The sequence below is a fragment of the Mycobacterium sp. OAE908 genome (assembly GCF_017872775.1).
GTDB lineage: Bacteria > Actinomycetota > Actinomycetes > Mycobacteriales > Mycobacteriaceae > Mycobacterium.
Genome location: NZ_JAGGJL010000001.1, coordinates 4,873,433 through 5,088,604, shown reverse-complemented (window position 1 = coordinate 5,088,604; position 215,172 = coordinate 4,873,433). Strand labels below are relative to the sequence as shown.

The window sequence follows — 215,172 nt, the reverse complement described above, 5'->3', positions numbered from 1 at the left end:
AAAACCACCCCCCAAACGGGAAAAGAAGGGCGGCAAAAACAACAACAAACAAAAACCACCAAACACACTATTGAGTTCTCAAACAACACACCCGCTCGGCCGCGCAACGAGCCCGCGGCCAAAAGGCCGCGGACAAGTAGTGCGGACAATCAGGAACCCAACCGAAGTTGGGGCTTCCCTCTGGGAGCCGCCGCGCTCTTCGGGCCAGGCCCGTGTCGCAGCGACTCCGATAAGTTACGTGAGGGATAACTCGGAGTCAAATGGGCTGATAGGGCGTGTCTTTCGGGTTACGGCCTATGGTGCGCACAGGGTGCGTCGACTCCAACAAGTGGTCTAACGCACAACGGCAAGACTTTGTTCCCGAAGCCGACAAATCAGCCCACTCGCTCGACTCCCGCGATATTCCGCTTACCGCGTCGGAGGACCAACCAGCGGCCGTGGAGGAAGTCCGACGGCTGCGGCACCCACTCCTCGCTGTCGATGCGCGCGTTGTTGACGTAGGCGCCGCCCTCGCTGATGGTTCGTCGCGCGGCGCCCTTGCTGTTGGACAATCCGCTGGCCACCAGCAGGTCAGTGATGGTTTCGGGACCGCCTGGCTTGAGTTCGGCCACGGATGCTTCACGCAGCGCGGCCGCCAGCGTCGGCTCATCGAGCTGGGCCAACTCCCCCCGTCCGAACAGCGCCTGGCTGGCGTGTTCCACTCCTTCGGTCGCGGCCTCGCCGTGCACCAGGTTGGTCAGCTCGCGGGCCAGTCGACGCTGCGCCGCTCGTTCGTGCGCCCGCTCCTGCGTCGCCTGCTCTAGGTCGGCAAGCTCGTCCTGGGAAAGGAAAGTGAACCAGCGCAGGTACCGAATGACATCGGCGTCCGCGGTGTTGATGAAGTACTGGTACCAGGCGTACGGACTGGTCATGTCCGGGTCGAGCCAGAGGCTGCCGCCGCCCGTCGACTTCCCGAACTTCTTGCCTTCGGAATCCGTCACCAACGGAGTCGTCAGCGCGTGCACCGTCGCGCCCGCGATCTGGCGCACCAGTCGGACCCCGGCGATGATGTTGCCCCACTGATCAGAGCCCCCGACTTGAAGCGAGCATCCGTACCGCCGGTGCAGCTCCACGTAGTCGTTGGCTTGCAACAGCATGTAGCTGAACTCCGTGTAGGAGATGCCGTCGCCCTCCAGGCGGCGCCGGACGGTTTCGCGGTCGAGCATCACGTTGACCGAGAAGTGCTTGCCGAGGTCGCGAAGGAACTCGATTGCGGAGAGCTCGCTTGTCCACGACAGGTTGTCCTGCACGATTGCGCCCGTCGGCGAGTCATCGAAGTCGACGAACCGCTCCAGTTGCCCACGTATCCGGTCGGCCCATTCCGCCACGGTGTCCGCCGTGTTGAGCGTCCGCTCACCCGTCTCGCGTGGGTCCCCGATCATCCCGGTTGCGCCGCCGGCCAGCACGATCGGCCGATGCCCCGCCTGCTGAAAACGCCGCAGTGTCAACAGCGGGATCAGATGTCCGGCGTGCAGGCTCGGTGCAGTGGGGTCGAAACCCGAGTACACGGTGACGGGTCCGGATTCCAGCTCGGCGGCCAGCACATCTCTGTCGGTGGACTGCGCAATCAGCCCACGCCATTCCAACTCGTCGAGGATCGACGTACCCATGCGCTTGATCTTCCCCTACCGTCGATGCCGATGTTGTTGCAGATCCAGGGTCATCACCTGCCGGGCCGCGTCTGGCGGTCCCGCGACGAGTACTACGACAACGTCCATGTCGGCATTCAAGTCGGTAAGGAGCCGCGCGACCTGGTCCGCGCCGACGCGGAGTCGCCGTCCTGGACTGTCCCCATCGACGTCATCTTTCGCGGCGACGGTCTGGACTTCCGCGGCGCCGCCGTGCAGGGCAAGCCGGGCGCCCGGTTTGTGTATCTCACGTGGGGTGACGTCGGCGACGACGGCTCCTTTGCGATGTTCCGAAGGGCCAAGCTCATGCTCGCCGACCTCGCACCTCTGGTCGCTGAGACGCAAAAGGTGATCGCGAGGGTCGACCTCACCGACGAGTGCGGCGGACCGCGGTGCGCACGGCTCGCGCCGCCGGCGTTGACCCTCGAGCGGTCGGGTTAGTCGCTTTCGCCGGGCGCCGGCGCCCGCGGACTCCTGCGGTACAGCGACACCTCGGGGCGACCAGCCAGCCAGAACCGCCACGGCCGGTCGGCTGCCTTACTGACGCCAACGCGCGGGCCCTCGACGCCATCATGCTCCTCGTTGGGCGTCACCCGGACCGGGCTCTCGACATCGAACAGGTCAATCCCGTTGTCGTCCATGGTGATTCCGAGTGCTGAGCACAAATTGCCGGGCCCGCGGGCCAATGCGACCGGCCTGGTCAACTCCCCGCGCCGTGACCGGGCCTCATCGATGCCGGCTTCCACCGCCGCGGCCCGCAACAGCACCGCGGCAGCGACTCCGTCCGTCGCGCACACGACGTTCGCACACACATGAATGCCGTGGCTCCGGTAGGTGTAGAGCCGCCCTGCGGGGCCGAACATCACCTTGTTGCGACCGGTCGGACCGCGAAACGAGTGCGCCGCGGCGTCCGGCCACGGGCCGTCCGGCGGCCCCCCATACGCCTCCACTTCGACGATCATCGCGCTGACGCCACGCCCGGTCAGCGCAGCTCCGAGCAGCCGCCGCGCCGCGGTCACGGGGTCCACGGACAACAGCTCGGAGCTCACTCGCCCGATTCTGCCTGCGGCCCTTGACACCCCCATCAGCGGGGAGGACTATTCATCACATGATGAGTTCATCGAGCGATGAATTACTTCGCAACGGGGCAGACCCTGCCATCGACATTCAGAATCTGCGGGTGGTCCGCGGTAAGCGGGTCGCGCTGGACAACATCTCGGTGCAGATCGCGCGCGGCACGATCACCGGCCTGCTCGGCCCGTCGGGCTGCGGCAAAACCACGCTGATGCGCTGCATCGTCGGCACCCAGATCATCGACGAGGGGACGGTCGCGGTGCTGGGCCGCCCGGCCGGGTCGGCTGATCTGCGGCACCGCGTCGGCTACGTCACCCAAGACCCCACCATTTACAACGACCTGCGAATCGTCGACAACGTGCGCTACTTCTCGGCGCTGTATGGCACGGACTCTCAAGCTGCCGACGAGGCGATTGCGGCCGTCGGCCTGGACGATCACCGAACTGCCTTGTGCGGCAACCTGTCTGGTGGCCAGCGCACGCGCGTGTCGTTGGCCTGCGCGCTGGTGTCCCGTCCCGAGTTGCTTGTACTCGACGAGCCCACCGTGGGCCTTGACCCCGTGCTGCGGGTCGATCTGTGGGATCAATTCCACCAACTCGCCAAGCGTGGAACGACATTGGTGGTGTCGAGCCACGTGATGGACGAGGCGGACCACTGCGGCGACCTGCTGCTGATGCGCGAGGGCCATCTGCTGGCCCACAGCACACCTGAGAAACTACGAGAGGACACGGGATGTCAGTCACTGGAGGAAGCGTTTCTGTCCGTCATCCGGCACAGCACCGCAGCCGCAGCCGGCTGAGCCCGCAGGCCTACTTCGCCACCACCGGGCGAATCTTGCGGCAGCTCGCCGCCGATCACCGCAGCGTCGCGATGATCCTCGTCGTGCCGAGTCTGATCATCACGCTGATGTATTTCATGTTCCAGAACGCTCCGCATCGGCCAGGTGCGCCGTCGCCGTTCAACAACGCGTGCCTGATCATGCTCGGCGTGTTTCCGCTGATTGTGATGTTCCTGATCACCTCGATAACCATGCAGCGAGAACGGGTTTCGGGGACCCTGGAACGCATCCTGACCACTCCCCTGCGCCGGCTCGACCTGCTGGCCGCCTACGGCACCGCGTTCTCGATAGCGGCCGCGGCGCAGGCCACGCTGGCGTGTCTGGTGTCCTATCTTTTCCTCGGCCTGGACACCAAGGGCAGCCCGATTCTGGTGTTCACCATCGCGATCATCAATGCGGTGTTGGGTGTGGGACTCGGTCTGCTGTGTAGTGCCTTCGCCCGCACCGAGTTTCAGGCCGTGCAGTTCATGCCGGTGGTCATCGCCCCGCAACTGTTGTTGTGCGGCATCATCGTGCCTCGCGACGTCCTGCCGGACTGGCTGCAATGGATCAGCAATGTGCTGCCCGCCAGCTACGCTCTGGAAGCGTTGCAACAGGTCGGTGCATACTCGGAGCCGACGGCGATCGCCGTGCGTGACATCGCCGTTGTGGTCGGCTTCGCGATAGTCGCGCTGTGCCTGGCCGCGGCAACGCTTCGACGAAGGACTCCATAGCTTGACAGCGGAACTCGAACGCAAACGTCCAGGGCGTCCGCCCGGGACGTCGGACACGCGCGAGCGCATCCTGGAGAGCGCTCGTAATCTGTTCGCCCGCAATGGCATTGACAAGACGTCGATCCGCGCGATCGCCAAGGACGCGGGCGTCGACCCCGCGTTGGTGCATCACTACTTCGGTGCCAAAACCCAGCTGTTCGCCGCGGCCATCCACATTCCGGTCGATCCCATGGATGTCATCGGTCCGCTTCGCCAAGTACCGGTGGAACAGATCGGCTACGTCCTGCCCCGAATTCTGCTCGCGCTGTGGGATTCCGAAATGGGCAAGGGTTTCATCGCGGAGTTGCGATCGTTACTGGCAGGCAATGACGTCACGCTGATCCGCTCCTTCTTGCAGGAAGTGATCACCGTCGAGGTCGGTAGCCGCGTCGACAACCCTCCTGGCAGCGGACGAATCCGCGTGCAGTTCGTCGCATCGCAGTTGGTTGGCATCGTGATGGCCCGCTACATCCTGGAATTGGACCCGTTCAAGTCGCTGCCTGTGGAGCAGATCGCCGAAACGATCGGGCCCAACCTGCAGCGTTATCTGACCGGTGACCTACCCGGACTCACCTGAGGCGCGGTCCAGCAGTCGCTGATGTTCGGCATCGTCGGTCACCGCGACGGCCTCGTCGACGAGAAGAACCGGGATGCCGTCGTCGATGCGATACGCGCGGCGCAGTCGCGGGTTGTAGAGAACCTCGTCATCGACCAACAGCAACGGCCCGCGGTCTTGCGGGCACACGAGAATGCTGAGCAGTTTTTCGTCGACCACGGCCGCTAGCCGACGCCGATGAAGACGCCCTGGTTCTGACCCGGCTCCACCGGAACACCCGGGGGCACAGCCGGTGCCATGCCGGGGGGCGCCTGACCGATACCGAAGTTGTAACCCGGCTGCTGCGTGTTACCCGCGTTCTGCTGAAGCGCCTGCATCTTGTGCTGATAGGCCAGCGTGTCTTTCAACGCCTCGATCAGTGGTTGCTGGTTCGGTCGGTAGTCGAGTGCCTTGACGATCGCGTCCGTGTTCGCCTTCGAGGGCTTGAAGCCCAGCGCGCGTAGTTTCAGCACGTCGTGAATCAGGCCGGACAGCTGACCGCCGCCCGCGCCGGTGTCGTAATCCTGGTCGATGATGGCGAGCACCTGATCGGCCGTCATCGCCGGCGCGGCGGGAGTCTGCGCGTTCGGGGTCGCCGGATCGTTCTTGGCGCACTCGGCCCCAGTGCAGCTTTCAACGGGGTCGGCGAAGGCCGTCGCCACACCGAAACCGCCGAGAAGAGACACGGCCATCGTGCTGCCTACAACTGCCCGCCGCAGATTACTGGTCTGCAATGTCATCTCCTCCTGCCGACAGCGGGAGCCTAACAGTGAACCCAGCTCACTGTTGAGCGCCAGCGATCTCGGTGCGAACTGCAACAGTCAACCGCTTGTACCGATTCTCATCGGGATCCAGGTACCAGGCGTTACGAGACGGCTTGGGGATGCCCTCGGACTTCAGCGGGCCGACAAGCGGCCGGTAGGTCGCGCTGAGCTGCATCTCCGGCACGACATGCACGATGTCGGGCGAGTTGCCGACGGGCAGATCGGCCAACGCCTCGTTCAGATCCGCCGATGGGATGCTGCCGCCGGGACGCAGCGCCAATGCCGTCACGGCCAGCTGGTGGCCGTTGGCGTCGACGCCGTATGTCACGGCCAGATCCACCGCACCGAGGCGGCCGACAGCGTCGTTGACGGGCGACGAGTAGACCGTGCCGCGCTCGGTGTGGATCACCGCGCCGCGGTTGTCGACGAGCCAGTAGTCGCCGTCCTCGTCGCGCCGGAACAGGTACTCCGTCGACACCCAGGTGTCGGCCGGGGCGAACACGCCACGTTTCACCGACGCCGTCGGATCTACCGGGCCGCGCGGGTGGGCGAGCAGCACACCGACTTCGTTCACGTCGGCCCTGCGCACGAATCCCTGCTCGTCCTCGAGGATCAGGTCGTCCTCGGCGTCGTAGGCCGCGAGCTCGACTTCACCGCCGCCAGGCAGCGCCCTGCCCTTGCTGCCCGGCTTGGCACCCGAAACGTTGGCCAGCACCGCTTGCCCGTCGGTGGTGGCGAAGAACTCCACGATGTGCGCGGGCTCGAAAACCTCGCACACCCGCTTCCATAGGCCCGTCGGCATGCCCGATCCGATGAACAGCCGCACGGGATGGCTTCCGGTCAGCGAGAAGGCCGGGTCGTCGATGACCTCCCGCAGCATCGCCCAGGTGTAGGACACCACGGTCACGCCGTATTGGCGGATTTCCTGCAGGAACCGGTCGGGGCGTAACTCGCGCGACAGCGCGATGCGCGATCCGCCGACGACCGCGCCTCCGAGGCTCACCAGAAGCCCCGACTGATGATGCAGCGGCGTCAGGCAGTAAACCGTGTCGGCGCGGCCCAGGTTGGCTGCCGACGCGGTGCCGAACGCTGACAGCGCCCAGCGATAGTTGGTGATCTGGCGGGCGACGAGTTCGCCGCCGATGTTGCTGAACCCGACGAACGCCAGGTCGCGCGCGAGCCCGGGGTTGGGCCGGTACCAACCGGGCAAGTCGACGACGTCGGGGTTGATCTTCTCCATATCTGTGACGTCTGCGTGCTCGGGCAGGTCCAGGTCGCGGGATTCGCCGCCGCCGAGCACCAGCACCCGCGTGCCGAGCCCGCGGGCCGCGTCCAGGTGGCTCGGATCGGCGATGATCTCCGACACCCCGCCGAGCCGAGCGGCGGCCGCCAGGTCGACGTCGGGCGGCATCAGCACCGCCACGGCGCCGAGACGCGACAGCGCGGCGATCGCGACGAGCGCACTGGGCCGGGTCTCCATCAGCACCCCGACGCGGGCGCCCTGGCGCACGCCCACGTCGATCAGGCCACGGACGACGTTGTTGATCCGGCGGTCCACCGCCTCGTAGGTGTGGACGCGGCCGTCGAACAGCAGGCATTCGCCTTGGGGTACATCGCGGGCCTGCTCGGACATGATGCGCCCGAGCGAGATGCGGGTGTGGTCGTTGATCTGGCCGAGGCGCGCGAGCCGCGGCAGCGTGCGATACGTCTCGACGGCCAACGTGCGCGCGGACTTGTTGGCCGCGACGAAGGCATCGGCCGCAGTGCGCGCGAGGCTGAACGCCAGCTCGGTCGCGGCGGCGGTGGTGTGGGCGACGCGGGAGGTGAACGAAACACCGCTCTCGTTGTGCTCGGCGGGCTGCAACGCCATCGGGTTGACGCCGTCGGGCTGAGCACCGCTGCCGTCGATCCACTTCACCCACTGCGCAACGGTCGGCCACGTCTGGCTGGCCGCCTTCGATCCCACGACGAGGCCGAAATGCCCTGCGCGGATGAGGAATTCGTAGACATCAGCCTTGGGCGCGGCGCGCTTGATGCCACGCACGGATGCGGGCTGACCGATGTCGTCGACCTCGCCGATCACGGCGAGCACCGGGCAGTCGATGTCGGACAGCGTGACCAGATCGCCGTGGATGGAGAAGCCGCCGCTCATCATCCGGTTGTGGGCGATGAACTGCTTGAGAAGCTCAGCGATGGCGGGGCCCGACCACGCGATCCAGCCTTCCGAGGCGAGGAACCGGCGCTGCTGTTCGCGCGGCAGCAGGGCCTCGCGGTCGTGCAGCTGGCGCAGGAATTCCAGTCGCGACTGCGCGGTCTTGATGGGGTCGAGCATTTGGAAGCCGGTGCGTGCCAGCCAGCCGGGAATGTCGATGCGACTGAACACGTGATCGGCCATGAAGTCGGCCGCCGCGGGCGCCAGGCTGGCCGGCATGTTCATCGGCAGCGCGGCCAGGGTGTCGACGGGCGAGCCGAACGCGACAATGCTGGCCAGGTCTTTGGACCGGCGGTAGGCCGCGCTCTGGTAGGCGAACATGCCGCCCTGCGAGTAGCCGGCCAGGTGCACGTCGCGGCCGGTGACCTCCTTGACGGTGTCGATCGCTTCGCTGAGTGCCACCACGTGGTCGGCGAGGTTGCGGTCCATGCCGCCTTCGACCTTGTCGGGCGAGCCGAAGTCGATGACCCATGGGTCGACGCCGGCGTTGTGCAGGATGCCGACGGCGCCGTCGTCGCGGGTGACGTCCCACATGTCGGCCGACATCATCATCGGATGCACCATCAAAACCGGGGGTCCCGGCCGTTTTGCGCTTGGACGCGTGTCGGGGGGGAAGTAGCGCCGCAGCCGGTACATCGGAACGCTCTCGATGATCTGGAACGGTGACGGTACGGCGCCGGTCTCCAGGCCGCCGTAGCGCAGCACCTCCAGCCCGTTCTGCGCGGTGGCCACCAGTCGCCCGACCGGCCTGGTAATCGCCGAAAGGTCCACCACGACCCACTCCCCTTATGCCGCTCCAGTCCCCCGACCGTCGACGTCATCATGGCATGTCGTCCGCATATCATCGGCGGCTGATGGCGAATCTGATCAACGTCGAGCGGGCGACCGTCGGCTATGGCACCCGCACGCTGTTGGACGCGGTCAGCCTCGGTGTCGAGGAGGGCGACGCGATCGGCGTCGTCGGGCGCAACGGCGACGGCAAAACGACCCTGCTGCAGGTGCTGACCGAAACCAGGCCGCCCGATTCGGGCCGGGTCACGCATACCTCCGGACTCTCGGTCGGCTATCTGCGACAGGGCGACGAGCTCCTTGGCGCCACCGTGCGGGAGGTGATCGTCGGCGGCCGGGCCGACCATGTGTGGGCCGCCGAGCCGGAGACCCGCGAGGTCGTCTCGCATCTGTTGTCCGGTGTGGATCTGGATGCTGAAGTCGTCCGGCTCTCCGGTGGTGAGCGTCGCCGGGTGGCGCTTGCCGAGGTGCTGCTCGCCGGCCACGACGTGCTGGTGCTGGACGAGCCGACCAACCATCTCGACGTCGAGGTGATCGGGTGGCTGGCGGGCTACCTGCGCGGGCGACGCACCAAGGCGTTGGTTGTGGTGAGCCACGATCGATGGTTTCTCGACGAGGTGTGCACGCGGACGTGGGAGGTGCACGGCGGCGCGGTCGACGCGTACGACGGCGGGTATGCGGCCTACGTCCTTGCGCGTGCGGAGCGGATGCGGCTGGCCGCGGGGACCGAGGCGCGCCGACGCAATCTGATGCGCAAGGAACTGGCCTGGCTTCGGCGCGGACCGCCGGCACGCACGTCGAAACCCAAGTTCCGGATCCAGGCCGCCAACGACCTGATAGCCAACGAGCCCCCGCCGCGCGATTCGCTTGTGCTGCAACGCTTTGCGACGACGCGCCTTGGCAAGGACGTGTTCGATCTGCACAGGGTTGTTTTGGAAGTGGCCGATCGAGTGATCTTGGACCGGGTGGACTGGTCCATCGGGCCGGGCGCCCGCATCGGGTTGGTCGGGGTGAACGGCACGGGCAAGACATCGGTGTTGCGGCTGCTGACCGGCGAGTTGCAGCCTTCGGCGGGCACGATCAAGCGCGGCACCACGCTTCGGATCGGCTATCTGAGCCAGGCATTGGTTGAGCTGGACAGTGCCTCGCGGGTCTTGGATGCCGTCGAGAACCGGCGCCGGGTAACCGAATTGGCGGGCGGACGCGAGATCACGGCCGACACCTTGCTGAAGGACTTCGGCTTCACCGGCGACAAGTTGACCGCGCGGATTGCGGACCTGTCCGGAGGCGAGCGGCGCCGGCTGCAGTTCCTGCGGCTGCTGCTCGACGAGCCGAACGTGTTGCTACTCGACGAGCCGACAAACGATCTCGATATCGACACGCTGACGGTGATCGAGGACTACCTCGACGGCTGGCCGGGAACGCTGATCGTCGTCACGCACGACCGGTATTTCCTCGAGCGCGTCAGCGACGTGACGTATGCGTTGACCGGCGGCGGCCGATGCGACATGCTGCCCGGCGGAATCGAGCAGTACCTCGCGGACCGAGTAGCGGCGGCTTCCGGTGAGACGAAGGCATCTGCGCCGGTGCGGGCGTCCGAGTCGGCGTCGGCCCGCGAGCGACGGGCTGGCAAAGAGATGGCCCGGATCGAAGGACAGCTGCAGAAGCTCGACGGTCAGATCGCGGCGTTGCATGACTCGATGGCGGAGGCGGCCGCCGATCATGTGCGGGTCGGCGAGCTCAACGTCCAGCTTCAGGAGCTATTGGAGCGCAAGGAAACGTTGGAAGAGGCGTGGCTGGCGGCGGCCGGGGACTGAGCCGCAACCGTCGTCAGCGCCTGAGCTGCATCCGCAACCGGTCAGCAGTGTCGCGAACAACGCCGAGTTGCTTGGCGACCTGTATCGGGGCCGTGCCGCCGCGGGCGTCGCGCGAGTTGACCGACCCGTCGACCGTGAGCACGTCGCGCACTTCTCCCGTCAGCTCCGGATGGATGTCGGCGAGCTCCGCGTCTTCGAGATCCTCGAGACCGACGCCGCGTGCCTCGGCCGCGCGCACCGCCGCACCCGCGGCCTCATGTGCGACGCGGAACGGAACTCCCCTGCGCACAAGCCATTCCGCCACATCGGTGGCCAACGTGAAGCCCAGTGGCGCCAGCTCCGCCATCCGGTCGACATCGAAGCGCAACGTCCCGACCAGGCCCGCCATCGCGGGCAGCAGCAGTTCGAGTTGGGCCACCGAGTCGAACACCGGCTCCTTGTCCTCTTGCAGATCGCGGTTGTACGCCAGCGGCTGCGCCTTCAGCGTCGCCAGCAACCCGGTGAGATTGCCGATCAGCCTGCCCGCCTTTCCGCGTGCCAGCTCTGCGATGTCGGGGTTCTTCTTCTGCGGCATGATCGAGCTGCCCGTCGACCATGAGTCGTGCAGCGTGACATAGCCGAATTCTGTTGTGCTCCAAAGGATGATGTCCTCTGCCAGCCGGGACAGGTCCACCCCGATCATCGACAGCACGAAGGCTGCCTCCGCTGCGAAGTCACGGGACGCGGTGGCATCGATGGAGTTGTCGGCCGCGGCTTCAAAGCCGAGGTCCTCAGCAATGGCGTCGGGATCAAGACCGAGCGACGATCCCGCCAGAGCTCCAGACCCGTACGGCGACACCGCCGCCCGCTTGTCGAAGTCGATCAGGCGGTCGACGTCGCGCAGCAGCGGATGAGCGTGCGCCAACAGATGATGCGCCAACAACACCGGTTGCGCCGATTGCAAATGCGTCTTGCCGGGCATGATGGCCGTCGGGTGCGCCGCGGCCTGGGTCGCCAGCGCAGCGACAACTTCGAGCGCACCGTCGGCCACTCGACGCACGGCGTCGCGCAGCCACATTCGAAACAGCGTGGCCACCTGATCGTTTCGCGACCGCCCGGCCCGCAGCCGGCCGCCCAGCTCCTCGCCGACCCGGTCGATCAGGCCACGCTCCAGCGCGCCGTGCACGTCCTCGTCGGTGACCAGCGGCCGGAAGCTGCCGTCCGCGACGTCCTCGGCCAGGCTGTCCAATCCGGTCAGCAGGCCATCGCGCTGCTCTTCGGTCAGCAGGCCGGCGCGATACAGCACCTGGGTGTGCGCCTTGGACGCAGCGACGTCATACGGTGCCAGCACCCAGTCGAAGTGTGTCGACTTGCTCAGCGCGGCAAGGGCATCGGACGGCCCGTCGGCGAACCGGCCGCCCCACAGTGAGCCCTCGTTGGTGCTCATATCTGCACACTCGATGCCGCGCGAGCGTGCACAGTTGTACACAAAATGCGGCGTGTCGACGTGCAGACACGCACGCTCGCGGTCATTTAGCGAGGTCCCTGCGGGCGGAAATCTTCGACGACAGGCCGTGCACGTGCACGAAGCCCTTGGCCGCCGACTGGTCGAATGTGTCGCCCTCGTCGTACGTAGCCAAGTTGAAGTCATACAGCGACTCTGCGCTCCGGCGGCCGTTGACCGCAATGTGCCCGCCGTGCAACACCATCCGGATCTCTCCCGACACATGCTCCTGCGTCTTGGCGACGAACGACTCCAGTGCGGACTTCAGCGGCGAGTACCAAAGCCCGTCGTACACCAGCTCTCCCCACTTCTGGTCCGTCGTCCGCTTGAACCGGCCGAGTTCACGTTCCAGCGTCACGTGCTCGAGTTCGGTGTGCGCGGTGATGAGCACCATCGCACCTGGCGCCTCATAGATTTCGCGGCTCTTGATGCCGACGAGCCGGTCCTCGACCACATCGAGCCTGCCGACACCCTGCGAACCCGCGCGCTCGTTGAGCTCCTCGATGGCCTGCAGCACGCTGACCGGTTTGCCGTCGATCGACACCGGCACACCCTTTTCGAATCCGACGATGACCTCGTCGGGCGTGCTCCAGTTGACGGTGGGGTCCTCGGTGTAGTCGTAGACGTCCTTGGTCGGCGCGTTCCACAGGTGCTCGAGGAATCCGGTTTCCACCGCCCGACCCCAGACGTTCTGGTCGATCGAGAACGGTGAGCGCTTGGTGACATTGATCGGGATCGCGTTCTCCTCGGCGAACGCGATGGCCTTCTCCCGCGTCCACGCGTAGTCGCGGACCGGGGCAAGCACCTCGAGATCCGGTGCCAGCGAAGCGAATCCGACCTCGAAGCGCACCTGGTCGTTGCCCTTACCGGTGCAGCCGTGTGCGACGATGCCGCCCCCGTGCTCGCGGGCCGCGGCCACCAGGTGCTTGACGATCAGCGGCCGGGACAACGCCGACACCAACGGATAACGGTCCATATACAGCGCATTGGACTTGATCGCGGGCAGGCAGTACTCGTCGGCGAACTCGTCTCGGGCGTCGACGACGACGGCCTCCACTGCGCCGCAGTCGAGTGCGCGCTTGCGGACGACCTCCATGTCCTCGCCGCCCTGACCGAGATCGATGGCGACCGCGACCACTTCTTTTCCGGTTTCCTTGCCGATCCAGCTGATCGCCACGGAGGTGTCCAAACCACCGGAATACGCCAGGATGACGCGTTCGGATCCCGATTTTGGCAACCTAATCTCCTCCTTGTTGGATGCTTTCAAGCTTTGCGGCGAGTTCAGCACCGGTCATCGGCTCACGAGCCACCACGAGGATGGTGTCGTCGCCGGCGATGGTCCCGACCACATACTGCAGTGCCGCGCGGTCGATCGCGCTGGCGAGGTAATGGGCGGCGCCCGGAGGCGTGCGCAGCACCGCGAGGTTTCCGCTGGCATCCGTTGACACCAACAGCTCGCCGAGCAGACGCGACATGCGTTCGGTGCCGCCGGTGACGCCGCGCACCGGGCTGCCGTCCTCTGGCACGACGTACACGCCCACGCCGCCGTCCGCGCCCCGCAACTTCACCGCACCGAGCTCCTCGAGGTCGCGTGACAGCGTGGCCTGCGTGACGTCGATGCCTTCGTCGGCCAGCATCGCGGCCAGTTCGGTTTGGCTGTGCACCGACTGCGACGACAGCAGCGAGACGATGCGCGCCTGCCGCCCGACCCGGGTCGCGGACGTCATGCCTCGACTCCCACTCGTCCCCTGCCCTTCGGGCGTGGGCCCACCGGTCCTCGCTCGTACCTCGCTGCGATCCTCACTCGCGCTCGCCTTCGGGAAGTCATGACCGCTCCAGCAGCCACACCAGCAGCGCCTTCTGTGCGTGCAGCCGGTTCTCGGCCTCGTCCCACACCGCGCTGTGCGGCCCGTCGATCACCTCGTCGGTGATCTCGTATCCGCGGTGCGCGGGAAGGCAATGCAGGACAATCACATTCCGCTGTGCCCGAGCGAGTAACGCCGCGTTGACCTGGAAGGGCCGAAACGGCCTCACCCGATCCAGTCCGTCGTTCTCCTGGCCCATCGACGTCCAGGTGTCGGTGACAAGCACGTCCGCGCCGTCAGCGGCAGCATGTGGATCCGCGGTCAACGTCACCGACGCGCCGGTGTCGGCGGCACGCTTCTCGGCGGCCGCGACGAACTGTGGGTCAGGCTCGAAACCGGCGGGAGCGGCGATGGTGACGTGGATGCCTGCGGTGACGCCGCCGAGCATCAGCGAGTGCGCCATGTTGTTGGCGCCGTCGCCGAAGTAGGCCAACCGCAGCCCGTTCAGCGTGCCCAGGCGTTCGTCGAGCGTCTGGAGGTCGGCGAGCACCTGGCATGGGTGGAACTCGTCGGACAGTGCGTTGACAACGGGGACCGTGGCGCCAGATGCCATGGCGCTCAGGCGTTCCTGTGCGAACGTACGCCACACGATCGCGTCGACATACCGCGACAACACACGTCCCGTGTCTTCGAGGGTCTCCTCACGACCGAGTTGCGTGCTACGACCGTCGACCACGACGGCGTGTCCGCCGAGTTGTCCGATGCCGATCTCAAAGGAGAACCGGGTGCGGGTGGAGTTCTTGTCGAAGATGACGGCTACGCCGCGCGGCCCCTCGAGCGGTCGCGCACTGAACGGATTCGCCTTGAGTTCACGAGCCAGCGCCAGCACCTCGGCCTGCTCGTCCGGCGTGAGGTCGTCGTCGCGCAGAAAATGACGGGTCACGCCTGGGCCCCCTTGTCCAGCACGCCAGGCAGCGCTGTGAGGAAGTCGTCGATCTGCGCCTCGGTGATCACCAGCGGCGGCGCCAGCCGGATCACATCGGGCGCAGCGGCGTTGACCAGGAAACCGGCGTCGCGGGCCGCGGCCTCGACGGGTTTGGCGGCGTCAGCGGTCAGCACCACACCCTGCAGCAGACCGCGGCCCCGGACGTAGTCGACGAGCGGATGATGCAGCGCCTCGATGCCATGCGACAACGTCTTGCCCAGCACGTCGGCGCGGCCGACCAGTTCCCCGTCGGCGAGCACCTTGATCACCGCATTCGCGGCGGCCGTGCAGACCGGGTTGCCGCCGAACGTGCTGCCGTGCAAACCGGGTGTGAGCAGATCGGCGGTCTTGCCGACGGCGAGGCACGCACCGATCGGCAGCCCGCCGCCCAACCCCTTGGCCAGGGTGACGATGTCGGGTGTGATGCCGTCGTGCTGGTGTGCGAAAAAGGCTCCGGTGCGGCCCATTCCGGTCTGCACCTCATCGAGCACCAGCAGCGCGCCGTACTTGGTGGTGATCTCCCGCGCGGCGACCAGGTAGCCGGCCGGCGGAACAACCACGCCGCCCTCCCCCATGATCGGCTCGAGAAACACGGCTGCGGTCGCGTCGTCGACAGCGGCTTCCAGCGCTGCGACGTCGCCGTACGGAACATGCGTGACGTCACCGGGCAGCGGCTCGAACGGCTCCTGTTTCGACGGTTGGCCGGTCAACGCCAGCGAGCCCATCGTGCGGCCGTGAAAAGCACCATGAGCGGCAACGAGTTTCGTGCGCCCAGTCAGCCGGGTGATTTTGAACGCGACCTCGTTGGCCTCGGTCCCGGAATTGCAGAAGAACACCCTGGCGTCAGCACCGAGCAGTCCGACGAGCGATTCGGCCAGTGCGACACCGGGTTCGGTGGCGTACAGGTTGGACGTGTGTCCCAGCGTGTTGAGCTGACGGGTGACAGCCTCGATGATCGCGGGGTGGCGGTGACCGAGGATGTTGACCGCGATGCCACCGAGCAGGTCGACATACGACTTGCCGTCGACGTCGGTCACCACGGCTCCCTCGCCGCTGGCCAGCGCGAGCGGCGGTGTGCCGTAGTTGTTCATCATCACGCCGGACCAGCGCTGCAAGAGGGTGCTCATGCCGGTACCACCTTGGTGCCCGTCCCTTCGTCGGTGAACAACTCGACCAGTACGCAGTGTTCGACGCGGCCGTCGATGACGTGTGCGCTCGGCACCCCGCCCGACACCGCGCGCATGCACGCCTCGATCTTGGGCACCATGCCCGACTCCAGTTTCGGAAGCAGTTGCGTCAGCGCCGCGGTGTCGATCTCGCTGACCAATGAATCTCGGTCGGGCCAGCTGGTGTAGAGGCCTTCGACGTCGGTCAGCACCACGAGCTTCTCGGCGCCGAGCGCCTCGGCCAGCGCGGCCGCCGCGGTGTCGGCGTTGATGTTGTGCACGACGCCCTCGGCGTCGGGAGCGATCGTCGAGACCACCGGAATACGGCCTGCGGCAATCAGATCCATCAGTGCCGCGGCATCGACACGCTCGACGTCGCCGACCAGCCCGATATCGGTCGCGACGCCGTCGACCGTGACGCTGCGGCGCACCGCCGTGAACAGATGGGCGTCCTCGCCGGTGATGCCGACTGCGTACGGGCCGTGCGCGTTGATCAGGCCCACCAGCTCGCGGCCGACCTGTCCGAACAGCACCATGCGTGCCACGTCCAGCACCTCGGGTGTGGTGACACGGAAGCCACCCTTGAAATCGCCTGCGATGCCAAGGCGTTTGAGCATCGCACTGATCTGCGGTCCACCGCCGTGCACGACGACCGGATGGATGCCGCAGTTACGCAGGAACACCATGTCGGCAGCGAAAGCGGACTTGAGCACGTCGTCGGTCATTGCGTTGCCGCCGTACTTGATGACCACGATCTTGCCGTGCATTTGCTTGAGCCACGGCAGCGCCGCGGCGAGCACCTGCGCCTTCAGCGGCGTAGCGAGCGTCATGAGCTGTACGCCGAGTTCTCTTCGACGTAGCCGTGCGACAGATCCGTGGTGCGGATACTCGCTCGATCCGACCCGACGCCGAGATCGATCGTGACGTCGATATCGGCGCCGGACAGGTCGACGTCGCGTGCGCCCGGGGCTCCGGTGCCGTCGACACAGACCGGAGATCCGTTGAACGACACACCGATCCGATCGGCATCGAGAGCAACCGGCGCCATGCCGACCGCAGCCAGCACCCGGCCCCAGTTCGGATCCGAGCCGAACAGCGCGGTCTTGACCAGGCTGTCGCGTGCCACCACCCGGGCCGCTGTCAGCGCGTCGGCTTCGGAGGCGGCGCCGGTGACCGTGATGACGACGCGTTTGGTGACGCCCTCGGCGTCGGCCTGCAACTGCGCGCACAGGTCGTCGCACACGCGCAGCACCGCGTCATCGAGTTCGCTTTGGCTGGGTGTGATCTCGCTGGCTCCAGATGCCAGCAGCAGCACGGTGTCGTTGGTGGAGCAGCTTCCGTCGACGTCGAGGCGGTCGAAGGTCAAGGCCGCGGCGTTGCGCAGGGCATGGTCCAGTGCCGCGGCGTCGGCGACCGCGTCGGTGGTGATCACCGTCAGCATCGTCGCCAGCGACGGCGCCAACATGCCCGCGCCCTTGGCCATGCCGCCGACCGTCCAGTTGCCGCTGTGGTGCAGCGCAACCTGTTTCGGCACGGTATCGGTGGTCATGATGGCGCGGGCGGCTTCCTCGCCTCCGGTCAGCCCGCCTGCCAACTCGTGCACGATCTCGGTGACGCCGGCCAGCACCTTGTCCATCGGCAGCCGATCGCCGATCAGCCCGGTCGAGCAGACCGCCACCTCGATGGCGCCGGTTTCGGTGCCCCAGTCAGACAGTGCCGCGGCGACGGCCTCCGCGGTCGCGTGTGTGTCCTGAAACCCTTGTGGCCCTGTGCAGGCGTTGGCGCCACCGGAATTGAGGACCACCGCGCGCAACCGGCCCGTGGTCAGCACCTGCTGCGACCACAGCACCGGCGCAGCCTTGACCTTGTTGCGGGTGAACACGCCCGCCGCCGCGTAGTCGGGCCCCTCGTTGAACACCAGGGCCAGGTCGAGTGCGCCGGACACCTTGATGCCGGCTGCGATTCCGGTGGCTCGAAAACCTGCGGGCGCGGTGACGCCCTGTGTGCGCACCAGCCGGGTGGTTTCGGTGGTATCGGTCACGGCGCCACTCCCACGATCGAAAGTCCTTCCGTCTCTGGCCAACCCAATGCGAGGTTCATCGATTGCACGGCGGCGCCACCGGTCCCCTTGACGAGGTTGTCGATGGCGGCGATGACGACGAGCATCCCCGCATCTTCATCCAGGGCCACCGCCAACTGGGCGGCGTTGCTCCCGATCACCGCGCCCGTCTTCGGCAGCTGGCCTTCTGGCAGTAGATGCACGAAAGGCTCTGCATCGTAAGCTTTTTCGTAGGCAGCGCGCAGCTGCGACAGCGGCGCCGATGTGCGGGCGGTGCAGGTGGCCAGGATGCCGCGGGACGTCGGGATGAGCACCGGCGTGAACGACACCGTGACGTGCTTGTCGGTCAACGCCGCCAGACCCTGCGCGATCTCCGGAGTGTGGCGGTGTTTGCCGCCGATGTTGTAGGCACGGGCCGATCCGATCACCTCGGAGCCGAGCAAGTCCACCTTGGCCGCCCGGCCGGCACCGGAGGTCCCGCTGACCGCGACGACGGTGACGGCGGGCTCGATCAGGTCCTCGGCGATCGCAGGCCAGAGCGCCAGCAGCGCCGCGGTGGGATAGCAACCGGGCACGGCGATCCGCTTGGCGTCCCGCAACTGCTCGCGCGCGCCTGGCAGTTCGGGCAGCCCGTACGGCCAACTGCCCGCGTGCGCGGAGCCGTAGAACCTCTCCCATGCTGTCGCGTCAGTGAGCCGGAAGTCGGCACCGCAGTCGATGACCACGGTCTCGGAGCCCAACTGCTCGGCCAGCGCGGCGGAATGCCCGTGCGGCAGGGCGAGGAACACGACGTCGTGGCCTGCCAGCACGTCGATATCGGTCGCGTCGAGAACCCGGCCCGCCAGTGGCAGCAGGTGGGGGTGGTGTTCGGCCAGTGTCGTGCCCGCGCTGGCTGCGGCGGTGAGCGCGCCGATGGTCAACCTGCCGTCCGCGTAGGCCGGATGGCCGAGCAGGAGCCGAAGGATCTCGCCACCGGCATATCCGCTGGCACCGGCGACCGCGACAGACGTCATGCAGCGATTCTGCATGGTTATGCAGCGTGTCGCAAATTGATTTACCAAGCAGGGCCCGCGTTCGGCCGTTTGGGACGACGTGGGGCCCTCATACTGTGCGTGACGGCAACTTCCGGGGGGAATCGTGACTGCGTCTGTACTCACACCTGTCGACCTGACCGGGTCGTTTGCGGCCAATCTGCACGGCATGCTGCGAGATGCAGCGGAGCAAGGGCCGCTGGCCACCGACATCGCCACCGGCGCCACGATCGTCCTGCGCCAGCACGACGTCGAAACGTTGGCCCACGATCCGCGCCTCGAGGGCATCGGGCTGATCTTGTTCGACATGATGGGGATCGCCGACGGCCCCCTGCGCGACTGGTACGCCAAAGTCATGTTCACCACCGAAGGTGACTACCACCGCCGCATCCGATCGCTGGTGTCGCGCGCGTTCACGCCCCGCTCTGTCGCGGCACTTCGCGGAAGCGCTGCCCAGATGGCGCACGACGCCGTCGCCGCGGCCCAAGAGACCGGCGACCTGCTCACCACCTCGTCACTGGGCACCCGCATGATCTGTCGACTGCTCGGAGTGCCGGACGGCGACGACGCGGTGTTCACCAAGTGGGCCGAAGCGCTGAGCCCCGTGTTCTTCGTCATGACGCCCGAACAGATCGCCGATGCGACCACCGCGATCGTTGAGATGCAGGACTACGTTGATGAATTGACCCGCCGACGCGCCAAGGACCCCGGCGACGATCTGATCACCTCACTGCTCGCTGCCGAGTCGGACGGGGAGCGCCTGACCCACGCCGAAACGGTGACGATGATCACCAATCTGCTTGTCGCCGGGCATGATACGGCGGGCAGTCAGATCCCGTGCAGCATCCTGGTCGCGCTGCAACACCGCGACCACTTGACAGGAGTTCTCGACGACGCGGCCCGATTCACCAGTGCTGTCAGCGAGACCATGCGGATGGAACCGAGTATCCCAGCAATCCCCCGCACCGCCGTGGCGCCGATTGACCTACACGGCACCACGATTCCGGTCGGGTCGATGGTGTTTCTGTGTATCGCGTCGGCATGTCGCGATGCATCCGCCTGGCCCGAGCCAGACCGCTTCGACCCCGACCGATTCACCAGACCGGATACCGCCAAGCTGCTCAATTTCGGTGCAGGCACTCACTATTGCCTGGGCACCGCGTTGGCCAAGATCGCTGTCGAGGAGGCGGTGGGTGCCGTGCTCGCCGCCGATCCCCCCTTGCACCTGTCGGAGGATGTCGCCGAAATTCCGTGGCGCCAGGTGCTTGGCCGCAGCCCCGCCCGGCTGATGGTCAGCGCCGACGCGTGATGACCTAGGCGCGTTGGACGGCGCCGACGCGGTCTGCGGCGGCCCTGACGGCGGCGTCGCGGGCGGCGCTCGCCTCGTCCTCGGTCAACGTCCGATCGGCGGCGCGGAATCTCAGCGCGAGCGTCAGCGACTTGCGGCCATCTCCGATCTGCGGGCCGGTGTAGACGTCGAACAGCCGAACATCCTCGAGCAACTCGCCTGCGCCGTCGCGCACCGCCTCGACGACATTCTGCGCGGCGACATCCACAGCGACGATCAGGCTGACGTCCTGGAAGACAGCCGGGAACGGCGAAACCCGCGGGGCGGGCAGCCGATCAGACAGCGGGATCGCGTCGAGATTCAGTTCCACCGCGCAGGTCCCCTTGGGCAGGCCCGCACGTTCCACGACCGCCGGATGCAACTGTCCGGCGTATCCGACGACCAACGCGTCCTGGCCATCACCGATGACTACCTCGGCGCACCGGCCCGGGTGCCATGGCAGATGTTGCGCACCTCGCAGCGTCACCTCGACGCCTGCGGCACGGCCGATTACACGCACCGAATCGAACGCGTCGGACGCCTCGACAGGCCGGCCGGGTCCCCATGGACCCGCCGGTTCACGCTGGCCCGCAAGCACAATGCCGACGTGCTGGGGTTGGTGGGGCAGCGAGGCATCGAGCGTGGCGACCTCGTCGTCGGTGGGCCTGCGATTGTTCGGAATGCGTTCGACGGCACGGATTTCCGACGTGGGCTCGACGACTTGCTGAATCGCGTAAAGCGCAACGTCGACGGCACCTCGGGATACGTTGCGCACCAAGGCTTCCAGCAGCCCCGGCAGCAGCGTGGTCGCCAGTTCGGGACGGTCGGACTCGAGCGGATTGAGCACCTTGGTGGTGTTGCGTCGCGGATCCTCGGCCGGCAATCCCCACTGATCGAAAACGCCCGCCGGCAAGAACGGCGTCGGCAGTATCTCGACATAACCGTTGAGCGCCAACGACTTTCCGATCGCGCGGCGGCGCTTCTGCACGGGCGTGAGACCGCGTCCCGCCGGGGCCTGCGGCAGCACGGACGGGATGATCTCGAGGCCTTCCAGCCGCAGCACCTCTTCGACGAGGTCTGCCGGCTCGCGCAGGTCGGGCCGCCAACTCGGTGGGGTTGCCGTCACCAGGTCGCCGTCAGTCGCGACGTCGGCGCCGATCTGTGTCAACCTGCGCTGCGTGGTGCCCTCGGCGTAGTCGACGCCTGCGGTGCGGGCGGGCAGGTCGGCCGGCATGCTCACCGGCGCCGGGGACCAGTTGTCCCGCGGTGGATCACCACGCCAGTCAGTCAGCGTGGGTTCGATTGTGCCGCCTGCGATATCGGCCAGCAGCGTGGCGGCCCGGTCCAGGGCCGCGATGGACACAGCAGGATCCACAGTGCGCTCGTAACGACGGCCCGACTCGCTGGTCAGGTGCAGCCGCCGTTGGGTCCGCGACACCGCGGCGGGATCCCACACCGCTGCCTCCAGCATCAGGTCGGTGGTGGTGTCACGCACCTCGGTGGTGCCCGCGCCCATGATGCCGCCGATGGCCGCGGTCGCGACGTCGTCGACGATCAGCACATCGCGGGGGTCGAGCTTGCGCTCGACGTCGTCGAGCGTGACGACCGTCTCCCCCGGCTCCGCGAAACGCACCTTCAAGCCGCCGGTGATCAGGCTGCGGTCGTGGGCATGCATCGGGTGACCGAGTTCGAGCATCACGTAATTCGTCACGTCGACAGCGGGTGAGATGGCGCGGATCCCGGACAGCAGCAGTCGCCGCTGCATCCACCACGGCGACACCGCTTTCGGGTCGATACCCGTCACCGGCCGCAGCCCGAACCGCAGTACACCGGTGCCGGGTTGAATCGTGACGGGCAGGGCGTCGCCATCGGCCGGCAGTGGCGGCACATCGGCGGGGTCGACGTAGTCGAGGTCGTAGGCGCAGGCGATCTCACGGGCCATACCGCGCACCGACAGGCAGTAGCCGCGGTCCGGCGTGATGGCCAGGTGGAACACGACGTCGTCGAGTCCGAGCACGTCAGCGGCGGACGTGCCGGGTTCCGCCGTGCCCCCAGGCAGCACCAGAATGCCCGAATGGTCGGTGCCCAAGTTGAGTTCGGAGGTCGAGCAGATCATGCCGTCCGAGATGCGGCCGTACGTCTTTCGTGTCGCGATGGTGAAGTCGCCGGGCAGCACCGTTCCGGGCAGTGCCACGACCACCAGATCGCCGACTGCGAAGTTGGTTGCACCGCAGACGATGTCGCGAGGTTCGGTCTCGCCGACGTCGACCTTGACCGCTCGGATCGGCTTCTTGAACTCGGTGAGTTCCTCGAACGCGGTGACGCGGCCCACCGTCAGCGGGCCAGTGACGGGCCCGACGGGAATGATCTCCTCGACCTCGTGGCCGATCCGGATCAGGGTGTGCTCGAGCTCATCTGGTGACACGTCCCACCCGGGAGCCCCGGCCTGCACGACGTCGCGCAGCCAGCTGTACGGCAGCCGCATCAGGCCCCTACCCCGAACGGCAGCGAGAAGCGCACGTCGCCCTCGACCATGTCACGCATGTCGGGAATGCCGTTGCGGAACTGCAGGGTGCGCTCCAATCCCATGCCGAACGCGAAGCCGGAATACACGGAAGGGTCAATGCCGCAGGCGCGCAACACATTTGGATTGACCATGCCGCAACCGCCCCATTCCACCCAGCCAGGGCCGCCCTTCTTGTTGGGGAACCAGATGTCCACCTCGGCGGACGGTTCGGTGAACGGGAAGAAGTGCGGGCGGAACCGGGTGCGGCCCTCGGGCCCGAACTCCGAGCGGGCGAACGCGTCGAGCGTGCCACGCAGGTGCGCCATCGTCAGCCCTTTGTCCACTGCCAGCCCCTCGACCTGATGGAAGACCGGGGTGTGGGTGGCGTCGAGCTCGTCGGTGCGAAACGTGCGGCCGATCGAGATGATGTACACCGGCAGGTCACGCTCCAGCAGCGCCCGGATCTGCACCGGCGAGGTGTGCGTGCGCAACACCTGGCGCGAACCGTCTGGAGCGACATAGAAGGTGTCCTGCTCGCTGCGCGCCGGGTGATCGGGCGGGAAATTGAGCGCGTCGAAGTTGAACTGCTCGGTCTCGACCTCGGGCCCCTCGGCCAGCTCCCAGCCCATTGCGACGAACGTGTCGGCGATGTGCTCGGCGAGGATGGTGATCGGGTGCCTGGCGCCGATCGGCTGGCGGGTGGACGGCAGCGTGACGTCGATGCGCTCGGCGACCAGGACAGCGGCGTCGCGCTCGGCCCGCAGCGCGGCAAGACGATCGTCGTAGGCGCGCTGCGCCTCGGTACGCGCTACGTTGACCCGCTTGCCTGCGTCGGCGCGATCGCCCTTGGGCAGTGACCCAAGAGCCTGGCGCGCCAGCGCGATCGGTGAGCGATCGCCGAGGTGCTCGGTCTTTGCGCGCGCGAGCTCATCCAAATCGGCGGCCAGATCGAACGCATGCTGGGCCGCGCTGACGGCTTTGGTCAGCGACTCTTCGGACAGGTCTCCTGCCTGATCAGCCACCCGGCGATCGTACGCGATCGCCTGTTGTGGCCTCGCACGCATTACGTGCCGGTGCCCGGGCCTTGCGGCGTCGCGTGAGCGCCTCAGCCATCACCGCTCCGGCCAGGCCTGCCGCGGTGGCCATCAGCAGGTCGGTGCTGCCCAGCACCAGGAAGCCGAACGCCGCCGCAACCCGAAGCAGCGCGAACCGCACCCGCGTCCAGTCGTGCGGGCGGCCGAAGCGTGCCGACAGCAGCATGCCCAAGGCAAGTGCCACCGCATGTCCGACGTCGGTGAAGTCACGGCCGACGGCCACCATCGCGACCCCGACCGCGACGAACCAGCCGATCCACGCCGGCCGCCAGCGCCGAGGGATCGCGGTGGTCAGCGAGCCCAGCACCGCCACGGCCCCGTAGCTCATGCCGACGTCCGTCGCGCGACTGACCGACACCGGTAGCCACGTCAGCTTCACCGCTGCGGTCAGGCCCGCGGCGACCAGCAGCGTGGCACCGAGGTGCCCCACTACGAACGCCACGACCAATCGGCCGCTGCCCCACATCAACTCCGCGACAGCTAGCAGGCAGACCAGCCCGGGCAGCCAGACGTAGATCGGTCCGGCATCGATGACGAACGCGCTGTAGAGCAGCGTGCTCAAATGCCCATGGCTGAGGTTGTGGAGGTTGGTGCTGACATGACGGACCACCCAGTCCTGCACCTGCGGACCGAGGCCGTACAGGGCAACCGTGACACAGGTCACGACGACCGCATACGCCGCGGTTGCGCGGACCCGGGCCAGCTGGGCGAGCAGTCGGAGCAACATCTTCACCAACTATGCGCCGGCGGCGTCATCCTCGTCTTGTTCAGCACCTGGCAACTGCCTGCGAGTTCTCAAGCGGTACATGGCGAGGTCGGCGGGGACGCCGTCCTGTTTGGCCGTAAAGACTTGCCTGCGAAGCCGTTTCGCCGTCACGCCCAGAGTGGCGAAGTCCTCGTCCGGAATCCGGTCAAGCGTCGCCCCTGACACCACCAGTTCGCCCTTGGTGGCTCGCTCCATCACCCGCGCGGCGATGTTGACGTCCACCCCGAGCCAGTCCGAACCGATCCGCTGCGGGCGGCCGGTGTGGACGCCAACTCGCATCCGCGGCGTATAACCTTCCACCTCAACAGTTTTCACCGCCTCGCGAGCGGCGATCGCGGCCCGCACGGCGGTGATGGGCTCGGCGAACACCGCCATGATGCCGTCGCCCAACCGCTTGACGATCTGGCCGCGCGCCTCGAGCAACGGTGGTTCGACCACCTGAGAAACCCGGCGCAACAACTTCAGCGTCGCCTCGTCGCCGGCACTCAACGACCACGACGAAAAGCCCACCAGGTCCGTAAAGACCAGCGTCACCTCGCGATTCGCCGGCTTTCCCGACACCCGCTCCGTCAGCGCCTGCCACACCTGCAATGCGCCAAGGCTGACTTCGCGCGAGGCGGCCTCCCGCTCCAGCAGACGATCAGCGGCCCGCGCCGCCGCACGCGGGCCCCCAACACCGTCGGCTGACAGCGGATCTCCGAAATCGGGATCACCGGGCAATGCCCGCCGCGCCCGGCGCAGGAACGCGATGACAGCCGGGTTGTGATTGGTGCTCTTCAGCCAACCCCTCGGGCCGGATGATTGTGGGACGGGTCGCTCGTCGATCGACTCGACATCATCCACAGCCGTCAGCCTAATGGAGGCAGATTCGATGGCTAAACATCCTGGTCACAGGCGTGTGGCGCGCCGATGGAGGGTGAGTAACGCTGTGCCGCCACGCGCCGTCAAATCGTAGACAACGTGTGTTGTCAACATTATCGTTGGACTGTGCGCTCAACGACGACCGCAAACGACGGCAACCCTCTCGGCCCCGACTCGCTGACGTGGAAGTACTTCGGCGACCTGCGCACCGGCATGCTCGGCGTGTGGATCGGCGCGATCCAGAACATGTATCCCGAACTGGGCGCCGGCGTCGAAGATCATTCGATCCTGCTGCGCGAGCCGCTGCAGCGGGTCGCCCGCTCGGTGTACCCGATCATGGGCGTCGTCTATGACGGCGAGCGCGCTTCCCAGACCGGCGAGCAGATCAAGAGCTATCACAAGACGATCAAGGGCATCGACGCCGAAGGCCGTCGCTATCACGCGCTGAACCCCGAGACCTTCTACTGGGCGCACGCCACGTTCTTCATGCTCATCATCAAGACCGCCGAGTATTTCTGCGGCGGACTGACCGAGGCCGAGAAGCGTCAGTTGTTCGACGAGCATGTGCAGTGGTACCGGATGTACGGCATGAGCATGCGGCCGGTGCCCACGTCGTGGGAGGAATTCCAGGAGTACTGGGAACGCAAGTGCAGCGAGGAGCTCGAGATCAACAAGGCCACCCTCGACATCTTCACGATCCGCATCCCCAAGCCGTGGTTCGTGCTGATGCCGACCCCGGTGTGGGACCAACTGCTGCGCCCGATGGTCGGCGCGCAGCGCTGGATCGCCGCCGGATTGTTCGACGAAGCGGTGCGGGAGAAGGCAGGCATGCGCTGGACACCCGGTGACGAGGTGCTGCTGAGGCTGTTCGGCAAGCTCGTCGAGCTGGCGTTCGTCGCCGTTCCGGACGAGATCCGGTTACATCCGCGGGCGTTGGCGGCCTACCGACGCGCGGAGGGCCGACTGCCCGCCGACGCGCCCCTGGTCGAGGCGCCTGCGTTCATGGCCCCGCCACGCGACCGGCACGGTCTGCCCATGCACTACCAGCCGCAGCGCAAGTCTCTGCTCGATCGAGCCGGGTCGCTGGTGCACACGACGTTCTCGTTGGCAGGGCTGCGCCCCGCGCGTGGACGCGGTAAGGCAGCCTGAAGGCATGCTGGAATGGTCTGACGTCGATGTTGCTGTGCGCGATGCCGTGCGCGAGTTCGTCGACAAAGAGATTCGTCCGCACGTCGACGCGCTGGAAAGCGGCGAGATGGAGCCCTACCCCATCATCCGCAAGTTGTTCGCGACGTTCGGCATCGCGGAGATGGCGCGCGACTCGCTGAACAAGCGGCTCGCAAAACTAAGCGAGGGTGGCGTGTCGTCGGGCAAGACGTCCTCAGGCGGCGGCATGTTCGGTGAGGGCTCAGGCGGAATGGGCTTCGTCGTGGTCAGCGAGTTGTGCCGGGTGTCGATGGGCATCGTCACCGGCATGGGTGTTTCGCTGGGCTTGACGGTGCCGACGATCATGGGCCGCGGCACGCTGGCGCAGCAGGAGCGTTGGCTGCCCGATCTCGTGACGTACGACAAGATCGGCGCGTGGGCGATCACCGAACCCGACTCCGGTTCGGATGCTTTCGGCGGCATGAAGTCCTACGTGGTGCGCGATGGTGACGACTACATCCTCAACGGGCAGAAGACATTCATCACCAACGGGCCCGACGCCGACGTGGTGGTCGTGTACGCGAAACTCGACGAGGGTGACGGCGTCCCCAAGCGCGACCGCAAGGTGTTGACATTCGTCCTCGATCGCGGCATGGAGGGCTTCGTCCAGTCAAAACCCTTCCGCAAGATGGGAATTCACAGTTCGCGCACCGGTGAGTTGTTCTTCAACAACGTCCGGCTCGGTCGGGATCGGCTGCTCGGTGAGACCGAGGACGCGGCGGGCGACGGTCGGGCCAGTGCGCGGTCCAATTTCTCGGCCGAACGGATCGGGGTCGCGGCGATGGCACTCGGCGTCATCGAGGAGTGTCTGCGGCTGTGCGTCGACTACGCGAAGAGCAGGACGCTGTGGGGCCAAGAGATCGGCCAGTTCCAGCTGATCCAGCTCAAGCTCGCGAATATGGAAGTCGCGCGAATGAACGTGCGCAACATCCTGTTTCGGGTTATCGAGTCAGCGCAGAAGGGCGTGTCGATTTCGCTGCCTGAGGCGTCGGCGATCAAGTGGTACTGCTCGCAAGCCGCCACCGACGTCGCGATGGACGCGGTGCAACTGTTCGGCGGCAACGGCTACATGACCGAGTACCGGGTTGAGCAACTGGCGCGCGATGCGAAGTCGTTGATGATCTACGCCGGGAGCAACGAGGTGCAGATCACCCACGTCGCCAAGGGGCTGCTGAGCGGCGGCTAGGCAGTACGCGGCGGGCGGGCAGACAGCGACAAGCCAGCGACTTTGCCATGTAATTCTTGAACGCGCTTGTAGATCCGTTCCTCAGTGGACCGCGGCATGTATCCGGGAAGGTATCGGCCACGTTCGGGTCGTATTACCCGATCGTGGGCGATCTCCCGACGCAGAGCCTCGGAGACCGCCTTCGACGCGCGTCCGGCGGTGCGGAAGCCGTGATAGGCCAGCGCGTCGACCAATTCATCGACGGTGGCCGGGCCATGGTCGAACAGGTACGCGGTGACGAGGTAACGGAGATCGGTACCCCTGACCTGTAGCGAGTCGCTCATGGGCAGACAATGGCACGCGGGTACGACAGAAACGCACTGTCGAGTGGCCACTTGTTGGTCGCTTTTCGGCGATTTGCGTGGCATAACTGGCCACTCGGCGCCTAACGTCGGTGCGCGCGTGCGCTCTGGTACAGGCATATCGAGGCGGCGGACGCGACGTTGAGGCTCTCCGCACTGCCCGGCATCGGAATGTGCACCCGATGCGTCGCCATTGCCGCCAATTCGCTTGGCAGACCGTGCGCCTCGGGCCCGAACAACCATGCCGCAGGCGGCGAAAGGTCGGCGTCGTCGAGGCTGAGCTCGCCGTCGACGGTCGTGGCCAACACCTGCAGGCCCGCGCCGAGCAGCGCACCGACGGCGGCACCGGCGTCGTCGTCGGAGACCACGGGGATCGAGAAGATGCTGCCCGCCGAGGCCCGTAGGCACTTGCCGTTGTAGGGATCGACGCTGTGCCCGGCCAGCACCACCGCGTCGGCGCCCATCGCGTCGGAGATGCGGATCAGTGTGCCGGCATTACCGGGTTCAGAGATCTCCACCGCGACAGCCACCAGCCTCGGCGAATCGGCAAGCACGTCGTCCAGCGTCGTCTCAGGCACCGAACACACCGCCACCAATCCGACCGGAGTCACGGTGTCGGACAACGCTTTTGCGGCACGCTCCGTCACCAGATGCACCGGGGTGTCGGCGAGCATGGCGCCGAACCTGCTCATCGCGGATTCGGTGGCGAATACCTCAGAAACGAGTCCGCGCCGCAACGCTGCCTCGACGAGATTGGGTCCCTCGGCGAGAAAGCGTGCGGCGCGGCGTCGTCCGATGTGGCGGTTCAGCTTGACCGCGGCCGCCACCCGTGCGGAGCGCTCGGTGAGCGTCAGGCGGCCTCGCCGGATGGCGCATTCACGTCACTGGGCAGCGCGCCCTTGGCGACCTCGACCAGCGCGGTGAACGCGGCCGGGTCGCTGACCGCGATCTCGGCGAGGTTCTTGCGATCCACCTCGACACCGGCGGCCTTCAGGCCCTGGATCAACCGGTTGTAGGTGATGTCGTTGGCGCGGGCCGCCGCGTTGATCCGGGAGATCCACAGTTTGCGGAACTCACCCTTGCGGGCACGCCGGTCGCGGTAGGCGTAGGTCAACGAATGCAGCTGCTGCTCTTTGGCTTTGCGATACAGCCGCGACCGCTGACCGCGGTAGCCCTTGGATGCCTTGAGTACTGTGCGCCGCTTCTTCTGAGCGTTCACTGCGCGCTTGACGCGTGCCATGGGAGATTCCTAATCGTCGGGGGTCGTACAGGGCTGGGCTACTTAGCCGTTCAGCAACTTCTTGATGCGCTTGGTGTCGTTGGCCGCCACCTCGGTGCGACCGTCCAGGCGACGGGTGCGCTTGGTCGGCTTGTGCTCGAGCAGGTGCCGACGGTTGGCCTTCTGGCGCACGACCTTGCCGGTGCCGGTCAGCCGGAACCGCTTGGAAGCGCCGCTGTGGGTCTTCGCCTTTGGCATGTGTCCTCTTTCAGTTCTGCGTTACGTCTGGAGCTTCTGGTGGTGCCGCCGCGGGGGCCGGGGCCGGCTCTGCGCGTTGCGCGGGCGGGGCATCTGCGTCGTGCGCCGCCTTGGCGCGAGTCTTCGCGCCGCGGTGCGGAGCCAGCACCATCGTCATGTTGCGGCCGTCCTGCTTGGCCGAGGTCTCGACGAAGCCGTAGTCGGCGACGTCGGCGCCCAGCCGCTGCAACAGTCGGTAGCCCAGCTCGGGCCTCGACTGCTCGCGTCCGCGGAACATGATCGTCACCTTGACCTTCGACCCCGCTTGCAGGAAGCGGACCACGTGGCCCTTTTTGGTCTCGTAGTCGTGTGGGTCGATCTTGGGTCGCAGCTTCTGTTCCTTGACGACGGTCTGCTGCTGATTCTTGCGAGACTCGCGTGCCTTCTGAGCCGTCTCGTATTTGAACTTGCCGTAGTCCATGATTTTGCAAACCGGCGGTTTGGCATCCGGGGCTACTTCGACAAGGTCGAGATCGGCATCCGCGGCGACGCGGAGGGCGTCTTCGATGCGCACAATGCCTACCTGCTCGCCGCCTGGTCCGATCAGGCGGACTTCAGGGACTCGAATGCGCTCGTTGACGCGGGTCTCAGTGCTGATGGGGCCTCCTATGTTGTCCTCGAGGAGCCCACGCCATCAGCCACTCTGCTCAATCGAACAGAAAAGCCCTGCTCAAAGCAGGGCCCAAAGCCGACCAGGACAGGCACGGATGCCTGTGACCGGACCGCTGAGCCGGTATGGTCAGCGGTGGGAGTGGGACTCCACTTGCTGTCCCTGGCGTACGCCGGGACGGTCGCGCATGCGAGTCTAGCAGGCATGACCGACGTTCCTAACATTCGTGAACTCGCCGAGATTCCCGCCGTCGAGGTCATCACGCGATCGGCGGTCATGCTGATGAGCGCCGCCGCGGAGAAGCTAGGGCTTTCGGCGGACGACCCTGACGAGAGTCCGCAGCGCGATCTCGACGAGGCGCGCCGGCTGATCACCGCGCTGGCGGGGTTGGTCACCGCGTCTGCGGAGTATCTCGGTCCGCACGCCGGGCCGGTGCGCGACGGGCTGAAGACTCTCCAGTTGGCGTTCCGGGAATCCAGTGCCGCGCCAGACGAACCCGGGCAGGGTCCGGGCGAGAAGTACACGGGCCCGGTCTGGTAGCCGGACGCAGTCACAACATTTTCTGAGTTTGAGCGAATATCCTCGCGGCCTATGACCGCCACGTTGACGCGCCCGGCCTCCCGGTACTCCTGGGTGCCCGCGGCAGCCGGCTGGACGGTCGGCATCATCGCCACGCTGTCCCTGATCGCGAGTGTGTCCCCCGGCATCCGCTGGGTCATCAAGCAGCCCCGCGAGTTCGTCAACGACTACATCTTCAACTTCCCCGACACCAGCTTCGCGTGGGCCTTCGTGTTGGCGCTTCTCGCGGCGGCGTTGGCGGCGCGCAAGCGGATTGCCTGGTGGATCCTGCTCGGCTACATGGTCGCGTCGATCGTATGGAACATCGGCGGGCTGGTCACCAGCCCGAAATCGGTGGCCGACGACATCGGCGAAGTGATCGGGCTGGTCTTCCACGTCACGTCGATCCTGGCTCTGCTGCTGGCCCGAAAACAGTTCTGGGCGAGGGTTCGCCGTGCGGCGTTGCTCAAGGCGGCGGCAACGCTCGTCGTGAGCATGGCCATCGGCACACTGGTCGGCTGGGCGCTACTGGAGTTGTTCCCGGGCAGCCTCGCCCGCGAGGACCGTTTCTTGTACGCGCTCAACCGGGTGAGCGCCTTCGCAGGCGCCTCCTCGGAGTCGTTCTCCGGCCATCCGCATGTCTTCGTCAACGCGCTGCTCGGCCTGTTCGGCGCCCTGGCCCTGATGGTCACCGCGATCGTGCTGTTCCAGTCGCAGCGCGCCGACAACGCGCTCACCGGCGAGGACGAATCGGCCATCCGCGGGCTGCTCGAACTGTTCGGCAAGAACGACTCGCTCGGCTATTTCGCCACCCGCCGCGACAAGGCCGTCGTCTTCGCGCCCAACGGTCGAGCCGCCATCACATATCGCGTCGAGGTCGGCGTCTGCCTGGCCAGCGGCGACCCCGTCGGCGACCCGAAGGCATGGCAGCAGGCCATCCACGCATGGCTGGGGTTGTGCCAGACCTACGGCTGGGCGCCCGGCGTGATGGGCGCCAGCTCGACGGGCGCTGAGGCATTCCGCCAGGCCGGGCTCAACGCATTGCAACTCGGCGACGAGGCCATCCTGTATCCGGACAACTTCCGGCTCTCCGGGCCCGATATGCGAGCGGTGCGCCAGGCCGTGACGCGGGCGCGACGGGCCGGCGCCACCGTGCGAATCCGACGCCACCGCGATCTTTCCAGCGAAGAAATGGCCAAGGTCGTCGAGCGCGCCGATGCCTGGCGGGACACCGAAACCGAGCGCGGCTTCTCGATGGCACTCGGCAGGCTCGGTGACCCCGCGGACGGCGACTGCCTGCTGGTGGAGGCCATCCAAGACGATCAAGTGGTTGCGATGCTGTCGCTGGTGCCGTGGGGCAACAACGGCGCGTCGCTCGACCTGATGCGCCGCTCACCGCAATCCCCCAACGGCACCATCGAACTGATGGTCAGCGAGCTGTGCATGCAGTCCGAAGGCATTGGGGTGACCCGGATCTCGCTGAACTTCGCGATGTTCCGAACGGCGTTCGAGCACGGCGCGCAGCTCGGGGCCGGGCCGGTCGCAAGGTTGTGGCGTGGCCTGCTGGTGTTCTTCTCCCGGTGGTGGCAGCTCGAGACGTTGTACCGGTCGAACATGAAATACCAGCCGCAGTGGGTGCCGCGGTACGCCTGCTACGAGGACGCCCGTCTTGTACCCCGCGTCGGCGTCGCCTCGGTGATCGCCGAGGGCTTCCTGGTGTTGCCGTTCTCGCGCCGCGCCGAGCAACCGCACACCGGCCATCACATCTCGGCTCCCGAAAACCTCGTCGCCACAGGGGTTTTGCGCCATGACGGCAGCGCGCCCGACCTCGGCGAGCTGGAAGCCGACCTTCCAGAGGCCGACGAAGGCCCGCGGCTGCCCGAGCAGGTGCGCGTCCGGATGGCCAAGCTGAAGTCGCTGCAGGACAACGGCGTCGACGCATACCCCGTCGGCGAGGCGCCCAGCCACACCATCGCGCAGGCCATCGACTCCGAGGGCGCAGGCACCGTGACCGTGGCGGGGCGGGTGCTTCGCATCCGCGACTACGGCGGCGTGCTGTTCGCGCAGTTACGCGACTGGTCAGGTGAAGTCCAACTGCTGCTTGACAATTCGATCCTGGACCACGGCACCATCGCGGATTTCACCGCGGCCATCGACCTCGGTGATCTGATTCAGGTGTCCGGGACCATGGGCTACAGCAAGAAGGGCACCCGCTCGCTGCTCGCCCTCAGTTGGCGGTTGATCGGCAAGTGCCTGCGACCGCTGCCCGATAAGTGGAAGGGGCTGACCGACCAGGAGTCACGAGTACGGGCCCGCTACGTCGACCTCGCGATCAACACCGAGGCGCGCGAATTGATCCGCGCGCGCAGCGGGGTGCTGCACGCGATCCGCGAAACCCTGGTCGGCAACGGGTTTTTGGAAGTCGAGACGCCTATACTGCAACAGATCCACGGCGGCGCCAACGCCAGGCCGTTCCTGACCCACATCAACGCCTACGACCTCGACCTGTATCTGCGCATCGCTCCCGAGCTGTATCTCAAGCGGCTGTGTGTCGGAGGTGTCGAACGGGTCTTCGAGCTCGGTCGCGCGTTCCGCAACGAGGGTGTGGACTTCAGCCACAACCCCGAGTTCACGCTGCTCGAGGCCTATCAAGCGCACGCCGACTACAACGTCTGGATCGGCGGCTGCCGCGAGCTGATCCAAAACGCCGCGCAAGCCGCCAACGGCGCACAGGTCTTCATGCGCCCCCGCGAGGACGGCACGCTGGAACCCGTCGACATCTCCGGGGAATGGACCGTGAAGACCGTGCACGGCGCGGTGTCAGAGGCACTTGGCGAGCAGGTCGGACCTGACACGGATCTGGTTGTGCTGCGCAAGCTTTGCGATGCGGCGGGCATCCCCTATCTGACGCACTGGGACGCAGGCGCGGTGGTGCTCGAGCTCTACGAGCGGCTGGTCGAGGAACGAACCACGGAACCGACGTTCTACAAGGACTTCCCGACGTCGGTCTCGCCGCTGACCCGGCCGCATCGCAGCATCCCCGGCGTGGCCGAGCGCTGGGACCTGGTGGCATGGGGCGTCGAGTTGGGCACCGCATACAGCGAGCTGACGGATCCCGTCGAGCAGCGCCGCCGGCTGCAGGAGCAGTCGTTGCTCGCCTCAGGCGGTGATCCCGAGGCGATGGAGCTCGACGAGGATTTTCTGCAGGCGATGGAGTATGCGATGCCGCCGACGGGCGGACTCGGTATGGGCGTCGACCGGGTCGTCATGCTGATCACCGGGCGCAGCATCCGCGAAACGCTGCCGTTCCCGCTAGCCAAACCGCGTTAGCAGGTCGCTCACAGGCACCGCCAAGGAAATACGTCCACGATTGTTGCCGTGACGTTACCCGGGCCGTTTCGCCACCACCTCTCGCTCATGCACGGCTGGCTTCCCCTCACGGTGCAAGTCATCGCGGGTCTTCTGCTGATCGCCGCGATCGGCTGGCGCAACCGCCGCTGGCGTGTGGTGTGGCTGCCGTGGGCGGCGCTGGTCGGGGTCGCACTCGCGGTTGCGTCGTACTGGTACATCGCTTCGCAGGGGCTGAGCGACGACTCCAATCCCGCTCCGAATTCGCTGTGGATCTGGATCGGGCTGACGGGTGTGGCCGTCGGCGTCCTCATCGCGGGTTGGCGCGGTGCACGCTGGTGGCGGCGCGGCGTTTCTGCAGTGGCGGTGCCGGTTTGCCTGCTGTGTGCGGCGCTCGCACTGAATCTGTGGGTCGGCTACTTCCCCACCGTGCAGACCGCCTATAGCCAGCTGACCGCGGGTCCGCTGCCCGATCAGACGGACACCGGGACCGTGGTCGCGATGCAGAAGCGGCACGCGATTCCCCCGAAGGGCACCGTGGTGCCTGTCAACATTCCCGATGCCGGGTCAGGCTTCAAGCACCGCGGTGAGCTGGTCTACCTTCCGCCTGCCTGGTACGCGACCGACCCACCGCCGCCATTGCCGACCGTGATGATGGTCGGTGGCGAGTTCAACACGCCGGCCGACTGGTTGCGCGCGGGCGGCGCGGTCAAGACGATCGACGACTTCGCGGCCGCGCACGGCGGCAACGCACCGGTCTTCGTGTTCGTCGACTCCGGCGGCGCCTTCAACAACGACACCGAATGCGTCAACGGCACGCGCGGAAACGCCGCCGACCACTTGACCAAAGATGTTGTGCCATTTATGGTTTCGAGCTTCCACGTGTCGGCCAAGCGTGCTAACTGGGGCGTTGCCGGATGGTCGATGGGCGGCACATGCGCGGTCGATCTGGCGGTGATGCATCCGGACATGTTCAGCGCGTTCGTCGACATCGCAGGCGATCTGACACCGAACTCGGGAAACAAGGCGCAGACCATCGCGCGCTTGTTCGGAGGCAATGCGGCCGCGTGGGCGGCGTTCGATCCGACGACGGTCATCACCCGCCATGGCCCGTACACCGGGGTGGCCGGCTGGTTCGCCATCAACGGGAACCCGTCGGCGCAGCCGCATGTGGTCAATGCCGCAGCCAGCGTAGGCGACCAGACCGCGGCGGCGAATTCGTTGTGCGCGACAGGTAGCGCCAACGGCATCAAATGTGCGGTGGTGATGCAGCCCGGCAAGCACGACTGGCCGTTCGCAGCGCATGCGTTCGCTGCAGGGTTGCCGTGGCTGGCCGGCCAGCTGGGCACCCCGGGCACGCCCGTCCTGCCACTGCCCCCGTCATCGCAACCAATCGCGATAGCCGCACCACTGCACGCCGGGCCGAATCTGCAGGCGGCGGCGAAGTAGACCGGTAGCGTTGGTGGTATGCCCGACGACCCCACGCCCCCGGAGCCCGTAGAACCGGCCGAGACCGGCTACACACCCGGCGGCGTGCCCACATTCGATTCGGTGCGGGAGAAGATCGAGACGCGTTACGGCACCGCCGTCGGCGCGTCCGAATTGGCCGCGGAGACTCCTGAGGGTCGCACCGTCGAGGAGCAATACGACGCGCGCCAGCGCGCCGCCGCCGAACGGCTGGCCGAGATTCGCAAGTCGATGCACCCCGACGAGGGCGAGGGTCAGTAATCTGACTCCGCGGCCAGCACTTCAGCCAGGAACGCGTCGCCGCCGGGGGCCCGCAGTCGCGCCCGCGCGAATTCCCTGATCCGCTCGCGCGTCTGCGGCGACTCCTCGACGTCGGCCCCGACCGTCACTGCGGTCGACCGCCAATCATGGTCCCACGCAGCCGATTCCGCGACCGGGTGCGGCCCGTCGAGGATCGGGAAGGTCGCGACGCCGTTGGCGTCGAGCACGCCGGCACCCCTGAAGTCACCGGACCGCAGCCGCAGGTTGATGCCTGCAGCCAGCCCAGGGCCCGATAGGTCAACGCGCACAACCGCTTTCGCTGACCCGTCGGCCGCCTCGACCTGCCAATGGATGGTGTCCTCAGCCGCATCGAAGATGCCAGGTGGCACAGCACCCCAATTGACCGAGCCGGTTCCTGTTGCGATCGAGCCTGCGCCGCGTCCGTCGCCGTCCGCCCCGGCGGCCAGCGCGTAGTCGTCGCGTCGCACCGCGACGCTGTCGGCCTCGGCGAACGCAACTCCGAGGTTGTCGGCGAGGTCGGCGCAGCTGCGCACGAGTTCGACGACGCGGGGGTCACCGCCCCGCAGGTGTGCGCTCAGTGCCGCGGTGTGCGGCCGCAGCAAAGCAGCCACGTCGGAATCGAAGGTGTCGTCGGTGAAGAACTCCTCGGCCCCTGCCGTGAGCATCGCGATCTCCGCATCGAGCAGCGCGGCGTCGAGCGCCGCGATGCCATTGCGCTGGCTGGTCGGCCACCACCGCCGCAGCCAATGACCCAACGCCAGCCGGCGAAGCGGCTCAAGGGTTTCGGGCTTCAGGTCGACATCGGCGAGTTCGACGGCCGCTTCGGGCGTCCCTTCGTGTAGCGCGGTGGCCAATGCGAGGTGTCCCGGTTCGCCGAGCACCCGCCACAGCCAGTCCGCGCGGTCGAGATCGGTGAAGGTGATCTGCGCGGCGTGCGCGGCGTCGTCGACGGTCCACGACAGCACCGCGCCGCTGACTTCCAGCACCGCGACGAGTTGCGCTTGGGCGGCTTGCCGGCCCGTGCTCCACAAGCCGGAATCGGCCACGAGTCTCATCCCGCCACCTGCAGTTCGAGCATCGACTTGATCCGTTGCCGGTGATCGAGGCTGACCGACCTCGCTACGCCCTCCAGCAGCGCCCGCACATCGTCGACGTCGTCACAGGGCTCCTGCCAGACGTCGCGACCGTGCAACCGGGCCCACAATCTGCTCAGATACGGGCGGGCGAAGGAGGCCAGGTCGTCGATCACCTGCTGTTGCCGGGGATGCATCGGTGCGCCGCCGTCGGCGAGATAGCGACGGGCGTGCAGCACATACGCTTCCTTGCGCAGCCGGGCCTGAATCTGTGCGGCCAATTCGTAGCGGGTATCGACGGATTCGGCCAGCGGTGCCAGGCACGCGCCGACTTCGATCCCCGCGATCAGCGTGGCCTGCTTGTCCTCGGCCATCAGGCCCCACGGCGCACACGACCGGTCGACCTCTTCGGCGCACAGCGTCGGGATGTCGGGCAATTCGTCGCGGCCCATCGCGCGCCGCAGCGTCGCCCGCACCCGGTCGACGACGCTTCGGTTCAGCGGACGCTCGGTTTCTGAACCGCTGACGATGTCGGGTGGCACTTGCGGCTCGACGGAACTCAAGCCAAGGGCGGTGATCGACCACGGCAGCTCCCCCGCACGACCACGCGCTTTCGCGCCGAGGTTGTACGGTGTGGCGTCTGCGATCAGTGCCGACCACACCCGCTGCCGCGCGATCGCGGCATTGTGGCCGTCGGCGGGCCCGAGCACTGTGGTGAGGCCCGCGAGGAACGGGGTGGTGATCTCGGGGCCCGCCTGCACGTCGCTCCAACTGCGCCGGAGTTGATCGGCCAGCGCGGCCACCACATCAGGATCCGTCACGTACTGGTTGAGCACCTCGATCGCCGTCCGGTCGCGGTCCCCGTGAACGCCCCGCAACACCGACTCGGCGGACCCGTCATCTTGTTGCGCTGGTGCACCTTTCGTCACAGCAAGCTCGAAACAGACCGGGAAGTACAACTCCTGCGCGTTGCCGGTGGTGATGCGCAGGCGGCGGCGCTCACGCTTGAGCAGCTCGAACCACGCTGCGGCAGAGCGCAATTGGGGGGCGTGGCTGACGATCAGCTCGTGCATCGCCACCGCGGTGTCCGCGTCGACGAAGGGCGCAGAGTACTGGGTGTTGGAGCGCAGCCTCAGCACCAGCGGGTCGAGAATCCGTTTGACGGTGCGACGCAGCGGGCCGCCGTCGTCGCCGCTGAGCACCTCGACACCGGGACCGATGGCCCGCCATGCGCGATCGATCACCGCGCGGCGAGGTTGGCTGACGGCAACAGCCGACGTAACCGTCTCGAATCCCGCGCTCATCGGTCCAGCATAAAGTTGGGTTCGGTAGCCGGCACAACGGCTGACCCTAATGGCATGTCCACAGCATTGTTGCTCGGATTCGCCGCCGACCAGCTCGTCAATGTCGTCTTCTTCGGCTTCCTCCTCGCAGGCAGCACTGCCACACTGCTCGCTCCCGCCCGAGTCTCCGCCGGGCCTGTTCCCGAGTCTGACGAGGGTGACGAGCGTCTTCTCACCGCCGCGGACATGCTGGTGGTCCGCGCGGAGTTCGAGGAGATGCTGGTGCGAAAAGGACTGCTCACCGGTGATCAACTCGACCTGATTCGTAACGGCACCAAGTCGCACGCGGTCGTGACCGGCATGCGTCCCACCGGCGCCTCTCGGGAGGACCATCGGGAAGTCGTGCTCGACGTCATGGTGAGAAAGCCGGGTGGCGGCCAGTTTCCGGCTCACGAGACGGCGCTGATCCCCGCCTCGTCGTTGGCGAAAGTCTCCCCCGGCAGCATCATCGACACTTACTACCTGGCGGGAGACGAATCGGCAGTGGCCGTGTGCGTGCCGCCCAGCTGAGGTGTTCATCGGGCACCGTCGACCGCGAAGGTGGCCAACGCGGCCCAATACAGCGGGCTCGCAGTGTTGTCGCCGTCGCGCCAGCGCCGCATCTGCTCGCGCTGCCAGGTGTTCACGGCGCGTCCCGCATCGGCTTCTTGGTGGGCGCGGTCTACGGCGATGATCGCCTCTGCCATCGGATCGTGATCGGCCGCGGCGGGCGCGAACTGGCGATAGCCGGCGGCGGTCGGTAGCGACCACAGCGTGGCGGTGACGAGTTGCGCGCCGCCGAGGATCATCGCGGCCACCAAGCCCGTGGCTTCGTCGAACTGGTAGTCACCACCGGACGCACACGCGATCATCGCGATTCGCGGCGGCATCGGCAGTTTGGCCGTCATCAGATCCGATGCTGTGAGGGCTCTTTCGTCCGCGAGGTGGAGCGCGGCCTGGTCGGCGTGGCCGACGTCGCCGTCGGCGGCCGTCGCGTGCCCGACGTACAGCAGCCTGCTCGGTCGCCGGTCGAGTTGGCGGCCCAGCCACGGCCGGTCGGCGTCGGTGCGGCGGAACAGCTCGACGGCGCCTGCGACGTCGGGCAGTACCTCGCGTCGCTGCATCAGCTCCGTAAAATGCTGTGCCAGTGCGGTTTCGGCTGACGGCCTACCGAGAACGGAGCCCAGCGCCGAGTCGGGCCGCTGACCGGGCACGCGCGGGTCGAGTATCAGCAGGGGCGGACCATCGCGGCGATCGTCCCAATATGCCGCTGTCCGGCCGGAATTCACGATGTTCGACGGCGCGGCCATCAGCACGTCGGCGAGTTCCATCAGCCGGAAACCGTCGTCGCCGGGCATCGCGAGCAGCCCCCAGGGCACCCGCGCCAGCCGGGAACTGGGCGACACGAACAGCGCGGCCCGCGGTGACGTGACGCTGTCGATCAGCAGCTGCCAGGCCTCAGGCGACAACAAGCTTTCACCCAACGTCCGTGCGATCGTCAACTCGGAAGCCGGTGCCGCGAAAGGACCTGAGACGACGGCTCGCTGGACCGCGTCTCGCCGCGTCTCGGATGCCAAGGGATCCGGCAGCGCGGTGGACAGTTGGTCGCGCGCCGCGACGACATCGGCCTCGCGCACGACCCAGGTGACGGTTCGCTCGGGCTCTCCGATCGCTCGGAGGCTGGCATAGGTGGCTACGCCGACGTCGGCGTAGCGAAGAACGAGGGTCACGGCCACGTTGACCACGGGGCCTCGTCGGCGGTCACCGCACATCCGTACCGCTCGAATGCCAGTGCGCGATAGCGACTCATGATCGGCCCCTTCGTCGGGTCCATCTGCAGCGGAGGCAGCGGGCCGAGCCGGGTCAGCGCCGCGCCTCCCGGTATCGCGGGCCCGGCGGCGACGAGGGCGTACTCGTCGATGGTTTCGAACGGCACCGCGGCCGTCGCGGTCTCCGTCCAATCGGCGGACTGAGCGTCCGGCTCGGTGCTGAAACTGCCACGCGCGCTGTGGTATTCGACGAGTTCGCTGACGAGTTCGGTATTGCCCCACTCCCACGCGACGGCGAACGCGCCTGCCAGAATTCGGGCGGACACGTGGTTTGCCCACCGCATGCGCGCGTCGGCGTCGGTCATAGCGTGCCGCACCGAGTCGACGGCCAGTGCCGCGGGGACCTTGAGCTCGGCGGCCTGCTCGAACTTGGCCGCCGCGTTGTCGGGGTCGGCCAGCGCCTCCGCGCGCAGGATGCTGCCGAGGTGGTCATCGAGCCGGGCGTACTGCAACCAGCTGTGCCTGGGCCAGGCGTCGAGCAGCGCACGGGCCTCGGTGGTGCGTTCCTTGGCCGCGGCGAAGTCGCCGCGGAAGATGTCGACCCAGCTGCGCTGCAACAGAATCCGGTGAATGTGCAAGGGCTTTTCGACTTCGCGCCAATGCCGCTCGGCATGCCCGAACCGCTCGTCGGCGTCGTCGAGCATTTCTATCGACAGGCTGAGCAGGCCGAAGTACAGCCAGCATCGCGACACGTCGTGAGCGCGGTAGCCCTCGGCGATGGCGGGGTACGCCTCATGCACGAGGCGTTGGCACTCGACTCGATCACCGGCCGCCCAGCGGGCGGTGGAACGTTCGAATTGTGTTCTGGCCGTTGCCAACTTCCATCCGCGTTTCTGGGCACGAGCTCCGGCGCGGTGCAGCCAAGGCTCGGCCTCCGACAGCCGTCCCGTCTCGACGCAGAACCGGCCGTATGCGGTGCCGGCCTGGACCAGCAGAAAGTCGTCGAATTCTCCGTCCCCGCTGGAGGTTTCGATCGTCTTGAGCACGTCCTCCCACAACGGAACGGAGCGCACGTGCAGGTCGTCGTCACAAAGTGCGGTAGCGCAGAGAATGCGCGCATAGGTGATCAGAAATGCGTGTTCGGCCGCGAGGTCGGGAAACGCATTCGAGGTGTCGCCGGTGAGCACCAGCAACCCGGCCTCGGCCGCCTCGTGGTCACCGTGCGCGGCGGCGGCAAGCCCGGTTCGCAGAAACTGCGCCCGCCGGGAATACCGGCAGATCATGTGGTCGACGTCGGCGTCGGACATCGTGACCTGGGCGGCCGCTTCGGGGTTGCTGCCTGCCCGAATCGACTGGTAGATGTCGAGGCAGTCGGTGATACGGCGGAGGCACTCCTCGACGCCGTTGTAGGCCGTGCGAACCAGGTAGATCTCGCCGAGTTGGGCATAGACCTCGAGCAGCAGATCATCGCGGTCGGCCTTTTCGATCGGCTCGTCGAGTGACAGCAGCAACTGCTTCGCCGCTTCTTCGTCCGCGGCGAAGATCAGCCGCCGTGCGCGCTCCAAGTCGCTGACAATCGTCACAGCTGGATTGTAGGAAGCGGCGGACGCTCCAGCGGCGCCCGCCGCTTCCTACTCCGGCCGATCAGCTGCAGGTCACCTTGACGGTGAACGGCTTGGTGATCATGCCTGCCATCGGGTTCTTGATGTCGGCGCCCGAAGCTTCACCGGTGATGGTGTAGGTGCTGCCGTCGACCTTCGCCTCGGCCTTGCCGACCTGCGCGCCGCCCATGCTGCTGACGGCGAGGGCATTGCCGTCGACGGACATGGCCACAGACTCGACGGTCGGCGGGTTCGCGTCGGTCATCACGACCGCAAGACCGGCCTGACCGTTGATCGCACCGCTGGCGACGTTGATCTTGCCGCCCTGCTTGACGCAGGTCACCGACTTCATGTCCAGACCGGAGAGATCTTTGCCGTCGACCTTGACCTCGGCGTTACCACCTGTGCTGGCCGTTCCGCCGCCCGGGAGCGAAGCCTTGTTGTCCGAACAACCCACCATGAAAGCTGCGGCGGCGGCCAGTCCGGCCACGCCCACGACAACCTTGTTCATCGATCTTTCCCTTTCGTTGCGCGTCGCCCTGATGGCGTCCGTCGTGGCCTCAGTCAAGATCGGGGCAACGGCTACCGATCCCAACCTTTGTCGGTCTGCGCAGGTACGGTTCCTCGGCGATGAGGTCATTCACTGTTGAGGAGCGACGGGCCAGGCTCGCGCGGCGGCATTTCCTTGCCGATCCGACGGATTCACTCGATGGCGTGGTGGCAGACCTGATCGGGCTGCACGCCACCGACCCGGCCACGCCTTATCTATCGCTGTGGGCGCGGATGGCCGGTTTCGCCGTCGCTGACCTCGACGCCCAGTTGTACGAGCGCCGCACCCTGCTCAAACATCTGGCGATGCGCCGCACGCTGTGGACGGTGCGGGCAGAGGATCTGCCGTTGATTCAGTCGGCCGCCAGCGACCGGGTGGCAGACAACGAGCGCAGGCGGTTGGTCGCCGATGCCCAGAAAGCGGGAGTGGCCGCCGACGGCGAACGATGGCTGGACACAGCCGGTGCTGCGGTGTTGCGGCATCTCGCCGAACATGGCGCGGCGAGCGCCAAGGAACTACGCGAGGCGCTGCCCGAGCTCGCCGGCCGCTACGACTACGCGCCCGGCAAACGGTGGGGTGGCGAGACACCTTTGGCGCCAAGGGTTTTGACGGTGCTATCGGTGCGCGGCGATATCGTCAGGGGTCCCAACGACGGCGCGTGGACCATCTCGCGTCCGCGATGGACGCCGATGGGTGCTTGGCTGCCGGCTGCACCGGAGTCCGCCGAACCGGAGGTGGCCCGCGCCGAATTGGTGCGCAGGTGGCTGCGGGCATTCGGCCCGGCGACTGAGACCGACATCAAATGGTGGTTCGGCAACACGCTGACATGGACGCGCCATGCGCTGCGCGACATCGATGCGGTCCAGGTGGACCTTAGTGGCACACCGGGTTTCGCGTTGCCCGACGACTTGGACGTCGAACCGGAGGTCGAGCCGTGGTGCGCGCTGCTGCCGGGCCTCGATGTCACGACGATGGGGTGGTACGGCCGGGACTGGTATCTGGGCGAGCATCGCGACCAGGTGTTCGATACCAACGGCAACGCGGGGCCGACCGCGTGGTGGTGCGGCCGGATCGTCGGCGGATGGTGGCAAGACGCGGATGGTCGCGTAGAAGTGCAGCTGCTCGAGAACGTGGGCCGCGACGCGAAGCGAGCGTTGAAAAGGCGCGCGGACGAGCTGACGGCATGGCTGGACGGTGTGCGGGTCAGCCCGCGGTTCCCGTCGCCGCTGTCGAAACTGCGGTGAGATCGCGAAATCGCACTCGATCGCGATCTGTAGGCAGTTTCGGCGAAGGAAACTAGGCGCTGGCCTTGCTCGCCTTGCGGGCGTTGCGCTTTGCCGGCTTGGGCCGCGGCACGTCGAGAATCTCGGCCAGGAAGTGCCCGGTGTAGCTGTCGGGGTTCACGGCGACGTCCTCAGGGGTACCCGACGCGACCACTGACCCGCCGCCCGCTCCCCCCTCGGGACCCATGTCGACGATCCAGTCCGACGTCTTGATCACGTCGAGGTTGTGCTCGATGACGATGACCGTATTGCCTTTGTCCACAAGGCCGTTGATCACACCGAGCAGCTTGCGGATGTCCTCGAAGTGCAGACCCGTCGTCGGCTCGTCGAGTATGTACACCGTGCGACCCGTCGACCGCTTCTGCAGCTCGGACGCCAGCTTCACGCGCTGCGCCTCACCGCCGGACAGCGTCGGCGCCGGCTGGCCCAGTCGCACATAGCCGAGCCCGACGTCGACCAGCGTCTGCAGATACCGGTGAATCGAGCTGATCGGCGCGAAGAACTCCGCCGCCTCCTCGATCGACATGTCCAGCACCTCGGCGATGGTCTTGCCCTTGTAATGCACTTCGAGCGTTTCGCGGTTGTACCGGGCGCCGTGGCACACCTCGCACGGCACGTACACGTCCGGCAGGAAGTTCATCTCGATCTTGATGGTGCCGTCACCCGAACACGCCTCACACCGGCCGCCCTTGACGTTGAACGAGAACCGGCCAGGCTGATAGCCCCGCACCTTCGCTTCTGTGGTGGCCGCGAACAGCGTGCGGATCTTGTCGAACACCCCGGTGTAGGTAGCGGGATTCGACCGCGGTGTGCGGCCGATCGGCGACTGGTCGACCCGCACCAGCTTGTCCACCTTGTCCAGCCCGGTGACCCGGGTGTGCCGACCGGGCACCTGCCGCGCGCCGTTGAGCTTGTTGGCCAACACCGACGCCAGGATGTCGTTGACCAGCGTCGACTTGCCCGAACCCGAAACACCCGTCACCGACGTCAGCACCCCGAGCGGGAACGACACATCGATCTCCCGCAGGTTGTGCTCGCGTGCACCCACCACCGTGAGCTGACGCTTGTGGTCGGCCGGGCGCCGAATTGCCGGCACGTCGATCTGCTCCTTGCCCGAAAGATACGCTCCGGTAAGCGAATTCGGGTTGGTGAGCAACTCGTCGTACGGGCCGCTGTGCACGATGCGGCCGCCGTGCTCCCCCGCTGCGGGACCGATGTCGACCACCCAGTCGGCGTGGGCGATGGTGTCGAGGTCGTGCTCCACCACGATCAGCGTGTTGCCCAAATCCCTCAGCCGGATCAGGGTTTCGATCAGCCGGCGGTTATCGCGCTGATGCAGGCCGATGGACGGCTCGTCGAGCACATACAGCACGCCCACCAGACCCGACCCGATCTGCGTGGCCAGCCGAATACGTTGCGCCTCACCGCCGGACAGCGTGGCCGCCGCCCGCGAGAGCGAAAGGTACTCCAGGCCGACGTCGAGCAGGAAGCCGAGCCGCGACTGAATCTCCTTGAGCACCTGTCCCGCGATCGCCTGCTCGCGGGTGCCGAGCGTCAACCCGTTGAGGAACTCCGCGCACTCGGCAATGGAGAGCTCGGCGACCTCGGCGATCGACTTGTGCTTGCTGTCCGCGGCCAGGGTCACCGCGAGAATTTCCGGCTTCAGCCTGGTGCCTTCGCACTCCGGGCACGGCACGTCGCGCATGAAGCCCTCGTAGCGCTCCTTCATCTGCTCGGAGTCCGTCTGCTCCATCTTGCGTTGAAGGAAAGCCATCACGCCTTCGAAATCGGCGTAGTACGAACGGGTTCGGCCGTAACGGTTGCGGTACCGCACGTGCACCTGCTCGTCGCAGCCCTCGAGAATCGCCCTGCGCGCCTTGGCGGGCAGCTTCTTCCACGGGGTGTCGACGTCGAAGCCGAGCTGATCGCCCAGCCCCGACAACATCCGGGTGAAGTACTCGGCCGTCTGGCCCATCGACCACGGCGCGATCGCGCCCTCGGCCAGCGTCAGGTCCGGATCGGGCACCACGAGTTCGGGGTCGACCTCTTTCTTGATGCCGAGACCGGTGCACTCAGGGCAGGCGCCGTACGGGGAGTTGAACGAGAACGACCGCGGCTCCAGGTCGTCGACGGCCAGCGGGTGACCGTTCGGGCAGGCCAGCTTCTCGGAGAAGCGTTGCTCGCGGTGCGGGTGGTCGTCCTCACGGTCGACGAACTCCAGCACGACGATGCCGTCGGCGAGATTCAGCGCCGTCTCCACGGAATCGGTAAGCCGCCGCTTGGAGCTTGCCTTGACGGTCAGCCGGTCGACGACCACCTCGATGTCGTGCTTCTCCTGCTTCTTCAGCTTCGGCGGATCGGTCAGCGAATGCACCACCCCGTCGACCCGCACCCGGCTGTAGCCCTGCGAATTGAGCTTGTCGAACAGGTCGACGAACTCGCCCTTGCGGGTGCGCACCACCGGCGCAAGCACCTGGAACCGCAGGCCCTCATCCATCGCGAGTACCTGGTCGACGATCTGCTGCGGGGTCTGGCGCGCGATCCGCTCACCGCACACCGGGCAGTGCGGAGTGCCTGCCCTGGCATACAGGAGGCGCAGGTAGTCGTACACCTCGGTGATGGTGCCCACGGTCGACCGCGGGTTCCGGTTGGTCGACTTCTGGTCGATGGACACCGCAGGCGACAAGCCCTCGATGAAGTCGACGTCGGGCTTGTCCATCTGGCCGAGGAACTGCCGGGCGTAGGCCGACAACGACTCGACATAGCGGCGCTGGCCCTCGGCGAAGATCGTGTCGAACGCCAGCGACGACTTGCCCGAGCCGGACAGACCGGTGAAAACGATCAGCGCATCGCGAGGTAGTTCGAGGTCGATGCTTCGCAGGTTGTGCTCCCGCGCACCCTTGATGATCAGGCGCTCAGCCAAGTGTTTCCTCCCGCAGCACAGAGTTCATGCCCATGCTATGTCCACCCACCGACAACGTCGCGAGCGCTTGTACGGTGAGAGCCATGACCGTCGTCGACGACAACTACACCGGCCACGTCGAACCCAGGACCGCGGCGCGACGCAACCTCCCCGGGGCATCCATCGTCAAGGTGTCGGTGGGCCCGATGGACAACAACGCCTACCTGGTCACGTGTTCCCAGACAGGCGAAACGCTACTCATCGACGCCGCCAACGACGCCGAGATCCTGCTCGAGCTCATCGAGCGGCACGCCCCCAAGCTGTCGCTGATCGTCACCAGCCACCAGCACCAGGACCACTGGCTGGCCCTCGAGCAGGTCGCCAAAGCCACCGGGGCTCCGACGGCCGCGCATCAACTCGACTCCGATCCGCTGCCGGTGAAGCCCGCGCGGACGCTGGCCCACGGCGACACCGTCAAGATCGGCGAGCTGTCCTTCGATGTGATCCATTTGCAGGGCCACACTCCCGGCTCGGTGGCCCTGGCCCTCAACGGCGCCGACCCAGAAACCGGAGCGACGCACCTGTTCACCGGTGACTGCCTGTTCCCCGGCGGTGTCGGCAAGACGTGGAAGGAAGGCGACTTCGAGCAACTTCTCGGGGGCGTCACCACTCGGGTGTTCGACGTCTACGGCGATTCGACCGTCGTCTACCCGGGGCACGGCGACGACACGACGCTCGGAACGGAACGCCCGCATCTCGACGAGTGGAAACAGCGCGGTTGGTAGTTCCGCTCAGGCTCCAGGCGTCCACTCGACGGGCAGCCGTTTGATGCCGTGGATGAACGCCGAGTGCAGTATCGCGGGCTCCTCGACCGCCACCACATCGGGAATCTGCCGGTAGAGCTCGTCGAACAGCACCCGGATCTCGCGTCGGGCCAGGTTGGCGCCCAGGCAGAAGTGCGCCCCGCCTGCGCCGAAACCGATGTGCGGGTTGGGATTTCGGGTCACATCGAACAGCCAAGGATTCGCGAACTTGGACTCGTCCCGGTTGGCCGAGTTGTACCACATGGAGACCTTGTCGCCTGCCTTCATCTCGATGCCACGCATCGTGATGTCCTCAGTGAGATTGCGCCGCATGAAGATAACTGGCGACGCCCACCGTACGATCTCCTCGACCGCGGTGCCGGCCACGCCGTCGAAGTCTCGCCACCAGACGTCGCGCTGTTCGGGATAGCGGGTGAGCGCAACCATGCCGTGGCTGATCGCATTTCGCGTCGTCTCGTTGCCTGCTGCCGACAACAAGATGAAGAACGACGCGATCTCGGCTGAGGTCAGCCGCTCACCATCGACCTCGGCCTGCACGAGATTGGTCGTCAAGTCGTCGCCGGGCCGTGCCCGTCGTTCCTCGGCCAGTGCGACGCCGTACTCGGCGCTTGCCATGACCACCTTGACGACCTCGTCGAACTCACCGGACTGCTCGGCATCCCCAACCCCCAGCATCACATTCGTCCAGTGGAAGACCTTCTGCTCGTCGGATTCCGGGATGCCCATCATGTCGCAGATGATTTGAAGCGGCAGTGGGCCCGACACCTCAGCGACGAAGTCCGCGCGCCCATCGGGATGGTTGGCGATCATCTCCGCCACCAATGTGCGCGCCCGTTCGCGGACGCTGTCTTCGATGCGCGCAACCACCTTCGGCGTGAACGCGCGGTTGACGATCTTGCGCAGGCGAACGTGACGCGGGTCGTCGAGGCTGATCATCGAGCCGGAGAACTGGGCGATCTCGGCGGGCACGTCGGTGAGCGACGTGCTGGTCGGGATCGAACTGAAAATCTCGGGGTGACGGCTCGCGTGGTGCACGTCGTCATACGTCGTCAGGGCCCAGTGACCCGCGCCAGGCGGAAACCCCGCGACCTCAGGGACTTGGAAAAAGGCAATCGGTGACTCGCGTCGCAGTGTCGCAAACGCGCCATCGCGCAGGTCGTCGTCCCGCTCCCAGAACTCCAGCGTGCCAAGGTCGATCTCGGTGAGCGGGACGTCCGGCGGCGGGACGCCGTTTCTGCGAGGAGCGATCCCCGACTTGCGGATTGTTGCCGTCATCACTGACCTCTCCGTCAGCCTGAGTTTCGCACCAGTAGATTGCCTGATGGAGAGGAAAGGGCGGAAATGAACACCGAGCAGTTCGAGAAGGCAAAGAATGGCGCCGGCTTCATTGCGGCACTTGACCAGAGCGGCGGCAGCACGCCCAAGGCGCTGAAGCTGTACGGCATCGGCGAGGATGCGTACTCCGGCGACGAGCAGATGTTCGATCTGGTGCACGAGATGCGGACCCGCATCATCACCAGTCCGGCCTTCGACGGCGACCGCATCATGGGCGCGATCCTGTTCGAGATGACGATGGACCGCACCATCGACGGCCGGCCGTCGGCCGACTACCTGTGGAACGTCAAGAACGTCGTGCCGTTCCTCAAGATCGACAAGGGTCTCGCCGACGAGGACCAGGGCGCACAGGTGATGAAGCCAATGCCGGGCCTCGACGCGCTGCTGGACCGCGCCGTCGAGAACGGGATCTTCGGCACCAAGGAACGTTCCGTCATCAAGCTCCCCGGCGCCGGTCTTGACGCCGTCGTCGACCAGCAGTTCGAGGTGGCCCAGCAGGTGCTCGCGAAGGGGCTCGTGCCGATCATCGAGCCCGAGGTCGACATCCACAGCCCGCGCAAGGCGGAGGCAGAGGATCAACTGAAGGCCGCCCTGCTCGACGGCGTGAACAAGCTGGCCGACGACCAGGCGGTGATGTTGAAGCTGACACTGCCTGACACGGACAACCTGTACAGCGAACTCGTGGCGCACCCCAAGGTGGTCCGCGTGGTTGCGCTGTCCGGCGGATACAACCGGGAACAGGCGTGCGAGAAGCTCGCCCGCAACAACGGTGTGATCGCGAGCTTTTCGCGCGCGCTGACCGAAGGGCTCACGGCGCAGCAGAGCGATCAGGAATTCAACGCGACACTCGATGCCGCGATCGCCGAGATCGCGAAGGCCTCTAGTACCTGAGGCGCATCAAGGAGTGGTGTGCACGATGAGCACGTCGGTCTTGGACCGGCGTGCGACGTTGGCAGGCACCGAGCCCAGCAGTCGCCCGGCGATGGTGCTCAGCCCGACGTTGCCTACGACGAGCAGATCGGCGTTGACTTCCTCGGCCAGATCGACGAGTGCGTCGACCGGCGCGCCAACGACGGCCTTCTCTTCGACGTCGCCGGCCCCGGCAGCCTTCGCCCGGTCCCTGGCCTCACGCAGGATGGCGTAGATCGGCGCGTTGCCTGCCATCTTGTAGCCCTCGTCCTTGAGCACATCGGCGGCGCGCTGATCCTCGCTTTGAGGGAAGTACGCGGTCGCGACGACCACCTTGGCACCCGACCCTGCGGCGATCTGGCCGGCCTTGTCCACCGCCCGCAGTGACGAATCCGATCCGTCCGTGCCGACGACGATGGTCTGGTAGCCGCTCATCCATTCCCTCCCAGTGTCAGTTGCAACGCCACCCGAGACAGTAACCTGTTGCCCGTTGACCAGGGGCGCAATTGGAAACACCCGATGGTAACGGCGGTTCGGCCGTTCGCGCACCTTAAGTGATGGACGCTACGTCGTTGCTACCAGAACGTCCGTGTCGCAACGGCATTGCCGACGTGATCCAGCTCAACCTGTGTGAACCCACCACGGCCGCAAGGAAAGTCGGCGCCGATCCCGACGACGACGTCAAATATGCGGCCGTAGCGGGCTTTCCCGAGCGCGCAGCGTAGAGACGGGTTACGGTTTTGCCGTCACTTGAGGGGGCAGACCGAGCACGTGGATCTTTCAACTAGACCGCTACGCGTCGCGCGCGTCCAACCGCTTGAGCGGGTTCGGGCCGGACGGTTCGATCCCGCAATGGTGGCGGTGTTCGCCGTCGCGGTATCCGCCGCGGGTGCCGCCAGGCCGTCGCTGTGGTTCGACGAAGCGGCGACCATCTCCGCTTCGACTCGATCCGTGCCCCAGCTGTGGCGGCTGCTGCACAACATCGACGCAGTGCACGGCCTCTACTACCTGGTCATGCACGGCTGGTTCGCGATCTTCCCCGTGACCGAATTCTGGTCTCGGCTATCCAGTTGTCTGGCCGTCGGGCTCGCCGCTGCGGGCGTTGTCGTTGTGGCCAAACACTTTTCGACGCGAACCGTGGGCGTTTGCGCTGGAGTGATCTTCGCGATCCTGCCGCGCATCACATGGGCAGGCATCGAGGCGAGGTCGTACGCGCTGACGGCCGCTGCCGCGGTGTGGTTGACAGTGTTGGTGATCACCGCCGCCCGACGAAACACCGCGGCGCTGTGGCCGCTGTACACGCTGGCGTTGATGATGTCGACGCTGCTGAACGTGTTTGCGGTGCTGATGGTCTTGGTGCACGCCGCCGTGGTGGCGGTGGTGGCCAAGAACCGGGCCGCGGTGATGAGGTGGGCCGCGGCCGCGGCGGTCGCCGTGTTGACGGTCGTTCCGTTCTTGATGTTCTGCCGCACCCAGATCGCACAGGTCAGATGGATTTCGCCGCTTCAGCCCGCGACGTTCTTGGAGATCGTCCAGCAGCAGTACTTCGACCACAGCGTGGGGTTCGCGCTGCTGGCTGGTGTGGTGCTGGCGGCACCGCTGGTGCTGCGCAGGCCGTGGCCGACGGGTGACCGTCAACTGGCAGGCATCGCGGTGGCGTGGATCGTCCTGCCGACCGCCGTGCTGCTGCTGTATTCGGCGGTGCAGCAACCGATCTACTATCCCCGCTACCTCTGCTACACCTCTCCCGGGATGGCGTTGCTGCTGGCGGTTTGCCTGGCGGCGTTGTTCCGAACCCGCGAACGCGTCACCGCGGTCGTGGCCGCGTTCGCCCTCGTCGCCACTCCCAACTATCTCCTCGGGCAACGCGGCCCGTATGCCAAGGAGGGCATGGACTTCAGCCAGGTCGCCGACGTGATCACCGCGCACGCATCGGCAGGCGACTGCCTGATCCTCGACAACACGGCCGCGTGGAAGCCTGGCCCGATCAGGCCGCTGACGGCGGCTAGGCCCGCCGCCTACGCAAAACTCGTCGATCCCGGCCGCGGCTTGCGCGGGGCGCAACGCAACTGGTTGTGGGACCAGCACCTCGGCATCTGGGGCGTCGCCGACCGCGTTCAGCGCTGCACGGTGCTGTGGACGGTGTCCGAACGCGACACCACGGTGCCCGATCGCCAGAGCGGCCAGGCGTTGGATCCAGGACCGCGCCTCAAGCGCGCTAGCGCGTACCAGGTGCCGCAGCGCATGGGCTTCCACATCGTCGAACGCTGGCAGTTCAGCTTCGCGCAGGTGGTGAAGTCAACCCGATAAGGGGGTAACCGACCCGTGTGAGCGCCGCCGATTTCGTCCCCGACAGCCAAGACCTCGACACGCTGACCGAGGCCGCGCACGGGTGCAAGGGATGCGACCTGTACCTGCACGCGAATCAGACGGTGTTCGGCGCAGGCGCGGCGGACGCCGCCATGATGCTCGTCGGTGAACAACCCGGCGATCAGGAGGACAAGGCAGGTGCCCCGTTCGTCGGGCCTGCGGGCAAGCTGCTCGACAAGGCGCTGATCGAGGCTGGGGTCGACCGCGACCGGTTGTACGTCACCAACGCGGTGAAGCACTTCAAGTTCACGCTGCCCGAACGCGGTAAGCGCCGCATCCACAAGACCCCCAGCCGGACCGAGGTGGTGGCATGCAGGCCATGGCTGTTCGCGGAGATGATGTCGGTTGAGCCCGACGTGGTGGTGCTGCTCGGTGCTACAGCAGCAAAGTCGTTGATGGGCAACGACTTTCGATTGACCGCGCATCGGGGCGAGGCATTGCACCTGCCCGCCATCGACGAGCTGGCCGATCTCGACTTCGACCCGCAGGTGGCCGTCACCGTTCACCCATCGTCCGTGCTGCGTGGACCCCCGGAGGACAGGGCCAAAGCATTCGACGGGCTGGTGTCGGATCTGCGGTTCGCCGCCGGGTTGGTGACCCGTTGAGACATGATCGGCTAGATGCAGCCCGCAGTCGATCGCATCGTCCGGCTACTGGACGGACGGTCGGTTAGCTACGCGCAATACGGCCAACCCGATGGCTTTCCGATCGTCAACGCCCACGGTGGGTTGGCCTGCCGCCTCGATGTGGCTGCCGCAGACGCCGTTGCGACAGCCGCTGGTATCCGGCTGATCTCCCCCGACCGGCCAGGTGTGGGGCGGTCGGACCCGCAACCCGGTCGCACCGTCGACGACTGGGCGCAAGATGTCGCGGGACTGCTCGACCTGATCGACGTCGACCGGTTCGCGGTGATGGGCTGGTCGATGGGCGGGCAGTACGCCGCGGCCGTGGGCCATGCGCTACCGAACCGGGTGACCCGGGTAGCGATCATCGCCGGCGCGTTGCCTCTGACCGAGCCCGGCGTGTTTGACGAACTGCCTGCGATGGACCGGACGCTGACCCGCCTCTCCCAGCGCGCACCGTGGCTTGCGGCGCAGTGGTTTCGGATCATGGGATTCGCGGCGGGCGCCGCACCGACGCTGTACGGGCGACTGGCCGCGCGCGAGCTCGGCCAGGCCGACGGCGCTGTGCTCCGCGACGTGGGCTTCCCGGCCTTCGCGCGGATGACCCGCGAGGCGTTAAGGCAACCGGCAGGCGCGGTTGAGGAGTACCGGGCGTGGATGCGACCGTGGGGTTTTGCTCCAGAGGAGCTGACGGTGGCAGTCGATGTGTGGGCGGGAACGGGTGACCAACTTGTCAACGAAAGCTGGCCGCACCGGTTGGCTTCACGAATCCCCAACGCCACCTTGAATATTCGCGAGGGCGGCCATTTCATGGCGCACCAGCACTACCGCGAGATCTTCGATGCGCTGAGGCGCTAGTACAAGTCGACGCGCCGGTCGTCGAACAGGTGGACGTGCTCGGTCAGGGTCTTGTCGTGGGTGAGGGCCAGGTCGATGTCGGCGACGGCCATCGCGGTGCCGGGACCTGCTGCGGCGGCGATCCAGCCGTCCGGATCGACGATCACGGTGCCTTCCGTCCACTGTTGGCCACGCTCGACGCCAGCCCGGTCGCACGCCGCCACGGCGACTTTGTTCGTCCTTGCCGTCGACATCGCGGTGATGACCTCGCCAGGGCGTTCGCCCTCTGGCCGGGGAAACAACGGCCAGTTCACCGGCGCGGCGATCAGCTCTGCGCCGTGCACCGCGATGGGGCGAGTGAGTTCGGCGAACTCGAGGTCGTAGCAGACCATCACGGCGATCGCGCCGTGCTTCGTCTCGACCACCGAGGGCAGCGTGTCGCCCGGGGTGAAGATCAACTTCTCGCGGTCCCACAGATGCGTCTTGCGATAGGTGGCGATCACGCCGGTGGCGTCGACCATCACCGCGCTGTTGTACAACCGGGTATCGTCGCCGAGTTCGCAGAAGCCGCCGATGACGATCGAATCGCCCGCGGCTGCAGACCAATTGGCGAATGCCGCAGCAGCCGGCGTGAGCGCCGCCGCCCGCGCTTCATCGGCATCAGCGAACATGTATCCGGACGTGGCGAGCTCGGGCAGCACAATCACGTTGGCGCCTGCCGCGACCGCCTGACGGATGTTCTCCTCGATCAACTCGGCGTTGGCGGCCAATTCGCCGATCGTCGGGTCGATCTGGCAGCACGCGATCCTGACCATGGTGCAACGGTACGGGACCGGTGTCGCTCCGATCGAGCGGCCGGAACGTCAGCCGTACAGTTCTTCGAACCGCTGGATCGACCGTTCGATGTCGCCCTTGACGGCGCGCGCGGCGGCCGCTCCGATCGGCCCGAACAAGGGCCTGCCACCCAGTTCGAGGTTGAACGTGAACGCGGAGCCGGTCTCAGTCGGCGAGACCGTCATCCGCAGCGCGTACTTGGTGCCGCCGACACCGTCGCCCGTCATGTGCAGCAGCCGGGGCGGGTCAAGCTCGCGCACGGTCCAGGTCACTCGATTGCGTAGCCCCTTCGCGCCTGCGACGCCGACGAGGGTCGCACCCGTCGTCAGTTCCGCCGGTACCTCGCCGCGCCAGCCCTGGTGCATCACCAGCCAGTCGCCGAGATCGGCCAGATTCGAAGCATGGGCCCAGGCGTCCTCGGGGGACAGCGACAGCTCGCGGGACAGCTCGAGTTTGGCCACGGCTACCAGGCTGCTTTCTGATACACGAGCCAACGCATTTCGATGGGCGATTCTTCGCGCGGCAGGTCGAACACGTCGCGGCCGCTGACCCAGTCGGCATACCAACTCGTCTGCGGCCAGGCGCCCTCCGGCAGATGCGCCATCTCGTAGTCGTACACGGAATCGTCGGACACCAGATGAAGTGCCGAACCGGCGGCCGCCGACAACTCCTGGGCGGTGAAAATTGTTGTGTAACACTGCTGTCCGAGTTCGCGCGCGGCGTCATCCGGTGTGTAGCCGGGCTTCGCGAGGAACGCGTTGAACACCAGGTGGCCGCCAGGGACAAGGCACTGGCCGGCGAGTTCGAAAACCGCGCGCAGCTGCTGCGGCGTGCGGAAATCCGAAACCACCTCGGACAGCAGGATCAGCTCATAGTCGTGCCGCAGGTCGTCCTCGGTGGCGAAGATGTCCCGCTCGATCACGCGCACGGTCAGCGATTCCCGTTCGGCGTCGGTACGAATGATCTCCGCGAACTTCGGCGTCATCTCCACCACGTCGACGGGGTGGCCGCGCCGCGCCAGCGCCAGCGTGTTGCGCCCGGTTCCCCCACCGATGTCCAGAATCCGGAACGCTCTGGGGTCGAGCGCGAGGTTGGCCAACGCCAGTACTCGGGCGTCCGGTTCGGTGCCGAACAGCGGCGGCTCGCGGGTGCTGATCCAGTTCTCGTAGGCGCCCTCGACCGTCCACCATTCGGCCTTGACGTGATAGTTCAACGTCGTGCCGACCGGGGCGTCGTAGGAGATGACGATGTTGGAGCGCGGCGAGTTGGCGTATGCCTCCGCGAGTTGGCCCTCCAGCACCTCTCTGACGTGGGCGAGCTGTTCATCGCTGAACGGCCTGCCCAGGGTCGCGAACAGCGACTCGCACATCGCTACGTACTGATCGATCATCCCCGGCACCGCGGGCACGGTGATTTTTCCGGTGACAACCGATCGGCGCTGCAGTCGCCTGGCCATTGCGTCGCGCACTGCTGGATTGACCGAGCGCAGGGGTGGATTGTCCATCGGTGCAAACGTTAGGTAAGCCGCGGCACCCGCGCACGACTATTACCCAACGTGTCGCGAGCGAGTGACGGGATTCGAACCCGTGTAGACGGCTTTGCAGGCCGGTGCCTAGCCACTCAGCCACACCCGCAACAGGACAAGATCCTGCCGGCCGGCCCGGCACCGGCCCAGCCTTTGGATCGTCGTGATCGCTACTCGTCCATCGGCACGCCGACTGCGTCGGTGCCTTGTGGCCAACCGGCAGGCGAGTCTTCCCACTTCTCCTGGCGGCCATACGGCGTCAGATCGAGGAAGGGATATCCCGGCGCGGAGTGGTCGAGACCGCGCGCGAACGCCGAATACGTGTGGAACACCTCGTCTTCCCGTCGGAGGAAGACGCTGGCGCCCGGCCAGTCTCCGCGCAGCACATCATCGGTCAGTCCGTCGGCGTGCAACTCATCGACGGATTTGTAGTTGTACTCGATCGGCGCGCGCGCCGGGTCCAAGGTGACGTGGTAGTCGTAGGTGAAGTCGTTGTCACGCGACGAGTACCACGGAAACGTCCAGCCGTGTTCGGCCTGGTAGCGCGCGATGCTCGCATACGGCGCTCTCGACACCGCCGCGAACGTCACGCCCTTGGCATGCAGCAGTGCGCGGTCCCGTTCGGTGAACGTGAGATCCGCTGCCATCGTGCAACTCGGGCAGCCCCTGTCGGCGGCGTCGATCCACATGAAGTGGTGGATGTACAACTGCGGGCGGCCGTCGAACATGTCGACCAAGCGCAGTTCGCCGTCGGGGCCCTCGAACACGTAGTCCTTGTCTACCTTCACCATCGGCAGCCGGCGTCGCTCCGCATTGACGGCATCTCGCAGATGGGTGACTTCGCGTTCGCGCGCCAGCAGCTTCTTGCGGGCGGCGAGCCATTCCTCGCGACTGGTGACGTCGGGATAGCCGGCGGCAGTTGTGGGCATCGCGCATCTCCTAACCAATAGGCACTGGCAACACGGGCTCCAAATATGGACTATGCGGCGCGCCGAAAGTCATCGGTCCTGCCCCGGGGTTAATTTGTTTCCCATGCAGGTGTGGCTGGCCGATCCCCCGTTCTTCGGTGGCCCGGGACAGGGCACGCGACAGATCGTCGAGCTGTTCGTTGCGTTCGGCCTGACGTCGTTGATCGGCCTCGAGCGCGAGATCCAGGGCAAGAGCGCCGGGGTGCGCACCCAGACCATCGTCGGCACCGCCGCCGCCCTGATCCTGCTCGTCAGCAAGTACGGCTTCTCCGACGTGCTGCAGGACGGTCTGGTGGTCGTCGACCCATCCCGTGTCGCGGCCCAAATCGTCTCGGGCATCGGCTTTCTCGGTGCCGGCATCATCATCTTCCGGCGTGGCTCAGTCCACGGACTGACGACGGCTGCGGCCGTGTGGGAGTCCGCGGCCATCGGCATGGCGGCGGGCTCGGGCCTTCTGCTGTTGGCGGTCACGGTGACCGCGATGCACTTCCTGATCATCGTCGGCTTCATGCCGCTGGCGAAGCGACTGTCCGCCCGCCTGGCCGGCTCGGTCACCATGCACGTCACCTATGACGAGGGCCGCGGCGTGATGAGTCGGCTACTGCAGGCGTGCGACAAGAGGCAGTGGCAGCTCACCGATCTGTCGGCCGACGCCGCAGGCGAGCGCATCGCCGCGGGCAGCGCCGGAGTACTACTCACGCTGTCGGGCAGGGGCATTCTCACCGCGCCGACGGTGCTGGCGGCCATCGACGGGGTGACGGCGATCCGCCAGCTCGACGATGAATCCGACTAGTCATACTGCGTTGTGACCATCGGACTTATCTGTGCGATTCCGCAGGAACTCGCACACCTGCGCGCCATCCTCGCCGACGCCCGCAGCACGGAAGCCGCGCACACCGTCTTCGACAGCGGCATGATCGACGGGCATGACGTCGTGCTGGTCGGTTCGGGCATGGGCAAGGTCAATGCCGCGCTCGTCACGACGCTTCTGGCCGACCGATTCGGTTGCCGCACAATTGTTTTCACCGGCGTGGCCGGCGGCCTGGACCCGGGGCTGGCCATCGGTGACATCGTCGTCGCCGATTTCTTGATCCAGCACGACGCGGGCGTGGTGGAGAACGGACGCGTACGGACGTATCAGCCCGGCTACGTACCGGTCATCAACCCCACCGATCGACTCGGCTATCCAGTGGATGCCGAACTGCTGGACGGGGTCAGGCACCGGCTGGCGGACCTCTCGATTCCTGGCCAAATCGTCTACGGCACAGTGCTATCCGGTGATCAGTACCTCAACTGCGAGACCACCCGCGACCGACTGCGCAGTGATCTCGGCGGGCAGGCGATCGAGATGGAGGGCGGTGCGGTCGCGCAGGTGTGCGAGTCGTTCGGCATCCCGTGGCTGGTGATCCGGGCGCTGTCGGACCTCGCCGGCGGCAATGCGCTGTTCGACTTCACCGCGTTCGTCGATCAGGCCGCCGAGTCCTCGGCGACGATCCTGCGCCGGCTGCTGCCAGTGCTCTGAGGACGCCCGCTTCTCGTCGACGCGAGCACACCGACCGCGGCGAGCACCGCGAACGTCGAGAAGAGCCAGCGAGCCTGCGTCGCGCCCCCGCTTTCGGTCAGGTTCACCACCACTCCGGCGAGCCCGGCACCGAAGGCACCGCAGATCAACTGCACGGTGTTGATGGCGGCTGCGGCCGCTGGGCCTTCGGCTGGATCGTCGACTCGACTCATCGCCCATGCGGAAAGATGTGGCCACGCAATACCGACCCCGATGCCGGTGATCAGCAGTGCCACCGCCCACACCGCGACAAGCCCGAACGACGCCCGCTCGTACTGCGTGGCCGCGGCCAATGCCAGCCCGGTGGCCATCACCAGCGGCGCGACGGCCACCGTCCACCTGATCGCCCGCTCGCTGTGCAGCGACGCGCTGCTGATCTCGCCAACGGTCCAGCCGATGGCAAGCCCCGCACCGAGGAACCCCGCGGCAACCGGTGTCAGATGCGCCAATCGTTGACCGAAGAGCGGCACATACATGTCGGCCATCGTCGCCGCCATCAACAACCCGAGCGTCAGGTAAATCCACTTCAACGGCCCGGCGCCAAAGGTGCTCGGCGGCAGCACCGCCGCGGGCAGCCGCCGGTCGACGTAGAGAAACGCGGCCACCAATACGGCGCCGAGCGCCAACAGCACCGCCGTCGCGCGCCAATCGTGCGGAATGCCGGCCACGCTCACCACGAGGGCCGCGGCGCCAAGCAGGACCAGTGACCAGATGGGGATCGGGCTGCGCGGGTCACCCACTTCGGCGTCGCCGCGCGCAGGCAGGGCGACGGGCACCAGGGCCGCCATCACAGCCGTCAGAATCACCAGGACACCGAAAGCCCAACGCCAAGAACCGAATTGGGCGAAGAGCCCCCCAGCGGCCGGCCCCACCAGCGTGCCAACCCCCCACATCGCCGACACCAGTGCAGAGGCCTTGGTCCACAACGAACTGGGCAGCGCGGTGTTGATCACGGCATATCCGAGACCGGCGAGCAGACCGCCGGCCGCGCCCTGGACCACGCGGCCTGCTAGCAGAATCTCCATCGTCGGCGCCGCAGCGCAGGCAAGACTGCCGATGCCAAACACGCTGAGCCCCAACAGGTATGCCCAGCGTGGGCCCAGCCGCAACAGCAGCGAGTGCACGGTGGTCGCGGCGACCACCGATGCCACCAGGTACACGGTTGTCACCCATGCGTAGTAGCGGTGCCCGCCGATGTCGGCGACCGCGCTCGGCATCAGGCTGATGGTGAGGAATTCGTTCGTGGCGTACAGCGCGACACCGCCGGCGAGCACGGTCGAGGCCCCGAGGTTCTTGGGGCCCAGCAGCTCACGCCAGCTACCGGTGATGATCGCCGGGGTATCGGTCACGCCGCCCACCGTAAGAGCTCAACCGTCATTGAGGTCAAGTGATTTTGACGTTGGCGATTCTCACAATTAGCTGTCTCGGTGGCACTAGCGTGTTCACCGTGGTAGCAAAAGCGCCGACGCAGTACAGACGGTTGCGGTGGCTCGTCGCTGCGTCGGTGGCGGCCGTGCTCGCAGCGGGCTGCTCAGGCGAACAGTCCGCGGACGAAAGCATTGACCTGGCCAAGTTGGATGTGGGCACCTTTCCCACCACGCTGCGCGCGGTGCCCGGTCAGCCATCACCGCAGGAGGCCACTCTCCTCGAAAGCATTCGGATGGCGGACGCCGTCGCCGATTCGTCGCAATTCGATTCGATGCTGCTGTACGTGTGGCGGGCCGACCCGATTCCCGACGCAGCCAGTCTTCTTCCGCTTCTCGGCGAAGCGGGCAAAGGGGTCCTCGATCAGCACGGTTGGTTGGCCGGGTATCGCGCCGGCTTCGCGGACCGACCCCCGCCCGCAGACAATGCGCCCCCTGAGCCCTACGTCGGGCTGTCGATCACGCTGCTGCGTTTTCCCAACGACGATGCGGCACGCGCGGCAGCAGCCTCGCTCGACACCACCAACTGGAAAGACATGGCCAAGACAGTCGCGGTGCCGCTGCCCAAGCATCCGGAAGTCCTGGCACGCTACACACCGGGAAACGGCGCGGTGCTCGCAGACACTGCGATGGGGCCGTTCGTCGTGCACCTGATGATCGATGCCCCGCCCGCCGAAGTGGAATCCCACATCGGTGATCTCGACCCCGTTGTCGATGCCCAGCGAAAGCTGTTGCAGGACTTCCGTCCCACCCCGCCCGACGCGATCCCGGCGCTGCCCCGGGACCCCGATGGGTTGTTGAGCCGGATGGTCAGCACCGACCCGGCACATCCGACACCGGTGTCAGCCCGATTCGGGGTCTACGGACCCACCGGCGCGCTGCATTTCCAGCCGTCGACGTTCCGCAAGGACAAGCTCTACGAGAAGTGGGGTGTCGACCGGCTGGCGGTCTCCGGCGCCCAAAACCTCTACCGGCTACGAGACCACAAGTCCGCACTCGAGATGCTCGCCGAGTTCACCGCCGAGGCCTCCGGCCGCGAACACGAGATCGACGCCGATCCGAACGTCCCGGACGAACGCTGCTTCCAGGTCAACAACTCACCCTCGAACGCATTCGTGTGCCGGATTGTGTTCGAGAACTTCTACACCTCACTGCACGCCGACACCGCGATCAGCGCCAAGCAGAAGTCGGCCGCGCAGTACGCGCTGCTCGCAGCCGCCACGTAGCGGTCAACTTCGGCAGGCCCTACTTGAGCCCCGCGGCGTCCATTCCGCGCAGTTCCTTCTTGAGATCATGGATCTCGTCGCGGATGCGTGCGGCCAACTCGAACTGCAGATCGCGGGCCGCGGCCATCATCTGTTCGGTCAGATCCCTGATCAGGTCGGCGAGCTCGGCGCGCGGCATGTTCGAGGTGTCGCGGCCCTCGATGATGCCGGCGCTGACCGCGCGGCCCGGCTCCCCCTGTGCGCGACGACCGCGCGAGGCGTTGCGGCCGGAGCCACCGACCTCGACGTCGTCGGCCTCGCGGTAGACCTGGTCGAGAATGTCGGCGATCTTCTTGCGCAACGGCTTTGGATCGATGCCGTGGGCCTTGTTGTAGGCGACCTGCTTGGCGCGGCGGCGCTCCGTCTCGTCGATGGCCTCCCTCATCGAGTCGGTGATGTTGTCGGCGTACATGTGCACCTCGCCGGACACGTTGCGCGCCGCGCGGCCGATGGTCTGGATCAGGCTGCGGGTCGACCGCAGGAAGCCTTCCTTGTCGGCGTCGAGGATCGCCACCAGCGACACTTCGGGCAGGTCGAGGCCCTCGCGCAGCAGGTTGATGCCGACCAGTACGTCGTATTCGCCCAGTCGCAGCTGCCGCAGCAGCTCGACCCGGCGCAGCGTGTCCACCTCGGAGTGCAGGTACCGCACCCGAATGCCCATCTCCAGGAGGTAGTCGGTTAGGTCCTCGGCCATCTTCTTGGTGAGCGTCGTGACGAGCACGCGCTCATCGCGCTCCGTGCGCTTGCGGATCTCGCCGATCAGGTCGTCGATCTGGCCCTTCGTCGGCTTCACCACCACCTGCGGGTCGACCAGTCCGGTCGGGCGGATCACCTGCTCGACGAACTCGCCTTGCGTCTGACTCAACTCGTACGGCCCGGGCGTCGCGGACAGATACACCGTCTGGCCGATCCGGTCGGCGAACTCCTCCCACGTCAGCGGCCGGTTGTCGATGGCTGACGGCAGCCGGAACCCGAAGTCGACCAGGTTGCGCTTGCGCGAGATGTCGCCCTCGTACATGCCGCCGATCTGCGGCACCGTCACGTGCGATTCGTCGATGACGAGGAGGAAGTCCTCGGGGAAGTAGTCGAGCAGGGTGGCAGGCGCTGAGCCCGCGGGGCGGGCATCGATATGGCGCGAGTAGTTCTCGATGCCCGAGCAGAAGCCGACCTGACGCATCATCTCGACGTCATAGTTGGTGCGCATCCGCAGCCGCTGCGCCTCCAGCAGCTTGCCCTGCCCTTCGAGCTCGGCCAGCCGCTCTTCGAGCTCCTGCTCGATGGTCGAGATCGCGTGTGCCATGCGGTCCGGACCTGCCACGTAGTGCGTGGCCGGGAAGATCCGCAGCGAGTCGACCTTGCGAACGACGTCACCGGTCAGCGGATGCAGGTAGTACAGCTCCTCGATCTCGTCGCCGAAGAACTCGATGCGGACCGCGAGCTCCTCGTACGACGGGATGATCTCGACGGTGTCGCCGCGAACCCGGAACGAGCCGCGAGTGAACGCCATGTCGTTGCGGGTGTACTGAACGTCGACGAGCAGTCGCAGCAGCGCGTCGCGCGGGACTTCCTGGCCGATCTGCAGCTCGACCGAGCGGTCCAGATACGACTGCGGGGTGCCAAGGCCATAGATGCAGGACACCGACGCGACCACCACCACGTCGCGCCGCGACAGCAGGCTCGACGTCGCCGAGTGCCGCAGCCGCTCGACGTCGTCGTTGATGGAGCTGTCCTTCTCGATGTAGGTGTCGGTCTGCGCGATGTACGCCTCGGGCTGGTAGTAGTCGTAGTACGAGACGAAGTACTCAACGGCGTTGTGCGGCAACATCTCTCGCAGCTCGTTGGCGAGCTGGGCGGCCAGGGTCTTGTTCGGCGCCATCACCAGCGTTGGGCGCTGCAGGCGCTCGATCAGCCACGCGGTGGTCGCCGACTTACCCGTTCCGGTGGCACCCAGCAGCACGACATCGCGCTCCCCCGCTCTGATGCGGCGCTCGAGCTCGTCGATGGCGGCAGGCTGATCACCCGCGGGCGAGTGCGGGCTGACCACCTCGAAGCGGCCGCCTGCCCGCACGACCTCGTCGACGGCGCGATACTCCGAGTGCGCAAGCACGGGGTGTTCGGTAGCGAAAGCCATTTCACCAGGGTAGAACCCACCACCGACATCGGCTGTTCCCCAGGCTCAGGCCCCGGTGAAGCGCGGCTGACGGCGTTCGACGAACGCCTGGATCCCCTCGGCCCCGTCGCTGGTCTTGAACAGGGCGACGACGTCGTCGACGAAGCGGTCCTCGGCGGACCGCTCACCCTCACGGTTTGCACGCTGAGCTGCGATGAGTGTGGTTCGCACGGCCAGCGGCGCCGATCGTGCGGCGATCCGCTCAGCCAGTTCGACGGCGCGCTCGCGCTGCCGTCCCGGTTCGACAACCTCCTGCACCAGGCCGATCCGCAGCGCCTCTGCGGCGTCGAATTCGTCACCGGTCAGCAGCCAGCGCATCGCGTTGCCCCAGCCGGCGTCGCGCGGCAGCCGGGTGGTGGCCCCGCCGAACGGATAGATGCCCCGCTGGACCTCGAGTTGGGCGAACCGGGTATCGGCGCCGGCGATCCGGATGTCTGCGGCCAGCAGGAGTTCGATGCCGAGCGTCAGGCACCAACCGTGGGCGGCGGCGACCACCGGCTTCGTCCACCCCCGGCCGTCATTGCGCCACGGGTTTCGGGCGTCGTCGGGCCAGTCCAGCGACCCATTCATCAGGCGGGGGCCGACTTCGGCAAGGTCCAGGCCGGCGGTGAAGTTGTCGCCCTCCGCGTACAGCACGCCGACGCGCAGGTTGTCGTCGCGTTCCAGGCGTTCGTAGGCGCGGCCCAGCTCCTCGAGCATCTCGACGTCGAATGCGTTTCGCTTTGCGGGCCGGTTGAGCCCCATGTGCAGTATGTGGTCCCGTTCGTCGACTATGACAGTTGGCATAATCTAGAGGCTAGACTATGATGGATGTCATAGCCAGCGATAGCCGAGACCGGATGATTCAAAGCGCCGCTTTGCTGTTCAGAGAGAACGGCTACAGCGGCACGGGTTTTCGCGACGTCATCGAGCACAGCGGAGCGCCGCGCGGTTCGATCTACCACCACTTTCCCGGCGGCAAGGAACAACTCGCGGCGGAGACGATGGCGTGGGCCGCTGGCGTGATCGAGCGGCGCATCGCCCGTGCCGCTGAGGGCGGCGACCCGATCGCTGCACTCGGCATCTTCGTCGACTCCTGGCGAGAGGTGCTCGAAGACAGCAACTTTCGTGCCGGCTGTCCCGTCGTTGCTGTGGCCGCCGAGGCGGACGCCGGGTCAACCGCGACCGATGCGGCCGCCGCCGCGTTCACGCGTTGGCAGGATCTGATCGGACGGAGCCTGCTCGACGCGGGTGTCGGCCGCACCGACGCGCGACGATTAGCTACCACGGTCGTCGCGGCGATCGAGGGCGCGATCCTGCTCTGCCGGGTACGGCGCGACATCCGTCCGCTGCGCGACGTCCACCGCGCGCTGGAGGCGACCCTGCGCACCGCGATTTCCTGGCACAACCGATGACCTCTCGGCCGCCTATGCTGAGAGCATCCACGCGCCAAAGCACGAAACATTTGACCTGGTAGCCCGCACCAACACCGATCCGAAGGGCATCGTGCGGGCCGTTGACGTCTATGCCGTCGAGCCGTGGGGCCTTTACATGGCGCGGCCGGCCCCCGGACGCGCACAGTTTCACTACATCGAGTCCTGGTTGCTGCCGTCTGTCGGCTTGCGAGCCACGATCTTTCACTTCAACCCCGGCCATGAAGTCGATCAGGACTACTACCTCGATGTCGGCCACTACACGCCGGGGACCCACACATGGCATGCCGAGGACCACTACCTCGACCTCGTCGTCCGGACAGGCAAGAGCGTCGAGTTGTTGGACGTCGACGAGCTCCTGACCGCCGTCCGTCACGGCCTGTTGACGCCGGAAACCGGCGAGCATGCGGTGCAGACGGCGGTGTCGGCGATCGACGGGCTGTCCAGGCACGACTACGACTTGAACCGCTGGCTCGCCGAAAGCGGAATGACGCTGACCTGGCGGCCGGCATAGCCCCGTTCCGCGGCGGGTATGCCTCGGTAATGGTTCCCGACTGGCAGTCGCCGACGCTTGCGACGCTCACCGACGAGCGCTTCTCCGACCCCGATTGGATCTTCGAGCGCAAGCTGGACGGGGTGCGGGGCCTTGCCTTCCGCGACGGCAAGCGGATACGGCTGCTGTCGCGAAACCAATTGTCGCTCAACAACACCTACCCTGAGATCGTCGAGGGACTTGCGAAACAGGAGACGTCTCGATTCGTCATGGACGGCGAGATCGTGGCCTTCGAAGGACGACGAACCAGTTTCGAGCGATTGCAGGGCCGCTCCGGCATCACCGATCCCGCCCTCGCCAGGGTGTCGGGCATTCCCGTCTTCTACTACGTGTTCGATCTGATGAACCTGGACGGCGAAGACATCACGGCCTATCCGCTGTTACAGCGTAAAAGACTGCTGCGCAACACCTTCAGCTTCGATGATCCGCTACGCTTCACCACCCACCGAGTCAAGGACGGTGAATCGGCTTATCGCGCCGCTTGCGAGCGCGGCGACGAAGGGGTGATCGCGAAGTTGGCCGAATCGACCTACGAGGGCGGACGGTCGCGCAACTGGCTGAAGTTCAAGTGCAGCCGCGATCAAGAGTTTGTGGTCGTCGGGTACACGGCCCCGAAGGGCAGCCGGGTGGGTCTCGGAGCGCTGTTGCTCGGCTACTACGACGGGGCGGATCTGGTCTATGCAGGCAAGGTCGGCACCGGGTTCGACGACGCGACACTGCGAAAACTGCACGAACAATTGGCGCGTACCGAGCAGACGACGTCGCCCATCACAAGAGGATCGGTCCGCGAGCCGACCGCCCATTGGGTGCGACCGAAATTGGTGGCGCAGGTGGCGTTCGGCGAGTGGACCCGCGACGGCAAGCTGCGCCACCCGCGATATCTCGGCCTGCGTACCGACAAGAGTCCCAACGAGGTGGTGAGGGAGACGCACTGATGGCTGCAAGGTCCCGAGCGGTCGAGATCACCCATCCGGACCGGGTGGTGTTTCCCGACGACGGCATCACGAAGGGCGACCTGGTCGACTACTACTCAGAAATCGCCGATGTCATGGTGCCGCACTTGAAGGGCAGACCGCTCACGTTGTGGCGATATCCCCGCGGCATCGGCCAGCACGGCTTCGTGCAACAGGATTTCTCCGGCACGCTGCCCGAATGGATGGGCTCGGCCGAGGTCACCAAGGAGGGCGGCACGGTCGTACACCCTGTCGTCGATCGTCGCGATGCGTTGGTATGGCTGGCCAATCAGAACTGCGTCACCGTGCATTCGTGGCTGTCGCGGCGCGACCTGCTCGGCGAACCGGATCAAGTCATCTTCGACCTGGATCCGTCGACCGACGATTTTGCCCCGGTGCGCGCGGCCGCCCGAGCCTGCGCCGACGTGCTGCGCGATCTCGGCCTTGCGCCGTACCTGAAGACCACCGGATCGCGGGGGCTGCATGTCGTCACGCCGCTGGCCCGCGGACACGACTTCGATGCTGTCAGGCAGTTCGCCCGCGACGTCGCCGAGGTCGTGGTGGCGGATGATCCCGCACACCGAACGGTCGAGCAGCGCAAGGACAAGCGCGGCGACCGGATCTACGTCGACGTGATGCGAAATGCCTACGCGCAAACCGCCGCGGCTCCGTACACGGTGCGCGCACGACGCGGTGCTCCCGTCGCCACCCCACTGGAGTGGGACGAGCTGAGCGCACGTGGTTTGCGACCTGACCGCTTCACGCTTCGCGACGTGCTGAAACGGGTTGCCGGACAAGGCGATCCATGGGCCGACATGCGTCGGCACGCCCGCTCGTTGACCCGGCCCATCGAACGTCTGTCGAAGCTCAATGCCTGAATTACCCGATGTGGAGGGGTTCCGTCGCGAGTTGGCAGAAAAGCTGCCCGGGCGTGAGGTGCGGGCCGTCGACATGCGTGACCCCGGAGTGTTGCGGAACACCAGCGCGCCCGCGCTGGCCCGCAATCTGATGAAACACACGTTCCGAAAGCCGCGACGACACGGCAAATGGCTGATCCTGCCGACGGATGGTCCCGTTCTGCTGGTTCACAGCGGGATGACTGGGCAGCCGTACTTCGCGGCCGACGGCGCCAACGAAAAGGGATACGAACGGCTTGTGATCGCCCTCGACCGTGGCGAGTTGCGCTATGCCGATCTCCGGAAACTGCGCGGCATCTGGCTGGCCGCCGACGACGACGCGACAGCCGAGGTGATGGGCAAGCAGGGGCCCGATGCGCTCGGACTCGATCTCGCCGGATTCCGCAAGGCGCTCGAGGGGCGCCGCGGAACACTGAAGCCGACCCTGATGGATCAATCGGTGATCGCGGGCCTTGGCAACCTGCTCGTCGACGAGATCTGTTGGCGTGCAAAGGTGCATCCCGGGCGGCCCGTCAGCAGTGTCGATGCGCGCCGAGTTCACGCTGCGATGACGAGCGTTCTGCAGACGTCGGTGCGGCACGGGCGAGTGCCCGGCCTTCCGCGGTGGTTGACGCGCGTTCGCGACGACCCGGATCCGGGCTGCCCGCGCTGTCACACCCGGTTGCGGCGTAGCCGGATCGGTGGCCGAACCACGGTGTGGTGTCCGAATTGTCAACCGCCATAACGGCAATGAGCCCGCTCAGCACCTCGTTGCGGGGCTGAGCGGGCTCACCGTCATGCGCAGCTGTTAGGTGGTGCCGCCGTTACTTCCGTTGGCGCCGTTGCTGCCGTTGGCGCCGTTACTTCCGTTGGCACCGGTGCTACCGGTGCTGCCGGTGTGACCGCCGCCGCCGAGCAGGCCGCCACCGCCACCGGAGCCGCCGGTACCGCCTACGCCGCCCGTGCCGCCGGTACCGCCGACGCCACCCTTGCCGCCCTTTCCGCCGGTGCCCGGTGTTCCGGAGGTCTCGACGTTGCCGCCGTTGCCACCGTTACCACCGTTGCCGCCGGTGGCTCCGGTACCGCCGGTGCCACCTTTGCCGCCGGAACCGCCGTTTCCGCCGATGCCGAGCACGAGGCCGCCGTGGCCACCGCTGCCGCCCGATGCGCCTGCGGAGCCGGCAGAACCGGCCGCACCCGTGCCGCCGTTGCCGCCGTTGCCGCCGGTGCCGCCGGCGTTGCCGGGATCGCCCACGTTCGAGCCGTTCCCGCCATTGCCGCCGTCGCCACCGTTGGCGCCGGTTCCACCGGCGCCACCGTCACCACCATTGCCGCCGGTGCCGCCGCAGCAGTACGGGCCGGTGCCGTTGCCGCCGTCGCCGCCCTTGCCGCCGGCCGCGCCTGCTCCCCCGGTGCCACCCGCTCCGCCGTTGCCGCCGGTCGCGGGGCTGACCGTGCCGACCTCGTTGACCGCGTCGCCACCCTTGCCGCCCGTGCCGCCTGCGACTCCGGTGCCGCCGTTGGCGCCGGGGCCGCCATTGCCACCGAATGCGTCGTCGGTGGAGGGCGGCGAGACGGTGACGTCTGCGCCGTTGGTGCCGGAACCGGCGGTCTGGCCGTTCGGAGTGGGATTCACGCCGTTCGCGCCGGCGGCGCCCGCGCCACCCGTGCCACCGCTACCGCCCGCGCCGATCAGCAGGCCACCGTTGCCGCCGTCACCGCCGACCGCGCCGATACCGCCAGTGCCTCCGTCGCCACCGTTGCCCGCCAGCAGCCCAGGTCCGCTGCCGCCCTTGCCACCTGCGCCGCCGGCTCCGCCGTTACCGCCGTCGCCACCGCTGCCCAGCACCAAGCCACCGGCGCCGCCAGCACCGCCCGCCGCGCCCGTGCCGCCTGCGCCACCGGCGCCGCCGTTGCCGAACAGCCCACCGTGTCCGCCTGCGCCACCGGCCTGACCCGCAGCTCCGTCGGCGCCCTTGCCGCCGCTGCCCCAGAGCAGACCGCCGTTGCCGCCCTTTTCGCCGGGCTCATCGCCGTCGATGCCGTTTCCGATCAGCAGCCCGCCTGGGCCGACCAGACCCAAGAAGGCTCCGCTCGGGCTCGTCAGCGACAGGCCCGACGTCGACAGTGACGCTGCAGAGGCCGAAGCTCCGCCACCGCCCGCCCCACCGACGAGGGATGTCGCAAACGTCGTCGGCGCAAAGAAATTCGCGGCACCGTGCGCCCCGCGTGCATTACCGGAATGCGATACCGCGGCGCCGCCGGGGCTGTCCGACGGAATCAGGCCCAGCACCGCCAGAGGTGACACCGCATCGCCGATCGGAGCGGACGATGCACCCACCCCGCTCGACGTCGGTGCGGCCGCGGCCACGCCGCCACCGAGTGCGGTATCGGACGCGGTCAGTGCCGGCGCATAGACCGGGCCATTGGCACCGCCGGTCGGCGCCGGAGCCTGCTGGCCCGCCGCAACGATGCCACCGGCGGCCCCGCCGCCAACGGCCAGGACGCCCGCCGCCACCGCGGCCGTTATCGCGTTCGGACGGGTGCCCTGGCCCCTCTTGCGGTGCCGCGAGCCGCCCGCCCGCTCTCTCGCAGGCGCGTACACGCCATCGGTCATAACCGAATCTCCCTTCGAGTGATCACTTCGTGAACCTCTTCTCGCTGATAGCTGGCTTTTGCCAACCGCGATCCCCTCGGTGCTGACCCACGGCTCCCTTCCCCGAACCGGCAACGGGTCGCCGGTCGATTTCTTGGTGGGGGCCTTGAGCGAACCTTCGAGATCGAGAGGATAGTAACCGGCGTCGATGGCTTTTGGGTTTGCTGATAGGCAATTCTTTCGATTGCAACTAGTGGAGTTCAACACGCTGGGTGCAAAGCTTGTGACGGGCGCAGGCAATGTGGTAAACGGGCTCGCCGCATCGTATCCGATTGCTCGATTCTGCACAGCTTGACCACCGCGTGCCACCCGTAAGCGACTGCTAATTAATCGATTTCGGTCGAACCGCGAACACCCTTATCGGCAGATCCGTCAATATCTTGTCGATTAATTGCCGTGTGACATAACAGCGCCTATGGGAACCAGTTACGCCGACTGCAAACGCAGATACATCATATTTAGTCAGGCTGTCAAGCGTAACTTCAATGTTGCTAGTGATGATCGAATTTCAATCCCGCTGCTGCGAAATCAGCAAACAATTGCCCCCGCGGGCGCGCCCTCTTCCACCGGCCGTAACGGTCGAGGACGTATGCGCGATGATCTTGTAATGGCAAATAACCGCAGGTCCGCGCCTCACGACGGGGCTATCGAGCGGCCGCCGACCGGCAACCGCGTCGCTGTCACGGCTCTGACGACGGTAAGGTCGGCTGTCATGAGCTCCACCACGCGCGGATGGCTGGCGATCGCCGCTGCTGCGGTCATCGGCGCAGGTGCGCAGTTAACGCCGGCCTCCGCCGTGGCCGACCCCGAACCCGGGCCGCCAGGACCGCAGACTGAAATCCAGCCCGCTCCCGGCGATGGCGTGAAGCACAACATCACGTACCGCGCAAGCGCGACCGGGACGTCGCGGGGCGCAGTTGTCGCGTACAAGATGGACGACCACAACGTCAACAGCGAAACGCCTACGCTGCTGCCGGGACAAACGTTTGAGGTCAACACCGTCTTGGACGACCCCAAACAGGCCGGCATGGAGATCTCGATCCAGTGGCCGTACGGGTCGAATCTGCACTGCGAGATCCTGGCCGACGACCAGATCGTCGCGCAGGCGGATCAGTTCATCGCACCGCGGTTGTTCCACCCGAAGGACGATCCGCTGTACGGCGTGCTGCAATGTGGCGCCCCGCTGGACGCCCCGGTCGCCGGTCAGACGTCGGCGACCGCGCCGCAGCCCGCCGAGCCGCCAGCAGAGGCGCCTGCCCCAGCCGCTACGTAGCTAGGGCCGCCACCCCGTCGTCTCCGCCCATTCCCACGCGCGCTCATACGCGTCGGCGAACCACGGCTCCTTGGCGTCTGCGTAGTCGGGCGCAGACAGCGCCCGACGCTTGGCCGCCAGATAATCCTGTTGCACACCAGGACTCGCGGCCAACCAGTCGCGGAACAGGAGCGCGAACTGCTGAGCCGGCGAGCCGTCGACCCTGAGGTGAATGTTCGCCGGCCTGCCGGGATCGGCCGCACAGTGAATCCGCTTGCGCCACAACGAAGAATCGGCCGTGTGCGGCGTGTCCGCAGTGATGTGCTCGATACGCGGAAACCCGACATGCTCCAGCGCACTGTCGACCTCGTCGGCAACGTCCAGCGACGCCACGGTCACCTGGATGTCGATCACATCCTTGGCGTCCATTCCGGGCACTGCGGTCGATCCGATGTGATCGATCCGTAACGCCTTTGCGCCGCAGGCCATTTCGATGCGCTTGATAATCCTGCGCGCATCGTCGGACCAAGCCGGGCGATAGGGCACGAGCTCGTAGACCGTGGGACCGCACTGCCGGGTGCTGATGTTGTGCGCCAGCGGCAGCACCCGGTTGTGCCAGAGGTCGCGGGCCTTCTCCACGAGCTCACCTTGGGAACCCGAGTTGTCCAGCAGCACATCGGCTATCGCGCGCCGTTGCTCCTCGGGCGCCTGCGCCTTGATGCGCGCCCGCGCGTCGGCCTCGTCCATCCCCCGCTTGATCAGGCGGGTTACTCGGGTTTCGACATCTGCGGACACCACGACGACGAGCGGAAACAACGGCGCCAGACCGGTTTCCACCAACAGCGGGATGTCCTCCACCACCACCGCATCGTCGTGGACAGCGTCGAGGATCTCCTCACGTCGACTTGCCACCAGCGGATGCACGATGCCGTTGAGCTTGGCGCGCTTCTCGTCGTCGACGAACGCCTTGGCCGCCAGGGCGGGCCGGTTCAGTGCGCCGTCGGGCAGCAGGATGTCCTCACCGAACTCCGCGACGAGCTGACCCAGCCCCTCGGTACCGGGTTCGACGACCTCACGGGCGATCACATCGCCATCGACGATGATGCCGCCACATTCTGCGAACGTGGCGGACACCGTCGACTTACCGGCGCCAATACCGCCGGTCAGACCGATGCGAAGCATCGTGCAGGCCGTTAGGCGCTGCCGGCGAGCTTCTCCCGCAGTGCCGCCAGCTGGGCGTCGCTGGCCAGCGACCCACCGGCGGACGGCTCATCGGAGCGCGACGCGCCGTTCGACGACGACGGCCGAGCTGCTTCCTCGGCCTCGGCAGCGGCGAACTTCTCCATCTGCGTGGTGTGCATCTTGTGCCGGCGCTCAGCCTCCGCGTAGCGGGACTCCCACTCCTCACGCTGCTTCTCGAAGCCCTCGAGCCATTCGTTGGTCTCGGCGTCGAAGCCCTCGGGGAAGATGTAGTTGCCCTGCTCGTCGTAGCTGTCGGCCATGCCGTACTTCGACGGATCGAACTCCTCGGTGTAGTCCTCGTTGGCCTGCTTGAGGCTCAGGGAGATGCGGCGGCGCTCCAGGTCGATGTCGATGACCTTGACCATCGCGTCGTCGCCGACCTGGACCACCTGATCCGGGACCTCGACGTGGCGCTCCGAGAGCTCGGAGATGTGCACCAGGCCCTCGATGCCCTCCTCGACGCGGACGAACGCACCGAACGGCACCAGCTTGGTGACCTTGCCGGGGACGATCTGTCCGATGGCGTGGGTGCGGGCGAAGTGCCGCCACGGGTCTTCCTGAGTCGCCTTGAGCGACAACGAAACCCGCTCGCGGTCCATGTCGACGTCGAGCACCTCGACGGTGACCTCGTCGCCGACCTGAACGACCTCGGACGGGTGATCGATGTGCTTCCAGGACAGCTCGGAAACGTGCACCAGACCGTCGACACCGCCGAGATCGACGAACGCGCCGAAGTTGACGATCGAGGAGACGACGCCCTTGCGGATGGCGCCCTTCTGCAGCTGGTTGAGGAACTCGCTGCGCACCTCGGACTGGGTCTGCTCCAGCCAGGCGCGGCGGGAAAGCACCACGTTGTTGCGGTTCTTGTCGAGCTCGATGATCTTGGCCTCGATCTCCTTGCCGATGTACGGCTGCAGATCGCGGACACGACGCATCTCGACCAGCGAAGCGGGCAGGAAGCCGCGCAGGCCGATGTCGAGGATCAGGCCGCCCTTGACGACCTCGATGACGGTGCCCTTGACGGCCTCGTCCTTTTCCTTGAGCTCTTCGATGGTGCCCCAGGCCCGCTCGTACTGAGCGCGCTTCTTGGACAGGATCAGGCGGCCTTCCTTGTCCTCCTTGGTGAGGACCAGAGCTTCGACCTCATCGCCGACGGAAACGACCTCGTTGGGGTCGACGTCGTGCTTGATGGAGAGCTCACGGGAAGGGATGACACCTTCGGTCTTGTAGCCGATGTCGAGCAAGACTTCGTCGCGGTCAACCTTGACGATGGTCCCTTCGACGATGTCGCCATCGTTGAAGTATTTGATGGTCTTGTCGATGGCGGCGAGGAAATCCTCCGCGGAGCCGATGTCGTTGAGGGCTACTTGCGGAGACGTGACGGAGGGACTTGGCATGTGGTGGGTTGCTCCGGACAGGTTCAATCGTAGGGACATGGGAATCTTGTTATTTGGCTCGGCGCGGGCGCCGATATCGTGCTGTGCACCCGCAGCAGAGATCGCAAAACCGCAGACGGGTACCTGTCGAGGTTACTCGACTGTGTACATGCTGGACAAACTCGGCCTCCAGAGCCCGCCGATCATGATCAATGCGCGGCTACGCTGCTCTGGTGTCATCCGCAGGCGCACCACCACCTCCGTATGTGCTCACCCCGCCGTTTCAGCGCAAAATCCGTAAGGTCGGCGCCCCGCTGGCCGTGATCATCCTGCTCGGGACCATCGCCGGGCTGATCGTGATCGGGCTGACCGTCTACAACCCCGTCGGAGCGGGAATCGGATTCGCGCTGTCCAGCACCGTGATGATCGTCGTCGTCCTCGCCTACATCTGGCTGGACCGCTGGGAGCCTGAACCGCCGCGACTGCTTGTCTTCGCCTTTCTCTGGGGTGCCTCGGTTGCAGTCGTGCTGGCTTCGATCATTCAGATTTACGCCGAATCGATGCTCCACCCCGATCTGACGGACACGGAGTCGCCCAGCGCGTTCTCCCTCGTGCTCAGTGCGCCGCTGACCGAGGAAGCCGCCAAGGGCTTGTTCCTGCTGCTCATGATGACCGGCCGGCGCCGCAACGAACTCAACTCACTGACCGACTGCCTGGTGTACGCGGGGCTGGTCGGGGCGGGCTTCGCCTGGCTCGAGGACATCCTCTACATCGCCAACGGCGAATCGGTGTCCGAGTCGCTGCTGACGGCGGCGGTCCGGCTGATCATGGGTCCGTTCGCGCATTCGCTTTTCACCACCATGACCGGCATTGGCGTGTACTTCGCACTGCAGCAGCGCAACGGCGTCGCGAAGGCCGGCTGCGTCGTGCTCGGCTACCTGGGCGCGGTATTCATGCACGGGCTCTGGAACGGCTCGTCGCTGGTGGGCTTCGAGGCGTATCTGCTGGTCTACGCGTTGTGGATGGTGCCGATCTTCGCGCTGGTGATCGCGCTCGGCGTGCACAGCCGACGCCGGGAGCAGACGGTCGTCGCCTCCAAGCTGCCGGGAATGGTGTCGGCGGGCCTCGTCACCCCGAATGAGGCCACCTGGCTGGGCTCTCTGAAGGCCCGCAAGGTCGCGATCACCGAGGCGACCCGGCTGGGCGGCCGGGCCGCAGGCAAGTCGGCGAAGAACTTCGCGGCCCAGGTGGTCGAGCTGGCGTTCGTGCGGGACCGCATCGACCGCGGCTTCGGCGACCAGCGCGTGTTCGCGCTGCAGAACGAGGAGGCCTATCGGCTGTACGGCGCCCGGGCAGCGGCTCCCGTGCTGCAGGGGCTGGCCGGATACCGCGCCTAGGCAGGACCTATCGGGCCATGGAGCAGACCAAGCGGGCGACGCGGCCAAGATGCGCGTCCGTCACCGGACGACCCAGTGCGATGAGGCGCCAGAACACGAGCGCTCCAAGCGCGTCGAGCATGAGGTCCTGATCGGCGGTGGCCGCCAATTCGCCGCGCTCGGCGGCGCGGTCGAGGACGACCTGGGCCCGCGCGCGGCGTGGGCGGCCCACATAGTCCATGAGTGCCTCGGCCAGCACCGGATTGCGCTGCGCCTCTGCGAGGAGATCGGGATAAACGCGGCGGATCCGGGAGTCGTCCAGCCAAGACCGCACCTCGGTGAGGAGCGCCAGCAGATCGCCGTCAAGCGAGCCTGTGTCGGGCACAGGAGCGACGACCACGCTCAGGGTCCGGAGCGCGTCAGCGGTCATCTCGACCTTGGACGGCCACCGACGATAGATCGCACTCTTTCCAACGCCGGCGCGCCGGGCGACGGCGTCCATGGTGAGGCCCCGAAACCCATGCTCGGCCAGGTCGGCCATCACTGCATCGAGTATGGCGGCCGTAACCGCAGTGTCCTGGGGTCTGCCCGGCGCCGACCGGATCATGCTGGTATCCCTGCGTGTTCGCGAAGGTAGTCAGCGAACGAACGTGGCGGCTGTCCGGTGAGCCGTTCGACTGCATCGGTGACTCGGGCTTCCCTGCCGTCGCGTATCCGTTCGTCGAGCACGGCGAGCGCCGATGCGAACCCCAGGTCGTATCCGGCCTGAACGAGGAAGTCGACGTACCGCGCCGTTTCGACTGCACGATGGCGCACCGGGCGCTGGGTGATCGTCGTCATGATCGCCGCGGCATCGTCGTAGCTGATTGCCTCGGGCCCGGTCAGCAGGTGGTCGGTGTTGCCTGCGCGCTCGCACGTGAGCAGGCGAGCGGCGCAGCGACCGATGTCGGCGGCGTCGATGAAGGCCAGCCGCCCACGCCCTGTGGCGGTGACGAATTCGCCCGTCGCGTGAATGCTGTCCGCATGCGGATGGCGCTCGACGAAGTTCTGCATGAACCACGACGGCCGCAGAATCTCCCACTCGGGCAACGTGTTTCGCAATGCCGCGGCCACGACGCCGAGACCCGGATCACCGGCGGCGACCGCAGAAGAACTGAGCATCACCACCCGACGCACACCCATTGATGCGGCTTGGTCCAGGAATGGGCCGACCATCCGGATCGGGTCAGGGTCACCCACTGGAGCGATGAGGTAGATGCGTTCAACGCCATCCAGTGCGCTTCGATGCGTCGACGGATCGGACCAGTCGAACCGCACGTGTTCGAAGGCAGTCGGCGCGATCCTCGCCCGCGTTGCCGTGCGAACCGTCAAGTTTGGATTGCCTGCCAGCTCATCGACAACGGCCGATCCGGTGTTTCCGGTCGCACCGAGCACGAGAACCTTGCCGCTCATTTGGGGCCTGCATCGGTGAACGCGGCGATCATCTCGTCGACACTGCCGAGTGCTGCGCCGGCGGCAAGCGCGTTCCAATAGTCGCGGTAGGCGACGATGCCGTCCGCGCCAACCGTGACGAAGGCGACGTAATCGATGTCGTACGCCCGGCCGGTCGCGTGGGCGATGCCGCTCACTCCCCACTCGACGATGATCGTGTCGGGGTCCGTGGTCTCATGCCGGGTCTGATGGCTCACGCCCCGAACATCGACGATGTCGGTGTAGCCCGCGAGATAGTCGCGAACCTCCTCGCGACCACTCAGCCGCGGCCAGCCGGGCGGCGCGAACGGGAAGGTCATCGTGCCGTCGGCCGCCCATTCGTCGGCGAACGCGTCCATGTCGTGCGCCAACAACGCCGCCTGTAATCGGTCGATCACGGCGTTGGCGCGCTGCCGCCGCGCATCGGCATCCAGGTCGTCATCAATCGGATCTGCTTCGCGTAATACGGGACGGTTTGGTCTCATAATAGGGCGCAACCAGTGCTCAGCAGTGTTTTATTCCGAGTCGAGCTCGTCCTAATGCGCGGCTGAATCCCAGCTACGACCGAACCCGACGCTGACCTCGAGCGGCACGTCGAGCGGATAAGCGTTGCCCATCTGCTCGCGCACCAACTTCTCCAGGTCGGCGCGCTCGCCCTCGGCGACCTCGAACAGCAGCTCGTCGTGGACCTGCAGCAGCATCCGCGACTTCAGACCGGACTCCTTGAGCGCCTTGTCGACGTTGATCATCGCGACCTTGATGATGTCGGCCGCACTGCCCTGGATCGGGGCGTTCAGCGCGGCCCGCTCGGCGGCCTCGCGCACGTTGCGGTTACTGCTGTCCAGCTCCGGCAGGTAGCGGCGCCGCCCGAACACCGTCGACGTGTAGCCGTCCTTGCGGGCCTGGTCGACGACATCGCGCAGATAGTCGCGCACCCCGCCGAAGCGGTCGAAGTACTGCTCCATCTGCACCTTGGCTTCCTCGGTGGAGATCTTCAGCTGGGCGGCCAGGCCGTACGCACTCAACCCGTAGGCCAGGCCATAGGACATCGCCTTGACCCGTCGCCGCAGCTCGGCGGTGACCTCATCGATCGGCACCGAGAAGGCCCGCGAGGCGACGAACGAGTGCAGGTCCTCGCCGGTGTTGAACGCCTCGATGAGGCCCTCGTCCTTGGACAGGTGCGCCATGATCCGCATCTCGATCTGGCTGTAGTCGGCCGTCATCAGCTCGTCGAATCCCTTACCGACGACAAAAGCGTCGCGGATGCGGCGACCCGCCTCGGTGCGGATCGGGATGTTCTGCAGGTTCGGCTCGGTCGACGACAACCGGCCGGTCGCGGCGATGGTCTGGTTGAACGTGGTGTGAATCCGGCCGTCGGACGCGACGGAGTTGATCAACCCGTCGACGGTGACTTTCAGCCTGGTCGCGTCGCGGTGCGACAGCAGATGCTGCAGGAACGGGTGCCCGGTCTTGTCGTAGAGCGATTGCAGCGCGTCCGCGTCGGTGGTGTAGCCGGTCTTGGTGCGCTTGGTCTTCGGCATCTCCAGCTCGTCGAACAGCACCACCTGCAGCTGTTTCGGCGAGCCGAGGTTGATCTGCTTGCCGATCACCGCGTAGGCGGCCTCGGCCGCGTCGCGGATCAGGTCGCCGAATTCGCTCTGCAACTCGCCCAGCTGCTTCAGGTCGACGGCGATGCCGACCGACTCCATCGCGGCCAGCGCCCGCTGCACCGGCAGCTCCATGTCGCCCAGCAGCGAGGAGCACTCCATCCGGGCCAGTTCCTCATCGAGTGCATCAGCCAGATCCATCACCGCGCTGGCGCGCAGGATGACGGTCTGCACGGCCTGATCGTCGACGCCGTCACTGTCGTCGAGAAGCGAAAGTTGTTGCTGCTCAGGGTTATCCGCGCGCAGCTCACGTTTCAGGTAGCGCAGCGACAGGTCGTCGAGCGCGAAACTGCGCTGCCCCGGCCGCACCAGATAGGCGGCCAGCGCGGTGTCGGAGGTGACGCCCGCCAGCTTCCAGCCGCGGCCTTCGAGGTCGTGCATGGCCAGCTTGGCCTCGTGCAGCGCTTTCGGTTGTTCGGAATCCGCGAGCCAGGAAGCCAACGCGGCCTCGTCGTCGTCGCTCAGTGTGGCCGTGTCGATATAGCGGCCGTCGCCATCACTGGCGACGATCGCCAGCGCGGTGGCGTCGGCGTCGAATGCCAGATGCGTGCCGACGACTGCCATCCCGGACCGGCCGCCCTTGTGCTCCTCCAGCCAGCCGGCCAGCTCACCCGCCTCGAGTGCCCCGCCCTTGACGTCGAAGCCCTGGTCGACCTCGGGATCGGTGGAGGCGAGCGTGTCGAAGAGCCGGTCACGCAGCACCCGGAACTCCAGGTCGTCGAACAGGCGGTGGATCTGGTCGCGGTCCCACGGCTGCATCCGCAGCGTGTCGGGCGTCTGCGCCAGCGGCACGTCTTTGACGAGGTCGGTGAGCTCCCGGTTGAGCACCACGCTCGACAGGTTGGCCCGCAGCGCATCGCCGACCTTGCCCTTCACCGCATCGACGTTGTCGACAAGGGACTGCAGCGATCCGAACTCGGCGATCCATTTGGTCGCCGTCTTCTCCCCCACACCCGGGATACCGGGCAGGTTGTCGCTGGGGTCGCCGCGCAGCGCCGCGAAGTCCGGGTACTGCTGCGGCGTCAGCCCGTACTTCTCGACGACCGCCTCCGGCGTGAACCGGGTGAGCTCGCTGACGCCCTTGCGCGGATACAGCACCGTGACGTCGTCACTGACGAGTTGCAGCGCATCGCGGTCGCCGGTGACGACCAGCACGCGGTAGCCGTCGTCCTCGGCCTGGGTGGCCAGCGTGGCGATGATGTCGTCGGCCTCGAAGCCCGGCTCGGCCAGCACGGTGATGCCGAGCGCGACGAGCACCTCCTTGGTGATGTCGATCTGCCCCCGGAACTCGTCGGGGGTCGCGGAACGTCCGGCCTTGTACTCCGGGTATTTGTCGACGCGGAAAGTCTGGCGGGAGACGTCGAAGGCGGCGGCGATGTGTGACGGCTGCTCGTCGCGCAGCAGGTTGATCAGCATCGCGGTGAAGCCGTAGACCGCGTTGGTGGTCAGCCCGCCCTGGGTCTTGAAGTTCTCCGCCGGCAACGCGTAGAAGGCCCGGTACGCCAGCGAATTGCCGTCCAGCAGCATCAATGTGGGCTTTTGGCCCACACCTTCGGACGCAGTCTTCTTCTCGGTTGCGGTACTGGCTGGGCTCACGGCCCTACTCTATGCACCGCCGCCGACAGGGATGCCGTGACTGTCAGTCAGGGACCCGTCACGATGTCAACGTCCATATCTGCCGGGCCCGCATGGGCATCAAGGCCGTCGCCGTCGGCTAGGGCGTAAGTGAAGTCGGCACCAGGGCCGCCCGCGAGGGCGGTGCTGCCGTCGCCGGTCACGCCAGCCGTGTTGTTGCTTCCGAGGCCGCCGATGTCGCCGCCCGCGACCGCGGAGCTGTTGTTGCCGTCGACCGAGGCCCAATTCTCGTTGCCGAACGCCGCCGTGGCATCGCTGTCGATGCCGTTCGCGATAGCCGTGTTGTTGTCGCCGACGACTGCCCTCGCCAGACTGTCGTTCCCGGAGACGGAGGCCTGATTGGAGGTGCCGTTGTTCGCAGTCGCCGTGCTGTTGTCGCCGTAGACCTCCGCATAGTTCTGGTCGCCGAGGTTTGCGTCGGCGATGCTGTTGTCACCGACCACGATGGCGGTATTGCCGTCATTGCCGTCGCCGGGGCTGCCGGTGAAGGTTTGGCCGGCAAACGCTCTGCTCCCGTCACCCGTGACGGTGGCGGTGTTGTTGTCGCCGCTACCCGATGCGGCCGTGCTGTTGTTTCCCTCGACTGTGGCGACGTTGTTGTCACCGAGTTCGGCGTCCGTGTGGCTGTAGTTACCGGTGGTGATGGCCGTGTTGTCATTGCCGGCGAACGCGTGCGCTTCGCTGTTGTCGCCCATGACGGTGGCGGTGTTGCGGTCGCCCTGGCCGGCCTCGGCAACCCCGTAGTCACCCACGACGGTGGCGACGTTGTCCTCGCCTAGCACGGTGAAGGCGCCGCTGTTGTCTCCGGTGACGGTGGCCGTGTTGCCGTCGCCACCGAGCACTGTGGCCAAGCTGTGGTCGCCGGTCACGATGGCTGTGCCGTTACTGCCCTCGTAGACATCCCCGCTATCAACGGGCACGCTTCCGGCGTATGCGCGACTGTCGTCGCCCGTGACGATGGCCGTGTTGTTCTCGCCGCCCCTGGCGACAGCAAGACTGTTGTCGCCGATGACGGTGGCGGAGTCGTTGGAGCCACTGCTGATTCCATCCGAGCTGCCTGCGGTGGCGGTGCTGTCGTTCCCGATGACGGTGGCGGTGTTGTTGCTACCCCCACTCGCAATCGCGGTGCTGTTGTCGCCTTCGACGGACGCGGTGCTGTTGGTCCCCGTCGCCGTAGCGTGGCTGTTGGTTCCGATGGCAGTGGCTCTGGCTCCGCTCCCGGCTGCAGTCGCCGACGTCAGATCGCCGCGTGCAATGGCAACCGAACCGGTGCCCGTCGCGCTGGACGTCGCGGTTCCTTTGGTGACCCGCGTCTCACCGTTAGCGGACACGCTGAAGCTCGGGCCGTTGCCATTGTCAGGGGGCTTCGCAGCGGCTGTCCACGGCGCCGTGAAAACTCCTGCACCGATGCCCAATGCGACTGCAAGTCCCCCGACTCGGCCGACGTAAGCGGCGTACGACATCATCCCTCCCAGCGAGTGAAAAATGGTTGCTCGACGCAAGTATCTGCTGGTAGAAGGCTGTCAGCGCGGGTAGTCGGCTACCCCTTTTCGCGCGCGTCATCGGTGCCGACTACGCCTTTTCGCGTCCGGCAGCGGAGCCGACTACGCCTTCCGCTTCGTCGCGCGATAACGGTGCCCTTCGACCGTGCGAATCGACACGTTCAGCCGTAGCGCAATGTCGCGATTGGAGAGTCCGCGCGCCGCCATCGCCAACACCTCGCGCTGCCTGCCGGTCAGCAGATCAGCTTCGACGGCGCGCAACGCGGGCGTGTCCATGCCACCGCTCACATCGGCCAGTTTGTGTGCCCGCGCCAGCTCGGTCAGCGCGGACCCTCTCTGTTCGCGCCGTCGATAGGCGTTCGCCGCATGCGCCGCAGCGTCGACGGCGGCCGCCAGATCACCGAACTCTTCGAACATCCGGGAAGCGGCTGACAGCCCCGCCGGATCACCAGTAGCCAGCGCATCGGCGTGGGCCACCGCGGCGGCGACCCGCGGTCCCTCGACAACGTTGCGAAGATCGCCCAGCCGCACGGCAGACGTCGAGTCACCGAATCGAGTGGCCGTTTGCAGGCACATCACTTCTTGTGCGAAATAGCCGTTGGCCCTGGCTGTTTCGGCCGCACGCCAACACCGCCCCACAGCGGCTGTCATCGCGCCTTCCGCGGCAAGCAACCAGGCCTGTGCCATCAGGCAACGCGGCTCGAGGTATCGAAACGGATTTCGCAACGCGTCTAGTTCGACGCACTCGGCAGCGGCTGTGTCCGCGTCGCCGCTTGTTGCCAGCGCCACAACGAGATCGCATCGAGACAGCACTTCACCCAATTTCACGTTCCCGATTTCGACGAAGGTGTGAATGGCCTTCTCGAGCCAGCCCATCGCGGCTCGAACCCGCCCCGCGCCGAGGTCGACGTGCCCCATGAACAGCGCTGCGTAGGCGCTCGAAGCGACCGGCGTATCCATCGTTTGGCGTGCGGTGCGATGAGCGAGCGCTTCTGCTTCCCGCAGATGGCCGGCGAATACGAGCGCCTGGATGTGATGCTCGGTAAAGCCGAACAGCATCGCAGCGGCGCCCGGCGAGCGTTCTGCCAATTGGTACCCACGATTCGCCGCGTCGGTCGCTTCCTCGCTTCTCCCGGCATAACCGCAGGCGAGTTCAAGCGCGTAGTACGCGTTCATCGCGGCCACCTCCGAAAGCTCGCCGGTGAGAACGGCTTTGGCCGACTCGATGGCCCTCGACGCATATCCATCGGCGGCTTCGACCAATGCGCGATAGGCGATCAGCACACCGCACGCCTCGGCCGGGAGGCGCGCTTGCGCATCGTCGAGCACCTGACGCGATTGGCCGCTCATTCCCAGCACCCAATACAGGTTTGCCGCCCGGAACATCGCCAGGATTGCGAGTTGCTCGGACGTGAATCCGGCACTGAACGCCGCGGCGAGGATGCGTTCAGCCTCGGGCGCCCGCCCGATCAGGTGCAAGGCAAAGGTGTGCAGATAGGTCGCCTCGTATGTCGGATCGGCGCGCCGTGCTTCACCCGCAAGGCGTTCTGCCAGAAGCGGATTCAGCAGTTGCATCGCTGCGCCCGCCGCCTCGGTGAAGAGTGGGCCGTTGGCGGGTAGATCTGACTCGAGCCACCACAGAGCTCGACGAAGCAACTCTTGAGTATCGCGCACGTCGCTATCGGCAACTGCGCGCACGATGCGTCCGCGGAGTTGTCGGCCCCGCATTCCACCGCTCTTCCACCGGCGGACCTCGCCGTACAGCGGGTGGCTCAGCCGCGCCACCGCAGCGGTTGCGTCGTAGTCGACAGTGATGAGCCCCCTTGTGTGAGCCTCCTCGACGGCCGACCAACCCGAGGCCTGAGCCAGCAGATCGCAGTCCAGCGGTCCGGCTACGGTCAGCAGGTCGACGACGTCCGCCAGCGGCTCCGAGAGAGAGCCCATCTGCGACGTCACGAGATCCGCCAGCTCTGTGGAGGCCAACGCGTCGCCGTGCCACTCCCACACCCCCTTCTCGCGGGACCAGCGCTGGCGGGCCATTTCCTGGTCGATGAGATGGCGCAGAAACAGAACGTTGCCGTCGGTCAGATGCCACAGTTTCTCGAAGGAACTCGGAGCGACCGGCCCGTTGAGCACCAGTCTCACAAGCCGATCGCACTCCTGGCGCGTCAGCGCTGGCAACTGGATGCGTTCGAGGTAGGAGTCCTTCCACAATGCGGTGATCGCGTCTGGCGTTGCTTCCCGATTTCTCACGGTGACAACGACTTTCGCGAGCTCACGGTGGACCAGTTGGTGCACCACGAACGCGGAGAGGTCGTCGAGTTGATGAGCGTCGTCCACGCCCACCACGACCCTGCGGCCTTGCGGGCTGGCGGTCAGGGTGTCGACGACGCTGCGCACCAGCATGGTGGGATCCGACCCGGCCTCGCGGATCCATTCAGAGAATGCGCCAAGCGGCAACGTGCGACCTGACCTGCTGGCAACGACCCACCGCGTCTCGCAACGGTCGGAAACGGCGGTCAGGACTTCTCGCGCCAGCCGGCTTTTGCCAACTCCGGCTTCGCCGGCAATCACCACCCCCGACGATGAGCCGGTACCGATCAACCTCGCGACGATCTGCGCGGTCTCACCACCGCGGCCAGTGAATGGCCAGTCTTTCGCCACGCGTCAATAGTAGAAACGCCGATCAGCACAGGAAGAGCGATTGGCTGTCTGCTCACCATTGCCCGAGCAAATTTTCCCCGCGGCCGTCTCCCGCGCGAAGCAGCCGCCGGGCCCTAGCGACCAGCTCGCGGGCGGCCGGGCTCATCGGGCCGCCCGACCGCCAGGCCAGCACCAAGCGGCCCCGCAGCTGCGGAACGATGTTGAGTGCGTGGAGTCCGTCGCGGCCGCGCGGCACCGACGCAGGCACGATCGCGACACCCAGCGCCCGTTCGGCCAGGTCCGCCAGCGCCACCGGGGTGCTCGCCTCGAACGCGATTCGTGGCGTCACCCCGGCCTTGGCGCACGCGATGTCGAACTGATGGCGGATGCCCGCCCCGACGGGCAGCGCGATGAGCTGACGGTCGGCCAGATCACGCAGGCGGATGGTCTTGCGCGACGCCAACTCGTCGCGGGGTGACACCACGGCCTGAATCGCCTCGTCGGTGACGACCTCCACGGCGAGGCCTTCCGGTCGCTCGTCAGGCCCGACCGAGACGATCGCTGCGTCCAGCCGTCCTGCGCGCACATTTTCGATCAGCGCATCGGAAGTGTCTGTGCTGAGCGTGATTTCGACCTGCGGATGGTCGGCGTGAAAGTCCGCCAGCAGCGAAGGGATGTCAACACTGTGTGAGGTCACCGTGCCGATCGTGACCGTGCCGCGCACCAATTGGGTCAGCTCGTCGACAGCGACGTGCATATCGGCGACCGCGGCAAGGGCGGCCCTGGCAAACGGCAGCGCGGCCTCACCCGCGGCAGTCAAGCGCACTGTGCGACGCGACCGATCCAGCAACGGTTGGCCGAGTTCGCGTTCTAGCCGCTGGATCTGGGCGCTGACGGCCGGTTGCGCGACGTGGATGCGCTGGGCGGCGCGGGTGAAGTTGGCCTCCTCCGCGACGGCGACGAAGTATTCGAGCTGCCGCAGTTCCATAAGCAATGATTATAGTTTCTGGATTCGATTGATATTGGACTTATAGCTCGTGCTTGACCAGCCTGGAGGCATGACTGATGTATTGATTGCCGGCGGCGGTATCGGCGGACTGACCGCCGCATTGACATTGCATGCCCGCGGCATCGATCCGATTGTCCTCGAACGCGCGTCGCAGCTACGGCCATTGGGCGTCGGCATCAACCTGCTGCCGCACGCCGTAAGCGAGCTGTACACACTCGGCCTCGGCGAAAAGCTGGCGCAAAAGGCCGTCGCACCCACCTCGATCTCGTACTACGACACCGACGGCGAATTGCTGTTCTGTGAGCCGCGCGGCATCGACGGCGGCTACGGCTATCCGCAGTACTCGGTGCACCGCGGCGAGTTGCAGTTGCTGCTGCTGTCGGCATTACGAGAACGGCTGGGCGCCAATGCCGTTCGCACCGGCGCTCAAGTAGGCGGGTTTGACGAGACGGTCGACGGCGTGCGGGTGCACACCTCGGCGGGAGACTTCACGGCCGACGCGCTGATAGGCGCCGACGGCATCCATTCGGCGGTGCGTGCGCAGTTGCATCCCGGTCCCGACCCGCTGCTGTGGTCGGGCGTGCGGATGTTTCGCGGCGCCGCTGCCGGTGACTTCCTCGACGGCGCCACGATGGTGATCGTCAAGGACCCCGACGGAATCGACCTCGTCACATATCCGATCGGCGGCCTGATCAACTGGGTGGTGATGATGCCGGAGGCAGACCCGGGGCCGTTGCCCGGCGACGCGAAGTGGAATCAACCAGGTGACCGCACGGCGATCGTGGCGCACCTGAAGCGCTGGAAGTTGGGCTTCCTCGACGCCGCCGATCTGGTACGACGCACCGACTCTGTACTGGAGTATCCGATGGTCGACCGCGACGTGCTGCCGTGGTGGGGTCGCGGCCGGGTGACGCTGCTCGGCGACGCCGCACACCCGATGTATCCCGTTGGCGCCAACGGTGGTTCGCAGGCGATCGTCGATGCGCGGGTGCTGGCCGACGAGCTGGCGCGTGACGTCGTCGACGGGCTGCGATCCTACGAGGACATCCGTCGTCCCGAAACGGCCGACGTGGTGGCCGCCAATCGCGAGATGCACGCCACCGGCGCCACCCAACGTCCGGAGGATCTCGCGAAGGTGACGGGCAAGTACCGCGTCGACACCCGAGCCGACGAGGTGAAGCGATGACCACCTACGTGTTGGTGCCAGGGGCATGCCACGGCGCGTGGTGCTTCGACGATCTCGCCGAAGGCCTTCGCGCCCAAGGGCATCGGGTGCTCGCCGTGACGCTGACAGGCATCGCGGAGCGCGCCCATCTGCTGCACGCCGGCGTGAACCTCGACACCCATGTCACCGACGTGCTGGCCGAGCTGGCGGTGCACGATGTCAGCGACGCGGTGCTCGTCGGGCACAGTTACGGTGGAATGGTGATCACCGCGGTCGCGGATCATGTTCCGCAACAGGTTAATTCGCTGGTTTACCTCGATGCGTTCGTCCCGCGCGACGGCGAGTCGTGCTGGACGCTGACCACCGACGACCAGCGCGAGTGGTACACCTCGGTTGATGCGACCGGCTACGGCGTGCCGCCGCTGCCGTTCTTCGACGAACGCGCCACCGCTCATCCCCTGGCCTCGTTGATGCAGCCGGCGCGGATGACAGGAGACCTGTCCCGGTTCGATCGACGGGTATACGTCTGCGCCGCCAAATGGGAAGGCCAGTCACCGTTCGCCGCGACGTTCGAGCGGGTGCGCCGCGATCCGACATGGACCACGCACGTGCTCGACGGTGCGCACAACCTGATGCGCGACTGCCCGGACGACCTGCTGCGGATCCTGTTGGACTGTGCCTAGCCGCCGAGCTGACCCGTGCGGATCCAGTCGATCGCCATGTCGACCGGGTTCTGCGGGTCGACGAACACAGCGAGCTTTGCGCCTGGCTGCACCCGCGCGATGTGCATTTGCGCCACGACCTCGTCGAATACCGCCCCGTACTGCGGAGTGCGATCGTCGCGCACCACGCTGCCCTGGATCCGCAGCACCGGCGACATGTTCATGTAGGACCCGACCTGCCAGACACCCTCGACGGTGAGGTTGGCGGGCAGGCCGGCGCCGTTGGTCAACTGCGAATGCCGCATCATCTTCATGCCGATCTCGGCGGCGTCGGCCGCCTCGTGCATCCGGTTGGGGATGCCCCCGATCTGGCCGAAGAACGACGATGGCCGTCCTTGCGATTCCAGGTACTGCTTGTTGGCGTCGTACATCCGCGCCCAGTCCTTGAATGGGTTGGGCATCTCGATCAGTCCCTGCTCAGTAACCGAGGAGCTTGCGGAACTGCTGCCCGACGGCCATCGACTGGCCCATCCGCTGCACCCAGCCGTCGAGCGCGGCCTTCGTGTCGGTGGGGCTCCAGCCACGCTCCTGGGCGAGGGTGATCATGCCTGCCTCGTCGTTGATGCCGCGGGCCTGCGCCTGGCGGGCAAGCTCGGCGTAATCCTGCAGCGAGATGCCGTTGATGGGCTGCCAGATCGGGTCGTCCCCAGCGACCGAGCGCGTCGACGGCCCTCCCAGGATGGCCGGGTCGATCGGGCCGGCACCCTGGACGTGCACCATGCCATCACCCTGCGCAGGCTGGGCGAACGCCTGCTGTGCCTGCTGCGCTGCCTTCTTCGCCTTGTCGAACAGTCCCATCGATGTCTCCCAATCTTCCGTCCGCCGCCATGCTTGGCGTCGCATCGCCTCAAGTACAGGCGGTGGCCACGACTACCGATCCCAACATCGCATCGGAAAGACGAAACTGGAACACGTTTCAGTTTCGTCCTTCGACTCGGTACGCTGACCGCGTGTCAGCTTCTACTCAACCCGCGATCGACGGCTGGTTCGCCACCGACGGATCCGGAGCGCCGTATCTGATCGGCGGCAAGTGTCATCAATGCGGGACCTATGTGTTTCCGCCTCGGGCCAACAACTGTCCCAACCCCGCCTGCGACGGTGACGAGTTGGCGCAGGTGCCGTTGTCGCGGCGCGGCACGCTCTGGAGCTACACCGAGAACCGCTATGCCCCGCCGCCGCCGTATCCGTCGCCGGATCCATTCGAGCCGTTCGCCGTCGCGGCCGTGCAACTGGCCGACGAGGGCCTGATCGTGCTCGGCAAGGTTGTCGAGGGCACGCTGGCCGCGGATCTGAAGGTCGGCATGGAGATGGAACTGACCACCATGCCGCTGTTCGTCGACGACGACGGCGTCGAGCGCATCGTCTACGCCTGGAGGATCCCATCATGAGCCCCGAACCGCTCTACATCCTCGGCGCCGGCATGCACCCGTGGGGCAAGTGGGGCAACGACTTCACCGAATACGGGGTGGCCGCGGCCCGCGCGGCGTTGGCTGAGGCCGGACTGGATTGGCGTCAGATCCAGCTCGTCGCGGGCGCCGACACCATCCGCAACGGCTATCCGGGCTTCGTCGCCGGCGCGACATTCGCGCAGAAACTCGGCTGGAATGGCGTGCCGGTGTCGTCGTCATATGCGGCATGCGCCAGCGGATCTCAGGCATTGCAGAGCGCCCGCGCCCAGATCCTCGCCGGGTTTTGTGATGTGGCTCTGGTGATCGGCGCGGACACCACGCCCAAGGGTTTCTTCGCCCCGGTCGGTGGCGAGCGCCGCAACGACCCTGACTGGCAGCGGTTCCATTTGATCGGTGCGACGAACACGGTGTACTTCGCCCTGCTGGCCCGGCGCCGGATGGATCTCTACGGCGCGACGCTCGAGGACTTCGCCGCGGTGAAGGTGAAGAACTCGCGTCACGGCCTGAACAACCCGAATGCGCGCTATCGCAAGGAGGCCTCGGTCGAGGACGTGTTGGCCAGCCCAGTGGTGTCGGATCCGCTACGGCTGCTTGACATTTGCGCGACCTCTGATGGCGCCGCTGCGCTGATTGTGGCCAGTGCCGAGTTCGCGAAGAAGCATCTGGGTTCGCTAGACGGCGTGCCGTCGGTGCGCGCGGTGTCCACGGTGACGCCGCGCTATCCGCAGCATCTGCCCGAATTGCCCGATATCGCAACGGATTCCACTGCAGTGGTGCCCGCGCCGGACCGGGTGTTCAAGGACCAGATTCTCGACGCGGCATACGCCGAGGCCGGCATCGGGCCCGAGGACCTCAGCCTCGCCGAGGTCTACGATCTGTCCACCGCGCTGGAGCTGGATTGGTATGAGCACCTTGGCCTCTGCCCGAAGGGTGAGGCCGAGCAACTGCTGCGCAGCGGTGCGACGACGATCGGCGGCCGCATCCCGGTCAATGCCTCTGGCGGGCTGGCGTGCTTCGGCGAAGCCATTCCGGCGCAGGCCATCGCGCAGGTCTGCGAGCTGACCTGGCAGCTCAAGGGGCAGGCCACCGGCCGCCAAGTCGAGGGCGCGACCGTCGGCGTAACCGCCAACCAGGGCCTGTTCGGCCACGGTTCGTCGGTCATTGTTGCTCGCTAGGCGTTTCGAACAGTATGGCCCGTCGCATTGGGCCGTCATCGCCGTGTTCGCCGTCGGAGCCGTCGCCCTGGTGTGGACGGGGCGCAGGCAGACCGAACAGCAGGCACGCCGACTGGGTCGTGTTCTCGGTGTGCTGACCGCCCTGGTCTATGCCGCGATACTGGTCTACGTCCTGACTCCGCCGACGCTGGATTCGGTGCCGCTTCAGTTGACCGACCTCGCGACGGTCGTTGGCGCGTATGCATTGTGGTCGCAAAAGCAGTGGGCTTATGCGCTGACCTATTACTGGGGGCTGGTGCTGAGCACGCAGGCGTTGATCTCGCCTGCGCTGCAGAGCCCCGATTTTCCGCACTACCAATTCTTGGCGTTCTGGGCGATTCACCTGATGGTGGTGTGGGCCGCCATCTACCTGACCTGGGGACGCGGCATGCGCCCGGATTGGCGCGACTTTCGCATCGCGGTGGCCGTCACGGTCGGCTGGGCGGTCGTCACGTTCACGTTCAACCGGGTCACCGGAACGAACTTCGGCTTCCTCAACCGCAAACCGTCGACCGCGTCGCTGTTGGACGTGATGGGCCCGTGGCCGTGGTACGTCTTCGTCGGAGCCACCCTGATATCCGTCGTCTGGGCGTTGATGACATGGCCATGGCAGCGGCACTCGTCGCGCTAGTCTCCAACTACGCCGTGGGCCCACCTACGCCGACCGTGCGTGTCTGCACGTCGACACGCCGCGAATCGTGAGCATTTTGCGCACGCTCGCCATTGAATGGGCGTGCGCCTGACGTCGATGACTCGGGCCATCCAAGTCGCCGCGGTCCTCGCGCTAGCCTGGTCTGATGGCGATCCCGGCGGACTGGGCGCCCGACGCGTGCACGCTGCCGACGTCGGAACGTCCGCTGCGGGTTGCAGAGTTCGACGACTTGTTCGCCTTCGTCGTGCGAGCCGAGCGCCGAGAGCCGCAACGGTTGGACCTCGTGCTGCGCCGAGTCGTCGAGGCACCGGCCCGGGATCTGGCCCGACGAGAAAGCGAGTGCTGTTCGTTCTTCACGTTTGAGTTCGAATCGATCGGGGACGATCTCGTGATGCGTATCGGTGTTCCGCCTGAGCATGTAGCGGTTCTCGACGCGATCCAGGCCCGCGCCGCGGCAACGTGACCGACACCGTCGTCGTCAGAGTCAAACCCGGGAGCAAGAAGGGACCGCTTGTCGAGACCGGTGCCGAGGGCGAGCTGACGATCTACGTTCGTGAGCAGGCGGTCGAAGGTAAGGCGAACGCGGCCGTCGTCAGGTTGCTCGCTGACTATCTCGGCGTGCCCCGCAGTCGCATCGAACTCGCCTCGGGTGCCACGTCACGGACCAAGCGTTTCCGCATCATTCGATGAGCGCGAGCGTGCGCAAAATGTACACATTTGACGGCGTGTCGGCGTGCAGACACGCACGCTCGCGGTAGTTGCCGGTGATGAAACGGTGGTTAGGCGACGCCGAGGTAGGCCGCGCGAATGCTGTCGTCGGCCAACAACTCTCGCGCGTTGCCCTCGCGGGTGACCTCCCCGGTCTCCAAGATGTATGCGCGATCGGAGCGGGTCAAAGCCTGTTGCGCGTTCTGTTCGACGAGCAATACCGTCGTGCCCTGCGAGTTGATCTCGGCGATGATCTTGAAGATCTGCGATATCACCATGGGCGCCAGCCCCATCGACGGTTCGTCGAGCAACAGCACTTTGGGCCTTGCCATCAGTGCCCGACCGATCGCCAGCATCTGCTGCTCGCCACCGGACAGCGTGCCGCCCACCTGGTTCTTGCGCTCGGCGAGCCGCGGAAATGTCTCCATCACCCAGTCGAGGCGCTCGTCGTGCTCGGCCTTGGAGGCGAATTTACGTCCGTAGCAACCCATTTCGAGGTTCTCGGTGACCGTCATACCGGGGAACACGCCGCGGCCCTCCGGCGCCTGGATCAGACCGTCAGTCACCCGCTTGTGCGCCTTGACGCCGGTGATTTCTCGACCGTCGAACCACACCGAACCCGATGTCAGCCTGCGCAGGCCCGAAATCGCCCGCATCATCGTCGTCTTGCCTGCCCCGTTGGAGCCCAACAGCGTCACCAACTCGCCTTCGTGCACCACCAGCGACACCCCGTGCAGGGCCTTGATGCGGCCGTAGTGGACCACGACATCGCGGGCCTCCAGCAGAATCGGGCGATCGTCACTCGACGTCATCGTCGGGCACCCCCAGGTATGCGGCGATGACCTTCGGGTCCTCGCGAATCTCATGCGGCAGGCCGTCGGCGATCTTGCGGCCGAACTCCAACACCACGATCCGGTCCGTCACGCCCATCACCAGCCGCATGTCATGCTCGATGAGCAGCACCGTGTAGCCGTCGTCGCGGATCTTGCGGATCAGGTCGATCAGCGCGGCCTTCTCGCTCGGGTTGAAGCCGGCGGCAGGTTCGTCAAGGCAGATCAGCTTCGGTTCGGTGGCCAGCGCGCGGGCGATCTCCAGGCGCCGCTGGTCGCCATAGGGCAGGTTCTTGGCCTTCTCCTCGCCGCGGTGTGCGATGCCGACGAAGTGCAGCAGCGCCGCGGCTCGTTCGATGGCCGTCTTTTCTTCCCGCCGATGCCGCGGGGTTCGCACCAGCGCACCGGGCACCGACGTCTTGTGCCGGGCATCGGTTGCGACGACGACGTTTTCCAGCGCTGTCATTTCGCCCCACAGCCGAATGTTCTGGAACGTGCGGGCAATGCCCTTGCGGGTGATCTGGTGTCGCTTGATCCGGCCGAGCGGCGCCCCGTCGAAGATCACCGACCCCGAGCTCGGTCGGTACACGCCGGTGATCGCGTTGAAGCAGGTCGTCTTGCCTGCGCCGTTGGGCCCGATCAAGCCGAGGATCTCACCACGCTTGATGTCGAAGGTGACGGAATCCAGTGCGACGAGGCCGCCGAACTTCACCGTCAAATCCTTTGTCTCCAAAAGGACTTCACCCTCCGCGACGTGAATTTCGCGGTGGACGCCTGCCAGGTCCTCGATGGTCATGCTGCGGGCTCCTTCTCGACCGGCGGAGTCCGCAGCCACTCACGGGCGGCCCTGCCATACGCCAACAGCCGGGCGCGCGCGGGAAAAAGGCCTTCGGGGCGGAAGATCATCATGACCACCAGGGCCAGTCCGAAGAACAGATACTTCAAGTCGCCCATGTTGATGCCGAGGAGGTGCACGCCCAACAGCCGGTTCGGGAGATAGACGATGACGAACGCACCGAAAATCACGCCGAGCTTGTTACCCTGCCCGCCGAGCACCACCGCGCACAGGAACAGCATCGAGTTGATGATGTTGAAGCTCGGCGGCGCGACATACTGCACCTGGCCCGCATACAAGGCGCCGGACAGCCCGCCGATAGCGGCTCCCATCACGAACGCCCACAGTTTGAACCGGAAAGTGTTGACGCCCATCACTTCCGCAGCGTCTTCGTCCTCCCGGATGGCCACCCACGCGCGACCAACCCGGCTGCGTTCCATATTGCCGACCAGCAGCAGGATGACGACGATCAGCAGCAGGCCGAGCCAGAACCACCACGTTCCGTAGTTGGCGTGCCCCGACGAATTGCCATTGGAGAACACGCCTTCCGGCAGCTTGTCGCTCTCCCCCACCCGTGGATACGCGACCTCGTTCAGCCCGCGCGGCCCGTTGGTGATGTCGGAGAGGTTGTCGGCCATCAGCCGGATGATCTCGCCGAAACCGAGCGTGACGATCGCCAGATAGTCGCCGCGCAGCCGCAGCGTCGGGATGCCGAGGATCAGACCGGCCAGCGCGGTGATGGCCATCGCCAGTGGCACGCACGACAACCACGCCCACGGGGCGCTGAACGGCCCTGTGTCGCTCAGCTGGTTCCATGGGCTGTCCGGGCTGGTGAGCAGCGCGACCGTGTAGGCGCCGACGGCGTAGAAGCCGACATAGCCGAGGTCGAGCAACCCGGCCTGGCCCACCACTACATTCAGCCCGATCGCGATGATCGCGACCATCGCGAACTGCGCCATCGTGCCGCCGAAACTGATGCCCGGCGTGTCGAGGAACGGTGGCGTGTAAAGCGGTAGCAGTGCGAGCGCGCCGAACAGCAGAACGCCGAAGGCCCACTTGTGCACGCGGGACAGGCCGTCCCACCAGTCGCGCAGGCCGTCGCCAGGCGCCAGGAACCGCTTGCCGTTCATGCTCGTGCCTTCCCGAGGCTCTCCCCGAGTATCCCGGTCGGCCGGAACAGCAGCACCAAAACCAGCAGGACGAACGCGACCACGTCGCGCCACTGCGTGCCGAACACGGCCTGGCCGTAGTTCTCCATGATGCCGAGCAGCAGGCCGCCCAGCAGGGCGCCGCGCAGATTGCCGATGCCGCCGAGCACTGCCGCGGAGAAAGCCTTGATACCCAACAGGAATCCGCCCGAATAAATGATTCCCTGTGGCACCTTCATGGTGTACAGCAGCGCCGCCGCGCCGGCGAGCAGTCCGCCGATGAGGAACGTCGTCATGATGATGCGCTCCCGCGACACCCCCATCAGCGTCGCGGTCGTCGAATCTTGCGCGACAGCCCTGATGCCGCGGCCGAACTTGGTGCGGTTGATCGCGAAATCGGTGAGTACCGCCAAGATCAGCGCCGCGACGACGATGACGATGGTGACGTTGGAGACCGTCGCGCCGAAGATGTGGAACTGCGCCTTCGGCTGCACCAGGATGATCGGTTGTTGTGCGTTGCTACCGCCGTAGCCCTTGATGATGTGCGGCAGGATGAAGTGGACGAATTCCTGCATCACGAACGACGCACCGATCGCCGTGATCAGGAACGTCAGCGAGCGGGCACCCCGTCTTCGCAGCGGCCGATAGGCGACGAACTCCAACCCCACCGCCGCCGAACCCGACACCAGCATCGCGAATAGCATTGCGACACCCAGATACAACACCGTCAGCGCGATGCCCTTGTTGTACGCGTTGCCACTGGGCGTGAAGCCGAGGAGGATGTCGAGCGCGAAATAAGCGCCGAACATGCCGAGCATGAAGATCTCGGAATGCGCGAAGTTGATCAGCCGCAGGACACCGAACACCAGCGTGTAGCCGACCGCCACCAACGCGTAGATCGCTCCCCAGGCCAGCCCGTCGATCGTCAACTGCCAGAAGCCGATTCGCAGGCCTTCTAGGTTGAAGTTGATGTTGGCAGCCAGGCACGCGTACTGCGCCCCGTGCTGTACGCACTCGTGAATCATCCGGTGGCGGCTCTCCTCGCGAAACTATCGTTGGCAAGAAAACGTGTCCCTAGCGAAAACGCGTCCGAGCCTTTCGGTCTCGGACGCGCTTCGCTCGAGCGACTACTGAACCTTGAAGATCCAGATGAGGTTGGTGGTGAGCTCACCGGTTGGCGTCCACTGGTACTTACGCGCCGTCCCCTGGCCGTTGTAGTTCTTGACGAAGTCAAGCAGCGCGGGCCGGGTGATGGCGCCCGAGTCGATGCCCTTCACCAAGATGGTGCCGAGGTCATAGCCCTCCGCGCTGTAGGTGCCGGCGTCAGTGTTGAACTTCTTCTTGTACTCATCGGCGAACGAGCCTGTTGCCGGACCGCACGGGCAGGACAGAATCGCGCCCTTGGTCGCCTCGCCACCCTGCTTGACGTACTCGGGATCCTTGGTGCCGTCGGCCGAAACGAAGGTTCCGCTGAAGCCGCCGTCCTTGAGCTGCTGGGTCAGCGGCGCGGCTTCGGAGTAGTAGCCACCGTAGAACACCGCGTCGGGGCTGACGCCCTTGACCTGTGTCACCGCGGCGGAGAAGTCCTTGTCGCCCTTCTTCACCGAGATGTTGCATCCCGAATCAGCGATCGGGCCAAGCGTCTGACGCACCGCCGAGGCCAGACCGAGACCGTAGTCGGTGCTGTCGTCGATCACGCAGATCTTCTTGTAGCCCAACGTGTTTTTCAGATAGTTGGCGACCGCCGGGCCCTGAACGGCGTCGTTGGCCAGGCCGCGGAAGAACGTCTTCCACCCGTTCTCACTAAGCGTGGGGTTGGTCGCCGATGCCGTCGTCGCGACCAGGCCGGCCTGATCGAAGACGGTGCCGGTGGCCTTGGTCTCACCCGAGAACGCCGGGCCGACAAGGCCGATCGTGTACTGGTCGTCGACGATCTGGGGCGCGATCGCGGTGGCCTTCTGCGGATCGCCCTCGGTGTCGAACGGTTTGAGCTGCACCTGGCAGCCCGGGTTCGCGGCGTTGTGCTTGTCGATGGCCAGTTGCACGCCGTTCTTGATATTGATGCCCAGCGCAGCGTCGGGGCCGTTGAGCGCCCCCGCCATCGCGATCGACACCGGCGGGCAGGTGGCCTTGCCGTCTCCGGCGGGATCGGCTGGCGCAGCCGTCTGGTCGGACTTGACCTCCTTGCCCTGCTCGTCGATCTGCACCTGCTCGACGATCTTCAGATCGGTCTGCGCTGTGCCCCCTTCTTCCGGCTTGGACTGGTTGCAGCCGGCGAGCCCCATCGAGCCGAGCACAACCAAACCCGCACTACCGAGAGCAAATACATTCCGCGCCACGCGTCCGCGCACACTTCACCTCCGAGTCAATGTTTTCGTCGGCATCGGCACACCAGCCCTCCTCTGCCGGGGCGGCGATGCTTCGGGACGACCATAGCCAACGGGAACCCATGCCGCGTGATGTTGGAAAACGCACACCGCTGACCGGCCGTAAAAACGCTGTCAACGGCGCGTCGGAAACCCAGTATTTACGCCTTCTCCGGCGTATCGAGGGTTTCCAGCACCACTTCTGCGACACGCTTCATCGTGGTTCGGCGATCCATCGCGGCGCGCTGAATCCATTTGAACGCCTCGGGCTCCGACATGCCCTGCTTTTCCTGCAGCAAACCCTTTGCGCGTTCGACCAGCTTGCGGGTCTCCAGCCGGTCCGACAGCGTCGCGACTTCCTTTTCCAGCGCGGCGATCTCGCTGAACCGGCTGACCGCCACCTCGATGGCCGGGATCAGGTCGGTGATGTTGAAGGGCTTGACGAGGTACGCCATCGCACCGGCGTCGCGGGCGCGCTCCACCAGATCGCGTTGGCTGAACGCGGTCAGAATGACGATCGGCGCAATTCGCTTGCTGGCGATCTCGGATGCGGCGTCGATGCCGTCGCGGCGCGGCATCTTGACGTCCATGATGACGAGATCGGGCCGCAGGCGTTCGGCCAGATCGACCGCTTCCTGGCCGTCGCCGGCCTCGCCAACGATCTCGTAGCCTTCTTCGCGCAGCATCTCGGCCAAGTCCAGCCGGATGAGCGCCTCATCTTCAGCGACGAGAACGCGGTGCGGCTTGTCGGCGTTGGGAGGTGACGCGGTCATGGCACACATTGTGGCGGTACCACGCCCGATCAGCGACCGGGGGGCATCCTCTATGGTGGTAAGCCGCGGTAAGACAAGCCCTCGTATCCCAACTGGCAGAGGAAACGGATTCAAAACCCGTCCAGTGTGAGTTCGAATCTCACCGAGGGCACAAATGAGAGGGAGCCTCGCGGGCCCTCGAAGAACCCGCGAGGCTCTCACCCTCGACTTCTTGGTGCTGCGTTAGCCGCCAATGCCCAGCAGATGACCACCGGGAGCCAGCCCAGCGAGGCTGCCGCCGCCGAGGTTCAGGATGCCCTGGTTACCGGTGCCGCCGTTGAGGAGGCCCTGGTTACCAGTGCCTTGGTTGCCGATCCCCTGATTCAGGGTCCCGCCGTTGAGCACTCCTTGGTTCGCGGTGCCGTTGTTGAGGATGCCGACGTTGCCGATGCCCGAGTTCAGGATTCCGCCGTTCAGGCCGCCACTGTTGCCGATACCGACATTGGGGCCGCTGTTGAGGATGCCGTTGGTGCAGACCAGGCCTTGGATGCCCAGCAAGCAGGCGGCGCTGGATGTAGCAGGAACAGCCAGTGCGATGGCGCTGGCGCCGGCTAGCGAACAACCGAAGATGACGAGTGGACGAAGAGCTGGCATGTTTTTCCCCTTAGCCAGAGCCGATGGTTGACGAACAACAGGTTAGCTTGCCAAGCATCGTTTGAGAAGCACCTGGCAAACATTACTGGCTATCAATTCACTGGAGATACAGTCCAACTACGCGGAAAAGCCATCAAGCATGGCAAACAGCAAAATTGACGCAACTGGTGAATTGACGCTGGGCGTTGTCATCTGCGCGGCGCGAGCGAAATTTTGCTGCAGCGCACGGCCAGTTAGCGGTGATGTCATGTATCAGCAAATCTACGAAACCGGAGCTGGTGCGTTTTCGACGTCCTGCGCGCGGCTGCGGCGGTCCCACTCCGCGAGCACGGCGGGAGCTGTTGGCGGGGTGGCGAGACTGCCGACGACGAAGACCACCAGGCCTGAGGCCAAGCCCCAGAAAATCGGCTCGTTGGCGTAGATGTCGCCCACATAGATCATCGTCGCCAACGTCACCACGGTGCCGACGGCCATGGCCGCAACGGCCCCGACGTTCGTGCCGCGGCGCCAGATCAATCCGCCGAGGATGGGCACCAAAAGACCGCCGACGAGGATGTCGTAGGCCACGGTCAGCGCGGCGACCACGTCCTGCAGCACGCACGCGATGATCACCATCACGATGCCGAAGCCGAAAACATAGAACCGGTTGTTGCGGATGTGGTCGTGCTCGCTGCCGCCCTCGATGTCGCGGTGCCGCAGCCGAGCCACGATGTCCTGACTGAACACGGTCGCCGTGGCGATCAGCGCGCCACTGGAGGTCGACATCACCGCAGCGAGCGCGGCAGCCAGGACCAAACCGGCCAGCACCGGCGGCAACTGCTGCTCGACGAATTGCGCGAATGCGTCGTCACGGGACTCCAGCGCGGGCAGCAGCACCTTGGCCGCCATGCCGATCACCGCGCCAGCCACCGCATACAACAGGCAGTACACCCCCGAGGCCGCCCCCGCCCAGCGCGCGACTCCCGGGCTGCGTGCCGTGAACACCCGCTGCCAGATGTCCTGACCGATCAGCAGGCCGAACGTATAGATGACGAAGTACGTCAGGATGGTGTCTCCGCCGATCGTCGTCAACGACGTAGCGTCGGCAGGCAGTTTGTCGGCCAGCCCGGAGATGCCACCCGTCCTGTACAGCGCGATCGGCAACAGGATGAAGAAGATGCCGACGGTCTTGACCAGGAACTGCACAAAGTCGGTCAGCGTGATCGACCACATGCCACCCAGCGTGGAGTAGATGATCACCACGCTGCCGCCGAGGATGATGGCCGGCACCTTGCCGATATCGAAGAGCGCCCCGAAGATCGTCGAATACGCGATCGTTGACGTCACCGACAGCATCAGGGTGTAGCCCCACATCACGATGCCGGAGAGCACGGAAGATCCTGGGCCATAACGCAATTCGAGCATCTGACTGACGGTGTAGACGCGCAGCCGCTGAATCCGGCCAGCGAACAGCAGGCTGAGCGCCAGGATGCCGACACCGATCCAGAACACCAGCCACATTCCTGAGATGCCGTATTTGTAGCCGAGGCCGACCCCGCCGATCGTGGATGCGCCGCCAAGCACGATCGCGGCCATGGTGCCGGAGTACAGCAATGGTCCGAGCCGCCGGCCGGCGACCAGGAAATCGGATTGCGTTTTGGCCCTGGTCTTTCCCCAGAAGCCGAACGCGATCATTCCGAGCAGGTAGACGACGACAATCGCTACATCCATGATTCCGTTGTCCTTTCAGCGCATGTCGAAGTGGATGAGGGTCGGGCCGTCGGCGTCGAACGCGTCGCGGACCAAGTCGGTGAGGTCGGCGGCCGACGTAGTCCGCGCGCCGCGAGCACCCATCGCGACCGCGAGCGCGGCAAAATCCGGGGTGCGCAAGTCGACGCCGATCGGCGGGATGTCGCGAGCCGTCTCCTGGTCGCGGATTTCCCGATAGCCGCCGTTGTCGACCACGACAACCGGCACCGAGAGTCTTTGCTCGACAAGCGTTATCAACTCCTGGACCGAGAACATCAGCGCGCCATCGCCGAGCAGCACGACCACCGGCGTTCCCGGCTTGGCTAGCGCGGCCCCGACGCCGGCGGGCAGTCCGTAGCCCAGCGTCGCGAAACCGGGCGAATAGCAGAACCGCCGTGGCGCAGGCATGTCGAAGAAGTGCACCGAGCCGAAGTAGGTGACTTGTGAGCTGTCGCCGGTGAGCACGCCATCGACGGGGAGCGCCGCACGGACCGCGGCATTGATCTCGGCATAGGGGCCCGCGTCCTTGTCCGCCTCTGCACGGCATGCCGCCCGCAGCGCGGCAGCCCGCTCACCGGAGAACGACCGGTCTGCGGGCAGCGCCGCACGAAGGGCAGCGACGGTGGCGGCCGCGTCACCGAGCAGCACGATGTCGGCCCGGCAGTTCTTGTTGAGCTGGGCCGGGTCGATATCGCAACGGATCACGGTGCGACCGCGAATCTGGCCTTCCCACAGGTCCGAATCGCCGAGTTCGGTGCCGACCACCAGCAGCGCGTCGCTGTCCGCAGCAGCCTTCTGCAGGGCACGCAACCGGATCGACGCGCCGACCGACAGTGGATGCCCCTCGTCGACCACACCCTTGCCGTTGACCGTGGTGGCCACCGGTGCACCGATCGCCTCGGCCAGCGCCGTCAATCCGGCCTGCGCGTCGACGGATCCCCCACCGGCAATGATCACCGGCTGCGACGCGCGGGCGAGGACGTCGGCCGCGCGGGATAACGCACCCGGATCAACTTGGGGCGGAGCCACTTTCGCGGCCACACGCGGTTGGCCTGACCAACGCTCCTCCAACACGTCGACAGGAATTTCGATGTGCACCGGTCGCGGTCGGCCGCCGGTGAAGGATGCGAATGCGTCGCAAACCGCCTCGGCCGCTTCATCGGCGCCATGCACCCGCCGACTCCAGCGGACCAGCTGATCCATTGCGGCGCTCGTGTTTTTGGCCTCGTGCAATTGCCCCAGATCCTGGCCCTCGCTGCCGGTGGGCATGCCCGACGACACGATGAGCATCGGCTGCGATTCCGCGTATGCGGTCGCCGCGGCCGTCATCGTATTGGTCAGCCCGGGACCGCTGGTGGCGACGACCACGCTTGGCGTGCCCGTGACGCGGGCATACGCCTCGGCGGCGTACCCGGCGCCCTGCTCGTGACGTGGGGTGATCGCCCGAATTCCGGTCGCAGGGAAGTGACGATAGAGCTCGAGGTTGTGAGTGCCCGGGATGCCGAAGATCGTGTCGACACCGTGTGCGGCGAGGGTTTCCACGACCGCGGCGCCGCCGTTGCGATGCGCGGTCATGACTTCGCGAGCACAGATATCAGTTCGAACGCGACGTGCGCAGCGGCGATGCCGGTGATCTCGGCGTGGTCGTATGCGGGCGCGACCTCGACGATGTCGGCGCCAACCAGGTTGACTCCCACCAGGTTTCGCAGGCAGTGCAACAGCTCGCGGCTGGTCATTCCGCCGGCTTCCGGCGTCCCGGTCCCTGGCGCGTGGGCAGGATCGAGCACGTCGATGTCGACGGAGACGTAGACGGGCGCGTCGCCGAGGCGTGCCCGCATCCGCTCGATCACGGCGGCCAGGCCGTCGAGCTGAAAGTCGTCGGTGCCGATCACCTGGAAGCCGAGCACGTGGTCGTCGGTCAGATCGGTCGGTGCGTAGAGCGGGCCGCGAATCCCGACGTGCAGGCAGTGCTCCTTGTCGAGCAGGCCCTCCTCGCTCGCCCGCCGAAACGGCGTGCCGTGGGTGAACGGCGCGCCGAAGTAGGTGTCCCAGGTGTCGAGGTGGGCGTCGAAGTGCAGCACGGCGATTGGCCCGTGGTCGCGGTGCAGCGACCGCAGCAGGGGTAGCGCGATGGTGTGGTCGCCGCCGAGGGTGATCAGCTTCGTCCCGCCGTCGCGCAACTCGTCCGATGCCCGCTCGATCGTGGTGATCGCTTCGGCGATGTCGAACGGGTTGACAGCGATGTCGCCGGCGTCTGCCACCTGTTGAATCGCGAAGGGCTCGACGTCGAGTCGCGGGTGATAGGTGCGCAGCAGCTTGGACGCCGCGCGGATGTGCGCCGGGCCGAAGCGCGCACCCGGCCGGTAGGAAACCCCTGAGTCGAACGGGACGCCGACGACCGCGACGTCGGTGCGGGTGACTTCGTCGGTACGGGGCAGGCGTGCGAAGGTGGCCGGGCCCGCGAAGCGCGGTACGCGGGTGGCATCGACCGGTCCGATCGGGGGCACTGTTGTCATGCCCAGCAGGCTTCCCGAAATGCCCGCCGGCGGATATGGCCATTTTGTAGAGACTGGGCGGGCGCTGTTCGACGATATGTCCATGCTGACCGTCGCGGAACTCGTCGCAGATCCCGAACTCGGTCTCGAGCTGGTGGCCGGGCGGACCGGCGCCGATCGGGAGATCGAGGCGGCCGCTGTTTCCGAGCTAGTGCATCCGGGCCCGTGGCTGCAGGGCGGTGAGCTGCTGTTGACGATCGGGCTGTTGCTTCCAAAGTCCACCGCCGGCTGTCGTTCATATCTGGCGGAGTTGGATGCCGTCGGCGTGCAGGCCGTCGGGCTCGGACTCGGCGCCGAACTGCCCCACCAGCGGGCACCGGCGCGGCTGATCACCGCTGCCGACGAGATCGGCATGCCGCTGCTGACGGTCCCCGACCCGGTGCCGTTCATCGCCGTGACGAAGGCGGTGTTCGCCTACCGGGCGCGCGCCGAGCGCCAGGAGCTGGAATGGGCGTTGCAGACCCAGCGCGCGTTGACGGCCGCGGCCGTCACTCCGGGCGGATTGCCGGGCATCCTTGCCGCGCACCACGAGACGACCGGCCGCTCGGGTGTGGTGATCGATTTGCTCGGCCGCGTACTCGCACAATCAGATGCAAGCGGCGAGCGCTTGGTAAGGCGGCTGTCGGGGCTGCTCGAATCGGTCCGCGATCAAGGCCTCAACGCCGCGGCCTCCGACATCAGCGAGGGCCGCAGACGCGAGCTGCACGCGCTGGGCGCCCGCAGGCTACGGGCCTGGCTGCTGATCGACGGACCCGCTGAACTGCCTGCGGCGCATCAGATTTCGGGCGATCTGGTATCACTGCTCTCCCTCGAACTGGAGCGCAGGCATGGGCTCAACACGACACAGCGCCGCGGCCGTGCCCAAATGCTCGACCGGTTGGCCCGAGGCACCGTCGATGACGTGGTGGCAGCGCGCTGGCTGACGTCGGTCGGGTTGCCCGACGCCGACCTGCAGGCCGCCGCTGTCGCCGCGCCGGACGACGCCGACGACTTGGCCGCCGACCTGCTGACCACTGTGCCTGACGCGCTGGTGCGGGTCGTCGGGGAGGTCGTCGAATTGGCCGTGCCACGCAACACCGATCTGCCGGGCGCACTGGCCACGTTGGCCGGGCACCACGCGGCGGGCATCGGCATCGCGGTGCGACCCGGCGCGTTGGTCGTCTCGCTGCGGCAGGCCCGCTCCGCGTTGCCCGCGAGCAGGGTGCAGGGCAGGCACATGCACGCCGAGGAGATCGCCAGCAGCCGCCTGCTGCTCAACACTGTTGGGGCACAACCTCTTCAGGCGTATGCCGATGCCGTGCTCGGCCCGCTCGACGCAACGGACCGATCCGATGAGCTACTGCGAGGATTGACCGCGTTCCTCGAACACAACGGGCACTGGGGTTCGGCCGCCACCGCACTGCGCGTACACCGGCACACCATGCGCAATCGCATCGCCGCGGTGGAACGACTAACCGGGCGGCGCATGGATTCCGCGCAGGACCGCCACGAGTTGTGGCTGGCACTACGGGCCCGCGACGCCGCCCGGATATCGTCCGACTAGCCGCCGGTCGACGCCGAAGCGTCTTCGCTGGCTGCGTGTTTCGGTGTGCCCGTGGTGGTCTTGGCGGTGTCGTCGCCGAGCTTGGTCTTGATCTCGTCGACCGACGTGCCGTTCTTGACCGAGCCCTCGGCGTGCTTGCCGGTGGCGGTCGTGCCGTCGGCGTCCTTGTTGGTTTCGCCGCCCGACTTCTTGTCGCCGTCCTTCTTGGTGTCGCCGCCCTTGGCCTCGTCCTCGTTCTCCTTGCGGTTGGCAGGAGTCGTGGCCTTGGGATCCTCGGGCGTCGTCGTGTCGTCGGTGGCCGCGGGCGTGTCCGTGGTCGCCGACTCCTCCTCCGAAGCCGGAGTCGTCGACTTCGGCTCGTCGCCCGTCGTCGCCTTCGGCTCATCGCCCGTCGACGCCTTCGGCTCGGTCGTCGACGTCTTCGGCTCGGTCGTCGACGCCGACGCTTCCTTGGTCGCAGGCGTCTGGACCGCGGCCAGCTTCTCGGTGACCGCGCCGGCGATACTCGACGTTGTCGTTGATTCCGTTGTCGGCGAAGCTGTTTCGAACGTTTCCGTCACTGCTTGCTGGGCAATCGCGGAGGTGTCAATCGCTTCGATTGTGGCCACGGCAGCAGTCGTCGTCGGCGGCTTCTTGAACGACGCCGCCCAGGCCGCGAGCGCGGCCGCCAAGGCGTTGCCGACTTGACTGCCGATCTTTTGCACCGTCTGTTGTACCGCAGGAACGACAGCGTTCTGTACCGTCGTCTGCACCGACGTGGCCACCTGCTGAACCAGTTTCTGCAGGGACGCCGCCAAGGCCTCCGCGAGATTGTTGGAATTCCTGGACGCAATCAGGTCCTTGATCCATTGGCCGGCCGGCTTCAGCTTCCACTCGCCGGTCGCCTCATCGAAGTAGTAGAGGCCGAAGGACCCCTGCTCGGTCATTTCCTGACCCAACCGGTCGCGCAGGCTGTAAATGAATGCCGGTCCGACCCAGTCCTTCCAGGTCGCCGCCAACTCCTGGTATTCGGCGGGCAATTGCGCCAATTGCGCATCGGTCAGCCCGTCGCCCCAGACGTTGAGGAAGTCACTGATGAACTTCAGCTGGTTCTGGTACGCCTGTGCCTGGTCGGCATTGAGCGACGTTGGCAGGCCGTATTCGGACGCCCAGATCTTCACCAGGTCGTCGCCGTTGGCCAGCATTGTCTGCCGCATCTTGAGCAGCATCTGCAGCGGCGAAATGAAACTGGGGTTCTGCTCGGCGAACGTCTTCGAGTAGTTGTACGGGTGGTAAGAGAGCGCGTCGAAGTAACCCTTTGCGCCGTTGGCGTACATGGTCTGCACAAAGGTCACCGGGTCCATCGTCAATCCACCCGCGGTAACGACCGCACCCAGCACGCCTGCGACAACGGTCGCGTTCGGATCGGAGGCCTTGATCGCGTTATATGCGGCCTTCAAAACATTGGTATAGGCGACCGGGTCGACCGCAGGCGACCAGCTCTTGTAGGAGTTCGGCTCATTCCACACCTCATAGGCCGAAATTTCGCCGTGGTATCGCTGCGCAACCTCGGCTGCGAAAGCCGCGAAATCCGCCGGATCAGGTGCCACACCCGGGCAACCCAGGCAGCCCGTGTTGTTTTGACCGCCGTAGTACGGCGTCGAGTTGAGCACGCCCAAAACCGAGAAACCGCGATCGGTCGCCTCCTGAATGATGCGATCCATCTTGGTCCAGTTCGGCGGGTAGAGCTGCTCCAACGCCGACCCCGGCTCGGCGGGCTTGATCGCGGCCCACGGGACGATAACCCGGACGGTGTTGACGCCCAACGCCTGCATCTCATCGAAACGCGCTTCAATTTCGGCATCCGACGCGTTGTACAAATCCGAGTCGGCGATGCCGATCGTGTCCGACTCTTCCTTGATGACCGCCGTTTCAACGATGCGGTAGCTCGCCGCGCTAACCGCCCGCGGCATTGGCGAGGTGGGAGTGAGCAAATTTGTGACGTATGCACACAAGATCGCGACCGGTACTGCGGCAATCAAGGTGAATATCCCATATCGCCGCATACGGCGACTCATGGCCCGACTCATAGCCACTCCCGGTTGAGTTGTCAGTACGGAGACTTCCCGCAAGTTGTGTCGACTCAAATTAACCTATCCGGTAGTAAATCGCGCAACCAATGAAAAAGAACTTTTGGTCTGAAAAGTGTGGCGGCCCAAGACATCTTCCCCGGTGTGCCGAAGGCGAACAGCGCAGGCACATCATTGCTGCGCGCCAATGTGCGGATTTAGCAAACGCGATATTTCGACGGTTGTTAGACGGCAAAACGGCGGCATTGCTGTCCCAAACCTGGGAATATCCTGGTAATCACGGTATCGTCACGAACCAATTACTGGCGACCAGATGGCGAACCTTGGCTTCGACGGTTTGCGACGACCTTAGCAAGCAACTTTTTGGTTGATCTTGTTCCGGATCGCCACACCAATTCCGTGCCGCGGGTCGACAACCGCCGTTCGCTTTTTGGACATCGACACCATCCGGAGCGAACCGCTACTACGCGAGTCCGCATGCGTCACGTGATGATCCGGCGACGGCGCCATCCGCCGCGCCAGTGCCCCTAACCCCTCGCCGCAATGTCCGTGGAAACAATGGCGTCGACTTTGGCGAGCGGCAAATGCCCACTGCCGAGGCACGCCGCGCATCGGAACGCCTAGGCAAAACGAGGACGAGCGATCGCTCAGGGGAAGCCACGAATCCCCAGGTCGAGAAGCACGTGGGCGTTACGCTTTGACCGTGGTGGTCAAGGTCCGCCCCGTCTGCGTGCCCGAAGTCGCGCTGGAAAGCCGAATCCCGGCGCGCACGCGCCACTACGCCGAGACCGTGGCGCGTCATCTGCGGGTGCTGACGGTGACCACCCGCATCGGCGCGGCCGTCAGCCTGTTCTTCGGCGTCCAGGGCCTGGTCGTCGGCCAGGACGTGGTGTGGATCGCGCTGCTGAATGTGGCAAGCGGTTTGGTCTTCCTGCTGATCCCGCTGTTGTACAAGTTCGGCGAACTCGTTGCCCCGCTGGTGTTTTACTTCGTCGCGTACGCGACGATCACGGTGGTCTGCTGGCATCTCGGCACCGGCTCCGGCATGCCGCTGTACTACCTGCTCAGCGCGGCGCTGATGGTGCTGATTCTCGGCGTCGACCACCTTGTTCTCACGTCGGCGCTGGCGGCCCTCGGCGCCGCAACCGTCATCGCGCTCGAGGTCTTCGTTCCGTATAACACTGGCGTACAACCTGATTGGGCGTTTCGGCTGGGCTTCTTCCTGACGGTGGTTTCCGCGTTCGTGATGATCGTCGCGGTGGCCTGGTACGCGCTGCGCGAAACGCGTCGCGCCCGGTTGGCGATGGAGGCGGAATACGAGCGGTCCGAACGACTGCTCACCAACATCCTGCCTGCCACGGTCGCCCAGCGGCTGAAAGACCCGTCACGCAACATCATCGCCGACAAGTACGACGATGCCTCGATCCTGTTCGCCGATATCGCCGGCTACACGAAGCGCGCGAGCGACACTCCCCCTGGCGATTTGGTGCGCTTCCTCGATCGCCTCTACACCGACCTGGATGCACTGGTCGACCGCCATGGTCTGGAGAAGGTGAAAACCAGCGGCGACTCCTACATGGTGGTCAGCGGCGTGCCCGAGCCGCGTCCCGATCACATCGAGGCGCTGGCCTGTCTCGCCCTTGACATGGCCGAGGCAGTGGCCGATCTGAAAGACCCGCAGGGACGCGAGGTGCCGTTTCGCATCGGCCTCGCGGCGGGCCCCGTGGTCGCCGGCGTCGTCGGCGCCCGAAAGTTCTTCTACGACGTCTGGGGCGACGCGGTCAACGTCGCGGCACGGATGGAGACCACCGATGTCGAGGGCCGCATTCAGGTGCCACAAGACGTCTATGAACGGCTCAACCACGCGTTCCTGCTCGAGGAACGCGGCGAGGTCGAGGTCAAGGGCAAGGGCGTGATGACCACGTGGTACCTGGTCGGGCGTCGCAACGATGAGGCCATCAAGACCTCTGTCGAGCGACACGCGGCCGAGCCAGCAGGTCCAGCAGCGCAGCGGTGACCTCGTCCGGGCGCTCTTCCATGATGTAGTGATCGCCGCCGGCCAGTCGGGTCAGCGTTGCGCCAGGGATACGGTCGGCCAGCTCGCGCGCGGTGGAAAACGGGATATACCGGTCGCGATCACCCCAGATGACCGCCGTGGGGCAGTCCATCTGCCCAAGCCCTGCGGCCAGACCGGGCACGGCCGGCACGTGGTAGTTGGTGAAGAAGTCGACGAAGGTCTGCCTGCCGCGGGGCGTGTCCAGCCAGCCGAGGTACTCGTCTTCAAGGCGCTCGTCGAAGCAGCCCATCACACGGTACGGGCGTAGTGCGACATGGTGCAGCCGTCGCAGCGGCAGCCGTCGCAGCAGCGCGGGCGCATGGCACGCGACCCAGTGTTGGCCCTGCGAGAAGCGATAGAACCAGGGCCGAAAGATGTTGTGCGCGCGCGTGTTCAGCAGAGCCAGTCGCAGCACGCGCTCCGGATGGCGTTGCGCGTAGCCAAGGCCGAGAAAGCCACCGTAGTCATGCGCGACGAGGTTGAAGCGGTCCAAACCGAAGGAGTCGGCCAGCGCGCCGATCCGCTCGACCTCGGCGTCGTAGGTGGGCGGAGTGTCCGGCGGTTCCGCGCGCCCGAAGCCGGGCCAATCGGTCGCGACGACGCGGTAGTGCTCGGCAAGGGCGGGGATCTGGTATCGCCAGCAGGATGCACTCTGCGGATATCCGTGCAACAGCAGCACGGGTTCGCCCGCGCCGATGTCGACAGGCGGCGGCTTCATTTTATTCAAAATAGTATAAAATTTGCTCCGTGCCTAGACGCCGCGGCAGGCCCAGGAACTACGACCCGCACGCTGCAATGCGACACGCTCGGGACACGTTCTGGCGCGCAGGCTATGCAGGCACTTCGCTCGAGAATCTGTCTGCAGGCATGGCCATGAACCGCCCGAGCATCTATGCGGCGTTCGGCGACAAGCGTTCGCTGTATTTGCGGGCCATCAGTGAGTATGCGGACATGAGCTGCGACTGGCTGGCGACGGCGCTGGCAAGGCCGCGACCGTTGCGCGACGGATTGGGCGCGGTGTACCGGTACGCCCGCGACTTCTACCTGGCCGGCGACGAATCGCCGCGCGGCTGCTTCCTGCTCGGGACGGCCGTCACCGAGGCCTGCCAGGACGCGGAGGTGCGAGCCATCGTCGAGGCCACGCTGGCGTCCTTCACCGCCACGTTCGCCGAACGATTCGAGCGCGCCGAGCGAGAAGGGGAGCTGTCCCCACACCCGCCCGACGCGCTCGCACACATCGCCACGGCAACGTTGAACACACTGTCGGTGCGCGCCCGAACCGGAGCACCCACTGCAGTCCTCGACGCGCTGATCGGCGCCACCGTGGACGTGATCTGCGTCGACTAGACCTTCCGATTCTCCGACTTGATCAACCAGGCCAACTTCTCCAGACCATCGATCAGCTGATGCAAGATGTCGGCACTGCTGGGATCCTCGGCATCGACGGCGTCGTGCACGGCGCGGATCGTGTCGACCGTCGCGTAGATCCGCCCGGTGATCAGGTCGACGACCTCGGTGGTGGACTGCTCGAAGGCCGGGAACTGCGGAAGCGTGGTGCTTGCCGCGACGGTGTCGGACCGGCCGTCCGGCACCGCGTCCAGTGCCCGCATCCGCTCGGCGACGGTGTCGCTGGCTTCGCGGGCGAAGTCGACGAGTTCGTCGAGTTGCAGGTGGAGGTCACGGAAATTGGTGCCGACGACGTTCCAGTGGGCCTGCTTGCCTTGCAGATGAAGTTCGATCAGATCGACCAGCACCCGCTGCAGATTGGCGCTCAGCTCCGGTGATGCCTGAAAATTCTGTACTTCTGCTTCTGTGCGACGTGTTGTGGTACCCATGCCTAGGTCAACGCCGAGTTTCTGGAATCATTCCAAATTAGCGCGGTCTTGTTTCTCCAGCAGTCGCGCATAGCCGGCGCCCATGCCCAGCAGGACCAATCCCGCGACGATGAACACCGCGACGCGGAAGATGCCGTCGAGCGTGCCGAGGTCGAACAGGAACAGTTTGGCCATGGCCGCGGCCACGAGCGCCATTCCCGCACCGATCGGCATCGGCCGCTCCGCCTTGGTCAGGCGCGCGGCGTAGCCGAACACCGCGGCGGCCATGGCGATCCAGCAGATCGTCGCCGCCATGTGGCCGGCGAAGAAGCCGCCGCCCTCTCCCCCGATCAGCACGCCTGCGGTCACCGTGAATGCGGTGACGGCATAGCTGATCACCGCGGCCGCCATCGCCCAGACGCCTGCTTCGGACTTCGAAGACCATGCGAGCGTGACCGCGCACGCCGCCAGCAAGACGCTGGCGATCAGCGTGGAAACGCTTGCCGCTGTTGTGGTTTCGGTCGCCGCGAGCAGTGCGCTCGGCGGCGCGTAGGCAAGAAAGACGACACCGCCGACGACGCCGAACCCGACCGCGACCCACCCGGCGATCTCGTCGCGACGACCCGCGACGGCGACCACCACGGCCAACGCCAGCAGCACCGGTCCCGCGATGTACCCGTCGAACGCCACCGTCACAGCGACCATTGCCGACACCGCCGAAAGGGCGGACCAGATGGACCGCACCACACCCGTCACGCCGGGCGGGGCGATCAGGACGATCGCGAGCATCGCCGCGGCAAACGCGGCCACCATCAATGCCGCCACCACTTTGTCGATCGCCAGCGATACCCCCAACAGCGGCACCGCGCCGGCCGTGGTCAGCAGCGCCATCGCGGCACGATTTGCCGTGCGCGACAACAGAATCAGCGCGCCGACGACGGCAAGCACCGCGCCGATGGCGCACGCGCCTGCCAGCCAGAGGTCGCGCCCGGCGGCGAAATGAGCGCCTGCCAATGCGACGAGTAGCGGGAAGGTAGGGGCCGCCGTGCGGGCGGCGTGCATCCAGATCCAGTCCTTCCCGAGTTGAACCGGCAGACAGGCCGCCGACAGCGCCAGCATGAACCCGACGAGCAACAGCGTGACGCCATCGGTGACCACCGGCGCGAGGAAGATGAGCGGCACCAGCACCAGCAGGCCGAGATGCTGCGAATCCCAGCGGCGCGCCAAGGTCAACCCGCCGCCGCCGATGCCGGCGGCGATGACCAGCCCGGCGGCCGCGGGCACCCAGTGATAGATCGTCGTGACAGCGATGACGTCCATGTAGGCGGCCGCAAGACCCGTGGCGGCTAAAGCGATCGCGCCGACCCGCCCACCGGGCCTGGCCGACAGCCACCACCCCGCAGCCACCAGACCGCCGGCGAGCGCGGCACCGCCGCCGACGCGGAACTCCGGACGAAGGAGGCCCGCCTGTGCCGCCAGCACCAGCAACAGGACGACGCCGATCAGCGTCACGGCGACACCGGCGACCGCGAGGACCTTGCCGATCCAGCCCTCAGACCGTTCCTCTGGAGGCTTCGGCGCCGCCGGCGGCCGAACGTATGCGGGTCGGGCTGGCTGCGGGTAGTGCGGCGGGTAAGGCATGGGCTGCCAGTACGGCACCGCGGGAGGGACGTAGGGCTGCGGCTGTCCCGACAGTTGGCGGTCGAGTTCGGTCAGATCCGCGGACATCCTGGCCAACTGCTGCGTCATCGCGGCGAAGTCCGCCGACAACCGGGAGATGACGGCGCGCGGTTCGGTCATGTCGGTCATATCGACGATCGTCCCAACGCGCACACGAAAGCGGATGAGTAGGACTACTCGTCGGAGTCCAGACCGTGTTCTATCGCATACCGCGCGAGCTCGACCCGATTGGCCACCTGCAGCTTACGAAACGTAGCCTGCACGTGGTTTTCGACGGTGCGGTGGCTCAGCGAAAGCCGCGCCGCGATCTGCTTGGCAGTCAACCCTTTCGCGACGTGACGCAGTATCTCGGTTTCGCGGTCGGTCAGGCTCGGCGTTTCGGGTCCGCTGCCGGGTGCCTGCGCGATGCGCCGGTACTCCCCCAATACCAGGCCCGCCAACCCCGGCGTGAACACCGCGCGCCCCTCGGCGGCCGCCCGCACCGCAGCGCCGAGTTCCTGCTTCGACGCGCTCTTGACGAGATAGCCTGTGGCACCGGCTTTTACCGCCTCCAGGACATCGTCGCGCTCGTCGGAGGCCGAGAGGACCAGGATGCGCGACGACGGGGAAACCACAAGCACCTCCGCGGTGGCCTTGGCACCGTCGCCGTCGGACAATCGCATGTCCATCACGACTACATCAGGATGCACGACAGCAGCGCGTCTGCGCGCCGTGGCCACGCCGTCCGCCGTGGCCACCACGTTGAAGCCGTCCTCGGTGAGGTCGCGGGCCACCGCGTCACGCCAGATCGGATGGTCGTCGACCACCATCACCGTCGGGGTACCGTCAGCTCCCATTCCGTCCCACCTCCGGGCGAGGTGTTCAGCTTCGCGCTACCACCTAGCCAATTCATCCGTCCCACAATTGATTTGGCCACGCCCACGCGGCCCTCAGCGACCGCTTCCGCCAGCCTGCCCTCGGCAATGCCGACGCCGTCGTCGCGGATGCTGACGGCGACCGAGTCCCCGAGGTCTTCCAGCAGCACGTAGGCGCGCGCCTCCGGCCCGGCGTGTGACGCGGCATTGTCCAAACAGTTGGCCGCCGCTGCGTATAGCTCGTCTGCGGTTGCGGAGTCGAGCAGCACCGGATCAGCAGGCACGCTGACCGACACCCGGTCTGATGCTCGCCGCCGCAACAGCGCGCCGAGATCGGCCATCGCACCTGCCCGCGGTTCGGTGTCGGACGAGCTGACCAGTCGACGCAGGGCGCGCTCCTGCTCTCCGGCCAGCTCGGCCAATTCCGCTGTCTCACCGCCAATTTCGCGGCCACGACGGGATACCAGCGCGAGCACCTGGATCGCCCCGTCATGCACCTGACGCGACAGCCGATCCCGCTCCTGTTGCGAGGCTGCCAGCCGGGTGGCTCGTTCCAGCTCCGCGTGGGCACGTCTGGCCGTTTGCGCCGCCATCCCGACCGCGAGACCAACGGCCAGTTCGATGACGATGGTCGCGTTGCGGCCCAGGTCGTAGTTGATGAAGCCTTTCACCACCGTGCTGGCGATCATCACCACCACGCCGGTGAGCATGCCGGGGATCGGGCCAAGCAGGACCGCCGCCGAGATGGTTGCGTTGGTCGCCCACAAGGTTGTCGGCCACGACTGATTGTCCAGTGCCCACTGGTCGGACGCGACGAACTCGGTCGACAGCACCAGCGCAGTCACCACTGCGATCTCCGTCAACACCCACGCTGGCCTGCGGCCGAACCCCTGCAGATACGCTGCCGCGCAGGCCGCGCTCCAGCCGATCAGGACGGCGAACAGCAGCCATCCGACCGCTGGATGGTCGAGCTCTGGGTTGATGGCGATTTGGAAGCCCAGCGCGTAAAGGCAACTCAGCAGCCGGAATACCTGAGCGGCCCGCCACAGCGGGGTGGCCGGATCCGGGTGCGCCACTACAGCACCTTGGATAAAAACGCTTTCGTGCGTTCGTGTTGTGGCTTGCTGAGCACTTCGCGCGGCGGCCCGCTCTCAACGACAACGCCGCCGTCCATGAACACCAGTTGGTCGGCGACCTCCCGGGCAAAGCCCATCTCGTGGGTGACGACCACCATTGTCATGCCTTCTTGCGCAAGCTTTTTCATCACGCCGAGGACCTCGCCGACCAGCTCAGGATCCAGCGCGGAGGTGGGCTCGTCGAACAGCATGAGCTTGGGATTCATCGCCAGCGCCCGCGCGATCGCGACCCGCTGCTGCTGCCCGCCCGACAACTGCGCCGGGTAAGCGCCTGCCTTCTCCCCCATGCCAACCTGATCCAGGAGATCACGGGCCCGGGCGACGGCCTCGGACTTCTTGACCCCCTTGACATGAATCGGTGCCTCGATGATGTTCTCCAGCGCCGTCCGATGCGGGAACAGGTTGAAATGCTGGAACACCATGCCGATGTCGCGGCGCTGCTTGGCGGCGTCACGGGGTGACATCTCGAGCAGCTTGTTGCCCCGGTCGCGGTAGCCGATCAACTCGCCGTCGACGTACAGTCGGCCCGCATTGACCTGCTCCAGATGGTTGATACAGCGCAGGAACGTCGATTTTCCGGACCCGGACGGGCCGACCATGACGAGCACTTGGCCCCTGCCTACCTCCAGCGTTATCCCCTTCAGGACGTTCAGCGCGCCGAAGCTCTTGCAGACCTGTTCGGCCTTCACCATCGGCGGGGTCATGGATGCGGCTCTCCAATCATCTGTGCATTGGCCAGTGCCTCAAGCTGTTTGGTGGTGAGCTTCCGGCTTGCCCCGCGTGAGTAGTACCGCTCCAGGTAGAACTGGCCGACCATCAAAATGCTGGTGACAATCAGATACCAGGTCGCAGCCACCAGCGCGAGCGGGACGGGCTCGAATGTCCTGGCGGCGATTTCGCGGGTGGCGATGCTGTACAGGTCGAACGCGTAGGGCACGGCGGTGACCAACGATGTTGTCTTCAACATGCTGATGACCTCGTTGCCGGTCGGCGGGATGATGACCCGCATCGCCTGCGGAAGCACCGTGCGCCGCATGGTCATCCCCCACGACATGCCCAGCGCAGTGGAGGCCTCCGTCTGCCCCTCCGGCACGGAACTGATTCCGGCGCGGATGATTTCGGCCATGTAGGCGGCCTCGTTGAGAGCCAAGCCGAGCATCGCGAGGATGAACGGGATGGACAGCGCCTGCAGATTGAGATGAAAAAACGACGGCCCGAACGGGATACCGAGCTGGATGTTCGCATAGATCGTCGGGATCAGGCCCCAGAACGCCAACTGCACGTAAATCGGTGTGCCGCGGAAAATCCACAGGTACACCCATGACACCGACCGGAACACCGGGTTCGGCGACAGCCGCATCACCGCGAGCAGCACGCCGAGCACGATCGCGATCACCATCGAATAGACGGTCAATTGCAGGGTGTTCCAGACCCCCAACATGATCCGGTCGTTGAAGAGGTAGTCCGCGTAGATCGACCACCGGTAGGACGGATTGGTGGCCGCGCCGTAGATGAACAGCGCGGCCAGCACGACGATGACGACCGCCGCCGCCCACCGCCACGGATGTCGTAGCGGGACGGCATCAATCGCAGCCGGGCCGGTGGACGGCGACGAGTCGACAACAGTCATTTCTGCGGCTCCTCGGAACCTAGTTGATCGCGCCGTTGATCACCGGCTTGTCGATGGTGCCCTTCTCGACACCCCAGTTCGCGGCGATCTGCTTGTACTGGCCGTTCTCGATGAGATGCTCGAGCGCCTGCTTGAGCGACTGCGCCAGCGGAGAGCCCTTCTTCACGGGCCAGCCGTACGGCGCCGCGTCAGCGATATCGCCCGCTGCTTCCAGCTTGCCGTTGCTCTGCTTGATCGCGTACAAGGTCACCGGCGAGTCGGCCGACATCGCGTCCGCCTGGCCGAGCACCACTGCGTTGGTGGCCGCGTCCTGGCCGTCGAATTTGATGATGTCGATCGCGGGCTTGCCTGCGTCCGTGCACGCCTTGCTCTTGGCGGGCAACTCCTCGGTTTCCTCGGTCGTGGTCGCCTGCACCGAAACCTTCTTGCCGCACGCGTTCTTGGGATCGATTCCGGCGCCCGGCTTTTGGGCCCACAGAATGCCCGCCGAGAAGTAGGTGACGAAGTCGACCGTCTGCTCGCGCTCCTTGGTGTCGGTGAACGACGACATGCCGACGTTGAAGGTGTCACCCTGGATTGCCGGGATGATCTTCGCGAAGTCCGCTTCGCGGAACTCCGCCTTCAGGCCGAGGGTCGCGGCGATCGCGTTCATCAGATCGACGTCGAAGCCGACGATCTTGCCGCTGGGATCCTTGAACTCGTTTGGCGCATAGGGAATGTTGACGCCGACGATCAGCTTTCCGGACGACTTGATGGCCTCGGGCACGGTGTTTGCGATCGCGTCGACCTTTTCGGCGTTCACCGTCGAGGGGGCCGTCGTGGGTCCCGCCTCTTCGCTCTTACTCGAGCATCCCGACAGCACGAGGGCGCCGGTCGCAGCAAACACCGCCGCGATGCGCCAGAACTTCTTTGGTCCGCTTTGACATCCAGCTGACACGGTTGCCTCTACTTTCTGCTTCGTGGATCCGGCGCGCAGCACCGGTAACGGAACAGTAGTAGAGACCTAACGCGCTGGCAGGAGAACGGAAGCCAGCGACCAAGCTGTGACTCAGCCCCAGGCGCTCGGGCAGTAGGTCGGGACCGCCCCTTGGATGAACGTCTCTGTTTGAGACTCGGTCCAGCCCTGCTCTTTCATCAGGTGGTAGCCGACCTTCCAGGTCGACCCGCCCTGTCGGCCCATGTCGAGGCAGAACTGTTTGGCGGTCCGAATGATGGATGTCTTGTTGTCGAACGGGACGCCCTTGGCGTCGAGGTAATCGAGGAACTTCTGGTCGTACGCCGGGTCGGCATTCGCGGGCGCAATGGATACGGCGCCTGCGACCGCAACGAAAAGGGCCGCGACGAGCGTGCCGGTACTCCGGCGAATCGCCGTGTTCGTCATCCTCACTCCTTGTTTGCCCGCAGGCATTGACCAGCTGTGCTGACGGGAATCGTTCAACTGGACATCGTATCGAACGAAACTATTGTTACCGGAATCTCGAATTCTCGCCATCGTCAAAACCATTTGCACTGAGCCCTCGCGCTAGTTTGCGTTGCGCTGAACAATTGTGGAAAGGCGCGTCAATTTCGCGCCGGTTATGCCACACTTCGGCCATGGAAAGCCCTGCTCCTCCTGCGATGCTGCAGCATCTGTGGAAATCCGCGCTGTTGTCCGGGATTCTCGCCGTGATTCTCGGCATTCTTGTACTTGCCTGGCCAGGCAAGACGATCATCGTTGCGGCGATCTTCTTCGGCGCCTACCTATTGGTCACCGGCTTCGCACAAGTGATATTCGCGTTCGCGTTGCACGTCTCGGCGGGTGGACGGGTGCTGCTGTTCCTGTCCGGCGCGGCGTCGCTGATTCTGGCGGTGTTGTGCTTCCGCAGCCTGGCTGACTCGATCCTGTTGCTGGCAATCTGGGTCGGGGTCGGCTTCATTTTTCGCGGGGTCGCGACGGCAGTGTCGGCGATCAGCGATCCGACCCTGCCGGGCCGCGCATGGGAGATCTTCATCGGCGTGATCAGCCTGATCGCCGGCATCGTGATGCTGGCATCTCCGTTCGAGTCGATCGCGACACTCACCTTCGTCGTCGGCATCTGGCTGATCGTCATCGGAGTGTTCGAGGTGATCTCCGCCTTCGGCATCCGCAGCGCCAGCAAGACGGTCGGCGAAGTCAGGGAGAGGTTGACCACGCCGCCCGAGGCCGAGCCGGCCAGCTAGGCCCATCCGGCTCGGCAAAGCGGGCCATCTGGCCCTATCGATCCAGGCACGAATCACTACTACAATTCGTCGTAGATAGATGCTGAGCCTGGGAGTGGCGCATGGATGCCCTGGACGTTTCGCGGTGGCAGTTCGGTATCACCACCGTCTACCACTTCATCTTCGTCCCGCTCACGATCGGTCTGGCGCCGCTCATCGCGGCCATGCAGACCGCGTGGGTGGTCACCGGCAACACCGGTTGGTACCGCCTGACGCGGTTCTTCGGAAAGTTGTTCCTGATCAACTTCGCCATCGGCGTGGCCACCGGGGTCGTCCAAGAGTTTCAGTTCGGCATGAACTGGAGCGAGTACTCCCGCTTCGTCGGCGACATTTTCGGCGCGCCGCTGGCATTCGAGGGCCTGGTCGCGTTCTTCTTCGAATCGACGTTCATCGGGTTGTGGATCTTCGGCTGGAGCAGGCTGCCCCGCCTGGTCCATCTGGCCTGCATCTGGATCGTCGCGTTTGGGGTCAACGCCTCGGCGTATTTTATCATCGCGGCGAATTCGTTCATGCAGCATCCGGTCGGCGCCACGTTCAATCCCACCACTGGCCGCGCCGAACTGATCGACTTCGGCGCGCTGCTGACCAACAACACCGCAATCTGGGCGTTCCTGCACGCGGTCGCCGGGTCGCTGTTGACCGCAGGCGCCTTCGTGGCCGGAGTGTCCGCGTGGCTGATGGTCCGCTCACGCAAGCAGGCACAGACCGAAGAGGGGACCGACGCGCGAACCATGTACCGGCCCGCAACCATCGTTGGCAGCCTGGTCGCCCTTGCCGCCGCCGGCGGGCTGTTCTTCACCGGCGACTTCCAGGGCAAGCTGATGTTCGTCCAGCAGCCGATGAAGATGGCTTCGGCGGAATCGTTGTGCCACACCGAAACCGATCCGGACTTCTCGGTCCTGACGATCGGCACGCACAACAACTGCGACAGCGTCACACACGTGATAGAGGTGCCCTACGTGCTGCCCTTCCTCGCGGAGAGCAAGTTCGACGGCGTCACACTTCAAGGGGTCAAGGATCTTCAGCAGTCGTACCAGCAGAAGTTCGGGCCAGGCGACTACCGCCCGAACCTGTTCGTCACCTACTGGGCCTTCCGCGCGATGATCGGATTCCTGTTGGTCCCGGTGGCGTTCGCACTGCTGGCCCTCTGGCTGACACGTCGTGGCCGGATTCCCGACCAGCGGTGGTTCGGCTGGTTCGCGCTGTTGACCATTCCCACACCGTTCCTTGCCAATTCGTCTGGGTGGGTGTTCACCGAGATGGGCAGACAGCCATGGGTTGTCGCGCCTAATCCGACCGGCGACCAGATGGTGCGGATGATGGTGCAGCAGGGCGTGTCCGATCACTCGGCGGGCATGGTGCTCTTCTCGCTGGCCGTCTTCACCCTGCTGTATGGCGTGCTGGCGGTGATCTGGTTCGGGTTGCTGCGTCGTTACGTGGTCGAGGGACCGCTCGAGCACGACTCCGAACCCGCCCCGCCCGCACCGCCGGAATCCGACGACGTGGCCCCCCTGTCGTTCGCGTACTGAGAGGAGTGGATCGTGGGACTTCAACAACTGTGGTTCTTCCTCATCGCGGCGCTGTTCCTCGGCTTCCTGGTGCTCGAGGGCTTCGACTTCGGGGTCGGGATGCTGATGGCGCCGCTGGGGGCGACGGGCGAGGGCGAACCCGAAAACCGCAGGCGCGCAGTGTTGAACACCATCGGCCCGGTGTGGGATGCCAACGAAGTTTGGCTGATCACCGCGGGCGCGGCGATGTTCGCGGCGTTCCCCAATTGGTATGCGACGATGTTCTCTGCCCTCTACTTGCCGCTGCTGGCGATCCTTTTCGGGATGATCCTGCGCATCGTCGGCATCGAGTGGCGCGGCAAGATAGAGGACCCCACGTGGCGATCGCGCGCCGATACGGGTATTGCGCTCGGATCATGGCTGCCCGCGATCCTATGGGGCGTCGCATTCGCAATCCTGCTGCGCGGCTTGCCGATTGACGCCGAGCACCGCGTCCACCTGTCCATCGGTGACGTGCTCAACCCGTACACGCTGCTCGGCGGTCTCGCGACCGCATCGCTGTTCGCCTTCTATGGGGCCGTGTTCATCGCGTTGAAAACCGCGGGACCCGTGCGCGACGACGCATTCCGATTCGCGCGTGTGCTGTCACTGCCTGCGATTGTGTTGGCCGGTGGCTTCGGGCTGTGGACACAGCTCGCCCACGGCAAGCCGTGGACCTGGCTGCCGCTCGGCGTCGCGGTCGTCGCGCTGTTGATCGCTGTCGCATTGATGTGGGCGCGGCGCAGGGAGGGCTTGGCGTTCGTGTCGACGGTCATCGTGATCGCGGCCGTCGCGGTACTGGTGTTCGGTTCGATGTATCCAAACCTGTTGCCGTCCACGCTGAATCCGCAGTGGAGCGTGACGATCTACAACGGGTCGTCCACTGCGTACACGCTGAAGATCATGTCGTGGGCGTCGCTGACGTTGCTCCCGCTGGTGATGATCTACCAGGGCTGGACGTATTGGGTGTTTCGCCGCCGGATCACCGCCGACGCCATACCGGCATCCATCGGGCTGGCGAGGCGGTCGAGCTGAACCTACTGCAGGCTTCCACCGCGATGCGGCGCTTCCTTGCCGCATCGGTGGTCTGCGGTGTGGTGATCAGCGGCGCCGCCATCGCCTCCGCCGTGGTGCTGGCGCACATCGTCGCCGGCGTGATCACCGACCCGGCCTCGCGCACCGTCGCGCATTGGGCCGATGCCATCTGGATCCTGGTCGCGCTCTGGGTGATCCGCGCCGGGGCGCAGTGGCTGCAGGGCCGGCTGTCCCAGCGGGGTGCCACGGCGGTGATAGGCGAACTGGGGGGCGAGGTGTTGCGCAAGGTGACCGCGCTGCCACCTCGGCAACTCGCGGCACAGCGTGATTCCGCTGCCGCGCTGATCACCAGGGGGCTGGACGGGTTGCGACCGTATTTCACCTCGTACCTGCCCTCGCTGTTCCTCGCGGGCATTCTCACCCCGGCCGCGGTAGTGGTCATCGCGGTTTACGACTGGCGATCCGCGGTCGTCGTCGTGATCGCGCTCCCCCTCATCCCGATCTTCATGGTGCTCATCGGGCTGCTCACCCGCGACCGGTCCGCGGCAGCACTGGCCGCGATGACCACACTGCAGTCACGGCTGCTGGATCTGGTGGCGGGCATTCCGACACTGCGGGCACTGGGCCGGGTGGGCGGCTCCGCGCAACGGATCGCCGAACTCGGTGCGGCCCATCGCCGCTCGGCGATGTCCACGCTGCGCATCGCGTTCCTGTCGGCGCTGGTGCTCGAGCTGCTGGCCACGCTCGGCGTCGCGCTCGTCGCGGTGGCGGTTGGCTTGCGCCTCGTGTTCGGCGATATGACGCTGGCGGCCGGCCTCACGGCGCTACTGCTGGCGCCGGAGGTGTTCTGGCCGCTGCGCCGCGTTGGCATGGAGTTCCACGCGGCACAGGACGGAAAGGTCGCTGCTGACAAGGCTTTTGAGCTACTCGAGGCCACCTCGCCGGCACCGGCAAATGCACCCGCACTGGAGGTCGAGCTCGAGCCGGGCCTGGTGACCGTGTTGACAGGACCGAACGGCGTCGGCAAGACGACGCTGTTGCAGCACATGCTCGGCCTCGATTCGCCGCAACCGCAGCCATGGTGGGGCCAGGTCGCGTGGCTCGCCCAGCGTCCCGTCCTGGTGCCGGGCAGCATCCGGGACAACCTTCAGCTGTTCGGACCGTTGATCGATCTCGACAAAGCCTGCCGCGCCGCAGGTTTCGATCAGGTTCTGGCGGTGCTGCCGGACGGATTGGATACCGTGATCGGCCGCGGAGGGGTCGGTCTCTCACTTGGCCAACGCCAGCGCCTCGGCCTGGCACGCGTCTTCGGGTCCAGCGCATCGGTGTTGCTCCTCGATGAGCCGACCTCGCACCTGGACGCAGCGTTGGAGGCCCGGGTGCTGCAGGAGATCGTGGCGCGCGCACGGGCGGGAGCGGCGGTACTGGTTGTCGGCCACCGCGACCCGGTGCTGGCCATCGGCGACCGGGTCGTACACATGGGGAGCTTGGTCGATGCGTGAGCTGTTGCGCCCCCGACTGCCGCGGCTGTTGCTGGCCGTGGCACTGGGCGTGCTGTCGCTGGGCAGCGCGCTGGCGTTGACGGGCGTCTCGGCCTGGCTGATCACCAGGGCGTGGCAGATGCCGCCCGTGCTCGACCTGTCGGTGGCGGTGGTCGCGGTGCGCGCACTGGGTATCACGCGCGGTGTGCTCGGTTATTGCCAGCGACTGGCGACGCACGACACCGCGCTTCGGGCCGCCGCCGACACCCGCGAAACCCTGTACCGCAGGCTCGCGGAGGCGCCTGCCGAGGTCGCGATGCGGCTACCCAGCGGGGATCTGGTGGCCCGCATCGGCGCGTCGGTCGACGAACTCGCCGACGTGCTGGTGCGTGCGGTGTTGCCGATCGCGGTCGCTGCGGTGCTCTCGGTGGCGGCAGTGGCCGCGATCGCGGTCATCTCCCCCGCCGCCGCGGTTATCCTCGCCGTCTGCCTTGTCATCGCGGGGGTGATCGCGCCGTGGCTGTCCGCCCGCGCCGCCTCTGCCGCCGAAGATATTGCGGCCCAACATCATTCCGGTCGCGACGTAGCTGTCATGCTGGCCCTCGACCACGGGCCCGAGTTGCGGGTCGCCGGCCGCCTTGACGACATCGTCGCCGAAGCCGAGCACCGTTATCGTGCGTGGGGCCGCGCCGCCGATCGAGCGGCTCGGCCCGCGGCCGTGGCCGCCGCCGCGCCGACCGCGGCACTCGGCGTGAGCGTGCTCGGCGCCGTCGTCGCCGCCATCGGGATCGCCAACGAAGTCGCACCGATGACAGTGGCGATACTGATGCTGGTGCCGCTCGCGGCGTTTGAAGCGACCACCGTGTTGCCCGCTGCCGCTGTGCAACTGACCCGCTCGCGGCTCGCGGCCCGGCGGTTACTCGACCTCACCGCGCCTGCTGTCGAGTTGAGGGCGCGGCCGCCCGCGACACCCGTCGCGCTCGAAGCCGGTGACCGGCTGGCGGTAACCGGGCCGAGCGGTTCGGGCAAGACCACTCTATTGCTGGCGATGGCCGAAAATCCTTCGGAAGAAGCATTTTTCGCCGAAGATGCGCATATTTTCGCCACCACCGTGCGCGACAACTTGCTGGTCGCCCGAGGCGATGCCACCGACGAGGAGCTACGAGATGCACTGCAGCGCGTCGGCCTTGGCGATTGGCTGGACGCCCTGCCGGACGGATTGGCCACGGTGCTCGTCGGCGGCGCAGCGGCTGTCTCGGCTGGGCAGCGCAGGCGCCTGCTGCTGGCGCGGGCGCTGACCTGCACGACGCCGACGGTGCTTCTCGACGAACCGACCGAACATCTCGACGCCGCCGACAGTGACCGGCTGCTGAGCGAACTCCTCACCCCCGGCGCGCTTTTCCCCGCCACCCGCACCGTTGTGGTCGCGACTCACCATCTGCCCGCCGACGTTGTCTGTCCCGTGCTCAAACTCAGCTCTGGCGAGTAGCCTCACCGGCATGAGCGAACCGCCGCCACCCCCGCCACCACCGCAGTGGGGTCAGTACCCCAGCAACTATCCCCCGCCGCCACCGCCGCCCTACGCCGGCTACGCCCCTGCGGTCGGGCCCCGCAACGGGCTGGGGGTCGCCGCGTTGGTGGTTGCGATCGTCGGCTTGGTGTTCTGCTGGACGGTGGCGGGCGGCGTCATTCTCGGTGTCGCGGCCATCATCATCGGGTTCGTCGCGCGCGGCCGGGTCAAGCGGGGCGAGGCCACCAACGGCGGCGTCGCGATCGCCGGAATCGTGTTGGGGTTCTTGGCGATCATCGTCTCGCTGGTTTTCATCCCGATCTGGATCGGGATGTTCGACGAGATGGGTGGGTCCAACTACGTCGACTGCCTATCCAAGGCGGGCTCCGACGAGCAGGCGATCCAGAAGTGCGCCGACGAATTCCGGCAACATGTCGAGAATCAGTTCTCGGTGACGCTGACGCCCAGTCCCTAGCTCAGCCGTCGCCGCCTCGGCATGAATTCCAGCGACAGCAGCACGATCAGCAGCGGCAGGATCTGCGTCAGCGACGCCATCACATAGCGGCGATCGCCGAGCGCATGGAATTTGCGCAGATACCGGTAGAGCGATTCGAGCGCAATCAGCGCGTCGCCCAGGTGAATCGCCGTGTAGATCAGGTTCGCGATCTTGCCGCGATGCTTGTCGTTGAAGATCTCGGGGAACGCCGCGAACGCCAACGACAGCCGGTGCGCCCCGTTGTCACGGGCCCAGGCGATCATGTCCACTGACAGGCGCTCGTCGATGCCATTGGGCGCACCGCGGCGCCGCCACGGCACGTCGAGGGATACCTCGCTGCCGTGTCCCGCGGTCGCATATCGGTGAAAGCCCTGCACCCGGCCGTCCCTGTCGCGGGCGATGATCAACTGCACGCCGGGATACCGTCCCTCGAGGGCACCGTCCAGACACATCGAGAAGCCGCGTTCGGTGCGCGCCCCCTTGGGGGAGGCCAGCAGCACATCGGTCAACTCGGCGAGCGTGTCGTCATCGAGGCCCTGCTCGGACACCACCTCGGTGGTCAGCCCGGAGTTCCACGTGCGCTGCACGGCCTGCCGCAGGTTGCGGTACTTGCGGCCGACCATGTCGAACGCGGTCACATCGATGACCACATCGCGCCCGATCGGCACAGCGCGCAGTGACTGGCCCAGCACGGTCGCGTCGGCCCACAGCGCCAACCGTCGTTGGCTGCAGCCCAGCACGACCATGCGCCAGCCGTGGGAGTGACACATCGCGGCGAAGTCGGCGACGAGTTCGGGGTAGCGGGATTCGTCGCCGATCGGATCGCCGCTGACCACGGCATAGCCCATCCGGGTCCGGTATGCGATGGCCGCAGTGCGGTCAGCGTTGAAGTGGTAGCACTTCAAGTCCTGCATCGCGAACGGCGCGAGCGGATCATCGGTCGTCATGTCGACGAGGGCCCAAATCTGGTGCAGGTCAGCCGGATTCGGTCTGGCGCTGGTAGGCCACATCAGCAGCCCGCCTGCCGCGACGATAAATAGGTTGCCGACGAGGTCGAACACCAGCACATGCGCGCCGAGACCGACGATCACCGCGGCCAGAGCCAGCCAGGCGTGTGCCGCCGTAACGGGCCTGCCGAGAAAGATGCCGCGGGCGATCAACGCGACGGCGGACAGCAGCGTCAGCGACCATGCCAGCCGACCCGCGGCATGCCAGTCGCGGTCGTGGTCGCGGGTGAGAAGCAGGATCAGCCAGCAGAACATGGACAGCACCGCAAGCGCGCCGATCCAGCGCGCGGCAGGAGAATCCACGTGGACGACGACACGCTCACGTGCGCGCAGCTTCGGAGCAAAATTGACGTGCGATTCGCTCACAGCAAAAGGTTACGCTCGCTACCTTGCTTTACCCGGGAAATACTTGACGATGCCTTCCTGAACGACGGTGGCCAGCAGTTGGCCCGACCGGTTGAAGAAATGTCCGGTGCCAAGGCCCCGCGAATCCGCCGCCACCGGCGAGGACGTGGAGTAAAGCACCCATTCGTCGAAGTGCACCGGCCGGTGAAACCACACCGAATGGTTGGTGGTCACGGCGAAGATGCGGTCGTAGCCCCACGACAGGCCGTGCGTGGTGATGATCGAGTCGAGCACGGTGGTGTCCGACGAATACACCATCGCGGCGGCGTGCATGACCGGGTCGTCGGGCATCCGCGCGACCGTCCTCATCCAGACCCGGTTGTGTGGGAGCCGCTCGCCCTTGTCGCGCATCACCCACGCCGGGTCGTTGGTGTAGCGCCAGTCGATCGGCCGCAGCGCCTCGACGAAATGCGGCACGACGTCCTCGTATCCCTGCAGCAGATCATCCACCGGCAGTAGCGATTCCGGGTCGGTGAGCACGGGAGGTTCGACGCCGTGTTCGAGCCCTTGCCCGCCGGCCAGGTAGGAGACCATGGCCGTGGTCAACACTTGACCGTCCTGCATCACGTCGACGCGACGGTTGGCGAAGCGACGCTCGTCGCGCAGTCGCACCACATGGAATTCGAGATCCTTCTCCGGATCCCCGCCTGCGATGAAATGCACCGACATCGCGCTCGGCGGAATTTCGTGCTCGAGGCTGCGGCTGGCGGCCACGAAGGCCTGGGCCATCATCTGGCCGCCGAAGGTTCTTATCGGGTTCTTGCTCGGGTGCGAACCGATGAAAAGGTCGCCGTCCTCGCGAGCGAGGTCGAGGATCGCCAGCAGCTCTTTGAAGTCCGCTGTCGACACTCAAAACCTCCTGATCCGACTAGACGTCTTCCTCCCCGATCCTGTGCACGTGGATCAGATTCGTGGAGCCTACTGTGCCGGGCGGAGCGCCTGCGACGATGACCACCAACTCGCCGCGCTTGTAGCGGCCGAGTTCCAGCAGCGACTTGTCCACCTGCCGGATCATGCCGTCGGTGCTGGCGATGTGCGGCACGATGAACGTCTCGGTGCCCCACGTCAGCGCCAACTGGCTGCGGACTTCGGGCAGGGACGTGAACGCCAGCACCGGCAGCGGGGTGTGCAGCCTTGCGAGTCTGCGCACCGTGTCGCCGGATTGGGTGAACGCGACAAGCGCCTTGGCATCCAGCCGCTCACCGATGTCGCGGGCGGCATACGAGATGACGCCGCGCTTGGTGCGTGGCACATGCGCGAGAGGTGGTGCGGCGACGGAGTTCTCCTCCACCGCGGCGATGATGCGCGCCATCGTCTTGACGGCCTCCAGCGGGAACTTGCCAACCGATGTCTCGCCGGAGAGCATCACCGCGTCGGCGCCGTCGAGCACAGCGTTGGCGACGTCGGAGGCCTCGGCCCGGGTCGGCCGGGAGTTCTCGATCATCGACTCCAGCATCTGGGTGGCGACGATGACGGGTTTCGCGTTCTCCCTTGCCATTTGGATCGCACGCTTCTGCACCAGCGGCACTTCTTCGAGCGGCAGTTCGACGCCGAGATCACCGCGAGCGACCATGATCGCATCGAATGCCAGCACGATCGCCTCGAGATTGTCGATGGCTTCGGGCTTTTCGAGCTTGGCGATCACCGGTACCCGCCTGCCGACGCGGTCCATGATCTCGTGGACGAGCTCGATGTCTGCGGGCGAGCGGACGAACGACAGCGCGATCAGGTCGACGCCAAGCCGCAGCGCAAACTCGAGGTCGTCGATGTCCTTGCCCGAAAGCGCGGGGGCCGAGACGTTCATGCCGGGCAGCGACATGCCCTTGTTGTTGCTGACCGGTCCACCTTCGGTGACGGTGCAGACGACGTCGTTTCCGTCGATGCTCTGCACCAGCAGGCCCACGTTGCCGTCATCGACGAGCACGCGGTCGCCGGGTGTGGCGTCCTCGGCCAGTCGCTTGTACGTGGTGGACACCCGGTCGTGGTTGCCTTCGCAATCATCGACGGTGATGCGCACCGTTTCGCCGTTGGCCCAGAAGGTCGGGCCGTCCTTGAAACGGCCGAGGCGGATCTTGGGGCCCTGTAGGTCGGCCATGATGCCGACGGCGTGCCCGGTCAGGTCGGAAGCGGCGCGCACCCGCTTGTAGTTGGCCTCGTGATCGGCGTAATCGCCGTGGCTGAAGTTGAGCCGTGCGACGTCCATCCCTGCCTCGACCAGAGCCCGCAAAGTCTCGTCCGTTGCGGTGGCCGGGCCGAGCGTACAGACGATTTTTCCGCGTCTATTCACGGTTGATGAGCATAGCGGTGAATCGGTTCAGACGACGGCCAGGGGAAGCGCTCCCGGCTTGACAGGTTCGGGCAGATCCGACTCGCCCATCAGGTATGTATCGACGGCGTGCGCGGCGCTGCGACCCTCCGCGATGGCCCACACGATCAGCGACGCGCCGCGGTGCGCGTCACCGCAGACAAACACGCCGGGGGCGGCTGTCTGCCAATCCGAGCCGCACGGCAAAGCCCCGCGCCGGTTCAGTGTCAGACCAAGACCGTCCAGCAGCGGCATGTGCTCGACACCGTCGAAGCCGATGGCAAGCAGCGCCAATTCACAGGGAATCTCAAGCGACTCCCCAACCGGGGTGATGCGTCTGCGACCGTCGTCGTCGCGGTCGACCTTGACCTCCGCGATCTCCATCGCGCGCAGGTGGCCGTGCTCGTCGCCGAGGAATCGCTGCACCGCGACCTCGTAGTGGCGGGCGCCACCCTCGGCGTGCGCGGGCGAGAGCCGGGTGCGCAGCACGATCGGCCACATCGGCCACGGCGAGCGGGACTCGTCTCGGTACTCCGGCGGCTCGGGGTTGTAGTCCAGTTGCGTCACGGACTTGGCGCCCTGCCGGTGCGCGGTGCCCAGGCAGTCGGCACCGGTGTCGCCGCCGCCGATGATCACCACGTGCTTGTCCTTGGCGGACAGCGGGCTCGGCCCGTCGCCCTCGCACTCCTTGTTCGCGGGCACCAGATGCTCCATCGCGAGGTGCACGCCCTTGAGGTGGCGTCCCTCGACGTCGTTGTCCCGACCCCTCAGCGCGCCCACTGCGAGCACTATCGCGTCGTATTGCGCTCTGAGCTGTTCGACCGTGATGTCGACGCCGACTTCGGTTTCGGTGACGAAACGGGTTCCCTCAGCGCGCATTTGGGCCAGCCGCTGGTTCAGCGTGGCCTTCTCCAGCTTGTACTCGGGGATGCCGTAGCGCATCAACCCGCCGATGCGGTCGTCGCGCTCATACACGGTGACGTCGTGGCCGGCCCGCGTGAGTTGTTGTGCGGCAGCAAGTCCCGCCGGCCCGGAACCGACGACCGCGACCTTTTTGCCAGTGGAGATAGCGGCAGGCTCGGGCTCGACGATGCCGTACATCCAGGCGTGATCGGCGATCGTCTGCTCGATCCGCTTGATCGTCACGCTGCCGCCGGTCTGCTCCTCGGCGATGGAGAGCACGCAGGCGGTTTCACACGGCGCGGGGCACAGCCTGCCGGTGAACTCCGGGAAGTTGTTGGTGGCGTGCAGCCGATCGCTCGCTGCATCCCAGCGACCACGGCGGACCAGGTCGTTCCACTCGGGGATCAGGTTGCCGAGCGGACAGCCAGCGGTTCCCGAGTGGCAGAACGGGATTCCGCAGTCCATGCAGCGGCCGGCCTGCTGGGACACCTCGCCTGCGCGCTCGTGGGGATCCTGGCGTTCGTAGACCTCATGCCAGTCACCGACGCGCTCGTCCACGGGTCGCTTGGCGGCTTCGACCCTGGGTATCTTCAGAAAACCGGTTGGGTCAGCCACGGCTGGCCTCCATGATCGCGGTGTCCACGTCCCTGCCCTCCCGCTTGGCCACCAAGGTGGCCTGCAGCACGCGCTGGTAGTCGGTCGGCATGACCTTCGTGAATTGTGCGCTGCGCCTTGGCCAATCGGAGAGCACCGACGTGGCGAGGGTGCTTCCGGTGTAGCCGGCGTGTTTGGCGATCACGTCGTGCAGCCAGGTCAGGTCCTCGGGCTCGAGGCGCTGCAGCTCGACCATCTCGGTGTTGACCTTTCTCGGGTCAAGCCCCAGCACGAACGCGATACCGCCGGACATGCCCGCGGCCATGTTCCGGCCGGTCTTGCCGAGAACCACGACGCGTCCGCCGGTCATGTACTCACAGGCGTGGTCGCCAACCCCTTCGACGACGGTGAGCGCACCGGAGTTGCGCGCGGCGAACCGCTCCCCGACCCGCCCGCGCAGGTACACCTCGCCGGAAGTGGCGCCGAACAGCAACGTATTGCCCGCGATCACGTTGTCCTCGGGCAGGAACAAGACGTCGTCCGGTGGCCGGACGATCACCCGACCGCCCGAAAGACCCTTGCCGACATAATCATTCGCATCGCCGATCAACTCGAGCGTGATGCCTGGCGGCAGGAACGCGCCGATCGACTGGCCCGCCGATCCGGTGAGCGTGACATGAATCGTGTTGTCGGGCAGGCCTTGTGCGCCGTAGCGGCGAGTCACCTCCGAGCCCAGCAGCGTGCCGACGGTGCGGTTGACGTTGCGCACAGGCAGCTCGAGCCTCACCGGGTGAGCGTCCTCGAGGGCGCCCTCGGCGAGCTGGATCAGGGTGCGGTCCAGGGCTTGATCCAGGCCGTGGTCTTGAGTGGTGGTGCGGCGGCGCTGAGGGCCGTCAGGCACGGCGAACACCGGGGTCAGGTCGAGGCCCTGGGTCTTCCAGTGCGCGATGCCCTCGGCGGTGTCGAGCATCTCGGCGTGGCCGATGGCCTCATCGAGGCTGCGGAAGCCCAGCTCGGCCAGATACCGCCGGATGTCCTCGGCGATGAACCGGAAGAAGTTCTCGACGAACTCGGGCTTGCCGTTGAATCTGGCCCGCAGTTCCGGGTTTTGGGTCGCGACGCCGACCGGGCAGGTGTCGAGGTGACACACCCGCATCATGATGCAGCCCGACACCACCAACGGCGCGGTGGCGAAGCCGTACTCCTCGGCACCGAGCAGCGCGGCGACGATCACGTCGCGCGCCGTCCGCATCCCACCGTCGCACTGCACGGTGATGCGGTCACGCAACCCGTTGAGCACCAACGTCTGCTGGGTGTCGGCGAGGCCGATCTCCCATGGCACCCCGGCGTGTTTGAGGCTCGTCAGCGGAGCGGCACCCGTGCCACCGTCGTAGCCCGAGATCAGCACCACGTCCGCATGCGCTTTCGACACGCCCGCGGCGACCGTTCCCACACCGACCGAGCTGACGAGCTTGACATGGATGCGGGCCTCGGAGTTGGCGTTCTTCAGGTCATGGATCAGCTGAGCCAGGTCCTCGATCGAATAGATGTCGTGGTGCGGCGGCGGGCTGATCAGCCCGACGCCTGGCGTCGAGTGCCGGGTCTTGGCGATGTTCGGATACACCTTGAAGCCCGGAAGCTGGCCGCCCTCACCGGGTTTGGCGCCTTGGGCCATCTTGATCTGAATGTCGGTGGCGTTCACCAGGTAGTCGCTGGTGACACCGAAGCGACCACTTGCGACCTGCTTGACGGCGCTGCGGCGCCTCGGGTCATGAAGCCGGTCGACGTCCTCGCCGCCCTCACCGGAGTTCGACCGGCCGCCGAGGTTGTTCATGGCGACGGCCATGGTCTCGTGGGCTTCGGCGGAGATGGAGCCGTAGCTCATCGCGCCGGTGTTGAAGCGGGTGACGATCGATTCGACGGACTCGACCTCCTCCAGCGGGACTGGCGGCCTCACCTTCTTGAAATCGAACAGTCCCCGTAGCGTGCCGCCCTCCTTCGACAGCCGGTTCACCTCGTCGGAGTACTGCTGGAAGACCTCATGCCGGCCGGTGCGCGTGGAATGCTGAAGCAGGAAAACAACTTCCGGGGTGAACAAGTGCAGCTCGCCCTCGCGACGGAACGCGTACTCACCGCCTACTTCGAGGCGACGATGCACCCGCTCGGTCGGGTTCTCCGGATAGGCGCGGCGATGGCGAAGCTTGACTTCCTCCGCGATCACGTCCAGTCCGGCTCCCCCGAGTTGGGTTGGCGTTCCGGTGAAGTACTCGTCGATGACGTCTTTGTTGATGCCGACGGCCTCGAATCCCTGTGCGCCCGTATAGGAGGCGACGGTGGAGATGCCCATCTTGCTCATCACCTTCATCACGCCCTTGCCGAGCGCCTTGAGGTAATTGCGCACGGCGGTGGCGGGTTCGATGCCGGTGAGTTCGCCCTCGCGGATCAGGTCCTCGATGGACTCGAAAGCCAGATACGGGTTGACCGCGGCTGCGCCGAAGCCGATGAGCATCGCGATGTGATGGACCTCGCGGGCGTCACCGCTTTCCACGACGAGCGCGACCGAGGTGCGTTCCTTGGTGCGGACGAGGTGGTGGTGTACCGCAGAGACCGCAAGCAGCGACGGGATCGGCGCTCTGGTGTGGTCGGAGTCGCGGTCGGAGATGACCAGTGTCCGTGCACCTTTGGCGATCGCCTCACATGCCCGGTGCTGCAGTTCCTCCAGCGCATCGGCTAGACCCTCACCGCCGCGTTCCACCTCATACAGTGCCTTCAGCACGGTGGTCCGCAGGCCGGGGTGCTCGTGGTCATCGTTGATGTGGACGATCTTGTTGAGCTCGTCGTTGTCGAGGACGGGCCATCCGAGCACGATCTGGCGACACGACGCGGCGGTCGGTTCGAGCAGGTTCTGCTCGGGGCCCATGACGCGCGCCATGGAGGTGACGATCTCTTCGCGGATCGCGTCGAGCGGCGGGTTGGTCACCTGGGCGAAGAGTTCGACGAAATAGTCGTAGAGCAGCCGCGAGCGTTGGGACAGCACGGCCGTCGGGGTGTCGGTGCCCATCGACCCCAACGGTTCGGCGCCCGATGCCGCCATCGGGGTCAGCAGGATGCGCAGGTCTTCCTCGGAGTAGCCGAACGAGATCTGGCGGCGCACCACCGATTCGTGGTTGGGCTGGACGCGGTGCCGCTCGGGGAGGGTCTTGAGGTCGAGTAGGCCGGCATGCAGCCATTCGCCGTAGGGCTCCTGCTTGCTCAGGTCCTCTTTGATCTCGTCGTCGGAGACGATACGGCCTTGTGCGGTGTCGACGAGGAACATCTTCCCGGGCTGCAGCCGTCCCTTGGCGACGATCTCGGCGGACGGCACGTCGAGCACACCGCTTTCACTGGCCAAGATGATGCGGTCGTCGATGGTTCGCCACCACCGGCCGGGCCGTAATCCGTTGCGGTCCAACACCGCTCCGACGAGCGTGCCGTCGGTGAACGTCACGCAGGCAGGGCCGTCCCACGGTTCCATCAGCGAGGCGTGGAACTGCCAGAACCCACGCTCGGCAGCGTCCATGGTGGTGGCGTTCTCCCACGCCTCGGGGATCATCATCAACACCGCGTGCGGCAGGCTGCGGCCGCCGAGGTGCAGCAGTTCGAGCACCTCGTCGAAGGAGGCCGAATCGGAGGCCTCCGGCGTACAGATCGGCGAGAGCCGGGACAGGTCGCCGGGGATCTGCGAGCTGGCGAGCATGGCCTCGCGGGCATGCATGCGGTTGCGGTTGCCACGCACCGTGTTGATCTCGCCGTTGTGCGCGACGAAGCGGTACGGGTGGGCCAGCGGCCACGACGGGAACGTATTCGTGGAAAAGCGGCTGTGCACGATGGCGATCGCACTGACGCAGCGTTCGTCGCGCAGATCCGGAAAGTATTGGGGCAGTTGCATTGTCGTGAGCATGCCCTTGTAGACGATGGTGCGGCTCGACAGCGACGGGAAGTACACGCCGCTACGCTCGGCGCGTTTGCGCAGTGGGTAGACCCGACGGTCGAGATCAATGCCGCCGACGTCGCCTTCGGGAGCCGAGACGAATAACTGCGCCATGTATGGCATGCAGCTTCGCGCCGTGGCGCCGACCTCGGCGCCGTCGGCGTCGACGGGTACCGTGCGCCAGCCGAGGACACGTAGACCTTCCTCGACGGCGATGGCCTCGACGCCTTCTTGTGCGGCCGCGCGGGCGTCGGCGTCCTGCGGAAGGAAGCAGATGCCCGCGGCGAACGTGTTGGTGCCTGCCTCGGTGACAGCCGGCAGGTCGAAATCGACAACCTCGGTGAGGAGCTCGACGGGCAGCTGGATGAGGATGCCCGCTCCGTCACCGCTGTTGGGTTCGGCGCCTGCGGCTCCGCGGTGTTCGAGGTGTTCCAAAGCGATCAGCCCGTCGGCGACGATGCCGTGCGAGCGGCGACCCTGGATGTCGGCGACCATGGCCACGCCGCAGGAGTCTGATTCGTTTGCTGGGTCGTATAGACCCTGAGGTTTGGGGAATGCCGAATACAGCATCGAGAGGCCCCTCCGCAGTCCGGGAAAATCTTGTCCGGGACTGCACCGGCCCGGTTGGTGATTGTATCAGCGCAGCGGTGGAACTACCCGGCGATAAGCGTCGGGACCAGCGGGAACCCGGGCAGGTTGCGCACCACTGTCCAGGTGATCGCGGCGATGGCGATCACGACGATGACCGGCATCGGCATCAGCTTTTCCCCGCGCCGCCAGCGCACGAGCAGCCAAGCGGCCAGCATCGGCAGACCGACGAGGAGGAAGACGTTGTCGACGATGGCGGCGGCGATGTCGCCGTGCAGCAGGTCGTGAGTCATCCGCAACCCGCCGCAGCCTGGGCAATTCCAACCCGTCAGGGCCTTGAACGGGCAGGTCGGGAACGCGAAGTTCGGGCGGTGCGGATCACCGATGCCGATATAAGCGAGCGCACCCAACGCTGCGGCGCCGGTGCCGAGCGCGCCGTAGCGCCGTCCCCGACTTGTCGCGCTAGGTGCCATCGCGCAGCGGACGGCCCGCTGGGTCGCGGACCTTGTCGGTGAGCATCAACACCGCGTCGATGATGCCCCAGACGATTGCGCCGATGCCGCAGGTGACGATGCCGACAACGAGCTGCGCGATGCCAAGCCCGGTGTAGCCCAGATAGATGCGGCCGATGCCGACGAGCCCGAACAGCCCGAGCAACTGCAGCAGCCCCGCGACGACCTTCGACTTGTCGGACAGCGGCTCGCCGGTCAGCGGGTGGCGGCCGAACGGCGCGGCGGGATCCATGTACGCCTGGGGATACGGCGGCGGGTACTGGCCAGGTGGCGGGGGGTACTGCCCTGGCGGCGGCGGATATTGGCCCGCCGGCGGCGGCACGTAACTCGGCTGCTGCCCAGGCGGCGGGAGCGAACTGCCACTCTCACTGCCACTGAACTGCGGCTCGGTCATGGCATTCAGCATGCCAGAGCGAGACATCCCGTTGTAAGTAAGGAAATCCGCCAAATTCCAGGCGCCTACTCGACCGGGCTCAAAACGGCGGTGGCTTGTTGCGCTCAGCGATGCGGTCGTCGTTGAGTTTGCGCTCGGCCTCGATACTGCGTTGCCGGTGGTAATCGCGAGTGTGCTTGCGGCGCGGCATCATCAGGCCGGAGGCCACTCGCGGCGAGCGCACCGGCCCCGCAACGGGCGCGGTGGGCTTGCACAGCGTCGGGAAATGCAGCCTGCTACCTGGATAGGTCGTGTAGGCCTGTCCGCTGGGCGCCCTCCAGATGAAGGTGCCGTCAGGTGACTGTTGGGCCGACCAACCCCAGTAAGTCTTGAGCAGGTGGTGTTTTCGGCACAGACAGCCGAGGTTCGATGCGCACGTGGGCCCAATCGGATACGGGATCGTGTGGTCCAGGTCGCAGCGGTACGCAGGCTCATCACAACCGGGGAAACGGCATGTCAGATCCCGACAGCGTACGAAGTCGGCCAGTTTCCGTGACGGCACATACCTCGGCTCCGGTGGCGCATCCCCAGGATGAATCAGCGGCCGAATCGTAGCAGCGTTCGCGACTTTGGCGGCCAGCAGCGGCGCGGGCATGATCCCGCCACCGATCACCAGCGCAGGATTGGTGTGCGCGGGCCCCGTCTGCGGCTCAGGCGCCGAGACTTCGGCAATCGTCTTCTCCCGCAACGGCTTATCCGCACCGAACGTCGGCGGAGTTTCGCCGTCCAGCTGTACCGGTGTGTCATCTGCCAAGCTGCGCTCCTCGGCGATGACGTGAATGACAGGCCCGCTGGGCGCCGAATTGGCGGTCGCCGAGCATTCCGGATCACCGCATTCGCACGCAAGCCGGTCCGCGCCGATCGCCAACGCGCCCATGGCATCGGAGCGGCGCTGATCAACCGTGCGGGGGTCCTTGTCGCACAAGCCACGGGCCATGTTTAAGAGGCGTTGATTCAGCGCAGCCCCGTAGTGGCCGTACAGCATGCCCTGGACGCTGTCCAGCCCGCTGCCGTCGTTGTTGGGCACGATGTCCAGGTGCCGGCCACGGGAATTAGTCTGCGTGCGCCGCAATGCGCCTGGATCAATCCGGTCCACCCATCTGTCTATCGCCGCCTCGGCCTTGGCCACCGACAGGTCACTCCAGCCCGCGACCTCAGCTGCGATCGCCGCATCCAACTGCGTCCGGGCGTCGGGGTCGCGCACCAGCCGGGTGCGCGAGACGATCGTCGTCACCAATCGATAGGAGATCGTCCCCGACGCGAAGACCTCAGCGACGCGCGGGAGCCGCTCCCGCAAGGCCATCGCCACCAATAATTGGTGCGACGCCACCCCGTGGGAAACGTTCTGCGCCGCGGCCACCTCGGCAGCCACCGCATCCCAATTGTCGAGGCACCACTGGTCGCGCTCGGCCGACCCATCGGCAGACCACCGCGCCGCCAAGACGTCAGCGCTTGCGGCCAACCGCCGCGCGCACGCCGCGTTCTCCACGCACGTCCACGCCCTCACTCCGCCGGCACCAGAAGTACCCGCGGCGGCTGCGACCAGCGATTCGAACATACTTTCGACAATAATCAGCCAAACTGACGTCGCGCCACACGAAAGATCCAGCCTGTGGATGAATTCGCGCTTGGGGATAAACCGCTGTGATCAACGATTACGGCGGAGCCAGCGGCTCAGTCGCCCGCCCGTTCCGTCCGCCGGCTCACCCTCATCGGCCGATTCGGGTTCGAGCTTCGCCTCCTCGAGGACGCCCGTCTTGGGCTCGTCCTCTGCGGCGGAATCGGCCTCATCATCTACCGCTTCGGCTTCCTCGGCGGCCTCTTGTTCGGTGGGCTCGGCCGAAGCCTCTTCTACCGCCGCTTCGGCGGCCTCGGTCTCCGGCTCGTCGGGTTCGGGGTCGTCCGACTCGACGGCGTCGGCTTGCTCCCCGGCCGCCTCGAAATCCGCAGCCGCCTCGATGTCCTCGTCCGGCGCATCCGCCACGGCCTCCGCGAGATCTTCTGCTTCGGCCGCCACCTCCGACAGCGGTTCCTCGGATTCAGCCGTCACTTCATCGGCGACGGCTTCCGCCTCATCGGCAGCCGCTACCTCGGCGTCGTGCACCTCCGGCGCGGCCTGCACCGCCTCGGCCACCTCATCACCCTCGACCGCACCAAGGCCGGCCTCTGGCTCTTCGGCCGCAACCGGCTCTTCGGCCTCGTCGGCCTCTTCTTCGGCCTCGACGTCGTGAACCTCCGGCGCAGCCTCCACCGCCTCGACCACGTCGTCACCCTCGACCGCGCCAAGGCCGGCCTCTGGCTGTTCGGTTTCCTCGGCTTCGGCGGCCACCTCATCCGCAATCGCTTCGGCCTCGTCGGCCGCTTCCACCTCGGCGTCGTGAACCTCCGGCGCGGCGTCCACCGCCTCGGCCACCTCGTCACCCTCGACAGCGCCAAGGCCGGCTTCGGACCCTTCGGTTTCCTCTTCTCCTTCGGCGGCGAACGCTTCGGCGTCTTCCACGCTCTCGGCGGGGACGCCCGCGACGTCAGCGCCGAGCGCTTCAGCATCGGTGGCATCCACGACGTCGCCCGCGGCTTTGGCGTCTTCCTCCTCGGCATCGCCAGCGGCCTTCGCGGCGGCCACCACCCCGGTCGTCGCGGCCACGGCGGTCAACTCTTTCGTGGCCAACGTCGCGAGGTCGTCCTCCACCTTCGGCTTACCGACAAGCGACGCAGGATCCTCGCGGCCTTTCGGCGCGACCATGATGTACACCACCGCGCCGATGAACACGAACGTCGACGTGAACGAGTTCACCCGAATGCCGTCGACAGGCATGTAGGCGGCGTCGCTGCGCATCAACTCGATCCAGAACCGACCAATGCAGTAGCCCGCCACATACATCGCGAACAGCCGACCGTGGCCGATCTTGAACCGGCGATCGAGGTAGATCAGCGCCGCGAAAACCAGGAGATTCCAGAGCAATTCGTACAAGAACGTCGGATGGACCACCTGCTGCAACTGACCCGTCGACACACCGTTCAACGTGTCCAGCGCACCGCTGGCATCGCGCCGCTCGTAGATCTCCAGGCCCCACGGCAGCGTCGTCGGCCTGCCGAACAACTCCTGGTTGAAGTAATTGCCAAGTCGCCCAATGGCCTGCGCCAGAATGATTCCCGGCGCGATCGCGTCAGCGAATGCCGGCAACGGAATGCCGCGGTGCCGACAACCGATCCACGCCCCGACGCCGCCCAGCGCCACTGCACCCCAGATGCCTAGGCCGCCGTCCCAGATCCGGAAGGCTCCAGCGAGACCTGCCCCGTCTTCGCCGAAATAAGTTCGCCAGTCGGTGATGACGTGATAGAGCCGCCCACCGACCAGCCCGAAAGGCACCGCCCACAGCGCGATGTCGTAGACGACGGCGCCGTGATCCTCGTCGGACCAGGCTCCCTCGCGCGGACCACCGCGTGCTTCCCACCGCCGTTGGCCGAGCACGAGCGCCACCACGATGCCGATGATGATGAACAGCGCATACGCCCGAATAGGTATCGGACCGAGATGCCACACGCCCTGTGGCGGACTCGGAATGTAAGCCAGGTAAGTCGTCGTCACGCAGTAATCCTCTGCCGCACACCGTCGGCGAGTTCCTCGGTCAACGACCGCACCGCCGGGATACCGTCCTTCAACGCCGACACCAACGCCGACCCCACAATGACACCGTCCGCGTAGGCGCCGATCTCCGCCGCCTGTTCACGGGACCGCACCCCCAAACCGACGCCGACCGGAATGTCGGAAACCGCCTTCACCCGGCGCACCAGTTCGGGCGCCGCCACCGAAACCGCATCGCGTGCGCCGGTGACGCCCATTGTCGAAGCGGCATAGACGAATCCGCGCGACGCGTTGGCCGTCTCCGCCAATCGCTGCGGTGTCGACGACGGCGCGACGAGAAAGATCCGATCCAGGTCGCGGGCTTCGGAAACCTCGATCCATTCCGAAGCCTCGTCGGGAATCAAGTCCGGTGTGATCATTCCGAGCCCGCCGGCAGAGGCCAGGTCTCGCGCGAATGCATCTATGCCCCAACGCAACACCGGATTCCAATAGGTCATGACCACAGCGCGACCGCCGGCCTTGCTGATCGCCTCCACCGCCGTCAGCGCGTCGCGCACCCGCACCCCGCCCTGCAACGCGGCCTCGGTAGCCGCGGCGATCACGGGCCCGTCCATCCCCGGATCCGAGTATGCGATCCCGACTTCGATGATGTCGCAGCCAGATTCGACCATGGCTGTCATCGCCGTAATCGACGTCGGCACATCGGGAAAGCCGGTCGGCAGATATCCGATCAGCGCCGAGCGGCCCTCGTCACGACATGCGGAAAACAACAAGGCAAGCCGGCTCATGACGCACCGTCCAGAAGCCCGAACCACTTGGCGGCGGTCTCGACATCCTTGTCACCGCGGCCCGACAGGTTCACCAGGATGATCGACCCGCGGCCCAGCTCGACGCCGAGTTTCAACGCACCCGCCACCGCGTGCGCGGACTCGATCGCCGGGATGATGCCCTCGGTTTTGCACAACACCGAGAACGCGTCCATCGCCTCGGTGTCGGTGATCGGCCGATACTCCGCGCGGCCGGTGTCCTTCAGAAACGCATGCTCGGGCCCGACGCCCGGATAGTCCAAACCTGCTGAGATCGAATGCGATTCGATCGTCTGGCCGTCTTCGTCCTGCAGCAGATACGAGAATGAGCCCTGGAACGCCCCCGGTGAGCCACCGGTGAACGTCGCGGCGTGGCGCCCGGTTTCGACACCGTCGCCCGCCGCCTCGTAGCCGATCAGCCGCACGCCGGGATCGTCGATGAACGCGTGGAAGATGCCGATCGCATTCGACCCGCCACCCACACATGCCGTCACCGCGTCGGGCAACCGCCCCGCCTGCTCGACGATCTGCACGCGCGCCTCCAACCCGATGACGCGCTGGAAGTCACGCACCATGGTCGGGAACGGATGCGGGCCCGCCGCAGTGCCGAAGCAGTAGTAGGTGTCGTCCGCGTTGGTGACCCAGTCGCGGAACGCTTCGTTGATGGCGTCCTTCAACGTCTTCGAGCCTGCTTCGACGGAAACGACCGTCGCACCCAGCAGCCGCATCCGCGCCACGTTCAGTGCCTGTCGCGCGGTGTCGATCGCGCCCATGTAGATCACGCACTCGAGACCCAACAGCGCGCACGCCGTCGCGGTCGCCACTCCGTGCTGTCCGGCACCGGTTTCGGCGATCACTCGGGTCTTGCCCATCTGGCGCGCCAGCAGGGCCTGCCCCAGCACGTTGTTGATCTTGTGAGATCCGGTGTGGTTGAGGTCTTCTCGCTTCAGGAAGATCCGCGCGCCCCCGGCCTGGTCGCTCAACCGGGACGCCTCGTACAGCGGCGACGGCCTGCCGCTGTAGTGGCGCTGCAGCCGGTCCAACTCATCGAGGAAAACCTGGTCGCCGCGGGCCTTTTCATAGGCGGCGGTGACCTCCTCGATCACCGTCATCAACGCCTCGGGAACAAACCGCCCGCCGTAGACACCGAAATGCCCACGCGCATCGGGGTCGTGCACAGTCGGTTCGGCTACCGCAGCGCTGGAACGCGGCAACTCCGGGCCGGCGAGGTCCGCCACGTGTCAGCGCGCGGGTTTGGGGCACGACGGATGCGTGCCTGCGGTGACCAGATCGGCAACGGCGCTGCGGGGATCGCCACTGGTGACCAGCCCCTCGCCGACGAGCACCGCGTCGGCGCCGGCACCGGCGTAAGCGAGCAGATCAGCAGTGCCGCGTATTCCGGACTCCGCGATCCGAATGATGTTGCTCGGCAGCCCCGGCGCAATCCGGGCGAAGCAATCACGGTCGACCTCAAGCGTCTTGAGGTCGCGGGCGTTGACACCGATGACCTTCGCGCCCGCCTGCAGAGCGCGATCCGCCTCTTCCTCGGTGTGCACCTCGACAAGCGCCGTCATTCCCAGCGATTCGGTGCGGTCAAGCATCGGCTCCAGCACCGACTGCTCCAGCGCCGCGACGATCAGCAGCAGCATGTCCGCGCCGTGCGCGCGCGCTTCGTGGATCTGATACGGCCTGACGATAAAGTCCTTGCGCAACACCGGGATTGACACTGCTGCGCGCACCGCGTCGAGATCGTCGAGTGAGCCGTTGAACCGGCGCTGCTCGGTCAGCACGCTGATGACGCGCGCCCCGCCGTCCTCGTACGCGCTGGCGAGCTTGGCAGGATCGGAGATCGTCGCCAGCTCCCCGCGGGACGGGCTCGCGCGCTTCACTTCCGCGATCACGCCGATGCCCGGTTCACGCAGTGCAGCCAGTACATCCAACGGCGGCGGTGCATCCTTGGCCATCTGCTTGATCTCGGTGAGAGATACGACGGCCTCACGGGCGGCTACGTCGGCGCGAACTCCCTCGATGATGGAGTCGAGCACAGTCGCCGAACTCATACCCGCCGTAGTCCTTCCATAGAGCGCGCTTGATCTTCCACGAAGGGTAGCCGCCACCACAGCACGATCGATCACCGACCCTTGTTGTCCGGATCCGTCGGGTCTCGCCCCTCGTCGAGGGCGTCCCAGATGGCCCGCTCGGACGGCGCGGTGGCCTGCTCCTCCGCCTGCGCGCTGCGACGTTCGTAACGCGCAGCCTCGGGCTTGGCCCTGGCCGCGGAACGCACCAGCAGCACCGCCGCCGACAGCGTCACGACCGCGGCCACCAACGTGACGATGGCGCCCCCGTAGTGGCGCTGAGTGCTGACCAGATTTGTGATCGGCACGTCGGCGAGATGAGCGGCCCGTGGCGCGACGTCGCGGATCACCCACAGGCCGATGGCCAGGTAAGCCATCAGCGCGCTGGCCGCGGCGACGAGCACCGCGAACAACCGCAGCGGCCAGCCGCGCACCGCCAGCGCAGCCACCGCGGCCGCCAGCAACAGCACCGCGAGCGGCACCAGCGCTGTCGACCACGCAGCCCCGGTCAGGGCCGTGGTTTTCGGCTGGCCGAGCCCGTCGAACGACTGCACATTGACCCACGCCATCCGCGACGCCACCCACAGCGCCCCGGCGGAGGACAGCAACAGCAGCTGAGCCAGCCGGATCACGGCTCGGTCAGCGTTTCGGCCGCGGCGATCGCGTTCAGCACCGCCTTGGCCTTGTTCGCCGCCTCGGTGTACTCGTACGGGCCGTTGGAGTCGGCCACGACTCCCCCGCCTGCCTGCACGTACGCGGTGCCGCCCCGCATCAACGCCGTGCGGATCGCGATCGCGAAGTCGGCGTTTCCCGCGAAGTCCAGATAGCCGAGCACCCCGCCGTACAGGCCGCGGCGGGTCTTCTCGACCTCTTCGATCAGTTCCATCGCGCGCACCTTCGGTGCGCCGGACAGCGTGCCCGCCGGGAAGCACGCCGTCACCGCGTCCAACGCCGTCTTGTCGGGCGCGAGCTCCCCGTGCACCGTCGACACGATGTGCATGACGTGGCTGTAGCGCTCGATGTGGCTGTAGTCCTCGACACGCACCGTGCCGGGTCTGCAGACCCGCCCCAGATCGTTTCGCCCCAGATCGACGAGCATCAGGTGCTCGGCGCGTTCCTTGTCGTCGTGCAACAGCTCCTTCTCGAGCAGTGCGTCCTCTTCCTCGGTCGCACCACGCCACCGCGTGCCTGCGATCGGATGCGTCGAGGCCCGACCGTCCTTCACCGTGACCAGCGCCTCGGGGCTGGAGCCAACGATCGAAAAGTCCAGTCCGCCTTCATCATTGGGGACGTTCAGCAGATACATGTAGGGGCTCGGGTTGCTTACCCGCAACATCCGGTAGACGTCGAGCGGATCCGCGTCGGTGTCCATCTCGAATCGCTGCGAAGGCACCACCTGGAACGCCTCGCCCGCCTCGATGTCGCCGACGAGCTTCTCGACGATGCGCGTGTACTCCTCGACCGTGCGCTGCGAGCGGTGCAGCGGCTCGGGCCTGCTGAACGTCGCGACCGTCGACGGCAGATGTTCGGACAGCGCGGCCGTCATCACGTCCAGGCGCTTAACCGCATCGTCGTACGCCCAGTCCACGCGCTCGTCCGTGCCGTTCCAATTCACCGCGTTGGCGATCAGCGTGATGGTGCCCTCGTGGTGATCGACGGCGGCGATGTCGGTAGCCAGCAGCAGCAGCATGTCCGGCAGCCCGAGGTCGTCGACGGCCAGCGACGGCAGCCGCTCCAACCGCCGGACCATGTCGTAGGCGAAGAACCCGACCAGGCCGGACGACAGCGGCGGCAGGCCGGGCACCGGCTCGGTCTTCAGCAGCTCCAGCGTCGCGCGCAGGGCCTGCAGCGGGTCGCCGCCGCGCGGTGCGTCGTTCGGTGTCGTGCCCAGCCATACCGCCTCGCCGTCGCGCACCGTCAGGGCCGACGGCACGCCCGCGCCGATGAACGACCATCGCGACCATGAGCGACCGTTTTCGGCCGACTCCAGCAAGAAGGTCCCCGGCCGGTTGGCGGCCAGCTTCCGGTACGCCGAGAGCGGGGTCTCGCTGTCGGCCAGCACCTTGCGCGTCACCGGCACCACGCGATGCTCGGCAGCCAGCGCCCTGAAGTCCTCGCGGGAGGTGGTGGTCGCGAGATTGGCGGCGGTTTGCACGCGTCAATCCTCCCAGACGCATCCCAACGCCGAAGACGACGCAGGCGTCAACGGGGTGGTCAGCATGACGGGCGCCTGAGCCATGAAGCGGGGCATACGGCCGCGGTGCACGTCGGCGGCGTGAGCCGTGAACGGGTGCAGGAGGTACATGTCGCCGGGCTCGCCCGTCGCGTAGGCCACCGGGCGCGTTGCGCTCGCCTCGTCGACGATGCGGCCCATCTCAGCCAGCGCGACAGGTTCGTCGGACAGCGCCAGGGCGACGTCGCGATGCGAACCGATGCGAATCCGAGTCGGTGCGTCGTCGGGGCCGACCTCGGACAGCAGTGTCAGCACCAGCACCGTGTGCGGTCGTCCCGTCACCGCCCACGACCCGTCTGGCTGCAGTGTGTTGGCGTCGATATGCCAGCCCCGGTCATCGTCTGACGGCGCTACCGGGAACCGCACGGGCACATTGCCCAGCGCACCGCGTGGCAACCAGCCGCCCGTCCCGCAGATGCGGTCCAGCGCCTCGGCCAACGCAGGACTGCGCGCGAGCACGCCGAACGGGCCGGCCCCCGTCTGGTCAGATGCCCACAACACAGGCGCCGACCATGTGTCGGGTTCATCGGGCGACAGATTCAGCTGCTTCCACAGTTCGGCGCGCGCAGCGTCGGCGACCGCCCGCGGCGCGGCCGCTTCGAGCTTGACGTAGCCGTCGGATACGAACGCCTCGAGGTTGACCATCGCGACGAGGCTGGCACGACAACAAAGCACGGCGCCAATGGTTTTCGTCGCAGCGATATTTGCCCGGGCCACCGCTGGGCGTAGCGTGAACGGCCATGACCATCAAGCAGGGTGACCAGGTAACCGATTTCGAACTGCCGGATCAGACAGGCACCGTACGAAGCCTCACCGAGTTGCTCGCCGACGGCCCGATCGTACTGTTCTTCTACCCCGCGGCGATGACGCCGGGTTGCACCAAGGAGGCCTGTCACTTCCGTGACCTGGCATCGGAGTTCGCAGCCGTCGGCGCCAGCCGCGTCGGGATCAGCGCCGATGCGGTCGAGAAGCAGGCGAAGTTCGCCGACAAGCAGAACTTCGACTATCCGCTGCTCTCGGACACCGAAGGCACCGTCGCCACCCAGTTCGGCGTCAAGCGCGGCCTGCTCGGCAAGTTCATGCCCGTCAAGCGGACCACCTTCGTGATCGACACCGACCGCACTGTGCTCGACGTGATCGCCAGTGAGTTCGGCTTCGAGTCCCATGCCGACAAGGCGCTGGAGGTGTTGAGGCAGCGGCAATCGGCGTGATGGCAGCCCGCAGCCGCAACAACGTCAACATCGTCGGGTCCGACGATGCGCCGACAATCGTGCTGGCCCACGGATTCGGCTGCGACCAACAGCTGTGGCGACTTGTCGTACCCGAACTTGTTCCCAACTTCCGGGTTGTGCTCTTCGATCATGTCGGGTCAGGCGCCGCCGAGCCGGCCGCCTGGGACGCGGAGCGATACGGATCTCTTCAGCAATACGCTGACGACATTCTCGAGATCTTGTCCGAGCTCGACCTACGCGATGTGACGTTCGTCGGGCACTCCGTGGCAGCGATGATGGGAGTGCTTGCGGTGGCCGCAGATCCGAGTCGGTTCGCAAAGCTGGTGCTCTTGACCCCGTCGCCGTGTTACATCGATGACGGCGACTACCATGGCGGCTTCTCACGCAGTGACATCGACGAACTTCTTGAATCGCTGGAGAGCAATTACCTCGGTTGGTCCCGTGCCATGGCGCCGGTGATCATGGGCGCACCCGAACACCCCGAGCTCGCAGACGAACTCACCGACAGTTTTTGCCGGACCGACCCCGAATGCGCCCGTGTGTTCGCGCACGCGACATTTCTCTCCGACAACCGGGGCGATCTGAGCCGCGTTACGGTGCCTGCGCTGGTGATCGAATGTGAACAGGATGCCATTGCCCCACGGGAAGTCGGGGCCTACGTGCACCGGCACATCGAAGGCAGCGAACTCGTCACGCTGAACACCACAGGCCACTGTCCGCACCTAAGCGCCCCGGAAGTCACCGCCAGGGCCATAGTGGCCTTCGCCGGTGCCCCGTGAATATTGCCGACCTCTACGAGAACTCACCATGCGGATACATATCCGCGGGTGCCGATCGCCGGATAATTGCGGTCAATACGACGCTGTCACGATGGCTGGGTTACGAGCCGGATGCACTGACCGGTAAGCCCTTCACCGATCTGCTCACCGCGGGCAGCCGCATCCATTACGAGACACATTTTGAACCGTTGCTGCAGATGAACGGCGAAATATCTGGTATCACAGTGGATTTGGTTACTTCGATCGGCACACGGCTGCCTGTCTTCTTCACCGCCAACGTCAAGGCAGACGCTGACGGACACATCGAGCTACTGCGGATTGTCGTTCAAGACGCCAGCGATCGTCGCTCTTATGAGCGCGAACTGCTCGAAGCGCAACGCGAGGCCGAACTCGAGCGAGCGAGGACTCAAGTACTGGCGCGGACGTTGCAGCGCTCACTGCTGCCGCCGACGTTATCGCCATCCGAAGGTCTAGAGGCGCGCGCCTACTTCCACGCCGCCTCGCCCGACGAGGTGGGTGGCGACTTCTACGACTTGTTCGCACTGCCGCACGACAGATCGGGGTTCTTCATCGGTGACGTCTGTGGCAAGGGCGCCAATGCCGCGGCGCTCACATCGCTGACCCGATACACGCTGCGCGCGGCCGCGGTCATCGACGGCGACCCAGTGACGGTGTTGCACAACCTCGACACGGTGTTCCACCAGGAAGTGCTCAGCCGCTCCATGCGGTTCTGCACTGTGATTTTCGGAGTGCTGACTCGATGCGAGGATGGGTTCGACGTCCACCTCGCGAATGGTGGGCATCCACCTGCCCTTCTACTCAGCGCCGACGGCGCCGCACATTTCGTGGACCTCGTTGGCGGTCAAGCCGTTGGCATCTCCTCGGCTCCGCGTTTCACCTCGACCCACATCCGTCTCACCGCCGGCGACACGCTTGTGCTCTACACCGACGGTCTTACGGAAGCACGCACCGGAGTTGCCAGTCAGCGTCTCGGTGACGATGCATTGCTCGAGTTGGCTTCGGCCCATTCCCCCGCCTCGGCCGCGACGATCGTCAACGCACTACGTTCGGTTCTGGAGGGGCTGGGCGAGGGTGTCGAAGACGACGCAGCAGTTCTGGCGATAGGCGTGCCCCCGCGGGCCTAGTAGCGTGCGAGTCGTGACGCCGGTCCTGGAACTCGTGGACGTGACGTTTCGCCGCGACGGCAAGCAGATCATCGACGGCATCTCGCTGACGGTGCACGCGGGTGAGCACTGGGCACTGTTGGGTCCCAACGGTGCGGGCAAGAGCACACTGCTCGGCTTCTGCGCAGCGGTCATGTTCCCCACGTCGGGCAGCGTGCGCATCCTCGGCGCGCAGATGGGCCGCGTCGACCTGGCACAGCTGCGGCATTCGATCGGCCATGTGAACCCGCGACACCGTCTGCAATACGCGCTGACTGTGCGCGACGTGGTGCTCACCGGCATCACCGCGACGATCGACCTGCCGAACCGGTGGACGCCGAGCGCCGACGAACTGCGCCGCGCCGACGACATGATCGCCACCGTCGGCCTGTCGCGCAGAGCCGACGACGTCTGGCCAACCCTGTCTCAGGGTGAGCGCGGCCGCACTCTCATTGCGCGAGCGCTGATTTCGGATCCGAAGCTGCTGCTGCTCGACGAACCCACCACCGGTCTCGACCTGGCAGCTCGCGAGCAGCTACTGGAAACCATCGACACGCTTGACGAGACGCACCCGGAGGTTGCCTCGATCCTGGTGACCCACCATCTCGAGGAGCTGCCGACCACCACGACCCATGCGCTGCTCATCGCCGAAGGCCGCACGGTCGCGGCAGGGCCGGCACGGGAGACGGTGACGACCGAGAATGTCACCGCGGCGTTCTCACATCCCATCGAGGTCCGTTTCGACGAGGGCAGGTGGATGGCCCGCACGAAGGCCACCCGCATCGACGTCTAACCGCCAAGCGTGCCGATGGTGAAACACGATGTGCGGCCGCCGTCGACCACCAGGTTGGCTCCCGTGATGTAGCCGGCCTCGTCCGACAGCAGGAATGCGACGGCCGCCGCGATGTCCCCGGCCTGACCGAAACGGCCCAGCGGGATGGTCGACTCGTTCTCGGCGCGCTCTCGGGCCGGGTCGGGCGAGGCTTCGAATTCGGCTGTCAGCATGGGGGTTTCGGTGGTGCCCGGCGAAATACTGTTGACGCGAATACCGTATCCGGCGAGTTCTGCGGCGAAAGCGCGCGTCATCGCCAGCACGCCACCCTTGGTCGCGGTGTAGCCGACGTAGCCTTGCTGACCGAGGATTCCGAGTTCAGAGCCGGTGACGACGATGGCGCCGCCGCCCCGCGGAATCATCCGTCGCGCGGCCTCGCGCACCACGTAGAAGCTGCCCGAGAGGTTGATGTGAAGCTGCCGCAGCCAGTCGTCGTCGGAGAGCGAGATCGCGGGGCCGACGATCGAAATGCCAGCGTTGCTGAAGACCGCGTCGACGGGACCGAGCGTCTCGGCGCGATCGAACGCGGCGGCCACCTGGCGTGCGTCTGCGACATCGGCCGCGATGGCGAGCGCGGACGACCCGGTATCGCGGCATACGGCCGCCGCCTCGTCGAGGTCGTCACCCGGCAGGGCGACGAGTGCAACGGCAGCGCCCTCTCCCGCGAGTTTGAGCGCCGTGGCGCGACCGATTCCAGAACTGGCGCCAGTGACGAGGGTGATCCGATCAGCGAAGCGAGGCATCGTCACAGTGTGGCGTCTCGGCCGAACGTGAGCCCGTTGACGAGAAGATCGCCAAATGTCGAGCGGTAACGAACGTTAGGCGCGATCGGCGTTTTACACTTCGCCAGCGAACCGAACAGGAAGGGGCTGAGCGTGTCGAGAAGTGGATCGCCGACGATGAAGGCGTTGCACTTGGTCGGAGAGATCGGGGTCTTCGCCGCCGTGGTGTGGCTCGTCGTGGTGCGCCACATCGTCGCGATGTCCACCGACGCGGAAGACGCCGTAAACGCGTTGGCCTGCGCGGCGCTTGGCGGGTGTTTCCTATTGGAGGCAGCAGGCGCGCCGACCCTGACGCGAAAGGTCCGGGATGGCTGGATTGGCCGCACGCTCATCGCCGGCTTCCGCACGTTCAATGGCAGACACGAAAAGTTCGTCGCAAAGTTTCGAGCCGGACTTGTCGGTTGGGGCTCGGCGTGCCTTGTCTGTGGCGTGCTGTCGTCGGGACTGTTGGCCGCGGTCCTCCTCGTCCCTGGCGTGCGTCGCGGGCCGCAATTGCAGCAACCGTTGTCCGCGGCGGGAGGCGTGTTCTTGGGGCTGACCCTGATCACCATCGGGGTCGTCTATCTGCGGTGCCGACGCATTTTGGCCACGCCAGCGGAGCGCGCCTAATCCTCCGGACTGAGCAGGACGTCGGCGTCGAAGCACGTGTGATCGCCGGTGTGGCATGCGGCGCCGACCTGATCGACCTCGAGCAGGACGGTGTCGCCGTCACAGTCCAGCCGCACCGAATGCACGTGCTGAGTGTGACCCGACGTCTCGCCCTTCACCCACTGCTGCTGCCGCGAACGCGAATAGTAAGTGGCCCTTCTGGTTTCGAGTGTGTGGGCCAGCGCTTCGTCGTCCATCCACGCCACCATCAGCACCTGACCGGTACCGCGTTCCTGCACCACCGCGGTGAACAACCCGTTTGCGTCTCGTTTCAGCCGCGACGCGATGCCTGCATCCAGCGTCACCTCACCACGATCCCTTCCGATGCCATCGCCGCCTTCACCTGGCCGATGGTCAACTCCCCGAAGTGGAACACGCTGGCGGCCAGCACGGCGTCGGCTCCTGCAACAACCGCGGGCGCGAAATGTTCCACCGCACCCGCGCCGCCGCTGGCGATCACCGGAACCGATACCGCGCCACGGACGGCCCGCAGCATCTTCAGGTCGAAACCGGCCTTGGTGCCGTCGAAGTCCATCGAGTTGAGCAGGATCTCCCCCACGCCGAGTTCGGCGCCACGTGTGGCCCATTCGATCGCGTCGATGCCGGTGCCTCGCCTGCCGCCGTGCGTGGTGACCTCCCAGCCCGATGCGGTCGGCGGCTCGCCTTCCGGCACGGTGCGCGCGTCGACGGAAAGCACGATGCATTGGGAGCCGAACTGGCGCGACAGCTCGCCGAGCAGTTCGGGGCGGGCGATCGCCGCGGTGTTGACCGACACCTTGTCCGCTCCGGCCCGCAGCAGCGCATCGACGTCTTCTACCGAGCGCACACCGCCTCCCACAGTGAGCGGGATGAACACCTGCTCGGCGGTGTGCTTGACGACCTCCAACATCGTCGCCCTGCCTGCCGAGGACGCGGTAACGTCGAGGAAGGTCAGCTCGTCGGCGCCCTCCTTGTCGTAGCGGGCAGCCAGTTCGACGGGATCGCCTGCGTCACGCAGGTTTTGGAAGTTGACACCCTTGACCACCCGGCCGTCGTCAACATCCAGGCACGGGATGATCCGCACCGCAAGGTCTTTGGGATCCATCAGTAACTCCCCGGATCACCGGCGGAATTCAGGATCTCGAGGAGCTCGCCGTGCACGCCAGGCGCCCCGACGACCGCCGAACGTGATTTCGTGGTCCACGCGCTGCCGTCGAGGTCGGTGACCACGCCCCCCGCTGAACGCACCAGCGCGACGCCGGCCGCGTGATCCCACACATGGGCTCCGAAACTTATTGCGCCGCCCAGGATTCCGGCCGCCGTGTAGGCGAGATCGATGCCCGTCGCACCATGCATCCGCATTCGCGAGCACGATCGGCTCAGATTCTCGATCACTGCGAGCCGGTAACGGCCCGGTACCCGGCCACGGGAGTCGATGTTGAAGGTGCTGAGTCCCACGATGGAGTCAGACAGCTTCGACGGCTGCAGCCGTGGCTGCTCGATGCCGCTACTGCGCAGCGGTTTACCGACGACTGCGGTGAACCGCTCGCCGGTGAACGGCACCCAGGTCAACCCGGCGACGGGTTCGCCGTCGCGGACCAGGCCGAGCAGGATTGCCGCCATCGGTGAGCCCGCGGCGTAGTTGAATGTGCCGTCGATCGGGTCGAGCACCCACACCAGCGGAGAATCGACGTCGGCGCCGCCGAATTCTTCGCCGTGCACCTCGATGCCGGTCTTGGTGGTCAGCGCCTCGACCACCTGCCGCTCGATCGCCAGGTCGACCTCGGTGGCGAAGTCGTTGCCTTTCTTCTGCACCGCGGAGTCGGCACGGTGGCCGTCGATGAACGGCACGGCTGCGGCATCGAGGATGGCGGCGGCCTCGTACACCAGTGCGTCGAGGTCGGTGTCGTCCAGTGCCATCGGCGGCCTACTGCGCTACCGCGGCCAGCGCCTGCGGCAGCGTGAATCGTCCGGCGTACAGCGCCTTTCCGACGATCGCACCTTCTACGCCGCGGTCGACCAGGGTGGCGATGGCGCGAAGGTCGTCCAGGCTGGAGACTCCGCCGGAGGCGATCACCGGCGCGTCGGTGCGCTCGGTGACCTTGCTGAGCAGTTCGAGGTTGGGACCGTTGAGCGTGCCGTCCTTGGTGACATCGGTGACGACGAATCGCGAACATCCTTCGCGATCAAGGCGTTCCAGCACATCCCAGAGGTCGCCGCCGTCGGTTTCCCAACCGCGGCCACGGAGTCGGTGCTCGCCGTCAACGATTTTGACGTCCAGGCCGACGGCGACCTTCTCGCCGTGTTCGGCGACGACCTTGGCGCACCACTGCGGGTTCTCCAGCGCCGCGGTGCCGAGATTGACGCGGGCACATCCGGTGGCCAGCGCCGCGGTCAGCGAATCGTCGTCACGGATGCCGCCCGACAGTTCGACGGCGACGTCGAGCTTGCCGACCACTTCGGCCAGCAGGTCGCGGTTGGAGCCGCGGCCGAACGCGGCGTCGAGGTCGACGAGGTGAATCCATTCGGCGCCGTCGCGCTGCCATGTCATGGCGGCATCCAGCGCCGAGCCGTAGTCGGTCTCGCTGCCTGCCTGGCCCTGCACCAAGCGGACAGCCTTGCCGTCAACGACGTCGACAGCGGGCAACAGAATCAAAGACACGGGCTCAACCTAGTGCTCCGACCCAGTTGGTCAGCAATTCGGCTCCGGCGTCGCCGCTCTTCTCCGGGTGAAACTGCGTGGCGGACAGGGGTCCGTCCTCGACGGCGGCGAGGAACGGCACGGTGTGGGTGGCCCAGGTCAATAGCGCGTCTTGGTCGCCCTCCCACTGCTGGGCGGCATAGGAGTGCACGAAGTAGAACCGGGTGGTGGAGCCGATGCCCTTGAACAGGGTCGATCCCGCAGGCGCGTCGACGACGTTCCAGCCCATGTGCGGAATGACCGGGGCGTCCAGTCGCACAACGGCGCCCGGCCACTGCCCGCAGCCGGTGGTCTGCTGGCCGAACTCCACCCCGCGCGCGAACAGGATCTGCATCCCGACGCAGACACCGAGCACCGGTCGGCCTGCCGCGACGCGGTCGGCGATGATCTTGTCCCCGCTGATCTTTCGCAGCCCCGTCATGCACGCCTCGAACGCGCCGACGCCCGGCACCATCAGTCCGTCGGCGGTCATCGCCGCGTCGACGTCGGCAGTGACCTCGACGTCGGCGCCTACCCGCTGCAGCGCCCGCTGCGCCGAGCGCAGATTGCCCGAGCCGTAGTCGAGCACGACGACTTTCTTTGTCACAGCGTGCCTTTGGTCGAGGGCACACCGCTGACCCGGGGGTCGTACTCGACGGCCTGGCGCAGCGCGCGGGCCACGGCCTTGTACTGCGCTTCGGTGATGTGGTGCGGGTCGCGACCGTAAAGCGTGCGTACGTGCAACGCGATGCGGGCGTTGAACGCCAGCGATTCGAAGACGTGCCGGTTGACCACGGTGTGGTACGGCGCGGCCGAACCGGCGATCGTGAACTCCACCATGAACTCCGGCTCGCCGGTGTGCACGAAATACGGCCGCCCCGATACATCGACGGCCGCGTGCGCGAGCGTCTCGTCCATCGGGATCCACGCGTCGCCGAACCGGCGGATGCCCTTCTTGTCGCCGAGCGCCTGACCGAGCGCCTGACCAAGCACGATCGCGGTGTCCTCGATGGTGTGGTGGCCCTCGATCTCGATGTCGCCCTTGGCCTGCACGCTCAGGTCGAAGCTGGCGTGGCTGCCCAGCGAGGTCAGCATGTGGTCGAAGAACGGCACGCCGGTGTCGATGTCGACGATGCCGGTGCCATCGAGGTTCAGCTCGACGACGATGTCGGATTCCTTGGTCTTGCGCTCGATTCTCGCGCGACGTGGCTCGGTCACTGTGCTCCTATTTCGGCGCTCGCCTTGAGCAGCGCATCGTTCTCCTCGGCCAGCCCTGTGGTGGCGCGCAAGTATCCGGGAATGCCGACGTCGCGTATCAGGATGCCGGCGTCGAGGTAGCGCTGCCAGGTCGCGGGCGCGTCGGCGAACTCGCCGAACAGCACGAAGTTGGCGTCGCTGGGAATGACCCGGAAACCCATGTCGGTCAAGGCTTCTGTGACGCGATCGCGCTCGGCGATCAACTTCGCGACGCTACCCAGCGTGTCGTCGGCGTGGCGCAGCGCGGCGCGAGCGGCCGCCTGGGTGACCGACGACAGGTGGTACGGCAGGCGCACCAGCAGCATCGCGTCGATGACTGCAGGCGCGGCGATCAGATAACCGAGCCTGCCGCCGGCGAACGCGAACGCCTTGCTCATCGTGCGCGTGACGACCAGCTTGGTCGGATACTCGTCGATGAGCTTGACCGCACTCGGCTGCGAGGAGAACTCGCCGTAGGCCTCGTCCAGGATCAGGATGCCCTTGGGCTGAGACGACAGAGCGTCGAGCAGCCGACTCAGCTCGTCCAGCGGAACGCTTTGTCCGGACGGGTTATTCGGGCTGGCAACGAACACGATGTCGGGGCTGTGTTCGTGTATGGCGGCAACAGCCACCTCCACGTCGAGGCCGAAGTCCTCGGCGCGGTTCGCCACCAGCCATGCCGTCTGCGTGCCGTCCGAAATGATCGGATGCATCGAATACGACGGCACGAAGCCGATCGCGCTGCGGCCCGGTCCGCCGAACGCCTGCAACAGCTGCTGCAGAATCTCATTGGAACCGTTTGCCGCCCAGAGGTTCTCGACGCTCAGGTCGGTACCCGTCTGCGCGCTCAGGTAGGCGGCCAGGTCAGTACGCAAGGCCACCGCATCACGGTCGGGATAGCGGTGCAGATCGCCTGCGACCGCCTGCACCGAAGCCGTCACGTCGTCGATCAGGGCCTGGGTGGGTGGATGCGGGTTCTCGTTGGTGTTGAGCCGCACCGGAACGTCCAATTGGGGTGCGCCGTAAGGCGATTTGCCGCGCAGGTCCTCACGCAGCGGCAGGTCGGCAAGCGTCACCTTCTTGCCTACCGTCACCTTTCGAACCTCCGCCGCACCGCTTCGCCATGTGCCGGCAAGTTTTCGGCCTGGGACAAGGTGATGACGTAGCCGGACACATCCTTCAGCGCAGCCTCGTCATAGTCGACGACGTGGATGCCCTTGAGGAAGGTCTGCACGGACAAGCCGCTCGAGTGCCGTGCGCAGCCGGCAGTGGGTAGCACGTGGTTGGAGCCGGCGCAGTAGTCGCCGAGGCTGACCGGCGAATACGCTCCGACGAAAATCGCTCCCGCCGAACGGATTCGGTTGGCCACTTCGCGTGCTTCGTCCGTCTGGATCTCCAGGTGTTCGGCGGCGTACGCGTTGACCGTGCGCACCCCGGCGTTGATGTCGTCAACGAGGACGATCGCCGACTGCTTGCCGGTCAGCGCTGTGGTCACTCGCTCGCGGTGCACAGTCGTCTCCAGCTGGTTGGCCAGCTCGCGGTCGGTCGCGTCGGCCAGCGTCACGCTGTCGGTGACGAGCACGCTGGCTGCCATCTCGTCGTGTTCGGCCTGGCTGATCAAGTCCGCTGCGACGTGCGCGGGGTCTGCGGTGTGGTCGGCGAGGATCGCGATCTCCGTCGGCCCGGCTTCCGCGTCGATGCCGACCTGCGAACGGCAGATCCGCTTGGCGGCGGTGACGTAGATGTTGCCCGGTCCGGTGATCATGTCGACGGGCGCGAGCTCGGCACCGTCGGTGTCGGTGCCGCCGTATGCCAGCAGCGCGATGGACTGCGCACCGCCAACCGCCCACACTTCGTCGACACCCAGCAGCTTGGCGGCGGCCAGGATGGTCGGATGCGGCAAGCCGCCGAACTCGGCCTGCGGCGGGCTGGCGATCACCAGCGAGTCAACGCCCGCGATCTGGGCGGGCACCACGTTCATCACCACACTCGACGGGTAGACGGCGTTGCCGCCCGGCACGTAGAGGCCGACGCGCTCCACGGGCACCCAGCGTTCGGTGACCGTCGCGCCGGGCGCGAGGGTGGTCGTGGTGTCGGTGCGCCGTTGGTCGGCGTGCACGGCGCGGGTCCGGTCGATGGCCACCTGCAACGCCGCGCGCACATCTGCGTCGAGTGCGGCCAGTGCGCCGTCCAGCTCGCTCGCCGGTACCCGCACAGTTGCGGGCCGAACGCCGTCGAAGGATTGGCCGTAGTCGAGGGCGGCCTCTGCGCCCCGCTCGGCGACCGCGTCGACGATCGGGCGCACGGTAGGCACCACCGCGTCCACGTCAACGCCGCCGCGTGGCAACGCGGCACGCAGCTGCGCCGCGCCGAGGGCGCGGTTGCGCAGGTCGATGCGGGTCATCCTGATCGGGGTCATCGACTCGATTGTCCCTGATCGGGCTATCCGAACAAAAATCCATTACCGATGACGGCTACATTCATCGTCATGGCCGCTGCATCTCGTAAAGACCATCCCAATAACGCGCCGGGTGTGCCGATGGTGTTTCCGGTCGCCGTGGAGAACTTCCAGGTCAAGTACTTCAACCCGATCATCAAGCCGATCGCGAAGTTTCTGCCGGGAATGTCGACCATCGCCCACCGTGGCCGCAAGTCGGGCAAACAGTATGAAACCGTCGTCACCGCGTTCCGCAAGGGCAACCAGGTGGCGATTGCCCTTGGCCACGGGAAGACGGACTGGGTGAAGAACGTGCTGGCCGCGGGCGAGGCCGACCTGCGCTTCGTCCGCAAAGAAGTGCATCTGACAAATCCGCGGATCGTCCCGGCGGGCAGCAGCGCCGAGGGGCTGCCGTTCATGGCTCGAGTGCAGGCGAAAAACGTCGCGATCTTCGTCGCCGATATCGCTTGACCACGCTGACAGACTGACCTCATGGCGTGGGAAGTCTGGCTGACGTTTTTTGGCGCGGCGATCGCGATCAGCGTGTCTCCTGGCGCGGGTGCCATTCAATCGATGGCGACCGGCCTTACGCACGGGGTGCGGCGCGGCTACTGGAGCATCCTCGGGCTCGAGGTCGGGCTGATGCTGCAACTCGCGCTCGTAGCGATCGGGCTCGGTGCCGCGGTTGCCAATTCGATCCTGGCGTTCAACATCATCAAATGGATCGGCGTGGCGTATCTGGTGTATCTGGCTGTGCGCCAATGGCGTACAGCGACCATCGATCTCCGCGAGCAGGTCAGCAAGGCGATGGACGGCGGCCGCGTCGCGCTGCTGGTACGCGGATTTCTCGTCAACGCCACCAACCCAAAGGGTTTGGTGTTCTTTCTCGCGGTGCTGCCCCAGTTCGTGGTGCCGACGCAACCGCTGCTGCCGCAATATCTCGCCGTCGGCGTGACGATGGTCGCGGTCGACCTCGTCGTCATGGGCCTCTACACCGGCCTGTCGGTACGACTGCTGAAGTGGCTGCAGACGCCGCGCAAGCAAACGATTCTGAACCGGGTGTTCTCCGGATTGTTCGCCACCGCGGCGGTGGTGCTTTCGCTGGTACGCCGCGGTGTGGCTACGGTCTGACGTGCGCGGTCAGCGCTTCGACCCCCGGGCCGGACAGTTGCCGTAGCCCCGCCTGCCGCCCGGTCAGCACCAGCAGGAGCGCGGAAATGGGTCCGGTGATTTCGGGGCCCTCGCCCGCGGACCAGTCGATATCGGTTGCGACGTAACGGAACTGCTTGAGGTCGCGCTTTGCGCCGAACGGCCACCCCATCGTCCACACCCGCTCGGTTCCGGCGCGGGCTGCTTCCAGCGGCATGTCGCGCGCGAGTCCGAGCGGAATCGCGATGTCCTGGCCGTGCACCAGGATGTCGAACACGATGTTGCGGTAGTTGGTCCCTGGTGGCAGCCGCCGCGACGCGGCATGCTCACGCAACTCGGCGACCAGGTCGACGCCCGGTTGCTCGGCGTGGCGCACCGATACGTCGTGGTTGAGCTTGTGGAACCGGCCCCCGGCGCGCACGGCTTCGACCACCATGGTCAATGGGCTCGGCGGCTGGGGGGCAAGGGCGACGTGGGCGGTGACGTCCCTGACCCGCCACCCGTCGCATAACGACGGCGAGTTCCATTGGTCCTCGGTGAGCCCCTCGAGCAGGTCGGCCAGGCTGAGGCGCTCCCGTTCGATTACCCGCCAACTGGTTTCGGCGTCCACCGTTCGTATAGTAGTCAGGTATCCTGACTATATGCAAGAACCCCCGATCAACTTCGGTCTGCTGCTGTTCATCCCCTACCGGCATATGGAGAGCCGAATCCTGCAGGCCATCAAGGACGCCGGGTTCGATGACGTGACACTGGCCCAGGCTCGCGTCTTTCAGCGCATCGCGCCCGGTGGGTCGCGACTCACCGACCTGGCCGAGCAGGCCCAGATGACCAAGCAGAGCGCCGCCGGCCTCGTCGACGAACTCGAGCGCATGGGCTACGTGCGTCGAGTGCCGGATCCCAGCGACCGGCGCGCCCGGCTCATTCAAATCGACAAACGCGGCTTGCAGGCCGGCAAGGCCGCGCAAGAGGCACACGACGCCATTGCGGCCGAGTGGCGCTCACACCTCGGCATCCGACGTTTCGGCCAGCTGCGCGAGGCACTCGAAGACCTCCGCGCGATCACCGATCCGTTCGCGTGAACACCGTCTTGCCCGTCATCGCGGGCCACGCCTGCGGCGCGTCCTCCCACGCCACGACCCTGTCGACGGCCGGGGCGAGATCGCAATGCGCCGTTAGCAATTCGAGGATCTCCGGTATCACGGCGCGGGCGTTGACCCGGCCCGTGACGAATCGCAAACCGCGGGTGTACATCGAAAGCAGCGGCATCTCGACCGCGCCTTGGTAGTAGATGCCGGTGTCGGTGCACACCCCGTCGGGCCAGGTGGCGCGCATCGTCGCCGCGAGCACCGCGGGATCGGCCGTGGTGTGCACGGTGATCGGGTACGGGTCCCACGACTTGTCCGGCTTCGATCGGTCATGGCTCGTGGCGCCCAACTTCTCGGCCATGGCCAGTCGCTGCGGGTCGGTGTCCACATAGTCGACCTGCGCGCCGTAGGCCGAGGCAAAGGCGGCGGCATACAACCCGATCGACAGGCGGCCAGCCACCAGCACACGACGCTCGGCGGGGTCGAGTGCGGCCAGCTCCGCACGATATGGACCGATCGCGCGCCAGCCGTCGGGGATGTTGTCCGACAACGACGCGATGGCCACCGGGTCGACACCGTCGGGCAGCGGAACCAGCATCGCGTCCGCATAGGGCACCAGCAGCAGGTCGGCCATGAACCCGCCGCCATCGAGGCCCGCCAACGGCGCCATGCCGTACATCGCCATCAGCGGCAGCGACGCACACGACCCCGTCGCACCGCGACGGCACGCCACGCACGTGCCGCAGCTGATCTGGAACGGCACGACGACCCGGTCGCCCACCTTGACGCTGTGGACGGTGTCACCGATGGCCACGACCTCGGCGACCCCCTCATGGCCGACGGCGTGCCCGGGCGGCATCGGCAACCGTCCCTCGGCGACCGCGACGTCGAGGTCGCAACACGCCACGGCCACCGGGCGCACGATCGCCTGTTCTGGTGTGGTGATCTGCGGATCGGGCGCGTTTCGCCAGGCGTATTCGCCTGCGGCCTCGAACATCAGCTGGTGCATGGCAGACCTTTCTTTAGCGACCTTTCAAGTATTGTTGAGCGATCTTTCAAGTAAAGTCAAGGCATGCCTCGCCCGGATCGAAGCCGCGCCGCGCTGCTGGACAGCGCCGCCCTGCTGTTCCGCAGGCAGGGGTACGCCGCGACCGGGGTCAACCAAATCCTGGAGTCCGCTGACGTCAAGGCGGGCTCGCTGTATCACCACTTCCCCGACGGCAAGCAGGAGCTCGCCGCTGCTGTCGTGGACACTGTCGGCGCCGACATCGAGCGACGGTTGCGGTCCTTCCTCGACAGCGACCTGGCGGTCGCCGACATCGTCGAAGGGTGGATCGATTTGATGAGCGCCGGGCTGAGCTCCGATCATCGCGACGGCTGCCCCATCGAGCCCATCGCCACCGAGTCGGTCAACGCCAGCCCACAGGTGCGCGACGCGTCGGCGCGGGCGTTCGGCGGCTGGCGTTCGGCCGTCGCGGACCGGCTACGCCGCGACGGCTGGCCCGACGACGACGCACAGCAGACCGCGCTCGCCGTGATCGCGCTCCTCGAAGGCGCGCTGATCCTCTCGCGGATCGCCGGCGACGCCGCCGCACTGAGTGCCGCCAAGGCGGCCGCGCGCACTCTGCTCAGCCCGGCGAGCTAAGCCAACGCGTAGGTGAGTTCGACGTCCGCTCGCCGAGGCGGCGATCGCTCGGGAAAATGCACTGGCGCTTTTCCCGCGTTTCGCGTAAATTAACGAATCCGTCAAGCGGTGGCGTTCCCAATGACCAATGCCGCGGCGTCGCCGCCGTGTCGGATACAGTTAGCCAGTTCGCCAAATACGTTTACGTTGTCTTTTGACCCAGTAAAAGCGGCTTGAATGCCTGTCGTCGGACTGTTGCTAATTTCGTTATTTGCACAGTTCGGTGAGCTTGGTGTTGGCCGCGTCGGCTTCCTTTAATCGCGCTGCCTGCTCCGGCTGGGAGTTCGGTGACCCTGCGGTGGCGTTCGCGCCGATGTCCATCAACAAATTGGCAAACTTTTTCACCGTGTCCGTGAGATCTGGCGGGGTAGCCGGGTCGAGGCGGGTCAGCAGGTATTGGCCGCCGTCGTACAACGAGATCCTGGCATTGGCCGCCACCGCCAGGCTGCCGGTGACATCCTCCGGGCCACCGGGCGCTTGCAGATTGGTGTTGAGCGACACGCCCTTACGCACCACATCGGTCGCGGTGCAGATCTTCTGCTTCGCGTCGGCGCGCTGTGCGCCGGAGTAGTTCGGCGAGTCCGGCGTGCCTTCGCGCAGCATTCGAATCAGCAGCCAACCCGACAGCACGGCCGCGACGAGGGCGATGACGAGGGTGACGGCAAGCAGGATCTGCATCGAGCGCGACCCCCCACCATGCGGATACACGACGGTGGACTCATCATCTGCTCGCTGCGCCATGAGGGGATAGTAGCGGCGCCACCTTCGAACAAGCGCCGGGCTGCCCCCGCGAGTCGCTGGACGACGGTTTCGCTGTGCGGTTTGCAGCCATATTTGAATTACCGCCGTCAAAAGCCTTTCGGACCCTCGGAAAAGTGATAAATATGTTGCTCAGATTGGTATTGCAATTAGCCAGTCATCCGCACGAGGGGCCCTTTAGGGGAAAGGAATCGGCAATGACGATTGCCAGCAAAACAACGGTGTTCACCGCGGCAGTTGCGGTAGGTGTTCTCGCAGCCGGCAGTTCCGCCTATTCGACGGGGCAAACGCCAATTCCGTCGACATCGGCAAAGCAGGTGACAATTCCCGCCGGCCCGAACCTCGCAGCTCTGGTTACGCCCAACACCCTGTTCGGAGGGGTCAGCGGTCTGTCGACCGGCAGCAGTCCGGCCGCAGGTGGCGGTGCGGCATCCATCGTGACGGCGGTGGTCGGTGGCACTGGCTCCGCTGCGCCGACTGGCCAGACCGCGGCGTCGCAATCGAGCCCCAACCTCTTCGCTCCGACGATCTTCGCGCGCTCGGCCGCGGCGCCGACCGGCGGCGGTCCCGCCGCCACCACCAGTGGTGCGACCACATTCGCAGCGGCGCGAACGGCCAGCACCGCCGCCTCGACGCTCGCTGGACCGGCAGCGTCGCCCACCCTCGTGCCCGCCTCGGCGCTCAACTCGGTCGCCGGTCTGATCGGTGGGATCGTCGGCATATTCATCAGCAACGGCACCGAGGAGCACCCGAACGCCGGGCTTTTGATCGGAAACGGCTGGGATGCGACGAATGGCCAGAACGGCGGCAACGGCGGTCTGCTATTGGGCAGCGGCGGCGACGGCGGCAACGGAACACTGTCGGATCCCGACGGCGGTAACGGGGGACACGCGGGTCTGATCGGCAACGGCGGCGCGGGCGGCAACGGCTTCGTTCAGATCGGCGTCGGCGTCACGGGCGGCAAGGGCGGCAACGGCGGCAACGGCGGCGTGCTGGTCGGCAGCGGAGGCGCAGGCGGAACCGGTGGCGGCGTGCTGGGCAGTGGCACTGGCGGGGCAGGCGGCGACGGCGGCAACTCCGGCAATGTGTTCGGCAACGCAGGCGACGGTGGCGCGGGCGGCGCCGTGCTCACCGTCGCGGGCAGCGCAACCGGCGGCGCAGGAGGCAATGGCGGTCACACGTCGGTACTCGGCACCGGCGGCAACGGTGGCGCAGGCGGCGCCGCCACGAACGTCGGAGGTGCGGCAACCGGCGGCGCAGGAGGCAACGGCGGTGACGGCGGAATCGTCACCGGCAACAGCGGTTCCGGCGGCAGCGGCGGTACCGCCACCACCACCGCGGGCACCGCCACCGGCGGCGCTGGCGGCGATGGCGGCAACACCGGCGGCTTCAGCAACGCGGGCGACGGCGGCAGCGGCGGTGGCGCCACCACGACCGTCGGCAACGCGAATGCCGGTGACGGCGGTAACGGCGGACATGCCACCGGCACGGGCGCCGGTGGCAGCGGCGGCTCGGGCGGTGACGCGAAGAGCGGTCTCGGCAATGCCAACGGCGGTGACGGCGGCGACGCCGGCCAGGGCGGCGGCCTCTATGGCCCGGGCGGCACCGGCGGCAAGGGTGGCAGCGGGACGACCGGCCTCGGCACCGGCACGGGCGGCACCGGGGGCACCGGCGGAGCCAGCGGGCCGACATGGCGCGGCGGCGACGGCGGAGACGGCGGCAACGGAACGTCCAAGTCGGGCACCGGTCTCGGTGGTAACGGCGGCGACGGCGGCCATGGCGGCCTCGGCGCGCCCGGTGGAGCAGGCGGCAAGGGCGGAGCCGGAACGGGCACCAGTAAGGCCAGCGGCAACGGCGCCGACGGCCACGACGGCGCTGACGGCTAGAGGTCCAGGCCGATATCCAATACGCGTACGGAGTGGGTGAGGGCGCCGACGGATAGGTAGTCGACGCCCGTCCCCGCGTACTCCGCGGCAGACTCCAACGACAGCCCGCCCGACGACTCGAGCTTCGTTGCGGGGGAACGGGAGTCGCGGCGCTGCACCGCGATCTGCGTCTGCCACACCGGAAAGTTGTCCAACAGGATCAACTCGACATCTTCAGCGAGCACCTCGTCGAGTTGCTCGAGCGAGTCGACCTCGACCTCGTACTCCAGCTCCGGTGCGGCGGCCCGGACCGCGCGCAGGGCGGCCACCACCGAACCGGCAGCGGCGACGTGGTTGTCCTTGATCAGCGCGGCGTCGCCAAGACCCATCCGGTGGTTGACTCCCCCGCCGACGCGTACCGCGTACTTCTGCAGCGCGCGAAGCCCTGGCAGCGTCTTGCGGGTGTCGCGGATCTTCGCCTTGGTGCCGTCGACCGCATCCACCCACGCCGCGGTCGACGTCGCGATGCCCGACAGGTGACACACCAGGTTGAGCATCGTGCGCTCCGCCGTGAGCAGCCCTTGTGTCGGCGCCTCCACAACGAGCAGCACCCCACCGGCGCCCAGACGTGCACCGTCTTCGACCCGCTCCTTGACGCGGTAGCCGTCGGGTCCGATCACTTCGTCGAGCACCAGCAGCGCGATGTCGACGCCGGCGATCACACCAGGCTCACGGGTGGCCATCGACGCGGTTGTCGTCGCATCGCCGGGCACGGTCGCCAGCGTGGTGACATCGGGGCCATAACGCAGGTCTTCTTCAAGGCCGCGGGCGATCACCCTTCGAGCTTCGGTCAGCTCGTCAGCACTGAGCTCCATCAGCAGGCCACCGCCGGAACCAAGCTGTGAGCCAATGCCGGGTCGGTGTTCGGATAATCCGAACGGTGATGGCAGCCACGGGATTCGGTGCGAGACAACGCGGCTGCCGCCACGGCGCCCGCGGTCGTGGTCAGTGCGACATCCTCGAAGTCGCTGCGGGACTTGAGAACACGCGATGTCGCGGTGTCGAGTTCTTTCGCGAGCCGTTCCAGGCCGTCACCGTCGCGCACCACCGAGGCGTACCGGGACATCGCCCGCTGCAGATCCGCCCGCGGTAGGGCACGTCGTTGTGAGAGGTCGGGCAACGTCGCGCGGCTCGGTCCGGCGGCCACGGCATGCTCGGCCGCGGCCCTGCCCGCTCGACGACCGACGACCAAGCCCTCGAGAAGGCTGTTGGACGCCAATCGGTTTGCGCCATGCAACCCCGTGCGCGCCACCTCCCCGGCGGCGAACAGGCCCGCCAGTGCCGTGCGGCCATCCACGTCGGTGACGACACCACCGCAGCTGTAATGCGCGCCAGGCACGACCGGAATCGGCTGGCGCGTCGGATCGATTCCCGCTGCCAGGCAGGCCGCCGTCACGGTGGGGAACCGCCGCTGAAAACCCTCGATGGCACGCGCGTCGAGATACACGCACGGATCGCCGGTTTCCACCATCCGCGCGTCGATGGCCGCCGCCACCACGTCCCGCGGCGCCAGGTCGCCCATGGGATGCACTCCTGCGGTCACCGAATTGCCCTGTCGGTCAATGAGTATCGCACCTTCACCGCGAACCGCCTCGGTGATCAGCGGGCGTCGTCCACCGGCATCGCCGTCAAACAGCATCGTTGGGTGGAACTGGATGAATTCCAAGTCGCTGACGGCCAGGCCGGCCCACATCGCCAGCGCAATGCCGTCCCCGGTCGAGCCCTCCGGGTTCGTGGTCGCGGTGTACAGATGTCCGAGCCCGCCGGTAGCCAGGATCACCGACGGCGCGTGCACGATGCCGAGTCCGTCGTCGTTGAGCACGAGCACACCCGTGATCGCTCCGTCGGCCTGAAGCAGCTCCAGCGCAACGTGATTGCGCCGAATATCCAACAGGGCCGCGGCATGATCGAGTGCCCGCTGCACCTCCGCTCCCGTCGCGTCACCGCCGGCGTGAATGATCCGACGCCGAGAATGTCCGCCTTCGCGGGTGAGCGCCCACTGCCCTGGCGCCGCTTCGTCGAACCGCGCGCCGTCGTCGACGAGCGCGGCGACCGCGCGGTAGCCGTCGGCCACTATCGAACGCACCGCAGCCGGGTCACACAGCCCGGCACCAGCCGCCAGCGTGTCGGCGATGTGCTGGTCGATCGAGTCACCGTCTTCGCGTAGCGCGTCCGGCAGCACGACGGCGATGCCGCCCTGCGCGTAGAACGTCGCGGTCTCACTGGCCTTGCTCAGCACCACCACTTTTTGTCCGCTGCGATGCGCGGCCAGCGCGGCGACCAGGCCGGCCACTCCTGTGCCGATGACGACGACGTCGGCACGCTGCTGCCAGTAACCCCGACCCCCGCAGGCGGCGATCATTCGCCGCCGCCGGGTGTCCCGATCTCGATCATCCGCTGCACGCTGGCACGGGCCAGCCGGGCGGTCTCGGGATCGACGTCGACCTCGTCGCGGCCTTCCACCAGACAGCGCAGCAGCGCGGCGGGGGTGATCATCTTCATGTACTTGCACGACGCCCGGTCATTGACGGCGCGGAAGTCGACTTCCGGTGCGGCGCGCCGTAATTGGTGCAGCATGCCGACCTCGGTGGCGACCAGCACCTGACGGGCATGAGTCTCGCGCGCCGCGTCCAGCATGCCGCCGGTGGACAGGATCTTGACCCGGTCCTCCGGGAAGGCGCCTTCGCCTGCCAGGTACAGAGCCGATGTGGCGCAACCACATTCGGGGTGCACATAGAGCTCCGCGTCGGGGTGAGTGCGGGCCTGGTCGGCGAGTTCGTCACCGTTGATCCCTGCGTGCACATGGCACTCGCCCGCCCACACGTGCAGGTTCTTGCGGCCCGTGACCCGCCGCACGTGGGCGCCGAGGAACTGGTCGGGGCAGAACAGGACCTCGCGGTCGTCGGGGATAGACGCGACGACCTCGACCGCGTTCGAGGACGTGCAGCAGATGTCGGTCTCGGCCTTAACTGCCGCGGTGGTGTTCACGTAGGAGACGACGACGGCGCCGGGATGCTCGGCTTTCCATGCCCGCAACTCGTCGGCGGTGATCGAGTCGGCCAGCGAGCAGCCCGCACGCTGATCCGGGATCAGGACGGTCTTGTCGGGGCTGAGGATCTTGGCCGTCTCGGCCATGAAGTGCACACCGCAGAACACGATCGTGTTCTCGGGCACATCGGCCGCAATCCGCGACAGCGCCAGCGAGTCACCGACGTGGTCGGCGACGTCCTGAATGGCCGGCAATTGGTAGTTATGGGCCAATAGCGTGGCGCCGCGCAAGTCGGCCAGACGCCGTACCTCGGCAGCCCATTCCTCGTCGCCGTCGACACCGGAATATCCGGTCGGACCAGCAACAATTCGGTCCGCAAGATCGTTAGCAGGCATGCGGTCAAGAACCGTCACTGCCGCCTCCTTAACTCCAACCAGGTTTTCGACTTATAATCGAAAACATGTCCCATATTAGCACCGCCCACGAGGTGCTCGCAGTCGTGTTCCAGGTTCGCGATGTCGGCTCCGGGAAACCCGCACTTCACGTGCTGTTGTGGCAACGTGCACTCGAGCCCGAAGTCGGAAAGTGGTCACTGCCCGGGGGCCGGCTCGGCGTGGACGAGGATCTGACCAGCTCGGTCCGGCGGCAGCTCGCCGAGAAGGTGGACCTGCGTGAACTTGCTCACCTCGAGCAATTGGCTGTGTTTTCCGACCCCAACCGCGTGCCCGGCGCCCGCACCATCGCTTCGACGTTCCTCGGGCTGGTGCCCTCCCCCGCGACGCCAGAGTTGCCACCGGACACGCGCTGGCACCCTGTCAGCGATCTGCCGCAGATGGCGTTCGACCACGGCCCGATGGTGGAACACGCCCGCACCCGGTTGGTCGCCAAGCTGTCGTATACCAACATCGGATTCGCTTTGGCGCCAAAAGAATTCGCATTGTCGGCGCTTCGCGACATCTACAGCGAGGCGCTGGGCTATCAAGTCGACGCCACAAATCTTCAGCGCGTGCTGGAGCGTCGCAACGTCATCACCCGCACCGGCACCACGGCGCGTTCTGGGCGCAGCGGGGGCCGTCCTGCCGCGCTGTATCGCTTCACCGACTCGCGCTACCGGGTTACCGACGAATTCGCGGCACTACGCCCGCCCGGGTGAGTCGGCTGGCTTCTTAATGCCTTCTTAAGGTAAGAATGACCGGATGGACCTGGGCAGCGCGGCGCGGTATACCGGCGCCGAATGGATCGGCCAGCCGCAACACGAGGACGTGGAGCGCAAGGCCCGGCCCGTCATTCCAGCTAAAGACCCCTTCTACGAGCCGCCGCCCGGCTTTGAGCACGCCCGTCCCGGCACGGTGCTGCGCTCCCGTGACGTTGAGCTGGCGTTTATGGGCCTGGTCCCGCAGAAGTTCACCGCCACCCAGCTGCTGTACCGCACCACGGATCTCAACGACCTGCCGCAGGCCACGGCCACGACGGTGATCGTGCCGGCCGAGCGTGCTGCCAAGGGCCCGATTCCGCTGGTGTCTTACCAGGTCGCGATCGACGCGGTAGCCAGCCGCTGCTTCCCCTCGTACGCGTTGCGGCGCGGCGCCAAGGCGGTCGGAGCGCTGGCACAAGTCGAGTTCTTGCTCGTGGCCGCCGCGCTCGCCGAGGGGTGGGCCGTGTCGGTGCCCGATCACGAGGGCACCAAGGGCATGTGGGGCGCGCCGTATGAACCCGGCTACCACGTCCTCGACGGCGTGCGCGCCGCACTGCAGTACGAACGCCTCGGCCTGTCGACCGACGCGCCGGTGGGCCTCTGGGGCTACTCGGGCGGTGGCCTGGCGACTGCGTGGGCGGCCGAAGTCAGCGGTTCGTACGCGCCTGAACTCAACATCGTCGGCGCGGTGCTCGGCTCGCCTGTCGCCGACCTCGGCCATGCGTTCAGGCGCCTCAACGGCAGCTTCTACTCCGGGCTGCCCGGAATGGTCGTGGCCGCGCTGACGCACATCTATCCGGAGCTGGACAAGGTCATCCAGGAGCACGCCACCGAAGAGGGCAAGGCGATGCTGCTGCGGATCGAAAAGATGACGACCGCGCACGCGGTGCTCCGCTTCATCGGGATGGACATGGCCAAGCTGGTCGACCAGCCGCTCGAGCAGATCCTGCAGACGCCTGAGGTGCAGCATGTGTTCGACAGCATCAAGCTCGGCACCGCGGTGCCGACGCCTCCCGTGCTCATCGTGCAGGCCGTGCACGACCGGATCGTCTCGGTCGATGACATCGACGAGCTGACGCACACCTACCAGTCGGGCGGCGCATCGGTGACCTACCACCGCGACATGTTCAGCGAGCACATGCTGCTGCACCCGATGTCGGCGCCGATGACGTTGCGCTGGTTGACCGACCGCTTCAAGGGCAAGCCGCTCGACGAGCACCTGGTGCGGACGACGTGGCCGACCCTGCTGAACCCGATGACCTACGTCGGCATGGCCCGGCTGATCAAGATCGCAGCGAAGGTCGTCACTGGGCGGACGGTAGAGCGTTCTCCGTTGTGACCGGCGGGCCCATGACCGGTTCTGCTACGGGCGGCCACGCGCCAAGGTCGTCACGCTGCGTCGAAACCGCCATCAGCGCGTAGACGAAGGCCGCCACCGCAGCAGGAAACAGGATTGTGGTCGCGATCTGTAGCGGGCCCTGGCCGAAGAACACTGCGGGCGCCTCGATCACATAGTGCACGCGGTGCTCTGGCGAAACGGGCGCAGCTGCCATGTCGATTGCGCCGTAACGCCAATGCACCAACACGGCGCCGACGCCCGCCGCGGCAGCGCCTGCCGCAGCGGAACCGACGGACAGCGCAGCCGCCATCACAGGCCCCCGGTGCGCGCGCCATTTCCACACCAGGACCGCTGCGACGAACGCCAGCACTGACGCCATGCCGACCATCAGGAACGCCGCGGTGAAGAAGTTGTCGCTCTCGTTGCCGAGATAGCCCTTGACCCGGTTGCCGCTCTTGGTGAGCGCGACGACGGCGTGAATCGATGGCGCCAGCCAGGCCCACAGTGCCCCCACCAGAGCGCCGGCGAGGATCAGGCCGACGACCGTCGTAAGCGCCGCCCTGCGGCGTGAAAAGCGGGGCGGCTCAACGTAAGTCATCGTCTCCTCGCGCGAGCGCTCATCGGCGTTCATCTAGATCCTTGGAGTCCAGCTCGCCGTGGCGCGAGCACTTCGCCACCCAGCCGTCGGGGCGCACCTGCACCACCATGCGGCGGCCACACTCCGCGCAGAACCGGGGTGGCTCCAGGCCGAGTTGTGCGGCGGTCGGGACTGCCCCGCCGGCGGGCTCGCCAGTGTAGACGTTGAACTTGGCAGCCATTAGAGGCTGGCGTTGAGCGCCTTGATCGGCATCTGCAGATCGTCGAGCAGCTCCAGATCGGCCTCGGCCGGCCTGCCGAGTGTGGTCAGGTAGTTGCCGACGATGACGGCGTTGATGCCGCCGAGGATGCCCTTCTTGGCGCCGAGATCGCCGAGCGTTATCTCGCGGCCGCCCGCGAAGCGCAGCATCGTGCGCGGCAGCGCGAGGCGGAACGCGGCGACGGCCTTCAGCGCCTCGGATGCGGGCAACACCTCGAGGTCACCGAACGGCGTGCCGGGCCGGGGGTTGAGGAAGTTCAGCGGCACCTCGTGCGGATCCAGCTCCGCGAGGTTCGCCGCGAATTCGGCGCGCTGCTCAAGCGTTTCGCCCATGCCGAGGATGCCGCCGCAGCAGACCTCCATGCCCGCCTCGCGGACCATCTGCAGGGTGTCCCAACGCTCTTCCCACGTGTGGGTGGTGACGACGTTGGTGAAAAAGGACTGCGCGGTCTCGAGGTTGTGGTTGTAGCGGTGCACGCCCATCTCGGCGAGCCGCTCGACCTGCTCTTGGGTGAGCATGCCCAGCGAGCACGCGATCTGGATGTCGACCTCGTTGCGGATCGCCTCGATGCCCGCGGCGACCTGCGCCAGCAGTCGCTCGTCGGGTCCGCGCACGGCGGCGACGATGCAGAACTCGGTCGCGCCCGTCTTGGCCGTCTGCTTGGCAGCCTCAACCAGGCTCGGGATGTCCAGCCATGCGCTGCGCACGGGCGATGCGAACAGCCCTGACTGCGAACAGAAGTGGCAGTCCTCCGGGCAGCCGCCCGTTTTCAGGCTGATGATGCCCTCCACCTCGACGTCGGGTCCGCACCATTTCATCCGGACGTCGTGGCCCAGCTCCAGCAGCTCGTCGAGCCGGTCGTCGGGCAGTTGCAGCACCTGCAGCGTCTGGTCCTGGGTCAGGCCCTCGCCGCGTTCCAGTACCTGCTCGCGAGCCTCCGCCAGAATGTCGCTCACCCGTTGCCCTCCGTCGCGTCTTGAACACGTCGGCCGAGCCGACAATTGAACACTGTTCAGGTTAGGGTACCGGTGTGCAGCTCCACAAACGCGACGTGGTCGACGCAGCGACGACGCTGCTGGACTCCTACGGCATCGCCGACCTGACGATGCGGCGGCTGGGCCGCGAGCTCAATGTCTCGCCGGGTGCCCTGTACTGGCATTTCGCCAACAAGCAGGAACTTCTGGGCGCCGTAGCCGACCGCATCCTGGAGTCGGTCGACGACGTGGCAGGCGGCTGGAGCGACCGCGTCACAGGCATCTGCGGGCGGCTGCGCGATGCCCTTCTGTCGCACACCGATGGCGCCGAGCTGGTATCGGCGAGCTTCGCGGCAGGCCAGTCGCAGGCCATGGCGCGCGTGCTCGCACACCTGACCGCGGCTGCCGCAGACGCCGGCGTCGAACCCGCGCACGCCGAGCTGGCGGCTCGCACGGTCGTCTACTACGTGCTCGGCTTCACGGTCGACGAGCAGTCCCGTCTGCAGTGGGACGCCGCCGGCGCCGAGCTGCCGGACGAGCAGTCCGTGCTGACGGAGGATCCCAGCGCACGGTTCGCGTTCGGGCTCGCACTGCTGGTCGCCGGGATATCGGCGCGGTCAACGCAGATTGTCTGACACCCAGCGGCCGAGTTCCGCTCGCGAGTGGATGCCCAGCTTGCGATAGATCCTGACCAGGTTGGTGTCCACGGTCTTCGGGCTGATGAACAGCTCGGCTGCGATGGCGCGGTTCGTCATCCCCGAGGAAGCAAGTTCTGCGACTCTTCGCTCGGAGGGCGTGAGCACCACTTGACCCGCGTTGACCGTGACGCGGGCCAGGTCGGCGCGTGCACGCTTGGCCCACAGCGGAGTGTCCAACCGCTCGAACACCTCGAGTGCGCCACGCAATGTGATTGACGCCGTGCGCTTCTGGCGCTGCCTGCGTTGTAACTGCCCAAGCAGCAACTGAGTTCGGGCGCGTTCGAACGGCATTGGCACGCGGTCGTGCTGCAACATGGCATCTTGGGCGGCCCGCGCACCCGCGGCGAAATCACCGCTTGCGGCCAACAGCATTCCCCGGCACCGGCCCGCGACTGCAAGCATCCACGCGCGGTCGAGTCGTTTACCGTTGCGCTCGATGAAATCGGTCAGGCGCTCGGCTTCGTCCACCTGTTCGAGCGCGACCATGGCTTCCACCGCGTCGCCGACGCAGGACGCAACGATGATCTCGGAATAATCGGGGTCCTTGAGTAGCCCGTCGATAACCGGTTGCATCACATCGAGGGCCTTCTTGTAGTTGCCGAGCGATGTCTCCAAGAACCCAAGGTTCGCCACCATCCAGCCCGCGAGTTCCCTGCCCTCGCTGCGATCGGATGCGTCAAGCGCCACCCGAGCGTCGCGGCGCGCCTCGTCGACCCGTCCCGCGTAGGCGGCGAGCGAAGACTTGATTGCGACGATGCTGAAGAGGTGTACGTCGCCTTCGAGGTGTGCGGCCCGATCCATCGCCTCCTCCGCGATGCGATGGGCCTCGGCGAAGTCGCCGCTCCATATCTCGACCATCGCGCGGTGATACGAGATGAAGACCGATTCGCTCTCCTCGCCGTTGTCTATCCGTCGCTCATTTATGGCCCGAAGCTCAGTACGTGCAGTGTCCAGGTCACCGGTCCAGGCGCGCAGAATTGCGTTCTGCACCCGTGGCTGGAACGCCAACTGAGCCGGTGACAGGTCGTCTTCGAGCTCGAGGGCGCGCTGCATCCTCGCCTCGTCGACGCCGACGCCACACATGAACCTCAGCACGACTTGCAGCCCCAAAGCACGGCTGAGCAGCGTGGGCTGACCCAGCGCCTCGGCGCGCGTCACCGCCTCATCGATATATTTGGCGGACTCACGTTTGCGGCCGGTGTTCACCAGCACGTACGCGAGTGCCATCAGCATCTGAATCGACAGTGCCGCACTTCCGCTCGCCTCCGGCAGGAACCGTTCCAGCACGGTTGCCGCAGAGCCGAATCCGTCGGCATACATCACGATGGTCGCGAGCAGACTCGCCGCGGCCGCTCGGGCTTCGCCGGGTTCGAGCCGCTTGATCGCCGCATCGAGAAGTGAGCGAGCCCTCTCTGCATTTCCGCTCTCGAAATGATATGTAGCAGAGCGAATTTGGCGGTCCGGATCGGCCCCGCCGAGATTGAGCGCAAGGTCGAGCAATTCCGCCGCCGCGGCGGGCGCCCCTCGGCTGCGCGCCATCTGCGCGGCCTCGTCGAGCGCCCTCACCGTCGTGTCGTCGGCACTTGTGGCGCCGCGGGCAAGATGGCGCGCCCGCAGCTCCGGCTGATCAACCACGGATGCGATGGCCCGGTGCATCGCGCGGCGGTCGGCAGGCGCCACGTTGACGTAGACACCGTGCGCCAGCAGCGGATGGGTGAACGCGACACTGCTTCCATCGATGCGCACGATCCCATCGGTTTCGGCTGGCTCGAGGAGCGCCGCCACCTCGCTCACGGTGGTGTCCATGGCTCGCGCGATGACGTCCGTCGAGGGTGTCGCCAGACAAGCCACACTCAACAGCGCGCGCCGAGTCTGGGGCTCCAGCCGACTGATTCGCGCATCGACCAACTCCGAAAGCGTGTCCGGCAGAGATACTTCACCTTCGGGCGTCGTGACGTGAAGACCACGACCCAACTCGAGGGCGTAGAACGGGTTTCCCCCTGATATCTCGTGAATCCGCCTGACAGCCGATCGGCTGAGCGGCCTTTCGAGCCGCGATGAAAGAAGGTCAGAGAGCTCACCGATGGTGAATGGCGCCAAGGTGATTCGCCGCACAGCCTCCGGACCGCCGATCCGCAACCACGACGCCGCCGCGCTCATGCCAGTGTGCGTACGACGAGTCGCGAGCACGCCGATGCGCCCGGCGAAGCGGCGAGCGGCGAAACCCAGCGCGAAGACCGAAGACGGATCAAGCCACTGCACGTCGTCGATGGCCAACAGGACGGGGGTCTCGGCGGCCAACGCTTCGACGACTGCCAGAACCGCGGCGGCAACTGCGCGGGGTTCGGTGAAGGTATCGGTCTCGTCGGCCCGCAACAGCACCTGGTCGACGGCCCGCAGCTGTGGCGGTGGCAGACGTTGGAGTAGCCGGGCCTCGATACCGCCGAGCAGATCGGCCAGCGCACCGTAGGCGACGACGGCTTCGTCCTGCGCGGGCCGTGTCGTCAGTACTCGCATCCGACGCCGCCGGCCCTCGTCGACCGCGCGCAACCACACGGTGGTCTTGCCTATGCCTGCCGGGCCTTCCAGAAGAAGGGCCGACGGCTGTCGAGTAGCCGCTAGTAGGAAATCGGCAACAGCCCGTTCTTCGTCAGGTCGACTAACAATCCCCGACACGTACAGCAGAATCTCAGGTTTTGCTGTATTTGTCAGCGCAACGAGTCGGTGGCCTCGACTAGCGTCCTGCAGTGTGATCACCGTTGACGATGTCCGACGCATCACCGCGACATTGCCGCGGGCCTACGAGGTCGTCGTCCGCGATCAGATCAAGTTCCGCGTCGGGCAGATCGTCTTCGTGGCCTTCTCGCGCGACGAGACGGTGATGGGTGTCGGCTTTCCGAAAGAGGAGCGCGAGGCGATGATCGCCGCGGAGCCCGACAAGTTCATGCTGCCCCGCAAGTCGGACATGCGATACAACTGGATTCACGTCCGGCTCGACGCGATCGACCTCGACGAGGTTCGCGAGCTGGTGCTCGACGCATGGCGGATGTGCGTGCCGAAAAAGGTTGCCGCTCTTATCGATTGATCGGATACTCGCGCTTCGCGTTGCCGTCCCAGCGGCGCACCCCGATCGCGCGACCGACGATTTCTGACGGCCTGCCCGCGATCCGAAGTGCACGTCCGAGCTGATCGCCGTGCAGCCGCCTGGCCATCGTCACGTGGCCGGTCCACTGACCGGGCAGTGTGTTTGCCATCGGGCCCGGCTGCTGATGCGGCGCACACAGCCGATGAACCTCGGCGTGCACGTCCAGCAGTTCGGCTGTCGGCACCACCAGTCGCGTCAGGATCAGCTGGGACCGGCCGAAAAGCAGCGGTGCCCCGATCCGGCAGTCCAGCGGGAACCACCCCGCCAGCGGCGCCAACAGTTCGTCCACCGCGGGATCGATCCGCTCGGCGACCGTCAGCGTCGAGTGCGGTCTGCTTGCCGGCGCCTGGCTCGGAATTCCGGCCTCCCGCAATCCGTCCCAGATGTGCCGGATCGCTTCCTCGGTCTCGCGGTCGAAGACCAACTCGACGGAGTGGACCATCAGCCGGCCAGACTCCTGACCCACTGCGCGTCGAAGGCCGCCGCGCTCATCGACTCGAACTCCGCTGCGCCAAGAGCTCCCGCCCCGGCGGGCAGCACCGCCCGTACCTCGCCCAACCGCGCCAATGCGTCGCGATTGCCGACTGCCGCCACGTCAGGGTCGCGCGGCCACGCCCCGATCACCAAGCCGGCACACGGAATGTCATGGGCGGCAAGCGCTTCCAGCGTCAGCGCGGTGTGGTTCAGGGTGCCGAGGCCCGGCGAGACAACGATAAGAACGGGCGCACCGAGGTCGCGCGCGATGTCGCGTAGGGTCACGCCACCGTCGCCCAACTCGACCAACAGTCCACCGGCACCCTCGACCAGGGTCAGCTTCGCATCGACCGCGGTGACCGAACCCACCAACTCCTCGCGTGTCGGCAACGCCATGCCTGCGCGCTCCGCGGCCGCGGCCGGTGCCAGCGGTTCCGGGTAGCGCCAGGTGCCGAAGAGTGCATTGACCCCCGCCAACCGCGCAACGTCGGCGAGGTCGTCGTCGCGAGGACTGCCTGTCTGCACCGGCTTACACACCGCGACGTCGATGCCTGCCAACCGCGCGCCGCACGCAAGCGCCGCCGTGGCCACGGTCTTGCCGACGCCGGTATCGGTGCCGGTGACGACGACGATGCTCACGTTCGGGCTGACAGCACTTCGGTGAGAACCTCTCGCGCCAAAGCCATTTCGTCGTCCGACAGCGACGCCCGCGCCGTCAGCCGCAACCTCGAGGTGCCGGCAGGCACGGTCGGCGGGCGGAAGCAGCCAACCCGCACACCGCGGTCAAGGCATGCCGCTGCGGCGGCGAACGCCACCTCCGGTTCGCCGAGGATGACCGACACCACGGCCGAATCCGGAACCTCGGAAACGCCGCACATCGCCGCCAGCGCCGCCGCGTGGTCCAACACGGCCTGCGCCCGCCACGGCTCGGCGGTCAACACTTTCAGAGCGGCCGATGCCGCGCCGACCGCTGCAGGGGCAACGCCGGTGTCGAAGATGAACGGCCGCGCCGCATCGATCAGGTGCGCCCGCACCGCGGCGGGGCCGAGTACGACGCCGCCCTGGCTGCCGAGCGCCTTCGACAGCGTCGTCGTCATCACCACGTCGGGCGCACCGGCGAGGCCGACCTCGTGCAGCAGCCCGCGCCCGCCGTCGCCCCGCACGCCAAGGCCGTGAGCTTCGTCGACGACCAGCAGCGCGCCATGCCTGCGGCAGACCTCGTGCAACGCACGCAATGGCGCCATGACCCCGTCGGCCGAGAACACCGAGTCGGTGACCACGACGGCACGTTCCTCGTCGCGTGCTGACAACGCCGCCTCGACGGCGGCCACATCGCGGTGCGGGGTCACCACGACGCGGGCGCGCGACAGCCGACAGGCGTCAACCAGAGACGCATGGGTCAGCGCGTCGGAGACCAGCAGCGAGCCCGCCCCAGACAGCGACACCACCGCCCCGAGGTTGGCGGTGTAGCCCGACGAGAAGACCAGCGCGGACTCTGCGCCGACGAAGTCGGCGAGCGCGGTTTCGAAGTTTTCGTGCAGTTCGGTGTTGCCGGTGACCAGCCGTGATCCGGTTGCACCGGCACCCCAGGTGCGCAGCGCCTCGACGCCGCCGTCGATCACCTCGGGGTGCTGCGACAGGCCCAGGTAGTCGTTGGACGCCAGGTCCAGTTCGGCGCCGACGGGCGGGCGGGTGCGCAGGGCGCGACGCAGTCCGGCCGCGCGGCGCTGCTGCTCGACCTCGTCGAGCCAGGCCAGCGGGGAAAGACCGACACGGGTCACTGGAGCACCTTCTAAAGACTTGAACACGTCGGCGAGCCGACAATTGAACGGTGTTCAGGTTAGCGCACGCGCGACCCCGACCATCGCCGAGGTGATCTGCTCGATCTCGCCGTCGGTGCAGATGTAGGGCGGCATCACGTAGATCAGGTTGCGAAACGGGCGCAGCCAGACGCCGCGTTCCAGCGCGGCAGGTGTCGCGACCCGCAGGTCGACCGGCCTCTCCATCTCGATGACCCCGATCGCGCCGAGCACCCGCACGTCGGCGACGCCCGGCAGGTCGGCAGCTTGCGCCAACCCGTCCTGCAGAGCCGCCGAGATCGCGGAAACCCTTGCGCGCCAATCCTGTTCGAGTAGCAGCTCGACCGCCACGACCCCGACTGCGCAAGCCAGCGGGTTGGCCATGAACGTCGGGCCGTGCATCAACGCACCCGGCTCGTGCGTGCTGATCGTCTGGGCGATTTCGCGGGTACACAACGTCGCGGCCAGCGTGATGTAGCCGCCGGTCATCGCCTTGCCCACACACATGATGTCCGGGCTGACGCGCGCGTGGTCGGCGGCGAACAACTCTCCGGTGCGGCCGAAGCCGGTGGCGATCTCGTCGAAGATGAGCAGGACACCGTGCCGGTCGCAGATCTCGCGCAGGTCGACGAGATAGCGCGGGTCGTGGAACCGCATGCCGCCCGCGCCCTGCACGACCGGTTCGACGATGACAGCGGCCAACTCGTCGGCGTGCTCGGACAACTGCTTTTCGAACGCCTCGCTGTACGCGGCGTCGTACTCGCCCGGCACCTGCGGCGCGAACTCCTGACGGGCCAGAATGTCCGTCCACAGTGAGTGCATGCCGCCATCGGGGTCACACACGCTCATCGGGGTGAACGTGTCGCCGTGGTAGCCGCCGCGCCACGTCATCAGCCGGCTCTTGTCCCGACGGCCGATGCTGCGCCAATACTGCAGCGCCATCTTGGCCGCGACCTCCACCGACACCGACCCCGAGTCGCTGAAGAACACGGTCTCCAGGCCGTCGGGGGTGATCTGCACCAGCAGTTGCGCGAGCCGTGCGGCGGGCTCGTGCGTGAGCCCGCCGAACATCACGTGGTTCATGGTCGCGAGCTGGTCGGTGATCGCCGCGTCCAGGACCGGATGGCCGTGCCCGTGGATGGCCGTCCACCACGACGCCATCGCGTCGAGGACCTCGATCTGTCGCCCACCGTCGACCAGCGTCAGCCAGGCGCCCTTCGCACCCACTGCCACCACCGGAGGCAGCGCTTCGGCCCCGATGGAGCTGTACGGGTGCCAAACATGCGCGGCGTCGATCGCGCTGATCTCCGCTGGGGTCAACGTCATCTGTAGAACGAGCCTGATCCTTTGCTCAGTGGCTGTGACGAATCGCCTGTCGCATGAGGCACCAGGCGATCTTCGGTAGATTAACCGTCGACCATGATGACCCTCGCCCCTCCCCGGCCGGCGGCCGTCACCGATCCGGTTTCCCCCTCACGCGCCACCACCGGCACTCGTGAGTCGGGTTTCTACCGACACGATCTCGACGGACTGCGCGGCATCGCGATCGCGCTCGTCGCGGTGTTCCACGTGTGGTTTGGCCGGGTGTCCGGTGGCGTCGACGTATTCCTGGCGCTGTCGGGCTTCTTCTTCGGCGGCCGACTGCTGCGCACGGCGCTGACGCCGGGCACGTCTCTATCGCCCGTTCCCGAGGTGACGCGACTTGTTCGCCGGCTGCTGCCCGCGCTTGTCGTCGTGCTCGCCGCGTCGGCGGTGCTGACGATCCTGATCCAGCCGGAGACGCGGTGGGAGACGTTTGCTGACCAGAGCTTGGCCAGCCTGGGCTACTTCCAGAACTGGGAGCTGGCGAACACCGCGGCGGACTACCTTCGCGCCGGTGAGGCGGTCAGTCCGCTGCAGCACATCTGGTCGATGTCGGTCCAAGGACAGTTCTATATCGCGTTTCTGGCGTTGATCTTCGGGTTCGCCTATCTGTTCCGCGGCCGCCTCGGAAAGTACATGCGGATTTCATTCGTGGTGCTGCTGAGCGCGCTGACCATCGCCTCGTTCGTCTACGCGATATTTGCTCACAACGCCGATCAGGCGACCGCCTACTACAACAGCTTCGCTCGGGGATGGGAGCTGCTACTCGGCGCATTGCTGGGCGCCGTGGTGCCCTACGTGCGCTGGCCGATGTGGCTGCGGACGACGATCGCGGTGGTCGCGCTGGCGGCGATCCTGTCGTGCGGCGCGCTGATCGACGGCGTCAAGGAGTTCCCTGGCCCCTGGGCGCTGGTGCCCGTCGGCGCGACGATGCTGTTCATCCTTTCGGCAGCCAACCGGCAGTCCGACGGCAAGACCGCAGGCCGCCTGCCCGCCCCCAACCGGTTCCTCGCGACCGCGCCATTCGTGACGCTCGGGTCGATGGCGTACTCCTTGTACCTGTGGCACTGGCCGCTGCTGATCTTCTGGCTGTCCTATACGGGCCGGCCGCGGGTCAACTTCATCGAAGGCGCGGCGGTGCTGCTGCTCTCCGGCGTGCTGGCATGGCTGACACTGCGGTATGTCGAGAACCCGCTGCGCTACCGCGCTTCGACGAAGGCACCCAAAACCACCCCCGTCGTCCCGCTGTGGACTCGGCTGCGTCGCCCGACGATCGCGCTGGGTTCCATCGTCGGCCTGCTGGGTGTCGCGTTGACGGCGACGGCGTTCGGGTGGCGCGAGCACGTCACGGTGCAGCGGGCAAACGGCAAGGAGCTCGCGACCCTTTCCATCCGCGACTACCCCGGAGCCACCGCCCTGCTCAACCACGCCAAGGTGCCCAAGCTGCCGATGCGCCCGACGGTGCTGGAAGCCAAGGACGATCTGCCTGAGACCACCACCGACGGTTGCATCAGCGATTTCGACAACAGCGACGTCATCGAATGCACCTTCGGCGACAAGGACGCGACGCGCACCATCGCGCTGGCAGGCAGTTCACATGCCGAACACTGGATAACCGCGCTCGACCTACTCGGGCAGCTGCACCACTTCAAGGTGGTGACGTACCTGAAGATGGGTTGCCCGTTGACCACCGAGCAGATGCCGTTGGTGATGGGTGACAACCGGCCGTACCCGGGATGCCGGGTGTGGAACAACCGCGTCATGCCGAAACTGATCGCCGATCATCCCGACTTCGTATTCACCACGTCCACCCGGCCGTGGAACATCAAGCCGGGCGATGTGATGCCGTCGCACTACATCGGCATCTGGCAAGCGTTGTCCGACAACAACATTCCGATTCTCGCGATGCGCGATACACCGTGGATGGTCCATGACGGCAAGCCGTTCTTCCCTGCCGACTGTCTGGCCAGCGGCGGCAACGCGATCTCCTGCGGCATCAAGCGATCCGACGTACTGTCGGAGCACAACCAGACGTTGGACTTCGTCGCGCAGTTTCCACTGCTGAAGCCGCTCGACATGAGTGATGCGGTGTGCCGCAAGGACGTCTGCCGGGCCGTGGAGGGGAATGTGTTGCTGTATCGCGACGCCCACCACATCTCGACGACCTACATGCGCACGATGGTCAACGAACTGGGCCGTCAGATGGGCCTGGCCACCGGCTGGTGGCGACCCTGATGTCATCGGCCGAGCGCGCATCCGTCCCCACCGTCTGGCCCGGTGAGGCCTATCCCCTCGGTGCCACGTACGACGGTGCGGGGACAAACTTTTCGCTGTTTTCCGAAGTGGCCGAGCGGGTGGAGTTGTGCCTGATCGCCAAGGACGGCACCGAGGAGCGCATCAACCTCGATGAGGTCGACGGGTATGTGTGGCATTGCTATCTGCCCACCGTCACTCCCGGCCAGCGCTACGGCTTCCGCGTGCACGGCCCGTGGGATCCCGCGGCCGGACACCGGTGCGATCCGAGCAAGCTGTTGCTCGACCCGTACGGCAAGTCGTTCCACGGTGACTTCGACTTCAGCCAGGCGTTGTTCTCCTACGACCTCAACGCCGAGGACCTGGCGTCGGGCGGCACTCCGCCGCAGGTCGACTCACTGGGCCACACCATGACCAGCGTGGTGATCAACCCGTTCTTCCAGTGGGCATCGGATCGCGCGCCGCGCACGCCGTACCACGAGACCATCATCTACGAAGCCCACGTCAAGGGGATGACGCAGACCCATCCCAGCATCCCCGAGGAATTGCGCGGCACCTATGCCGGGCTCGGCCATCCGGCGATCATCGACCATCTGAAGTCGCTGAACGTCACCGCGATCGAGCTGATGCCTGTGCACCAGTTCCTGCACGACCACCGGCTGCTCGAACTCGGTCTGCGAAACTACTGGGGCTACAACACATTCGGCTTCTTCGCGCCGCACTACCAATATGCCGCCAACCGGCATGCGGGCGGCGCGGTCGCGGAGTTCAAAACCATGGTGAGGTCATTTCACGAAGCCGGCATCGAGGTCATTCTCGATGTGGTTTACAACCACACCGCCGAAGGCAACCACCTCGGCCCCACCATCAACTTCCGCGGCATCGACAACGCCGCCTACTACCGCCTACAGGACGGTGACCTGAGGTTCTACAAGGACTTCACCGGCACCGGCAACAGCCTCAACCCGCGGCATCCGCACACGCTGCAGTTGATCATGGATTCGCTGCGGTACTGGGTGCTGGAGATGCACGTCGACGGGTTCCGCTTCGACCTGGCCGCGGCACTGGCCCGCGAGTTCTATGACGTGGACCGGTTGAGCGCGTTCTTCGATCTGGTGCAGCAGGACCCCGTCGTCAGCCAGGTCAAGTTGATCGCCGAACCGTGGGACGTCGGCGAGGGCGGCTATCAAGTCGGCAATTTTCCAGGTTTGTGGACCGAATGGAACGGGAAGTATCGCGACACTGTGCGCGATTACTGGCGGGGCGAGCCCGCGACCCTCGGCGAGTTCGCCTCGCGGCTGACCGGATCCTCGGACCTCTACGAGGCCACCGGCCGGCGGCCCGGTGCGAGCATCAACTTCGTCACCTGTCACGACGGCTTCCCGCTGGCCGATCTCGTGTCGTACAACGAGAAACACAACGAGGCCAACGGCGAGGACAACCGCGACGGAGAAAGCCACAACCGGTCGTGGAACTGCGGCGTCGAAGGCCCGACCGACGATCCGGACATCCTTTCGCTGCGCGCCAAGCAGATGCGCAACATCATGGGCACGTTGATGGTTTCTCAGGGCACTCCGATGATTTCGCACGGCGACGAGATCGGACGCACCCAGCAAGGCAACAACAACGTGTATTGCCAGGACTCCGAGTTGTCCTGGATGGACTGGTCGTTGTGTGAGAAGAACGCCGATCTGCTCGAGTTCACCCGCCGGGTCACCAAGCTGCGGCGCGATCATCCCGTGTTCCGCAGGCGCCGCTTCTTCGAAGGCGCGCCGATCGCGCGCGGCGATCAGGTTCGTGACCTTGCCTGGCTGACGCCGGCCGGCAAGGAGATGACACAGCAGGACTGGGACTCCGGCTTCAAGTGCGTCGCGGTGTTCCTAAACGGCGATGCGATCCCGACTCCCAACGCACGCGGCGAACGCGTGGTCGACGATTCGTTCCTGTTGTGCTTCAACGCCAATGACAAGGCACAGGATTTCGTCACCCCCAAGGGCAACTACGCCAAGGAATGGACCGCCACGTTGGACACCGCCGAAGCGACCGGGTCCACCGACCTGGTCGTGACTGCAGGCAAGAAGATCTCGCTGCAGGCGCGGTCGTTGCTGGTGCTGCGTAAGACTGCTTGACACACATGGCTTTCCCAGTGCTGTCGACCTACCGACTGCAGATGCGCGGTGACTGCTTCACCTTCGACGACGCCATCGCAATCCTGGACTACCTCGACGAACTCGGCGTGTCGCACCTGTATCTGTCGCCGATCCTGACCGCGGCCGAGGGCTCCACCCACGGCTACGACGTCACCGATCCCACCACCGTCTCCCCCGCGCTCGGCGGCGCCGAGGGATTAGCGCGACTCTCCGCCGCTGCGCGGCAACGGAATATCGGCCTCGTTGTCGATATCGTGCCGAATCACGTGGGCGTCGACGACCCCAATCAGAACCGTTGGTGGCTCGACGTGTTGACAAAGGGCCGCACATCGCCGTACGCCTCGTACTTCGACATCGACTGGGACCTCGATCCGGACGGCCGGGTCGTCCTGCCGGTGTTGGGGTCCGACGACGATCCGGCGCCGCCGAACTATCCCGCCGACCAGACGCACTACCGGCCGATCGGATGGCGCAACGGCATCTGCGGGTATCGGCGGTTCTTCTCCATCACGTCGCTGGCTGGATTGCGCCAGGAAGACCGCGCGGTGTTCGACGCCACGCACGTGGAGGTCAAGCGGTGGTTCACCGAGGGCCTCGTCGACGGCATTCGGATCGACCATCCGGACGGATTATCCAACCCCGCAGGCTATCTGGGGTGGCTGCGCGAACTCGTCGGGCCCGACGCCTGGATCGTGATCGAGAAGATTCTCGCCGTCGGCGAACCGTTGGAGCCGACGCTGCCCGTCGCGGGCACCACCGGCTACGACGCGCTGCGCGAAATCGGCGGACTGTTTCTCGATCCCGCAGGCGCAGGCCCGCTCACCGCGTTGTTCGACTCGACTGGCAACACCTACGCCGAGATGCCGCAGTTGGCTCGACGGCTGAAAGCGCAGGCCGTCACCGACACGCTCGCAAGCGAACTCGCCCGGTTGCATCGCACCATCGCCTCCGCGACCGGTATCGACCACCCCGACGTGCCCCGCGCCGTAGCGGAATTGATCAGCCGGGTGCCCGTCTACCGCTCCGACTACCGGTCGTTGTCCCTGGTGCTGCCGGAGGCATTGGCCGAAACCGCCACGGCGCTACCGGAATTGACGCAACCGCTGAGCATCGTGGCCTCGGCGCTGTCGACCAGTGCCGAAGCGGCGGTCCGGTTGCAGCAACTGTGCGGCGCAGCGACCGCCAAGTCGATGGAAGACTGCCTGTTTTATCGGGATGCCCGCTTGGTGTCGCTGAACGAGGTCGGTGGAGAGCCGGAACGGTTCGGTGTCAGCGTCGCGGAGTTTCACGAGCGCGCCGCGGTAAGGGCCAGGCTGTGGCCGCAGGCGATGGTGGCGTTGACCACCCACGACACCAAGCGCGGTGAGGATGTGCGGGCCCGGATCGGGGTGCTCTCGCAGGTGCCGTCGTTGTGGGCGGAGTTGGTCGGCAAGTGGGTCCTCGCGGCGCCGCCGCCTGATCCCGCGACTGGACTGTTCTTGTTGCAGAACCTGTTCGGCGTGTGGCCGACCGACGGTCAGGTGACCGATGAGCTCCGCACCCGGGTGCACGCGTACGCCGAGAAAGCCGTCAGAGAAGCCGCGGTGCACACCACATGGAATGATCCGGACACCGCGTTCGAATCCGATCTGCACGCGTGGCTGGATGCGGTGATGGACGGTCCGGTCGGGGCAGGACTCACCTCTCTGATCGCCCGACTCGACGAACACGTGCGCAACGACAGCCTCGGCCAGAAACTGGTGGCGTTGACAGCCCCAGGGGTGCCCGACGTGTATCAGGGCACCGAACTGTGGGAAGACAGCCTTGTCGATCCGGACAACCGGCGACCCGTGGACTACCCGACGCGGCGGCAGGCGTCACAGCATCCGAAGATGAACATCACGAGGTCGGCGCTGCGACTGCGCCGCGACCGCCCCGACACATTCACCAACGGCGACTACACGCCGCTGCTGGCAGAAGGCGCGGGCGCCGAGCATCTGGTCGCTTTCCTGCGAGGAGACGACGTGGTGACCGCCGTCACCCGGCATTCGGTTCGCCTTGCTGAAACCGGTTGGGGCGATACGACATTGACGTTGCCCGCAGGCACCTGGACGGACCGCATCGGCGGGGGCCGATTCAGCGGAAAGGTCTCGGCCTCCGATCTGTTCGCCGGGTCCGCCGTCGCGCTGCTGGAGCGGGCCGATGACTGACTTCGCGGTGTGGGCGCCGCGGCCGCACCAGGTGCGCCTCGACGTGGACGGCACCCTGTATCCGATGGCGCGGTCCGACGACGGCTGGTGGCGGGCATCAGTCGACGCCCGACCCGATGCGCGGTACGGCTTCGTCCTCGACGACGATCCGAAGGTGCTACCGGATCCTCGCTCCGCCCGTCAGCCCGACGGCGTGCACGAACGCTCGCAGTTGTGGCAGCCCGCCGCGGACGCGTGGTCAGACGGTGGCTGGCAGGGCCTGTCGATCGAAGGCCGCGTCATCTACGAGTTGCACGTCGGCACCTTCACGCCGGCAGGCACATTCGACTCGGCGATCGAAAAACTGGACTATCTGGTCGATCTGGGCGTCGATTTCGTCGAGCTGATGCCGGTCAACGCGTTCGGCGGGACACACGGCTGGGGTTACGACGGCGTGCTCTGGTATGCGGTACACGAGCCGTATGGCGGGCCCGACGGGCTCGTGCGGCTGATCAATGCCTGCCATCAGCGTGGGCTCGGGGTGCTGATCGACGCGGTGTTCAATCACCTTGGCCCGTCAGGCAATTACCTGCCGCAGTTCGGGCCGTACCTGTCGTCGGGCAGCAACCCGTGGGGCGAGTCGATCAACATCTCCGATGCGGACGCCGACGAGGTGCGTCGCTACATCATCGACTGTGCGCTGCGATGGATGCGTGAGTTCCACGCCGACGGCCTTCGACTCGACGCCGTGCACGCGCTTGTCGACACCACCGCCATCCACATTCTCGAAGAGCTGGCCGGCGAAACCGACGCCCTGGCACAGGAGTTGGGCCGCCCCCTTTCGCTGATCGCGGAGAGCGACCTCAACGACCCCAGGCTGATCACTCCCCGCGACCGCGGCGGATACGGAATGACCGCGCAGTGGGACGACGACATCCACCACGCCGTCCACGCGGCGGTGTCGGGCGAGCAGCAGGGCTACTACTCGGATTTCGGTTCGATGGAGGCGTTGGCGCAGACGTTGACGCACGGCTACTTCCACGCGGGGACGTACTCGTCGTTTCGGCATCGTCGCCACGGACGTCCGCTCGACACGACCAGCATCCCTGCGACACGGCTGCTGGCGTACACGCTGACGCACGACCAGGTCGGCAACCGCGCGGTCGGTGACCGGCCCTCGCAGAATCTGAGCTTTGGTCAACTGGCCGTCAAGGCGGCACTCGCACTTGGATCACCGTATACCGCAATGCTTTTCATGGGTGAGGAATGGGGCTCGTCATCGCCGTTCCAGTTCTTCAGCTCGCATCCGGAGCCGGAGTTGGCGAGGGCGACCGCCGAGGGACGCAAGCGTGAGTTCGCCGAGCACGGCTGGGACGCCGACGCGATTCCGGATCCCCAGGACCCCGCGACCTTCCAACGGTCCAAGTTGAACTGGGCCGAGATCGACGAGGGCGAGCATGGCAGGCTGCGGCGGTTCTATCGGCAGCTGATCGCGTTGCGGCACAACGAACCTGACTTGGCCGATCCTTGGCTGGACCACATGCGCGTCGACTATGACGAAGCCGACCGGTGGGTGGTCATGCACCGAGGATCGTTGGCGATCGCGTGCAACCTTGGCACCGATGCCGTCGAGGTCCCGGCCACCGGCGAGGTCGTGTTGGCCTGGGGCGAGCCCGAAGTCAGGGACGGCTCAACGGTATTGGCGCCACACTCAGTCGCGGTGTTGCGATCAGAGCAGGTAGCGGTACGCGGGTGAGCCCGGCTCCAGTGTCTCGACGTGGATGTCGGAGGCCTTGATCCGGTCAAGCAGGCCTTCGAAATCGGCGGCCGAACTCAGTTCGATGCCGACGAGCGCCTCACCCGTTTCGCGGTTGTTGCGCTTGACGTATTCGAACAGGGTGATGTCGTCGTTCGGGCCGAGCACGTCGTCGAGGAACCGCCGCAGCGCACCGGGTTCCTGTGGGAAGTCGACGAGGAAGTAATGCTTGAGCCCGAGGTGCACCAACGAGCGTTCGAGCACTTCGTTGTACCGCGACACGTCGTTGTTGCCGCCCGAAATCAGGCACACCACAGTCGATCCCGGCTCGATGTCGGCCTCCATCACTGCCGCCACCGACAGCGCGCCTGCGGGCTCGGCGATGATGCCCTCGTTCTGATAGAGGTCGAGCATCGCGGTGCACACCGCGCCCTCGTCGACCGTGGTGATCGACACCATGTCACCTGCCGCGGAGAGCGCCGCGTAAGGCAGCGAGCCCGCGCGCGCCACCGCAGCGCCGTCGACGAACTGGTCGACGTGCTCCAGCGTGACGGGTTCGCCATTGGCTAGCGCGGCGACCATTGCGGCGGCGCCTGCCGGTTCGACGCCCAACACCGAGGTATTGGCCGTGCGTTCGGCCAGATAGGTGGTGACGCCGCTGATGCAGCCACCACCACCGACGGGCACGATCACCAGGTCGGGCTCGCCGTCGAGTTGATCGAGTATCTCGACGGCGATGGTGCCCTGGCCGGCCATCGTGCGCAGATCGTCGTACGGCGGCACCAGCGTGGCACCCGTGCGGGCGACGTCATCGAGTGCGGCGGCTGCCGCGACGTCGTAGGTCTTGCCGCCCACGATCAGTTCGATGAACTCGCGGCCGTGATAGCGGATGCGGTCGCGCTTCTGCTTCGGCGTCTTGGCCGGCACGTACACCCGGCCGTGCACGCCCATCGAGCGGCACGCCATCGCGAAGCCCTGCGCATGGTTGCCCGCCGACGAGCAGACCACGCCCGCGGCCTTCTCGTCCTCGGACAGCTGCATCAGCAGGTTGTGCGCGCCGCGCAGCTTGTACGAGCGGACCGCCTGCAGATCCTCGCGCTTGAGGTAGACGGTCGCGCCCGTGGCCTCCGACAACCGCTCGCTGTACTGCAGCGGGCTGCGCAGCACCACGCCGGAAATTCGCTGAGCAGCCTCGTCGATATCTGCGGCGGACAGCGGCGCAGACATTCCAGTACGACGGCTCTGGCTCAGTTCAGCGGACACCGAACAATAGTGCCACCAACCAGCGGTTTTCAGTTAATCGGGGTCAGCACGAAGACAGGAATCTGCCGGTCCGTCTTGGTCTGGTACTCCGCGTAGTCCGGCCAGGCCTCGACCGCACGCTCCCACCAGACGGCCTTCTCGTCACCCGTGACCTCGCGCGCCTCGTATTCCTTGGTGACGTCGCCGTCCTGCAACTCGACCCGCGGGTGGGCCTTGATGTTGTAGTACCAGACCGGATTCTTCGGCGCCCCGCCGAGAGACGCGACGACCGCGTACTGGCCGTCGTGCTCGACCCGCATCAGCGGCGTCTTCCGCACCTTGCCGGTCTTGGCGCCGATCGTGGTCAGCAGGATGATCGGCTTGCCCTTCATCTCGCTGCCGTCGGTGGTGCCGGTCTCGAGGATCCTGTCGGCGTCCTTGCGGACCCAGTCCCACGGGCTTGCTTCGTACTCTCCGGAAAGTGGCATCGCACCAGCGTAGACCCGCTACCGAAGTGCCCATTCAGGCCGGTGTTTCGGTTGACCGAAAACTCGCTTACGAGCTATCGTCATCTCATGACCGTGCGCGACGAAGTCAGCATCGCCGGCGTGGCGTGGCCGGTCTACAAGCTGCTGGCGCTCGCCATCGGCTTCCTGGTCCTGGTGATCGTCGCGGTCGCCACCGGCAGCGCCGCACCCTCGGTCCTTGCCGCTGCAGCAGCCGGCACCGTGGTCTGGCTGGCCCTGCGCCCGTTCCAGTCGTCTGAGCGTTAGTTCTCCAGCAGCCGCCGCAGCGCCTCGAGGTCAGCGGCCACCGCGGCAGCATCGGCATCGAATTCGGCTGACGTCATGCCGTCGCGTCGCCGCACCGTGAACAACACCTCACAGCGGGGCTCCCCGATGCCGGCGGGAATCACCCGCAGCGGGTTGTAGACGGCCTCGCCCGACGGCAGCCGGACCACGTGGTCGAGCACGCCGAACTGGTTCGGCGACGCGAACTCGACCGTCACCTGGCCCATCGGGGAATCGGCGACCCAGCCGTCGGCGGTCTGCCGAAGTTCGCCTGCGGCGAGTCCGGCGGCCCACTGCGGCCAGGTTTGTGGGTCCCCGGCGAACTCGTAGACGACTTCTGGGGCGGCTTCGATCCAAATGCTGACGTGTCGCGATTCCATCCCCTTATCGTGTCGCACACACTGACCTGATGGACACGACACCCGAACCCTCGGCGGCGGTCGACGAATTCCTCAAGCGCGCAGAGCGCTTGGCCTCCGGCGCCGAACGCCATCTACCGTCGTGGCTGCGGCCCGGCGATCCCGAGAGCCGCTTGCCAGTGCTGTTCGCGCTCGTCGCCGTGATCGGTCTGCAACTGGCAATCCCGAAGAGCTACACCGTCGTCCCCCGCTGGCCGCTGGTCGGGCTCGAGTTGCTTCTCATTGCGGTGCTGCTGTGGCTCAACCCGCTGAAACTCACCAACGCGACACGGCTCGGCCGATACGCCACCTGGGTGCTGCTCGCCGCCATCACCCTGGACAACACGCTTTCGGCGGTGCTGCTGGACGTTCGCATCCTCACTGGTGAGGTCAGCAACAAGGCTGCGGTGTTGCTGGGCAGCGGCGGGGCGATCTTCGTGACCAACATCATCGTGTTCGGCATCTGGTACTGGGAACTGGACCGCGGCGGCCCGTTCGCCCGGCGCGCGGGCGAACAGCCCTACCCGGACTTCATGTTTCCGCAGATGGACCCCGACACCGCGAAGCTGGTCAAACCGGGGTGGCGTCCGACGTTCGTCGACTATCTGTACGTCAGCCTGACCAACGCGATGGCCTTTTCTCCAACCGACACGATGCCGCTGGCCCGTTGGGCCAAGGGAATGATGGCGGTGCAGAGCCTGGTGGCGGTGACCACCATCGCGCTCGTAATCGCAAGGGCGGTGAACGTTTTGGGCTGATTGTTCAGCCTGAAAAGGGGAGTATCGTTGGCGGACATGGGAATTGCCACTACCGAACTCACGCCAGTCGAGCAGACCGCGTTCCTCACTCAATATGCCAGGGCGCTGGACAGCCGGTGGGCACGACCGATTCTCGCCGACCGGCTGGCCGACGAGGTCGTCGGCCAGATCGACTACGACTTCGCGGGTCTGGGCGTGCAGACCAGCGTCGTCTGCCAGACGGCGCTACGGGCGAAGATGCTCGACGACCGGGTGCGCGCGTTCATCCGAAAGCACCGGGACGCCGTCGTGGTTGACCTCGGCGCGGGACTGGACAGCGGCGTCTATCGTGTCGACCCGCCCTCGACGGTGGACTGGTACAGCGTGGACCTGCCTGGGATCATGTCACTTCGCGACGATGTGTTGCCGGCCCACCCGCACTCGCATTCGGTGCCCGCGTCCCTTTCCGAAAAGCATTGGCCCGATGGCATTCCCGCCGACCGCCCGACAATTCTGGTCGCTGACGGGTTGTTCGCGTTCCTGTCCGAAGCGGTGATCGTGAGCATCTTCCGGCGCATCACCGACTACTTCAGCTCCGGCGAGCTCGCGTGCAACGACTACGGCCGCATCGGCTGGGTCAGCCGAGTCGCGATCAAGCTGTCCCCGCAGAAGATGTTCAAGGACGTCGGAAGCCAATGGGGTTATGCGGGTTTCAAGGACGCCCACCATCCGGAGATGTGGAACCGGCGGCTGACATTGGTCGAGGAAGCCAGCCTGGCGCGCCAGCCCGAGGTCGACCTGTTTCCCGGTTGGATCCGGGTGGCGACAAAGCTGTCCGGCAAGAGCAAGGCAGGCGCACGCAAGGCGCGCATCCTGCGCTACGCCTTCTAGCCGCCGAGGCAGCCCGGCCCGAGCAGTGCCTTCAGGTCGCCCATCAACGCCGACGACGGTGTCACACGCAGCGAGGCATCCAGCTCCAGTGTGGTGATGCGCTCACCGCTGATCAACCGCAGATGCACCTGCGAGGTGCCGGGGTGGCGCGCCAGCACCTGCTTGAGCGCGGTCACCTTGTCGACGGTGCATTGCCGCGTCGGCAGGCTGACGGCCAGCGGACGGTTCGCCTGTGCACTCGAGAAGTCCGGCACCACAAGCTCGTTGGCGATCAGCGAGATGCGGTCGTCGCGGATGGCAACCTTGGCTCCCACCAGTACCACGGCGTCGTCGGCGATCTCCGCTCCGAACGTCGAGTACGTCTGCGGGAAGAACAGCACCTCGATGCCGCCGGTGAGGTCTTCCAATTGTGCCGAGGCCCACGGTAAGCCGTTTTTGTTCACCCGCCGGTTGACGGAGGCCAGAATTCCGCCGACGCGCACCTGCGTGTCGTTGGCGACATCGCCAGAGAGGATGGCCGGGATCTGCGTATCGACTTGCGCCGCAAGCAGATGAGCGATGCCGTTCAACGGGTGTCCCGAGACGTAGAGGCCGAGCATCTCGCGCTCGAGCGCCAGCTTGTGCTTGTCCTCCCACTCCTCGTCGGGCACCTTGATGGTGAACACCGCATCGGTCGCGGTGTCCGCACCGCCGAAGAGGTCGAACTGACCCATCGCTTCGGCCTTCTTGGTGCCCAGCACCGAGTCGACGGCGTCCGTGTGAATAAGGAACAGCCCCTTGCGCGGGTGATCGAGCGAGTCGAACGCCCCCGCCTTGATCAGGGATTCCGTCACCTTCTTGTTGCACGGGCCGATCTCGATCTTGTTCAGGTAGTCCGAGAAGTCGATGTACTTGCCCTTGTCGGTACGCGTAGCGACAAGGGACGCAACGACATTGGCGCCGACGTTGCGGACCGCACCCAGGCCGTAGCGGATGTCCTCGCCGACCGAGGTGAAGTTCAGGCTCGATTCGTTGACGTCCGGCGGCAGCACGGTGATGCCCAGTCGGCGGCAGTCGGCCAGGTACACCGCGGCCTTGTCCTTGTCGTCGCCGACCGACGTCAGCAAGCCCGCCATGTACTCGGCCGGATAGTTGGCCTTCAGATAGGCCGTCCAATAGGACACCAGGCCGTAGCCCGCGGCGTGGGACTTGTTGAACGCGTAGTCCGCGAACGGCAGCACCGTGTCCCACAGCGCCTTGATGGCCGCGGCCGAGAACCCGTTGGCCTTCATGCCCTCCGAGAAGCCCTCGAACTCCTTCTCGAGAACTTCACGCTTCTTCTTGCCCATGGCTTTTCGCAGAATGTCTGCTCGGGCGAGCGAGTAGCCGGCCACCTTCTGCGCGATGCGCATGATCTGCTCTTGGTAGACGATCAGGCCGTACGTCTCGGCGAGAATGTCGCGCAGCGGCTCCTCGAGCTCGGGATGGATCGGCTTGATGGCCTGCTTGCCGTTCTTGCGGTCGGCGTAGTCGTTGTGGGCGTTCATGCCCATCGGGCCAGGCCGGTACAGCGCGATCACTGCGACGACGTCCTGGAAACCGGTCGGCTGCATGCGGCGCAGCAGATCGCGCATCGGGCCGCCGTCGAGCTGGAAGACGCCGAGGGTGTCGCCGCGGCCGAGCAGTTGGTAGGTCGCGGGATCGTCGAGCGGGACCGACTCGAGGTCGAGGTCGACTCCCCTGTTGGCCTTGATGTTCTCCAGCGCGTCGCCGATGATCGTCAGGTTGCGCAGGCCCAGGAAGTCCATCTTCAGCAGGCCGATGGCCTCACACGACGGGTAGTCCCAGCCGGTGATGATCGCGCCGTCCTGCGGACGTTTCCACAGCGGGATGGCCTCGGTCAGCGGCTCACTGCTCATGATCACTGCGCAGGCGTGCACGCCCGAGTTACGGATCAGGCCCTCGAGACCCCGCGCGGTTTCGTAGATGGTGCGCACATCGGGGTCGGTGTCGATGAGCCCGCGAACCTCGGCGGCCTCCTTGTACCGCTCGTGGTTCGGATCGGTGATCCCGGACAGCGGGATGTCCTTGGCCATGATCGGCGGCGGCAGCGCCTTGGTGATCCGGTCGGCGATCGCGAAGCCGGGCTGGCCGTAATGGATGCGGGCCGAATCCTTCAGCGCCGCTTTGGTTTTGATGGTGCCGAAGGTGATGACCTGCGCGACCCGGTCGCTCCCCCACTTATCGGCGGCATACCGCACCATCTCACCGCGGCGGCGGTCGTCGAAGTCGATGTCGATATCGGGCATCGACGCGCGCTCGGGGTTCAGGAACCGCTCGAACAGCAGCCCGTGTTCGATCGGGTCGATATCGGTGATGCGTAGCGCATAGGCGACCAGCGAGCCGGCCGCCGAACCGCGACCCGGCCCAACCCGGATGTCGACTGAGCGGGCGTAGCTCACCAGGTCCGCGACGATCAGGAAGTAGGACGGGTAGCCCTTGGCGCAGATCACCTCGATCTCGTAGGCCGCACGGTCGACGTAGTCCTGCGGCACGCCGGAGGGGAAGCGACGCGCGAGCCCGGCGTCCACCTCGTGCTTCAACCACGACGCCTGGTCGTGTCCTTCGGGCACCGGGAAGATCGGCATGCGGTCGCGCAGTTCCCACACATCGGAGTAGGACTGCACCCGGTCGGCGATCAACAACGTCGAGTCACAGGCGCCGGGAATGTCGGCGTCCCAGATCCGCCGCATCTCCTCGGCGGATTTCAGGTAGTAGCCGTCGCCGTCGAACTTGAACCGGTTCGGATCCGACAGCGTCTTACCGGTCTGGACGCACAGCAGCGCCTCGTGGTTGTGTGCGGCGTCGCGGGTGACGTAGTGGCAGTCGTTGGTGGCCAGCGGAGGGATGCCGAGTTTCTGGCCGATTTCGAGCAGCCCGTCGCGCACCCGGCGCTCGATGTCGAGACCGTGGTCCATCAGCTCGAGGAAGTAGTTGTCCGGACCGAAGATCTCGCGCCACTTGGCTGCCGATTCCAGCGCCTCACGTTCGTGGCCGAGCCGCAGCCGCGTCTGCACCTCGCCCGACGGGCAGCCGGTGGTGGCGATGATGCCCGACGCGTGCTCGGCGATGAGTTCGGCATCCATCCGCGACCACTTGCCGAGCTGACCCTCGAACGAGGCCAGCGACGAGAGCTTGAACAGGTTGCGCAGGCCGGTTGCGTTCTCGGCGACCATGGTCAAGTGGGTGTAGGACCCGCTGCCCGAAACGTCGTCGCTCTTCTGGCTTGGGTCACCCCACAGGATGCGCTTGGTTTCGAAGCGCGACGCGGGTGCGATGTAGGCCTCGATCCCGATGATCGGCTTGATGCCCACATCGGTGGCGGCGTTGTAGAACTCGCTGGCGCCGAACATGTTTCCGTGATCGGTCATCCCGATGGCGGGCATCTGAAGCCGCTCAGCCTCGGCGAGCATCGGCTTGACCTTCGCGGCACCATCCAACATCGAGTACTCGGTGTGGTTGTGGAGGTGCACGAAGGAAGAGTTCATAGGGGAGCCAGTCTATGGCCGCGGTCCGACACTTCTCGGCGTGTCGCTGTGCGTGTCTTTGCCGGCGTGCCTCAACCGGGGAACCGGCGCGCGCCAGGCTCCAGCGGCAGCCGCAGACTGTTCACGAGATAACTCACAGTCCGGTAGGTGCCTGCGAGCATGAGCAGCTCGAGGATCGCCTCGTCGCTGTGGTGTGCAGCCAACTGCGTCCAGATGTCGTCGTCGACCGAGCAAGTCTGCTCCAGGCTGTCGCACAACCGGATGAGCACCCTGTCTTCGTCGGCCCAACACGTGTCGTCGGGCCCGCCCGCCACCAGCGACGCTATCTGCGCTTCGGTCAACCCGGCCTTGGCCGCGAAAACGGCCACGTGCACTCCCCATTCGTATTCGGCGCCGCACATTGCCGTCACGCGGTCGATGACGATCTCGCGCTGCCGAATCGTCAGGTTGCCGCGGTCGAGCAGGCCTGAGTTGAAGAACTTGAAGAACAGCCGTCGATCACGGGCCATCGTCGTGAAGAGCACCAGCGGCGGCGCGCCCCGCATGATCGCGTCGATCGCCTCTTGCATGTCGGATTCCAGCGGTGCCGATGCCGGGGCGATCCGCGCGCTATGGATTTTATAGCTTGTCATGCTGGCACTCTACGCATCGGTGCTACAAAATGTGAAGCATGACTTCCCCGAGGATCGGATCGCCGGTACGTGGCTCGACGTCAGGCAGACCGATCATGGTGGCTCTCGACACGCTTGGCCGTCGCGGCGCGCTGCGCGCGCTCTGGGAACTGCGTGGCGGCCCATTGACGTTCCGGGCGTTGCAGGCCGCCTGCGAGACCAATCCCGGTTCGCTCAACACCCGGCTCCGCGAGCTGCGAGACCTCGGGATCGTCGACCACGATGCCGGCGGATACCGGCTCACCGATCAGGGCCGTGCGCTGATGACTGCGCTTGAGCCGCTGCAGGACTGGGCCCACCAATGGGTGGCCGAGAGGCGTTAGTCGATCCGCGACCGTCCGCGCCGCAGCACCCGTCTGACGGTGGGCATCGGATGCAATTCCCAGCCGATTTGCACGAGCACCCCCGCCGCGACGAACGCGGCGATGAGGACTGCCAACCAGATGCCGACCATGGACAGCACGCTATTGCGGTCCTCCGCGGTAGGAATCGGGTGTTTCCCTCGAAAACCAAAGCGGTTGCCCTCGAAAAGGTCGTGCAACCGTCAGGGTGGCCCCGATCGGTGGCTGACCTGCGGTGACAAGATCAACCAGTCAGTTCGGGCCAGACGTCGGAAAGCCCATCGGCGCCGACGGCCGCAGGGACGGGAGCGGTCAAGCTGAGCGTTCTGCCGTTCTTCCGCTGATCTAGCAATCCCCTTGTCATCAGCCGGTGAAGTTGCTTGGCAATCTCGGCCATGTTGTTGTGTTCGACAATAAATCCGGCGTAGAAGCCCATTCCCAGGAACATCGCGAGCAACATGCTCACCACTGCGGGGCCATCGGTTTCGGCGGGAATCTCGCCACGGGCCATCGCGTCATCGATGACCGAGGCATAGAACTCCTGCACGGCGGCGACCACCGGCCCGGGGTGCTCCCGAAGGCTTGGACTGCGATGTGATTCCAACCGGGCGGTGATGACGAATCGCAACATCGACTGATCCGCGAAGCCCGATCGGTCTGCGGCCACGGCGAAGGTCGTCAGCTGGTTCAGCAGGGTATCTTGACGTTTCGCTTGGGCAATGCAGTCGGCGACAATCGAATACGCCTCTGCGATGAGGCAGTCGTAGATCTCCTCGCGGGCGTGAAAGTAGTAGTGCATGGTGGGCCGACTCAGCCCTGCACGAGACGCGATGGCCTGAAAGTTGGCGGCCTCGTACCCGCGTTCGTTGATCACTTCGCGCGCTGCGCGAAGAATGCGCGCGCGCGTCTCAGCCGAGTCGGCGCCGACTGGACGGCCGCGTCCCCTGCCCCCGGAAAACTGCTCAGCGTCGCTCCCCACGAGCAAACGCTAAGTCATTGCTAGTGGGTTTTCAACGCAAACGCCAGAAAAGATAGTCAGCAACCCCGGGATCCGTGGTGAGTTCGATGGCTCGGCGGAACGCTTTCGCCGCTTCCGCGGGCCGCCCCGCCTCGGCAAGCAGATGCGCCCGCGTGGCCCAAAACGGCTGAAAGCGCGCGGCGGCCGGGTCATCGATCGCGTCTAGACCGCGCAGCCCCGCCTCGGGTCCGTCGAGTTGGCCGTCGACCGCCGCTGCGGCCACGGCCGCGCCCAGCGACGGCGCGATTCGCAGCAGCGCCCGGTGCAGCTTGCTCAGCACATCCAGGTCGACGGCGCCGTGGGTGGCCCTGGCGCAATGGGCGGACTGGATCGCCGCCTCGTACTGGAACCGGCCAGGCGTGTGGTGCTCGTATGCGCGGCGCAGCAGACCCTCGCCACGCGCAATCAGTGCCGCATCCCAAAGGGCGGTGTCCTGTTCGTCGAGCGGGACGAAGGCGCCGTCGGTGGTGCGCCGAGCCGGTCGGCGCGCCTCCGACAGGCACACCAACGCGGCGAGACCAAGCACCTCCGGCTCATCGGGCAGCAACTCGGCGAGTACGAGCGCCAGATGCAACGCTTCGGCGGACAGCGATTCGATCGGCGCGCCCTGCGGCGCAAGTTGCCAATCAATCGAATAGGCACCGTAAACCGCTTCGAGGACCGCGGGCAGTCGCTTGGCAAGGTCGTCGCGTTCGGGTAGCACGAACGGGATGCCTGCGTCGCGGATGCGTTTCTTGGCTCGCACCAGACGCTGTGCCATGGTCGCGGGTTCAACGGCGAAAGCGGTGGCGATCGCGGTGGCCTCGACGCCGAGCACGGACTGCAACATCAGCGGTGTGCGGATGTTCGGGGCGATCGCCGGATGTGCGCAGACCAACATCAGCTCCAGCCGCCGGTCCGGTACAGCGGGCATGGCGTCATCCAAAGATGTTGGGTAATAATCGATTTCGTCCAATGGCTGGGTCATCCGGTAGCCGGAGGATTTCCAGAGGTCGCGCAATCGGTTGCGTGCCACCGTCAGCAGCCAGCCTTCGGGGTTCGCGGGTATGCCGTCGTCGGGCCACCGGGCCAGCGCGCGTTCGAACGCGTCGGCCAGCGCATCCTCGGCGGCGGCGAGATCGCGCGTCGGCGCCGCCAGCACCGCCAGCAGTCTGCCGTAGGAGTCCCGGGTGAGCTCAGCGACCAGGGACTGGACTGCTAGGGGTGGTACCACCCGCGGTCGGCGGCGTATGTCCGCGCCACCGGACGGATCTCGATCCAGCCCCAGCCGTTGGCAGGATTGCGTTGCGCCCACTTCAGCGCCTCGTCGAGGTCATCGACCTCGATGATGAAGATGCCGCCGAGTTTCTCCTTGGTGTCGGCGAACGGGCCGTCCTGGATTTCGGGCGTGCCCGCGTGGGCGGTGACGGTGGTGGTGGCGACGACGGATTCGAGCACCTCGGTGTCGATCAGCACACCGGCGTCCGACAAGTCGTCGGCGTACTGCTGGAAGGCTGCCATGGCCGGCGCCATGTCCTCCTCGGTCAATCCGACTTCTGTGCCCTCCTGGTAATGCATCAACAGGCAGTACCTCATGGCGTGGTCCTCTCTGACTCGATGGTGTCACTACGGAGATGACGATTCGAGTGCCCGCCGATCGACACGGGACCGCCACAATGCGTCGGCGGTGAACACCGCCAGCGCCACCCAGATCAACCCGAAGCCCAGCCACCGCGCCGGCGGCATCGGCTCATGGCCGACGACCACACCCCAGGTCAGCTGCATGGCCGGGGTCAGGTAGAACAGCAAGCCCATCGTCACCAGTGGCAACCGCTGAGCAGCGGCGGCGAACAGCAGCAGCGGCAGCGCCGTGAACACTCCGGACAGGATCATCAGCACCACGTGACCCGGGCCGTAGTCGGTGAAGGTGCCGCGGTTCGTCACCTGCAGCACCACGATGTAGGCGACCGCGAAGGGCGCTGCCAGTCCAGCCTCGATGCCGACGCTGACCCGCGGGTCGACGGGCACCACCTTCTTGATCGCCCCGTAGAGACCGAACGACAGTGCCAGGCCGAGCCCGATCAGGGGCAGCGAGCCGACTTCCACCGTCAGCACCACCACCGCGATCACCGCGATGCCCAACGCCGCGAACTGTGCGCGGTTGAGCCGCTCGCGGAAGACCAGTAGCCCCAGCGCCACCGTCACCAGTGGGTTGATGAAGTAGCCGAGCGCGGCGTCCACGACGTGGCCGTTGTTCACCGCGTAGATGTAGATCACCCAGTTGATCGAGATGAGGGCCGACGCCAACGTCAGCAACAGCCAAGTGCGCCCAGTGATCTGGCGGATATCGCCGAGCCGCCGCACCGCCGCGATGACAACGACCATCAGCGCCACGCACCAGATGATTCGGTGGGCCAGGATCTCGAATGCGCTGGCGGGCTTCAGCAGCGGGAAGAACGCCGGGAACAGGCCCCACGACGCGTACGCGCCGACGCCGAACAACAACCCTGAGCGACGTGAATCGCTCACAGTTCGTGGTTGCGCAACACGTCGAGCGCATGCTGCAAGTCGTGCGGATAGGGGCTGGTGATCTCCACGCGCCTGCCGTCGGCGGGGTGGGCGAACGCCAGCGATCGCGCATGCAGCCACTGGCGTTGCAGGCCAAGCTTTTTCGCCAAGGCCGGATCGGCGCCGTACGTGATGTCCCCCGCGCATGGATGGTGCAGTGCGGCGAAGTGCACCCGGATCTGGTGGGTGCGTCCGGTTTCCAGTTCGATGTCGAGCAGGCTTGCCGCCTGGTGCGCCTCGAGTGTGTCGTAGTGCGTGACGCTGTGCCGGCCCTGTTCGGTCACCGCGAACTTCCAGTCGTGTCCGCGGTGGCGCCCGATCGGCGCGTCGATGGTCCCACTGGACGGATCGGGATGCCCCTGCACCAGTGCGTGATACCGCTTTTCGACGGTGCGCTGTTTGAACGCCCGCTTGAGTACGGTGTAGGCGCGTTCCGACAGCGCGACCACCATGACGCCCGAGGTGCCGACATCCAGGCGGTGCACGATCCCCTGCCGTTCGTGGATCCCCGACGTGCTGATCCGGAAACCCGCAGCGGCGAGCCCGCCGAGCACCGTCGGCCCGTGCCATCCGACGGTCGCATGCGCGGCAACGCCTGGCGGCTTGTCGACGGCGACGATGTCGGCATCGGAGTAGAGGATCTCCATGCCCTCGATGTCGACGGGCGTATTCTCCACCGGCGCAGGCGCTTCGGGGAGCCGCACCTCCAGCCACGCGCCTGCGGTGAGCTTGTCGGACTTGCCGGCGGGGGCGCCGTCGACTTCGACGCCGCCGTCCTCGGCCAGCGCCGCGGCCGCCGTTCGCGACAGCCCGAGCAGCCGCGCCAGCCCGGCGTCGACGCGCATCCCCGCCAGTCCCTCCGGGACTGGCATCGACCGGGTCGTCACTCGGACGGGTCGGCCTTGCGGCGGCCGACGGTGTCGAAGTCAAAACCGAACAGCGACAAGGCAACCAGCAGGATCGCCCCGCCGACCACCGACGGGTCAGCGACGTTGAACACCGGCCACCAACCGATCGACAGGAAGTCCACCACGTGCCCGCGCAGCGGTCCCGGTGAGCGGAAGAACCGGTCGACCAGGTTGCCCATGGCGCCGCCGAGGATCATGCCGAGTCCGATCGCCCACCACGGCGAGACCAGTCGCCTGCCCATCCAGATGATGCCGATCACGACGCCTGTCGCGATCAAGGTCAACACCCAGGTGTAGCCGGTCGCCATCGAGAACGCCGCGCCGGAATTGCGCACCAACGTCCACGTGATGGTGTCGCCGACGATCGACACCGGCTGACCCGGGGTCAGCAACCGCACCGCGAGAACTTTCGTGACGATGTCGAGGACCAGCACGACCCCGGCGACAGTCAGGAGCAGACGCAGCCGCTTATGTGCAGGCTGCTGCGGCGCCTCCTCGTCAGTCACGGGTTCGGCCGTGCCCGGGGATTCATCAGTCACTCCCCCATCATCGCAGGAGACTGGATTTGAAATGATTCCCCCATGGGTCGCCTCGTCGTCGTCACCACCGGCGGCACCATAGCCACCAGCAGCGACGACACCGGGGTCAAGCGACCGACCCGCAGCGGCGCGGACCTGACCGCTGGTCTCGACGTCGACGTCGTCGATCTGATGGCGATGGACAGTTCGCAATTGACACCCGCGCACTGGGACCAAATCCGCGCCTCGGTGCTGTCGGCCTGCAAGAACGATGAAGCCACCGGTGTGGTCATCGCCCACGGCACCGACACCATGGAGGAGACGGCGCTCTGGCTCGAGCTGACCTATGACGGCGAGATGCCCGTGGTGGTCACCGGCGCGCTGCACAGCGCCGACGCGCCCGACGCCGACGGACCCGGGAATCTGCGTGATGCGCTGACGTTGGCCGCCAGCACGCAGGCCCGTGGGCAAGGCGTCTTGGTGACACTGGCAGGCACGGTGTGGCAGCCGCTGGGACTGCAGAAGTCTGCGACGGGTGACATGCGCGGCTTCACGGGCGACGTGCTCGGCAGCGTCGCCGACGGGCGGTTCATCGCGCAGCGGTCCAAGGACCGGCCGTTTCTCGGTCCACTGTCCGGGGACGCGCCGCGCGTTGACACCGTCGCGGTGTATCCCGGCGCAGACGCGGTCGCGATGGACGCCTGTGTCGAGGCGGGCGCTCGCGGCATCGTGCTCGAGGCCCTCGGCGCGGGTAACGCAGGCGCGGCGGTGATCGAAGGGGTGCGGCGGCATTGCCGCAACGGGGTGGCGGTCGCGGTGTCCACGCGGGTGCCCGGCGGGAAGGTCACCGCCGGTTACGGCCCGGGCAGGGACCTTGTCGACGCGGGAGCGGTGCTGGTGCCGCGGCTACCGGCGGCGCAGGCCCGCGTGCTGCTGATGGCCACCTTGGCTGCCGGCTCACCCGTCGAGGAGGTCCTCGGCCGCTGGGGCTGAGCGGGCCGCCAACTCGCTGACGAAGTCCGGCCAGTCCAGGCTGTCGACCGGGTTGGCCCGCTCGATGCCGGGGGTGTCGTCGGGAAATGTGTGCACGGGCCCCGGCCCGGTGCTGCGGGTCTCGAACCGCACGGTCATCACGCCGTGGCCCGCGCCCTGAATCCAACCGTGCCCGTGTTCGGGGTGGACCACGTCGTCGCCGACGCGCCATGCCGGCGCGGTGGCGGCCAGGTCACTGACCGTCTGCGGCAGCTGCGTGTCGGACACTTCCTCGGCCATCAGCTCGAGGTCCGGAAACAGCGACTCCTGGCGCACATCGGACAGCCCCGAAAAGCCAACGCCGACAAGGCGAATCGGGCCGATTTCGACGGGGTCGAGCAGCAGCCGCCTTGCCATCGCGATCAAGGTCGGGGCGTCCGTCGTCGCGTACGGCAGCGTGGCCGACCGCGTCAGGATGCTCATGTCGGACTTCTTCAGCTTCACCGTCACGGTGCGGGCCCCGCGACCGTCTTTCTCCAACCGTGCATGCGCATGCTCGCCGATCGGCCCTGCGGCTTCCCGCAACTGGTCGAGGGTTGTCAGGTCTTCGGGGAAGGTCGATTCTGCGCTGATCTGTTTGGCCGGAGCGTTCTCGGCGACCGGTCGATCGTCGATGCCCTGTGCTAGGCGGTGCAGCGAGGGGCCGACGGTCGCCCCGAGGATGTTCGCGGCCTCGGCGTCCGTCAGTGCCGCAAGCTGGCCTACGGTGTCGATACCGAGCCGGTGCAGTTTCTCCTCGGCCACGGGCCCGATGCCCCACAGCCGTCGCACCGGAAGGCTGTGCAGCAGAACGGTTTCCTCGTCGCGGCGCACCACCCGGATGCCGTTCGGCTTGGCCAGGTCCGACGCGATCTTCGCGATCTGCTTGCCCGATCCCGCACCGACGGATGCGACCAGGCCCGTCTCCTCGCGGATCCGGTCCTTGAGGTGTCGGCAGAACGCGTCGACATCTGCGGCGTCAGCGCCGGAAAGCTCGGTTGGCTCGCCGAAGGCTTCGTCGAACGAGAGCTGCTCGAGGACGGGCACCAGCGTTCGGACGGTCTCGAACACGCGGCGGCTGGCTACGCCGTAGACCACGCCGCGTGGCGGTAACACCACGGCCGGGGCGCCGACCAGGCGGCGAGCCTGATGCATGGGCATCGCCGATCGGGCGCCATAGACGCGGGCCTCGTAGCTTGCCCCTGCGACAACACCGCGGCCGCCCAGCCCGCCGACGAGCACGGGACGCCCCCGCAGGGTTGGCCGGGTCAGCTGCTCGACGGACGCGAAGAACGCGTCCATGTCGAAGTGCAGCACCCAGCGCGAATCCACGGTTCCCGATGCTATGGCCACCGCCCGACCTCGCCGACCGTGTCCCCGAGGGACACTCTTCTGCAAAGCGTCATCATTTGTTGACAGCGCTGGAAAGTGCGGCTCCGTTGAGAGAGGTTTTGATGGCTACCGAGAAGACCGACTATCGCCTCAACGGCGTACGAATCGTGCACGCCGACGAACTGGACACCAACACCGCGCAGACGCCCGGCATGAATCGCGCGGCAGCGATCAATGCCGCCACTGCGGGGGCCGACAAGTTGTGGGCAGGCACGGCTGTCATCCATCCCGATGCCAAGACCGGACCGCATCACCACGGGCACCTCGAGAGCGTGATCTACGTCGTCGCGGGCCGGGCCAGGATGCGATGGGGCGACCGTCTCGAGTTCACCGCCGAAGCAGGCCCCGGCGACTTCATCTACGTCCCGCCGTACGTGCCGCACCAGGAGATCAACGCAAGCCCCGACGAACCCCTCTCGTGCGTCGTCGTGCGCAGCGACCAGGAACCGGTCGTCGTCAACCTGGATTTGCCCGATGTGGAAGTCGAACCCGAGCACGTGCGGTGGGTCGACGACATCCACCCGGGCAACTAGCAATCCCGCAACCGCCGATGCCAGATCGATAGCCTGACGGAATGCACGATGTGCCGATTCGCGACGAGACGATCCGCCTGGGTCAGTTCCTGAAACTGGCGGGGCTGATCGACAGCGGCGCAGACGCCAAGGTCGTCATCGCCGACGGGCTGGTCGTCGTGAACGGCGAGATCGAACGCCGCCGCGGCAGGCAGCTTCGTTCCGGCGACACCGTGACGTTCGACGGCCGTGGCGCACGGGTCGGCTGAGTCGCCCGGCTAGGCCTTGGCGATCGCCACCCGCACGCCGTCGCCGACCTCGGCGCCTTCCACCGGCTCGCCGAATTCGAAAGTGGTGGCCAGGATCTCGCCCGCGATCAGGTCGGCATGCGTCTGGGCCCACTGCGCCTTGTCCTCGGGCACCGAGATCGTCACCTGGATCCGGTCGGACACGTCGAGGCCCGTCGACTTGCGCAGATCCTGCAACTCCCGAATCAGGTCGCGTGCCCAGCCCTCGGCTTCCAGCTCCGGCGTCACGGTGCCGTCGAGCACCACCAAGCCGGCGCCGTCGGACAGCGCGGTGGTGAACTCGGGGTCGGCGGCCACCAGCCGCGAGCTGTACTCCTCGGGCTGCAGCACGGCAGGCCCCGCAGTCAACGTGCCGTCCTCGTTGAGGACCGCCTCGCCCGCCTTGACGGCCTTGATCGCCGCCTGCACGTCCTTGCCGAGCCGCGGACCGGCCACCTTGGCATTGACGGTCAGATCGAATCGACCGTAGGTGTCGATGTCGTCGGTGAGCTCGACGGCCTTCACGTTGAGCTCGTCGGCCAGCAGATCGGTGAACGGCGAAAGCCGCTGCGGATTCTCTACTGCCACAGTCAGTTTCGGCAAAGGTAGCCGCACCCGCAGCTTCTTCGCCTTGCGCAACGATGACGCCGCCGAGGCGACCTCGCGCACCTGGTCCATGGCCGCGACGAGTTCTGGATCCGCTGGCACCACACCGGCTTCGGGCCAGTCGGTCAGATGCACCGACCGCTCGCCGGTCACGCCGCGCCAGATCACCTCGGTGATCAACGGAAGCAGCGGCGCCGCCAGCCTGCCCGTCACCTCGAGCACCGTGTGCAGCGTGTCGATGGCGTCGGGATCCTCTTCCCAGAACCGCTGACGCGACCGGCGCACGTACCAGTTCGTCAGCGCTTCGGTGAACTGGCGCAGCTGATCACACGCGCCGTAGATGTCGCAGACGTCCAGCGACTCGGTCAGGTCGTCACGCAGTTCGGCGAGCTTGGCCAGGATGTAGCGGTCGAGCACATGCTGCGAATCGGTGCGCCAGGTGCCCTTCTTCGGCGCGTAGAGCGCCAGGAACGTGTAGGCGTTCCACAACGGCAACAGCACCTGTCGGACGCCTTCGCGGATGCCCTGCTCGGTGACGATCAGGTTGCCGCCGCGCAGGATCGGCGACGCCATCAGGAACCACCGCATGGCGTCGGAGCCGTCGCGGTCGAACACCTCGGTCACATCGGGATAGTTGCGCAGCGACTTGCTCATCTTCTGGCCGTCGTTGCCCAGCACAATGCCGTGTGCCACACAGGTTTTGAAGGCCGGGCGGTCGAACAGCGCGGTCGCCAGCACATGCATCGTGTAGAACCAGCCGCGGGTCTGGCCGATGTACTCGACGATGAAGTCGCCGGGAAAGTGCGTGTCGAACCAGTCCTGGTTCTCGAACGGATAGTGCACCTGCGCATACGGCATCGACCCCGAGTCGAACCACACGTCGAACACATCCTCGATGCGCCGCATCGTCGACTTACCGGTCGGGTCATCAGGATTGGGCCGGGTCAACTCGTCGATGTACGGCCGGTGCAGATTGTCCGGTCGCACCCCGAAGTCGCGCTCGAGCTCGTCGAGGCTGCCGTAAACGTCGATCCTCGGGTAGTCCGGGTCGTCGGACTTCCACACCGGAATCGGACTGCCCCAGTAGCGGTTTCGCGAGATCGACCAGTCGCGCGCATTGGACAGCCATTTGCCGAACTGGCCGTCCTTGACGTGTTCGGGATACCAGGTGATGTCCTCGTTGAGCTCGACCATGCGGTCGCGGAAGTCGGTGACCTTGATGAACCACGACGATACGGCCCGATAGATCAACGGGTTTCGGCACCGCCAGCAGTGCGGGTAGGAGTGCTCGTAGGTTTCATGGCGCAACAGCACCGCGCCATTGACCCCCGCCGACCGGCCATGGTTCTTCAGGTCGCGGATGATCTGCGGGTTGGCGTCGAATACGTGCTGGCCCGCATAGTCGGCCACGGTCTTGTCGAAGCGGCCCTTGGCGTCCACCGGTGTGACGGCCGAGATGCCCGCCGCCTGCGTGACCACCATGTCGTCCTCGCCGTAGGCGGGCGACATGTGCACGATGCCCGTGCCGTCCTCGGTGCTGACGTAATCGGCGGCCAGCACCCGAAACGAGTTCGGCGCGTCCATGAAATACGGGAACGGCGGCAGATACCGCGTCTCGACCAGATCCCGGCCGGTGTAGGTGGCAAGCACTTCGGGTTCCTCACCGAGTTCGCGGGCGTAGGCCGCGAGCCGTGCCTGTGCCAGCACGTAGCGCCGCTCGTCGGGACCCTGCACCAGTACATATTCGACATCGGGCCCGACTGCGACCGCCTGGTTCGACGGCAGCGTCCACGGCGTCGTCGTCCAGATCAGCAAATGAGCGCCCTCGAGCGGGCCGTCGGCAACGCGGAAGCCGACGGTGATCGCCGGGTCCTGCCGACTCTGATAGACGTCGTCGTCCATCCGGAGTTCATGGTTGGACAGCGGTGTTTCGTCGTTCCAGCAGTACGGCAGCACCCGATTGCCTTCGTAGGCAAGGCCTTTGTCCCACAACTGCTTGAACGCCCAGATCACCGACTCCATGAAGGTCGGGTCCAGCGTCTTGTAGTCGTTGTCGAAGTCGACCCAGCGCGCCTGCCGGGTGACGTAGGCCCGCCATTCGTTCGTGTACTTGAGCACCGATTCGCGGCACGCGTCGTTGAACTTCTCGATGCCCATCTCTTCGATCTGGGCCTTGTCGGCGATGCCGAGTTGGCGCTGCACCTCGAGTTCGGCGGGCAGGCCGTGGGTGTCCCAACCGAACCGGCGCTCCACCTTGTAGCCGCGCATCGTGCGGTAGCGCGGCACGATGTCCTTCACGTAGCCAGTCAGCAGGTGGCCGTAGTGCGGCAGACCGTTGGCGAACGGCGGGCCGTCGTAGAACACGTATTCCGGTGCGCCGTCGCGACGCGCGACACTCGCGCGGAACGTGTCGTCGGACTCCCAGTAATCGAGGACGTCGAGTTCGAGCTCCGGGAACTTCGGAGCGCCGGATGTCGGCTTCGGATATGCAGTCACTGTGGTCCGTCGTCTCCATGCCAGATCTCTCGGCACGGGGACGACGTCGCGCCGGTGCGCGAGCGCCGCGGTACCACCCCGCTTGCGCACACAGGTGTGCGCCGCTCAACTGCAGGCGATGACGGGCCCACCCGTTCGGGTCTACTTGGCTGGTTCAGCTGTTCTTCCGAAGGCTCCCCGGTGATGGCCGGATCGGTGCCGTTGGGTCGATTCTAGTGGCCGCCGCAAATCAGGGCTGACCAGGCGGCGCGCCGCCTCTGCCGCCGCGCCCCTGCGCTCGGCCAGCGTGTCACCCGCCGACTCCGGCATACCGGCAGCCCAAACCGCGTAGCTTCGCGACATGAGCGATCACACGTACCGAATCATCGAGATCGTCGGCAGCTCGCCCGACAGCATCGACGAAGCGATCCGCAACGGGATATCCCGTGCCTCGGAGACCATGCGCGGTCTCGACTGGTTCGAGGTGCAGTCAGTTCGTGGGCACCTGGCAGACGGCGCCATCGGGCATTTCCAGGTAACGATGAAGGTTGGGTTCCGCCTGGAAGATGCCCGATGACGTCAGACCGGAGCGGCGGCGTCTGAAGTCATCTCGAAGACCGCCAGCGGGAACTGTTCCGTGAGCTCTTCGATGGTGTAGCGGTCGAACCGGGTGGTGTCGTACCACCAGTCGAGGTGCAGCTCGCCGTCGATGCGGTACACCCGCAGCTCGAGTGCATAGCCAAGGCCCGGCGGCGTCTCGTATGAGGGGTCGGTTCCATCGGCCAGTGTGCCGATGTAGTTGAGGAAGATCTCCGGCGACAGCGGGGACGACGGCGCGGGGCTTGCACTGAGCAGGCGGTGCACGTCGCGGAGCATGTCGGTCGGACTCGCTTGCAGCGACGTCGCGCACAGCAGCGGGATGCCGTGAAGCAGCCAGCGCCGCTCTCCGGTGACGTCGATTGCGACGACGCCGTCACCGATGGTGCGAGCGATGGTCCGGCCGAGCGCGGCAAGCAAGATCTCGTCGGCCGCCACCCCCAGCCATTCCGTTGCTCCGTCAACTTCCGCGGTCAACTCTTCGGAAGGCGGTGTGGACAGTTTGTCCAGGACAGGAGCAGTCCCGTCTGCAATGTCATGGTCGACAACCCGCAACGTGGCCATGGCCAGGGTGTCGACCGGATACGTCATCTCGCTGGTCTGATCAGCTAAATAGGGAGCAACCATGTAGCTAACATAACACCGGTTTCCCAAAATTGGGAGAGTGCTCCCAAAAGTGTGACACCTGCGTCAATAACGGCTAAGCCATCCGATTTGCGAAGGGTACTGCCCAAAAGCGGGAAGTCCAGCTATCGTAAGTGCATGCCACGGACCGACGAGAACGGCAGACAGCTCAAGGCGTTGCTTGACTATCTCCTAGACGGCGACATCGATGCCAAGGACATCTATGACGCGTTGGGGATCTCGAGCAGCACGTACTACCGGCGGATAAAGGAAGACGACTATCCGAACGCCGAGGAACTGCGGCGAGTCGCCGACAGGTTCGCGCTTAGCTACCCGGACCTGCAGATCCAGTTCGGATTGATGAGCCGCCAGGAAGTGTGGAGCTACGTCGAGTCGGCCCCGTTCACGACGATGACGGCCGTGCAGGACACCGTGCAGACCAAGCAGACGACCCGCCCGCCGAAGTTATCCGAGATGAAGCCGAGGGCGGACGCTCCTCCTCTTTAATCCGGCTAAGCCGTACACTTTGCTGACAGGCTCAGTACGAAGGCGACTCCCATGGCTCTGGCAACCCTGATAGCGATCACCCTGGCATGTATCGGGTGGAGTTTGTGGATCCGTCGCGTCACCTGGTCGTCTCGCTGGGAGTTCGCTGCGACCCTGAACATCGCATTGCAGGGCGGCGCGGTTCTGCTGATGTCTCCGTGGGCGTCGGAGACGCTCGGTCATTGGCTGCACGCGATGACCGGCAAGTGGAATCTCGAGGACTACATCGGCCACGACCTCTACATCGTCGCCGCGTCCGCCGTCGTGTACAACGCGCTGGGCAGGCTGCAGGACGACCACTCGCTGCAGAGAACCTTCAAGCAGTACGTCGAATATCCGGCGACACTGTGCATCCCGCTGCTGCTGGTCACGTTCACCCTCGGCAACGGCGCGAAGATATACAAGGCCGACTTCTTCCAGGTGCCCACCGACTTCTGGCTGAACATCTACTGGCTGCTGCTTTGCGGCATGCTGATCTACCTGCTGACCTACGGCGCCAGGGCGCTGCTCGTGCTGCGCAAGGATCCGCGTTCGCGCCGGGTGGCCAACATCTATCTCGTCGCCTCGGCGGCGGGCGTGGCCGCATGCGTCGTCCGGCTTGCCACCGCCTTCATCACGCCGCTTCAGACCACCTGGGGCGGTACCACCCTGGTGTGGGTGTTCGCGTGCATGTGCGGTGCGGGATTCGCGATCACATCGGCGGAGTCCTGGCGCAACAAGACCAAATGGTTCACCAACGCCAACCGCTGAATTACAGCGCGACGGGCTTCTGCACGTCGTAGGGCGCGCCGAATGCAGGCACCGTCTGATAGCCCCGCGCGCGCGCCTGCGCGGCGTCGCGGCGGATCAGCGCATAGACCCCCGCGAAGGCCGCCTGGTCGAGCACCATCCTGGTGAGCAGTCGGTTGTGGACGAACCCGAACGACAACCCGGTCTCAGGATCGGCCCAGCCCACCGAACCGGCCAGACCCGCGTGCCCGAAGCCAGGCATCAGCCCCGGCGGGAACGGCAGCGAGTGGTAGCCAAGGTGGAAGCTCATCGGCACGAAGATGTTCCGGTCCGGCAGCAGGCTTGGTTTGCCGATGCAGCCCGTCACCCGCTCCTGCGAAAGGAACTGCCTGCCGTCGATTCGGCCGCCATTGGCCAGCGCGCCATACATCTTGGCCAGGCCTCTGGCTGTCGTCACGCCGTTGGCAGCGGGTATCTCGGAGTCCAGGAACGGGATATCCCCTTGCACAACGGCTTTCATGCCCGGGAAGTACATCGAGCCGAACACCCCTGAGTACTGCATGGCGGCGACCCGGGGCGCGACGAAGTTGAAGATCGGATTGCTCAGCGTGCCCTGCGGCGCGAGGATCTGCGCGGCGCGTGTCGGCGAATCGGCCGGCGGACGGCCCAAGTGCAACCCGTCGGTGTTCAGCGGCTCGGCCAACTCCTCGCGGATCAGCGCGCGCATGCCCTTGCCGGTGACGGCGCGGGCGAGGCCCGACATCAGCCAGCCATACGTCAGCGCGTGATACGCCGGCTTACCGTGCAGCACCCTGTTCACCGACGCCGCGGCCAGGCGGGCCTCCATCGCCATGTGGTCCAGCAGTTCGGCCTTGCTCACGCCGTTGAGCTGGGACAGCCCGGCGCGGTGGCGCATCACGTTACGCACAGTGATCTCGGCCTTGCCGTTGGCCGCGAATTCGGGCCAGTAGGCAGCGACGGGGGCGTCGTAGTCGATCAGCCCGCGGTCGGCCAGTCGGTGGATGACCGTCGACGCGAGACCTTTCGTCACCGACCACACCATCGCGCCGGTATCCGCGGTCCAGTACTCCGTGCCGCGGCGGTCGGCGTATCCCGTCCAGACGTCGACTACCGGTTCGCCGTGGAGGTAGACGGCAAGCGCACCGCCACCGAATCGCTTACCGGGAAACAGCTGGGAAAATGCGCGCACCGTGCAGGCGAAGCTCGAGTCGGCCGCGCCCTGTATGCCGTGAGGGAGCGCTGCGCTGCGCTCCCGGCTTTTGACACCCGTCACAATGTATTGAATTTACCTGCAACCCCGGCAAATAAACGAAGTGTTACCAATTAGTTAGATCCCTGCACGTCAGCCGCATCGAGCAGCTGTTGCGCAGCAAGCGCGGGGGTCAGCTCGCCGTCGCGCACCTGGCGTTCCACCTCGGCGCGGAGCTTCCGCACGGCCGGATGCGACAGCACCCGGTCCAGGACGGTGTCGCGAACCATCGACCATGTCCAGTCCACCTGCTGGGCTCGCCTGCGGGTCTCGAACTCCCCCGCGTCGGTGAGCACCTGGCGGTGTTTGAGCACGGTGTCCCACAGCTCGGTGAGGCCGCTGCCCTCCACCGCGCTCATGGTGAGAACCGGTGGGCGCCAAAGGGTTTCGCGTGGATATATGAGCCGAATCGCTCCTGCGAGCTCGCGCGCCGCCTTCTTGGCCTCGGCCGCGTGCTCACCGTCGGCCTTGTTCACTACCACGATGTCGGCGAGTTCGAGCACGCCCTTCTTGATGCCCTGCAGTTGGTCGCCGGTGCGCGCCAGCGTCAGGAACACGAACGTGTCGACCATGTTGGCCACGGTCACCTCTGACTGCCCGACACCGACGGTCTCGACCAGGATCACGTCGAAGCCGGCCGCCTCGAGCAACACGATGGTTTCGCGGGTGGCCTTCGCGACGCCGCCGAGCGTGCCCGAAGTCGGCGACGGCCGGATGTACGCGTCGGGATGCACCGCGAGCTGAGCCATCCGGGTCTTGTCACCGAGGATGGAGCCGCCGGTGCGGGTGGACGACGGGTCGACGGCCAGCACTGCGACCCGGTGGCCCTGCTCGATCAAATACACGCCGAGCGCTTCGATGGTCGTCGACTTGCCGACACCGGGCACCCCGGTGATGCCGACGTGCATCGCGCCACCGGCTTCGGGCATCAGCTCGAGCAGCAGTTGTTGAGCCTGCTCGCGATGATCCGGGCGGGTCGACTCGACCAGCGTGATGGCTCTCGGCAGGGCGGCGCGGTCGCCGCTGCGGACGGCCGCCGCGAGTTCTTCGACCGGGGTGGTCATCTAGCCGAGGCGGTAGCCAAGCCGCTCGGCCAGCTTCTGCAGCAGGCCGATCGCGGCGTCGGCGATGACTGTGCCCGGCGGGAAGATCGCCGTCGCACCGGCGGCATACAGCTCGTCGAAGTCGCCGGGTGGGATGACGCCGCCGACGACGATCATGATGTCGGGCCTGCCCACCTCGGCGAGCGCGTCGCGCAGTGCCGGCACCAGCGTCAGGTGCCCGGCGGCCAGCGACGAGACCCCGACCACGTGCACGTCGTTGTCGGCGGCTTGGCGCGCCACCTCTTCCGGAGTCGAGAACAGTGAGCCGACGTCGACGTCAAAGCCGATGTCCGCGAACGCCGTTGCGATCACCTTCTGACCGCGATCGTGCCCGTCCTGGCCCATCTTGGCGACCAGGATCCGGGGCCTGCGGCCGTCGGCCTCGGCGAACTTCTCGACCAACTCTGTGGCGCTGGAGATATTGCTGACCTTTCCGACTTCGTCGCGGTAGACCCCGGCGATGGTACGGATCTCGGCCTGATGGCGCCCCCAAACCCTCTCGAGCGCATCGGAGATCTCGCCTACGGTGGCCTTGGCCCGGGCGGCGTTGATGGCGAGTTCGAGCAAGTTGCCATCACCTTCGGTGGCGGCCCGGCTCAGCTCGGTCAGCGCGGCCTCGACGGCGTTCGGGTCGCGGTCGGCGCGTAGCTGCTGCAACTTGGCGATCTGTTCGGCGCGCACCCTGCTGTTCTCGACCTTGAGCACTTCGATCTCGTGGTCTTCGTCAACCTGATACTTGTTGACGCCGATCACCGGCTGCTGCCCCGAGTCGATGCGGGCCTGCGTGCGGGCGGCCGCCTCTTCGATCCGCATCTTGGGGATGCCGTCGCTGATCGCCTGCGCCATGCCGCCGTGCTCGTTGACCTCTTTGATGTGCGCGCGCACCTTCTCGGCCAGTTGATGGGTCAGCCACTCGACGTAGTACGAACCACCCCACGGGTCGATCGGCCGTGTGGTACCCGACTCCTGCTGCAGCAGCAGCTGGGTGTTTCGCGCGATGCGGGCGGAGAAGTCGGTCGGCAACGCAAGCGCCTCGTCGAGCGCGTTGGTGTGCAGCGACTGGGTGTGCCCCTGGGTGGCGGCCATCGCCTCGATGCAGGTGCGCGCGACGTTGTTGAACGGATCCTGCGCCGTCAGCGACCAGCCAGAGGTCTGCGAATGTGTGCGCAATGAAAGCGATTTCGCGTCCTTGGGGTTGAACTCCGCGACCAGTTCGCTCCACAGCAGCCGGCCTGCGCGCAGCTTGGCGACCTCCATGAAGAAATTCATCCCGATGCCCCAGAAGAACGAGAGCCGGGGCGCGAACTTGTCGATGTCCAGGCCCGCGTCGAGTCCCGCCTTGATGTACTCGACACCGTCGGCAAGGGTGTACGCCAGCTCCAGATCGGCTGTGGCACCGGCCTCCTGGATATGGTAGCCGGAGATCGAGATCGAGTTGAACTTCGGCATCTTGGTGCTGGTGTAGCCGAAGATGTCGGAGATGATCCGCATCGACGCCTTGGGCGGGTAGATGTAGGTGTTGCGGACCATGAATTCTTTGAGGATGTCGTTCTGGATGGTCCCGGCCAGCTTCTCCGGCGCCACTCCCTGTTCCTCTGCTGCCACCACATACAGCGCGAGGATCGGCAGCACTGCGCCGTTCATGGTCATCGAGACCGAGACCGTCGACAGATCGATGCCGTCGAACAGCTGGCGCATGTCGAGGATCGAATCGATTGCCACGCCCGCCATTCCGACGTCGCCCTGCACGCGCGGGTGGTCGGAGTCATAGCCGCGGTGGGTCGCAAGGTCGAATGCGACCGAGAGACCCTTTTGGCCTGCGGCGAGGTTGCGCCGGTAGAACGCATTCGACTCTGCAGCGGTGGAGAACCCGGCGTACTGGCGGATGGTCCACGGCTGATTGACGTACATGGTCGGGTACGGACCGCGGATGTAGGGCGCCTCGCCGGGGAAACTGTTCAGCGGGTAGCCGGACTCGACGGCGGCATCACGGTCTGCGCCGATGTACACCGGCTTGACGTCGATGCCCTCAGGGGTGGCCCAATCCAACTGGTCCGGGGTGTAACCGTGCGCGGCGGCCGCGGCTTCGACGTGCTTGGCGACGGCGGCAGCGGTGGCCGGCGCGCTGTTCTGCTCGCCGTGCAGTGGTACGTCGGCGAAACTGCCGATTCCAGTGGTCGCGGTCACCTCAGGCCCCCAATCGGGTGAGCAGGTCGGACAGCACCTCGACCGCGTCGATCTTTGCGGTCACATAGCCGTCGGGTTTCGAATTAACTTCGGCCACAGCCTTTTCCGGGCCTGCGAGCAGGACGTGCGAAACGCCGGCCTTGCGCGCGGCCTCGACGGCCGCCGAGGCCTCTGCGGCGTAGCGGGCGTCGGTGCCGCAGATCACCGCGACTTTGGCTGCCGCGTCCTCGGTGACCGCCTCGATGCCGCCGGAGGCCAGCAGGTTGGTCGCGAACGTGGTGCGAATGTTGTGTTCGGCCAGCGGCCCGAGCGGCAGCAGCAATACCGTCGGCCGCGATCCGGTCTTTTCCAGGAACGCGTCTGATCGTTCCCGCAGCGCCTCGAAGCCCGCGGCGTAGCGCACCACGTTCTCCAGGGAATCACCTTGCGGTAGTGGAGGTTCCGCCAGGTTCGGATACTCGTTGACGCCGGTGATCGCGGTGCGCCGATGCGCGATGTCGTCGGCGCGGCGCTCGGCCACCTCGGTGATCTGCGCGACGACATAGTCGCGGGCGGTCTCGAAGCCACCGCGGGATTCGATGTCCTGGAAGTGTTTCCACGCCTGCTCGGCAAGGCTCTTGGTGAGATCCTCGACAAACCATGAACCGCCCGCGGGGTCGAGCACCCGGCCGATGTGCGACTCCTCCAGCAGTAGCAGTTGGGTGTTGCGGGCAATACGGCGCGCGAAACTCGCTGCGGTGCCGGGGAACCCACCGGGTATGGCGACGTCGAACGGGTGAACCAGCACGGTGTCCGCCCCGCCTGCGCCCGCGGAGAACGCCGCCACTGTGGTGCGCAGCATGTTCACCCAGGGATCGCGCTGCGCCATCATCGGCAGCGACGTGACCGCATGCACCCGGGCGGCTCCCGCGTCGGGCTCCCCCACCACCTCTGCCACGCGGGCCCACAGCCGGCGCGCCACGCGCAGCTTCGCGATGGTCATGAATTGGTCGTCGTCGGCGGCGAACCGGAAACTGAGCTGTCGCAGTGCATCCCGCGGTGCGATGCCGCCGTCCCCGAGCGACCGCAGATACCCGACGGCCGCGGCGATGCTGCCCGCCAACTCCCAGGATGCGCTGGCGCCGAGATTGTGGAACGCCGGGCCGTCGACGGTGATCGCGCGCACGCCGCCGTCGTACCCGGTGGCCTTCGCGGCCACGGCAACGACATCGGCGAGGTTCGCCGTGGCGCGCCCGCTCAGCGGCGCGGTCAACGGGTCGGCACCGAGATCCACCGAAAGCCGCGAGCGCTGGTCGTCGTCGAGATCGGTCAACAGTGCCAGCACCGCATCCGATGCGGCGACGTAGTCGGCACCCGCGTCGAGCACGATCGGCACCAGATCGAGGAACACACCGTCGAGCAGCCGATCCAGCCCCGAGCCGCCGACGCGCAGCACCAGCGCGCTGACGCCTTCGGTCAACGCAACCAGCACAGCGCCGTTCGCGTCGGCCGGCGAGGATCCGTCGACAGGAAAGACTTCGGCAACCCGCCAGCCGGACTTGACGTCGCGCAGCGCATCGCCACCGCGCACGAACGGCCACTGCCCCGGCAGTGCCGGTTCCGGCAGCTCGTCGAGCGAGGTGTAGAGCGGGCGGACCGGAAAATCTTCGTAGGTCGGCGAGTCCAGCAGCCGCTCAGGCTCGGCTGGCAAATCCGCGGGGTCACGCCGGGTGCTCTTGGCAAGGACGCCGGCTACCGCCGAGCGCCACCTCGCGACATCGGAATCCGTAACACCGGGTTTCTGCACAGCCATCAGGCTAAATGATCGCCATCACAGCAGCGCCTGCCGGTTGGCCGACTCACACCGATGCGCAGAACGTGTCGCCGCCGCGCGGGCCGTAGTGTTGGTAGGCGTGAAACCCGTCGTCAGCACCCTGCGCGCGCTGCGTGCTGCGGTGATTTCCACGGCGTCGACGGTTTCGCCCCGCCGCTTCATCGCGATCCTGACAGCAATTGTGATTCTCGTCGCAGTTGCCTGGCTGGTGCCGCTGCCGACAGCTATTCAGCTGCGTGATTGGGTGAAAGCGGCCGGTCCGTGGTTCCCGCTGGCGTTCCTCGCGGCACACATTGTGATGACGGTCTTCCCGTTTCCCCGCACCGTGTTCACACTCGCCGCAGGCCTGCTCTTCGGGCCCTACCTAGGTGTGCCGCTGGCGGTGCTGGCCAGCACCGTGAGCGCTGTCATCGCGCTGCTGTTGGTGCGCGCCGCAGGCTGGCAGCTGAGTCGGCTGGTCAAGCACTCGCGGGTGGAGTCGGTCGACGCGCGGCTACGCGAGCGCGGCTGGCCGACGGTGATCTCCATGCGAATGATCCCGGCGATGCCGTTCTCGGTCGTCAACTACGCGTGCGGAGCCTCCGCGGTGCGCGTACTCCCGTACACACTGGCCACCGTGGTGGGTCTGCTGCCAGGCACCGCCGCCGTCGTCATCCTTGGCGACGCGCTGACCGGCCACGTCAGCCCGCTGCTGTTCGTGGTGTCGCTGTGCACCGCGAGCATCGGCATCGCGGGGTTGATCTACGAGATCCGTATCCACCGCCGCCATCACCGCGACCGGCTCGCCGACTCGGCTCCCGACACCGAGCCGGCGATCACCGGTTGAGTCGACTAGCCGCCGTGCCGTCCAGGAGCCTGCGGCGGCCCGTCCTGTGGCTGCTGTGACAGCGGCGGATACTGCATCGTCGGCATGGTGTCGTGCGGCAGCGGCGGCGGCGGCAAGGCGCCGATGCCCGATGAGCCACGCGCGTCCGCCTCGGCCTTGGCGACGGCCTGCGCGATCGCCGGGTCTGTCTGCGTCGTGAACCACTCGGCGACCTCGTCGGAATCGTCTTCTGGCGCAGGCAGATCCTCCTCTACCGGAGACGGGGTGTAGCGGAATACACCGTCAGAGCCCGGGGCGCCCAGCATCTTGGTGAAGCCCTCCAGTGCCGAGCCGAAGTCGCTGGGCACCAGCCAGACCTTGTTCGCCTCGCCCTTGGCCATCTGCGGAAGCGTCTGCAGGTACTGATAGGCCAACATCTCCGGGGTCGGCCTGCCCCTCTTGATCGCGGCGAAGGTCTTCTCGATCGCCTTCGCCTGGCCCTGTGCCTGCAGGTAGGACGCTGCCCGTTCGCCCTGGGCGCGCAGCATGCGCGACTGCCGATCGGCCTCGGCCGCGAGGATCGCCGCCTGCTTGGCACCCTCTGCCGCGAGAATCTGCGCCTGCTTCTGGCCTTCGGCCTGTTTGATCGACGCCTCGCGGGAGCCCTCCGCGGTCAGAATCATGGCCCGCTTCTCGCGGTCGGCGCGCATCTGCTTTTCCATCGAATCCTGGATCGACGGCGGCGGGTCGATGCTGCGCAGCTCTACTCGTGCCACCCGCAGACCCCATCGGCCGGTGGCCTCGTCGAGCACGCCGCGCAGCTGCCCGTTGATCTGATCGCGCGACGTCAGCGTCTGCTCCAACGTCATGCCGCCGACCACATTGCGCAGCGTGGTGGTGGTCAGCTGCTCGACGCCGACGATGTAGTTGCTGATCTGGTAGACCGCCGCCTGCGGGTTGGTGACCTGGAAGTACACCACGGTGTCGATGTTGACAGTCAGGTTGTCCTCGGTGATCACCGGCTGCGGCGGGAACGAGACCACCCGTTCGCGCAGGTCTACTCTGGCGCGGATTTTGTCGACGAACGGCAGCAGCAGCGTCAGCTGACCGGACACGGTCTTGCTGTAGCGGCCCAGCCGTTCGATGACCGCGGCCTCGGCCTGCGGGATCAGCGCGATCGACTTGGCCACGATGATGGCGGCGAATACCACCAGCACCCCGACCAGGATCAGGCCGGCGACGGCACCTTCCATGACGCGTTCCTTCCTAGGTTGTCCAGTTTTCTCTAGACCACTTTTTGAACGACCGCGGTGGCGCCGTCAATGTGCACGACGGTGACGTGGTCGCCCGGTTCGTAGACATCGTCGTCGTTGTACGGGCGCGCCGTCCAGATTTCGCCATCGAGTTTCACCTGGCCTTCATGGCGCGCCACCCGATCGAGCACCAGCGCGCTCTTTCCCTCGAGCGCTTTGACCGGCTCAGGCAGGCCCTTGCCCGACATGAAATGACGCTTCAGCGCGGGCCGCACCAGCACCAGCAACAGCACCGACACGACCAGGAAAACCGCGCCGTGCACCCAGAAGTCGTCGAAGACCAGACTCGAACCGGCTGCGGCCAGCGCGCCGCCACCGAGCATCAGCAGGAACATGTCGCCAGTGAGCGCTTCGGCCCCGGCGAGGGCCAGTGCGGCGATTAGCCAGAGCAGCGGGACGGCCATGCCGCCAGCCTATCGCGTAGCCGACCCAAACAGCCGCTAACAACTACACTGCGAGCATCATGTGGTGCCCCAGTGTCTCCCTTTCGGTTTGGGCCAACGCCTGGCTCGCAGGCGCCGCCGCGCCTGATGATGTCCTCGACGCGTTATCGCAATGGGCGTCAAGGCATTCCGTAACCGCGTACGACTCGGTGGCGGCAGGCCGCACGGGTTTGCCGTGGCCAGACTTGAACGACGCGGGCGC

At 66.3% G+C, this 215,172-nt stretch carries 203 protein-coding genes and 2 tRNA genes (1 of these 205 running past the window's edge); 77 read left to right on the top strand and 128 right to left on the bottom strand.

Annotation, left to right across the window (positions count from 1 at the left end; genetic code table 11):
* Positions 1 to 374 precede the first annotated feature (374 nt).
* The gene (locus J3E61_RS25080; protein ID WP_210085367.1) at positions 375 to 1,649 is read right to left on the bottom strand and encodes a tyrosine--tRNA ligase; all 1,275 of its coding nucleotides are present in this window, start codon (positions 1,647 to 1,649) and stop codon (positions 375 to 377) included.
* Between the two features lie 30 nt (positions 1,650 to 1,679).
* On the opposite strand from J3E61_RS25080, the gene J3E61_RS25075 reads away from it, so the two are divergent.
* Entirely contained in the window at positions 1,680 to 2,108 is a 429-nt protein-coding gene (locus J3E61_RS25075; RefSeq protein WP_210085366.1) for a monooxygenase, read from the top strand.
* Here J3E61_RS25075 and J3E61_RS25070 read toward each other — a convergent pair.
* Positions 2,105 to 2,752 carry a DNA-3-methyladenine glycosylase gene (locus J3E61_RS25070; protein ID WP_210085365.1) on the bottom strand — a complete coding sequence of 216 codons (648 nt, stop codon included), beginning with the start codon at positions 2,750 to 2,752 and terminating at the stop codon, positions 2,105 to 2,107. The two genes, J3E61_RS25075 and J3E61_RS25070, sit on opposite strands and share 4 nt — an antisense overlap.
* A 23-nt stretch (positions 2,753 to 2,775) precedes the next feature.
* Here J3E61_RS25070 and J3E61_RS25065 point away from each other — a divergent pair, with 23 nt between their 5' ends.
* The 3 genes from J3E61_RS25065 to J3E61_RS25055 are packed head-to-tail and all read left to right on the top strand — an operon-like array spanning position 2,776 to position 4,908.
* Positions 2,776 to 3,540 carry an ABC transporter ATP-binding protein gene (locus J3E61_RS25065; protein ID WP_210085364.1) on the top strand — a complete coding sequence of 255 codons (765 nt, stop codon included), beginning with the start codon at positions 2,776 to 2,778 and terminating at the stop codon, positions 3,538 to 3,540.
* On the top strand, positions 3,537 to 4,292 hold the full coding sequence (locus tag J3E61_RS25060; RefSeq protein ID WP_192722322.1) for an ABC transporter permease: 756 nt from the start codon (positions 3,537 to 3,539) through the stop codon (positions 4,290 to 4,292). The genes J3E61_RS25065 and J3E61_RS25060 overlap by 4 nt, the downstream gene beginning before the upstream one ends.
* Position 4,293: 1 nt before the next feature.
* Positions 4,294 to 4,908, top strand: a complete 615-nt coding sequence (locus J3E61_RS25055; RefSeq protein WP_192720430.1) for a TetR family transcriptional regulator — start codon at positions 4,294 to 4,296, stop codon at positions 4,906 to 4,908.
* On the opposite strand, the gene J3E61_RS25050 is transcribed toward J3E61_RS25055, so the two are convergent.
* From J3E61_RS25050 to J3E61_RS25040, 3 genes are read right to left on the bottom strand one after another with little or no spacing between them, the layout of a single operon-like run.
* Positions 4,891 to 5,106 carry a Trm112 family protein gene (locus J3E61_RS25050; protein WP_210085363.1) on the bottom strand — a complete coding sequence of 72 codons (216 nt, stop codon included), beginning with the start codon at positions 5,104 to 5,106 and terminating at the stop codon, positions 4,891 to 4,893. The two genes, J3E61_RS25055 and J3E61_RS25050, sit on opposite strands and share 18 nt — an antisense overlap.
* A 5-nt stretch (positions 5,107 to 5,111) precedes the next feature.
* On the bottom strand, positions 5,112 to 5,666 hold the full coding sequence (locus J3E61_RS25045; RefSeq protein ID WP_210085362.1) for a hypothetical protein: 555 nt from the start codon (positions 5,664 to 5,666) through the stop codon (positions 5,112 to 5,114).
* 40 nt (positions 5,667 to 5,706) lie between these two features.
* Positions 5,707 to 8,673 carry an acyl-CoA synthetase gene (locus J3E61_RS25040; protein ID WP_210085688.1) on the bottom strand — a complete coding sequence of 989 codons (2,967 nt, stop codon included), beginning with the start codon at positions 8,671 to 8,673 and terminating at the stop codon, positions 5,707 to 5,709.
* Between the two features lie 83 nt (positions 8,674 to 8,756).
* On the opposite strand from J3E61_RS25040, the gene J3E61_RS25035 reads away from it, so the two are divergent.
* A complete protein-coding gene (locus tag J3E61_RS25035) occupies positions 8,757 to 10,508 on the top strand; it encodes an ABC-F family ATP-binding cassette domain-containing protein (protein WP_210085361.1) in 1,752 nt (583 codons plus the stop codon).
* Positions 10,509 to 10,521: 13 nt separating this feature from the next.
* On the opposite strand, the gene argH is transcribed toward J3E61_RS25035, so the two are convergent.
* The 8 genes from argH to J3E61_RS24995 form a co-directional block, all read right to left on the bottom strand.
* Entirely contained in the window at positions 10,522 to 11,934 is a 1,413-nt protein-coding gene (gene argH / locus J3E61_RS25030) for an argininosuccinate lyase (protein ID WP_210085360.1), read from the bottom strand.
* Between the two features lie 82 nt (positions 11,935 to 12,016).
* A complete protein-coding gene (locus J3E61_RS25025) occupies positions 12,017 to 13,228 on the bottom strand; it encodes an argininosuccinate synthase (protein WP_192720435.1) in 1,212 nt (403 codons plus the stop codon).
* Position 13,229: 1 nt separating this feature from the next.
* Positions 13,230 to 13,718 (bottom strand): arginine repressor, encoded by a 489-nt coding sequence (locus J3E61_RS25020; protein WP_192720436.1) that lies wholly within the window; start codon positions 13,716 to 13,718, stop codon positions 13,230 to 13,232.
* A gap of 97 nt (positions 13,719 to 13,815) precedes the next feature.
* Positions 13,816 to 14,739, bottom strand: a complete 924-nt coding sequence (gene argF, locus J3E61_RS25015; RefSeq protein ID WP_210085359.1) for an ornithine carbamoyltransferase — start codon at positions 14,737 to 14,739, stop codon at positions 13,816 to 13,818.
* Positions 14,736 to 15,908 carry an acetylornithine transaminase gene (locus J3E61_RS25010; protein ID WP_210085358.1) on the bottom strand — a complete coding sequence of 391 codons (1,173 nt, stop codon included), beginning with the start codon at positions 15,906 to 15,908 and terminating at the stop codon, positions 14,736 to 14,738. The genes argF and J3E61_RS25010 overlap by 4 nt, the downstream gene beginning before the upstream one ends.
* Positions 15,905 to 16,777, bottom strand: coding sequence for an acetylglutamate kinase (argB, locus tag J3E61_RS25005; protein WP_192720439.1), 873 nt, complete (start codon positions 16,775 to 16,777; stop codon positions 15,905 to 15,907). The genes J3E61_RS25010 and argB overlap by 4 nt, the downstream gene beginning before the upstream one ends.
* The gene (argJ, locus tag J3E61_RS25000; protein WP_210085357.1) at positions 16,774 to 17,988 is read right to left on the bottom strand and encodes a bifunctional glutamate N-acetyltransferase/amino-acid acetyltransferase ArgJ; all 1,215 of its coding nucleotides are present in this window, start codon (positions 17,986 to 17,988) and stop codon (positions 16,774 to 16,776) included. Before argJ ends, argB begins: the two co-directional genes overlap by 4 nt.
* Positions 17,985 to 19,034, bottom strand: a complete 1,050-nt coding sequence (locus tag J3E61_RS24995) for an N-acetyl-gamma-glutamyl-phosphate reductase (RefSeq protein ID WP_210085356.1) — start codon at positions 19,032 to 19,034, stop codon at positions 17,985 to 17,987. Before J3E61_RS24995 ends, argJ begins: the two co-directional genes overlap by 4 nt.
* Positions 19,035 to 19,143: 109 nt before the next feature.
* Between J3E61_RS24995 and J3E61_RS24990 the strand changes: the two genes are divergently transcribed.
* Positions 19,144 to 20,346 (top strand): cytochrome P450, encoded by a 1,203-nt coding sequence (locus J3E61_RS24990; protein WP_210085355.1) that lies wholly within the window; start codon positions 19,144 to 19,146, stop codon positions 20,344 to 20,346.
* A 4-nt stretch (positions 20,347 to 20,350) separates the two neighbouring features.
* Here J3E61_RS24990 and J3E61_RS24985 read toward each other — a convergent pair whose 3' ends face one another.
* From J3E61_RS24985 to J3E61_RS24970, 4 genes are read right to left on the bottom strand one after another with little or no spacing between them, the layout of a single operon-like run.
* A complete protein-coding gene (locus J3E61_RS24985) occupies positions 20,351 to 22,849 on the bottom strand; it encodes a phenylalanine--tRNA ligase subunit beta (RefSeq protein ID WP_210085354.1) in 2,499 nt (832 codons plus the stop codon).
* Entirely contained in the window at positions 22,849 to 23,892 is a 1,044-nt protein-coding gene (gene pheS / locus J3E61_RS24980) for a phenylalanine--tRNA ligase subunit alpha (protein WP_192720444.1), read from the bottom strand. Before pheS ends, J3E61_RS24985 begins: the two co-directional genes overlap by 1 nt.
* The gene (locus J3E61_RS24975; protein WP_210085687.1) at positions 23,885 to 24,691 is read right to left on the bottom strand and encodes a hypothetical protein; all 807 of its coding nucleotides are present in this window, start codon (positions 24,689 to 24,691) and stop codon (positions 23,885 to 23,887) included. The genes pheS and J3E61_RS24975 overlap by 8 nt, the downstream gene beginning before the upstream one ends.
* A 9-nt stretch (positions 24,692 to 24,700) precedes the next feature.
* Positions 24,701 to 25,573, bottom strand: coding sequence for an adenylate/guanylate cyclase domain-containing protein (locus tag J3E61_RS24970; RefSeq protein ID WP_210085353.1), 873 nt, complete (start codon positions 25,571 to 25,573; stop codon positions 24,701 to 24,703).
* A 117-nt stretch (positions 25,574 to 25,690) separates the two neighbouring features.
* Here J3E61_RS24970 and J3E61_RS24965 point away from each other — a divergent pair, with 117 nt between their 5' ends.
* The gene (locus J3E61_RS24965; RefSeq protein WP_210085352.1) at positions 25,691 to 26,740 is read left to right on the top strand and encodes a DUF2236 domain-containing protein; all 1,050 of its coding nucleotides are present in this window, start codon (positions 25,691 to 25,693) and stop codon (positions 26,738 to 26,740) included.
* A gap of 4 nt (positions 26,741 to 26,744) precedes the next feature.
* Positions 26,745 to 27,983 carry an acyl-CoA dehydrogenase family protein gene (locus J3E61_RS24960; RefSeq protein WP_210085351.1) on the top strand — a complete coding sequence of 413 codons (1,239 nt, stop codon included), beginning with the start codon at positions 26,745 to 26,747 and terminating at the stop codon, positions 27,981 to 27,983.
* On the opposite strand, the gene J3E61_RS24955 is transcribed toward J3E61_RS24960, so the two are convergent.
* The 5 genes from J3E61_RS24955 to infC all read right to left on the bottom strand — a co-directional run bounded on the left by J3E61_RS24955 (position 27,980) and on the right by infC (position 30,438).
* Positions 27,980 to 28,306 carry a hypothetical protein gene (locus J3E61_RS24955; RefSeq protein ID WP_192720448.1) on the bottom strand — a complete coding sequence of 109 codons (327 nt, stop codon included), beginning with the start codon at positions 28,304 to 28,306 and terminating at the stop codon, positions 27,980 to 27,982. The two genes, J3E61_RS24960 and J3E61_RS24955, sit on opposite strands and share 4 nt — an antisense overlap.
* Positions 28,307 to 28,407: 101 nt before the next feature.
* Entirely contained in the window at positions 28,408 to 29,151 is a 744-nt protein-coding gene (locus J3E61_RS24950) for an RNA methyltransferase (protein ID WP_210085350.1), read from the bottom strand.
* 23 nt (positions 29,152 to 29,174) lie between these two features.
* Positions 29,175 to 29,564, bottom strand: a complete 390-nt coding sequence (rplT, locus tag J3E61_RS24945; RefSeq protein ID WP_015306971.1) for a 50S ribosomal protein L20 — start codon at positions 29,562 to 29,564, stop codon at positions 29,175 to 29,177.
* A 42-nt stretch (positions 29,565 to 29,606) separates the two neighbouring features.
* The gene (gene rpmI, locus J3E61_RS24940) at positions 29,607 to 29,801 is read right to left on the bottom strand and encodes a 50S ribosomal protein L35 (protein ID WP_015306970.1); all 195 of its coding nucleotides are present in this window, start codon (positions 29,799 to 29,801) and stop codon (positions 29,607 to 29,609) included.
* Positions 29,802 to 29,811: 10 nt separating this feature from the next.
* The gene (gene infC / locus J3E61_RS24935) at positions 29,812 to 30,438 is read right to left on the bottom strand and encodes a translation initiation factor IF-3 (RefSeq protein ID WP_192722326.1); all 627 of its coding nucleotides are present in this window, start codon (positions 30,436 to 30,438) and stop codon (positions 29,812 to 29,814) included.
* A gap of 216 nt (positions 30,439 to 30,654) precedes the next feature.
* Here infC and J3E61_RS24930 point away from each other — a divergent pair, with 216 nt between their 5' ends.
* The 4 genes from J3E61_RS24930 to J3E61_RS24915 all read left to right on the top strand — a co-directional run bounded on the left by J3E61_RS24930 (position 30,655) and on the right by J3E61_RS24915 (position 36,084).
* A complete protein-coding gene (locus J3E61_RS24930) occupies positions 30,655 to 30,990 on the top strand; it encodes a recombinase RecA (protein ID WP_192720449.1) in 336 nt (111 codons plus the stop codon).
* Positions 30,991 to 31,041: 51 nt separating this feature from the next.
* Entirely contained in the window at positions 31,042 to 34,338 is a 3,297-nt protein-coding gene (gene lysX, locus J3E61_RS24925; RefSeq protein ID WP_210085349.1) for a bifunctional lysylphosphatidylglycerol synthetase/lysine--tRNA ligase LysX, read from the top strand.
* Between the two features lie 87 nt (positions 34,339 to 34,425).
* A complete protein-coding gene (locus tag J3E61_RS24920; protein WP_210085686.1) occupies positions 34,426 to 35,805 on the top strand; it encodes an esterase family protein in 1,380 nt (459 codons plus the stop codon).
* 18 nt (positions 35,806 to 35,823) lie between these two features.
* Positions 35,824 to 36,084 (top strand): hypothetical protein, encoded by a 261-nt coding sequence (locus tag J3E61_RS24915; RefSeq protein ID WP_192720451.1) that lies wholly within the window; start codon positions 35,824 to 35,826, stop codon positions 36,082 to 36,084.
* Here J3E61_RS24915 and J3E61_RS24910 read toward each other — a convergent pair.
* On the bottom strand, positions 36,078 to 37,160 hold the full coding sequence (locus J3E61_RS24910; protein WP_210085348.1) for a hypothetical protein: 1,083 nt from the start codon (positions 37,158 to 37,160) through the stop codon (positions 36,078 to 36,080). The two genes, J3E61_RS24915 and J3E61_RS24910, sit on opposite strands and share 7 nt — an antisense overlap.
* Positions 37,157 to 38,482, bottom strand: a complete 1,326-nt coding sequence (locus J3E61_RS24905) for a hypothetical protein (RefSeq protein WP_210085347.1) — start codon at positions 38,480 to 38,482, stop codon at positions 37,157 to 37,159. The genes J3E61_RS24910 and J3E61_RS24905 overlap by 4 nt, the downstream gene beginning before the upstream one ends.
* Before the next feature lie 54 nt (positions 38,483 to 38,536).
* Here J3E61_RS24905 and J3E61_RS24900 point away from each other — a divergent pair, with 54 nt between their 5' ends.
* On the top strand, positions 38,537 to 39,031 hold the full coding sequence (locus J3E61_RS24900) for a hypothetical protein (protein WP_192720454.1): 495 nt from the start codon (positions 38,537 to 38,539) through the stop codon (positions 39,029 to 39,031).
* A 5-nt stretch (positions 39,032 to 39,036) separates the two neighbouring features.
* Here J3E61_RS24900 and J3E61_RS24895 read toward each other — a convergent pair whose 3' ends face one another.
* From J3E61_RS24895 to J3E61_RS24885, 3 genes are all read right to left on the bottom strand, one after another.
* Positions 39,037 to 40,272: a CHAT domain-containing protein gene (locus J3E61_RS24895; protein WP_210085346.1), complete on the bottom strand. Its 1,236-nt coding sequence runs from the start codon at positions 40,270 to 40,272 to the stop codon at positions 39,037 to 39,039.
* Positions 40,227 to 41,852, bottom strand: a complete 1,626-nt coding sequence (locus tag J3E61_RS24890; protein ID WP_210085345.1) for a hypothetical protein — start codon at positions 41,850 to 41,852, stop codon at positions 40,227 to 40,229. Before J3E61_RS24890 ends, J3E61_RS24895 begins: the two co-directional genes overlap by 46 nt.
* A gap of 61 nt (positions 41,853 to 41,913) precedes the next feature.
* On the bottom strand, positions 41,914 to 42,381 hold the full coding sequence (locus J3E61_RS24885; protein ID WP_210085344.1) for a lipoprotein LpqH: 468 nt from the start codon (positions 42,379 to 42,381) through the stop codon (positions 41,914 to 41,916).
* A 119-nt stretch (positions 42,382 to 42,500) separates the two neighbouring features.
* Here J3E61_RS24885 and J3E61_RS24880 point away from each other — a divergent pair, with 119 nt between their 5' ends.
* Positions 42,501 to 43,664 carry an AlkZ family DNA glycosylase gene (locus tag J3E61_RS24880; RefSeq protein WP_210085343.1) on the top strand — a complete coding sequence of 388 codons (1,164 nt, stop codon included), beginning with the start codon at positions 42,501 to 42,503 and terminating at the stop codon, positions 43,662 to 43,664.
* Between the two features lie 52 nt (positions 43,665 to 43,716).
* Here the strand turns inward: J3E61_RS24880 and uvrA are convergent, their stop codons facing one another.
* On the bottom strand, positions 43,717 to 46,626 hold the full coding sequence (gene uvrA / locus J3E61_RS24875; RefSeq protein ID WP_210085342.1) for an excinuclease ABC subunit UvrA: 2,910 nt from the start codon (positions 46,624 to 46,626) through the stop codon (positions 43,717 to 43,719).
* A gap of 83 nt (positions 46,627 to 46,709) precedes the next feature.
* Here uvrA and J3E61_RS24870 point away from each other — a divergent pair, with 83 nt between their 5' ends.
* Complete coding sequence (locus J3E61_RS24870) at positions 46,710 to 47,390, top strand: MBL fold metallo-hydrolase (RefSeq protein ID WP_210085341.1); 681 nt, start codon at positions 46,710 to 46,712, stop codon at positions 47,388 to 47,390.
* A 6-nt stretch (positions 47,391 to 47,396) separates the two neighbouring features.
* On the opposite strand, the gene J3E61_RS24865 is transcribed toward J3E61_RS24870, so the two are convergent.
* On the bottom strand, positions 47,397 to 48,704 hold the full coding sequence (locus tag J3E61_RS24865; RefSeq protein WP_210085340.1) for a cytochrome P450: 1,308 nt from the start codon (positions 48,702 to 48,704) through the stop codon (positions 47,397 to 47,399).
* 66 nt (positions 48,705 to 48,770) lie between these two features.
* On the opposite strand from J3E61_RS24865, the gene J3E61_RS24860 reads away from it, so the two are divergent.
* Entirely contained in the window at positions 48,771 to 49,655 is an 885-nt protein-coding gene (locus tag J3E61_RS24860) for a fructose bisphosphate aldolase (RefSeq protein WP_192720462.1), read from the top strand.
* A gap of 6 nt (positions 49,656 to 49,661) precedes the next feature.
* Here J3E61_RS24860 and J3E61_RS24855 read toward each other — a convergent pair whose 3' ends face one another.
* Entirely contained in the window at positions 49,662 to 50,108 is a 447-nt protein-coding gene (locus J3E61_RS24855) for a universal stress protein (protein WP_192720463.1), read from the bottom strand.
* Between the two features lie 122 nt (positions 50,109 to 50,230).
* On the opposite strand from J3E61_RS24855, the gene J3E61_RS24850 reads away from it, so the two are divergent.
* The 4 genes from J3E61_RS24850 to J3E61_RS24835 are packed head-to-tail and all read left to right on the top strand — an operon-like array spanning position 50,231 to position 53,524.
* Positions 50,231 to 50,398 carry a hypothetical protein gene (locus tag J3E61_RS24850; RefSeq protein ID WP_192720464.1) on the top strand — a complete coding sequence of 56 codons (168 nt, stop codon included), beginning with the start codon at positions 50,231 to 50,233 and terminating at the stop codon, positions 50,396 to 50,398.
* A gap of 46 nt (positions 50,399 to 50,444) precedes the next feature.
* Positions 50,445 to 51,983, top strand: a complete 1,539-nt coding sequence (locus J3E61_RS24845) for a hypothetical protein (RefSeq protein ID WP_210085339.1) — start codon at positions 50,445 to 50,447, stop codon at positions 51,981 to 51,983.
* A gap of 17 nt (positions 51,984 to 52,000) precedes the next feature.
* Complete coding sequence (locus J3E61_RS24840; protein ID WP_192720466.1) at positions 52,001 to 52,648, top strand: UdgX family uracil-DNA binding protein; 648 nt, start codon at positions 52,001 to 52,003, stop codon at positions 52,646 to 52,648.
* 15 nt (positions 52,649 to 52,663) lie between these two features.
* Positions 52,664 to 53,524, top strand: a complete 861-nt coding sequence (locus J3E61_RS24835) for an alpha/beta hydrolase (protein ID WP_210085338.1) — start codon at positions 52,664 to 52,666, stop codon at positions 53,522 to 53,524.
* On the opposite strand, the gene J3E61_RS24830 is transcribed toward J3E61_RS24835, so the two are convergent.
* The 5 genes from J3E61_RS24830 to J3E61_RS24810 form a co-directional block, all read right to left on the bottom strand.
* Positions 53,521 to 54,318 (bottom strand): hydrolase, encoded by a 798-nt coding sequence (locus tag J3E61_RS24830; RefSeq protein WP_210085337.1) that lies wholly within the window; start codon positions 54,316 to 54,318, stop codon positions 53,521 to 53,523. The genes J3E61_RS24835 and J3E61_RS24830 overlap by 4 nt on opposite strands.
* 48 nt (positions 54,319 to 54,366) lie before the next feature.
* Positions 54,367 to 54,798 (bottom strand): SRPBCC family protein, encoded by a 432-nt coding sequence (locus J3E61_RS24825; protein WP_210085336.1) that lies wholly within the window; start codon positions 54,796 to 54,798, stop codon positions 54,367 to 54,369.
* 2 nt (positions 54,799 to 54,800) lie between these two features.
* Positions 54,801 to 55,841, bottom strand: coding sequence for a class I SAM-dependent methyltransferase (locus J3E61_RS24820; RefSeq protein ID WP_210085335.1), 1,041 nt, complete (start codon positions 55,839 to 55,841; stop codon positions 54,801 to 54,803).
* A gap of 59 nt (positions 55,842 to 55,900) precedes the next feature.
* A tRNA-Cys gene (locus J3E61_RS24815) sits at positions 55,901 to 55,971 on the bottom strand.
* A gap of 61 nt (positions 55,972 to 56,032) precedes the next feature.
* A complete protein-coding gene (locus J3E61_RS24810; protein WP_210085334.1) occupies positions 56,033 to 56,791 on the bottom strand; it encodes a DUF899 domain-containing protein in 759 nt (252 codons plus the stop codon).
* Positions 56,792 to 56,894: 103 nt separating this feature from the next.
* Between J3E61_RS24810 and J3E61_RS24805 the strand changes: the two genes are divergently transcribed.
* Both J3E61_RS24805 and J3E61_RS24800 read left to right on the top strand, forming a co-directional pair.
* Positions 56,895 to 57,623: an MgtC/SapB family protein gene (locus J3E61_RS24805; protein ID WP_210085333.1), complete on the top strand. Its 729-nt coding sequence runs from the start codon at positions 56,895 to 56,897 to the stop codon at positions 57,621 to 57,623.
* Between the two features lie 12 nt (positions 57,624 to 57,635).
* Positions 57,636 to 58,352, top strand: coding sequence for a 5'-methylthioadenosine/adenosylhomocysteine nucleosidase (locus tag J3E61_RS24800; RefSeq protein WP_210085332.1), 717 nt, complete (start codon positions 57,636 to 57,638; stop codon positions 58,350 to 58,352).
* Here the strand turns inward: J3E61_RS24800 and J3E61_RS24795 are convergent.
* Complete coding sequence (locus J3E61_RS24795) at positions 58,298 to 59,740, bottom strand: MFS transporter (RefSeq protein ID WP_210085331.1); 1,443 nt, start codon at positions 59,738 to 59,740, stop codon at positions 58,298 to 58,300. The two genes, J3E61_RS24800 and J3E61_RS24795, sit on opposite strands and share 55 nt — an antisense overlap.
* A 98-nt stretch (positions 59,741 to 59,838) precedes the next feature.
* Here J3E61_RS24795 and J3E61_RS24790 point away from each other — a divergent pair, with 98 nt between their 5' ends.
* Positions 59,839 to 61,041, top strand: a complete 1,203-nt coding sequence (locus J3E61_RS24790) for a hypothetical protein (RefSeq protein WP_210085330.1) — start codon at positions 59,839 to 59,841, stop codon at positions 61,039 to 61,041.
* Positions 61,042 to 61,060: 19 nt separating this feature from the next.
* Here the strand turns inward: J3E61_RS24790 and uvrB are convergent, their stop codons facing one another.
* On the bottom strand, positions 61,061 to 63,211 hold the full coding sequence (gene uvrB, locus J3E61_RS24785; protein WP_210085329.1) for an excinuclease ABC subunit B: 2,151 nt from the start codon (positions 63,209 to 63,211) through the stop codon (positions 61,061 to 61,063).
* Positions 63,212 to 63,256: 45 nt separating this feature from the next.
* Positions 63,257 to 64,036 (bottom strand): crotonase/enoyl-CoA hydratase family protein, encoded by a 780-nt coding sequence (locus J3E61_RS24780; protein WP_210085328.1) that lies wholly within the window; start codon positions 64,034 to 64,036, stop codon positions 63,257 to 63,259.
* 20 nt (positions 64,037 to 64,056) lie between these two features.
* Here J3E61_RS24780 and J3E61_RS24775 point away from each other — a divergent pair, with 20 nt between their 5' ends.
* The 5 genes from J3E61_RS24775 to J3E61_RS24755 are packed head-to-tail and all read left to right on the top strand — an operon-like array spanning position 64,057 to position 67,809.
* Positions 64,057 to 64,644, top strand: a complete 588-nt coding sequence (locus tag J3E61_RS24775) for a TetR/AcrR family transcriptional regulator (protein ID WP_210085327.1) — start codon at positions 64,057 to 64,059, stop codon at positions 64,642 to 64,644.
* Between the two features lie 25 nt (positions 64,645 to 64,669).
* Positions 64,670 to 65,176, top strand: coding sequence for a DUF402 domain-containing protein (locus J3E61_RS24770; protein ID WP_210085685.1), 507 nt, complete (start codon positions 64,670 to 64,672; stop codon positions 65,174 to 65,176).
* Positions 65,177 to 65,205: 29 nt separating this feature from the next.
* Positions 65,206 to 66,150: a non-homologous end-joining DNA ligase gene (gene ligD, locus J3E61_RS24765; RefSeq protein ID WP_210085326.1), complete on the top strand. Its 945-nt coding sequence runs from the start codon at positions 65,206 to 65,208 to the stop codon at positions 66,148 to 66,150.
* Positions 66,150 to 67,046 (top strand): non-homologous end-joining DNA ligase, encoded by an 897-nt coding sequence (ligD, locus tag J3E61_RS24760; protein ID WP_210085325.1) that lies wholly within the window; start codon positions 66,150 to 66,152, stop codon positions 67,044 to 67,046. The genes ligD (J3E61_RS24765) and ligD (J3E61_RS24760) overlap by 1 nt, the downstream gene beginning before the upstream one ends.
* Positions 67,039 to 67,809 carry an Fpg/Nei family DNA glycosylase gene (locus J3E61_RS24755; RefSeq protein WP_210085324.1) on the top strand — a complete coding sequence of 257 codons (771 nt, stop codon included), beginning with the start codon at positions 67,039 to 67,041 and terminating at the stop codon, positions 67,807 to 67,809. The genes ligD (J3E61_RS24760) and J3E61_RS24755 overlap by 8 nt, the downstream gene beginning before the upstream one ends.
* 63 nt (positions 67,810 to 67,872) lie before the next feature.
* Here the strand turns inward: J3E61_RS24755 and J3E61_RS24750 are convergent, their stop codons facing one another.
* Complete coding sequence (locus J3E61_RS24750; RefSeq protein WP_210085323.1) at positions 67,873 to 69,681, bottom strand: PE family protein; 1,809 nt, start codon at positions 69,679 to 69,681, stop codon at positions 67,873 to 67,875.
* Positions 69,682 to 70,432: 751 nt separating this feature from the next.
* On the opposite strand from J3E61_RS24750, the gene J3E61_RS24745 reads away from it, so the two are divergent.
* A complete protein-coding gene (locus tag J3E61_RS24745; RefSeq protein ID WP_210085322.1) occupies positions 70,433 to 70,993 on the top strand; it encodes a hypothetical protein in 561 nt (186 codons plus the stop codon).
* On the opposite strand, the gene J3E61_RS24740 is transcribed toward J3E61_RS24745, so the two are convergent.
* On the bottom strand, positions 70,994 to 72,154 hold the full coding sequence (locus tag J3E61_RS24740) for a dephospho-CoA kinase (protein ID WP_210085321.1): 1,161 nt from the start codon (positions 72,152 to 72,154) through the stop codon (positions 70,994 to 70,996).
* Between the two features lie 11 nt (positions 72,155 to 72,165).
* The gene (rpsA, locus tag J3E61_RS24735; RefSeq protein ID WP_192720484.1) at positions 72,166 to 73,611 is read right to left on the bottom strand and encodes a 30S ribosomal protein S1; all 1,446 of its coding nucleotides are present in this window, start codon (positions 73,609 to 73,611) and stop codon (positions 72,166 to 72,168) included.
* 191 nt (positions 73,612 to 73,802) lie between these two features.
* Here rpsA and J3E61_RS24730 point away from each other — a divergent pair, with 191 nt between their 5' ends.
* Positions 73,803 to 74,987: a PrsW family intramembrane metalloprotease gene (locus J3E61_RS24730; protein ID WP_210085320.1), complete on the top strand. Its 1,185-nt coding sequence runs from the start codon at positions 73,803 to 73,805 to the stop codon at positions 74,985 to 74,987.
* 7 nt (positions 74,988 to 74,994) lie between these two features.
* Here the strand turns inward: J3E61_RS24730 and J3E61_RS24725 are convergent, their stop codons facing one another.
* The 7 genes from J3E61_RS24725 to J3E61_RS24695 form a co-directional block, all read right to left on the bottom strand.
* A complete protein-coding gene (locus J3E61_RS24725) occupies positions 74,995 to 75,573 on the bottom strand; it encodes a TetR/AcrR family transcriptional regulator (protein WP_210085319.1) in 579 nt (192 codons plus the stop codon).
* The gene (locus J3E61_RS24720) at positions 75,570 to 76,418 is read right to left on the bottom strand and encodes an NAD(P)H-binding protein (RefSeq protein ID WP_210085318.1); all 849 of its coding nucleotides are present in this window, start codon (positions 76,416 to 76,418) and stop codon (positions 75,570 to 75,572) included. The genes J3E61_RS24725 and J3E61_RS24720 overlap by 4 nt, the downstream gene beginning before the upstream one ends.
* Positions 76,415 to 76,921 (bottom strand): nuclear transport factor 2 family protein, encoded by a 507-nt coding sequence (locus J3E61_RS24715; RefSeq protein WP_210085317.1) that lies wholly within the window; start codon positions 76,919 to 76,921, stop codon positions 76,415 to 76,417. The genes J3E61_RS24720 and J3E61_RS24715 overlap by 4 nt, the downstream gene beginning before the upstream one ends.
* Positions 76,922 to 76,972: 51 nt before the next feature.
* On the bottom strand, positions 76,973 to 79,630 hold the full coding sequence (gene polA / locus J3E61_RS24710; protein ID WP_210085684.1) for a DNA polymerase I: 2,658 nt from the start codon (positions 79,628 to 79,630) through the stop codon (positions 76,973 to 76,975).
* 116 nt (positions 79,631 to 79,746) lie between these two features.
* Positions 79,747 to 81,201 (bottom strand): hypothetical protein, encoded by a 1,455-nt coding sequence (locus J3E61_RS24705; protein WP_210085316.1) that lies wholly within the window; start codon positions 81,199 to 81,201, stop codon positions 79,747 to 79,749.
* Positions 81,202 to 81,342: 141 nt separating this feature from the next.
* The gene (locus tag J3E61_RS24700) at positions 81,343 to 83,904 is read right to left on the bottom strand and encodes a hypothetical protein (protein WP_210085315.1); all 2,562 of its coding nucleotides are present in this window, start codon (positions 83,902 to 83,904) and stop codon (positions 81,343 to 81,345) included.
* A gap of 52 nt (positions 83,905 to 83,956) precedes the next feature.
* Positions 83,957 to 84,871 (bottom strand): LysR family transcriptional regulator, encoded by a 915-nt coding sequence (locus tag J3E61_RS24695; protein WP_192720491.1) that lies wholly within the window; start codon positions 84,869 to 84,871, stop codon positions 83,957 to 83,959.
* A gap of 70 nt (positions 84,872 to 84,941) precedes the next feature.
* Here J3E61_RS24695 and J3E61_RS24690 point away from each other — a divergent pair, with 70 nt between their 5' ends.
* Positions 84,942 to 86,078, top strand: coding sequence for an FAD-dependent monooxygenase (locus tag J3E61_RS24690; protein WP_210085314.1), 1,137 nt, complete (start codon positions 84,942 to 84,944; stop codon positions 86,076 to 86,078).
* Positions 86,075 to 86,740 (top strand): alpha/beta hydrolase, encoded by a 666-nt coding sequence (locus J3E61_RS24685; RefSeq protein WP_210085313.1) that lies wholly within the window; start codon positions 86,075 to 86,077, stop codon positions 86,738 to 86,740. Before J3E61_RS24690 ends, J3E61_RS24685 begins: the two co-directional genes overlap by 4 nt.
* On the opposite strand, the gene J3E61_RS24680 is transcribed toward J3E61_RS24685, so the two are convergent.
* The gene (locus J3E61_RS24680) at positions 86,737 to 87,180 is read right to left on the bottom strand and encodes a hypothetical protein (protein ID WP_210085312.1); all 444 of its coding nucleotides are present in this window, start codon (positions 87,178 to 87,180) and stop codon (positions 86,737 to 86,739) included. The genes J3E61_RS24685 and J3E61_RS24680 overlap by 4 nt on opposite strands.
* A gap of 16 nt (positions 87,181 to 87,196) precedes the next feature.
* Positions 87,197 to 87,577: a hypothetical protein gene (locus tag J3E61_RS24675; protein ID WP_192720495.1), complete on the bottom strand. Its 381-nt coding sequence runs from the start codon at positions 87,575 to 87,577 to the stop codon at positions 87,197 to 87,199.
* 152 nt (positions 87,578 to 87,729) lie between these two features.
* On the opposite strand from J3E61_RS24675, the gene J3E61_RS24670 reads away from it, so the two are divergent.
* The 5 genes from J3E61_RS24670 to J3E61_RS24650 all read left to right on the top strand — a co-directional run bounded on the left by J3E61_RS24670 (position 87,730) and on the right by J3E61_RS24650 (position 90,744).
* On the top strand, positions 87,730 to 88,167 hold the full coding sequence (locus tag J3E61_RS24670) for an OB-fold domain-containing protein (RefSeq protein WP_192720496.1): 438 nt from the start codon (positions 87,730 to 87,732) through the stop codon (positions 88,165 to 88,167).
* On the top strand, positions 88,164 to 89,363 hold the full coding sequence (locus J3E61_RS24665; protein ID WP_192720497.1) for a lipid-transfer protein: 1,200 nt from the start codon (positions 88,164 to 88,166) through the stop codon (positions 89,361 to 89,363). Before J3E61_RS24670 ends, J3E61_RS24665 begins: the two co-directional genes overlap by 4 nt.
* Entirely contained in the window at positions 89,353 to 90,033 is a 681-nt protein-coding gene (locus tag J3E61_RS24660) for a TIGR02206 family membrane protein (RefSeq protein WP_210085683.1), read from the top strand. The genes J3E61_RS24665 and J3E61_RS24660 overlap by 11 nt, the downstream gene beginning before the upstream one ends.
* A gap of 166 nt (positions 90,034 to 90,199) precedes the next feature.
* Complete coding sequence (locus tag J3E61_RS24655) at positions 90,200 to 90,517, top strand: hypothetical protein (protein WP_210085311.1); 318 nt, start codon at positions 90,200 to 90,202, stop codon at positions 90,515 to 90,517.
* Positions 90,514 to 90,744 carry a DUF167 domain-containing protein gene (locus J3E61_RS24650; protein ID WP_210085310.1) on the top strand — a complete coding sequence of 77 codons (231 nt, stop codon included), beginning with the start codon at positions 90,514 to 90,516 and terminating at the stop codon, positions 90,742 to 90,744. Before J3E61_RS24655 ends, J3E61_RS24650 begins: the two co-directional genes overlap by 4 nt.
* Positions 90,745 to 90,833: 89 nt before the next feature.
* Here the strand turns inward: J3E61_RS24650 and J3E61_RS24645 are convergent, their stop codons facing one another.
* The 6 genes from J3E61_RS24645 to J3E61_RS24620 form a co-directional block, all read right to left on the bottom strand.
* The gene (locus tag J3E61_RS24645) at positions 90,834 to 91,574 is read right to left on the bottom strand and encodes an ATP-binding cassette domain-containing protein (protein WP_192720500.1); all 741 of its coding nucleotides are present in this window, start codon (positions 91,572 to 91,574) and stop codon (positions 90,834 to 90,836) included.
* Positions 91,561 to 92,388, bottom strand: coding sequence for an ABC transporter ATP-binding protein (locus J3E61_RS24640; RefSeq protein WP_210085309.1), 828 nt, complete (start codon positions 92,386 to 92,388; stop codon positions 91,561 to 91,563). The genes J3E61_RS24645 and J3E61_RS24640 overlap by 14 nt, the downstream gene beginning before the upstream one ends.
* A complete protein-coding gene (locus tag J3E61_RS24635; protein WP_210085308.1) occupies positions 92,385 to 93,557 on the bottom strand; it encodes a branched-chain amino acid ABC transporter permease in 1,173 nt (390 codons plus the stop codon). The genes J3E61_RS24640 and J3E61_RS24635 overlap by 4 nt, the downstream gene beginning before the upstream one ends.
* Positions 93,554 to 94,600, bottom strand: a complete 1,047-nt coding sequence (locus tag J3E61_RS24630; RefSeq protein ID WP_192720503.1) for a branched-chain amino acid ABC transporter permease — start codon at positions 94,598 to 94,600, stop codon at positions 93,554 to 93,556. Before J3E61_RS24630 ends, J3E61_RS24635 begins: the two co-directional genes overlap by 4 nt.
* A gap of 102 nt (positions 94,601 to 94,702) precedes the next feature.
* On the bottom strand, positions 94,703 to 95,926 hold the full coding sequence (locus J3E61_RS24625; protein ID WP_210085307.1) for a branched-chain amino acid ABC transporter substrate-binding protein: 1,224 nt from the start codon (positions 95,924 to 95,926) through the stop codon (positions 94,703 to 94,705).
* 176 nt (positions 95,927 to 96,102) lie between these two features.
* Positions 96,103 to 96,714, bottom strand: coding sequence for a response regulator (locus J3E61_RS24620; RefSeq protein ID WP_192720504.1), 612 nt, complete (start codon positions 96,712 to 96,714; stop codon positions 96,103 to 96,105).
* Between the two features lie 77 nt (positions 96,715 to 96,791).
* Here J3E61_RS24620 and J3E61_RS24615 point away from each other — a divergent pair.
* A tRNA-Leu gene (locus tag J3E61_RS24615) sits at positions 96,792 to 96,865 on the top strand.
* Between the two features lie 71 nt (positions 96,866 to 96,936).
* Here J3E61_RS24615 and J3E61_RS24610 read toward each other — a convergent pair.
* The 4 genes from J3E61_RS24610 to speB form a co-directional block, all read right to left on the bottom strand.
* Positions 96,937 to 97,347, bottom strand: a complete 411-nt coding sequence (locus tag J3E61_RS24610) for a hypothetical protein (protein WP_192720505.1) — start codon at positions 97,345 to 97,347, stop codon at positions 96,937 to 96,939.
* Between the two features lie 261 nt (positions 97,348 to 97,608).
* Positions 97,609 to 99,057, bottom strand: a complete 1,449-nt coding sequence (locus J3E61_RS24605) for a sodium:solute symporter (RefSeq protein ID WP_210085306.1) — start codon at positions 99,055 to 99,057, stop codon at positions 97,609 to 97,611.
* A 15-nt stretch (positions 99,058 to 99,072) separates the two neighbouring features.
* On the bottom strand, positions 99,073 to 100,650 hold the full coding sequence (locus J3E61_RS24600) for a 5-guanidino-2-oxopentanoate decarboxylase (protein WP_210085305.1): 1,578 nt from the start codon (positions 100,648 to 100,650) through the stop codon (positions 99,073 to 99,075).
* Positions 100,647 to 101,591, bottom strand: a complete 945-nt coding sequence (gene speB, locus J3E61_RS24595; RefSeq protein WP_210085304.1) for an agmatinase — start codon at positions 101,589 to 101,591, stop codon at positions 100,647 to 100,649. Before speB ends, J3E61_RS24600 begins: the two co-directional genes overlap by 4 nt.
* Positions 101,592 to 101,673: 82 nt before the next feature.
* On the opposite strand from speB, the gene J3E61_RS24590 reads away from it, so the two are divergent.
* The gene (locus J3E61_RS24590) at positions 101,674 to 103,173 is read left to right on the top strand and encodes a PucR family transcriptional regulator (RefSeq protein ID WP_210085303.1); all 1,500 of its coding nucleotides are present in this window, start codon (positions 101,674 to 101,676) and stop codon (positions 103,171 to 103,173) included.
* On the opposite strand, the gene J3E61_RS24585 is transcribed toward J3E61_RS24590, so the two are convergent.
* A complete protein-coding gene (locus tag J3E61_RS24585) occupies positions 103,170 to 105,125 on the bottom strand; it encodes a cellulase family glycosylhydrolase (protein WP_210085302.1) in 1,956 nt (651 codons plus the stop codon). The two genes, J3E61_RS24590 and J3E61_RS24585, sit on opposite strands and share 4 nt — an antisense overlap.
* 820 nt (positions 105,126 to 105,945) lie before the next feature.
* Between J3E61_RS24585 and J3E61_RS24580 the strand changes: the two genes are divergently transcribed.
* A complete protein-coding gene (locus tag J3E61_RS24580; RefSeq protein ID WP_210085301.1) occupies positions 105,946 to 107,259 on the top strand; it encodes an adenylate/guanylate cyclase domain-containing protein in 1,314 nt (437 codons plus the stop codon).
* On the opposite strand, the gene J3E61_RS24575 is transcribed toward J3E61_RS24580, so the two are convergent.
* Positions 107,201 to 108,016, bottom strand: a complete 816-nt coding sequence (locus tag J3E61_RS24575; protein ID WP_210085300.1) for an alpha/beta hydrolase — start codon at positions 108,014 to 108,016, stop codon at positions 107,201 to 107,203. The two genes, J3E61_RS24580 and J3E61_RS24575, sit on opposite strands and share 59 nt — an antisense overlap.
* 29 nt (positions 108,017 to 108,045) lie before the next feature.
* Between J3E61_RS24575 and J3E61_RS24570 the strand changes: the two genes are divergently transcribed.
* Positions 108,046 to 108,645, top strand: a complete 600-nt coding sequence (locus J3E61_RS24570) for a TetR/AcrR family transcriptional regulator (protein ID WP_210085299.1) — start codon at positions 108,046 to 108,048, stop codon at positions 108,643 to 108,645.
* Here J3E61_RS24570 and J3E61_RS24565 read toward each other — a convergent pair.
* From J3E61_RS24565 to J3E61_RS24530, 8 genes are all read right to left on the bottom strand, one after another.
* Positions 108,642 to 109,133, bottom strand: coding sequence for a DNA starvation/stationary phase protection protein (locus J3E61_RS24565; protein ID WP_210085298.1), 492 nt, complete (start codon positions 109,131 to 109,133; stop codon positions 108,642 to 108,644). The two genes, J3E61_RS24570 and J3E61_RS24565, sit on opposite strands and share 4 nt — an antisense overlap.
* 27 nt (positions 109,134 to 109,160) lie before the next feature.
* Positions 109,161 to 110,912: a DUF2339 domain-containing protein gene (locus J3E61_RS24560; protein WP_210085682.1), complete on the bottom strand. Its 1,752-nt coding sequence runs from the start codon at positions 110,910 to 110,912 to the stop codon at positions 109,161 to 109,163.
* A 53-nt stretch (positions 110,913 to 110,965) separates the two neighbouring features.
* The gene (locus J3E61_RS24555; protein WP_210085297.1) at positions 110,966 to 111,628 is read right to left on the bottom strand and encodes a response regulator transcription factor; all 663 of its coding nucleotides are present in this window, start codon (positions 111,626 to 111,628) and stop codon (positions 110,966 to 110,968) included.
* Entirely contained in the window at positions 111,601 to 112,722 is a 1,122-nt protein-coding gene (locus J3E61_RS24550) for an ATP-binding protein (RefSeq protein WP_210085296.1), read from the bottom strand. The genes J3E61_RS24555 and J3E61_RS24550 overlap by 28 nt, the downstream gene beginning before the upstream one ends.
* Complete coding sequence (locus J3E61_RS24545) at positions 112,722 to 113,474, bottom strand: ATP-binding cassette domain-containing protein (protein ID WP_192722333.1); 753 nt, start codon at positions 113,472 to 113,474, stop codon at positions 112,722 to 112,724. Before J3E61_RS24545 ends, J3E61_RS24550 begins: the two co-directional genes overlap by 1 nt.
* Before the next feature lie 8 nt (positions 113,475 to 113,482).
* Positions 113,483 to 114,412 carry an ABC transporter permease subunit gene (locus J3E61_RS24540; protein WP_192720517.1) on the bottom strand — a complete coding sequence of 310 codons (930 nt, stop codon included), beginning with the start codon at positions 114,410 to 114,412 and terminating at the stop codon, positions 113,483 to 113,485.
* A 19-nt stretch (positions 114,413 to 114,431) separates the two neighbouring features.
* Positions 114,432 to 115,349, bottom strand: coding sequence for a transporter substrate-binding domain-containing protein (locus tag J3E61_RS24535; RefSeq protein ID WP_210085295.1), 918 nt, complete (start codon positions 115,347 to 115,349; stop codon positions 114,432 to 114,434).
* Between the two features lie 111 nt (positions 115,350 to 115,460).
* Positions 115,461 to 115,793: a DUF732 domain-containing protein gene (locus J3E61_RS24530; RefSeq protein WP_210085294.1), complete on the bottom strand. Its 333-nt coding sequence runs from the start codon at positions 115,791 to 115,793 to the stop codon at positions 115,461 to 115,463.
* Between the two features lie 212 nt (positions 115,794 to 116,005).
* Here J3E61_RS24530 and J3E61_RS24525 point away from each other — a divergent pair, with 212 nt between their 5' ends.
* The 6 genes from J3E61_RS24525 (at position 116,006) to J3E61_RS24500 (ending at position 122,698) form a co-directional block, all read left to right on the top strand.
* On the top strand, positions 116,006 to 116,611 hold the full coding sequence (locus J3E61_RS24525; protein ID WP_192720520.1) for a DUF308 domain-containing protein: 606 nt from the start codon (positions 116,006 to 116,008) through the stop codon (positions 116,609 to 116,611).
* A gap of 101 nt (positions 116,612 to 116,712) precedes the next feature.
* A complete protein-coding gene (locus J3E61_RS24520) occupies positions 116,713 to 118,179 on the top strand; it encodes a cytochrome ubiquinol oxidase subunit I (protein WP_192720521.1) in 1,467 nt (488 codons plus the stop codon).
* Between the two features lie 12 nt (positions 118,180 to 118,191).
* Complete coding sequence (cydB, locus tag J3E61_RS24515) at positions 118,192 to 119,232, top strand: cytochrome d ubiquinol oxidase subunit II (RefSeq protein ID WP_210085293.1); 1,041 nt, start codon at positions 118,192 to 118,194, stop codon at positions 119,230 to 119,232.
* Between the two features lie 23 nt (positions 119,233 to 119,255).
* On the top strand, positions 119,256 to 120,734 hold the full coding sequence (locus J3E61_RS24510) for an ATP-binding cassette domain-containing protein (protein WP_210085681.1): 1,479 nt from the start codon (positions 119,256 to 119,258) through the stop codon (positions 120,732 to 120,734).
* A complete protein-coding gene (locus tag J3E61_RS24505) occupies positions 120,727 to 122,202 on the top strand; it encodes an ATP-binding cassette domain-containing protein (RefSeq protein ID WP_210085292.1) in 1,476 nt (491 codons plus the stop codon). Before J3E61_RS24510 ends, J3E61_RS24505 begins: the two co-directional genes overlap by 8 nt.
* 10 nt (positions 122,203 to 122,212) lie before the next feature.
* The gene (locus tag J3E61_RS24500) at positions 122,213 to 122,698 is read left to right on the top strand and encodes a DUF4190 domain-containing protein (RefSeq protein WP_192720524.1); all 486 of its coding nucleotides are present in this window, start codon (positions 122,213 to 122,215) and stop codon (positions 122,696 to 122,698) included.
* On the opposite strand, the gene J3E61_RS24495 is transcribed toward J3E61_RS24500, so the two are convergent.
* From J3E61_RS24495 to J3E61_RS24425, 15 genes are all read right to left on the bottom strand, one after another.
* Positions 122,695 to 124,092 carry a DUF2156 domain-containing protein gene (locus J3E61_RS24495; RefSeq protein WP_210085291.1) on the bottom strand — a complete coding sequence of 466 codons (1,398 nt, stop codon included), beginning with the start codon at positions 124,090 to 124,092 and terminating at the stop codon, positions 122,695 to 122,697. The genes J3E61_RS24500 and J3E61_RS24495 overlap by 4 nt on opposite strands.
* An 18-nt stretch (positions 124,093 to 124,110) precedes the next feature.
* Positions 124,111 to 124,980 carry an acyl-CoA thioesterase II gene (locus J3E61_RS24490; RefSeq protein ID WP_210085290.1) on the bottom strand — a complete coding sequence of 290 codons (870 nt, stop codon included), beginning with the start codon at positions 124,978 to 124,980 and terminating at the stop codon, positions 124,111 to 124,113.
* Positions 124,981 to 124,999: 19 nt separating this feature from the next.
* Positions 125,000 to 126,418: a pyruvate kinase gene (pyk, locus tag J3E61_RS24485; protein WP_192720527.1), complete on the bottom strand. Its 1,419-nt coding sequence runs from the start codon at positions 126,416 to 126,418 to the stop codon at positions 125,000 to 125,002.
* A 27-nt stretch (positions 126,419 to 126,445) separates the two neighbouring features.
* On the bottom strand, positions 126,446 to 127,954 hold the full coding sequence (locus tag J3E61_RS24480; RefSeq protein WP_210085289.1) for a glutamate synthase subunit beta: 1,509 nt from the start codon (positions 127,952 to 127,954) through the stop codon (positions 126,446 to 126,448).
* A complete protein-coding gene (gene gltB / locus J3E61_RS24475) occupies positions 127,947 to 132,473 on the bottom strand; it encodes a glutamate synthase large subunit (protein ID WP_210085288.1) in 4,527 nt (1,508 codons plus the stop codon). The genes J3E61_RS24480 and gltB overlap by 8 nt, the downstream gene beginning before the upstream one ends.
* Positions 132,474 to 132,556: 83 nt before the next feature.
* Positions 132,557 to 132,964 (bottom strand): DUF2752 domain-containing protein, encoded by a 408-nt coding sequence (locus J3E61_RS24470; RefSeq protein WP_192720530.1) that lies wholly within the window; start codon positions 132,962 to 132,964, stop codon positions 132,557 to 132,559.
* Entirely contained in the window at positions 132,954 to 133,397 is a 444-nt protein-coding gene (locus tag J3E61_RS24465; protein WP_210085287.1) for a TM2 domain-containing protein, read from the bottom strand. The genes J3E61_RS24470 and J3E61_RS24465 overlap by 11 nt, the downstream gene beginning before the upstream one ends.
* 79 nt (positions 133,398 to 133,476) lie before the next feature.
* Positions 133,477 to 134,994 (bottom strand): DUF222 domain-containing protein, encoded by a 1,518-nt coding sequence (locus J3E61_RS24460; RefSeq protein ID WP_210085286.1) that lies wholly within the window; start codon positions 134,992 to 134,994, stop codon positions 133,477 to 133,479.
* A 90-nt stretch (positions 134,995 to 135,084) separates the two neighbouring features.
* Complete coding sequence (locus J3E61_RS24455) at positions 135,085 to 137,025, bottom strand: prolipoprotein diacylglyceryl transferase (RefSeq protein WP_210085285.1); 1,941 nt, start codon at positions 137,023 to 137,025, stop codon at positions 135,085 to 135,087.
* Entirely contained in the window at positions 137,022 to 137,810 is a 789-nt protein-coding gene (locus J3E61_RS24450; protein WP_210085284.1) for a tryptophan synthase subunit alpha, read from the bottom strand. The genes J3E61_RS24455 and J3E61_RS24450 overlap by 4 nt, the downstream gene beginning before the upstream one ends.
* The gene (gene trpB, locus J3E61_RS24445) at positions 137,807 to 139,066 is read right to left on the bottom strand and encodes a tryptophan synthase subunit beta (RefSeq protein WP_192720534.1); all 1,260 of its coding nucleotides are present in this window, start codon (positions 139,064 to 139,066) and stop codon (positions 137,807 to 137,809) included. The genes J3E61_RS24450 and trpB overlap by 4 nt, the downstream gene beginning before the upstream one ends.
* A 3-nt stretch (positions 139,067 to 139,069) precedes the next feature.
* Positions 139,070 to 139,888, bottom strand: coding sequence for an indole-3-glycerol phosphate synthase TrpC (gene trpC, locus J3E61_RS24440; protein ID WP_192720535.1), 819 nt, complete (start codon positions 139,886 to 139,888; stop codon positions 139,070 to 139,072).
* A gap of 71 nt (positions 139,889 to 139,959) precedes the next feature.
* Entirely contained in the window at positions 139,960 to 140,538 is a 579-nt protein-coding gene (locus tag J3E61_RS24435; RefSeq protein WP_210085283.1) for a TIGR02234 family membrane protein, read from the bottom strand.
* On the bottom strand, positions 140,535 to 142,061 hold the full coding sequence (locus tag J3E61_RS24430; RefSeq protein WP_210085282.1) for an anthranilate synthase component I: 1,527 nt from the start codon (positions 142,059 to 142,061) through the stop codon (positions 140,535 to 140,537). Before J3E61_RS24430 ends, J3E61_RS24435 begins: the two co-directional genes overlap by 4 nt.
* 3 nt (positions 142,062 to 142,064) lie before the next feature.
* On the bottom strand, positions 142,065 to 142,784 hold the full coding sequence (locus J3E61_RS24425; protein WP_210085281.1) for a mitomycin antibiotics/polyketide fumonisin biosynthesis protein: 720 nt from the start codon (positions 142,782 to 142,784) through the stop codon (positions 142,065 to 142,067).
* Positions 142,785 to 142,885: 101 nt separating this feature from the next.
* On the opposite strand from J3E61_RS24425, the gene J3E61_RS24420 reads away from it, so the two are divergent.
* From J3E61_RS24420 to J3E61_RS24405, 4 genes are read left to right on the top strand one after another with little or no spacing between them, the layout of a single operon-like run.
* Positions 142,886 to 143,350 (top strand): redoxin domain-containing protein, encoded by a 465-nt coding sequence (locus J3E61_RS24420; protein ID WP_192722336.1) that lies wholly within the window; start codon positions 142,886 to 142,888, stop codon positions 143,348 to 143,350.
* Positions 143,350 to 144,150: an alpha/beta fold hydrolase gene (locus tag J3E61_RS24415; protein WP_192720539.1), complete on the top strand. Its 801-nt coding sequence runs from the start codon at positions 143,350 to 143,352 to the stop codon at positions 144,148 to 144,150. Before J3E61_RS24420 ends, J3E61_RS24415 begins: the two co-directional genes overlap by 1 nt.
* A complete protein-coding gene (locus tag J3E61_RS24410; RefSeq protein ID WP_192720540.1) occupies positions 144,147 to 145,295 on the top strand; it encodes a SpoIIE family protein phosphatase in 1,149 nt (382 codons plus the stop codon). Before J3E61_RS24415 ends, J3E61_RS24410 begins: the two co-directional genes overlap by 4 nt.
* Before the next feature lie 13 nt (positions 145,296 to 145,308).
* Positions 145,309 to 146,106: an ATP-binding cassette domain-containing protein gene (locus J3E61_RS24405; protein WP_192720541.1), complete on the top strand. Its 798-nt coding sequence runs from the start codon at positions 145,309 to 145,311 to the stop codon at positions 146,104 to 146,106.
* Here the strand turns inward: J3E61_RS24405 and J3E61_RS24400 are convergent.
* Positions 146,103 to 146,888, bottom strand: a complete 786-nt coding sequence (locus tag J3E61_RS24400; RefSeq protein ID WP_210085280.1) for an SDR family oxidoreductase — start codon at positions 146,886 to 146,888, stop codon at positions 146,103 to 146,105. The two genes, J3E61_RS24405 and J3E61_RS24400, sit on opposite strands and share 4 nt — an antisense overlap.
* Positions 146,889 to 147,020: 132 nt before the next feature.
* Between J3E61_RS24400 and J3E61_RS24395 the strand changes: the two genes are divergently transcribed.
* Positions 147,021 to 147,536: a hypothetical protein gene (locus tag J3E61_RS24395; protein ID WP_210085279.1), complete on the top strand. Its 516-nt coding sequence runs from the start codon at positions 147,021 to 147,023 to the stop codon at positions 147,534 to 147,536.
* Here J3E61_RS24395 and hisI read toward each other — a convergent pair.
* The 8 genes from hisI to hisD are packed head-to-tail and all read right to left on the bottom strand — an operon-like array spanning position 147,533 to position 153,874.
* Positions 147,533 to 147,880 (bottom strand): phosphoribosyl-AMP cyclohydrolase, encoded by a 348-nt coding sequence (gene hisI / locus J3E61_RS24390; RefSeq protein ID WP_210085278.1) that lies wholly within the window; start codon positions 147,878 to 147,880, stop codon positions 147,533 to 147,535. The two genes, J3E61_RS24395 and hisI, sit on opposite strands and share 4 nt — an antisense overlap.
* Entirely contained in the window at positions 147,877 to 148,659 is a 783-nt protein-coding gene (gene hisF, locus J3E61_RS24385; protein ID WP_210085277.1) for an imidazole glycerol phosphate synthase subunit HisF, read from the bottom strand. Before hisF ends, hisI begins: the two co-directional genes overlap by 4 nt.
* A complete protein-coding gene (locus tag J3E61_RS24380; RefSeq protein WP_192720546.1) occupies positions 148,659 to 149,474 on the bottom strand; it encodes an inositol monophosphatase in 816 nt (271 codons plus the stop codon). The genes hisF and J3E61_RS24380 overlap by 1 nt, the downstream gene beginning before the upstream one ends.
* A gap of 7 nt (positions 149,475 to 149,481) precedes the next feature.
* Complete coding sequence (gene priA, locus J3E61_RS24375) at positions 149,482 to 150,216, bottom strand: bifunctional 1-(5-phosphoribosyl)-5-((5-phosphoribosylamino)methylideneamino)imidazole-4-carboxamide isomerase/phosphoribosylanthranilate isomerase PriA (RefSeq protein ID WP_192720547.1); 735 nt, start codon at positions 150,214 to 150,216, stop codon at positions 149,482 to 149,484.
* Positions 150,217 to 150,220: 4 nt separating this feature from the next.
* Positions 150,221 to 150,841 (bottom strand): imidazole glycerol phosphate synthase subunit HisH, encoded by a 621-nt coding sequence (gene hisH / locus J3E61_RS24370; protein WP_192720548.1) that lies wholly within the window; start codon positions 150,839 to 150,841, stop codon positions 150,221 to 150,223.
* Entirely contained in the window at positions 150,838 to 151,452 is a 615-nt protein-coding gene (hisB, locus tag J3E61_RS24365; protein WP_192720549.1) for an imidazoleglycerol-phosphate dehydratase HisB, read from the bottom strand. The genes hisH and hisB overlap by 4 nt, the downstream gene beginning before the upstream one ends.
* Positions 151,449 to 152,564 (bottom strand): histidinol-phosphate transaminase, encoded by a 1,116-nt coding sequence (locus J3E61_RS24360; RefSeq protein ID WP_210085276.1) that lies wholly within the window; start codon positions 152,562 to 152,564, stop codon positions 151,449 to 151,451. Before J3E61_RS24360 ends, hisB begins: the two co-directional genes overlap by 4 nt.
* Positions 152,561 to 153,874, bottom strand: coding sequence for a histidinol dehydrogenase (gene hisD / locus J3E61_RS24355; protein ID WP_210085680.1), 1,314 nt, complete (start codon positions 153,872 to 153,874; stop codon positions 152,561 to 152,563). The genes J3E61_RS24360 and hisD overlap by 4 nt, the downstream gene beginning before the upstream one ends.
* A gap of 84 nt (positions 153,875 to 153,958) precedes the next feature.
* On the opposite strand from hisD, the gene J3E61_RS24350 reads away from it, so the two are divergent.
* Both J3E61_RS24350 and J3E61_RS24345 read left to right on the top strand, forming a co-directional pair.
* Positions 153,959 to 154,378: a nitroreductase family deazaflavin-dependent oxidoreductase gene (locus J3E61_RS24350; RefSeq protein WP_210085275.1), complete on the top strand. Its 420-nt coding sequence runs from the start codon at positions 153,959 to 153,961 to the stop codon at positions 154,376 to 154,378.
* A gap of 21 nt (positions 154,379 to 154,399) precedes the next feature.
* On the top strand, positions 154,400 to 155,038 hold the full coding sequence (locus tag J3E61_RS24345; protein ID WP_192720552.1) for a LysE family transporter: 639 nt from the start codon (positions 154,400 to 154,402) through the stop codon (positions 155,036 to 155,038).
* Here the strand turns inward: J3E61_RS24345 and J3E61_RS24340 are convergent.
* The gene (locus J3E61_RS24340; RefSeq protein WP_210085274.1) at positions 155,028 to 155,666 is read right to left on the bottom strand and encodes a maleylpyruvate isomerase family mycothiol-dependent enzyme; all 639 of its coding nucleotides are present in this window, start codon (positions 155,664 to 155,666) and stop codon (positions 155,028 to 155,030) included. The two genes, J3E61_RS24345 and J3E61_RS24340, sit on opposite strands and share 11 nt — an antisense overlap.
* A gap of 31 nt (positions 155,667 to 155,697) precedes the next feature.
* On the opposite strand from J3E61_RS24340, the gene J3E61_RS24335 reads away from it, so the two are divergent.
* Positions 155,698 to 156,135 (top strand): MarR family transcriptional regulator, encoded by a 438-nt coding sequence (locus J3E61_RS24335; RefSeq protein WP_210085273.1) that lies wholly within the window; start codon positions 155,698 to 155,700, stop codon positions 156,133 to 156,135.
* Here J3E61_RS24335 and J3E61_RS24330 read toward each other — a convergent pair.
* Positions 156,116 to 157,150, bottom strand: a complete 1,035-nt coding sequence (locus tag J3E61_RS24330) for an alcohol dehydrogenase catalytic domain-containing protein (protein ID WP_210085272.1) — start codon at positions 157,148 to 157,150, stop codon at positions 156,116 to 156,118. The genes J3E61_RS24335 and J3E61_RS24330 overlap by 20 nt on opposite strands.
* A 63-nt stretch (positions 157,151 to 157,213) precedes the next feature.
* On the opposite strand from J3E61_RS24330, the gene J3E61_RS24325 reads away from it, so the two are divergent.
* Positions 157,214 to 157,786, top strand: coding sequence for a TetR/AcrR family transcriptional regulator (locus tag J3E61_RS24325; RefSeq protein WP_210085271.1), 573 nt, complete (start codon positions 157,214 to 157,216; stop codon positions 157,784 to 157,786).
* A 246-nt stretch (positions 157,787 to 158,032) separates the two neighbouring features.
* On the opposite strand, the gene J3E61_RS24320 is transcribed toward J3E61_RS24325, so the two are convergent.
* Positions 158,033 to 158,503, bottom strand: coding sequence for a hypothetical protein (locus J3E61_RS24320; protein ID WP_192722338.1), 471 nt, complete (start codon positions 158,501 to 158,503; stop codon positions 158,033 to 158,035).
* Positions 158,504 to 158,781: 278 nt separating this feature from the next.
* Between J3E61_RS24320 and J3E61_RS24315 the strand changes: the two genes are divergently transcribed.
* Positions 158,782 to 160,470, top strand: a complete 1,689-nt coding sequence (locus J3E61_RS24315) for a hypothetical protein (RefSeq protein WP_210085270.1) — start codon at positions 158,782 to 158,784, stop codon at positions 160,468 to 160,470.
* On the opposite strand, the gene J3E61_RS24310 is transcribed toward J3E61_RS24315, so the two are convergent.
* The 3 genes from J3E61_RS24310 to nadA are packed head-to-tail and all read right to left on the bottom strand — an operon-like array spanning position 160,467 to position 163,893.
* Positions 160,467 to 161,324 (bottom strand): carboxylating nicotinate-nucleotide diphosphorylase, encoded by an 858-nt coding sequence (locus J3E61_RS24310; protein WP_192720558.1) that lies wholly within the window; start codon positions 161,322 to 161,324, stop codon positions 160,467 to 160,469. The two genes, J3E61_RS24315 and J3E61_RS24310, sit on opposite strands and share 4 nt — an antisense overlap.
* Complete coding sequence (locus tag J3E61_RS24305; protein ID WP_210085269.1) at positions 161,324 to 162,871, bottom strand: L-aspartate oxidase; 1,548 nt, start codon at positions 162,869 to 162,871, stop codon at positions 161,324 to 161,326. The genes J3E61_RS24310 and J3E61_RS24305 overlap by 1 nt, the downstream gene beginning before the upstream one ends.
* Positions 162,868 to 163,893, bottom strand: a complete 1,026-nt coding sequence (gene nadA / locus J3E61_RS24300) for a quinolinate synthase NadA (protein ID WP_210085679.1) — start codon at positions 163,891 to 163,893, stop codon at positions 162,868 to 162,870. Before nadA ends, J3E61_RS24305 begins: the two co-directional genes overlap by 4 nt.
* Positions 163,894 to 163,958: 65 nt before the next feature.
* Between nadA and J3E61_RS24295 the strand changes: the two genes are divergently transcribed.
* Together J3E61_RS24295 and J3E61_RS24290 are read left to right on the top strand one after the other, a co-directional pair.
* Positions 163,959 to 164,651, top strand: a complete 693-nt coding sequence (locus J3E61_RS24295; RefSeq protein WP_210085268.1) for an NUDIX hydrolase — start codon at positions 163,959 to 163,961, stop codon at positions 164,649 to 164,651.
* Positions 164,652 to 164,694: 43 nt separating this feature from the next.
* Positions 164,695 to 166,032, top strand: coding sequence for a lipase (locus tag J3E61_RS24290; protein ID WP_210085267.1), 1,338 nt, complete (start codon positions 164,695 to 164,697; stop codon positions 166,030 to 166,032).
* Here the strand turns inward: J3E61_RS24290 and J3E61_RS24285 are convergent.
* Genes J3E61_RS24285 through bioB form a run of 3 tightly spaced genes read right to left on the bottom strand, consistent with a single transcriptional unit; the run spans position 165,998 to position 167,845 of the window.
* Positions 165,998 to 166,630: a DUF2567 domain-containing protein gene (locus tag J3E61_RS24285; protein ID WP_210085678.1), complete on the bottom strand. Its 633-nt coding sequence runs from the start codon at positions 166,628 to 166,630 to the stop codon at positions 165,998 to 166,000. The two genes, J3E61_RS24290 and J3E61_RS24285, sit on opposite strands and share 35 nt — an antisense overlap.
* Before the next feature lie 19 nt (positions 166,631 to 166,649).
* Positions 166,650 to 166,850, bottom strand: coding sequence for a hypothetical protein (locus tag J3E61_RS24280; RefSeq protein ID WP_192720562.1), 201 nt, complete (start codon positions 166,848 to 166,850; stop codon positions 166,650 to 166,652).
* Positions 166,850 to 167,845: a biotin synthase BioB gene (bioB, locus tag J3E61_RS24275; protein WP_210085266.1), complete on the bottom strand. Its 996-nt coding sequence runs from the start codon at positions 167,843 to 167,845 to the stop codon at positions 166,850 to 166,852. Before bioB ends, J3E61_RS24280 begins: the two co-directional genes overlap by 1 nt.
* A gap of 74 nt (positions 167,846 to 167,919) precedes the next feature.
* On the opposite strand from bioB, the gene J3E61_RS24270 reads away from it, so the two are divergent.
* Positions 167,920 to 168,498: a TetR/AcrR family transcriptional regulator C-terminal domain-containing protein gene (locus J3E61_RS24270; RefSeq protein WP_210085265.1), complete on the top strand. Its 579-nt coding sequence runs from the start codon at positions 167,920 to 167,922 to the stop codon at positions 168,496 to 168,498.
* On the opposite strand, the gene J3E61_RS24265 is transcribed toward J3E61_RS24270, so the two are convergent.
* The gene (locus J3E61_RS24265; RefSeq protein WP_210085264.1) at positions 168,481 to 171,339 is read right to left on the bottom strand and encodes an AAA family ATPase; all 2,859 of its coding nucleotides are present in this window, start codon (positions 171,337 to 171,339) and stop codon (positions 168,481 to 168,483) included. The genes J3E61_RS24270 and J3E61_RS24265 overlap by 18 nt on opposite strands.
* On the opposite strand from J3E61_RS24265, the gene J3E61_RS24260 reads away from it, so the two are divergent.
* The gene (locus tag J3E61_RS24260) at positions 171,311 to 171,646 is read left to right on the top strand and encodes an MmcQ/YjbR family DNA-binding protein (protein WP_192720566.1); all 336 of its coding nucleotides are present in this window, start codon (positions 171,311 to 171,313) and stop codon (positions 171,644 to 171,646) included. The two genes, J3E61_RS24265 and J3E61_RS24260, sit on opposite strands and share 29 nt — an antisense overlap.
* On the opposite strand, the gene J3E61_RS24255 is transcribed toward J3E61_RS24260, so the two are convergent.
* Genes J3E61_RS24255 through J3E61_RS24240 form a run of 4 tightly spaced genes read right to left on the bottom strand, consistent with a single transcriptional unit; the run spans position 171,636 to position 175,305 of the window.
* On the bottom strand, positions 171,636 to 172,148 hold the full coding sequence (locus J3E61_RS24255; protein WP_210085263.1) for a 2'-5' RNA ligase family protein: 513 nt from the start codon (positions 172,146 to 172,148) through the stop codon (positions 171,636 to 171,638). The genes J3E61_RS24260 and J3E61_RS24255 overlap by 11 nt on opposite strands.
* Positions 172,148 to 172,819: an ATP-dependent dethiobiotin synthetase BioD gene (gene bioD / locus J3E61_RS24250; RefSeq protein WP_210085262.1), complete on the bottom strand. Its 672-nt coding sequence runs from the start codon at positions 172,817 to 172,819 to the stop codon at positions 172,148 to 172,150. The genes J3E61_RS24255 and bioD overlap by 1 nt, the downstream gene beginning before the upstream one ends.
* Positions 172,816 to 173,961, bottom strand: a complete 1,146-nt coding sequence (locus J3E61_RS24245; protein ID WP_210085261.1) for an 8-amino-7-oxononanoate synthase — start codon at positions 173,959 to 173,961, stop codon at positions 172,816 to 172,818. Before J3E61_RS24245 ends, bioD begins: the two co-directional genes overlap by 4 nt.
* A 54-nt stretch (positions 173,962 to 174,015) precedes the next feature.
* A complete protein-coding gene (locus J3E61_RS24240) occupies positions 174,016 to 175,305 on the bottom strand; it encodes an adenosylmethionine--8-amino-7-oxononanoate transaminase (protein WP_210085260.1) in 1,290 nt (429 codons plus the stop codon).
* A gap of 93 nt (positions 175,306 to 175,398) precedes the next feature.
* Between J3E61_RS24240 and J3E61_RS24235 the strand changes: the two genes are divergently transcribed.
* From J3E61_RS24235 to treZ, 4 genes are read left to right on the top strand one after another with little or no spacing between them, the layout of a single operon-like run.
* Complete coding sequence (locus tag J3E61_RS24235) at positions 175,399 to 177,576, top strand: acyltransferase (protein ID WP_210085259.1); 2,178 nt, start codon at positions 175,399 to 175,401, stop codon at positions 177,574 to 177,576.
* The gene (glgX, locus tag J3E61_RS24230) at positions 177,576 to 179,723 is read left to right on the top strand and encodes a glycogen debranching protein GlgX (RefSeq protein ID WP_210085258.1); all 2,148 of its coding nucleotides are present in this window, start codon (positions 177,576 to 177,578) and stop codon (positions 179,721 to 179,723) included. Before J3E61_RS24235 ends, glgX begins: the two co-directional genes overlap by 1 nt.
* 5 nt (positions 179,724 to 179,728) lie before the next feature.
* Positions 179,729 to 181,933, top strand: coding sequence for a malto-oligosyltrehalose synthase (gene treY / locus J3E61_RS24225; RefSeq protein WP_210085257.1), 2,205 nt, complete (start codon positions 179,729 to 179,731; stop codon positions 181,931 to 181,933).
* A complete protein-coding gene (gene treZ / locus J3E61_RS24220; RefSeq protein ID WP_210085256.1) occupies positions 181,926 to 183,668 on the top strand; it encodes a malto-oligosyltrehalose trehalohydrolase in 1,743 nt (580 codons plus the stop codon). The genes treY and treZ overlap by 8 nt, the downstream gene beginning before the upstream one ends.
* On the opposite strand, the gene ilvA is transcribed toward treZ, so the two are convergent.
* Positions 183,642 to 184,931, bottom strand: coding sequence for a threonine ammonia-lyase IlvA (gene ilvA, locus J3E61_RS24215; protein ID WP_192720575.1), 1,290 nt, complete (start codon positions 184,929 to 184,931; stop codon positions 183,642 to 183,644). The two genes, treZ and ilvA, sit on opposite strands and share 27 nt — an antisense overlap.
* 29 nt (positions 184,932 to 184,960) lie before the next feature.
* A complete protein-coding gene (locus J3E61_RS24210) occupies positions 184,961 to 185,398 on the bottom strand; it encodes a nitroreductase family deazaflavin-dependent oxidoreductase (protein ID WP_192720576.1) in 438 nt (145 codons plus the stop codon).
* Between the two features lie 87 nt (positions 185,399 to 185,485).
* Between J3E61_RS24210 and J3E61_RS24205 the strand changes: the two genes are divergently transcribed.
* On the top strand, positions 185,486 to 185,683 hold the full coding sequence (locus J3E61_RS24205; RefSeq protein WP_210085255.1) for a hypothetical protein: 198 nt from the start codon (positions 185,486 to 185,488) through the stop codon (positions 185,681 to 185,683).
* Here J3E61_RS24205 and J3E61_RS24200 read toward each other — a convergent pair.
* Complete coding sequence (locus tag J3E61_RS24200) at positions 185,680 to 186,081, bottom strand: SRPBCC family protein (RefSeq protein WP_210085254.1); 402 nt, start codon at positions 186,079 to 186,081, stop codon at positions 185,680 to 185,682. The genes J3E61_RS24205 and J3E61_RS24200 overlap by 4 nt on opposite strands.
* A gap of 89 nt (positions 186,082 to 186,170) precedes the next feature.
* Here J3E61_RS24200 and J3E61_RS24195 point away from each other — a divergent pair, with 89 nt between their 5' ends.
* Positions 186,171 to 186,857 carry a hypothetical protein gene (locus J3E61_RS24195; protein WP_210085677.1) on the top strand — a complete coding sequence of 229 codons (687 nt, stop codon included), beginning with the start codon at positions 186,171 to 186,173 and terminating at the stop codon, positions 186,855 to 186,857.
* 36 nt (positions 186,858 to 186,893) lie between these two features.
* Entirely contained in the window at positions 186,894 to 187,727 is an 834-nt protein-coding gene (locus J3E61_RS24190) for a class I SAM-dependent methyltransferase (protein ID WP_210085253.1), read from the top strand.
* Here the strand turns inward: J3E61_RS24190 and dnaE are convergent.
* Positions 187,724 to 191,254 (bottom strand): DNA polymerase III subunit alpha, encoded by a 3,531-nt coding sequence (gene dnaE / locus J3E61_RS24185; protein ID WP_192720580.1) that lies wholly within the window; start codon positions 191,252 to 191,254, stop codon positions 187,724 to 187,726. The two genes, J3E61_RS24190 and dnaE, sit on opposite strands and share 4 nt — an antisense overlap.
* 71 nt (positions 191,255 to 191,325) lie before the next feature.
* Entirely contained in the window at positions 191,326 to 191,886 is a 561-nt protein-coding gene (locus tag J3E61_RS24180) for a carboxymuconolactone decarboxylase family protein (RefSeq protein ID WP_210085252.1), read from the bottom strand.
* A gap of 38 nt (positions 191,887 to 191,924) precedes the next feature.
* On the opposite strand from J3E61_RS24180, the gene J3E61_RS24175 reads away from it, so the two are divergent.
* On the top strand, positions 191,925 to 192,248 hold the full coding sequence (locus J3E61_RS24175) for a winged helix-turn-helix transcriptional regulator (protein ID WP_192720582.1): 324 nt from the start codon (positions 191,925 to 191,927) through the stop codon (positions 192,246 to 192,248).
* A 262-nt stretch (positions 192,249 to 192,510) separates the two neighbouring features.
* On the opposite strand, the gene J3E61_RS24170 is transcribed toward J3E61_RS24175, so the two are convergent.
* The 6 genes from J3E61_RS24170 to J3E61_RS24145 are packed head-to-tail and all read right to left on the bottom strand — an operon-like array spanning position 192,511 to position 197,278.
* Positions 192,511 to 193,245, bottom strand: a complete 735-nt coding sequence (locus tag J3E61_RS24170; RefSeq protein WP_210085251.1) for a TetR/AcrR family transcriptional regulator — start codon at positions 193,243 to 193,245, stop codon at positions 192,511 to 192,513.
* Positions 193,246 to 193,276: 31 nt separating this feature from the next.
* The gene (locus J3E61_RS24165; protein ID WP_210085676.1) at positions 193,277 to 194,434 is read right to left on the bottom strand and encodes an RNA polymerase subunit sigma-70; all 1,158 of its coding nucleotides are present in this window, start codon (positions 194,432 to 194,434) and stop codon (positions 193,277 to 193,279) included.
* A gap of 47 nt (positions 194,435 to 194,481) precedes the next feature.
* On the bottom strand, positions 194,482 to 194,859 hold the full coding sequence (locus J3E61_RS24160; RefSeq protein ID WP_210085250.1) for a YciI family protein: 378 nt from the start codon (positions 194,857 to 194,859) through the stop codon (positions 194,482 to 194,484).
* Positions 194,860 to 194,889: 30 nt separating this feature from the next.
* A complete protein-coding gene (gene rarD / locus J3E61_RS24155; protein ID WP_210085249.1) occupies positions 194,890 to 195,792 on the bottom strand; it encodes an EamA family transporter RarD in 903 nt (300 codons plus the stop codon).
* Positions 195,789 to 196,718, bottom strand: coding sequence for an RluA family pseudouridine synthase (locus tag J3E61_RS24150; RefSeq protein WP_210085248.1), 930 nt, complete (start codon positions 196,716 to 196,718; stop codon positions 195,789 to 195,791). Before J3E61_RS24150 ends, rarD begins: the two co-directional genes overlap by 4 nt.
* Positions 196,715 to 197,278 (bottom strand): signal peptidase II, encoded by a 564-nt coding sequence (locus J3E61_RS24145; protein ID WP_210085247.1) that lies wholly within the window; start codon positions 197,276 to 197,278, stop codon positions 196,715 to 196,717. Before J3E61_RS24145 ends, J3E61_RS24150 begins: the two co-directional genes overlap by 4 nt.
* Before the next feature lie 42 nt (positions 197,279 to 197,320).
* Between J3E61_RS24145 and J3E61_RS24140 the strand changes: the two genes are divergently transcribed.
* The gene (locus J3E61_RS24140) at positions 197,321 to 198,250 is read left to right on the top strand and encodes an asparaginase (RefSeq protein WP_210085246.1); all 930 of its coding nucleotides are present in this window, start codon (positions 197,321 to 197,323) and stop codon (positions 198,248 to 198,250) included.
* Here J3E61_RS24140 and J3E61_RS24135 read toward each other — a convergent pair.
* A complete protein-coding gene (locus J3E61_RS24135) occupies positions 198,215 to 199,600 on the bottom strand; it encodes a DNA polymerase IV (protein WP_192720589.1) in 1,386 nt (461 codons plus the stop codon). The genes J3E61_RS24140 and J3E61_RS24135 overlap by 36 nt on opposite strands.
* Before the next feature lie 122 nt (positions 199,601 to 199,722).
* Between J3E61_RS24135 and J3E61_RS24130 the strand changes: the two genes are divergently transcribed.
* Both J3E61_RS24130 and J3E61_RS24125 read left to right on the top strand, forming a co-directional pair.
* Positions 199,723 to 200,193: a cupin domain-containing protein gene (locus tag J3E61_RS24130; RefSeq protein ID WP_210085245.1), complete on the top strand. Its 471-nt coding sequence runs from the start codon at positions 199,723 to 199,725 to the stop codon at positions 200,191 to 200,193.
* Positions 200,194 to 200,234: 41 nt separating this feature from the next.
* Positions 200,235 to 200,441 (top strand): RNA-binding S4 domain-containing protein, encoded by a 207-nt coding sequence (locus J3E61_RS24125; RefSeq protein WP_192720591.1) that lies wholly within the window; start codon positions 200,235 to 200,237, stop codon positions 200,439 to 200,441.
* Between the two features lie 9 nt (positions 200,442 to 200,450).
* Here J3E61_RS24125 and J3E61_RS24120 read toward each other — a convergent pair whose 3' ends face one another.
* Complete coding sequence (locus J3E61_RS24120; RefSeq protein WP_210085244.1) at positions 200,451 to 203,561, bottom strand: isoleucine--tRNA ligase; 3,111 nt, start codon at positions 203,559 to 203,561, stop codon at positions 200,451 to 200,453.
* Positions 203,562 to 203,901: 340 nt separating this feature from the next.
* On the opposite strand from J3E61_RS24120, the gene J3E61_RS24115 reads away from it, so the two are divergent.
* Entirely contained in the window at positions 203,902 to 204,117 is a 216-nt protein-coding gene (locus J3E61_RS24115) for a dodecin domain-containing protein (RefSeq protein WP_192720593.1), read from the top strand.
* A 2-nt stretch (positions 204,118 to 204,119) separates the two neighbouring features.
* Here J3E61_RS24115 and J3E61_RS24110 read toward each other — a convergent pair whose 3' ends face one another.
* Entirely contained in the window at positions 204,120 to 204,764 is a 645-nt protein-coding gene (locus tag J3E61_RS24110) for a hypothetical protein (RefSeq protein ID WP_210085243.1), read from the bottom strand.
* Between the two features lie 135 nt (positions 204,765 to 204,899).
* Here J3E61_RS24110 and J3E61_RS24105 point away from each other — a divergent pair, with 135 nt between their 5' ends.
* Entirely contained in the window at positions 204,900 to 205,268 is a 369-nt protein-coding gene (locus tag J3E61_RS24105) for an XRE family transcriptional regulator (RefSeq protein WP_192720595.1), read from the top strand.
* 51 nt (positions 205,269 to 205,319) lie between these two features.
* Positions 205,320 to 206,057 (top strand): hypothetical protein, encoded by a 738-nt coding sequence (locus J3E61_RS24100; RefSeq protein WP_192720596.1) that lies wholly within the window; start codon positions 205,320 to 205,322, stop codon positions 206,055 to 206,057.
* 1 nt (position 206,058) lies between these two features.
* Here J3E61_RS24100 and J3E61_RS24095 read toward each other — a convergent pair whose 3' ends face one another.
* The 4 genes from J3E61_RS24095 to mutA are packed head-to-tail and all read right to left on the bottom strand — an operon-like array spanning position 206,059 to position 212,388.
* Positions 206,059 to 207,330 (bottom strand): beta-lactamase family protein, encoded by a 1,272-nt coding sequence (locus J3E61_RS24095; protein WP_210085242.1) that lies wholly within the window; start codon positions 207,328 to 207,330, stop codon positions 206,059 to 206,061.
* 50 nt (positions 207,331 to 207,380) lie between these two features.
* A complete protein-coding gene (gene meaB, locus J3E61_RS24090; RefSeq protein ID WP_210085241.1) occupies positions 207,381 to 208,370 on the bottom strand; it encodes a methylmalonyl Co-A mutase-associated GTPase MeaB in 990 nt (329 codons plus the stop codon).
* Entirely contained in the window at positions 208,371 to 210,596 is a 2,226-nt protein-coding gene (gene scpA / locus J3E61_RS24085; protein ID WP_210085240.1) for a methylmalonyl-CoA mutase, read from the bottom strand.
* Position 210,597: 1 nt separating this feature from the next.
* The gene (gene mutA, locus J3E61_RS24080) at positions 210,598 to 212,388 is read right to left on the bottom strand and encodes a methylmalonyl-CoA mutase small subunit (RefSeq protein ID WP_210085239.1); all 1,791 of its coding nucleotides are present in this window, start codon (positions 212,386 to 212,388) and stop codon (positions 210,598 to 210,600) included.
* 100 nt (positions 212,389 to 212,488) lie between these two features.
* Here mutA and J3E61_RS24075 point away from each other — a divergent pair, with 100 nt between their 5' ends.
* Positions 212,489 to 213,235 (top strand): TVP38/TMEM64 family protein, encoded by a 747-nt coding sequence (locus J3E61_RS24075; protein ID WP_210085238.1) that lies wholly within the window; start codon positions 212,489 to 212,491, stop codon positions 213,233 to 213,235.
* A 5-nt stretch (positions 213,236 to 213,240) separates the two neighbouring features.
* On the opposite strand, the gene J3E61_RS24070 is transcribed toward J3E61_RS24075, so the two are convergent.
* Both J3E61_RS24070 and J3E61_RS24065 read right to left on the bottom strand, forming a co-directional pair.
* Positions 213,241 to 214,467, bottom strand: a complete 1,227-nt coding sequence (locus J3E61_RS24070; protein WP_192720602.1) for an SPFH/Band 7/PHB domain protein — start codon at positions 214,465 to 214,467, stop codon at positions 213,241 to 213,243.
* Between the two features lie 32 nt (positions 214,468 to 214,499).
* Complete coding sequence (locus J3E61_RS24065; protein ID WP_210085237.1) at positions 214,500 to 214,931, bottom strand: NfeD family protein; 432 nt, start codon at positions 214,929 to 214,931, stop codon at positions 214,500 to 214,502.
* Positions 214,932 to 214,990: 59 nt separating this feature from the next.
* Between J3E61_RS24065 and J3E61_RS24060 the strand changes: the two genes are divergently transcribed.
* On the top strand, positions 214,991 to 215,172 hold the start of the coding sequence (locus J3E61_RS24060) for a hypothetical protein (protein WP_210085236.1). Its footprint extends 664 nt past the window's final position; the window shows 182 of its 846 coding nt (coding positions 1-182); it begins with the start codon at positions 214,991 to 214,993; its stop codon lies beyond the right edge, outside the window.

Bases quoted from the DNA above. Each gene is read 5' to 3' on its own strand.
- J3E61_RS24870 (WP_210085341.1), top strand. From the start codon at position 46,710: ATGACCGTCGTCGACGACAACTACACCGGCCACGTCGAACCCAGGACC.
- J3E61_RS24450 (WP_210085284.1), bottom strand. From the start codon at position 137,810: ATGAGCCGGCTTGCCTTGTTGTTTTCCGCATGTCGTGACGAGGGCCGC.
- J3E61_RS24320 (WP_192722338.1), bottom strand. From the start codon at position 158,503: ATGCAGATCCTGCTTGCCGTCACCCTCGTCATCGCCCTCGTCGCGGCC.
- J3E61_RS24520 (WP_192720521.1), top strand. From the start codon at position 116,713: ATGGATGCCCTGGACGTTTCGCGGTGGCAGTTCGGTATCACCACCGTC.
- nadA (WP_210085679.1), bottom strand. From the start codon at position 163,893: ATGCCTGCTAACGATCTTGCGGACCGAATTGTTGCTGGTCCGACCGGA.
- J3E61_RS24685 (WP_210085313.1), top strand. From the start codon at position 86,075: ATGACCACCTACGTGTTGGTGCCAGGGGCATGCCACGGCGCGTGGTGC.
- lysX (WP_210085349.1), top strand. From the start codon at position 31,042: ATGACCGCCACGTTGACGCGCCCGGCCTCCCGGTACTCCTGGGTGCCC.
- J3E61_RS24325 (WP_210085271.1), top strand. From the start codon at position 157,214: ATGCCTCGCCCGGATCGAAGCCGCGCCGCGCTGCTGGACAGCGCCGCC.
- J3E61_RS24955 (WP_192720448.1), bottom strand. From the start codon at position 28,306: ATGAGCGACTCGCTACAGGTCAGGGGTACCGATCTCCGTTACCTCGTC.
- J3E61_RS24425 (WP_210085281.1), bottom strand. From the start codon at position 142,784: ATGGTCAACCTCGAGGCGTTCGTATCCGACGGCTACGTCAAGCTCGAA.
- J3E61_RS24235 (WP_210085259.1), top strand. From the start codon at position 175,399: ATGATGACCCTCGCCCCTCCCCGGCCGGCGGCCGTCACCGATCCGGTT.
- J3E61_RS24725 (WP_210085319.1), bottom strand. From the start codon at position 75,573: ATGATCCGGTCGGCGCCGGGCAGACCCCAGGACACTGCGGTTACGGCC.
- J3E61_RS24900 (WP_192720454.1), top strand. From the start codon at position 38,537: ATGTCCACAGCATTGTTGCTCGGATTCGCCGCCGACCAGCTCGTCAAT.
- J3E61_RS24590 (WP_210085303.1), top strand. From the start codon at position 101,674: ATGCTGACCGTCGCGGAACTCGTCGCAGATCCCGAACTCGGTCTCGAG.
- J3E61_RS24745 (WP_210085322.1), top strand. From the start codon at position 70,433: ATGAGCTCCACCACGCGCGGATGGCTGGCGATCGCCGCTGCTGCGGTC.
- J3E61_RS24540 (WP_192720517.1), bottom strand. From the start codon at position 114,412: ATGACTGTTGTCGACTCGTCGCCGTCCACCGGCCCGGCTGCGATTGAT.
- J3E61_RS24350 (WP_210085275.1), top strand. From the start codon at position 153,959: ATGGCCGCTGCATCTCGTAAAGACCATCCCAATAACGCGCCGGGTGTG.
- J3E61_RS24500 (WP_192720524.1), top strand. From the start codon at position 122,213: ATGAGCGAACCGCCGCCACCCCCGCCACCACCGCAGTGGGGTCAGTAC.
- J3E61_RS24680 (WP_210085312.1), bottom strand. From the start codon at position 87,180: ATGCCCAACCCATTCAAGGACTGGGCGCGGATGTACGACGCCAACAAG.
- J3E61_RS24995 (WP_210085356.1), bottom strand. From the start codon at position 19,034: ATGCAGAATCGCTGCATGACGTCTGTCGCGGTCGCCGGTGCCAGCGGA.
- J3E61_RS24285 (WP_210085678.1), bottom strand. From the start codon at position 166,630: ATGACTTACGTTGAGCCGCCCCGCTTTTCACGCCGCAGGGCGGCGCTT.
- J3E61_RS24920 (WP_210085686.1), top strand. From the start codon at position 34,426: ATGCACGGCTGGCTTCCCCTCACGGTGCAAGTCATCGCGGGTCTTCTG.
- J3E61_RS24575 (WP_210085300.1), bottom strand. From the start codon at position 108,016: ATGAAGCCGCCGCCTGTCGACATCGGCGCGGGCGAACCCGTGCTGCTG.
- J3E61_RS24855 (WP_192720463.1), bottom strand. From the start codon at position 50,108: ATGAGCGGCTACCAGACCATCGTCGTCGGCACGGACGGATCGGATTCG.
- J3E61_RS24110 (WP_210085243.1), bottom strand. From the start codon at position 204,764: ATGGTTGCTCCCTATTTAGCTGATCAGACCAGCGAGATGACGTATCCG.
- ligD (WP_210085325.1), top strand. From the start codon at position 66,150: ATGGCTGCAAGGTCCCGAGCGGTCGAGATCACCCATCCGGACCGGGTG.
- J3E61_RS24830 (WP_210085337.1), bottom strand. From the start codon at position 54,318: ATGGTCAGGATCGCGTGCTGCCAGATCGACCCGACGATCGGCGAATTG.
- J3E61_RS24910 (WP_210085348.1), bottom strand. From the start codon at position 37,160: ATGAGACTCGTGGCCGATTCCGGCTTGTGGAGCACGGGCCGGCAAGCC.
- J3E61_RS24140 (WP_210085246.1), top strand. From the start codon at position 197,321: ATGGGTCGCCTCGTCGTCGTCACCACCGGCGGCACCATAGCCACCAGC.
- rpmI (WP_015306970.1), bottom strand. From the start codon at position 29,801: ATGCCAAAGGCGAAGACCCACAGCGGCGCTTCCAAGCGGTTCCGGCTG.
- J3E61_RS24305 (WP_210085269.1), bottom strand. From the start codon at position 162,871: ATGATCGCCGCCTGCGGGGGTCGGGGTTACTGGCAGCAGCGTGCCGAC.
- J3E61_RS24630 (WP_192720503.1), bottom strand. From the start codon at position 94,600: ATGATTCACGAGTGCGTACAGCACGGGGCGCAGTACGCGTGCCTGGCT.
- J3E61_RS24555 (WP_210085297.1), bottom strand. From the start codon at position 111,628: ATGGGAGCTGACGGTACCCCGACGGTGATGGTGGTCGACGACCATCCG.
- J3E61_RS24065 (WP_210085237.1), bottom strand. From the start codon at position 214,931: ATGGCCGTCCCGCTGCTCTGGCTAATCGCCGCACTGGCCCTCGCCGGG.
- J3E61_RS24180 (WP_210085252.1), bottom strand. From the start codon at position 191,886: ATGACAAGCTATAAAATCCATAGCGCGCGGATCGCCCCGGCATCGGCA.
- J3E61_RS24605 (WP_210085306.1), bottom strand. From the start codon at position 99,057: ATGGATGTAGCGATTGTCGTCGTCTACCTGCTCGGAATGATCGCGTTC.
- J3E61_RS24675 (WP_192720495.1), bottom strand. From the start codon at position 87,577: ATGGGACTGTTCGACAAGGCGAAGAAGGCAGCGCAGCAGGCACAGCAG.
- trpC (WP_192720535.1), bottom strand. From the start codon at position 139,888: ATGAGTTCGGCGACTGTGCTCGACTCCATCATCGAGGGAGTTCGCGCC.
- J3E61_RS24620 (WP_192720504.1), bottom strand. From the start codon at position 96,714: ATGACCGCGTCACCTCCCAACGCCGACAAGCCGCACCGCGTTCTCGTC.
- J3E61_RS24290 (WP_210085267.1), top strand. From the start codon at position 164,695: ATGGACCTGGGCAGCGCGGCGCGGTATACCGGCGCCGAATGGATCGGC.
- J3E61_RS24560 (WP_210085682.1), bottom strand. From the start codon at position 110,912: ATGACCGAACCGCGCGCCGTCATCTCCCGGTTGTCGGCGGACTTCGCC.
- J3E61_RS24865 (WP_210085340.1), bottom strand. From the start codon at position 48,704: ATGACGGCAACAATCCGCAAGTCGGGGATCGCTCCTCGCAGAAACGGC.
- J3E61_RS24115 (WP_192720593.1), top strand. From the start codon at position 203,902: ATGAGCGATCACACGTACCGAATCATCGAGATCGTCGGCAGCTCGCCC.
- gltB (WP_210085288.1), bottom strand. From the start codon at position 132,473: ATGCTGTATTCGGCATTCCCCAAACCTCAGGGTCTATACGACCCAGCA.
- J3E61_RS24415 (WP_192720539.1), top strand. From the start codon at position 143,350: ATGGCAGCCCGCAGCCGCAACAACGTCAACATCGTCGGGTCCGACGAT.
- ligD (WP_210085326.1), top strand. From the start codon at position 65,206: ATGGTTCCCGACTGGCAGTCGCCGACGCTTGCGACGCTCACCGACGAG.
- J3E61_RS24705 (WP_210085316.1), bottom strand. From the start codon at position 81,201: ATGTCGTACGCCGCTTACGTCGGCCGAGTCGGGGGACTTGCAGTCGCA.
- J3E61_RS24105 (WP_192720595.1), top strand. From the start codon at position 204,900: ATGCCACGGACCGACGAGAACGGCAGACAGCTCAAGGCGTTGCTTGAC.
- J3E61_RS24655 (WP_210085311.1), top strand. From the start codon at position 90,200: ATGGCGATCCCGGCGGACTGGGCGCCCGACGCGTGCACGCTGCCGACG.
- treY (WP_210085257.1), top strand. From the start codon at position 179,729: ATGGCTTTCCCAGTGCTGTCGACCTACCGACTGCAGATGCGCGGTGAC.
- J3E61_RS24210 (WP_192720576.1), bottom strand. From the start codon at position 185,398: ATGCCACTTTCCGGAGAGTACGAAGCAAGCCCGTGGGACTGGGTCCGC.
- J3E61_RS24715 (WP_210085317.1), bottom strand. From the start codon at position 76,921: ATGAGACCAAACCGTCCCGTATTACGCGAAGCAGATCCGATTGATGAC.
- J3E61_RS24335 (WP_210085273.1), top strand. From the start codon at position 155,698: ATGCAAGAACCCCCGATCAACTTCGGTCTGCTGCTGTTCATCCCCTAC.
- argB (WP_192720439.1), bottom strand. From the start codon at position 16,777: ATGACGCTCGCTACGCCGCTGAAGGCGCAGGTGCTCGCCGCGGCGCTG.
- J3E61_RS24240 (WP_210085260.1), bottom strand. From the start codon at position 175,305: ATGACGTTGACCCCAGCGGAGATCAGCGCGATCGACGCCGCGCATGTT.
- J3E61_RS24750 (WP_210085323.1), bottom strand. From the start codon at position 69,681: ATGACCGATGGCGTGTACGCGCCTGCGAGAGAGCGGGCGGGCGGCTCG.
- J3E61_RS24280 (WP_192720562.1), bottom strand. From the start codon at position 166,850: ATGGCTGCCAAGTTCAACGTCTACACTGGCGAGCCCGCCGGCGGGGCA.
- argH (WP_210085360.1), bottom strand. From the start codon at position 11,934: ATGAGCACCAACGAGGGCTCACTGTGGGGCGGCCGGTTCGCCGACGGG.
- mutA (WP_210085239.1), bottom strand. From the start codon at position 212,388: ATGGCTGTGCAGAAACCCGGTGTTACGGATTCCGATGTCGCGAGGTGG.
- J3E61_RS24345 (WP_192720552.1), top strand. From the start codon at position 154,400: ATGGCGTGGGAAGTCTGGCTGACGTTTTTTGGCGCGGCGATCGCGATC.
- rplT (WP_015306971.1), bottom strand. From the start codon at position 29,564: ATGGCACGCGTCAAGCGCGCAGTGAACGCTCAGAAGAAGCGGCGCACA.
- J3E61_RS24295 (WP_210085268.1), top strand. From the start codon at position 163,959: ATGTCCCATATTAGCACCGCCCACGAGGTGCTCGCAGTCGTGTTCCAG.
- J3E61_RS24805 (WP_210085333.1), top strand. From the start codon at position 56,895: ATGCAGGTGTGGCTGGCCGATCCCCCGTTCTTCGGTGGCCCGGGACAG.
- J3E61_RS24915 (WP_192720451.1), top strand. From the start codon at position 35,824: ATGCCCGACGACCCCACGCCCCCGGAGCCCGTAGAACCGGCCGAGACC.
- J3E61_RS24205 (WP_210085255.1), top strand. From the start codon at position 185,486: ATGACCGTGCGCGACGAAGTCAGCATCGCCGGCGTGGCGTGGCCGGTC.
- dnaE (WP_192720580.1), bottom strand. From the start codon at position 191,254: ATGAACTCTTCCTTCGTGCACCTCCACAACCACACCGAGTACTCGATG.
- J3E61_RS24975 (WP_210085687.1), bottom strand. From the start codon at position 24,691: ATGTTGCTCCGACTGCTCGCCCAGCTGGCCCGGGTCCGCGCAACCGCG.
- J3E61_RS24775 (WP_210085327.1), top strand. From the start codon at position 64,057: ATGGATGTCATAGCCAGCGATAGCCGAGACCGGATGATTCAAAGCGCC.
- J3E61_RS24400 (WP_210085280.1), bottom strand. From the start codon at position 146,888: ATGCCTCGCTTCGCTGATCGGATCACCCTCGTCACTGGCGCCAGTTCT.
- J3E61_RS24460 (WP_210085286.1), bottom strand. From the start codon at position 134,994: ATGTTCGAATCGCTGGTCGCAGCCGCCGCGGGTACTTCTGGTGCCGGC.
- J3E61_RS24780 (WP_210085328.1), bottom strand. From the start codon at position 64,036: ATGCCAACTGTCATAGTCGACGAACGGGACCACATACTGCACATGGGG.
- J3E61_RS24330 (WP_210085272.1), bottom strand. From the start codon at position 157,150: ATGCACCAGCTGATGTTCGAGGCCGCAGGCGAATACGCCTGGCGAAAC.
- J3E61_RS24985 (WP_210085354.1), bottom strand. From the start codon at position 22,849: ATGCGGCTGCCGTACAGCTGGCTGCGCGACGTCGTGCAGGCCGGGGCT.
- J3E61_RS24695 (WP_192720491.1), bottom strand. From the start codon at position 84,871: ATGGAACTGCGGCAGCTCGAATACTTCGTCGCCGTCGCGGAGGAGGCC.
- J3E61_RS24465 (WP_210085287.1), bottom strand. From the start codon at position 133,397: ATGACCGAGCCGCAGTTCAGTGGCAGTGAGAGTGGCAGTTCGCTCCCG.
- J3E61_RS24720 (WP_210085318.1), bottom strand. From the start codon at position 76,418: ATGAGCGGCAAGGTTCTCGTGCTCGGTGCGACCGGAAACACCGGATCG.
- J3E61_RS25075 (WP_210085366.1), top strand. From the start codon at position 1,680: ATGTTGTTGCAGATCCAGGGTCATCACCTGCCGGGCCGCGTCTGGCGG.
- J3E61_RS24885 (WP_210085344.1), bottom strand. From the start codon at position 42,381: ATGAACAAGGTTGTCGTGGGCGTGGCCGGACTGGCCGCCGCCGCAGCT.
- J3E61_RS24835 (WP_210085338.1), top strand. From the start codon at position 52,664: ATGCAGCCCGCAGTCGATCGCATCGTCCGGCTACTGGACGGACGGTCG.
- J3E61_RS24690 (WP_210085314.1), top strand. From the start codon at position 84,942: ATGACTGATGTATTGATTGCCGGCGGCGGTATCGGCGGACTGACCGCC.
- J3E61_RS24310 (WP_192720558.1), bottom strand. From the start codon at position 161,324: ATGGAGCTCAGTGCTGACGAGCTGACCGAAGCTCGAAGGGTGATCGCC.
- J3E61_RS25035 (WP_210085361.1), top strand. From the start codon at position 8,757: ATGGCGAATCTGATCAACGTCGAGCGGGCGACCGTCGGCTATGGCACC.
- J3E61_RS24810 (WP_210085334.1), bottom strand. From the start codon at position 56,791: ATGCCCACAACTGCCGCCGGCTATCCCGACGTCACCAGTCGCGAGGAA.
- J3E61_RS25065 (WP_210085364.1), top strand. From the start codon at position 2,776: ATGATGAGTTCATCGAGCGATGAATTACTTCGCAACGGGGCAGACCCT.
- J3E61_RS25080 (WP_210085367.1), bottom strand. From the start codon at position 1,649: ATGGGTACGTCGATCCTCGACGAGTTGGAATGGCGTGGGCTGATTGCG.
- J3E61_RS24645 (WP_192720500.1), bottom strand. From the start codon at position 91,574: ATGACGTCGAGTGACGATCGCCCGATTCTGCTGGAGGCCCGCGATGTC.
- J3E61_RS24730 (WP_210085320.1), top strand. From the start codon at position 73,803: ATGCGCGGCTACGCTGCTCTGGTGTCATCCGCAGGCGCACCACCACCT.
- J3E61_RS24315 (WP_210085270.1), top strand. From the start codon at position 158,782: ATGACGATTGCCAGCAAAACAACGGTGTTCACCGCGGCAGTTGCGGTA.
- J3E61_RS25045 (WP_210085362.1), bottom strand. From the start codon at position 5,666: ATGACATTGCAGACCAGTAATCTGCGGCGGGCAGTTGTAGGCAGCACG.
- rpsA (WP_192720484.1), bottom strand. From the start codon at position 73,611: ATGCCAAGTCCCTCCGTCACGTCTCCGCAAGTAGCCCTCAACGACATC.
- J3E61_RS24930 (WP_192720449.1), top strand. From the start codon at position 30,655: ATGACCGACGTTCCTAACATTCGTGAACTCGCCGAGATTCCCGCCGTC.
- J3E61_RS24470 (WP_192720530.1), bottom strand. From the start codon at position 132,964: ATGGCACCTAGCGCGACAAGTCGGGGACGGCGCTACGGCGCGCTCGGC.
- J3E61_RS24545 (WP_192722333.1), bottom strand. From the start codon at position 113,474: ATGGTGAAGGCCGAACAGGTCTGCAAGAGCTTCGGCGCGCTGAACGTC.
- J3E61_RS24905 (WP_210085347.1), bottom strand. From the start codon at position 38,482: ATGAGCGCGGGATTCGAGACGGTTACGTCGGCTGTTGCCGTCAGCCAA.
- glgX (WP_210085258.1), top strand. From the start codon at position 177,576: ATGTCATCGGCCGAGCGCGCATCCGTCCCCACCGTCTGGCCCGGTGAG.
- J3E61_RS24200 (WP_210085254.1), bottom strand. From the start codon at position 186,081: ATGGAATCGCGACACGTCAGCATTTGGATCGAAGCCGCCCCAGAAGTC.
- J3E61_RS24600 (WP_210085305.1), bottom strand. From the start codon at position 100,650: ATGACCGCGCATCGCAACGGCGGCGCCGCGGTCGTGGAAACCCTCGCC.
- J3E61_RS24640 (WP_210085309.1), bottom strand. From the start codon at position 92,388: ATGACCATCGAGGACCTGGCAGGCGTCCACCGCGAAATTCACGTCGCG.
- J3E61_RS24895 (WP_210085346.1), bottom strand. From the start codon at position 40,272: ATGTGCGGTGACCGCCGACGAGGCCCCGTGGTCAACGTGGCCGTGACC.
- J3E61_RS25070 (WP_210085365.1), bottom strand. From the start codon at position 2,752: ATGGGGGTGTCAAGGGCCGCAGGCAGAATCGGGCGAGTGAGCTCCGAG.
- J3E61_RS25020 (WP_192720436.1), bottom strand. From the start codon at position 13,718: ATGACGTCCGCGACCCGGGTCGGGCGGCAGGCGCGCATCGTCTCGCTG.
- J3E61_RS24755 (WP_210085324.1), top strand. From the start codon at position 67,039: ATGCCTGAATTACCCGATGTGGAGGGGTTCCGTCGCGAGTTGGCAGAA.
- J3E61_RS24850 (WP_192720464.1), top strand. From the start codon at position 50,231: ATGGACGCTACGTCGTTGCTACCAGAACGTCCGTGTCGCAACGGCATT.
- J3E61_RS24530 (WP_210085294.1), bottom strand. From the start codon at position 115,793: ATGACGAACACGGCGATTCGCCGGAGTACCGGCACGCTCGTCGCGGCC.
- J3E61_RS24860 (WP_192720462.1), top strand. From the start codon at position 48,771: ATGAACACCGAGCAGTTCGAGAAGGCAAAGAATGGCGCCGGCTTCATT.
- J3E61_RS24610 (WP_192720505.1), bottom strand. From the start codon at position 97,347: ATGCCAGCTCTTCGTCCACTCGTCATCTTCGGTTGTTCGCTAGCCGGC.
- polA (WP_210085684.1), bottom strand. From the start codon at position 79,630: ATGCTGCTGGACGGCAATTCGCTGGCGTACCGGGCCTTCTACGCGTTG.
- meaB (WP_210085241.1), bottom strand. From the start codon at position 208,370: ATGACCACCCCGGTCGAAGAACTCGCGGCGGCCGTCCGCAGCGGCGAC.
- speB (WP_210085304.1), bottom strand. From the start codon at position 101,591: ATGACAACAGTGCCCCCGATCGGACCGGTCGATGCCACCCGCGTACCG.
- J3E61_RS24585 (WP_210085302.1), bottom strand. From the start codon at position 105,125: ATGCCGCGGGCGGTTAGCGCGGCGAGCTACCGCATCGTTGAAACGGCG.
- J3E61_RS24070 (WP_192720602.1), bottom strand. From the start codon at position 214,467: ATGGAAGGTGCCGTCGCCGGCCTGATCCTGGTCGGGGTGCTGGTGGTA.
- uvrB (WP_210085329.1), bottom strand. From the start codon at position 63,211: ATGGCTTTCGCTACCGAACACCCCGTGCTTGCGCACTCGGAGTATCGC.
- J3E61_RS24565 (WP_210085298.1), bottom strand. From the start codon at position 109,133: ATGGGTACCACAACACGTCGCACAGAAGCAGAAGTACAGAATTTTCAG.
- J3E61_RS24510 (WP_210085681.1), top strand. From the start codon at position 119,256: ATGCGGCGCTTCCTTGCCGCATCGGTGGTCTGCGGTGTGGTGATCAGC.
- J3E61_RS24175 (WP_192720582.1), top strand. From the start codon at position 191,925: ATGACTTCCCCGAGGATCGGATCGCCGGTACGTGGCTCGACGTCAGGC.
- treZ (WP_210085256.1), top strand. From the start codon at position 181,926: ATGACTGACTTCGCGGTGTGGGCGCCGCGGCCGCACCAGGTGCGCCTC.
- J3E61_RS24505 (WP_210085292.1), top strand. From the start codon at position 120,727: ATGCGTGAGCTGTTGCGCCCCCGACTGCCGCGGCTGTTGCTGGCCGTG.
- J3E61_RS24665 (WP_192720497.1), top strand. From the start codon at position 88,164: ATGAGCCCCGAACCGCTCTACATCCTCGGCGCCGGCATGCACCCGTGG.
- J3E61_RS24960 (WP_210085351.1), top strand. From the start codon at position 26,745: ATGCTGGAATGGTCTGACGTCGATGTTGCTGTGCGCGATGCCGTGCGC.
- J3E61_RS24880 (WP_210085343.1), top strand. From the start codon at position 42,501: ATGAGGTCATTCACTGTTGAGGAGCGACGGGCCAGGCTCGCGCGGCGG.
- J3E61_RS24100 (WP_192720596.1), top strand. From the start codon at position 205,320: ATGGCTCTGGCAACCCTGATAGCGATCACCCTGGCATGTATCGGGTGG.
- J3E61_RS24265 (WP_210085264.1), bottom strand. From the start codon at position 171,339: ATGCGTCGGACATCGTCAACGGTGATCACACTGCAGGACGCTAGTCGA.
- J3E61_RS25010 (WP_210085358.1), bottom strand. From the start codon at position 15,908: ATGAGCACCCTCTTGCAGCGCTGGTCCGGCGTGATGATGAACAACTAC.
- J3E61_RS24190 (WP_210085253.1), top strand. From the start codon at position 186,894: ATGGGAATTGCCACTACCGAACTCACGCCAGTCGAGCAGACCGCGTTC.
- J3E61_RS24130 (WP_210085245.1), top strand. From the start codon at position 199,723: ATGGCTACCGAGAAGACCGACTATCGCCTCAACGGCGTACGAATCGTG.
- hisF (WP_210085277.1), bottom strand. From the start codon at position 148,659: ATGGATCCCAAAGACCTTGCGGTGCGGATCATCCCGTGCCTGGATGTT.
- hisD (WP_210085680.1), bottom strand. From the start codon at position 153,874: ATGACCCGCATCGACCTGCGCAACCGCGCCCTCGGCGCGGCGCAGCTG.
- J3E61_RS24125 (WP_192720591.1), top strand. From the start codon at position 200,235: ATGCACGATGTGCCGATTCGCGACGAGACGATCCGCCTGGGTCAGTTC.
- J3E61_RS24255 (WP_210085263.1), bottom strand. From the start codon at position 172,148: ATGGTCCACTCCGTCGAGTTGGTCTTCGACCGCGAGACCGAGGAAGCG.
- J3E61_RS24635 (WP_210085308.1), bottom strand. From the start codon at position 93,557: ATGAACGGCAAGCGGTTCCTGGCGCCTGGCGACGGCCTGCGCGACTGG.
- J3E61_RS24525 (WP_192720520.1), top strand. From the start codon at position 116,006: ATGGAAAGCCCTGCTCCTCCTGCGATGCTGCAGCATCTGTGGAAATCC.
- J3E61_RS24380 (WP_192720546.1), bottom strand. From the start codon at position 149,474: ATGGCACTGGACGACACCGACCTCGACGCACTGGTGTACGAGGCCGCC.
- J3E61_RS24820 (WP_210085335.1), bottom strand. From the start codon at position 55,841: ATGGACAATCCACCCCTGCGCTCGGTCAATCCAGCAGTGCGCGACGCA.
- J3E61_RS24740 (WP_210085321.1), bottom strand. From the start codon at position 72,154: ATGCTTCGCATCGGTCTGACCGGCGGTATTGGCGCCGGTAAGTCGACG.
- J3E61_RS24160 (WP_210085250.1), bottom strand. From the start codon at position 194,859: ATGAGGTACTGCCTGTTGATGCATTACCAGGAGGGCACAGAAGTCGGA.